At 72.5% G+C, this 230,686-nt stretch carries 179 protein-coding genes and 4 pseudogenes (2 of these 183 running past the window's edge); 78 read left to right on the top strand and 105 right to left on the bottom strand.

What is annotated here, in order from left to right:
- Positions 1-187, top strand: the end of a protein-coding gene (locus MUY22_RS33965) for an LUD domain-containing protein (protein WP_247051257.1). The gene continues 422 nt to the left of window position 1, outside the view; only the last 187 of its 609 coding nucleotides appear in the window; its start codon lies off the left edge, out of view; it ends in the stop codon at positions 185-187.
- A 1-nt stretch (position 188) separates the two neighbouring features.
- Here MUY22_RS33965 and MUY22_RS33960 read toward each other — a convergent pair whose 3' ends face one another.
- Together MUY22_RS33960 and MUY22_RS33955 are read right to left on the bottom strand one after the other, a co-directional pair.
- Positions 189-1,184 carry a DUF3592 domain-containing protein gene (locus MUY22_RS33960; RefSeq protein ID WP_247051256.1) on the bottom strand — a complete coding sequence of 332 codons (996 nt, stop codon included), beginning with the start codon at positions 1,182-1,184 and terminating at the stop codon, positions 189-191.
- Entirely contained in the window at positions 1,181-1,741 is a 561-nt protein-coding gene (locus MUY22_RS33955) for a hypothetical protein (protein ID WP_247051255.1), read from the bottom strand. Before MUY22_RS33955 ends, MUY22_RS33960 begins: the two co-directional genes overlap by 4 nt.
- Before the next feature lie 350 nt (positions 1,742-2,091).
- Between MUY22_RS33955 and MUY22_RS33950 the strand changes: the two genes are divergently transcribed.
- A complete protein-coding gene (locus tag MUY22_RS33950) occupies positions 2,092-3,189 on the top strand; it encodes a S1 family peptidase (RefSeq protein WP_247051254.1) in 1,098 nt (365 codons plus the stop codon).
- Here MUY22_RS33950 and MUY22_RS33945 read toward each other — a convergent pair.
- Positions 3,170-4,249 carry a Dyp-type peroxidase gene (locus MUY22_RS33945; protein WP_247051253.1) on the bottom strand — a complete coding sequence of 360 codons (1,080 nt, stop codon included), beginning with the start codon at positions 4,247-4,249 and terminating at the stop codon, positions 3,170-3,172. The genes MUY22_RS33950 and MUY22_RS33945 overlap by 20 nt on opposite strands.
- Positions 4,250-4,300: 51 nt before the next feature.
- On the opposite strand from MUY22_RS33945, the gene MUY22_RS33940 reads away from it, so the two are divergent.
- The gene (locus tag MUY22_RS33940) at positions 4,301-5,074 is read left to right on the top strand and encodes an isocitrate lyase/phosphoenolpyruvate mutase family protein (protein ID WP_247051252.1); all 774 of its coding nucleotides are present in this window, start codon (positions 4,301-4,303) and stop codon (positions 5,072-5,074) included.
- Positions 5,075-5,143: 69 nt separating this feature from the next.
- Positions 5,144-5,587, top strand: a complete 444-nt coding sequence (locus MUY22_RS33935; RefSeq protein WP_247051251.1) for an SRPBCC domain-containing protein — start codon at positions 5,144-5,146, stop codon at positions 5,585-5,587.
- Between the two features lie 13 nt (positions 5,588-5,600).
- Here the strand turns inward: MUY22_RS33935 and MUY22_RS33930 are convergent, their stop codons facing one another.
- From MUY22_RS33930 to MUY22_RS33920, 3 genes are all read right to left on the bottom strand, one after another.
- Positions 5,601-6,770, bottom strand: coding sequence for an LLM class flavin-dependent oxidoreductase (locus tag MUY22_RS33930; RefSeq protein WP_247051250.1), 1,170 nt, complete (start codon positions 6,768-6,770; stop codon positions 5,601-5,603).
- Positions 6,771-6,881: 111 nt separating this feature from the next.
- The gene (locus MUY22_RS33925) at positions 6,882-8,459 is read right to left on the bottom strand and encodes a carboxylesterase/lipase family protein (protein WP_247051249.1); all 1,578 of its coding nucleotides are present in this window, start codon (positions 8,457-8,459) and stop codon (positions 6,882-6,884) included.
- Positions 8,456-9,055 (bottom strand): TetR/AcrR family transcriptional regulator, encoded by a 600-nt coding sequence (locus MUY22_RS33920; protein ID WP_247051248.1) that lies wholly within the window; start codon positions 9,053-9,055, stop codon positions 8,456-8,458. The genes MUY22_RS33925 and MUY22_RS33920 overlap by 4 nt, the downstream gene beginning before the upstream one ends.
- A gap of 288 nt (positions 9,056-9,343) precedes the next feature.
- On the opposite strand from MUY22_RS33920, the gene MUY22_RS33915 reads away from it, so the two are divergent.
- A complete protein-coding gene (locus MUY22_RS33915) occupies positions 9,344-9,646 on the top strand; it encodes a hypothetical protein (protein WP_247051247.1) in 303 nt (100 codons plus the stop codon).
- 613 nt (positions 9,647-10,259) lie between these two features.
- Here the strand turns inward: MUY22_RS33915 and MUY22_RS33910 are convergent.
- The 4 genes from MUY22_RS33910 to MUY22_RS33895 form a co-directional block, all read right to left on the bottom strand.
- Positions 10,260-10,784 carry a hypothetical protein gene (locus MUY22_RS33910; RefSeq protein WP_247051246.1) on the bottom strand — a complete coding sequence of 175 codons (525 nt, stop codon included), beginning with the start codon at positions 10,782-10,784 and terminating at the stop codon, positions 10,260-10,262.
- A gap of 116 nt (positions 10,785-10,900) precedes the next feature.
- Entirely contained in the window at positions 10,901-12,025 is a 1,125-nt protein-coding gene (locus tag MUY22_RS33905) for a hypothetical protein (RefSeq protein WP_247051245.1), read from the bottom strand.
- Positions 12,022-12,357 carry a hypothetical protein gene (locus MUY22_RS33900; RefSeq protein ID WP_247051244.1) on the bottom strand — a complete coding sequence of 112 codons (336 nt, stop codon included), beginning with the start codon at positions 12,355-12,357 and terminating at the stop codon, positions 12,022-12,024. The genes MUY22_RS33905 and MUY22_RS33900 overlap by 4 nt, the downstream gene beginning before the upstream one ends.
- 22 nt (positions 12,358-12,379) lie before the next feature.
- The gene (locus MUY22_RS33895; RefSeq protein WP_247051243.1) at positions 12,380-12,871 is read right to left on the bottom strand and encodes a YbaB/EbfC family nucleoid-associated protein; all 492 of its coding nucleotides are present in this window, start codon (positions 12,869-12,871) and stop codon (positions 12,380-12,382) included.
- Between the two features lie 178 nt (positions 12,872-13,049).
- Here MUY22_RS33895 and MUY22_RS33890 point away from each other — a divergent pair, with 178 nt between their 5' ends.
- From MUY22_RS33890 to MUY22_RS33880, 3 genes are all read left to right on the top strand, one after another.
- The gene (locus MUY22_RS33890) at positions 13,050-13,226 is read left to right on the top strand and encodes a CsbD family protein (protein WP_247051242.1); all 177 of its coding nucleotides are present in this window, start codon (positions 13,050-13,052) and stop codon (positions 13,224-13,226) included.
- A gap of 178 nt (positions 13,227-13,404) precedes the next feature.
- A complete protein-coding gene (locus MUY22_RS33885; RefSeq protein ID WP_247051241.1) occupies positions 13,405-14,607 on the top strand; it encodes an LLM class flavin-dependent oxidoreductase in 1,203 nt (400 codons plus the stop codon).
- 11 nt (positions 14,608-14,618) lie between these two features.
- Positions 14,619-15,959, top strand: a complete 1,341-nt coding sequence (locus MUY22_RS33880) for an NtaA/DmoA family FMN-dependent monooxygenase (protein WP_247051240.1) — start codon at positions 14,619-14,621, stop codon at positions 15,957-15,959.
- Positions 15,960-16,013: 54 nt separating this feature from the next.
- Here MUY22_RS33880 and MUY22_RS33875 read toward each other — a convergent pair whose 3' ends face one another.
- Entirely contained in the window at positions 16,014-16,157 is a 144-nt protein-coding gene (locus MUY22_RS33875) for a hypothetical protein (RefSeq protein WP_247051239.1), read from the bottom strand.
- A 24-nt stretch (positions 16,158-16,181) separates the two neighbouring features.
- On the bottom strand, positions 16,182-17,156 hold the full coding sequence (locus MUY22_RS33870; protein ID WP_247051238.1) for a ketopantoate reductase family protein: 975 nt from the start codon (positions 17,154-17,156) through the stop codon (positions 16,182-16,184).
- A gap of 70 nt (positions 17,157-17,226) precedes the next feature.
- Here MUY22_RS33870 and MUY22_RS33865 point away from each other — a divergent pair, with 70 nt between their 5' ends.
- Together MUY22_RS33865 and MUY22_RS33860 are read left to right on the top strand one after the other, a co-directional pair.
- Positions 17,227-17,805 carry a TetR/AcrR family transcriptional regulator gene (locus tag MUY22_RS33865; protein WP_247051237.1) on the top strand — a complete coding sequence of 193 codons (579 nt, stop codon included), beginning with the start codon at positions 17,227-17,229 and terminating at the stop codon, positions 17,803-17,805.
- Positions 17,806-17,871: 66 nt separating this feature from the next.
- On the top strand, positions 17,872-19,488 hold the full coding sequence (locus tag MUY22_RS33860; protein WP_247051236.1) for a CocE/NonD family hydrolase: 1,617 nt from the start codon (positions 17,872-17,874) through the stop codon (positions 19,486-19,488).
- 5 nt (positions 19,489-19,493) lie between these two features.
- On the opposite strand, the gene MUY22_RS33855 is transcribed toward MUY22_RS33860, so the two are convergent.
- A complete protein-coding gene (locus MUY22_RS33855; RefSeq protein ID WP_247051235.1) occupies positions 19,494-20,225 on the bottom strand; it encodes a TetR/AcrR family transcriptional regulator in 732 nt (243 codons plus the stop codon).
- Between the two features lie 180 nt (positions 20,226-20,405).
- On the opposite strand from MUY22_RS33855, the gene eno reads away from it, so the two are divergent.
- Positions 20,406-21,689 (top strand): phosphopyruvate hydratase, encoded by a 1,284-nt coding sequence (gene eno, locus MUY22_RS33850; RefSeq protein WP_247051234.1) that lies wholly within the window; start codon positions 20,406-20,408, stop codon positions 21,687-21,689.
- On the opposite strand, the gene MUY22_RS33845 is transcribed toward eno, so the two are convergent.
- The 8 genes from MUY22_RS33845 to MUY22_RS33810 form a co-directional block, all read right to left on the bottom strand.
- On the bottom strand, positions 21,673-22,164 hold the full coding sequence (locus tag MUY22_RS33845; protein ID WP_247051233.1) for a molybdopterin-binding protein: 492 nt from the start codon (positions 22,162-22,164) through the stop codon (positions 21,673-21,675). The genes eno and MUY22_RS33845 overlap by 17 nt on opposite strands.
- A gap of 83 nt (positions 22,165-22,247) precedes the next feature.
- Positions 22,248-22,820 (bottom strand): alkaline shock response membrane anchor protein AmaP, encoded by a 573-nt coding sequence (amaP, locus tag MUY22_RS33840; RefSeq protein ID WP_247051232.1) that lies wholly within the window; start codon positions 22,818-22,820, stop codon positions 22,248-22,250.
- Positions 22,817-23,344 carry a DUF6286 domain-containing protein gene (locus MUY22_RS33835; protein WP_247051231.1) on the bottom strand — a complete coding sequence of 176 codons (528 nt, stop codon included), beginning with the start codon at positions 23,342-23,344 and terminating at the stop codon, positions 22,817-22,819. Before MUY22_RS33835 ends, amaP begins: the two co-directional genes overlap by 4 nt.
- Complete coding sequence (locus MUY22_RS33830) at positions 23,341-23,721, bottom strand: Asp23/Gls24 family envelope stress response protein (protein ID WP_247051230.1); 381 nt, start codon at positions 23,719-23,721, stop codon at positions 23,341-23,343. The genes MUY22_RS33835 and MUY22_RS33830 overlap by 4 nt, the downstream gene beginning before the upstream one ends.
- Positions 23,722-23,723: 2 nt before the next feature.
- Positions 23,724-23,900: a hypothetical protein gene (locus MUY22_RS33825; RefSeq protein WP_247051229.1), complete on the bottom strand. Its 177-nt coding sequence runs from the start codon at positions 23,898-23,900 to the stop codon at positions 23,724-23,726.
- On the bottom strand, positions 23,897-24,247 hold the full coding sequence (locus MUY22_RS33820) for a hypothetical protein (protein ID WP_247051228.1): 351 nt from the start codon (positions 24,245-24,247) through the stop codon (positions 23,897-23,899). The genes MUY22_RS33825 and MUY22_RS33820 overlap by 4 nt, the downstream gene beginning before the upstream one ends.
- On the bottom strand, positions 24,244-24,717 hold the full coding sequence (locus MUY22_RS33815; protein WP_247051227.1) for an Asp23/Gls24 family envelope stress response protein: 474 nt from the start codon (positions 24,715-24,717) through the stop codon (positions 24,244-24,246). Before MUY22_RS33815 ends, MUY22_RS33820 begins: the two co-directional genes overlap by 4 nt.
- A gap of 146 nt (positions 24,718-24,863) precedes the next feature.
- Positions 24,864-26,246 carry an MFS transporter gene (locus MUY22_RS33810; RefSeq protein WP_247051226.1) on the bottom strand — a complete coding sequence of 461 codons (1,383 nt, stop codon included), beginning with the start codon at positions 26,244-26,246 and terminating at the stop codon, positions 24,864-24,866.
- A gap of 93 nt (positions 26,247-26,339) precedes the next feature.
- Between MUY22_RS33810 and MUY22_RS33805 the strand changes: the two genes are divergently transcribed.
- Both MUY22_RS33805 and MUY22_RS33800 read left to right on the top strand, forming a co-directional pair.
- A complete protein-coding gene (locus MUY22_RS33805) occupies positions 26,340-26,858 on the top strand; it encodes a helix-turn-helix domain-containing protein (protein ID WP_247051225.1) in 519 nt (172 codons plus the stop codon).
- A 247-nt stretch (positions 26,859-27,105) separates the two neighbouring features.
- Complete coding sequence (locus tag MUY22_RS33800; protein ID WP_247051224.1) at positions 27,106-29,106, top strand: glycoside hydrolase family 31 protein; 2,001 nt, start codon at positions 27,106-27,108, stop codon at positions 29,104-29,106.
- Here MUY22_RS33800 and MUY22_RS33795 read toward each other — a convergent pair.
- Positions 29,087-30,652 carry an FAD-dependent monooxygenase gene (locus tag MUY22_RS33795; protein ID WP_247051223.1) on the bottom strand — a complete coding sequence of 522 codons (1,566 nt, stop codon included), beginning with the start codon at positions 30,650-30,652 and terminating at the stop codon, positions 29,087-29,089. The two genes, MUY22_RS33800 and MUY22_RS33795, sit on opposite strands and share 20 nt — an antisense overlap.
- 68 nt (positions 30,653-30,720) lie before the next feature.
- Here MUY22_RS33795 and MUY22_RS33790 point away from each other — a divergent pair, with 68 nt between their 5' ends.
- The gene (locus MUY22_RS33790; RefSeq protein ID WP_247051222.1) at positions 30,721-31,302 is read left to right on the top strand and encodes a TetR/AcrR family transcriptional regulator; all 582 of its coding nucleotides are present in this window, start codon (positions 30,721-30,723) and stop codon (positions 31,300-31,302) included.
- Between the two features lie 8 nt (positions 31,303-31,310).
- Here MUY22_RS33790 and MUY22_RS33785 read toward each other — a convergent pair whose 3' ends face one another.
- Both MUY22_RS33785 and MUY22_RS33780 read right to left on the bottom strand, forming a co-directional pair.
- Positions 31,311-31,700: an ester cyclase gene (locus tag MUY22_RS33785; protein ID WP_247051221.1), complete on the bottom strand. Its 390-nt coding sequence runs from the start codon at positions 31,698-31,700 to the stop codon at positions 31,311-31,313.
- Between the two features lie 13 nt (positions 31,701-31,713).
- Entirely contained in the window at positions 31,714-32,307 is a 594-nt protein-coding gene (locus tag MUY22_RS33780; protein ID WP_247051220.1) for a hypothetical protein, read from the bottom strand.
- 139 nt (positions 32,308-32,446) lie between these two features.
- On the opposite strand from MUY22_RS33780, the gene MUY22_RS49540 reads away from it, so the two are divergent.
- A complete protein-coding gene (locus MUY22_RS49540; RefSeq protein WP_256474733.1) occupies positions 32,447-32,578 on the top strand; it encodes a hypothetical protein in 132 nt (43 codons plus the stop codon).
- Positions 32,579-32,625: 47 nt separating this feature from the next.
- On the opposite strand, the gene MUY22_RS33775 is transcribed toward MUY22_RS49540, so the two are convergent.
- Both MUY22_RS33775 and MUY22_RS33770 read right to left on the bottom strand, forming a co-directional pair.
- Positions 32,626-33,672: a trans-aconitate 2-methyltransferase gene (locus MUY22_RS33775; RefSeq protein WP_247051219.1), complete on the bottom strand. Its 1,047-nt coding sequence runs from the start codon at positions 33,670-33,672 to the stop codon at positions 32,626-32,628.
- Positions 33,673-33,810: 138 nt separating this feature from the next.
- Positions 33,811-34,956, bottom strand: coding sequence for an FAD-dependent oxidoreductase (locus tag MUY22_RS33770; protein WP_371827702.1), 1,146 nt, complete (start codon positions 34,954-34,956; stop codon positions 33,811-33,813).
- Between the two features lie 29 nt (positions 34,957-34,985).
- Here MUY22_RS33770 and MUY22_RS33765 point away from each other — a divergent pair, with 29 nt between their 5' ends.
- Both MUY22_RS33765 and ligA read left to right on the top strand, forming a co-directional pair.
- Positions 34,986-35,876: a LysR family transcriptional regulator gene (locus MUY22_RS33765; RefSeq protein ID WP_247051217.1), complete on the top strand. Its 891-nt coding sequence runs from the start codon at positions 34,986-34,988 to the stop codon at positions 35,874-35,876.
- Between the two features lie 10 nt (positions 35,877-35,886).
- Positions 35,887-37,878, top strand: a complete 1,992-nt coding sequence (ligA, locus tag MUY22_RS33760) for an NAD-dependent DNA ligase LigA (protein WP_247051216.1) — start codon at positions 35,887-35,889, stop codon at positions 37,876-37,878.
- A gap of 403 nt (positions 37,879-38,281) precedes the next feature.
- On the opposite strand, the gene MUY22_RS33755 is transcribed toward ligA, so the two are convergent.
- Complete coding sequence (locus tag MUY22_RS33755; RefSeq protein ID WP_247051215.1) at positions 38,282-38,929, bottom strand: TetR/AcrR family transcriptional regulator; 648 nt, start codon at positions 38,927-38,929, stop codon at positions 38,282-38,284.
- A gap of 91 nt (positions 38,930-39,020) precedes the next feature.
- On the opposite strand from MUY22_RS33755, the gene MUY22_RS33750 reads away from it, so the two are divergent.
- Together MUY22_RS33750 and MUY22_RS33745 are read left to right on the top strand one after the other, a co-directional pair.
- Positions 39,021-39,614, top strand: coding sequence for an SRPBCC family protein (locus MUY22_RS33750; RefSeq protein WP_247051214.1), 594 nt, complete (start codon positions 39,021-39,023; stop codon positions 39,612-39,614).
- Between the two features lie 25 nt (positions 39,615-39,639).
- Entirely contained in the window at positions 39,640-39,981 is a 342-nt protein-coding gene (locus MUY22_RS33745) for a hypothetical protein (RefSeq protein ID WP_247051213.1), read from the top strand.
- 1 nt (position 39,982) lies between these two features.
- Here MUY22_RS33745 and MUY22_RS33740 read toward each other — a convergent pair whose 3' ends face one another.
- On the bottom strand, positions 39,983-40,699 hold the full coding sequence (locus MUY22_RS33740; protein WP_247051212.1) for a TetR family transcriptional regulator: 717 nt from the start codon (positions 40,697-40,699) through the stop codon (positions 39,983-39,985).
- A gap of 107 nt (positions 40,700-40,806) precedes the next feature.
- On the opposite strand from MUY22_RS33740, the gene MUY22_RS33735 reads away from it, so the two are divergent.
- Entirely contained in the window at positions 40,807-41,220 is a 414-nt protein-coding gene (locus tag MUY22_RS33735; protein ID WP_247051211.1) for a hypothetical protein, read from the top strand.
- Complete coding sequence (locus MUY22_RS33730; protein ID WP_247051210.1) at positions 41,217-42,812, top strand: multicopper oxidase family protein; 1,596 nt, start codon at positions 41,217-41,219, stop codon at positions 42,810-42,812. Before MUY22_RS33735 ends, MUY22_RS33730 begins: the two co-directional genes overlap by 4 nt.
- An 84-nt stretch (positions 42,813-42,896) precedes the next feature.
- On the opposite strand, the gene MUY22_RS33725 is transcribed toward MUY22_RS33730, so the two are convergent.
- From MUY22_RS33725 to MUY22_RS33710, 4 genes are all read right to left on the bottom strand, one after another.
- Entirely contained in the window at positions 42,897-43,457 is a 561-nt protein-coding gene (locus MUY22_RS33725; protein WP_247064520.1) for a hypothetical protein, read from the bottom strand.
- A 304-nt stretch (positions 43,458-43,761) separates the two neighbouring features.
- Positions 43,762-47,115 carry a glycosylhydrolase-like jelly roll fold domain-containing protein gene (locus MUY22_RS49650; protein ID WP_305879320.1) on the bottom strand — a complete coding sequence of 1,118 codons (3,354 nt, stop codon included), beginning with the start codon at positions 47,113-47,115 and terminating at the stop codon, positions 43,762-43,764.
- A 116-nt stretch (positions 47,116-47,231) separates the two neighbouring features.
- Positions 47,232-49,244, bottom strand: coding sequence for a phosphocholine-specific phospholipase C (locus MUY22_RS33715; protein ID WP_247051209.1), 2,013 nt, complete (start codon positions 49,242-49,244; stop codon positions 47,232-47,234).
- Positions 49,245-49,353: 109 nt separating this feature from the next.
- Positions 49,354-50,193 (bottom strand): helix-turn-helix transcriptional regulator, encoded by an 840-nt coding sequence (locus MUY22_RS33710; protein WP_247051208.1) that lies wholly within the window; start codon positions 50,191-50,193, stop codon positions 49,354-49,356.
- Positions 50,194-50,294: 101 nt separating this feature from the next.
- Between MUY22_RS33710 and MUY22_RS33705 the strand changes: the two genes are divergently transcribed.
- Positions 50,295-50,972: an SDR family NAD(P)-dependent oxidoreductase gene (locus MUY22_RS33705; protein WP_247051207.1), complete on the top strand. Its 678-nt coding sequence runs from the start codon at positions 50,295-50,297 to the stop codon at positions 50,970-50,972.
- A 1-nt stretch (position 50,973) separates the two neighbouring features.
- On the opposite strand, the gene MUY22_RS33700 is transcribed toward MUY22_RS33705, so the two are convergent.
- A complete protein-coding gene (locus MUY22_RS33700; RefSeq protein WP_247051206.1) occupies positions 50,974-53,373 on the bottom strand; it encodes a glycoside hydrolase family 32 protein in 2,400 nt (799 codons plus the stop codon).
- A gap of 116 nt (positions 53,374-53,489) precedes the next feature.
- Complete coding sequence (locus tag MUY22_RS33695) at positions 53,490-53,921, bottom strand: DUF6292 family protein (protein ID WP_247051205.1); 432 nt, start codon at positions 53,919-53,921, stop codon at positions 53,490-53,492.
- Between the two features lie 119 nt (positions 53,922-54,040).
- Here MUY22_RS33695 and MUY22_RS33690 point away from each other — a divergent pair, with 119 nt between their 5' ends.
- The 5 genes from MUY22_RS33690 (at position 54,041) to MUY22_RS33670 (ending at position 58,017) form a co-directional block, all read left to right on the top strand.
- Positions 54,041-54,496, top strand: coding sequence for an SRPBCC family protein (locus MUY22_RS33690; RefSeq protein WP_247051204.1), 456 nt, complete (start codon positions 54,041-54,043; stop codon positions 54,494-54,496).
- A gap of 137 nt (positions 54,497-54,633) precedes the next feature.
- On the top strand, positions 54,634-55,107 hold the full coding sequence (locus tag MUY22_RS33685) for an SRPBCC family protein (protein WP_247051203.1): 474 nt from the start codon (positions 54,634-54,636) through the stop codon (positions 55,105-55,107).
- Positions 55,108-55,726: 619 nt separating this feature from the next.
- Entirely contained in the window at positions 55,727-56,137 is a 411-nt protein-coding gene (locus tag MUY22_RS33680; RefSeq protein ID WP_247051202.1) for an ATP-binding protein, read from the top strand.
- A 102-nt stretch (positions 56,138-56,239) separates the two neighbouring features.
- Positions 56,240-57,148 (top strand): NmrA family NAD(P)-binding protein, encoded by a 909-nt coding sequence (locus MUY22_RS33675; protein ID WP_247051201.1) that lies wholly within the window; start codon positions 56,240-56,242, stop codon positions 57,146-57,148.
- Between the two features lie 59 nt (positions 57,149-57,207).
- Complete coding sequence (locus tag MUY22_RS33670) at positions 57,208-58,017, top strand: adenylate/guanylate cyclase domain-containing protein (protein WP_371827519.1); 810 nt, start codon at positions 57,208-57,210, stop codon at positions 58,015-58,017.
- Between the two features lie 35 nt (positions 58,018-58,052).
- Here MUY22_RS33670 and MUY22_RS33665 read toward each other — a convergent pair whose 3' ends face one another.
- Both MUY22_RS33665 and MUY22_RS33660 read right to left on the bottom strand, forming a co-directional pair.
- Entirely contained in the window at positions 58,053-61,742 is a 3,690-nt protein-coding gene (locus tag MUY22_RS33665; protein ID WP_247051199.1) for a CARDB domain-containing protein, read from the bottom strand.
- A gap of 810 nt (positions 61,743-62,552) precedes the next feature.
- Positions 62,553-64,406 carry a sigma-70 family RNA polymerase sigma factor gene (locus tag MUY22_RS33660; RefSeq protein WP_247051198.1) on the bottom strand — a complete coding sequence of 618 codons (1,854 nt, stop codon included), beginning with the start codon at positions 64,404-64,406 and terminating at the stop codon, positions 62,553-62,555.
- A 149-nt stretch (positions 64,407-64,555) separates the two neighbouring features.
- On the opposite strand from MUY22_RS33660, the gene MUY22_RS33655 reads away from it, so the two are divergent.
- A complete protein-coding gene (locus MUY22_RS33655) occupies positions 64,556-65,092 on the top strand; it encodes a GbsR/MarR family transcriptional regulator (protein ID WP_247051197.1) in 537 nt (178 codons plus the stop codon).
- Positions 64,992-65,810, top strand: a complete 819-nt coding sequence (locus MUY22_RS33650) for a class I SAM-dependent methyltransferase (RefSeq protein ID WP_247051196.1) — start codon at positions 64,992-64,994, stop codon at positions 65,808-65,810. Before MUY22_RS33655 ends, MUY22_RS33650 begins: the two co-directional genes overlap by 101 nt.
- Here the strand turns inward: MUY22_RS33650 and MUY22_RS33645 are convergent.
- The 5 genes from MUY22_RS33645 to MUY22_RS33625 all read right to left on the bottom strand — a co-directional run bounded on the left by MUY22_RS33645 (position 65,800) and on the right by MUY22_RS33625 (position 75,063).
- Entirely contained in the window at positions 65,800-69,210 is a 3,411-nt protein-coding gene (locus tag MUY22_RS33645) for a glycoside hydrolase family 3 C-terminal domain-containing protein (RefSeq protein ID WP_247051195.1), read from the bottom strand. The two genes, MUY22_RS33650 and MUY22_RS33645, sit on opposite strands and share 11 nt — an antisense overlap.
- Entirely contained in the window at positions 69,207-73,112 is a 3,906-nt protein-coding gene (locus tag MUY22_RS33640) for a family 78 glycoside hydrolase catalytic domain (protein ID WP_247051194.1), read from the bottom strand. The genes MUY22_RS33645 and MUY22_RS33640 overlap by 4 nt, the downstream gene beginning before the upstream one ends.
- A gap of 146 nt (positions 73,113-73,258) precedes the next feature.
- Positions 73,259-73,609 (bottom strand): TraR/DksA C4-type zinc finger protein, encoded by a 351-nt coding sequence (locus MUY22_RS33635; RefSeq protein ID WP_247051193.1) that lies wholly within the window; start codon positions 73,607-73,609, stop codon positions 73,259-73,261.
- Positions 73,602-74,216 carry a class I SAM-dependent methyltransferase gene (locus MUY22_RS33630; protein WP_247051192.1) on the bottom strand — a complete coding sequence of 205 codons (615 nt, stop codon included), beginning with the start codon at positions 74,214-74,216 and terminating at the stop codon, positions 73,602-73,604. The genes MUY22_RS33635 and MUY22_RS33630 overlap by 8 nt, the downstream gene beginning before the upstream one ends.
- Before the next feature lie 28 nt (positions 74,217-74,244).
- Positions 74,245-75,063, bottom strand: a complete 819-nt coding sequence (locus MUY22_RS33625) for an SDR family NAD(P)-dependent oxidoreductase (RefSeq protein WP_247051191.1) — start codon at positions 75,061-75,063, stop codon at positions 74,245-74,247.
- Positions 75,064-75,115: 52 nt separating this feature from the next.
- Here MUY22_RS33625 and MUY22_RS33620 point away from each other — a divergent pair, with 52 nt between their 5' ends.
- Positions 75,116-75,757 carry a TetR/AcrR family transcriptional regulator gene (locus MUY22_RS33620; protein WP_247051190.1) on the top strand — a complete coding sequence of 214 codons (642 nt, stop codon included), beginning with the start codon at positions 75,116-75,118 and terminating at the stop codon, positions 75,755-75,757.
- A 60-nt stretch (positions 75,758-75,817) separates the two neighbouring features.
- Here MUY22_RS33620 and MUY22_RS33615 read toward each other — a convergent pair whose 3' ends face one another.
- Entirely contained in the window at positions 75,818-79,195 is a 3,378-nt protein-coding gene (locus tag MUY22_RS33615) for a TM0106 family RecB-like putative nuclease (RefSeq protein WP_247051189.1), read from the bottom strand.
- A gap of 169 nt (positions 79,196-79,364) precedes the next feature.
- Between MUY22_RS33615 and MUY22_RS33610 the strand changes: the two genes are divergently transcribed.
- On the top strand, positions 79,365-80,015 hold the full coding sequence (locus tag MUY22_RS33610) for a GPP34 family phosphoprotein (RefSeq protein ID WP_247051188.1): 651 nt from the start codon (positions 79,365-79,367) through the stop codon (positions 80,013-80,015).
- A gap of 5 nt (positions 80,016-80,020) precedes the next feature.
- On the opposite strand, the gene surE is transcribed toward MUY22_RS33610, so the two are convergent.
- On the bottom strand, positions 80,021-80,764 hold the full coding sequence (gene surE / locus MUY22_RS33605; protein ID WP_247051187.1) for a 5'/3'-nucleotidase SurE: 744 nt from the start codon (positions 80,762-80,764) through the stop codon (positions 80,021-80,023).
- 23 nt (positions 80,765-80,787) lie between these two features.
- Complete coding sequence (locus tag MUY22_RS33600; protein ID WP_247051186.1) at positions 80,788-81,210, bottom strand: MarR family winged helix-turn-helix transcriptional regulator; 423 nt, start codon at positions 81,208-81,210, stop codon at positions 80,788-80,790.
- 94 nt (positions 81,211-81,304) lie between these two features.
- Here MUY22_RS33600 and MUY22_RS33595 point away from each other — a divergent pair, with 94 nt between their 5' ends.
- The 4 genes from MUY22_RS33595 (at position 81,305) to MUY22_RS33580 (ending at position 84,432) form a co-directional block, all read left to right on the top strand.
- Positions 81,305-82,090, top strand: a complete 786-nt coding sequence (locus MUY22_RS33595) for an alpha/beta fold hydrolase (RefSeq protein WP_247051185.1) — start codon at positions 81,305-81,307, stop codon at positions 82,088-82,090.
- A 17-nt stretch (positions 82,091-82,107) separates the two neighbouring features.
- On the top strand, positions 82,108-82,863 hold the full coding sequence (locus tag MUY22_RS33590; protein WP_247051184.1) for an MBL fold metallo-hydrolase: 756 nt from the start codon (positions 82,108-82,110) through the stop codon (positions 82,861-82,863).
- Positions 82,864-82,871: 8 nt separating this feature from the next.
- Entirely contained in the window at positions 82,872-83,216 is a 345-nt protein-coding gene (locus tag MUY22_RS33585) for a putative quinol monooxygenase (RefSeq protein WP_247051183.1), read from the top strand.
- A gap of 73 nt (positions 83,217-83,289) precedes the next feature.
- A complete protein-coding gene (locus MUY22_RS33580; RefSeq protein WP_247051182.1) occupies positions 83,290-84,432 on the top strand; it encodes a serine hydrolase in 1,143 nt (380 codons plus the stop codon).
- Here the strand turns inward: MUY22_RS33580 and MUY22_RS33575 are convergent, their stop codons facing one another.
- The 3 genes and pseudogenes from MUY22_RS33575 to MUY22_RS33565 all read right to left on the bottom strand — a co-directional run.
- The gene (locus MUY22_RS33575) at positions 84,433-85,041 is read right to left on the bottom strand and encodes a YdcF family protein (protein WP_247051181.1); all 609 of its coding nucleotides are present in this window, start codon (positions 85,039-85,041) and stop codon (positions 84,433-84,435) included.
- Between the two features lie 10 nt (positions 85,042-85,051).
- Positions 85,052-85,255: a YdeI/OmpD-associated family protein gene (locus MUY22_RS33570; protein ID WP_247064518.1), complete on the bottom strand. Its 204-nt coding sequence runs from the start codon at positions 85,253-85,255 to the stop codon at positions 85,052-85,054.
- A gap of 82 nt (positions 85,256-85,337) precedes the next feature.
- Positions 85,338-85,523 (bottom strand): annotated as a pseudogene (locus tag MUY22_RS33565) (DUF1905 domain-containing protein); the annotation flags it as partial.
- Between the two features lie 145 nt (positions 85,524-85,668).
- Here MUY22_RS33565 and MUY22_RS33560 point away from each other — a divergent pair.
- On the top strand, positions 85,669-86,919 hold the full coding sequence (locus MUY22_RS33560; protein WP_247051180.1) for a helix-turn-helix domain-containing protein: 1,251 nt from the start codon (positions 85,669-85,671) through the stop codon (positions 86,917-86,919).
- 276 nt (positions 86,920-87,195) lie between these two features.
- Here the strand turns inward: MUY22_RS33560 and MUY22_RS33555 are convergent, their stop codons facing one another.
- The 11 genes from MUY22_RS33555 to MUY22_RS33505 all read right to left on the bottom strand — a co-directional run bounded on the left by MUY22_RS33555 (position 87,196) and on the right by MUY22_RS33505 (position 106,274).
- Positions 87,196-87,822: a cyclase gene (locus MUY22_RS33555; protein WP_247051179.1), complete on the bottom strand. Its 627-nt coding sequence runs from the start codon at positions 87,820-87,822 to the stop codon at positions 87,196-87,198.
- A 32-nt stretch (positions 87,823-87,854) separates the two neighbouring features.
- Positions 87,855-88,202, bottom strand: coding sequence for a helix-turn-helix domain-containing protein (locus MUY22_RS33550; protein WP_247051178.1), 348 nt, complete (start codon positions 88,200-88,202; stop codon positions 87,855-87,857).
- Positions 88,203-88,214: 12 nt separating this feature from the next.
- A complete protein-coding gene (locus tag MUY22_RS33545) occupies positions 88,215-89,447 on the bottom strand; it encodes a lipase family protein (RefSeq protein ID WP_247051177.1) in 1,233 nt (410 codons plus the stop codon).
- Between the two features lie 14 nt (positions 89,448-89,461).
- On the bottom strand, positions 89,462-90,466 hold the full coding sequence (locus MUY22_RS33540) for an alpha/beta hydrolase family protein (RefSeq protein ID WP_247051176.1): 1,005 nt from the start codon (positions 90,464-90,466) through the stop codon (positions 89,462-89,464).
- 13 nt (positions 90,467-90,479) lie between these two features.
- Positions 90,480-92,075 (bottom strand): acyl-CoA carboxylase subunit beta, encoded by a 1,596-nt coding sequence (locus tag MUY22_RS33535; RefSeq protein WP_371827518.1) that lies wholly within the window; start codon positions 92,073-92,075, stop codon positions 90,480-90,482.
- On the bottom strand, positions 92,072-98,461 hold the full coding sequence (locus MUY22_RS33530; protein WP_247051174.1) for a type I polyketide synthase: 6,390 nt from the start codon (positions 98,459-98,461) through the stop codon (positions 92,072-92,074). Before MUY22_RS33530 ends, MUY22_RS33535 begins: the two co-directional genes overlap by 4 nt.
- Positions 98,461-100,146, bottom strand: coding sequence for a fatty acyl-AMP ligase (locus MUY22_RS33525; RefSeq protein ID WP_247051173.1), 1,686 nt, complete (start codon positions 100,144-100,146; stop codon positions 98,461-98,463). The genes MUY22_RS33530 and MUY22_RS33525 overlap by 1 nt, the downstream gene beginning before the upstream one ends.
- A 96-nt stretch (positions 100,147-100,242) precedes the next feature.
- Positions 100,243-101,691, bottom strand: coding sequence for an MFS transporter (locus MUY22_RS33520; protein WP_247051172.1), 1,449 nt, complete (start codon positions 101,689-101,691; stop codon positions 100,243-100,245).
- Positions 101,688-102,635: a R2-like ligand-binding oxidase gene (locus MUY22_RS33515; protein ID WP_247051171.1), complete on the bottom strand. Its 948-nt coding sequence runs from the start codon at positions 102,633-102,635 to the stop codon at positions 101,688-101,690. Before MUY22_RS33515 ends, MUY22_RS33520 begins: the two co-directional genes overlap by 4 nt.
- Positions 102,632-104,212: a CocE/NonD family hydrolase gene (locus MUY22_RS33510; RefSeq protein WP_247051170.1), complete on the bottom strand. Its 1,581-nt coding sequence runs from the start codon at positions 104,210-104,212 to the stop codon at positions 102,632-102,634. Before MUY22_RS33510 ends, MUY22_RS33515 begins: the two co-directional genes overlap by 4 nt.
- Before the next feature lie 58 nt (positions 104,213-104,270).
- Complete coding sequence (locus MUY22_RS33505) at positions 104,271-106,274, bottom strand: MMPL family transporter (protein WP_247051169.1); 2,004 nt, start codon at positions 106,272-106,274, stop codon at positions 104,271-104,273.
- Between the two features lie 369 nt (positions 106,275-106,643).
- On the opposite strand from MUY22_RS33505, the gene MUY22_RS33500 reads away from it, so the two are divergent.
- Positions 106,644-107,900, top strand: coding sequence for a helix-turn-helix domain-containing protein (locus MUY22_RS33500; protein WP_247064244.1), 1,257 nt, complete (start codon positions 106,644-106,646; stop codon positions 107,898-107,900).
- A 30-nt stretch (positions 107,901-107,930) separates the two neighbouring features.
- On the opposite strand, the gene MUY22_RS33495 is transcribed toward MUY22_RS33500, so the two are convergent.
- Both MUY22_RS33495 and MUY22_RS33490 read right to left on the bottom strand, forming a co-directional pair.
- Entirely contained in the window at positions 107,931-109,913 is a 1,983-nt protein-coding gene (locus MUY22_RS33495; protein ID WP_247051168.1) for an amino acid transporter, read from the bottom strand.
- A gap of 98 nt (positions 109,914-110,011) precedes the next feature.
- Positions 110,012-110,638, bottom strand: a complete 627-nt coding sequence (locus tag MUY22_RS33490; RefSeq protein ID WP_247051167.1) for a hypothetical protein — start codon at positions 110,636-110,638, stop codon at positions 110,012-110,014.
- A gap of 173 nt (positions 110,639-110,811) precedes the next feature.
- On the opposite strand from MUY22_RS33490, the gene MUY22_RS33485 reads away from it, so the two are divergent.
- A complete protein-coding gene (locus MUY22_RS33485; protein ID WP_247051166.1) occupies positions 110,812-111,561 on the top strand; it encodes a short-chain dehydrogenase/reductase in 750 nt (249 codons plus the stop codon).
- Positions 111,562-111,564: 3 nt separating this feature from the next.
- Here the strand turns inward: MUY22_RS33485 and MUY22_RS33480 are convergent, their stop codons facing one another.
- Complete coding sequence (locus tag MUY22_RS33480; protein ID WP_247051165.1) at positions 111,565-112,125, bottom strand: TetR/AcrR family transcriptional regulator; 561 nt, start codon at positions 112,123-112,125, stop codon at positions 111,565-111,567.
- Between the two features lie 94 nt (positions 112,126-112,219).
- On the opposite strand from MUY22_RS33480, the gene MUY22_RS33475 reads away from it, so the two are divergent.
- Both MUY22_RS33475 and MUY22_RS33470 read left to right on the top strand, forming a co-directional pair.
- Entirely contained in the window at positions 112,220-113,770 is a 1,551-nt protein-coding gene (locus MUY22_RS33475; protein ID WP_247051164.1) for an FAD-dependent oxidoreductase, read from the top strand.
- Positions 113,767-114,132 (top strand): putative quinol monooxygenase, encoded by a 366-nt coding sequence (locus MUY22_RS33470; RefSeq protein ID WP_247051163.1) that lies wholly within the window; start codon positions 113,767-113,769, stop codon positions 114,130-114,132. The genes MUY22_RS33475 and MUY22_RS33470 overlap by 4 nt, the downstream gene beginning before the upstream one ends.
- Here MUY22_RS33470 and MUY22_RS33465 read toward each other — a convergent pair.
- A complete protein-coding gene (locus tag MUY22_RS33465; RefSeq protein WP_247051162.1) occupies positions 114,098-114,700 on the bottom strand; it encodes a TetR/AcrR family transcriptional regulator in 603 nt (200 codons plus the stop codon). The two genes, MUY22_RS33470 and MUY22_RS33465, sit on opposite strands and share 35 nt — an antisense overlap.
- 113 nt (positions 114,701-114,813) lie before the next feature.
- On the opposite strand from MUY22_RS33465, the gene MUY22_RS33460 reads away from it, so the two are divergent.
- Positions 114,814-115,575, top strand: a complete 762-nt coding sequence (locus MUY22_RS33460) for a bifunctional 2-polyprenyl-6-hydroxyphenol methylase/3-demethylubiquinol 3-O-methyltransferase UbiG (RefSeq protein WP_247064242.1) — start codon at positions 114,814-114,816, stop codon at positions 115,573-115,575.
- Between the two features lies 1 nt (position 115,576).
- Here the strand turns inward: MUY22_RS33460 and MUY22_RS33455 are convergent, their stop codons facing one another.
- Together MUY22_RS33455 and MUY22_RS33450 are read right to left on the bottom strand one after the other, a co-directional pair.
- Complete coding sequence (locus MUY22_RS33455) at positions 115,577-116,314, bottom strand: ABC transporter permease (RefSeq protein ID WP_247051161.1); 738 nt, start codon at positions 116,312-116,314, stop codon at positions 115,577-115,579.
- Positions 116,307-117,131: an ABC transporter ATP-binding protein gene (locus tag MUY22_RS33450; RefSeq protein WP_247051160.1), complete on the bottom strand. Its 825-nt coding sequence runs from the start codon at positions 117,129-117,131 to the stop codon at positions 116,307-116,309. The genes MUY22_RS33455 and MUY22_RS33450 overlap by 8 nt, the downstream gene beginning before the upstream one ends.
- Before the next feature lie 63 nt (positions 117,132-117,194).
- Here MUY22_RS33450 and MUY22_RS33445 point away from each other — a divergent pair, with 63 nt between their 5' ends.
- Positions 117,195-117,818, top strand: coding sequence for a TetR/AcrR family transcriptional regulator (locus MUY22_RS33445; RefSeq protein ID WP_247064240.1), 624 nt, complete (start codon positions 117,195-117,197; stop codon positions 117,816-117,818).
- A 3-nt stretch (positions 117,819-117,821) separates the two neighbouring features.
- Here MUY22_RS33445 and MUY22_RS33440 read toward each other — a convergent pair whose 3' ends face one another.
- Genes MUY22_RS33440 through MUY22_RS33415 form a run of 6 tightly spaced genes read right to left on the bottom strand, consistent with a single transcriptional unit; the run spans position 117,822 to position 120,916 of the window.
- Positions 117,822-118,256, bottom strand: coding sequence for a VOC family protein (locus MUY22_RS33440; protein WP_247051159.1), 435 nt, complete (start codon positions 118,254-118,256; stop codon positions 117,822-117,824).
- A 40-nt stretch (positions 118,257-118,296) separates the two neighbouring features.
- Complete coding sequence (locus tag MUY22_RS33435) at positions 118,297-118,506, bottom strand: hypothetical protein (protein WP_247051158.1); 210 nt, start codon at positions 118,504-118,506, stop codon at positions 118,297-118,299.
- 42 nt (positions 118,507-118,548) lie between these two features.
- Positions 118,549-119,496 carry an NAD(P)-dependent alcohol dehydrogenase gene (locus MUY22_RS33430; protein ID WP_247051157.1) on the bottom strand — a complete coding sequence of 316 codons (948 nt, stop codon included), beginning with the start codon at positions 119,494-119,496 and terminating at the stop codon, positions 118,549-118,551.
- A 60-nt stretch (positions 119,497-119,556) separates the two neighbouring features.
- Entirely contained in the window at positions 119,557-119,943 is a 387-nt protein-coding gene (locus tag MUY22_RS33425) for a VOC family protein (RefSeq protein WP_247051156.1), read from the bottom strand.
- On the bottom strand, positions 119,940-120,311 hold the full coding sequence (locus tag MUY22_RS33420; RefSeq protein ID WP_247051155.1) for an SgcJ/EcaC family oxidoreductase: 372 nt from the start codon (positions 120,309-120,311) through the stop codon (positions 119,940-119,942). The genes MUY22_RS33425 and MUY22_RS33420 overlap by 4 nt, the downstream gene beginning before the upstream one ends.
- Complete coding sequence (locus MUY22_RS33415) at positions 120,308-120,916, bottom strand: hypothetical protein (RefSeq protein ID WP_247051154.1); 609 nt, start codon at positions 120,914-120,916, stop codon at positions 120,308-120,310. The genes MUY22_RS33420 and MUY22_RS33415 overlap by 4 nt, the downstream gene beginning before the upstream one ends.
- An 85-nt stretch (positions 120,917-121,001) precedes the next feature.
- On the opposite strand from MUY22_RS33415, the gene MUY22_RS33410 reads away from it, so the two are divergent.
- The 3 genes from MUY22_RS33410 to MUY22_RS33405 all read left to right on the top strand — a co-directional run bounded on the left by MUY22_RS33410 (position 121,002) and on the right by MUY22_RS33405 (position 123,289).
- Complete coding sequence (locus tag MUY22_RS33410; RefSeq protein ID WP_247051153.1) at positions 121,002-121,964, top strand: LysR family transcriptional regulator; 963 nt, start codon at positions 121,002-121,004, stop codon at positions 121,962-121,964.
- Positions 121,965-122,066: 102 nt separating this feature from the next.
- Complete coding sequence (locus tag MUY22_RS49535) at positions 122,067-122,198, top strand: hypothetical protein (RefSeq protein ID WP_256474731.1); 132 nt, start codon at positions 122,067-122,069, stop codon at positions 122,196-122,198.
- Positions 122,195-123,289: a YeiH family protein gene (locus tag MUY22_RS33405; protein WP_247051152.1), complete on the top strand. Its 1,095-nt coding sequence runs from the start codon at positions 122,195-122,197 to the stop codon at positions 123,287-123,289. The genes MUY22_RS49535 and MUY22_RS33405 overlap by 4 nt, the downstream gene beginning before the upstream one ends.
- A gap of 43 nt (positions 123,290-123,332) precedes the next feature.
- Here MUY22_RS33405 and MUY22_RS49830 read toward each other — a convergent pair whose 3' ends face one another.
- Positions 123,333-124,697, bottom strand: coding sequence for a beta-1,3-glucanase family protein (locus MUY22_RS49830; RefSeq protein WP_371827517.1), 1,365 nt, complete (start codon positions 124,695-124,697; stop codon positions 123,333-123,335).
- Positions 124,698-125,429: 732 nt separating this feature from the next.
- Here MUY22_RS49830 and MUY22_RS33390 point away from each other — a divergent pair.
- Positions 125,430-127,253, top strand: coding sequence for an arabinofuranosidase catalytic domain-containing protein (locus tag MUY22_RS33390; protein ID WP_247051151.1), 1,824 nt, complete (start codon positions 125,430-125,432; stop codon positions 127,251-127,253).
- A gap of 9 nt (positions 127,254-127,262) precedes the next feature.
- Here the strand turns inward: MUY22_RS33390 and MUY22_RS33385 are convergent, their stop codons facing one another.
- Entirely contained in the window at positions 127,263-127,769 is a 507-nt protein-coding gene (locus MUY22_RS33385; protein WP_247051150.1) for a hypothetical protein, read from the bottom strand.
- Positions 127,770-127,827: 58 nt separating this feature from the next.
- On the opposite strand from MUY22_RS33385, the gene MUY22_RS33380 reads away from it, so the two are divergent.
- On the top strand, positions 127,828-128,625 hold the full coding sequence (locus MUY22_RS33380; RefSeq protein ID WP_247051149.1) for a hypothetical protein: 798 nt from the start codon (positions 127,828-127,830) through the stop codon (positions 128,623-128,625).
- Between the two features lie 10 nt (positions 128,626-128,635).
- Here the strand turns inward: MUY22_RS33380 and MUY22_RS33375 are convergent, their stop codons facing one another.
- The gene (locus MUY22_RS33375; protein ID WP_247051148.1) at positions 128,636-129,472 is read right to left on the bottom strand and encodes a hypothetical protein; all 837 of its coding nucleotides are present in this window, start codon (positions 129,470-129,472) and stop codon (positions 128,636-128,638) included.
- 331 nt (positions 129,473-129,803) lie between these two features.
- On the opposite strand from MUY22_RS33375, the gene MUY22_RS33370 reads away from it, so the two are divergent.
- Together MUY22_RS33370 and MUY22_RS33365 are read left to right on the top strand one after the other, a co-directional pair.
- Positions 129,804-130,526: a TetR/AcrR family transcriptional regulator gene (locus tag MUY22_RS33370; protein WP_247051147.1), complete on the top strand. Its 723-nt coding sequence runs from the start codon at positions 129,804-129,806 to the stop codon at positions 130,524-130,526.
- Entirely contained in the window at positions 130,523-131,662 is a 1,140-nt protein-coding gene (locus MUY22_RS33365) for an NAD(P)/FAD-dependent oxidoreductase (RefSeq protein ID WP_247051146.1), read from the top strand. The genes MUY22_RS33370 and MUY22_RS33365 overlap by 4 nt, the downstream gene beginning before the upstream one ends.
- A gap of 4 nt (positions 131,663-131,666) precedes the next feature.
- Here MUY22_RS33365 and MUY22_RS33360 read toward each other — a convergent pair whose 3' ends face one another.
- Positions 131,667-132,485 carry an NAD(P)H-binding protein gene (locus MUY22_RS33360; RefSeq protein WP_247051145.1) on the bottom strand — a complete coding sequence of 273 codons (819 nt, stop codon included), beginning with the start codon at positions 132,483-132,485 and terminating at the stop codon, positions 131,667-131,669.
- Between MUY22_RS33360 and MUY22_RS33355 the strand changes: the two are divergent.
- Positions 132,484-133,395 (top strand): annotated as a pseudogene (locus MUY22_RS33355) (cupin domain-containing protein); the annotation flags it as partial. The gene MUY22_RS33360 and the pseudogene MUY22_RS33355 overlap by 2 nt on opposite strands.
- Positions 133,396-133,482: 87 nt before the next feature.
- Here MUY22_RS33355 and MUY22_RS33350 read toward each other — a convergent pair.
- The gene (locus tag MUY22_RS33350; RefSeq protein WP_247051144.1) at positions 133,483-134,007 is read right to left on the bottom strand and encodes a helix-turn-helix domain-containing protein; all 525 of its coding nucleotides are present in this window, start codon (positions 134,005-134,007) and stop codon (positions 133,483-133,485) included.
- A 124-nt stretch (positions 134,008-134,131) separates the two neighbouring features.
- On the opposite strand from MUY22_RS33350, the gene MUY22_RS33345 reads away from it, so the two are divergent.
- The 3 genes from MUY22_RS33345 to MUY22_RS33335 are packed head-to-tail and all read left to right on the top strand — an operon-like array spanning position 134,132 to position 136,451.
- A complete protein-coding gene (locus tag MUY22_RS33345; RefSeq protein ID WP_247051143.1) occupies positions 134,132-135,040 on the top strand; it encodes an NmrA family NAD(P)-binding protein in 909 nt (302 codons plus the stop codon).
- 11 nt (positions 135,041-135,051) lie between these two features.
- A complete protein-coding gene (locus tag MUY22_RS33340) occupies positions 135,052-135,819 on the top strand; it encodes an SDR family oxidoreductase (RefSeq protein ID WP_247051142.1) in 768 nt (255 codons plus the stop codon).
- Positions 135,820-135,842: 23 nt separating this feature from the next.
- Positions 135,843-136,451: an N-acetyltransferase gene (locus tag MUY22_RS33335; protein ID WP_247051141.1), complete on the top strand. Its 609-nt coding sequence runs from the start codon at positions 135,843-135,845 to the stop codon at positions 136,449-136,451.
- 36 nt (positions 136,452-136,487) lie between these two features.
- On the opposite strand, the gene MUY22_RS33330 is transcribed toward MUY22_RS33335, so the two are convergent.
- The gene (locus MUY22_RS33330; protein WP_247051140.1) at positions 136,488-139,766 is read right to left on the bottom strand and encodes a trypsin-like serine protease; all 3,279 of its coding nucleotides are present in this window, start codon (positions 139,764-139,766) and stop codon (positions 136,488-136,490) included.
- Between the two features lie 339 nt (positions 139,767-140,105).
- On the opposite strand from MUY22_RS33330, the gene MUY22_RS33325 reads away from it, so the two are divergent.
- The 5 genes from MUY22_RS33325 (at position 140,106) to MUY22_RS33305 (ending at position 146,007) form a co-directional block, all read left to right on the top strand.
- Positions 140,106-141,041: an XRE family transcriptional regulator gene (locus MUY22_RS33325; protein WP_247051139.1), complete on the top strand. Its 936-nt coding sequence runs from the start codon at positions 140,106-140,108 to the stop codon at positions 141,039-141,041.
- A 10-nt stretch (positions 141,042-141,051) separates the two neighbouring features.
- Positions 141,052-141,948: an XRE family transcriptional regulator gene (locus MUY22_RS33320; protein ID WP_247051138.1), complete on the top strand. Its 897-nt coding sequence runs from the start codon at positions 141,052-141,054 to the stop codon at positions 141,946-141,948.
- 176 nt (positions 141,949-142,124) lie between these two features.
- Complete coding sequence (locus MUY22_RS33315) at positions 142,125-142,664, top strand: CHAP domain-containing protein (RefSeq protein ID WP_247051137.1); 540 nt, start codon at positions 142,125-142,127, stop codon at positions 142,662-142,664.
- 160 nt (positions 142,665-142,824) lie between these two features.
- Complete coding sequence (locus tag MUY22_RS33310; RefSeq protein ID WP_247051136.1) at positions 142,825-144,201, top strand: lamin tail domain-containing protein; 1,377 nt, start codon at positions 142,825-142,827, stop codon at positions 144,199-144,201.
- A gap of 141 nt (positions 144,202-144,342) precedes the next feature.
- Positions 144,343-146,007, top strand: a complete 1,665-nt coding sequence (locus tag MUY22_RS33305) for a discoidin domain-containing protein (protein WP_247051135.1) — start codon at positions 144,343-144,345, stop codon at positions 146,005-146,007.
- Between the two features lie 32 nt (positions 146,008-146,039).
- Here MUY22_RS33305 and MUY22_RS33300 read toward each other — a convergent pair whose 3' ends face one another.
- Positions 146,040-146,804, bottom strand: coding sequence for a BTAD domain-containing putative transcriptional regulator (locus MUY22_RS33300; protein WP_247051134.1), 765 nt, complete (start codon positions 146,802-146,804; stop codon positions 146,040-146,042).
- 357 nt (positions 146,805-147,161) lie between these two features.
- On the opposite strand from MUY22_RS33300, the gene MUY22_RS33295 reads away from it, so the two are divergent.
- On the top strand, positions 147,162-148,100 hold the full coding sequence (locus MUY22_RS33295; protein WP_247051133.1) for a hypothetical protein: 939 nt from the start codon (positions 147,162-147,164) through the stop codon (positions 148,098-148,100).
- A gap of 91 nt (positions 148,101-148,191) precedes the next feature.
- Positions 148,192-149,514 carry a cytochrome P450 gene (locus tag MUY22_RS33290; protein ID WP_247051132.1) on the top strand — a complete coding sequence of 441 codons (1,323 nt, stop codon included), beginning with the start codon at positions 148,192-148,194 and terminating at the stop codon, positions 149,512-149,514.
- A gap of 293 nt (positions 149,515-149,807) precedes the next feature.
- On the opposite strand, the gene MUY22_RS33285 is transcribed toward MUY22_RS33290, so the two are convergent.
- The gene (locus MUY22_RS33285) at positions 149,808-150,845 is read right to left on the bottom strand and encodes an ion channel (protein ID WP_247051131.1); all 1,038 of its coding nucleotides are present in this window, start codon (positions 150,843-150,845) and stop codon (positions 149,808-149,810) included.
- Positions 150,846-151,864: 1,019 nt separating this feature from the next.
- Between MUY22_RS33285 and MUY22_RS33280 the strand changes: the two are divergent.
- A pseudogene (locus tag MUY22_RS33280) lies at positions 151,865-152,204 on the top strand (LytR/AlgR family response regulator transcription factor); the annotation flags it as partial.
- Positions 152,205-152,385: 181 nt separating this feature from the next.
- Here the strand turns inward: MUY22_RS33280 and MUY22_RS33275 are convergent.
- Positions 152,386-153,714 (bottom strand): LLM class flavin-dependent oxidoreductase, encoded by a 1,329-nt coding sequence (locus tag MUY22_RS33275; RefSeq protein WP_247051130.1) that lies wholly within the window; start codon positions 153,712-153,714, stop codon positions 152,386-152,388.
- Positions 153,715-153,741: 27 nt separating this feature from the next.
- Complete coding sequence (locus tag MUY22_RS33270) at positions 153,742-154,665, bottom strand: ABC transporter substrate-binding protein (protein WP_247051129.1); 924 nt, start codon at positions 154,663-154,665, stop codon at positions 153,742-153,744.
- Between the two features lie 261 nt (positions 154,666-154,926).
- Here MUY22_RS33270 and MUY22_RS33265 point away from each other — a divergent pair, with 261 nt between their 5' ends.
- The 3 genes from MUY22_RS33265 to MUY22_RS33255 are packed head-to-tail and all read left to right on the top strand — an operon-like array spanning position 154,927 to position 158,523.
- The gene (locus MUY22_RS33265; RefSeq protein WP_247051128.1) at positions 154,927-156,351 is read left to right on the top strand and encodes a PLP-dependent cysteine synthase family protein; all 1,425 of its coding nucleotides are present in this window, start codon (positions 154,927-154,929) and stop codon (positions 156,349-156,351) included.
- Complete coding sequence (locus MUY22_RS33260; RefSeq protein ID WP_247051127.1) at positions 156,348-157,409, top strand: LLM class flavin-dependent oxidoreductase; 1,062 nt, start codon at positions 156,348-156,350, stop codon at positions 157,407-157,409. The genes MUY22_RS33265 and MUY22_RS33260 overlap by 4 nt, the downstream gene beginning before the upstream one ends.
- Positions 157,402-158,523, top strand: a complete 1,122-nt coding sequence (locus tag MUY22_RS33255) for an LLM class flavin-dependent oxidoreductase (protein WP_247051126.1) — start codon at positions 157,402-157,404, stop codon at positions 158,521-158,523. The genes MUY22_RS33260 and MUY22_RS33255 overlap by 8 nt, the downstream gene beginning before the upstream one ends.
- A gap of 10 nt (positions 158,524-158,533) precedes the next feature.
- Here MUY22_RS33255 and MUY22_RS33250 read toward each other — a convergent pair whose 3' ends face one another.
- A complete protein-coding gene (locus MUY22_RS33250) occupies positions 158,534-159,658 on the bottom strand; it encodes an NAD(P)/FAD-dependent oxidoreductase (protein WP_247051125.1) in 1,125 nt (374 codons plus the stop codon).
- Positions 159,659-159,746: 88 nt separating this feature from the next.
- Between MUY22_RS33250 and MUY22_RS33245 the strand changes: the two genes are divergently transcribed.
- Positions 159,747-160,436, top strand: a complete 690-nt coding sequence (locus MUY22_RS33245; protein ID WP_247051124.1) for a TetR/AcrR family transcriptional regulator C-terminal domain-containing protein — start codon at positions 159,747-159,749, stop codon at positions 160,434-160,436.
- A 24-nt stretch (positions 160,437-160,460) separates the two neighbouring features.
- On the opposite strand, the gene MUY22_RS33240 is transcribed toward MUY22_RS33245, so the two are convergent.
- The gene (locus MUY22_RS33240; RefSeq protein ID WP_247051123.1) at positions 160,461-161,588 is read right to left on the bottom strand and encodes a mandelate racemase/muconate lactonizing enzyme family protein; all 1,128 of its coding nucleotides are present in this window, start codon (positions 161,586-161,588) and stop codon (positions 160,461-160,463) included.
- Positions 161,585-162,328, bottom strand: coding sequence for a creatininase family protein (locus tag MUY22_RS33235; RefSeq protein ID WP_247051122.1), 744 nt, complete (start codon positions 162,326-162,328; stop codon positions 161,585-161,587). The genes MUY22_RS33240 and MUY22_RS33235 overlap by 4 nt, the downstream gene beginning before the upstream one ends.
- A gap of 41 nt (positions 162,329-162,369) precedes the next feature.
- Here MUY22_RS33235 and MUY22_RS33230 point away from each other — a divergent pair, with 41 nt between their 5' ends.
- A complete protein-coding gene (locus MUY22_RS33230) occupies positions 162,370-163,302 on the top strand; it encodes an ROK family protein (protein WP_247051121.1) in 933 nt (310 codons plus the stop codon).
- 5 nt (positions 163,303-163,307) lie between these two features.
- Here MUY22_RS33230 and MUY22_RS33225 read toward each other — a convergent pair whose 3' ends face one another.
- From MUY22_RS33225 to MUY22_RS33205, 5 genes are read right to left on the bottom strand one after another with little or no spacing between them, the layout of a single operon-like run.
- Positions 163,308-164,111: an ATP-binding cassette domain-containing protein gene (locus tag MUY22_RS33225; RefSeq protein WP_247051120.1), complete on the bottom strand. Its 804-nt coding sequence runs from the start codon at positions 164,109-164,111 to the stop codon at positions 163,308-163,310.
- Positions 164,108-164,902, bottom strand: a complete 795-nt coding sequence (locus MUY22_RS33220; protein ID WP_247051119.1) for an ABC transporter ATP-binding protein — start codon at positions 164,900-164,902, stop codon at positions 164,108-164,110. The genes MUY22_RS33225 and MUY22_RS33220 overlap by 4 nt, the downstream gene beginning before the upstream one ends.
- Positions 164,899-165,777, bottom strand: coding sequence for an ABC transporter permease (locus tag MUY22_RS33215; protein WP_247051118.1), 879 nt, complete (start codon positions 165,775-165,777; stop codon positions 164,899-164,901). Before MUY22_RS33215 ends, MUY22_RS33220 begins: the two co-directional genes overlap by 4 nt.
- The gene (locus MUY22_RS33210) at positions 165,774-166,745 is read right to left on the bottom strand and encodes an ABC transporter permease (protein ID WP_247051117.1); all 972 of its coding nucleotides are present in this window, start codon (positions 166,743-166,745) and stop codon (positions 165,774-165,776) included. The genes MUY22_RS33215 and MUY22_RS33210 overlap by 4 nt, the downstream gene beginning before the upstream one ends.
- Positions 166,742-168,283, bottom strand: a complete 1,542-nt coding sequence (locus MUY22_RS33205) for an ABC transporter substrate-binding protein (protein WP_247051116.1) — start codon at positions 168,281-168,283, stop codon at positions 166,742-166,744. Before MUY22_RS33205 ends, MUY22_RS33210 begins: the two co-directional genes overlap by 4 nt.
- Positions 168,284-168,357: 74 nt before the next feature.
- Here MUY22_RS33205 and MUY22_RS33200 point away from each other — a divergent pair, with 74 nt between their 5' ends.
- Positions 168,358-169,164 (top strand): IclR family transcriptional regulator, encoded by an 807-nt coding sequence (locus tag MUY22_RS33200; protein WP_247051115.1) that lies wholly within the window; start codon positions 168,358-168,360, stop codon positions 169,162-169,164.
- On the top strand, positions 169,154-170,158 hold the full coding sequence (locus tag MUY22_RS33195; protein ID WP_247051114.1) for a serine hydrolase: 1,005 nt from the start codon (positions 169,154-169,156) through the stop codon (positions 170,156-170,158). The genes MUY22_RS33200 and MUY22_RS33195 overlap by 11 nt, the downstream gene beginning before the upstream one ends.
- On the opposite strand, the gene MUY22_RS33190 is transcribed toward MUY22_RS33195, so the two are convergent.
- Complete coding sequence (locus MUY22_RS33190) at positions 170,155-170,628, bottom strand: MarR family winged helix-turn-helix transcriptional regulator (protein WP_247051113.1); 474 nt, start codon at positions 170,626-170,628, stop codon at positions 170,155-170,157. The two genes, MUY22_RS33195 and MUY22_RS33190, sit on opposite strands and share 4 nt — an antisense overlap.
- A gap of 84 nt (positions 170,629-170,712) precedes the next feature.
- Between MUY22_RS33190 and MUY22_RS33185 the strand changes: the two genes are divergently transcribed.
- The 8 genes and pseudogenes from MUY22_RS33185 (at position 170,713) to MUY22_RS33155 (ending at position 175,864) form a co-directional block, all read left to right on the top strand.
- Positions 170,713-171,306 (top strand): NADPH-dependent F420 reductase, encoded by a 594-nt coding sequence (locus tag MUY22_RS33185; protein ID WP_247051112.1) that lies wholly within the window; start codon positions 170,713-170,715, stop codon positions 171,304-171,306.
- Positions 171,307-171,419: 113 nt separating this feature from the next.
- Positions 171,420-171,857, top strand: a complete 438-nt coding sequence (locus MUY22_RS33180) for an ATP-binding protein (RefSeq protein ID WP_247051111.1) — start codon at positions 171,420-171,422, stop codon at positions 171,855-171,857.
- Between the two features lie 63 nt (positions 171,858-171,920).
- Entirely contained in the window at positions 171,921-172,298 is a 378-nt protein-coding gene (locus tag MUY22_RS33175) for an STAS domain-containing protein (protein ID WP_247051110.1), read from the top strand.
- A gap of 89 nt (positions 172,299-172,387) precedes the next feature.
- Complete coding sequence (locus tag MUY22_RS33170) at positions 172,388-172,597, top strand: DUF2188 domain-containing protein (protein ID WP_247051109.1); 210 nt, start codon at positions 172,388-172,390, stop codon at positions 172,595-172,597.
- A 146-nt stretch (positions 172,598-172,743) separates the two neighbouring features.
- On the top strand, positions 172,744-173,610 hold the full coding sequence (locus tag MUY22_RS33165; RefSeq protein WP_247051108.1) for a manganese catalase family protein: 867 nt from the start codon (positions 172,744-172,746) through the stop codon (positions 173,608-173,610).
- Positions 173,611-173,683: 73 nt separating this feature from the next.
- Positions 173,684-174,484, top strand: a pseudogene (locus MUY22_RS33160) (manganese catalase family protein); the annotation flags it as partial.
- Positions 174,473-174,715, top strand: a complete 243-nt coding sequence (locus MUY22_RS49825; RefSeq protein ID WP_371827701.1) for a DUF2188 domain-containing protein — start codon at positions 174,473-174,475, stop codon at positions 174,713-174,715. The pseudogene MUY22_RS33160 and the gene MUY22_RS49825, both read left to right, overlap by 12 nt.
- A 150-nt stretch (positions 174,716-174,865) precedes the next feature.
- On the top strand, positions 174,866-175,864 hold the full coding sequence (locus tag MUY22_RS33155; RefSeq protein WP_247051106.1) for a triacylglycerol lipase: 999 nt from the start codon (positions 174,866-174,868) through the stop codon (positions 175,862-175,864).
- Positions 175,865-175,914: 50 nt separating this feature from the next.
- On the opposite strand, the gene MUY22_RS33150 is transcribed toward MUY22_RS33155, so the two are convergent.
- The gene (locus tag MUY22_RS33150; RefSeq protein ID WP_247051105.1) at positions 175,915-176,394 is read right to left on the bottom strand and encodes a hemerythrin domain-containing protein; all 480 of its coding nucleotides are present in this window, start codon (positions 176,392-176,394) and stop codon (positions 175,915-175,917) included.
- Between the two features lie 61 nt (positions 176,395-176,455).
- Positions 176,456-177,646, bottom strand: a complete 1,191-nt coding sequence (locus MUY22_RS33145) for a zinc-dependent alcohol dehydrogenase (RefSeq protein WP_247051104.1) — start codon at positions 177,644-177,646, stop codon at positions 176,456-176,458.
- A 192-nt stretch (positions 177,647-177,838) separates the two neighbouring features.
- Between MUY22_RS33145 and MUY22_RS33140 the strand changes: the two genes are divergently transcribed.
- Entirely contained in the window at positions 177,839-178,246 is a 408-nt protein-coding gene (locus tag MUY22_RS33140) for an ATP-binding protein (protein WP_247051103.1), read from the top strand.
- A gap of 3 nt (positions 178,247-178,249) precedes the next feature.
- Here MUY22_RS33140 and MUY22_RS33135 read toward each other — a convergent pair whose 3' ends face one another.
- From MUY22_RS33135 to MUY22_RS33110, 6 genes are all read right to left on the bottom strand, one after another.
- A complete protein-coding gene (locus MUY22_RS33135) occupies positions 178,250-178,666 on the bottom strand; it encodes an STAS domain-containing protein (RefSeq protein WP_247051102.1) in 417 nt (138 codons plus the stop codon).
- 233 nt (positions 178,667-178,899) lie between these two features.
- Positions 178,900-179,370: a MarR family winged helix-turn-helix transcriptional regulator gene (locus tag MUY22_RS33130; RefSeq protein WP_247051101.1), complete on the bottom strand. Its 471-nt coding sequence runs from the start codon at positions 179,368-179,370 to the stop codon at positions 178,900-178,902.
- A gap of 90 nt (positions 179,371-179,460) precedes the next feature.
- A complete protein-coding gene (locus MUY22_RS33125; RefSeq protein WP_247051100.1) occupies positions 179,461-179,709 on the bottom strand; it encodes a hypothetical protein in 249 nt (82 codons plus the stop codon).
- 160 nt (positions 179,710-179,869) lie between these two features.
- Positions 179,870-181,627: an SGNH/GDSL hydrolase family protein gene (locus MUY22_RS33120; protein WP_247051099.1), complete on the bottom strand. Its 1,758-nt coding sequence runs from the start codon at positions 181,625-181,627 to the stop codon at positions 179,870-179,872.
- Positions 181,628-181,639: 12 nt separating this feature from the next.
- A complete protein-coding gene (locus MUY22_RS33115; protein ID WP_247051098.1) occupies positions 181,640-184,840 on the bottom strand; it encodes an alpha-L-rhamnosidase in 3,201 nt (1,066 codons plus the stop codon).
- 157 nt (positions 184,841-184,997) lie between these two features.
- The gene (locus MUY22_RS33110) at positions 184,998-185,891 is read right to left on the bottom strand and encodes a TIGR03619 family F420-dependent LLM class oxidoreductase (RefSeq protein ID WP_247051097.1); all 894 of its coding nucleotides are present in this window, start codon (positions 185,889-185,891) and stop codon (positions 184,998-185,000) included.
- 153 nt (positions 185,892-186,044) lie between these two features.
- Here MUY22_RS33110 and MUY22_RS33105 point away from each other — a divergent pair, with 153 nt between their 5' ends.
- Positions 186,045-187,112, top strand: a complete 1,068-nt coding sequence (locus MUY22_RS33105) for a serine hydrolase domain-containing protein (RefSeq protein ID WP_247051096.1) — start codon at positions 186,045-186,047, stop codon at positions 187,110-187,112.
- Between the two features lie 47 nt (positions 187,113-187,159).
- Here the strand turns inward: MUY22_RS33105 and MUY22_RS33100 are convergent, their stop codons facing one another.
- From MUY22_RS33100 to MUY22_RS33060, 8 genes are all read right to left on the bottom strand, one after another.
- The gene (locus MUY22_RS33100) at positions 187,160-188,632 is read right to left on the bottom strand and encodes an MFS transporter (protein WP_247051095.1); all 1,473 of its coding nucleotides are present in this window, start codon (positions 188,630-188,632) and stop codon (positions 187,160-187,162) included.
- A gap of 72 nt (positions 188,633-188,704) precedes the next feature.
- Complete coding sequence (locus tag MUY22_RS33095) at positions 188,705-189,553, bottom strand: cyclopropane-fatty-acyl-phospholipid synthase family protein (protein WP_247051094.1); 849 nt, start codon at positions 189,551-189,553, stop codon at positions 188,705-188,707.
- Between the two features lie 92 nt (positions 189,554-189,645).
- Positions 189,646-190,854, bottom strand: a complete 1,209-nt coding sequence (locus MUY22_RS33090) for a cytochrome P450 (RefSeq protein ID WP_247051093.1) — start codon at positions 190,852-190,854, stop codon at positions 189,646-189,648.
- Between the two features lies 1 nt (position 190,855).
- On the bottom strand, positions 190,856-197,620 hold the full coding sequence (locus tag MUY22_RS33085; protein ID WP_247051092.1) for an SDR family NAD(P)-dependent oxidoreductase: 6,765 nt from the start codon (positions 197,618-197,620) through the stop codon (positions 190,856-190,858).
- 103 nt (positions 197,621-197,723) lie between these two features.
- A complete protein-coding gene (locus tag MUY22_RS33080) occupies positions 197,724-198,935 on the bottom strand; it encodes a cytochrome P450 (protein WP_247051091.1) in 1,212 nt (403 codons plus the stop codon).
- Positions 198,932-201,145 (bottom strand): ACP S-malonyltransferase, encoded by a 2,214-nt coding sequence (fabD, locus tag MUY22_RS33075; protein WP_247051090.1) that lies wholly within the window; start codon positions 201,143-201,145, stop codon positions 198,932-198,934. Before fabD ends, MUY22_RS33080 begins: the two co-directional genes overlap by 4 nt.
- Entirely contained in the window at positions 201,142-223,623 is a 22,482-nt protein-coding gene (locus MUY22_RS49645; RefSeq protein WP_305879319.1) for an SDR family NAD(P)-dependent oxidoreductase, read from the bottom strand. The genes fabD and MUY22_RS49645 overlap by 4 nt, the downstream gene beginning before the upstream one ends.
- Positions 223,620-230,686, bottom strand: the 3' portion of a protein-coding gene (locus MUY22_RS33060; RefSeq protein ID WP_247051089.1) for an SDR family NAD(P)-dependent oxidoreductase. 1,930 nt of this gene lie beyond the right edge of the window; only the last 7,067 of its 8,997 coding nucleotides appear in the window; its start codon lies beyond the right edge, outside the window — the gene reads right to left on this strand; the stop codon is at positions 223,620-223,622. Before MUY22_RS33060 ends, MUY22_RS49645 begins: the two co-directional genes overlap by 4 nt.

The following is a 230,686-nucleotide window of genomic DNA, read 5'->3' as shown; positions in this document are numbered from 1 at the left end:
GCAGAAGGTGGTCCCCGACACGGCGACCGCGTTGCGCCGCCTCGAAGAGCACGCGCTGCCGCTGGAAAGCGCCCGCGCCCAAGCGGTCTACGGCCAGCCGAGCGCGATCAACCGCCTGCTGGTCCTCAACGCGGAAGGTCCCGGCCGCGTCACGATCCTGTTGCTGCGTGAGGCCATCGGCTTCTGACTCAGCCGCCGAGGGACGCGCTGCCGTCCGGGCCGGTGACCACGATCCGCAGGGTCACCGCGCCCGCGAACGGGACCACCGTCACCTGCCACGTCTGCGGTGCGCCGACCTCCAGGGTGCTCCGGGCCTTCGCCACCAGAGCCGGGACGCGGTCGACCGGCAGAGCGCGCAGGTCGAACGACGGGACCGTGACGCCGGTCGGCGCGAACACCACCGACAGGCGGTGCTCCTCGACGACCGCGGTGAGCACCTTGGCGACGTCCGCGTGCTGCGCCAGGCCGTCGACGGCGCGGCGCAGCTCGCCCGCGTCCGCCAGGGACTGTCCCGGGCCGACGGTGACCGTGGCCGAGCCCGAGGAGGACGTGACCGACGTGGGTTCGGCGGCGGAGGAGGCTTCGGAGGCTTCCGCCGCCGGGGCGAACAGCTCGGCGCGGAACTGCAGGACGACCACGGCCGCGCCGACCAGGAGCCCGAGGAGGACGAGAAAGCCGGGCCCGGCGCCCGTCGACGGCTTCCGGGCCACAGTGGACTCGGGCGCGGACGCCAGGGTGGCGCCGGCCGCGCGGCGCGCCCATTCCGCGTCCGGCTCGACGATCCGGGCCTTCCACGGCCGGTCCGGCGGGTACGCGACGACCAGGACGTCACCCGGCCGGTAGCCCGGCAGGTCGACCAGGTTGACGTCGAGGCAGGCTTCGGCGCGGAACGACGGCTCGCCGTGCGGGGCGATCGTGAGGTCGAACCGGACCGGCACGTCACCCGTCTCCGTGCCGCCGGCGCGCAGGCTCTCGATCTTCGCGAGCGCCACGCGCGGCACGACCGCCGCCTCCCGCGCCCGCCGCGGCATCCCGGCGACGAACCGGAGAAGGCCGTAGGCGAAGGGAAGTCCGACGCCCGCGAGGATCAGCGGGACGTTTTCGATGATGATGCCGGTGACGAAGGCGCTCACCGTCACCCCGATGACGGCACCGGTCAGGAACCCGCGGACGAACTTGATCACGACGTACTCCGCTCGGTGTAGCGGCGGCGGCCGGTCACGGCGTGGCCGAGCACCAGCAGGGTCACCACGAGCATCAATGCGGGCACCCACCAGTCGGCGTAGTAGCAGAGCCAGCCCCAGAAACCCCACGGCTCGTCCTGGTGGAACACCGGGTCGACGGCGGTGCCGACGGCGAGCGGCGGGAGCCACTCCCGCGCCGACATCCACACGCCGACGGTGCCGCCCGCCAGCGCCAGGACGGCCGGGAACACGGGCCTCGCCGGCCGTCCCCGGTAGCGCCGCGCGGCGGCCCCGGCGAGGCCGGCCGTGAAGACACAGCCGAAGACGCCCAGGGTGCCCCAGACGACCACGTACGGCGGGTCCGCGTCGCCGCGGTCGTCGAAGATGCTGTCGATCGCCATGGTCCGGAACTGCGCCACGACCCCGCCGAACCCGAGCCCGGCCGGCACGCCCAGCGCCACGGTCGCGACCGAAGCCACGATCAGGGCCGTGAGCACCACCGGGTGCCCGTGCCACCGCTGCGGGCGCTCGTGCCGGGCCCGATACTTCGCGTTCACCGCAACCACCTCCTGTCCTCGAGACGTCCCCAGCCTGCGCGGGCCCGGCTGCTACCGAACCCAAGTTTTGGCCACGATCAGGTGAGAAAGCGGTGGCTCGCCGCGAAGAAACAATTCCCGAATGCCGCGTAAAACGTCGCGGATTGTCGCGCGTGAAGCGACCAGGCGGGGCGTCACCAATCGCGGTGATCACTCACAGGAGTGACGATCGACATGCCCGCAACCTGGCCCGTTGCGCCGGAAAGGGGAATTGCGAGACCTACTCAAATGGCAGCTATCCGGCTTTCCCGGTACTGCGTAACGTCGATTGACGGGTGCGGTTCTCGCACCCACGACTCCTGGAGGTTCTCGTGATCCGACGACCCCTGCGCACCGTGGCCGCCCTCGTCGGCGCCGCGGCCGCGGCCACCGCTTTCGCGACCCCGGCCTCGGCGGCCGCCGCGCCGTTGACCGAAGCCGCCGGCCCGGCCGCGCTGGCCGCCGCCCAGCACGCGCTCGGCGGCTCCCTGGGCAGCGCGTTCGGGCTGTCCTGGCTGGACACCACCACCGGCGGCCTGGTCGTCGGCACCACCGACGCGGCCCGCGCGGCGCAGATCCGCGCCGCCGGGGCGACGCCGAAAGTGGTGCGGCACAGCGCGTCCGAGATGAAGGACGTCCAGTCGACGCTGGATCGCAGATCCACCGGCGTACCCGACTCGGTCGCCGGCTGGTACGTCGACGCGCCCGCCAACGAGGTCGTCGTGAGCGTGGTGGGCGGCGACCCCGCGGGCGTCGCGTGGGCCACCGCGGGTGGCGCGCCGGTGCGGGTGGAACGCGTCGACCGGGCGCCGCGGCCGCTGTGGGACGCCGTCGGCGGGCATGGCCTCTACTTCAACGGCGGCGCCTGTTCGATCGGGTTCAACGCCTACAACGACAGCGACGTCCACTTCGTCATCACCGCCGGGCACTGCACGGAACTCGGCGGCGCGGTCAGCGGCGTCGGCGGGCCCATCGGCAAGGTCGCGAAATCGTCGTTCCCCGACAACGACTACGGCACCGTCAAGGTGACCAGTGACGCCGTCTCGACGCCGCCGCGGGTGGACCGCTATGAAGACGGCACCGACGTGCGGATCGACGGCACGGACGTCGTCGGAGTCGGCGGGCGCATCTGCCGGTCCGGCATCACCACCCACTGGCAGTGCGGTCGCGTCATCGCACTCGACCAGGCCGTGAACTACGGCGACGGCAACCTCGTGTACGGGCTCACGCACACCGACGCCTGCGCCGAACCCGGCGACTCGGGCGGCTCGTTCGTCAGCCGTCCCGCCGCGGGGTCCGGCACCAAGCTGGTGCAGGCCCAGGGCATGACGTCCGGCGGGTCCGGGGACTGCGAGACCGGCGGCGACACGTTCTTCCAGCCCGTGCGGGAGGTGCTGGACCGCTACGGCCTCACTCTCGAAACCAACTGACACCCGCTGACGGCGCGGCGGCCTCCCGGAGGCCGCCGATGCCGAGCGAGTCGTCGGGTTCCGGCGCTGTTTCGGGTTCCGCTTCCGGTGCTGCTGCCTGTTCTTCCGCTTCGGCTTCGGGCTCGGGCGGGTTCTCCAGGAAGTCCGCCGTCGGCACGTACAGCAACGCGCCGGTGTGCGGGGTCGAGAAGTCGAGGATGCGGTCGTGGTTCCCGGGCGGCGACCCGACGAACATGTTCTCCAGCATCCGCTCGATCACCACGGGCGACTTCGCGTAGCCGATGAAGTAGGTGCCGAACTCGCCGTACGCCGGGCGGCCGAACGGCATGTTGTCGCGCAGGATGTCCAGCTCGTTGCCGTCGTCGTCGGTGATCACGTTGAGCGCGATGTGGGAGTCGCTCGGCTTCTCCGCGTCCGAAAGCTCCACATCGGACAGTTTGCGCCGGCCGATCACCCGCTCCTGCTCCTCGGTGGACAGCGCGTTCCACGCCGTCATGTCGTGCAGGTACTTCTGGACGACGACGTAGCTGCCGCCGTCGAACCCGCCGTCGTCGTCGACGTACACCGCGGCCCGGGCAGCGCGGCCGGTCGGGTTCTCGGTGCCGTCGACGAAGCCCAGCACGTCACGCGCGTCGAAGTAGCGGAAGCCCTGCACCTCGTCGACGACGGTGACCGCACCGGCGAGCCGCGCCATGATCAGCGTCTCCAGCTCGAAGCAGAGGTCCATCCGGTCGGCGCGGAAGTGGAACAGGAGGTCGGCGTCACTCGTCACGCTTTCGTGGCGCTCACCCTTGAACACGGGCAGCTCGTGCAGCTCGGCCGGGCGCGGGCCGCCGTAGACCCGGTCCCAGGCGGCGGAGCCGATCCCGGCCAGGCAGGAAAGGCCGCCGGTCAGCGACCGGAACCCGACGGACCGCCGCAACCCGGGCAGGTCCGCCAGCAGGTCCTTGACGACGTCCTCGCCGCCGAAGTCGATCCGCAGCAGCAAGAAGATGGCGGCGCGGGTGAGGGGTCCGGCGATCTCCTCGGCGTCACCCGGCGAGGCCTCTTTCGAAAGCATCCGCGACGATAGCATTCGCCGTCGTCGCGCTCTCCTCCTACATTGGGGGACATGACTTCCACCGCCGACAAGGCCAAGCGCTTGCAGGAGCTGCACGCGGCTCCGGAACTGCTGCTCGTCGTCAACGTCTGGGACGCGATCACGACGAAGGTCGTCGCCGAGACGCCGGGCACGCAGGCCCTCGCCACCCCGAGCCACGGCATCGCCGCCTCCCGCGGCTACCCGGACGGCGAAAAGATCCCGCGCGACGAGATGATCGCCGAAGTCGCCCTGATCGTGCGCACGGCGGGCGACCTGCCCGTCTCCGCCGACCTCGAAGCCGGCTACGGCGACCCGGGCGGCACCATCGCCCGGGCCATCGAGGCCGGCGCCGTCGGGGCGAACCTCGAAGACCAGATGAAGCCGCTCGCCGAGTCGGTCAAGGCGGTCGAGGCGGCCGTCGCCGCGGCGCAGTCGGCCGGCGTCGACTTCGTGCTCAACGCCCGCACCGACGCGTTCCTCAAGATCGGCGACCAAGAGGAGGCGCTGACCGAGGCGATCACCCGCGGCCGCGCCTACCTCGACGCGGGCGCGTCGAATTTCTTCGCTCCCGGCAAGCTCGACGAGACCCAGGTCGGCCGCCTGGTCGAGGCGCTCGGTGAGCGCAAGGTCAACCTGATCGGCATCCCGGGCTCGATCCCGCTGGCCGTCGCGCAGAAGCTCGGCGTCTCCCGGGTGTCGTACGGGCCGTGGAGCCAGAACGTCGCGCTGACGGCGCTGGCCAAGCTGGCCGAAGACGTCTACGGCGGCGGTGGCCTGCCCGCCGACACCCGCAAGCTGAACTGACGGCGGATCCCTCGTTGTTTACAGTCACTGAAGTGATACGGTGACTGTAAACAACGAGAGGACGCCGCCGTGAGCGAGTTCGAGATCGTCACCGAGTACCCGCACCCCCGCGACCGGGTGTGGCGGGCGCTGACCGACCCGGCCCTGGTCCCCCGGTGGACGTCCACCGGCCAGGGCGGCCGCCCCGAGGGGTTCGTCCCCGAGGTCGGCACGCGGTTCCGGTTCGTCGGCAAGCCCGTGCCCGGCTGGGACGGCGTCGTCCGCTGCGAGGTCCTCGCCGCCGACGCGCCGGCCTTGCTGCGCTTCACCTGGCGCAACAAGGAAACCGACGAGCCGAGCTTCGTCACCTACCGCCTCGAGGACACCGCCGCGGGCACCCGCTTCACCTACTCGCACACCGGTTTCCGCGGCGTCGGCGGGCTCGTCATGTCCCGCCTGCTGCAGCGGGTCCGCCGCCGGATGCTGGCCGAGGGCCTGCCGCCGGTGCTCGACGACCTCGGCGCCGCGGCCTGACGCTCAGGGCAGCTCAGGCCAGGTCCGGGATCAGCTCGCCGATCAGGCGGATGCTCTTCAGCACCTTGTCGTGCGGGATGCCGCCGATCTGCTGCAGGCACATCAGCCGGTCGATGCCCAGGTCGGCGTAGGCCTGCAGCTTCTTGCGGCAGGTGTCCGGGCTGCCGACGATCAGCGAGTCCTGCGCGCTCAGCACCTCGAAGATCTCGTCGTCCGGCACCGATTCCCCTTGCAGGATCCGGGCGATCAGCAGGTTCGCGTCCGTCGGGCCGTTCTGCGCCTCGCCGCGCAGGAACTCGCCCGTCAGGCCGCCGCCGTCCGGTGCCGCCACGATCTCCTGCTGGCGGGCGTTGAGGCGGACGAACTCGTTCGCCGCCTCGAAGAACGTCAACGCCGTCACGGTGTACCAGGCCGCGGCCGCGGCGGCGCCGTTGCGCATCGCCTCCTCGTCGGTGTCCGCGCAGTGCACGAACGTGAAGAAGCCGACCTGGTTGTTGACGAACGCGCCGACCGGGTCGGTGCACTGCGCGGCCGCCGCCCGGTACAGGCCGATCAGCCGGCCCGCGCGCTCCAGCGACTCCCACATCGTCGTGCCCAGCACGCCGACGCCGCGGCGGCCGGCCTCCTCGAAGGAGGACGCGCTCGCCGCCGCCTGCCACAGCGGCGGATGGGGCCGCTGCAAGGGTTTCGGCGCGATCGCGACGTCGTCGACGCGGTAGGCGTCGCTCTCGTGGGAGAACCGTTCGGAGGTCCACATCCGCGGCACCATCTCGAAGGCTTCCTGCGTCTGGGCGCGGGCGTCGTCCGGCTCGATGCCGAACAGGCGCCACTCGGGGATCGTCGAGCGGGTCAGGCCGAGCTCCACCCGGCCGCCGCTGAGGTGATCGAGCGTCGCGGCGCGCTCGGCGACGCGGATCGGGTGGTTGAACCGGCCCGGCGCGAGCACCGCAGAGTGCCCGAGCCGGATCCGGCTGGTGCGCTGGGAAAGCGCCGCCAGCATCAGCTCCGGCGCGGACGACAGGCTGAACTCCCCCGCGCCGTGGTGCTCGACCTGCCACCAGCACCCGTAGCCCAGTTCGTCCGCGAGAACGGCCTGTTCGATCGCCTGGCCGAACCTGAGCTGCTCGTGGCCTTCGGGCCACGGCCGGGGGTTCTGGATCTCGTTGAACAGGTCGATCTGCATCCACGGCCTCCGGCTGCTCGGGTCTGCTCCTCGATGGCACTGAGAAGTCAGTCCCCGAGAGCGACGGCTCCGTTACTCATGTCGCACGTTCGGCGCAGTACTTCCGGCGGGCTAGGGGTTCCGCGGCCAGAAGCCGCAGTGGTGGTCGGATCCGCTGTCGACGACGTTCCCGCCGGCGGCCGTCAGGCTCAGCACGCTCGTCGAGGTGGCGGTCCCCGCGGCGATGTCCGCCGCGCCGGGCGCGGCCGGGGTCCCGGTGCGGGCGAAGCCGCTCCAGTAGCCGACCATCCGCTCCCCGAGCCGGGCCTGGGCGGGATCGGTGAGCAGGTTCTTGCCGCCGAGGTCGAACAGGTACGGCGTGTCGGTGGCGTGCGCGGCGCCCTGGGCCATGCCGGGCACGTTGACCTGGTTGACGTTCGGCGCGTGCGACTCGGCGAACTCGTACGGGAACACCTTGGTCGTGCGCGCCAAGGCCTGGTTGCCGGCCAGCGTCGGACAGCTCCACGCCGCGTCGGTGATCACCGTCGAGAACGCCTCGACCGGCGTCGGGAACCGCTGCAGCGGGTACTCCCGGAGGACGTCCGCGGCGCGGACGCCGAACGCCGCCCGCACGAGCTGCGGGTAGGTCGCCTCGGTGATCGAGGACGGGTCGGCCATCGCCGCGCCGCCCGTGAACGAGCGGGCTTCGTCGTGGTTGCCGCCCGAGAGGACCGGGATCCGGGCGATCCGGCCGGCGCGGACCGCGTCCGGCGGGTTCTCCGGCAGCAGGTCGGTGCCGTAGGCGAGGTGGTCGGAGAACGCCGTGCTCACCGGCAGCAGCTTGTCGGCGGGCAGGCGGCGGAGGCACTGCAGCGCACCAGGACCCGGGCAGCCCAGCTGGTTCGCGGTCACGACGCCGTCGGCCTGGTCGGTGGCCAGCGAGGTGTAGGGCGTCTGCGCCGGGACGCCGGGGAACAGCCCGCCGGCGGGCCAGTTCAGGAAGCAGGAGCCGGACGAGATCGCGACTCGCTGGACGAGCCCGGCGGCCTGCGGCGAGGTGAGCAGCGCGCACGCCGACATCCCGCCCGCGGACTCGCCGAAGACGGTCAGGTTGCCCGGGTCGCCGCCGAAGGCCGCGGCGTTGTCCTTCGCCCAGTGGGTGGCGGCGAGCTGGTCGGCGAAGCCGAAGTTCCCCGAGCCGGCCAAGCCGGGCAGCCCGAGGTAACCGAAGACGCCGAGGCGGTAGTTGACCGTGACCACGACGACGTGCCCGCGCGAGGCCAGCCGCTGGGCGTCGTAGTCGGCGCCGGAGCCGCTGGTGTAACCCCCGCCGTGCCACCACACCATGACCGGCAAGCGCTCGCCGGGCGCTTGGTCGCGCGGGGTCGTCACGTTGAGGAACAGGCAGTCCTCGGACGTCCCGGCGGCCTGCGTCCCCTGGGAGCAGCGGGCGCCGGGGCGGGTCGCGTCGACGACGCCGGCCGGAGCCGGCGCGGGCTGCGGCGCGGTCCAGCGGCGCTCCCCCGTCGGCGCGAGCGCGTAGCGGACGCCGAGGAACTCCCGCGCCGACGCGGTGGCCAGGCCGTGCACCTGACCGCTGGTGGTGCCGACGGTCAGCTGCGGCCCGTCGGGTGGCGGGCTCGAGCACGCGGCCGCGGTCAGGGCCAGCGCCACGGTCAGCGCGCCGGCGATCCGGGCTCGGACGGTCATGGGGTTTCCTTTCGGGTCGCCAGGTCGAACGTGCGGACCAGTTCGTCACGCACCCGCGCCGCGGTGGCGGGTGTGCGGTCGGCGGTGACCCGGACCAGGGCGGCGTCGAGCGCGGCGCGGATCGTGCCGGCCATGATCGCGACGTCGAAGGCCCGGAACTCGCCGGCCTCGACCCCGGCGCGCAGCAACGCGCCGACGTCGTCCAGCTCGGTCTGGTGGTGCCGGGTGCCGTCCCGCTCCTGCGCGGTGAAGACGGCGCTGAGCGCGGCCAGGTGCCGGGGATAGGCCGCGTAGAACTCGACGCTGCCGCCGATGAAGGCGAGCAGGCTCGCCCGCGGCGACCCGGCCCGGACGACCCGCGGCCCCAGCTGCGCCCCGGCGAGCGCGTACACCGTCCGGACGACCTCGGCGACCAGGTCGGCCCGGTCCCGGAAGTGGTAGGTGAGCACGCCGCGGCTGACCCCGGCCGCCCGCGCGATCCGCACGGTGGACGCGGCGGCGTACCCGTCGCGGGCGAGCACGTCGATGGCCGCGTCCACCAGCTGCGCCCGGCGCGCGGCGTGGACGGCCGTCTCGTTGCTCCGTTCGGGGGCCACCCTTGGTGATAGCCCGTGGCGGCCACGGTTAAACAGTCCTGTTCAGAGTGACGACGTTTTGGCACGGAATCCGTAGACCATCACCCGATCCGGTGAACTATTCCGACACGCACCTCACCTGATTGCGCATTCAGCCCGATCATGTACGGCCTACCGGGCGATGGGGGACAGTCTTTCGGGTACACCACGTCCTGGACTGATCATCCGAACGCCCTCGTCTGCGACACTTTGGAGCTAATGGCGGGAACGCAGCGTAGCGACCCGCCGGAGCGCAGGGGTGGAGGACGGATGACCACGCACCACCGACAGGCGGGCTTGCGTGCATGGACGCACCGCCCGCGCCACGCCCGCCGCTCGACCACCGGCCTGTCCCCGATCCTGGTCCTGGCGGCGACGATCCTGCTCCTCGCCGACACGGCTCTCGGGGTCACGGTGGTGATCCTCGTGTTCGCCACGCTGACCGTGCTGTGGACGGTCCGCCGGCCGCTGCGCAGGGCCGCGCGAGACCTGGACACGATCTTGACGGAGGAGCTGAGCCCCGGACACAGCCGAGCCGCCCACTTCGGCGACCCGGCTACCGCACAGCACTAAGCGGAACACGAAACCCACCACTCCAGCCGCCGCGTCGGTCACTCCGGTTAGCGTGTTGGCCGCTGCGGTCAGCGTGTTGGCCACTCCGGGCAGCGTGTTGGCCGGTCCAGGCGCCGTGTTGGCCCCTCCGGGCACCGTGTCGGCCGCCGCGGGCAGTGTGTCGGCCGCTCTGGCCGCTGTGTTGGCCGTTCCCGGGCACGGTGTCAGCATCTCCGGGCGCCGTGTCGGCCCCTCTCGCCGCCGCACTTGGCTACTTCGCGCGGTGTGTTGGCCGCTGCGGCCGCGGTGTTGGCGCTCCACCGGCCGTGTTGGCCGCTCGGGGACCGTATCGCCCCTCAGAGCGCCTTGTCCCCCACTCCAGCAGCCGCGCTGGCTGCCCGGGCCGCGTGTTGATCGTTGCGGCCACAGTGTCGGCCACTCCGGGCAGCGAGTCGGCCGCTCCGGGCGCCGTATTGTCCGCTCTGGGCAGCATGTTGGACTTTCCGAGCGCCGAATCGACCACTCCAGCAGCCGCACTCGGCGCTCCAGCAGCCGCACTCGGCGCTCCCGCCGCCGTGTCGGCCACTCCAGCAGCCGCGTTGAGCGGCTCGATGCGGCGCGCGCTCCGGCTGTCCTACTCCGGGCGGCCGTTCCAGTGCACCACGTCCGGCCACTCCAGGAACTTCCGCAGGTGCTGCTCCTCCGAACGCCCGTGCAGCGGGAACCGGAACACCGAACCGTCCGGCCAGGTCAGCTCCTGCTTGCGGAAGCCGACCTCCGGAGCCTCGGGTTTCCGGGCCTCCCAGACGATCCGCGGCGCCGGCGCGCCGGCCGGGTCGACGTACGTCGAGCCCGTGTCCACCACGGCTACCGCCGTCGGGGAAAACGCCAGCCACGGGCCGCTCGCCGAGCCCAGGCGGTCGGTCAAGTCCAGCGCCTGTGCGTCCGCCGGGCCCGACACGCGGATCTCCCGCTGGAACGGACGGCCCCCGCCGCCGCCGTTGGCCAGGACGAAGACGGACACGACCGCGCCGCCGATGCCGCGGGCGATGTTCCAGAAGAACCGGCGGATCAGCCGCTTTCCCGCCACCGTCCCGTCGTGGCGGCGGCCGGGGACGTCGAAACCCAGGTCCGTGTCCCCCAGGCGCAGCACGATCACCGGCTCGTGCCAGTGGTCCCGGAGGAAACCCTCGACGCGTTCCCGGAAGCCCGGGCGGACCTGGGCGTCAGCCGACCAGCGTTCGGCGCGGTCCTGGAGCTCGGCTGCCCGCGTCTCTAGATGTCCAGGTCCTTCCGGGTGTCCTCCGGGCTCCGGTCCCCGCCGATCTCGCTCTTGTCGAACCACGGTTCGTCCCCCTCGGGCGTGACAGCTTCCTTGCCTTCGGCGAAGGCACCCTTCGCCGCGCCGATACCCGCCTTGACGCCCGCGCCGGCGAGCAGCGGGCCGGCGCCCGCCGAGGTGCCGAACATCGTCGTGAGCACCCGGTTGCTCGGCTGGAAGCCCTGGGCGACCGCGCCGAAGCCGAACTTGGTCTGGCCGGGCATCACGCCGACCCGCAGCTTGGTGGTGAACTCGACCAGCTTCGTCGAGTACTTCGCCATGAACTCGATGAAGGTGTCGAGCAGCTTGCCGAACTTGCCCAGGTAGCCGGTCACCTTCTTCAGCACGCTGGCGGCCTTGGCGATCGACGCGGTCATCGCGGCGGCGACCGAGCTGCCGAAGCTGATCACCGACGCCGCCAGCGCGGGCAGCCAGAGCGTGATCAGCCAGGACACCAGCTCGGTGATGATCCCCTTGATCACCTCTTCGATGACGACCATGACCATCGACCACATCTGCAGCACCTCGGCCACCGACCCGGCGGCCGAGCCGACGCCGCGGATGCCCGAGGAGAAGTCGCCGAGCGCTTCCTTCGCCGCGTTGCCGGCGTCGTCCACCCACTCGGCCAGCGCGGTGTCGCCGGTCTTCTCGAAGTCCTCGGCGAGCGCGACGAAGCCCTGGGCGATCGTCACGAAGTTCTCCGACGCGTGCCCGATGGCCGGGCCGTCGCCGGTGACCTGGTGCAACGCGTCCTGCAGCGGCTGGACCAGCTCGAGCAGCATGTTCAGGCCGTGGCTGACGAGCCAGCCGATCGGGTCCATGGCGAAGGTGACCATGTCGCCGGCGGCCGCGCCGACGAACTTCGCGCCGTCGCCGACCAGCGCGCCGCCCGCCGACGCCAGCTCGCCGAAGTTGCCCGCCTGCGCCGCCTGCTGGGCGTGCTCCCCGATGGACTTGCCCGCCTTGTAGGCCGTGCCCGCCACCGGCACGTAACCCGCCGCGCGGTCGAGGTTCGCGCCCGTGCTCTCGTCGTAGGGCTGGACGTCCAGCGCGTCGGCGATGCTCTTGTGCTCGCTCACTTGCCCTCCCCGACCGCGTCGATCTGCGCCTCGTACCGGCCGAACGTGATCACGCCGGCGTCTTCCATGCCCTGGTACATCTCCGCGGCCTTGGTCAGCTTGGTGGTGAAGCCGTCGACGCCGTCCTTCAGGTCGGTCAGCAGCGACCGCAGTTCGCCGAGCCGGTCGGTGTAGCCCTGCTTCGCGAACAGGCCGATGAGCCCCCACGCCTCGTCGGTGACGTCGGCGGCGTCGATCTTGGCGCCGAACTTGTCGGCTTCCTGCTCGTAGAACGGCAGCTGCCGGGCGTACGCGGAGATCGCGCCGATGTTGGTCTGGATTCCTTCTGGCATCGCGGAGCTCTCTCGGTCGGGGTCAGTCGCGGCGGAGGATCGTGTTCTCTTCGAAGTAGTCGTCGTCCCGCGGGGCGGGCCGGCGTCGCGGGGCGGCCTGCGGCGCTTGCGGCTCCGACGCAGGGGGCTCGGCGACGGTTCCGAAAGCTTCGGCCTGGGCCTCGCGCACCTGCTCCTGCGTGGTGACGCCGAGCGTGTCGCCGAAGGCGTCGTCCACGATCCCGGCCTGCTGCTGGACGGCCCCGGCCACGGCCTGGCGCAGGGTCGTCATGATGATCGCCGCCAGCCGGCCCGCTTCGAGGTGCGTGGCCCCCGCGGCGAGCCGCAGGTCGGTGACGGTCCCGCCGGCCCCGGCCACGACCGTGACGTTGCCGTCCGGCGAGGTCACGGTGGTCGCCACCTGGGCGATCCGCTCCTGCATGTCGCCGACCCCGGCGAAGCGGGTCTCGGCCTGGCGAACCTTCGCCTGGAAGTTCTGGAACTGGGCGATCAGCTCGTCCATGTGCGCGGACATCGTGTCTCCCTTGCGCGGTCTGGTGACATCCGCCCGCATGATGTCAGATCCGCGGGGGGTTCCGGTCCGTTTTCGGAGTTTCGCCCCGGGGTGGGCGACGGCCATGCCCTCGCACCCGGCCCGATGTGTATCCGCCGCGGCACCGGGTAGCCGTACCGCACCCCAGGAAAGGCGGACGATGAACGACAAGGCGGAACACAAGGCCGAAGAGCTCAAGGGCCAGGCCAAGGAAAAGGTCGGCGACGCCACCGGGAACGAGCAGTGGCAGGCCGAAGGCAAGGCCGATCAGGGCAAGGGTGCCCTCAAGCAGGCCGCCGACAAGGTCAAGGACGCTGTGAAGGGTCACAAGGACTGATCTCCCCGGGCCCCGGCCCGGGACGGCCGCCGCACTCCGGAGTGCGGCGGCCGTTTCACGTCCCGGTTATTCCCGGGCCGCCCGGAAACTTCCCATTTTCCCACCCCCTGGCCACTCCGGCCCGGCCACCGGGAACCGGCGCACACTGAGGCCACGGGACGAGGGAAGGAAAGCCGGGATGGCAGCAGGGAACGGACCACGGATCGCCGTCGCGCTGGACGGTGCCGGGTGGCACCCCGCCGCGTGGCGGGAGCCGGGGGCGCGGCCGGGTGAGCTGCTCACCGCGGGGTACTGGACCGACGTGGTCCGCGAGGCCGAGGCGGCCAAGCTGGACTTCGTCACCCTCGAGGACTCGCTGGCCCTGCAGACCGAGCAGTACCTCGACCGGCCGGGCGAGCGCACCGACCTGGTCCAGGGCCGCCTCGACGCGGTGCTGATCGCCGCCCGCGTCGCGCCGCTGACCTCGCACATCGGGCTCGTGCCGACCGCGATCGTCACCCACACCGAGCCGTTCCACCTGTCGAAGGCGATCGCGACGCTCGACTACGTCAGCGGCGGCCGGGCCGGCGTCCGCGTCCAGGTCGCCGGGCGGCCCGCGGACAACCGGCACTTCGGCCGCCGGGAGTTCGGCGAGTTCCGGCTCGAGGACTCCACCACGCCGGACGTCGTGAGCCCGCTGTCGGAGCTGTTCGACGAGGCCGCGGACTACGTCGAGGTGCTGCGCCGGCTGTGGGACAGCTGGGAGGACGACGCCGAGATCCGCGACGTCGCGACCGGCCGGTTCGTCGACCGGGAGAAGCTGCACTACATCGACTTCGAAGGCCGCTGGTTCAAGGTCAAGGGCCCGTCGATCACCCCGCGCCCGCCGCAGGGCCAGCCGCCGGTCACCGCGCTGGCGCACGCCGCGGTCCCCTACCGCCTCGCCGCCCGCTCGGCCGACGTCGTCTACGTGACGCCGTTCGACCGCACGCAGGCCGGCGAGATCGTCACCGCGGTGCGCGACGAGCAGGACCGGGCCGGCCGCGCGGCCGAGACGCTGCACGTGTTCGGCGACGTCGTCGTGTTCCTCGACGAGACCGAGCGGGCCGCCGCCGACCGCTTGGCCCGGCTCGACGACCTGTCCGGCGCGAAGTACACCTCGGACGCCCACGTCTTCACCGGCACGCCCGCCGGCCTCGCCGACCTGCTGCTCGACTGGCAGGCGGCCGGGCTCTCCGGGTTCCGGCTGCGGCCGGGCGCGGTGCCGCACGACCTGACCGCGATCACCCGGGGCCTGGTCCCCGAGCTGCGCGCCCGCGGCGCCTTCCGCACCGAGTACGAGGCGGACACCCTGCGCGGCCTGCTCGGCCTCGCCAAGCCCGCCAACCGCTACGCCGCCTGAGGAGGCCCGCGATGACCCAGCCCCGCAAGCAGATCCACCTCGCGGCGCACTTCCCCGGCGTGAACAACACGACCGTGTGGAGCGATCCCGAGGCCGGCAGCCACATCGAGTTCAGCTCGTTCGTCCGGCTCGCGCAGACGGCCGAACGCGCCAAGTTCGACTTCTTCTTCCTCGCCGAGGGCCTGCGCCTGCGCGAGCAGAACGGCGAGATCTACGACCTCGACGTCGTCGGCCGCCCCGACACCTTCACCGTGCTCTCGGCGCTGGCCGCGGTCACCGAACGGCTCGGCCTGGCCGGCACCATCAACTCGACGTTCAACGAGCCGTTCGAGGTGGCCCGCCAGTTCGCCTCGCTCGACCACCTCTCCGCCGGGCGCGCGGCCTGGAACGTCGTCACGTCGTGGGACGCCTTCACCGGCGAGAACTTCCGGCGCGCCGGGTACCTGCCGCAGGACCAGCGCTACGACCGCGCCGAGACGTTCCTGCGCACCGCCTGGGAGCTGTTCGACTCCTGGCGCGGCGACGAGATCGCCGCCGACGCCGGCAGCGGCGTCTTCCTCCGGGATCCCGCCGCGGGCGCCTTTGCCCACCACGACAAGCACTTCGACATCGAGGGCCGGTTCCCGGTGCCGCGCAGCCCGCAGGGCCGCCCGGTGATCATCCAGGCCGGCGACTCCGACGAGGGCCGCGAGTTCGCCGCGGCCACCGCGGACGCGATCTTCAGCCGCTACGGCACCCTGGAGGCCGGGCAGGCGTTCTACACCGACGTCAAGGGCCGGCTGGCGAAGTACGGCCGGACGTCGGAGCAGCTGGTGATCCTGCCCGCGGCGACGTTCGTCCTCGGCGACACCGACGCCGACGCCCACGAACGCGCCCACGTCGTCCGGTTGCAGCAGGTCAGCGGGCAGACCGCGATCAAGTTCCTCGAGCAGCTGTGGAACGCCGACCTGTCCGGCTACGACCCGGACGGCCCGCTGCCCGACATCGACCCGGTGCTCGGGGAGAACACGATCGCGCGCGGCCGGGCCAGCGTCCGGATGTACCGCGACCCGCAGGCCACCGCGAAGGAGTGGCGCCAGCTCGCCGAGGCGAAGAACCTGTCCATCCGCGAGCTGATCATCGAGGTCACCGGCCGGCAGACGTTCATCGGCTCCCCCGCGACCGTCGCCGCCACGATCGACGACCTGGTCCAGGCGGACGCGAGCGACGGGTTCATCCTCGTCCCGCACGTCACACCGGGCGGGCTCGACGAGTTCGCCGACAAGGTCGTGCCGCTGCTGCAGGAACGCGGCTCGTTCCGGACCGAGTACACCGGCACGACCCTGCGCGAGCACCTCGGCCTGGACGCCTGAACACGACGGCGGCCCGGGTTTCGCCCCCGGGCCGCCGTCGTCGTTCCGGCCGGATCAGCCGATGTGCGTGCTGATGTTGCCGCCCGTGCTGTAGGCCGTGGCGCAGGAATTGTTGTCCACCAACGGAACCGGCACCTTCAGCAGGGTGCCGGAGACGTCGCCGCCCTCGGATGTCGCCCCGGCCGCGATGAGCGCCACTGGTTTTGTCCGACACGCCTCGGCTCACACCGCTGACGGACGGGCCTCCCCTTCGCGTGCGAAGGTCGGTTCCGCCGCTTCCAGGCGGGGTACCGCGACGCCCAGCCGTCGTGCTTCCGCCAGGGTGTCCCGGCAGATCTCCCGCGGTTCCTCGGTCCCGGGGTCGGAGTGCGCCTCGAAGTTCACGCGCAGCGGCGCGAAGTGCGCGGTCAGCCAGGCGAGCACGGGGGCCGTCAGCCAGGCGGGCGCGCGCAACCCCACCACCCCGCCCCGGTGGCGTCGCAGGTCGACGCCGCGTGCTTCGAGGAGCGGCAGCAGCTCGCGGCCGGTCAGCAGCGCTTCGCGCAAGGCGCCCGTCGCCCCGGCCAGCTGGGCCAGCGAACCCAGCCTCAGGCCCTGCGCGTGCACGCCCGCGTTGAACGCGAAGTGGACCCACAGCCAGCCGCGGAAGTCGGGCTTCTCCCGCGGCCGGAACCCGGCCTCGCGAAACACCCGGCGCACGGCCTGCTCCCGGTCGGTCGGCGGTCGGTCGAGGGTGCCGAAGACGGCATGCGGCAGCAGGGCCCCGCGGAGCACGCCGTCCGCGCCGAAACCGCCGCCGGCTTGGGGAAAGCCCCACGCGACGCGGTCGAGGGGGAGCGCGCCGATCGCGGCCGTCGGCTCGGCCCAGAGGTTGCCGAACACCAGCACGGTGGCCGCGCCGACGCGCGGGGCCAGGAACGCCGCGGCCTCCGCGAGGCGGTGGTGCGGCACGCTCAGCACGATCAGGTCGAAGTCGTGGTCCGGCACCAGCTCCTCGCGGTAGCGCACCGGCCACTTCTCGACGACGCGCTGTCCCCACGGCCGCCGCCGCGTGTCGAGCAGGTCGAGGTCCACCGCTCCCCCGTACGCCGCCGCGCGGCCCGGCCGGACGTAGAACTCGACGTCGTGCCCGGCCCGTTCCAGGGCCCAGCCGTACACCGTGGCGATCACGCCGCGGCCGAACATCAGGATCCGCAAGGCACACCTCATGAGCTAGGATGGAAATGGAGGTCATCTCCACTTCTCAAGCTAGGGAGGCCGGGTCCGGTTGTCAACGCGAGATTCCGACAAGCCGTTGCGCGCCGACGCCCGGCGCAACCGCGACGCCCTGCTGGCCAAGGCCCGGGAAGTCTTCGACGCCGGGGGCTTCTTCGACCTGCGCTTCGACGACTTCGCGCGCCTGGCCGGCGTGGGCACCGGCACGCTCTACCGCCACTTCCCCACCCGGGAGGCGCTGGCCGAGGCGGTCTACCACGAGGAGGTCGCCGCGTTGTGCGACCGCGCCCGCCGGTTGCGGGCCACCCTGCCCGCGCAGGAGGCGTTGGCGGCCTTCCTGCGCGGCATGGTCGACCACATGGACGCCCACCAGGGCCTCGCCCGGACCCTGGCCACGCTCATGACCACCGGTTCGAGTGCGCTCGCCGACGGCAGCCTGGCGCTGGAACAGGCCGTCACCGAGCTGGTGGCCGCCGCGGCGGAAGGCGGCTCCGTCCGCGACGACGTGAGTGCAGGCACCGTGATGATGGCCCTGCACGGCATCGGCGCGGCCCACGACCGCCCCGGCTGGCGGGCCGAGGCCGACGGCGTCATCACCCTGGTGCTGGACGGGCTGACCAGCCGGGGGTAGCCACTCCTCGCCGTACAGGAATAACTGTTCCGGTACGCTGACGGGGCCGAGCACGAGGAGCCACGCATGCCAGCACCGTCGACCCCCGGCCTCATCGCCCGCGCGGCCGGGGCCGTCCACACCCGGGCGTTCTCGCTGCCGCCGGCGCGCACGGCGTACACGATCACGCGCGGGCTGCGGGTGCCCGCTCGTGACGGCGCCGAACTGGTGACCGACCACTACGAGCCGCGGGCCGGCGCGCGCGGCACCGTGCTGATCCGGTCGCCGTACGGCCGCGGATTACCGGTCAGCCTGCTGCACGGCCGGATGCTCGCGGCGCGGGGTTTCCACGTCCTTGTGCAGAGCGTCCGCGGCACCGGTGGCTCGTCAGGCGTGCTCCGGCCGATGACGCAGGAGGCCGCCGACGGCCAGGACACCGTCGCCTGGCTGCGCGAACAGCCTTGGTACGACGGCCGGCTGGCCACCCTCGGCGGTTCCTACCTCGGCTGGAGCCAGTGGTCCCTCCTGCGCGACCCACCGCCCGAGCTGAAGGCCGCCGTGGTGGTCGTCGGCCCGCACGACATGGCCCGCGCGATGTACGGCACCGGCGCGTTCGCCCTGGCCGACTTCCTCGGCTGGAGCGCCACCGTGCTCGCCCAGAGCGACGGCGGGCTGCGCCGGGCGATGACGTCCGGCCGCCGGGCGCGCAAAGCCACGCACGAGACGCCCCTCGGCGCGGCCACGGAGACCGCGCTCGACGGCGCCGCGCCGTGGTTCGCCGGGTGGCTGTCCCACGCGGATCCGGCCGATCCGTTCTGGAACGCTTACGACGCAACCGAAAGCCTTGCCGAAGTCGAGGCCCCGGTCCTGCTCGTCGGCGGCTGGCACGACGTCTTCCTCGACCAGACCCTCGAGCAGTACCGGGCTTTGTCCACAAGGGACGTCGAGGTCGCGCTCACGATCGGGCCGTGGAAGCACCTGGACACCCTCGCCGCCGCCGCGCGCGTGATCGACCGGGAGGCCCTGGCCTGGTTCGAGCAGCACCTCGACGGCGGTCCCGTGCGCCCGGAGCCGGTCCGCGTGCACGTCACCGGCGCGGGCGAATGGCGGACGCTGCCGTCGTGGCCGCCCGCGACCACCGACCGCGTGCTGCACCCGCGGGCCGACGGGCGGCTCGGCGACACCGCCGACGCCGAAGGCGCGTCCACCGGGTTCCGGTACGACCCGGCCGATCCGACACCCGCCGTCGGCGGCCGGCACATGTCGGCCGGTGCCGGGGCGCGGGACAACCGCGCGCTCGAGGCCCGGCCGGACGTGCTGACGTTCACCTCCGCACCGCTCGGCTCGGCGCTGGAGGTCATCGGGGCGCCGCGGGTGGAACTGGCGCTGGACACCGGCAACCCGCACGCGGACGTGTTCGTCCGGCTCTGCGACGTCGACCCGCGCGGCCGCTCCCGCAACGTCACCGAGGTCTTCCGGCGGCTCGATCCCGGCCGTACCGGCGCGGTGTCGCTCGAACTGGGCGCCTGCGCGCACCGGTTCGCCGCCGGGCACCGGCTGCGGCTGCAGGTCAGCGGCGGCGCCCACCCCCGCTACGCGCGCAACCCCGGCACCGGGGAACCGATCGCGACGGCGACGGCGTTCACGGCCACGCGCTACACCGTCCACTGTGGTCGGTCGACGCTCACCGTGCCGATCGCGTAAGGGAACTACGTCGCCTCGGGCGGCGCGATCCGCCGGCGCCGCTGCCGTTCCAGTGCCGCGATCTGCCGGTTGGTCAGCCCCGGCTCCGGCAACGGCGTCGGCGCCTCGCGGGCGGGCTGCAGGCTGTCCAGCACGAGCCCGATCACCCGCCGGTACAGCCGCGGGTGGCGCGGGCCGCCGAAGTCGACCGACGTCTGCACGGCCATCGACAGCAGCAGCAGGTCACCCGCGACGAGGTCGTCCCGCACGAGCCCGGCCTCGCGGGCGCGCCGGACGAGCCGTTCGAGGTGCGCCCCGGTTCGGTTGTGGCTGTCCTCGACGAGTTTCGCCAGCCGGTGCGGCGTGCGCGGGCGCGACCAGCCGAGCGTTTCGCTGCAGGACCCGTTCAGGAGTTCGCGGAAGCCGCGGTCGGGCGCCAGCGTCGTGACGCAGGTTTCGAGGAACCCGGCGATCCCGTGCCACGGGTCGGCGTCCGTGCTCGCGTCGAGCGCTTGCTGTTCCGCCACCGCGAACCGGGGCTCGTAGACCTCGTGGATCAGGTCGTCCTTCGTCGCGAAGGTCCGGTAGACGGTCCCGACGCCCACGCCGGCCGCCTTGGCGACGTCGGCGAGCGTGACGGTGAGCCCTCGTTCCGCGAACAGGTCGGCCGCGGTGGCCAGGATCCGCGCGAGGTTCTCCTGCGCGTCCCGCCGCCGCGGCCCGGTCCGGGTCACGTCTGGTGTTCGAGGGGACGCCATTTCCCGGATGCTACCGGCCTTCGCAGTGCCGCCCGTCCCGGCGGCGCATGCTCACGAAAAGTTCAGGATCGATTCAGTAACTTCTGCTAGTCTCCCCGATGTTTCGCGGCTCACCGTGGCGCCGCGCCTGCAGCCGTTGCGCCGTAACCGGTGCGCGGCGCGAACTCATCGAGGAGTCACATGACAGCCATCGTCCGGGTCCACGGCCGCCAGGTCCTCGACAGCCGGGGCAACCCGACCGTCGAGGTCGACGTCGAGCTGGCGGACGGTTCGCTCGGCCGGGCCGCCGTGCCGTCGGGCGCCTCCACCGGCACGAAGGAAGCGGTCGAACTGCGTGACGGGGACAAGTCGCGGTTCCACGGCAAAGGCGTGCGCAAGGCCGTCGACGCGGTCAACGGCGAGATCGCCGAAGCGGTCGTCGGGCTCGACGCCGAGGCGCAGACCGAGGTCGACCGGGCGCTGATCGCCCTCGACGGCACCCCGAACAAGGCCCGGCTCGGCGCGAACGCCACGCTCGGCGTCTCGCTCGCGGTGGTCAAGGCCGCCGCGGCCGCCAGCGGGCTGCCGCTCTACCGCTACGTCGGCGGTGTGTTCGCGCACCTGCTGCCGATGCCGATGATGAACATCATCAACGGCGGCGCGCACGCGGACAACCCGATCGACTTCCAGGAGTTCATGATCGGCCCGATCGGCGCGGAGACCTTCGCCGACGCCGTCCGGATGGGCTCCGAGGTCTTCCACACGCTGCGCAAGTCGCTGCACGACGCCGGGCACGGCACCAACGTCGGCGACGAAGGCGGCTTCGCACCGAACCTCAGCTCCGCCGACGAAGCGCTCGAGTTCGTCCTGCGCGCGATCGAGCAGTCCGGTTACCAGCCCGGCGAGGACATCGCGCTGCTGCTCGACCCGGCCGCGTCCGAGTTCTACACCGGCGAGGTCTACGACTACACCGGCGAAGGCCGCAAGCGCAGCGTCGAGGAGCACGTCGCCTACCTCGCCGAGCTGACCGCGAAGTACCCGATCATCTCCATCGAGGACGGCCTGGCGCAGGACGACTTCGAGGGCTGGAAGCAGCTGACCGACCGGATCGGCGACCGCGTGCAGCTCGTCGGCGACGACCTGTTCTGCACCAACGTGAACCTGCTCAAGGACGGCATCGAGCGCGGCATCGGCAACTCGATCCTGATCAAGGTCAACCAGATCGGCACGCTCACCGAGACGCTCGACGCCGTCGAGACCGCGCACAAGGCGGGCTACTCGGCCGTCATGTCGCACCGGTCCGGCGAAACCGAGGACACCACGATCGCCGACCTCGCCGTGGCCACCAACTGCGGCCAGATCAAGACCGGCTCGCTGTCGCGCTCCGACCGCACGGCCAAGTACAACCAGCTCATCCGCATCGAGGAGGAGCTCGGCGCCGAGGCGCGCTACGCCGGCGCCTCCACCATCAGCGGCCGCCGCTGACCCGATCCGGTCCGGAACCGCGCACGCCGTTCCGGACCGGGTCGCCGCCGACGCACATCAGCTGCAGCCGGGCCAGTCCGCGGACGTAGCGACTGGCCCGCTGGTCACTCGGCATCACCAGCGTCGGGCGGGCGAGCAGCTCACCGTTGTAGCGGGTCGCCAGCAACGCGGCGCAGGCACCGAACTCCGGATCCAGCTCCGCCAGCGACAGCGCGACCTGGAACCCGTCCTCGGCCACCGCCAGCACGACCACCGTCAGGCTCGCCATCTTGTGCCGCGTGTCCACCGGCAGCGGGCCTTCGCGCAGGACGTCGTACAGGTGCACGCCGTGCACCTCGTGCCGCTCGTGCCGGCGGCGGGTCACGTACTCGACGTCGAGCCGGATCCGCGACCGCTCCCGCAGCTCGCCGATCCCGATCACCCGCGACGCGCACCCGGTCCCGGTGACCAGGAGCCCGGCTGCTGACGGTTCCATCCCTCCACGCTAAGTCACCGTGGCCGCGGCGTACAGCCACGATACGGCCGCAGATACGGAACTTTACGACCTGGGAAGCCGCTTCAGCGGATGCGAGGGCCGGCGGAGGTGGTGAAGCGAAACTCGATCGCGACCGGGACCGCGTCGAGGTCGAGCGCCTGCCGGAGCCGGGGCAGGCCCTCGGTCTCCAGGCGTTCGCGGATCTCCGTGGGGTCGCCGTCCTGCTCCACCGAGACGACCAGCGCCAGCGTCGGGTCCTCGCGGGTCCCCGCCAGCGTGGCCCGCGCCTGGTGCACGCCGGGATACGTCCGCAGCTCCTCGGTGAACGGCGCCACCGCGGCGTCGGCGGCCAGTTCGGTCCGGCCGCGGTCCGGGTCTTCTTCGAAGCGCCACGTCTGCGTCCGCGGGCGGCGCGCCAGCTGGGCGAGCAGCCAGCGCAGCACCAGCAGCCCGAGCACCACGGCCACCGCGGCGGCGACGTAGAGCACCCACGTCGGCGGCGACGCCGTGCCCGGGACCAGCGGCGACCCCGGGTCGACGACGGTCAGCCGGCGGAAGTGCGTCGCGACCGCGAACCCGCCCGCGGCCAGCAGCACCAGCCCGACCAGGCCGAGCAGGACGCGGTTGAGCCGGGCGGGACGGTTCAGGTTCGTCATGACTTCCTCCGGGGAGCGCGGACCCGCACCGAGACGGCCGGCCGGGTGGCCGGGCCGACCTGGTCGAGCCGGTGGCCGACCGCCTCGCGGACGGCGTCGGCGAGGCCGTCGGTCCGGGTCCGGGCCGTCTCGACCCGGACCTTCACGCGCCGGGTGCCGAGCTTGACCGCGGCACCGGACACGCCGTCGACGCCCGCGGCGGCGGCGCGCAGCGTCGAGCGGTAGCCGCCGCGAGCGGCGCCCGCGTCGAACGATCCGCCCAGCGGCAGCACGGTCATGGTCCCCGGCAGGATCGCGCCGAGCACCAGGACCAGCCCGAGCAGCGCGACGACGCCGCCGGCCACGGCCGGCAGCACGTCCGTCCACCGCAGGTCGTGCAGCCGGGACGCGACCGAATCGGGGCTGATCCACGGACGTTCGCCGAGGATCAGCTGGACCGCCACGACGGCGACGAGCACGCACGCGGCCAGCACCACCACCGCGGTCAGGACGGCCGGGACGCTCCGGCGGGGACGGCGTTTCATTCGACCCTCCGTACTTGGCCCGCGGTGGTGTGCAGGGCGGTGACCACGAGGTCGACGCGCGTGACCGTGAGCCCGGTCAGCGCCTCCACCCGCTCCACGAGGTGTTCGCGCGCCCGTTCGGTGGTGCGCGCGACCGAGGCGGGGTAGACGATCGAGATCCGGACGTCGAGCGTCACGGTCCCGTCGCCGACGTGGGCGCTCACCTTCGCGGAGTGGTCGAGGTCCTCGCCGCTCAGGCTGACGCCGAGGACCCGGCCGGCCGCGCCGCCGACGTCGTCGACCTCGAGCACGGCGCAAGCGGCCAGCCGTTCGACCGCCTGCGCCGAGATGGTCAGCACGCCGCGCTCGGCGACCGGCGCGGTCAGGGTGGTGGTCACGCTCAGCCCCGATCGCGGCCGGAGAGCTGCGACAGGTCGAGCTTGCCGTCGAGGTAGCGCCCGACCAGGAAGCCGATCGCCCCCAGCACGGCGACCGCGGCGAACGCGCCGAAGCCGCCGAACGCGACGGCCAGCCCCAGGACGAGGCCGGTGAGCAGACCCAGCTGCGTGGACTTCACGAGACCCTCTCCTTCTCTTGTGCGGCAACCACTTGTCCGGGGATCTCCGGTGCGGGGATCTCCGGTGCGGCGCCGGCCGGTTCGGCCAGGTCCGCGATCACGACGTGCACCGGCCGCCCCGCGACGGCGGCGGCGGTGCGCACGGCCGCGGCGACGTCCGCGGCCACCAGCGGGTACCGAGTGGTGACCGCGATCGTGACGTCTTCGTCGCGGACGCGCACCCCCGCGATCCGCCGCGGCGGGTCGAGCGTGGCGATCTCGCCGAACCGGCCGCCGTGCAGCCCGGTCACGCCGGGCGCGATCCGCACCGCGGCCGCGATCCGGGCGGCGTCGGGTTCGGGATTCACTGCACCCGGCCGGTTTCGGTGGTCTCGCCCTCGTCCTCGGACGGCAGGTGCAGGTCGCCGACGTTGATGTTCACCTCGACCACCTCCAGGCCGGTCATCTGCTCGACGGCGGTGATCACGTTGCGGCGCACCGAACGCGACAGGTCCGCGATGGACACGCCGTACTCGACGACGATCTGCAGGTCGACGGCCGCCTGCTTCTCGCCGACCTCGACCGACACACCCTGCCCGGCCGAGGCGGTCGCGCCCGGGATCCGCTCGCGGATCGCGGAGAAGGCCCGCGCGGCGCCGCCGCCGAGGGCGTGCACGCCAGGGATCTCCCGCGTGGCCAGGCCGGCGATCTTCTGGACGACGACGTCGGCGATCGACGTGGCGCCCTCGGTCGTCACCAGCGCGCCGTCGCCGCCCTTCTTGGCCTGGTCGGACGGAGCCTGCTGGGCGGGCACCTTGGTGGCGGTGGCGTTCGTCATGACGTCTCCTTCGCACATCGGGAATGCGTTGTGTTCTCGCGGAAGCCCCTTGATTGTTCTTCCACACAGGACAGACAACGCGGTGGGAAGATCGTCACGACCCGATCGTGTGACACCCATCTCCCGTGTACGGGTGACCGCCGGCGCTACCCGGCGACGGGAACCCCGGCGCGTTTCGCCGCCGCGCCCAGGGCGGCGATGACCGCCGCGCCGGCCACCGACAGCGCGATTCCCACCAGTACGGCCACGTTCCAGCCCGCGACGAGGTCCGCAGCCGGGGTCGCCGACGGGTGAACCGCCAGCACCGTCACCACGGTGACGCCCAGCGCCGCGCCGACGTACCGGCTGGTGTTGTTGATGCCGCTGCCCATCCCGGCCCGGTGCGGCGGCACGCTCGCCACCGCTTCCCGGCCCAGCGACGCGTTCACCACGCCGGTGCCGAGCCCCGCCAGCAGCAGCCCGCCGAGCAGCGGGCCCGCGCCGGAACCCGGGGTGACGAACGCGAGCGGCACCAGGCCGGCGGCCACCACCAGCAGGCCGGCGCTCAGCCGCGCCCCGCCGGAGAACGCCGCGGGCAGCCGCCGGGTCAGCAGCGCCGAGACCACGCTGGTCGCCGACCAGGTCAGCACGACGAGCGACGCCGTCAGCGGGGTGAACGCCAGGCCGTTCTCCAGCATCGTGCACAGGAAGGCCATCAACGCCGTGACGCCGCCGCCCGCCACGAACGCGCCGGTCGTCGCCGAAAGCAGCGCCGGGCGGCGGAACAACGTGAGGTCGAGCATCCCGCCCTCGGCCCGGCGCTGGTGCGCGAAGAACGCGGCGAGCAGGACGACCGCGGCGACCAGCAGCGTCACCTCCAGCGGGCTCGTCCAGCCCTGGCGGCCTTCGGTGAGCGCGGCGAGCAGGGCCGCGAGGCCGCCGCCGAGCAGCAGCGAGCCGGCGACGTCGACCTTGCGCGCCCGGCCCGAGACGGACTCGTCGAGCAGGACCCGGCCCAGCACGGCGACGCCGAGGGACAGCACGGTGGTGACGAGGTAGAGCACGCGCCAGCCGGCGGCGAGGTCGAGGACCGCGCCGGCCACCGGGCCGATCGCGATGCCGGCGCCGAGGCACGCGCCCCACACCCCGGTGGCGCGGGCACGGCCGGCGGCGTCCGGGAAGGCGTGGCCGAGCACCGCGAGACCGCAGGCGATCAGCGCGGCCGCCCCGAGCCCTTCGACGACCCGGCCGACGATGAAGGTCAACGGCCCGGGCGCGACCGCACACAGCAGCGACCCGGCGGCCAGTACCGCCCCGCCGGCCGCGAACACGCGCCGCCGGCCGAAGTCGTCGCCGATCGCGCCGGCCGAGAGGAGGGCGACCGCCAGGCCGAGGCTCATCGAGCTGAGGATCCACGACGTCGCGATCGCGCCGGCGCCGAGCCCGCGGGCCACCGACGGGACGATCGAGAGCGGCGCGGTGAACACGAACATGGCGAGCAGGGTGCCGCCGCCGGAGGCGACGAGCACAGCGGCCGGGCGGCGGTCCATGCGAGCTCCCGTTGATTCGGTGACCGAACTCTTCGCCCGGAGGCTAGCACGGTTTGTTCGTTCACCGAACCTTTCTGTGGCACACTGGGGCGCATGGCACTCCCCCGCGAGTACACCGGCCAGGCCTGCTCGATCGTGCGCGCCCTCGAGATCGTCGGCGAGCGCTGGACGCTGCTGATCGTGCGGGACGCGGTGTTCGGCGTCCGGCGGTTCAGCGACTTCCTGGAGCACCTGGGCACCCCCCGCGCGGTGCTGACCGAACGGCTGGAGTTCCTGGTCCGCGAAGAGGTCATGACCCGCGTCCCGGGGCCGGGCAAGCGGAGTGAGTACGAGCTGACCGCGAAGGGCCTCGCGCTGTGGCCGGTCGTCCGGTCGCTGTCGGCCTGGGGCGACGAGTTCTACGCCCCCGAAGGCCGCCGGCGGGTGTTCGTGCACGCCTCCTGCGGCGGCGAGGTGACCCCGGCGGGCGCGTGCGTCACGTGCGGCGCGCAGGTACCGGTCGCCGAGACGGTGATGACCCCGGGTCCGGGGCTGCCGCCGCCGTCACCGCGGGACAGCCCGATCACGACGGCCCTGGCCGAGCCGCGGCCGCTACTGCTGCCGGTGCACTGACACCACCGGAACCTGACGCGCCGATGTCGTTCGCCCTCGGTCGCGCCGAGGTTCGCCATGCGCCCGGCAGTAGCCGATGACGGTCGTGAACTGCCGCGCCGCCGGACCGGCGGGGACCGACCCCGCTCGGCCTCGCCCCCAGGCGGTGCCGTGAACCCTTGACAAGCAACCCCGTCAACCTGTCATGCTTACTCGTGCGCGAATGGACGTGGTAACGAGCAGTTTCTCGCACTTTCCGGAGGCTCGAGTGCATCGACGGCTAAGCGGAACCCCTCGACGGCTGCTGTGCGGCGCCGTCGCCCTGGCGCTCACCGGAGCGCTCGCGGCGCCCGCGGCGGCGGACCGGCTCACGGCGGGGACCTTCTCGGTGCCACGCAGCGGCGACGCCCCGGGCTACCAGGTGCGCGTCGACCCCGCCCACCTCGGCGTCAGCGTTTCGCGAGGTGGGGAGCCCCTGCTGCGCACCGCGCCGGACGCGTTCACCTTCGGCACCGCGGTGGCGACGCGCGTGCGGTCCGTCTCGAAGCAGGGCGCGACCGTGGTCGTCGAAGCCGGCAGCACCGCGGGCAAGACCGTGACCCTCCGGCTGACGCCGCACGCGGACCGGTTCGACCTGAGCTGGTCGGTGGCCGGCGAGCCGGCCGGGGACCGGGCGACGCACTTCGACCTGGCGGCGTCCGGGCACTGGTACGGCGGCGGGGAGACCAGCGAGGGCACGCCCCAGCCGTACCCGCTCTCCGCGGGCGTGGTCAACGAGCCGGAGTTCTCCCCCGCCAGCTACATGATGCAGGAGCCGTACTTCTACACCTCGAAGTCGATCGGGGTGTACGTCCGCACCGCGCAGCCGATGAAGGTCGCGCTGGCGAACGGGCGCGCCGATCTCACGGTGACCGGGTCGGCGGAGTACGCGAGCACGGTGTTCGTCGAGTCGAGCCGCCGCGCGGTCTACGACGACTACGTCGGCGAAGTCGGCAAGCCGGAGAAGAGCGACGCGACCGACGCCGAGTACGCCAGTCCACTGTGGAACTCGTGGGCGCAGTACTACCGGAACATCGACCAGGACAAGGTCGTCGCGTGGGCGCGCGACCTGAAGGCCGCGAACGTCGCCGGGCACACCGTGCAGCTCGACGACAAGTGGGAGTCGAACTACGGCAACCTGACCTTCGACGCGAAGACGTTCCCCGACCCGAAGAAGCTCGTCGACGACATCCACGGCATGGGCCAGAAGTTCGGCCTGTGGACGACGTTCTGGATCAACCTCGACTCGGCGAACTACGGGTACGCCCGCGACCACGGCTACCTGCTGCACGCGAAGGCGAACCCCGCCGAGCCGTGCACCGTGACGTGGTGGAACGGCACGGCGGGGATCATCGACCTCGGCAACCCGCAGGCCCGCGACTGGTACACCGGCAACCTGCGCACGCTGATGGCGGACTACGGCGTCGACGGCTTCAAGTTCGACACCCGCTTCTTCGACGACAGCTGCGCGACGTCGAACGGCCTGACCCCGCAGGACTACCAGAAGCTCGGCGCGGACATGACCGACCGGTTCGACCAGCAGGGCGCCGGGATCCGCACGCACTGGGGCAACCAGCGCTACGGCTTCGTCATCCGCGCGGTCGACGCGGACACGACGTGGGACGGCCTGCGCACCTCCCTGCGCCGGGCCTCGGCGATCTCCGCCGACGGCTACCCGTTCGTCGAGACCGACATGATCGGCGGCTCCGAGAGCATGCCGCCGCCGTCGGAGGAAGTCCTGGTGCGCTGGGCGCAGGCGGCGTCGCTGATGCCGCTGATGTACGCCTCGACGTCTCCGGTGACGACCGTCGACACCACCACCGGCAAGCCGGTGACCTACCCAGCCGACACCGCCCGCCTCTACGCCGACGCGGTGCGCACACACGCGAAGCTGGCCGGTTACCTGCAGACGCAGGTGAAGCAGGCGGTCGCGGACGGCACGCCGATCATGCGGCCGGTCTTCTTCGACTTCCCCGCCGACCACCGCTTCGACACGATCGACGACGAGTGGCTGCTCGGCCCGGCCCTGCTCGCCGCGCCGATGATCACCGCGGGCACGTCGCGCGACGTCGTCCTGCCGGCCGGCCTGTGGTTCGACCCGAACACCCACCGCGTCGAGCTGGGCGGGCGCACCTTGCGCGGCTACCCGGCGCCGCTCGGCACCACCCCGATGTTCGTGCGCCTCGGCGCCCCGGGGTCGGCCGGGCTGATCACCGCGCTGTCCCGCTGAGCTGACCGGCGCTCACGCGGGAGCCGAGCACCCGCGTGAGCGCGTCGGCCAGCGACGTCTCCGACGTCGAATGCCACGCGACCACGACGTCGGGCCGCAGCAGCAAAGCACCGTCGGCGGGCAGGCGGACCTCGGCGAGCCAGCCGTCGTCCGGCACCGCGGCCCACCGCAGCCCGAGCCGGTCCGCCTCGGCGATCCAGTGGCCGTTGTCCGGGCCGGTGAGCAGCGTCAGACCCGGCCCGGCGAAGTCCACAGTGGACGTCTCCGCGTCGAGCCACGCGTGCGGAACGCGGGTGCCGGGGCGGCCCGCCGGAGCATAGTGATCGGCCGGTGCGGGGTCGCGGCCGTCCGGGACGAACGCGCCGTCCGCGTACTGGGTGCCGAACATCGTCGTCATCGGGTCGCCCGGCAGCCCGCCGCCCTTGGTGAAGGCCGACAGCATGTCGCCCACGTGCCCGATCACCGCGCTGGACGCCTCGGCGATCGCGTAGCCCGCCGGACGGCGTTCGGTGTCGTACGTGCCGAGCAGCGCCGGGGCCGCCTTCCCGGCCAGCACGGCGGCGAGCTTCCAGGCGAGGTTGGCCGCGTCGGCGACGGCCGTGTTGGCGCCGGCCGCGGCCATCGGGGGCATCACGTGCGCGGCGTCGCCCGTCAGGAACACCCGGCCGTCGGCGAACCGGCCGGCCACGCGCATCGCCGACTCCCACGGTGACCGGCCGAGCAGCTCGACGTCGAGGTCCGGCACGCCCACCACGATCCGCAGGAGGTCCAGCCAGTCGCCGTCGCCGAGCGTGCCCGCGTCGGGGAAGTCGGCGGTGGAGAACAGCCAGCGGTCGGTGCCGTTGACCGAGAGGAACGCGCCCGAGGCCACCGGGTTCTCGATCTGGCACAGGTTGAACGGCTTGTCCCGCACCAGGTCCGTGAGGTCGGCGCGGAAGTGGAGGTCGAGGTTGTCGGCGAGGTGGCCGTGGCCGCCGCGGGTGATGCCGAGCGCCTCGCGGACGGGGCTGCGGGCGCCATCGGCGGCGACCAGGTAGTCCGCGGCCAGCTCGTACGGCTCGCCGTCCGCCGGCCGCAGCAGCGCCGTCACCCCGCCGTCGTCCTGGGTGAACGACACGAGTTCGGTGCCGAGGCGCACGGACACGCCGCGCTCCCGGGCGGCCCGGCGCAGCAGCGGTTCCAGCACGGACTGGGGACACAGGACGTTCGGCGCCGGGCTCAGCTCGGGCATCCGCCCCTGCTGCCCCCGCCGGGCGCGCAGCAGGTCGGTCAGCTCCCGCGGGCGGGCCGCGGCGAGCGTCGGGCCGGTCAGCACCTGGCTGAACGCCGCCAGCGGCGCACTCGCCTCGGCGACCTCGTCGGCCAGGCCCAGCAGGCGGAACACCTCGGTGCTGCGGGGGTTGAAGCGGCGGGCCTTCGGCTGGGGCGACGAGCCGTCGCGCCGGTCCACGAGCACCGGGAACACCCCTTCGCGGCGCAGGAGCAGGGCGGTGGTCAGGCCGGCGATCCCGCCGCCGCTGATCAGGACGGGGACACGTGCGGTCATAGGAGACTCCCTCTAAAAGTGACACGGTACAACTCAGTACACCGTGCAACTAGTGATATCGTCAAGCCATGACCACGGAGACCGGGCCGGGCCGGCGCGAGCGCAAGAAGGCGGCCACCCACCGGGCGCTGGCCGACGCGGCCCTGCGCCTGTTCCTCGAGCGCGGGTTCGACGACGTGGGTGTCCGCGAGATCGCCGAGGCCGCCGACGTGTCCACCACGACCCTGCAGAAACACTTCCCCACCAAGGAGTCCCTGGTCTTCGACCGCGACGGCGACGTCGAGGAGGGCCTGATCACCGCCGTGCGCGACCGCGCGTCCGGCACCTCGGTGCTGGACGCGCTGCGGGACCACACACTCGCCCGCGTCCGGCTGGGCGTCGCGGCCGAAGGCGCGTCGGCGTTCCTGGACCTCGTGCACCGGACACCCGCACTGAGCCGGTACTGGCACCGGATGTGGATGCGCCACGAAGACGCGCTCAGGCGGGCGCTCGCCACGGAAACCGGGGCCCCCGAGGACGATCCCGGCTGCGCCGCGCTGGCGCACTTCGCCCTGGAGACGTCAGCGCTCGCGATGCGTGCCGCGGATCCGGTCGCGACGGCCGAAGCCGCGTTCGCGATCCTCACCCACGGCTGGCCGGCCGCTCGCTGAGCCCGGCGCTACTGCGGCGGTCCGAGGACGGACCAGTGCTCGACGAACCGCCCGTCGCGCATCCGCACGAAGTCCATCACGCGGAACTCGACGTCCTGGCCCGAAGGCGGTGTGCCCAGCCACTCGCCGACGTGGCGGCCGCGGTAGATCTTGTGGGTGGCGACGACGTCATCGGTGTCCACGCAGTGCACGATCTCGACCTTCAGGCCGGCGAACGCGGTGTGCAGCGCCCGCGTGACCGCGGCCACGCTCCGGCGATCGTCCGGCAGGCCGTTCTTCGCCGACCGGTTCCGGAAGTCGGGGTGGACGAAGTCGTCGATCAGCTCGACCCGGCCGCCCTCGTGCACCTGCTCGACGAACGCGCGCATCCGCGCGATGTTCCCGGATTCCGTGCTCACCCGGCCACGATACTCAGAGGCAGGGCGGCCGGTAGCCGTCGACGTGCAGGCCGCGGAAGGCCAGCACGTTCGGCGTCTTGCCGACGAACACCAGGCCGCGGGCCTCGGTCAGCGCCGAGGCGAACGAGTACGTCGGCGTGCCCAGCTCGGGCAGTGACGTCCAGGCGCGGGGCGCGAAGCTGAAGAACCTCGTCACGACCTTGCCGTGCGTCGAGGGCACGAGCGTCAGCCACTTGTCGCCGCCGCTCCAGTGCGACGCCGGGCGCAGCTGGACGTAGAGGTCGTCGGTCGCGCTGTAGGTCAGCCGGAAGCCCGCCGACCGGGACAGGTCGGCCTGCGCCTCGAACTGGTTGCCGAGCCACAGGACGGCCACGTGCCACTCAGCGTTGAGGAAGCTCACCTTCGCCGCGTACCGGCCGTGGTCGCGCATGAGCAGGCTGCCCGTCGCCGGCACCGTCGTGCCCTCGCCGCTGGCGAGCCACTGCTGGTAGCCGTCGATCGACGGCGTCGCGCACTCGCACGAGCCGGCGGCTGACGCGCTCGCCGTCCCGAACAGCGACATCACCAGCACCAGGACGAAAGCTGCAAACGGAACCCGTGCGCGCATTCCCGGGAAGCTAGCAAAGACCGGCGACCGGCCGCGCACGCGTGTTTCGGTGAGCGGGACCGTGTGGCGCGCGTCACGGAATGCCTGTCGATCTTCGGCGCTGAACAGAAGAGAAAGCGTTTCGATCCGAGGGAGTGCCATGTCCGCCACCACCACGCCGCCCGAGGCGTCGACCACGCCGGTCGTGCCCGTGCTCGACGACTTCGACTTCCCGCTCACCGACGGCGCCGCCTGCCGCATCGACGACCCGGACTGCGAAGCCTGCCAGTGAGCCCGAGCGCGGGCCGGCTGCCCCGGTGGCCGGCCCGCGCCGCCGGCTCAGCCGCCGGCCGGGCGTTCGACGACCACGGTGGCCATCAGCGAGTGGCCGACCCCCAGGCCCTGCTGGGACTGCTGTTCACACGCGAACAGCGCCTGCGCGAGCCGCTTCGCCTGCTCCGGTGAGCGCAGCTCCCCCGCCGCCGCGAGGACGCCGTTCCAGCGCTCGGCGAAGGCCGCGAAGAACGCCTCGACCCGCGCCGGGACCTCCCCCGCGGGCGGCTTGAACCGCAGCTGCGCCGAAGCGACGTCGGTGTTGCCGCGCGCGAGCTCGTTGAGCAGCGTGCGGTACGGCGGGATGCCCTGGTTGAACGCGCGGGTGGCGGTGTGCCGGCCGACGAGCACGGACCGGTCGGTGAAGGTGACCGCACCCAGCCGGGCGCCCGCGCCGATCGCGGCCTGCACGAGGGCGTCGTCGAGGGATCCGCGGTCGTAGAAGCTCATCTGGTCGTGGACGGTCTCGTTCGCCCCCTCGAAGAAGCTCATGTTGTACGCCCAGCGCGTCTCCGGCCAGCGCGGCGTCCATTCGACCGAGTAGCGCCCCAGCACGTCGACGATCAGCACCGCGCTGTCGCGGGTCTCGACGATCCGCCGCATGAGCCCGGTCAGGACGTCGATCGTGTCGGCGTGCGGCAGGTGCGAATAGGGCACCCCGCAAGACAAGTAGAGGTCGAAGTCGCCGGCGGGGAGCTCGGCGCGCATGTCGGCGACCTCGAACTCGGCGGGCCGCCCGGCGTGCAGCGAGCGCGCCGTCTCGACCATGCCGGGGTCGAGGTCGACGCCGACGTAGGCGAGCCTGCTGTCGTCGGTCACCGGGGCGAGGTCACCGTGCGGCTCGGTGAGCAGCGCGAGCCCGTCGCCGGTGCCGGCGCCGATGTCGACCACCCGCAGCGGCTGGTCCGGCCCGCGCCGGGCCAGGTCGGCGGCGTCGCGCAGGACCCGGTGCGTGACCACCTCTTCGAGCATGGTCTTCACCGGATCCCGGCGCTTGGGCGAGGTGTAGTGGGCTTTCGCGTCGCGGTAGGACGTGGCGGCTGTCGTGTTCACGCCTCACCCCGGGTGCGAGCATCGTCGATCAGTACGTATGACGCGTTGCTGGTCGTGATCTCCATGTCCCCGATTCTGGCAAGAAAAGCCGTTCGGGTGACCGGACGTCTCGGATCGTGCCCACCGCGTTCCGTTCCTTCAGACCGGTGTAGTGGTCAGCATCCAGTGGCTGAACGCGGCGTACCGCGCCGCGAACTCAGCGGGACCTGCGGCTGCTTCGACCGCGGCGGAGAACTCCCGGACCCGCTCGAACCGGGCGATGCGGGCGTGTTCGTACTGCTTGAGCGCCTCAGCCAAGTCCGCTGACGCCAGCGCGGTCCGGAGCACACCGGCGTCCTCGACGCCGAGGGTGCCGCCCGCGGCGATGTGGGGCGAGAGGCCGTGGGCGGCGTCGCCGATGAGCGCCACGCGCGAGCCGGTCCAGCGCGGCAGCGGGGGCACGAGCATGATCCGGTTCTCGAGGATCGCGTCCTCGGGGGTGGCCGCGATCATCCGCAGCAGCTCGTCGTGCCAGCCCGCGTCGGCGAGGTTGCGGGCGCGCGCCAGAGCGCGGTCGCGCTTGCTCCCCGGCAACGGCCCGGCCTCGAACTGGTTGACCATCCACATGGTCTGTCCTTCCGCGACGCGGGTGTAGCCGCCGCGCGTGCCGTCCGTCCCGATGGTCAGCACGGTGCCTTCGGGGCGTTCGTCCCCGGCCGGCACGATCGCGCGCCACGCGTAGTGCCCGGCGTGCGCCTGGGCGTCGGTGCCCGGCAGCAACTGCGAGCGGACCCGTGAGTACACGCCGTCGGCGCCGATCAGCAGGTCGGCGTGCAGGCTCTCGCCGCCGTCGAGGTGGACGACGACCTCGTCCGCGCGGTCCTCGAACCCGGTCAGCCGGGCCGAGAGCCGGATCCGGTCGCGGCCGATGACGTCGGCGAGCAGCGTGTTCAGCGCCGGCCGGGGCACCAGCAGGAAGCGGTGGTCGGAGTCGTCGTACCCCTTGGCGCGCAACGGCTTCCCGGCCGGGTCGAAGAACCACGCGTTGATCTCCTGCCCGAGCACGCGGACATCGACGCCGGCGTCTTCGAGCACCCGGATCGCGTTGGCCCACAAGCCGATCCCGGCCCCGGCGGCGCGGATCCCGGGCGCCTGCTCCAGGACGGTGACGTCGTGCCCGATCCGCCGCAGGGCCGCGGCGGTGGTGAGCCCGACGAGGCCACCACCGGCGATCACTGTGTGCATGTCCCGCTCCTTCGTTCGCTCCTGCCTCCAGTCAAGGACGACGGCGTCATAATGGAAAATGCATGTTCGCTATCTGTAGCATTACCTGGGTGCATCTTGATCTGAACCTGCTGGTCGCGCTGGACGTCCTGCTCGACGAAGGCGGCGTCGGCGCCGCCGCGGACCGGCTCCACCTCTCCCAGCCGGCCATGAGCCGGACGCTCGGGCGCATCCGGCGCGCGACCGGCGACGAGATCCTCGTCCGCGCCGGCCGGGTGATGCTGCCGACGCCCTACGCCGAGCGGATCCGCGACGAGGTGCACCAGCTGGTCACGCGCGCCCAGACGATCTTCACCGCGGGGACCGAGCTCGACCTGACGACCCTGGACCGCACGTTCACGCTGCAGTGCAACGACGTCGTGGCGAGCGCGCTGGTCCCCCGCCTGATCACCCGCGTCGCGGCGGCCGCCCCGGGCGTCTGCCTGCGGGTGCTCGGCGAGGCGGACACCGACGCCGACGGGCTGCGCCGGGGCACCGTCGACGTCCGGCTGACCGACGAGACGACGCACCCCGCCGACGTCCGCTCGGCGACCGTCCTGACCGACACCCTGGTCACCGCCGGCCGCCACGACCTCGCCGTCGACCCGGCGACGACGGCCGGGTTCACCGCGCTGCCCCACGTCGTCGTCTCCCGCCGCGGCCGCCGTCGCGACCGCATCGACGACGTCCTCGAGGCGCACGGCACCGCCCGGCGCGTCTCTCTCATCGTGCCCACTTTGGCCATGGCCCTGGCCGCCGTCACCACCGCCGAGCTCGTCACCGTCGTCCCCGGGATGGCCGCCGCCCGGCTCGGCCCGGAGCTGCGCGGGTGGCCGCTTCCCGTGCCGACGCCGGAGATCCCCGCGGTGCTGGCCTGGCACGCCCGCCACGACCGCGACAGTGCCCACACGTGGTTGCGCGACACGATCCGGGACGTCCTTTCTGTCGGTGGTCCCCGGTAACGTCTGGTCCGTGAACGCTCGGGAACGCATCCAGGAACTCGCCGATCGGATCGTCGTCATGCGCGACGCCTACTACCGGGGCTCGCCCACGGTGGCGGACGCGGAGTACGACGCCGTCGAGGACGAGCTGCGTGGCCTGATCGAGGCGAACCCGGACCTCGCGCCGGACCCGAACCCGCTGGACCAGGTGGGCGCGCCCGCGGTGCTGCACGCGCCGATCCGGCACTCGCGCCCGATGCTGTCGCTGGAGAAGGCGACCCGGCCGGAGCAGGTCGTGGCGTTCTTCGAGCGCTTCCCCGGCCAGCCGGTGGTCGTCATGCCGAAGCTGGACGGGCTGTCGCTGGCGCTGGTCTACGAGAAGGGCCGGCTGGCCCGGGCGATCACCCGCGGCGACGGGACGACCGGCGACGACGTCACGAAGCTCGTGCGGGCGCTGACCGACGGCATCCCGGACCGCGTCGACGCCCCGGGCCGCGTCGAGGTGCGCGGCGAGGCCGTGATGCTGCGGTCCACCTTCGCCGCCTACAACACCGCGCACCCGGACAAGCCGCTGATCAACCCGCGCAACGCCGCCGCGGGCACGCTGCGGGCCAAGGACCCGGCCACCGTCGCCGGCCGGAACCTGCGGTTCTTCGCCTTCGACCTTTACACCGACCCCGACAGCGCGGAAACCGACCTCGGCAGCGCACTGGCGTCCCTCGGGTTCACCGCGGCCGACATGCGGCGCTGCACGGAGGCCGAGGCCGCACAAGACGTGATCACCACGATCGAGCAGCAGCGCAACGACCTGGACTACGACCTCGACGGCGCTGTGCTGCGCCTGGCCGACCGGGACGCCTACGCCGCCGCCGGCACCCGGTCGAGCTCGCCCCGTGGCGCGCTGGCGTTCAAGTTCGCCGCGGAAGAGAAGACCACCGTGCTGTCCGATGTGGTCTGGGACGTCGGCAAGACGGGCAAGATCGCCCCGGTCGCCTGGCTGGAGCCGGTGTTCGTGGGCGGCACCACCGTCACCCGCGCGACCCTGGCCAACCAGGAGGTCATCCGCGCCCGCGGCATCAAGATCGGCGACACGGTGCTGGTGCGCCGCGCGGGTGACGTGATCCCGTTCGTCGCCGGGGTGCTCGACGCCTCGAAGCGCACGGGCGCGGAGCAGGAGATCGTGCCGCCGACGGTGTGCCCGTCGTGCGGGCATCCGCTGACCGAGCAGGGCAACAGCCGGGAACTGTTCTGCACCAACGTCGCCTGCCCCGCCCAGACCGTCCGTCGGCTGATCCACTGGGCATCACGCGCCGCGGCGGACATCGACGCCATCGGCGGCGTGTGGATCGAACGGCTGGCGGAGACGGGGATCCTGGAGCAGCCGTCGGACTTCTACGGGCTGACCAAGGAAACCCTGCTGGAGTACGACCGCATCGGCGAGGTCTCGGCCACCAGGATGATCGAGTCGATCGACACGAGCCGCCAGGTCGGCCTGCGCCGAGCGCTGATCGGCCTGGCGATCCCGATGGCGTCGGAAGGCACCGCCGCCCGCCTGTGCCGAGCCGGCTTCGGTTCCCTGGAAGACGTCGTGGACGCGGGCGTCGACGGCCTGGTCGCGGTGGAGGACATCGGCCCGAAGGTGGCGACGTCCCTGATCGAGCACCTCACCCGGCTGCGCCCGGAACTCGAGCGGCTGCGCAAAGCGGGAGTGTCACTGGACGTACGCGAGGAGGACCTCCCCCCGGTAGTAGCGGCGGGCGCCCCGTTGGCGGGCAAGACGGTGGTGATCACGGGCGGCATCAACGACCCGCGTTCGGGCGAGAAGGTCCCCCGCCCGACATTCCAGCGCCTGTGCGAAAAAGCGGGCGCCACCACGGCATCCTCGGTCTCGGCGACCACGGACCTGCTCATCACGGGCGCCGACGTCGGGGCGAGCAAGCTGACAAAGGCGGAGAAGCTAGGCGTAGAGGTAAAGGACCAGGGCGAGATCTGGCCCCTACTGATCAACGCCGGCATCGTCTAGGCGCTGACCTCTGACCCCGGGTCGCCCGGTCAACGTGTTGGCCACTCCCGGTGGCAACTTAGCCGCTCCCGTCACCGTGTTGGCCACTCCCGGCGGCCACGCCGGTCGCACGTTGGCCGCTCCCGGCAGCTAGTCGGCCGCGGGCCGTCGGATCGGTCTGTCGTGAGGGGCACCCTCAGGGACATAAGAGCCATGAGGGTGCCCCTCACGGCTTTGGTCCGGGCAGCCGACCAGCCCGCGGTGGCGCGCCTTGCCGCTCATGGCGGCACGTTGGCCGCCCCCGGCGGGGAGCTGGCCGCTCCCGGCGGGCAGGTTCTCCGGGCCGTCCGTGAGGCGCCGGGTCCGACTTCCCGGCCGTCGGGTTCTGCCGTGGGTTGTCGTGAGCCCCACGCAAGCCGGACGGTCACTTTTCCAGTAGTGCCTTGAGTTCCTCGTCGATCAGCAGGTCCGGGTCGAACTTCATGCCCGCGAAGTGGCCCGCCAGTTCCAGGGACAGCACGCCGTGCAGGCGGGTCCAGAACGCCAGCGCTCGGTGCAGTGTCGCGGCCCCCGCCGGGTGGTCTGCGGCCCAGTCGCGGTGGGTCTCCAGGTGCTTGTCGAACGGGGTTGGCGAGTGGTCCTCTGGGAGCACGCCGGCCGCGTCCAGGAGCACCGTCATGACCTCGAACGAGATCGCCGTGATGTCGTCCGGGGCGTGGTAGCCCGGGACCGGCGTGCCGTAGATGAGGAAATACCGCTGCGGGTCGCTTCGAGCCCAGTCCCGTACGACGTGGGCCAGTGCCGCCAGGTCCGCGCCTGCGGAGCGGGCCGCGCGGACCGTGTCGGCGAGGCTTCGGTAGGCGTCGCGGATCAACGCCGTGATCAGCTCGTCGCGGCTCGCGAAGTAGCGGTACAGCGCGGGGCCGCTCATGCCCACCTGCTTGGCGATCGCGTTGAGCGACAGCGCCGGCACGCCCGCCGCGGCGATCTGCTCCCACGCGTGCTGCTTGATCTCCGCGCGCACCTGAGCCCGGTAGCGCTCACGGGGGCTCTGACCAGCTGGGTCCGTCATGAGTTAGAGGCTATCACTTTTCCTATTGACACTCACGCCAGCGTAGTTATAGCTTCTAACCAACACGACGACCACTAACAAGGAGGGCCCGATGAGCTTCCGTTCCGCACTGATCGCGATCCCGCTGGCCGCCGCCGGGATGTTCGGCGTCACCGCCGTCACCCCGGCCGAAGCGGCGACGAGCATGACCTGCCACGGCACCGGCATCGACCCCGCCGCCCAGCTCCACTACCGGACCGAGACGCTGATCAAGGCGCCGCTGAGCACCGTCTGGAAACTGCACACCACCGTCGAGGGCTGGCCGTCCTGGCAGAACGCCGTCACCAGCGCGAAGCGGCTCGATCCCGGCCCGCTGCGGCCGGGCTCGCGCTTCCGGTGGACCACCCCGGCCCCGGCCACACCCACCACTCCCGCGACGACCCTCGTCATCACCTCGACCGTCCAGCAGGTCACGCCCGGCCGGTGCGTCCGCTGGACCGGGCCGGCGATCGGCGACGGCCTGAGCATCGACCGCGGCGTCCACGTCTGGAACTTCACGCCGGTGCGCGGCGGCGTCCTCGTCCGCACCGAGGAGAGCTGGACCGGCCAGCAGATCGAAGCCGACCCGGCCACGGCCATCCAGTACCTCGCCCCGGGCCTCGACGCCTGGCTGGCCGCACTCAAGACCACCGCCGAAGCCCGCTGAACCAAGCAACCATCAGGAGAAACCGATGACCACCGCCACCGCCCGCAAGACCTCGCTCGCCGTCCTCGTCGCGGCCTGGGCCGTCCCGGTCTTCGTCGCCGGGCAGTTCGCCCTGCTCGCCGGGATCCCGATCATCGTCGTGCTGATCGGCACGCTGCGCGAACCCCGCCTGCGCGCCGTCCGCTGGCCGACCGCCGCCCTCACCGCGGTCTACGCCGGGTCGCTCGCGTTCTGGCTGCTCGGCCCGAGCGACGCGCCGAGCCTGTCGAAGTTCCTGAGCCCGGTCGCCACCGGCGTCTTCACCGCGGTCGGCGTCGCGACCGCCATCGCGCACCACGTCGCCCGGCGGCGCTCGGCCACGAAGTAGCTCAGGCCCCTCCCGCGAACTCCGGGAGAGCCGCTAACCCGGCTTCGACGAGCCCCGCCGCGCGTCCGACGTCGGCCGAGACCAGGTCCTCGACCTCCTCCGCCGTGCGGGTGACGTCGAGGTGTTTGGCCATCGACCGGAACTGGATCTGCCAGAGCGCGACGAGCGCAGTCGCCAGCACCCGCGGTTCGGGGTCGTCCGGGGTGGTGCCGGCCCGCTCGGCCAGCGCCTCGGCGGCGACCACGACGAGCTGTTCGGTCATCTCCAGGCGGTGCGCGCGCAGGGCCGGCGTGGTCGCGATCAGCAGCCCGAAGCGCCGGGACTTCGTGACCGCCTCGGCCGGGTCGTCCTGCTCCGCGAGCCAGGACAGGACGGCGGCGCGCTCCTCCGCGAGGATCCGCAACGTCGCCTCGACCGGGGACACGCCGGGCTCGGCCAGGTCGGTCCGCAACGCGGTCAGCGCCGCGTCCGGGTGGTCGAGGATCAGCGACTCCTTGGTCGGGAAGTAGTTGAAGACGGTCTTCTCCGACACCCCGCACGCCTCGGCGATCTCCGTCACGCGCACGGCGTCGAAGCCCCGCTCGACGAACATCTCCGTCGCCGTGTCCGAGAGCTGCTGACGCATCAGCCGCTTCTTGCGCTCGCGCAGTCCCTCGACCTCGGGCTCCCCGTTGCGCCGGGTGCGCGAGGCCGCCCAGTTCACCGTTCGCGGACTCATGGCACCAGCTTAGTGCACCGCCCGGATATTTTCTGCTACAGTAATTTTTCAGTGACCGAAGACTGGTTGCTTCCTCCCGAAGTCCCCACGGAGAAACGAGTCTTGTGATGGACCCTGTCCACAACCCGATCAGCCGCGGCGCGCTCCTGCTGCTCCGGGCGAGCGCCGTCGTGGCGGCCGCGCTCGCCTGCCTGCAGCCGGTGCTGGCCGGCGCCTTCCTGCAGGGCCACTATTCGATGCTGTCCGCACACCGCATGTCGGGCATGCTCTTCGCGCTGGCCCTGCTGCCGACGCTGCTGGCGGCGCTGGTCGTGTGGCGCGGGGGCCGCGGGCCGGGCCGCCCCGCCCTGTTCGCCGCGCTGGCGCTCGTGCTCTGCGCCGCGCAGATCGTGCTGGGCTTCACCCGGGACCTGGTCGTCCACGTGCCGCTCGGCGCCGCGCTGCTCTACCTCGTCGTGCGGATCGTCATGCTCTCCTGGGCCAAGCAGCCGGTGGCGCGTTACGCCGGGGTCCCGGCGTGAGCCCCGGGATGAGCCGCCGCCGGTTCCTCGGCGTCGGTACCGTGGCCCTGGCCGGCGCCGGGGCGCTCGCCGTCGCCGGGACGCCGTTCCTGCGCGAGCTGTTCGCCGACGGCCAGCCCGGGCTGCTGCTGTCGAGCCGGGCCCCCGTGCCGACGGCGTTCCGCGCCGAACTGCCGATCCCGCCGGTGCTCGCGCCGGTGCGCAGCGACGCGACGACGGACTTCTACGAGATCGTCCAGCGCCCGGCGTCGCTGGGCATCCTGCCCGGGCTGACCACCGAGGCGTGGACCTACCAGGGCAGCTTTCCCGGCCCCACCTTGCGAACGCCCGCCGGGCGCAAAGCCGTCGTGAAGCACACCAACCAGCTGCCGCACCCGACCGTGGTGCACCTGCACGGCGGGCACACCCCGGCCGACAGCGACGGCTACCCCACCGAGCTCGTGCACCCCGTCGGCGGCGAGCAGACGAGCACCGCGCCGGGGATGGCCGGCATGGCGGCGATGGCGGGCATGGCGAAGATCGACACCGGCGGCGGGCAGACCAGCCGGACCCACACCTACCCGCTCGACCAGCGCGCCGCGACGCTCTGGTACCACGACCACCGGATGGGCTTCACCGCCGCCAACGTGTGGCAGGGCCTGGCCGGGTTCCACCTCGTGACGGACGACGAAGAGGCGGCTTTGCCGCTGCCACAAGGGAAGCGGGACATCCCGCTGATGATCTGCGACCGGTCGTTCGGCGCGGACGGCAGCTTCACCTACCCCGCGCTCGCCGGCGGGCAGCAGCTGCCCGGCGTCTCACCGGCCTACATGGACGGTGTGCTCGGCGACGTCATCCTCGTCAACGGCGCGCCGTGGCCGGTACTGCGCGCCGACCGCGCCCGGTACCGCTTCCGGATCCTCAACGGCTCCAACGCCCGCCGGTACTCACTGGCGCTGGACCCGCAGCCGCCGGGCGGCGGCGCCCTGGTCCAGATCGGCGGCGACGGCGGTCTGCTGGCGAGCCCGCTGACGCACGACAGCATCGACCTCTCCCCCGCCGAACGCTTCGACGTCGTGATCGACTTCGCCCGCTACGCACCGGGCACGCGCGTCCGGCTCGTCAACAAGCTCGGCTCCGGCGCGACGGCCGAGGTGATGTGCTTCGACGTCGGCACCGACGGCCGGGTGGCCGACGACAGCCACGTCCCGGCGAAGCTGTCGGAGGTCGCCGTCCTGAACCGGACCAGCGCCACCACGACGCGGGACTTCCTGTTCCAGAAGTCGTCGGGTTCCTGGACGATCAACGGCGCCCCGTACACGCCGGGCCGCGACCTGGCCCGCGCCAAGCTGGGCACGACGGAGATCTGGCGCTTCACGAGCGACGTCCACCACCCGGTGCACCTGCACCTGAACCACTTCCAGGTGCTGAGCCGCAACGGCCACGCGCCGGGCCCGTACGACGCGGGCTGGAAGGACACCGTCGACGTCCGCCCGTCGGAGGCGGTCGAGGTGGCGGTGAAGTTCACCGACTACGCGGGCCGGTACATGCTGCACTGCCACAACCTGGAGCACGAGGACATGGCGATGATGGCGGACTTCTCGACGGAGTGACGCGCACGCGACGACGGCCCACCCGGGGTTTCCGGGTGGGCCGTTCCGTCACTCCGGTTCAGCCGGAGTGTCCGATGTGGATGGTCAGCCGCCGAGGATCGCGAGGATCTGGTTCAGCAAGTTGACCAGCGCCTGCAGGTTGCTCAAGGGGCCCGGGTCGAGCAGGCCCGCGATCGCGCACAGGAGGTTGCCCAGCAGGTTGCCGGGACCGGCGTCGGCCGTGATGTTCAGGTGCACCTGGTTCAGGTGCACGACCAGGCCGAGCAGGTCGAGGTCGAGCGGGCCGAGCACCAGGTCGAGGATCTGGCAGGACGCCGCGGCGACGCCGACCGGAACGGTGACGGCCTGGGAAACGGTGCCGACCTGCTGGCCGGCGGAGTCGACCATGGTCAGGTCGGCGACACCGTTGGCCAGTGTGCTGGTGCCATCGGTGGTGAAGCCGGTCGGCGTGAAGCTGCCGACCGCCGTGCCGGTGCCGCCCGACGCGTCGGTGAACGTGCCGGTGATCGGCGCGGTCAGCGCCGGAGCGGCCTGGGCCGCCGGGGCCGGAGCCGCGGAAGCCGTGCCCGCACCGGCGAAGAAGCCGACGAGAGCCGTGACCAGCAGGGCGACGACCGCGGAGCGGCCGAGCTTTCCGATTCTCACTGTTGTGCTCCTTTCGAAGTCCGAATTCGACTTGCTAGGAATGCACCGAAAGACCCCATCGAAAACCGGATGCGGCCGGAAACCGCAGTGAGCAATCTCAACTGATCGACACGTCCGCGAGCCGTAACCAATCCAGCCGCCGGTCGTCTACACCACTCGATGTCCGTTCGTGGCGGATAAGTAGAGGCGGGAAGCCTGCGCACCGTCCCTAAAGGACAATGTATCACAATCGTGGATTGCTCGTCACGAAATTGCGTTGGACTGATTGCCCCTCACGGCTGCGTCCGAATGCCGCAGGCCGCCGTCAGTGCCGGGACAGCACGACGTCGACGAGGCGGTGCGGCCGCAGGCTCACCGGGCCGATCAGGCCGGACGAGAGCACCTCGCCCCGCGCGTTCGCCCCGGTGTTGGTGACCCGCACCCGTACTTTGTTGCGGCCGGCGCGCAGCGCCGCCGTGACGTCCACTCGGTACGGCGCCCACAACCGGGATCCGAGCAGCTTCCCGTTGACCTCGATTTCGGCCACCTCGTGGACTTCGCCGAGGTCGAGCGTCCACTTGCGACCGGACAACGTCGCCGCCGTGACATCGAAGTCCTTTTCGTACCAAGCCGATCCCGAATACGCCGGGTCCACCTCGGTCCAGGACCCCAGAGGACGCGTTGTCGCCGATGCGCCCGGACGATCGAAGCGGAACACCCAGTCCCCGCCGGACGGAATGGCCGTGAGCGGATCGGAAACCGTGGCCGTTCCGGAAAACGTCCGGCCACCCCCATTCACCGTAACGCCGACCGATCCCGGGGCGATCACGCGCAAGGTCGCGGCCCGGCCGTCGGCACGCACCCGCTCCACCGGCGCCGACGCGCTCACCGCGTGCGCGGGCTCCGCGCCCGCGCGGAACACGACCAGCAGCGTGGCTTTCGGTTCCAGGCGCAGGACGGTCGCCGTGTTCCCGGACGACGCCCGTCGCCAGACGCCCACAGGTGCCGTCGTGCCGGTGTCGGGGTCCCACACCTCGGGCACGCCGGTCGCCGGGAACGTCGCGGTCAGCTCCACGGCGTCGGCGCGCTCGTTGAGCACGACGAACAGCGGCCGGCCGGCGCTTTCCAGGCGCAGCACCCGGACGTCGTCGTGGCGCGGCTCCAGCGTCGCCGCCGCACCACCCGCGGCGGCCACCGCGGTCGCGGCCGCCACCGGGTCGGCCGCCCGCACCGCCGTGCGCGCGGTGAACAACTCGGCCAGCGCGGCCCGCAGGCCCGCGTCGTTCCCGCCGGCCTCCCGGCTCGGCGGTGCGCCGACGAGAACCACCGTGCCGCCGCCGCGGACGAACCGGATCAGCGTCCGCACGGTCCCGACGGCGAGGTTCGGCGTCCGGGGCACCACGACGATCCCGTACGCCTGCTGCCCGACGACCAGCTTCGAGCCGGTCGGCCGGGCGTGCGTCCGCAGCGCCGGGTCGGCGTCGAGCGCGCCTTCGTCGAGGAAGTCGAAGTCGACCTGGACGTCCTCCAGCGCGTGGGCGGTGGTCAGGAACGCCGTGTCGAGGTCGGCCATCGCCGGGGTGTCCTGTGTGGACTCGACGGCGCGCTGCGGCTGCAGCAGCGCGGTGCGGGCACGCGCCGGCGCGCGGCACGCCTCCATCAGCCGGCCGATCCAGTCGTTCAGCGGCGCGGACACCGCCCACCACGGGTTGGCCGGCTGGAACGGCGGCGGGTAGACGATCTGGTTCTCGTCGCTGAACCGCGCGTGCAGCAGCGTGTGGTTGACCCCGCGCACGGCGAACGCCCCGACGACCTCGCGGACGAACGACGGCGTGACCGGCCAGCCGGTGCCGCCCATCGCCTCCAGGTAGACGCGCTCCAGCCCGAGCTGGTGCGCGGTGCTGGCCGGCCAGCGCGACAGCGTGCGGTGGTAGCCCCGCTGGTAGTGGTCGAAGATGAGGTCGGTGCCCGGCACCTGCGCCCACTGGTTGTTCGTGTTCAGGTTGCCGGAGCTGCGCAGCTGCTCACCCGGGCCGTACTCGTCCCACAGCGGGTTGGAGATCAGCTTCAACCCGCGCGAGCCCAGCCACTGGCCCTGGCTCTTGTAGTACGCGGCCGCGAACCGGTTGCTGACCGCGCGCCAGAAGAGCCCCCGCAGCCGCAGGCCGGCGTCGCCGAGACCGGCGTCGTGCACCGCGGTCAGCGCGACGCCCGGCGACGTCCCGAGCGCGTGCAGCTCCGCGTCCAGCGTGGGCGACCAGGGCACCGTGTTGAACGGCCCGTCGGCCGAAGCGAGGTAGGGCTCGTCGTCGGCGAAGCCGCGCAGGACCGCACCCGGCGCCCACGGGAACCGGCGCACGTACTCCCCCGGCACGGCGTCGAGGAACAGCCGCACCGCTTCGTCGTCGAGCAGGTCGAGGTAGGCGCGGCCGGTGCCGGTGGGCGTGCTCAGGTCGCGGACGGTGAACAGGTCCAGCTGCCAGGTCCCGGCGGGCGGCGTCCACGTGCCGCCCGCGCGGGCCTGCGCGGTCAGGTCCACCAGCGTGGCGGGATCCGTCGAGGACGCCGGCCGGGCCGCCGCGGCGACCAGCGGCACGCCGGTCGCGGGCAGGTCGAAGCCGTCGAGGGCGGCGGCGCTGTCGAACGTCTCCGTGTAGAGGACAGTGCCGGTCGCGTCGCGCACGGTCAGGCTGTCCCACGACGAGCGCTGGGACGCCACCGAGCGCACGCCGACCCGGCCGGTGGCGTACTTCAGGCCGTCCACCGCGGGCTGCGCGACGCCGTCCAGCGTCACGGTCAGGGTCGTTCCGCGGACGCGCACGGCCAGCTCGTGGTCGGCGGCGGGGTCGAAGCCCGGGACCGCAGCGCCGCCCCGGAGCTGCGTGAACGCGCCGCCGGACTGCTGCCAGACGTCGACGGCGCCGTCGCTGCGCAGGTCGGCCAGGACGCCGTTGTCCGCGTCAGCACTGCGCACCATGAGCCCGGCGGTCGCGCTTTCCACGCGGACCTTCGCCACGACGTCGCAGTCCTGCCACCCGGCCCCTTCGCGCAGCAGGGTGACGCCGTCGCGGGCCGCGGCGTCGACCAGCAACCGCCCGCCCGACACCGAGAGCCCCCGGCTCACCAGCGGCACCGGCACCCCGCCGGGGACGGTCAGGACCTGGCGCCCGACGCCCTTGAGGCGCAGGTCGGGCCGCGGCTGGTAGACGCGGTCGCCGACCTTTCCGCCGTCGACGACGAGGCCACCGGCGCGGCCGCTCGGGAAGTAGTCGTCGTTGAACAGCCACAGGTGCATGCCGTGCCGCTGCGCCTCGCGCAGGGTGAACTCGATGATCGTGAACCAGTCTTCGGTGAAGAACGCCGGCTTCAGCGCCGCCGTGTCGAACGGGAAGACCAGGACCTCGTGCACGCCCTTGTCGCGCAGGTCCGCCAGCCCGTCGGCCACCAGCGCGGTGGTGACGGTGCCGTTCCAGAACCACAGCACGGTGGGCCGCGAGTCCGGGCGCGGGTCGGCGAACCGGCCCGCCGCGCCGTCGGTTTCCGGTGCGGCGTAGGCGATCGGCCACCCGCCGGCCGTGCCGGCGATGGCCGCGGCCGAGGCGAGCGCGAGCGCGCGCCGCCGGGACAGCCGGAACTCCCCGCCGATCGAAGTGGTGCCTACCGGGTCGTTTTCGATCACCGTTGATCCCCCGACCGTGGATTGAAACGATTCAAGACACGGCGGAAGTTACGTGACGCCGGTCATACCCGTCAAGGCATGACCGGCATCCTGTCCGACGGGACAGCCCTATCGGCTCACCGGGTGAGGATCGCCGGGTCGCTGGTGCTGGGACGGCCGTTCTCAACGTGCCCGGCCAAGCGGCGCAGGAACTTCGGGTCCTTATCCGACGTCACGGAGACGTCGTACCACTCATTGCTCCGCCCGGTGTCCACCTTCTCGACGGTCCGCGCGCCCGGGCGCAACTGCCGGGTCGCCGACCGGCGCCCGTAGGCGTCGGTGATCGTCAGCCGCACGGTGGCGGACCCGGTGTTGGTCAGGGTCAGCTCGACGCACCCGCCGTCCTGGCGCAGGCTCACCTCGGGCCCGGCCGTCGTGCCCCGGAACTGCCGCAGGAAGCTGTTCGGGCCGTGGGCGGTGAAGTCGTACCCGCCGGCCGCGGGCAGCGCGCCGGACAGCGAGCGGCCCGCGCCCACGGTGTAGGTCCGCGGGTCGGCCGACGGCGACGTCACGACGAACGCCGCGCCCGCCCGGCCGTGGTTGGCGAAGGTCAGCGTCAGCTGGTCACCGTGCACCCGGGCGTCGGCCGCCAGGTCGTACGGCAGCGCCCGCGCCGGGCGCAGCCCGTGTTCCTGTTTGGGCAGCACGCCCTTCGCGGGCACCGCGGGCACGTAGTCCGGGTGCCGCTCGCGGTCCGGCGGCGCGTAGGCGGCCGTGTCCGGCAGCCGCGGCACGTGGGCGTCGGTGCGCGCGAAGTCGAACGCCGACGTCAGGTCGCCGCAGACCGAGCGCCGCCACGGCGTGATGTTCGGTTCCTGCACCCCGAACCGCCGTTCGATGAACCGGATGATCGACGTGTGGTCGAACGTCTCCGAGCACACCCAGCCGCCCTTGCTCCACGGCGACACGACCGTCATCGGCACGCGCTGGCCGAGGCCGTACGGGCCGGCCGGGTTCGACGCCGACCCCGCGAAGATCTCGCCGGTCGTGTCCACAGTGGACTGCCCGGCCGTCGCGTACGGCGGGAGCACGTGGTCGAAGAAGCCGTCGTTCTCGTCGTAGGTGACGAACAGGGCGGTCTTGCTCCAGACCTCCGGGTTCGCGGTGAGCGCGTCGAGCACCTGCGCGAGGTACCAGGCGCCGTAGTTGACCGGCCAGTTCGGGTGCTCGCAGAACGCCTCCGGGGCCGTGATCCACGAGACCTGGGGCAGCGTCCCGGCCTTGACGTCGGCGCGCAGCCGGTCGAAGTAGCCGTCGCCCGCCTTCGCGTTCGTGCCGGTGCGGGCCTTGTCGTAGAGCGGGTCGCCGGGCTTGGCGTTGCGGAAGGAGTTGAAGTACAGCAACGAGTTGTCGCCGTAGTTGCCGCGGTAGGCGTCGTCGATCCAGCCCCAGCCACCGGCGGCGTCGAGGCCGTCGCCGACGTCCTGGTAGATCTTCCACGACACCCCGGCCTTCTCGAGCCGCTCGGGGTAGGTCGTCCAGGAGTAGCCCTTTTCGTCGTTGCCCAGGACCGGTCCGCCGCCGGTGCCGTCGTTGCCGGTGAAGCCGGTCCACATGTAGTAGCGGTTCGGGTCGGTCGAGCCCATGAACGAGCAGTGGTAGGCGTCGCAGATCGTGAACGCGTCGGCCAGCGCGTAGTGGAACGGGATGTCCTCGCGCGTCAGGTACGCCATCGTGGTCGAGCCCTTGGCGGGGACCCACTTGTCGTACTTGCCCCGGTTCCACGCCGTGTGCGTGTCGTTCCAGCTGTGTGGGAGATCCTGGATGAACTGCAGGCCCAAGTTGTCCGCGTCGGGGTGGAAGGGCAAGATGTCGCGACTGCCGTCGGACTGCGCCCAGACGGGTTTGCCGGACTGCAGCGTCGCCGGCCGCGGGTCGCCGAAGCCGCGGACGCCGCGCATCGTGCCGAAGTAGTGGTCGAACGACCGGTTCTCCTGCATCAGGACCACGATGTGCTCGACGTCGCGCAGGGTGCCCGTGCGGTGGTGGGCGGGGATCTCCGCCGCGCGGGCGATGCTGCCCGAAAGGACCGAAAGGGCAGCGGTGCCGCCGGTCAGCTGCAAGAACCGCCTGCGGTTGACGTCCGTCATGAGCACTCCGGAGGTGTGGTGGCCGGGATCCGCGCCAGTATCGCCCGCGCCGCCGGGCAACCACTACCGCCGCGGGGGAACAGCGGGTGAAGCCCAGGTCAACGGCGCGTCAGACGAGCGTCTGCGTGCCGAGCACGATCGCCAGGTCGAGGCGCTCGGCGTCCTCGGTGCCCGGTTCGGCCGTGTAGACCATGATGCGCAGGTCGTCGGCGGCCACGATGAGCGTGTCGCAGTCGAGGGTGATGCGGCCGACCAGCGGGTGGTCGACGACCTTGTGCCGCGACGTCTCCTGGCTCGGCTCGGGGGCACCGGCGTCCCAGAGCTCGACGAACCGCGGGCTCCGCGACAGCTGTTCGACGAGCCGGGTGACGCTCCGGTCGGCCGGGTACCGCGCCACGTTCAGCCGCAGGTCGGCGACCAGCTGCGCCACGAAGCCGGCGTGCTCCTCCGGGGTGTGGACGGCGCGGGTGCCGGGGCCGGCGAGGTGGCGCCAGACGGCGTTGCGTTCGATCCCGCGCCAGGCCGTCGTCTCCCCCATCAGCGCGTCGTAGGGCGCGTTGGCCACGACGAGCGTCCAGGTGGCGTCGTAGACGGCGACCGGCGTGTGCGCCAGCCGGTCGAGCAGGCGCTGGACGCTCGGGGTGATCCGCGACGGGACGACGTCGAGCCCGGGCGCGACGTGCCCGGCCAGGCGGAACAGCAGGTCACGCTCACCGTCGGCCAGCCGGAGGGCGCGCGCCAGCGCCTCGACGACCTGCACCGACGGCGAGGTCGCGCGCCCCTGTTCGAGCCGGGTCAGGTAGTCGGCGGAGATCCCCGCGAGGCCGGCCAGCTCTTCACGGCGCAGGCCGGTCGCCCGGCGACGGCGGCCCACCGGGACCCCGGCCGTCTCGGGTGCGACGCGGTCGCGCCAGCGGCGCACCATCCGGCCGAACTCCCACGTCTCCACGCCTCCAGTGTGCGCGACCGCGGCCGCCTTGTCCTGGCCCTGGCAGTCCTACGAAAACGGCACGACTGCCTAACCTGCTCCCGGCCTCGGAAGCTCGGGTCATGACCACGACATTGATCACCGGGGCCAACCGGGGCCTCGGCAAGGAAACCGCCCGCCAGCTCGTCGCCGCCGGGCACACCGTCTACCTCGGCGCCCGTGACGCCGTCGGCGGCCGCGCGGCCGCCGACGAGGTCGGCGCCCGGTTCGTCCAGCTGGACGTCACCGACGACGCGTCCGTCGCGGCGGCCTTCGACCGGCTCGAAGGCGGGCTCGACGTGCTCGTCAACAACGCCGGCATCGCCCTGCTCGCCCTCAACGGCCCGGAGGCGCTGGCGGTGTTCGACACGAACGCGGTCGGGATCGTCCGCGTCACCGAGGCGGCGCTGCCGCTGCTGCGGAAGTCGGCCAACCCGGTCGTCGTCAACATCTCCAGCGCGCTGGGCTCGTTCACGGCCAACCACGACCCCGCGCGGCCCGCGTCGCAGGTCTCGGCGATCGTCTACGGCGCGAGCAAGGCGGCGGTCTCGATGCTCACGGTCCAGTACGCGCGGGCGGTGCCGGAGGTCAAGTTCAACGCCGTCGAGCCGGGCTACACGGCGACCCTGCTCGGCGGCATCGAGAACCCCCACGGCCGCCCGGTCGAGGTCAGCGCCCGGACGATCGTCCGGATGGCCGTCATCGGCGAGGACGGCCCCACCGGCACGTTCCAGGAGGACGACGCCGAACTGGGCTGGTGAATCAGGTGACCGCCAGGTGCTGGGCGAGCGTGTTGCCCGCGTAGCCGTTCACCCCGAACCTCCCGGCGGCGTACGCGGTGTCCGTCGCGTCGATGATCGGGGTGGCGCCGTGGTCGAGCCAGACCTGGATGCGGGTGCCCGTCGTCCGCACCGTCAGGTGGTACGTGCGGCCCTCGGTGATCGGCGTCGCGTACGTCGCGATGTCGCGGCCTGGCCGCCAGAGCTTGACCACTCCGCTGCTGTCGACGTTCGCGGTGTAGCCGGTGCCGTCGGCGGCCGCGCGGAAGGTCAGGCCGGCCGCGGTGCCGTTGGTGACCGAGACGTCGCCGTCGTAGGTGAAGTCCGTTCCGGTGCGGTCGCTCAGGTAGAAGCCGTTGTCGGGCGAGCGGCCGCGCAGGCCGTCCGGGGTGGTGGTCCAGGTGCCGCCCCGGGCGGTCCAGGCGCCGGAGGTGAACGCGTCGAGGCCGCCGGGACCGGTGTTCAGGTTCTGCACGGTCGCCGTGCCGTGGTAGGCGTTCGCGCCGAAGCGGCCCGACGCGTAGACGTCGTCGGTCGCGTCGATGACCGGGGTGGTGCCGTGGTCGAGCAGGACCTGGATGCGGGCGCCGGTCGTGCGCACCTCCAGGTGGTGGGTGCTGCCGGCCGCGATGGGCGTGGCGTAGGTCGCGATGTCGCGGCCGGGGCGCCACAGCTTGACCACCCCGCTCGTGTCGATGTTCGCGGTGTAGCCGGCGCCGTCGTCGGTCGCCCGGAACGTCAGCCCAGCGGCCTGCGCGGTGTCGAGCCGGACGTCGCCCTGGTAGACGGCGTCGGCCGCGGTGCTCGCGCTGAGGTAGAAGGCGTCGCCGCCGGCCTGGGCCTGCTTGCCGCCGCTGGTGTCGGTCCACGAGCCGCCGGCCGCGTGCCACGGGCCCGCCAGGGTGCTCTCCAGCGTCGACTGCGCGGTGCCCCAGCTCGTGCTCAGCCGGGTGAACTTCGCGCTCTTGAGCCGCACCTGTCCCCCGGTCGCGAACAGCCGGATGCCCTGGCTGACCGCGGCGGAGTCGAAGTTCACGTTGTCGGCGACGGAGAACCGCCCGCCGTCGCCGAAGACCTCGAGCTGGCCGCGGTCCACCAGCAGCCGCATGGTGACCTCGCCGTTGGTGGGCGCCAGCGGCTTCCCGTAGAGCGTGCCCGCCGCGCGGTCGTAGGCCACGGTCCGGTCGGCGCTGCCGTCGGAGCGGCTGTGCAGCGCGAACCCGAACTGCCCGGCGGTCGCGCTCGCGACGTCGAAGGTCGCGGTGATCTCGTAGGTGTCGGCGAGGATCCCGCCGAAGAGGTTGGTCCCGGGGCTCACCGGCTGGTTCTGCCAGCTCCGGCTGTCGGCGCGCAGCGAGTCCAGCTCGGTGACCGGCGTCCGCGTGATCCGCGGGCCGTCGGGCGAGCCGACGAGCTTCAGCTCCGCCGGGAAGGTGGCGTCGCCGGTCCAGGTGCTGCCGCGGTTGCCGCCCTGCCACGCCATCTGCACGACGCGGCCGTCCGGGGCGTTCGAGAACGTCTCGGCGGCGTAGAACGTGCCGCCGGCGAACGTGGTGCCCTGGTTCATCTTCTTCGGCTGCGGCCGGTCGGTGCGGAACGTCGTGCCGTCGAACGAGCCGACGACGTACTCGCTCGTCCCCGACGTCAGCACCCACTGCTGCACCCCGTCGAGCGTCATCGGGAACAGGTCCGGGCACTCGAAGAGCCAGTCCGCCGCGTACCGGCTGGCGAAACTCCAGTGCAGCAGGTCGGGCGAGGTGTAGAGGTCGACGCCGTAACCGCCCCGGTTCGACCAGACGACCATGGCCCACCGGTGGCGGGCGGCGTCCCAGACCACCTTCGGGTCCCGGCTCTCCGCCGGGATCTCGATCTGCTTGCGCCCCTGGTCGTACGGCTGGAAGCTGCGGCCGTTGTCGTTGCTGTAGTAGACGCTGACGCCGTCGGTGTTGGTGAACACGACGATCGGGTCGAGCGCGCCGGTCTTCAGCCCCGAGGTGTTGTCCCGGTCGACGACCCCGCCGCCGGAGAACAGGGTGCCGGGGTGCACGCCGGGTTCCAGCGCGATCGGTTTCTGCGTCCAGTGCACCAGGTCCGGGCTGGTGGCGTGACCCCAGTGCATGGTGTCCCACTCGAGCCCGTGCGGGTTGTGCTGGTAGAAGAAGTGGTAGAGGCCGTTGGCGTAGACCAGCCCGTTGGGGTCGTTCATCCACCCGGCCTGCGAGCTGAAGTGGAACTGCCCCCGGAACGGCTCCTGGTAGGTGGTCGCCGGGTAGGGGAACTCCGGGTAGTCGGCCACGGTGCCCGCGCTCGCGGGAGCCACGGGCACGAAGACCGCCAAGGCGGCGAGCAGGACGACGAGCGACACGCGGGCGATGCGAACCACGAGGTCCCACCCTTCGGAGACAACGTTGTCAGCATCGACCGTGGCACAGGCGTGACGCCGGCCACAACGGCGGATCGGGGGGTTTCGCGAGACTTGAGCGGACAGAAATCCCGGGGCTACACCTGGTCGGACGGCAGCGGGACGTACTCGTCGAGGCGCTCGGCCAGGATCCGGCGGGTGACGGGGACCGCCGTCACGCGGTCCTTGCCGGCACTGCGGCCCGCGGCGGCGTCATCGACGAAGCGCGCCACCTCTTCCGGCGGCGGGACGAGCTCGTCACCCGGCCAGCGCGCGAGCACGACCGGGTCCTCGATGGGCGCGGTCTCCACCGCGACCGTCCAGCCGCGGCGTTCGCTCCACACCAGCATCACGTCGTGCCGCGGGCGGCCCGGCCAGGGCCGCGACAGCCCGAGGTAAGCCGTGGCCGTGTCGCTGATCTCCACCGTCGTGCCCTCCGCGGGGACTCCGATCGCGGCGGCGACGGCTTGGACGTACGCACCGAGCCCGCGCTCCAGCGCCCGGATCAGGTCCGGTTCCGAGGACTCCATGGGCGTCACGGTAGCCGCCGGTGTCCGATCGTGCCGATCGGGTTTCCCGGACGCGGCCGCGTGGGACGGCCCGGCACGGGGTACCCGGCCGGCTTCGCGCAGAACGAACGGAGAGCCCCATGACCGAGGTCAGCCGGGTGGTCGACGCACCACCGCAGACCGTTTTCGCCGTACTCGCCGACGGCTGGTCCTACGGCGGGTGGGTGGTGGGCAGCTCCCACATCCGGGCCGTCGACGCGGGCTGGCCCGCCGTCGGGAGCCGGATCCACCACAGCGTCGGTTCCTGGCCGCTGCAGCTGCAGGACGAGACCACGGTCGTCGCGGTGGAGACCGGCGTCTCGCTGTCGCTGGAGGCGAAGGCGTGGCCGACCGGGGCCGCCGCGGTCGGCCTCACGCTCGTCCCGCACGACGGCGGCACGCGGACGCTGGTCCGGATGACCGAGCACGTCGTGCGCGGGCCGGCCAAGGTGCTGCCCGAGGCCGTCCAGGGACTGCTGCTGCGGCCGCGCAACGCCGAGTCGCTGGCGCGGCTGGGCGACCTCGCCGTCGGCCGGCGGGCGCGCGTCCAGCCGTGACCACGAATCCACTGTGGACGAACAAGTGCGATGCATCGAATCCGGATCGGTTTGGTCTCCCGCCGAGCGGGTAGCCGTGGGGTGGCCGTGCACTGCAGGTGCGGTACCCGGAACCACGAGAAGGAGCTGACCGCGGCATGAGCACGATCACCAAGTCCGTCGACGTCGAAGCCGATGTGAGCACCGTCTACAACCAGTGGACGCAGTTCACCGACTTCCCCCGGTTCATGGACGGCGTCGACCGCATCGACCAGGTGGACGACACCCACACCCACTGGACCATCAGCGTCGCCGGCGTCACCAAGCAGTTCGACGCCACGATCACCGAGCAGAACCGCGACGAGCGGGTCGCTTGGAAGTCCGACACCGGCCCGAACCACGCCGGCGTCGTGACCGTGCACCGCCTCGACGACACCCACACCCGAGTCACCGTCCAGATGGACATCGACCCCGAGGGCTTCGTCGAGAACGTCGCCGACAAGAGCGGCATCCTCGACCACCGCGTCCAGGGTGACCTCGACCGCTTCAAGAAGTTCATCGAAACCCGCGACGGTCACGAGACCGGCGCCTGGCGCGGCGACGTCGACCGCCCGGGTCAGCACACGAAGTAGGTCCGAGAGCCGCGTAGCAGGACGCGAACCGACCGCGATGGGTCCTGCCGAGGAGCCCATCGCGTCACCGGACGGCCGGCTCCCCACCGTGAGATGTACCCGGGGGCCGGCCGTCCGGGCCCGACGGCTGTAACGCTCACGCAGCGAATCGCGTCTTCTTCAGCAGACGGAGACCACAGGCGCGGTCGTCGTCGACCACCGGTGCCGGTGTCCGCGGCCCGGGACGGCTTCCCCCCGACCGTCCCGGGCCTCGCGGGCACCGGCATCGGCGTGCCGGAAGGCCACCGTCCATTCAGGACACCAGACGCAACGGGAAGATCCGCGGCGGGCAGGGGGACACGGACCCGCGGTCGGGCCGATCCGGCGGTTCACCGGAATGCCAGGTTTCGCACCACGTCCGGTGCGGGAATTCCGTCAGTGCGACCCGCTCGGCTTTCTCCCCTCGCGAGCGGGCCGAGGTCCCGGGTTCCGTCGCGTTCACTCCCCCCTCGACGCGGCGGCACCGGGACCGCACACCGGGTCGTGGGTGCGCCGGCCGCACCCACGGCCCGGCGCCGGACCGGCCGAGGGACGAGCCCCCACCAGGCGCGGAACGGTGATCTAGGAGGACAAGGCCGCGATGCAGCCGACACGCACCCACGACGACCTGCGAGTGGTCGCACTGGAGGTCGCCGACGACTTCGGCGAGCTGCCCGCGGTCCGGGCGTGGGCCCACCGCGTGCTGCGGGACCTGCCCGAGCACCAGCGCCTCGACGTCGTCCTGGTGCTCGACGAGCTGACCTCGAACGCCCTCCGGCACGGCGAACCCCCGCGTCAGGTCCGGTTGCTACGCAAACGCGGCTGGATCTGCCTCGAGGTCGACGACGCCTGCCTGGACCCCGCGTGCCGCCGCACGCCGTCGGACAGCGGCGGCCACGGCCTCGAAGTCGTCGACGCGATCACGGTCTCCTGGGGCCAGCGGCAGCGCAGCACGGGCAAGACCGTGTGGGCCGAGATCGACCTCACCCGCCCCGCCAAGGACGACGACTGATAGCCGTCACACGCTCACGGCGTTTGCTGTGGCGCAGCACACTCGCCTGAGTTGTCTTTCCGGACTTAGCATGTCACCGTCACTTTCGACGGACGGAGCAAGATGACCGGAACGGTTCTCGTCACGGGTGCGGGCGGACGGCACGGGGGTACCGGGACCCACCTGACCCAGCGGCTGCTGGAGCAGGGCGTCCCGGTGCGGATCCTGGTGCGCCGCGAATCGGACGCCAGCCGCGCGCTGCGGACCCTGGGTGTCGACGTCGTGCTCGGCGACCTCCACGACCGGCGCACCCTCGAACCGGCGCTGGACGGCGTCGAGCAGGCCTACTTCGCCTACCCGGTCGCCGGCGGGGTCACCTCGGCCGCGGCGAACTGGGCCGAGGCGATCCGGCGGACGGGTCGCCCGATCCGCACCGTCGTGATGTCGATGGGCCCCGCGCACCCCGAGCACCCGAGTGCGCTCGGCCGGGAGCAGTGGCTGGCCGAAGAGGTCCTGCGCTGGGCCGGCATCGACGTTTTCGTGCTGCGGATCATGGCGCTGTTCCACGAGAACCTGCCGCTCCTGCACGGCCGGTCCCTCGCCGGCGACGCCGTGATCCGCACCGCGTTCGGCGCGTCGGCGCTGTCCTGGATCAACGGCTCGGACGCCGCGGAGCTGGCGGCCTGCGCGTTGCTCAGGCCCGAGCTGTTCGACGGTGCGCTCGCCGAGATCCCCGGCACGGAACTGCGGACCCACCAGGAAATCGCCGACGTGCTGACCGGCGTGCTCGGGAAGCCCGTGCGGTTCGAGCCGATCGGCGTGGCCGAGTGGCGGGACGAGCTGACCGCGATCGCCGAAGGCGCCTTGAACGCGGACATGGCGGCCCACATCCCGAACGTGGCGGCGGGCGTGCTCCGGCGCGGGACGCGCATGACGCCGGATCCGGACCGGTACGCGGAGCTGACCGGGCGGAAGCCAGTCACGCTGGCGAGCTACCTGGAGTCGATCAAGCACACCCTGGTACCCGGTTGATCAACGCGTGAGCGGAGCCCGTCACGTTCCGGCCGCCGGGGAGGCTACCTCCCGGTAGCATGCGGCTGGTGACGGACAGCCACGACGGACAGCCGGACCGGACGCGGAAAGCCGCCCGGTTCGTCGACCTGCTGCGGGCCGCCGACCGGCGACCGGGCCTGGTGCGGTCCGCCCGCGTCGTGCGGCGGCTGGTGCCCGGCGACCGCGACCTCGGCGACGCGCTGTCGACCACCGCGGGCCACCCCTCCGACCGGGTGGCGCGGCTGCTGGCCGAGGCGAAAGCCGAGCAGCCCAGCGCGATGCGTGAACTCGGGCTCGCGGCGGTGCAGGTGTGGCAGGCCGTCGCCCAGGGCCGCGAAAGCGACACCGGCGAGACGACGATCGTGTTCACCGACCTGGTCGGCTTCTCCAGCTGGGCCCTCGACGCCGGCGACGCGCGGGCGCTCGAACTCCTGCGCGCGGTGTCGACCGCGAGCGAGGCGACGATCGCCCGTCACCGCGGCCGCGTCGTGAAGGGCCTCGGCGACGGGCTGATGGCCGCCTTCGCCGACCCCGCGGCCGCGGTCGAAGCGGCGTACGAGACGTGCGGCGCGGTCAGCGCGATCGACCTCGACGGCTACCGCCCCCAGCTGCGCGCGGGCCTGCACACCGGCCGCCCCCGCCGGGTCGGCCGCGACTACTTCGGCGTCGACGTCAACATCGCCGCCCGGATCATGGACGCGGCCGGCGGCGGCGAGGTCCTCATCACCGGCGACGTCCTGGCGAACCTCGACCGCGACCGGTTCACCGTCCGCCGTCGCCGCAAGTTCCGCGCGAAGGGCGCGCCCACCGATCTCGAGGTGTTCGCGGTGGTCCCCCGCTACGAGTGACGCCGGGGCGGCTCTCACCCGCCCCGGCACCAGCGTTACCTCGTTTCGCGGCGGCCTGAGGCGACCACTGCCGGGATCGGCGCGCCGTTGATCACGAACTGCGAACCCGGCTCGACGACGACGTTGCCCGTCGACGAGTTGGTGATCGCCACGTTCGTCAGCGTCGCGCTGCCGCGGGCGCCACTCATCGCGAGGATGCCCGCGCCGTTGTTCGACTTGTCGATCTTGACGTTCGTGACGGCCGCGGTCACGACGCCGCCGCCCGTCTTGAACTGGATGCCGTCGTAGGTCGAGTCGTGGATCTCGGTGTCCCGCAACGTCACCCCCGGGATGTCCTTGCTCTGCGCGAAGAACGTGATCGCGCCGAACTTCTGCTGCTCGCCCCAGAACACGCCGCCGCAGCGGTAGAGGGCGTTGTTGGCGATCGTCGTCTGCCCGGAGAACGGCAGCGGGTCGTGGTCGGTCGCCAGCATGATGCCCGGGTAGTTCATCGTGTCGTAGACGAGGTTGTTCTCGATCTTGTTGCCGTACCCGCCGTAGATCGCGATCCCGTTGGCGCGCCACGGAAGCTGGATCGTGTTGTTGGTGAACACGTTGTCGTGCCCGATGTCCACCGACGGGTCCTTCACGTACTGGCTCGCCCACACCGCGAGCGAGTCGTCACCGGTGGTGCGGAACGACGAGTTGAACACCCGCGAGTTCCGGCTGCCGTTCGTGAGGTTGATGCCGTCGGCGTAGGTGTCGCGGATCCGCACGCCGCTGAACTCGAGGCCGTCGGCCGGCCCCCACAGCGCCGGGATGTTGCCGTAGTCCCGGCCGACCCACACGCCCACGTTCGCGTGCTCGATCCAGACGTTCGCGATCTTCGTGCCCGTGCCGAACCGGCCGTTGAGGCCGACGCCGCCCTCGGCGTTGCCGTCGCCGCCGCGGATCCGGCCGGACCCGAAGATGGCGATGTCGGAAAGCTGCACGTTCTTGTCGATGTCGAACCCGAAGTTGCCCTCGTGCGGGTGGTTGATCGTGCCCGCGTCCTGCGGCTGGATCAGCGAGTACAGCTGCGAGCGCCACATGCCGGCCCCCTTGACCGTCACGTTGGAGATGCCGATCTGGTTGTACTGGCCGCCGCCGTTGGGCACGTTCGGGTCGTCGGTCAGGATCTTCTTCTCCTGCCGCCACTGCCCTTCGGGGATCCACACGCACGCGATGACGCCGTTCTGGTCGTCGGTCACCGCGCGCTGGATCGCCGTGGAGTCGTCGACGCCGTCGTTCGGCACCGCGCCGTACTCGGTGATCGAGGTGCACTCGGCCGGCTTGGCCGTCGCCGGGGCGACCTGCTCCAGGTCGACCAGGTCCAGGACGTAGAACGCCGCGTTGTCACCGCTGTCCCGCTGCAGCTTGAACTTCGTGCCCGGCGGGTACGACTGCGCCAGCAGCGCGTGCGACTCGTCGAACAGCCGCCGCGCGTCTCCCCCGGGCCGGTTGGTGAGGCCCTCCGGGTCGTCGGTGGTGCCGTAGAGCCAGCTGTGCGTCGAGGAGAGCGTCAGCTTCTGGGCGAACGCGCCGTTGACGTACAGGCTGAGCGTGTAGTCCTGGCCGCCGCCGGCCGCGGCGTCGGGCACCGAGTTGCGCACGACGATCGAGTTCGACTGGTTCGTCGACGTGACCTCGACGTACTGGCCCTGGCTCGCCAGCCGCACGGACTGGCGGCCCGAGGACTCGGTCGCGAAGTTCGTGTGCCCGAACGTGCGCAGCGGGTCGGCCGTCAGCAGTTCTCCTTGGTACTGCGCGGCTTCCGCCTCGTACTCGGTGTACGGCACCGCCGCGCCGCGGCCCACGACGATCGCCCGCGAGAGCGCGTTGTTGGACTCGCTGGTCTCCGCGACGGTGTTCGTCGCGTCGGCCGTCGCGGTCAGGGTGGCGCCGCCGTTGGTGGCGGTCCAGGTGCCCGGCACCGCGACGTTCGCCGTGGCACCGGCCGCGATCGCGGCGGTGGTGGCGTCGAGCGTGGTGGCGCCGACGGTCACCCGGGTGACGGACGCGCCCGCGCTGCTCGTGCCGCGGTTGTGCACCGCGACGGTGAACGACACGGCCGCGCCGACCGCCGGGTTCGGCGGGTTCGACGTGATGCCGGTGACCTCGAGGTCCGGCCCCGGCGCCTGTGCGATGACGAGCTGTGTCGGTGAGGTGTAGGTGTTGTTGGTGTCGTTCTGCTCGACCACGGTGTTGGCCGGGTCGACGGTCGCGGACACGCTGTAGGTGCCCTGCGGCCGAGTGCCCGCGTTCACCGTCACCGTGGTGGACGCGCCCGCGGCGAGCGCGCCGACGGCCGCGTTGCCGACGACCGTGCCGCCGAGGCTGACGTTCACGGTGGTCGCGGCCGCGTTCGCGGTCCCCGCGTTCTTGACCGTCGCCGACACCGCGACCTGGCTGGTCTCGGTCGGGTTCGCCGGCGTCCAGGACGTGCCGGTGACGACGAGGTCCGGGTTCGGCGCCGGGGTGCCGAGCACCTGGAACTCGGCGACCTGCCCGCCGGGCGCGCCGGAGTTGGCGGAGAACTGCAGCCGGACGTCCGCGGCCCGCCCGCTGACCGGGACGGTCACCGAGTTCTGGTTGCCGGCCGGGTCGAAGCGGTAGTCGGCGCGGGCCTTCAGCGACGTGAACGCGGTCGCACCCTGGTCACGGCCGAGGACCTCGAAGTTCTGCGTCCGCGCGCCCCAGGCCGCGTCCGGGTTGAGCTTCACGACGACCGAGTCGAGGTCGGCGTTGGCGCCGAGCTTCACCGTCAGCGTGTTCGGGTAGCCCGCGGCGGACTCCCAGTACGTGGCGGTGTTGCCGTCGTTGGCGTTGGTGGCGACGAAGTCGTTGACCGTCGACGACGCCTCGATCGGCTTGCCGGCGGCGAGGTTCTGGCCGGCCTGGGTGCCTTGGCGCACCACGTGGTTGCTGTCGGCGGACTCGTTGCCGGCGGCGTCCTTGGCTCGCACGAAGTACTCGACGCGGGTGCCCGCGGGGCGCGTCTCACCGAAGGTGGTGCCGGTGACCGTCGTGACGGGCGTGTTGTCCCGGTAGACGGTGTAGCCGGTGACGCCGACGTTGTCGGTCGAGGCCGACCAGCTCAGCCCGATCCGGCCGGAGCCGGGCTCGGTCAGCGCGAGGTTCGCCGGCGCGGTCGGGGCCTGCGTGTCGCCGGTGTCCGCGCCGTAGAGCTCGAACTCCGAGAGCTGCGCGGCGGGCCACTGCGTGTTGGCGGTGATGTTCAGCCGCACGTACCGGGCCGACGCCGTCACCGGGATCGTCACGGTGCCCCCGAACGCATAGCCCTTCGAGGCGGCGAGGTCGGTGAACGAGGTGCCGTCGGCGCTGCCGCGCACGGCGAGGGTCTGGGTGCGGGACTCCCAGGCCGCGGGCAGTTTCAGCACGACCCGCGAGAGCGTCTTGGCCGACCCGAGGTCGGCTTGGAGCCACTGCGGGAAGGCGTTGTTCGCGGACTCCCAGTAGGTGTCCTGGTTGCCGTCGACGGTGTTGGCGACGGGATAGCCGGGCAGCGCACTGCTGGCCGACACGGTGCGGGTCAGCGGCACGTCCGCGAGCGCGGCCGGCCGGACTTGGGCGGTATCCGAGGGTGGTGGCGGTGGTGGCGCACCGGCCGCGGAGGCGAGCCCGGTGAGGGTGAGCCCCGCGGCGAGGAGACCTGCGACGAGCCGGGACAGGCGCATACGAGTCATGGCGTCTTCTCTTCTTCGAGACAGCAGGAGGGGAGCCAGAGTCGTACGAGCATGCAACAACCGAGAGACAACATGCAAGAACTTGACATGGATGAGTAAATTTACGACTAAGCAGCGTTGCTCCATCAGGAGGACGCCGTTTGGTCGCGCGCGCTTGTCGGTCTACAAAGGACGGAGGTTGTGATGGCGAGGGTAGGCCGGGTCGCTGGGTCGGTTGATGGGGTCGCCGAGTTGCCGGGTTGCCGGGTCGCTGGGTCGGTTGATGGGGTCGCTGGGCTCTCTGAAGGTTTGCTGGGTTCGCCGGGGTTTCGCCGGGTTCGCCGGTCGCTGAGACGCCGGGTTTGCCGGGTTCACGGGGTCGCCGAGTAGCTGGTCACCGAGCGGCTGGGCACTGGGTCGCCAGGCACTGGGTCGCTGGATACGCCGGGTTGCTTGGGTTCGCCGGCTCTTGCCCGGCTGGGTTGGCGCGGTCCCCGAGTAGCTGGCCACCAGGTCACTGAGCCCTGGATCCGCCGGGGCGCTCGGGTTTGCCGGGTCTCGCCCGGCCGGGCTGGCGCGGTCCCCGGGCAGCTGATCACCGGGTCGGCGAGCGCCGAATTCACCGGATCGCCGGGTTCGCCGGTCTCGCCCGGCTGGGCTGGCGGTCGCCGAGCAGCTGGCCACCGGGTCGGCGAGCGCCGGATCGCCGGGTTCGCCGGTCTCGCCCGGCCGGGCTGGCGAGGTCACGGATTGCGGCAGGCCGGGTTCTCCGGGAGGTCACCCGGCTCGCCGGGGAGCTTGGGTGCCTTCGCCGGTTCGATGGCGCCCGCGTCAGCTGCCGGCGAAATCCTGGGTCAGCCAGACCGAACCGTGGGAGTCGCGGGTGACCACGATGCCGATGCGGGTGAAGGAGGTGCTCAGGATGTTGCGGCGGTGGCCGTCGTTCGGGGGCTTCTCGTCGATCATGCTCTGGGTCAGACCTAGGGCCATCCGGGCGATCGGGTCGGTCGCGTCGGCTACGGGGCCACCCGTGCCGATGTTCTCGCCCGCCGAGTTCCACTGTGCGCCCGCCGCGTGCTCGCGGTCGCCTAGCGGGGCCTCGCCGGGGCACTGGTGCGACAGGCCGCAGCCGCCGGCCATCGTCCGGTTGTGCGCCGCGGCTCCGGTGACGAGCGCGGGATCCATCCGCAGCGCGGGCAGCCCCGCGGCGGCGCGCTGGTCGTTGATCAGGGCGAGGACCCGTTCCTCGGGCGTCAGGACGCGCGGTTTCGCCGAACTCGGGGCCGGCGGTGCGGCGGGCGTCGGCGTCGAACTCGCTTGTGTGGACGCCGGCGCCGAGGTGCTCGCCACCGGGGCGGAGGTCGGGGCTGCGGTGGTGCCGGGCTTGGTCTCGGGCACCGGAGCAGGACGGGAGACACCCCCGGACAGCGCGGCCGGCGGCTGGATCGGCTGCCCCGGCTGGGAAAGCGCCACGGCCCCGGCCACGCCGAGCGCGCAGACGACCGCAGCGCCGGCCGCCGCGAGAAAAGGCTTCGCGGCGAGAAGCCGGGCAAGGGAACCGGCCGCCACAGCACCACCCGCGGCGACGGCACCAGCTCCTACGGCAGCGCCCGGGCCAACTCCGGCTGCGGCGCCCGCACTCGCGACCGCACCACTTACGGCACCACCCGCAGCACTCCCGGCACCAGCACCCGCAGCCGTGCCGCCTCCGGCGGCACCACCACTCCCGGCGGCGGCGCTTGCCCCACTCCCAACGCCACCACCGCCCACGGCACCGCTTGCGCCACTGCCCGCGGCACCACCTGCAGCACTCGCACCACCACCCGCAGCCGTACTGCCACCGGCCGCGAGCGGGCCGCCTACCGCCGATCCCGAGACCACGTCCCACAGGTTCGCCAGTAGTTGCGGCAAGTACCCGGCCGGGAGCACCAGCAACGCCGCGCCCGTGAGGATCCTGTCCACCGGGACCGCGTCGTCCGTCTCGCGGCGGCAACGCACGCACTCCTCCACGTGGCGCAGGAACCGCTTGCGCCACAGCGGTCCCGGGCGGCCCGACCAGCCCGATGATGCCTGGTCCAGGCGGGCGCAGCGCGGCTCGGCCGTCAGCGCGCGCACCAACGGGCGGATCGTCTCCAGGCGGGTCTTCAGCCTGCTCACCCGGACCGTCACCAGGTGGGCGTCCAGGCGCAGGGCCTCCGCGACCTCCGTGCGGGTCAGGTGCCCGGCGCGCTCGAGGGTCCACAGGGCCAGCAGTTCGCGGTCCGCGGGGTCCAGCCAGCGGGCCGCCTCGTCGACCTCGCGGCGTTGCTCCGCTATGTGCAGCCGGGCCAACGCCGTCTCGGCGAACTCGGCGGCCGGGTCCGGGCGCTCGTCGTACTCGGCCAGCGGGTCCGGGGCCGCGCTTCGGCGGCGGTGGTGCTCGCGGATCTGGTTGATCGTCACTGCGACCAGCCACGACCGGAACCTGGCGGGCTCGCGCAGGGTCTCGATGCCCCGCAGGACGCGCAGCATCGTCTCCTGGACGACGTCGTCGACGTCGGCGTCCGACGAGAGTGCGCGGCCGGCGATGCTGTAGACCAGCGGCAGGTACGCCGCGACCAGCGCGTCGAGCGCCGTGCTGTCGCCGGCTCGCGCGGCGACCACCTGCGACACGTCCACCTGCTCGAGCCGCTTCTGACCGATCACGTCCACACCCTCACTCCGCCGACGAATTCCCGTACGACCAGGAGACCGGGCCCGACCATCCTGGATCACAGAAACTTCGTCCGCGAGTGAGCCGGGTCACATCCGACACGTGTTACAGTCATGACTGTAATGACTGGAGGGAGACGCGGGTGAACGAGGAAGCCTGGATCGAGCAGGTCTCGGCCTTCTTCGCGCGCCAGGAAGGGCTGCCGCCGATCACCGGGCGCATCCTCGGCTGGCTGATGATCTGCGAGCCCGCCGAACAGTCCGCGGCCGACATCGCCGCCGGGATCAAGGCGAGCCGCGCGTCGATGACGGCGAACATCCGCTCCCTGACCGCCACCGGGCTCGTCCGCCGCTACACCCGCGCCGGTGACCGCACCGCCTACTACCGGCTCGACGACCAGGGCTGGGAAACCGCCGTCCGCCGGCGCATCGAAGGCATGAGCGCCTTCGAGGACGTCCTCCACCAGGGCCTCGACCTCGTCGGCCGCGACGCCGAACGCGCGTCCCGGCTGCGCGCCGCGCAATCCGTCTACCACTGGGTCGGCTCGCTCCTGCGGCCGCCGGAGAACGGAGACCCCGATGACCGAACAGGTCCGCCTGAGCCAGGAGAAGGAAACCCTGCTGATGGCGCTGTACCTGCGCGCCCTCGACAACCTCCGCACGACGCCGATCCTCGGTGACCCGTTCGCGCAGGACGTCGTCGACCGGATCGACTACGACTTCGGCCGGCTCGGCAACCTCAAGGGCAACGCGCCGCTGATCGCCACCCGGGCCCGCCAGTTCGACGCCTGGACCCGCGACTTCCTCGCCGGCCACCCCGACGGCCTGGTGCTGCACCTGGCGTGCGGCCTGGACAGCCGCCCGCTGCGCATCGAGCGCCCGGCGACCGCGCAATGGATCGACGTCGACTACCCCGACGTCATCGAACTCCGCGAACGCCTCTACGGACCGATCGAGGGCGTCCGCACCGTGGGCTCGTCGGTCACCGAAGCCGCGTGGTGGGACGAGATCCCGGCCGACCGGCCCGCGCTGGTACTCGCCGAAGGGCTGCTGATGTACCTCGCCCCGGACGACGTGGACCGGCTGGTCGACCGGGCGCTGCGGCACTTCCCCAGCGGCCGGCTGGTCTTCGACGGCGTCGCGCCGTGGGTCAAGACGGTCGCGGGCCTGCAGCCCTCGATGCGCCGCGCGGACACCGGCTTCCGCTGGGCGATGCCCGCGCCGGAAGCCTTCGCCACCGAGCACCCGCCGCTGCGGCTGCTCGACGAACGGTCCGCCGTCGACCTGATCGGCGGGCACCAGAACGGCGCCGCGGCCCGGGCGGTCACGCGGGCGTTCGCCCACGTGCCGCCGGTCCGCGACGCCATGCGGTTCCTGCGCTACGGCTTCACGCGGTGAACGCCGTCGCGAAGACGTGCAGCTGCTTGTTCGACGGCAGCGTCACGTACGCGACCTGCTTCGACGCCGTCAGCGGCACGGAAGCCGCGTAGAGACTCACCTTCTGGTCGTGCGGGTACGTACTTCCCGCGGGGCGGTTCCAGTACGGCGTCGTCGCCACGAGCACGCAGCCGGCCACGGCCTGGTTCGCGTACCAGTCCGCGACGGTGAGCGTCGAGGTGGACGTCGTGCCGTCGGCGTAGGTCACGGTGACCGGGCCGCTCTGGGTGCCGTTCGTGCCGGTGGTCAGCAGGTTCAGCGCCGTCCCCGAGCCGGTGAGGCTGACGCTCTGACCGGCCGTGGTCACCGTGTCCCGCTGACCCGCCGGGACGTCCGGCCAGGTGAACGTCGCCGCGCCGCTCGTGACCGGGCCGCCGGGGTGGACGCCCACCGAGTCCAGGGCCTGGGCGGAGAAGCTGAAGCCCGCGCCGTCGAGGTTGCCCGGCGCCGGGTCGGCGTCGTCGGTGACGCCGACGTCCGTGTACGCCGCGGCCAGGTTCGGGTAGGCGACCTGCGTGGACGCCGTGCCCCGGACCGAGCCACCCGCGTACCGGGTGGTGGCGGACAGCGAGACCGGGCCGGGCGCCGCCGAAGCGCCGGCCGTCACCGCCCAGGTCGTCGGCACCGACTCCCCCGGCCGGACCGTCCGGACGACCGCCGGGGTGCGCGGGGTCGCCTTCCAGCCCGCCGGGACAGCCAGAGTCGTCACCGCGTCGTGCACGGCTTCGGTGGCGCCGTTGGTGAAGGTGGTCGTCACCGAGAGGGTCTTGCCGGGCGCCGCGATCGCGGGCGCGGCCACCTTCGTGAACCGCGGCCCGGTGGTGTGGTCGACGCGGAAACCGCCCGACAGCGGGAGGTTCCGGGACGAGTCGCCGACGCGGACGGTGTACCGGCCGACGCCGAGTTCCCACGCGTGTGCGTCGGTGCTCCAGTACGACGCGTCCTGCGCGGTCAGCTCGAACCGGACCCGTTGCGTCTGGCGCGGCTGGAGGTCCACCTTCTGGAAGCCCTTGAGCTGGTTGACCGGCTCGCCGGTGGACGCCGGATCGCTCAGGTACAGCTGGGCGACCTCGGCGCCGCGCCGCGCACCGGTGTTGGTGACGTCGGCGCTGACCGAGATCCGGCCGTTCTCCCGCAGGGTGTCGCCGTCCACCTTCAGGTTCGAGAACCGGAAGTTCGTGTACGAGAGCCCGAAACCGAAGGGGTACAACGGCGTCAGGTTCTTCCGGTCGTACCAGCGGTAGCCGACGTCGAGACCCTCGGAGTACTGGACCTTGCCGTCGACACCCGGCCACTGCTCCGGCGTCGACGCGGGCACCTGGCCGAGCGACGCCGGGAACGTCACCGGCAGCTTGCCGGACGGCGCGACGTCGCCGAAGAGCAGCGACGCGATCGCGTGCCCCGCTTCCTGGCCCGGGTACCACGCCTCGAAGACGCCCTTGACCTTCGCCAGCCACGGCATCGTCACGGCGGAGCCGGTGTTGAGCACGACGACGGTGTTCGGGTTGGCCGCCGCGACGGCGTCGATCAGCTTGTTCTGGTCGGCGGGCAGGTCGATGTCGTCGAGGTCGCCGCCTTCGGACTCGTAGTCGTTGGCGTAGACGACCGCGACGTCGGACTTCGCGGCGAGCGCGGCCGCCTGCCCGGCGAGGTCCTCCCCCGGCGGCAGCCAGCCGAGGCTGACCGAGGCGTCGCCGCCGCCCTGGTAGTAGTCGACCTCGACCTGGACCGGCTGCCCCGCGGTGAGCGGGACCTGCGCGGTCTTGGTCTGCGCGCCGTGGTCACCCCAGTTGTCGATCACCTGCTGCCCGCCGACGAGCAGCCGGCTGCCGTCGTCGCTGGTCAGGCCGAGGGTGTAGGTGCCGGTCGCGGGCGCGGTGAGGGTGCCGGTCCACTTGGCCGAGAAGTTCGTCGCGGGCACGCCCGGCGCGGGCGCCCCGCTGAAGGTGAACGCCACCTGCGGGTCGGTGCGGGTCACCACCGGCGTCCCGGACGAGTCGGTGTTCGCGTAGTAGTCCCCCTGCAGCCCGCTGCCGGTCCCCGACGGCGGCTTGAGCGCACTGCTCTCGATCGGGGGCAGCGCGCTGCCGGTGCCGAGGTTGCCCTGCGCGTACTCGACGTCGATGCCCGAGCCGGCGCGCGCCTTGATGCCGTCCAACGGCGTGACCGTGCCGGTGCCGGCGATGTGCGCGCTGCCGCCGCCGGAGCTGAGCGTGTTCTTGCCCGCGCCGTCGCCGATCACCGCGACCGAGCGCAGCTTGCGCGCGTCCAGCGGCAGCAAGCCGTCGTTCTTGAGCAGGACCGTGCCGTCTTCGGCGGCCTTCTTGGCCACCGCGAGGTGCGCGGCGGTCGACGCGGCCGCGTCGAGCGTGTCGGGCGACGGGTGGTCGAACAGCCCGAAGCGGAACTCCTCGCGCAGGATGCGGGTGACCATGTCGTCCAGCCGGGACTGCGGCACCTGTCCACTTTGGACGGCCGTCTTCAGCGTGGCGCCGAAGAAGTCCTGGCCGGGCATCTCCATGTCCATCCCGGCGTTCGCCGACGGGGCCGCGCTGTGCGTGGCACCCCAGTCGGAGGTGATGAAGCCGTCGAACCCGAAGTCCTGCTTCAGGATGTCGTTGAGGTACGGGTTCTCACACGCGTAGGTGCCGTTGATCGAGGAGTACGAGCACATCGCCGACGACGGCTTGGCCTTCGCGACGACGTTCCCAAACGCGCTGGCGTAGATCTCGTGCACGGTCCGGTCGTCGATCACCGCGTTGTCGGCGGTGGTGTTGCGGTTCTCCTCCTGGTTGTAGACGGCCCAGTGCTTCACCTGCGCCATCACGCCCTGGGACTGGACGCCGTCGATGTCGGCCGCGCCCAGCTGCCCGGCCAGGTACGGATCTTCGCTGTAGGACTCGAACGCGCGGCCCCAGCGCGGGTCACGCACGATGTTGATGGTCGGGCCGAGGTCGACGTCGACGCCCTTCGTCTTGTCCTCGGCGCCGATCACCGACCCGTAGGTCTTGGCCAACCCCGCGTCGAACGACGCGGCGACGGCGGACGCGGCGGGCAGCTGGGTGGTGTTGCCCAGGTTGACGCCCAGCGGGCCGTCCTCCATCTTCAGCGACGGGATGCACAGCCGATCGTCGCCCGCGACGCGGCCGGTGTAGCCGCCGGCGGCGGTGCCGTGCACCATCGTGATCTTCTCGTCGAGCGTCATCTGCCCGAGCACCTGCGCCACCCGCTTGTCCACGGGCGCGTGGGACCCCACCCAGGGACAAGCGGAAGGCGAAGCGGGCGCGGCCTCGGCCGCTGCGGGGACGGTCGTGCCGGTGATCAGCACGGCCGCGATCAGGGCTGCTCCACGCCGTATCACGGCGTCACCTCCGCGATCCTCGAGAAACTGTTCTGCGCGGCCGCGACGGCGATCCGCACCTGGGTCGTGGTCACCGGCGCCGGGAACGGGATCCACCGGTGGACGGCGGTGTTGCCGGTGACGTGGACCTGGTCGGCCCACTGAGCGCCGTCCCAGGTCTGCACGGTGAAGTCGGTCGGGACGCCGTCCGGGTTGGACGCGAAGCCGACGCCGGTCAGCGCGGTCGCGGCGGGCGCCGTGACGGTGAGCGTGTCCGGGTACTGGCTGTCGGTGTCGTCGTTCCAGAAGGTCGCGAGGTCGTGGTCGATCGCGTTCGACGCCAGGTAGGTGCGGGTGGCGCCGTCGACGACGTTCGGTGCGTGCTCACTCGACGCCGTCGCCGTCGCGCCGCTCGCCCAGCTGCCGAACACCGGCACGTTCACGGTCGTCTTCACCGCCTCACCGCGTGGTGGCTTCACGGTCAGCGTCACCGGGTAGAGGCCGCTCTTGGCGCCGGCGGGCACGGTGATCCGCACACTGCCCGGCGTCTCGGAGGTGGCCGGGGTCAACGGGATCGCGGTCGTCGTGGCGGTCCAGCCCGCGGGCACCTGCGCGCCGAGGGTCGCCTGACCGGCCACAGTGGACCGTCCCTCGACGACGACCGGGACGTCACCGCTGCCGCCCGCGGTGATCGCGGCGGGTGTGCCCGTGGTGAGCGCGAGCCGGGTGAACGGCGTGCGCGGCGGCGTCACGGTGAACGTGTAGTCGCCCGAACCGGCGGTCAGGGTGAGCGTCTCGTCGTCGGCCCGGCCGACCGTCAGGCCGGGGTCGGCCTGGGCGGCGTGGCCGTCGGCGAAGATCGTCCGGCCGTTCTCCCGCACGGACGACTGCTTGCCGCCGAGCAGCGGCAGCCGGATCGTCGCCTTCGCGCCGACCGGAACCGTGGCGTGGTAGGTGAGGGTGCTGCCGTCACGCTGCCACGCACTCACCACGGTCCCCCGGACGGTCTGCTGCTGCGCCGTCACGTGGGTGAGGTTCCCGGCGACGGCGGGGGCGAGGGTGAACTCGCGCCAGCCGGGGGTGCCGGGCTGGATCCCGGCGAGCTGCTGCTGGAACCACTGGCCGATCGCGCCGCCGAGCCCGATGTGGTCCTTCGACGACGTGCCGTCCGGCGCCGAGGAGTTGTCCCACTTCTCCCAGATCGTCCCGGGGCCCTGGTTCACCATGTAGCCGAAGCTCGGGTAGTCGGTGCGCTGCGCGATCGCGAGCGCGACGTCGTTGCGCTGGTACTTGCCCAGCGCCTGGAACACCAGCGTGGTGCCGACGAAGCCGGTCGTGACGTGGTTCTGGTGCGCGGCGACGTCGGCGACCAGGCGGTCCACTGTGGACTGCTCGCGGCCGGCCGGGACGAGCCCGAACACCAGCGGCAGGGCGTAGGACAGCTGCGTCCCGGTGCCGAAGACGCCGGTCTCGGCGGAGTAGAAACGCTTGAGGAAGCCCGTGGCGATCTGCGCGGCCAGCGCGTTGTACTTGGTGGCGTCGGCCCGGTTTCCCAGTGCTGCGGCCATCTTCGCGAGCAGCTGCGCGTCGAGGTAGGAGAAGCCGGTCTGGAAGTAGCCGTGCGGCGTGCTGACCGTCGAGAGCCAGTCGTCACCCCAGGACGTCGGCGGGTTGACGACGACGTGGTCGGCGTCGCTGATGGCGCCGAGGTAGTCGACCCACGCCTTGACGTGGTCGTAGTGGGTGGCGAGCAGCTGCGCGTTGCCGTACTGGGTGTAGGAGTCCCAGATGATCTGCGGGTACGCCGTGCCCCACGCCGGGTCGGTGAGCCAGTCCGTGCGGCCGTTGACCGGCGCGACCGACGGCAGGCTGCCGTCGGCGCCGGCGCTGGTGACCATGTCGCCGAGCCACTTCGTGTAGAACGCCTGCATGTCGAAGTTGGCCATCGCCTCCTGGTCCGAGTCGGCGGCGTCGCCGAGCCAGCCGTGGCGTTCCCGGGTCGGGCAGTCCATCTGGATCGACTCGAGGTTGTTCAGCTGGGTCTGCGTGACGGCGGCCTGGATCTGGTCGAGCCCCGGGTCCGAGGTGCCGAACCGGCCCGTCGCGGCGACATCGGTGTGGATCTCCTGCGCGGTCACGGTGACGGCGGCGTCGTCGGGCACGCCGGTCAGCTCGGCGTAGCGGAAGCCCGCGTAGTTGAAGTGCGGCAGGTACGTCTCGGTGCCGGTGCCGCTGAACGTGTAGTGGTCGGTCTGCCGCGGCGGCTCGGCGCCGTTGAAGCTGATGTTCGCGGTCGAGACGCGGCCGTTCGCGTCGAGGATCTCGCCCTTCTTCAGCGACGCCGTCGTGCCGGCGGGCTGCGCGGCCCGCAGCGTCGCCTGGCCGGTGCGGTTCTGGCCGAAGTCGTAGACGCGCACCCCCGGCGCGGGCCGGGTTTCCTTGACCGGGTCGTGGTTCGCGACGATCCGGGTCGGCGGGGTGACGTCGGCCTGCAGCTGCGTGACGCCGCTGCTGACGACGGCGGGATTCGGGCCGTGGACGCCGATCTCGGCCAGCCGGAAGGTGCAGCTGGTGCCGGCGCAGGCGAGTTTCGTCGCGGTCACCCGGACGTACCGGCCGGTGACGTTCGCGGGCAGGGTGACGGCCGCGGTGCCGGGGTTGGCCTGGTCGGCGCCGGTGCGGTCGGCGACGGTCGTCGCGGTGGCGAACGCCGGGTCGTCGCTGACCTGGACCCGGTAGCGCACCGGGAAGCCGGCGCCGACGACGTCACCCGAGGTGTCGTTGGTCGGGCGCGCCGGGAACAGCGTCACCGAGCCGAGGCGTTGGGCCGAGCCGAGGTCGACCTGGGCCCACTTCGTGTTGTCGGCACTGGATTCGATGGCGGAGTGGTAGCCCTCGGACGCGTCGATCGAGCCGTCGATGCCGTCGGTCGCGGCCGCCGGGGACCAGCCGCAGCAGGTGGTCGTGTCCGAGGCCGTCACCAGCTTGCCCTGCGCCAGACTCCGGCGGTGGGACGCGGGGGCGACGGCGTGCGCGGCGGGCCAGGCGCCGGCGTCGAACCCGGCGGTGTCCCAGCCCGCGATCTCCTTGCGGGCGTCGTAGGTTTCGCCGTAGTAGAAGTCGTCGCCGGTCACCGGGCCGGCGTGGGCCTTCCAGTCGGTGCCGGTGCCGAACCGCGCGGTCGAGCCGTCGGTGTAGGTGACGTCGACCTGGGCGACGAGCGCGGGCCGGCCGGTGTACTGGCCCTTGCCGGCCATGAACGCGAGCGCGTTGTGGCCGGGTTTGAGCAGCTTCGTGACGTCGAGGTCGCGGTAGAGCACGCGGGCGGCGTAGTCGGTGACGGCGGAGTCGAGCACCTGCTGGGGCTGGACGCGGGCGCCGTTGAGGTGCGGTTCGGCGACGCCCTGCGCGCCGAAGTACAGCCGGGCGCGGGCGACGGGCTTGGTGACGTCGAAGCCGCCGCGGACGAGCGCGCCGTCGTCGACCTGCAGCCACCAGGCGGACCAGTCGGCCGGCTGCAGCAAGCCGGTGTCGAAGCGGGCGGGCGCCGACCACGGCGACTGCCGGCCTTCGCTGTTCCAGGTCCGCACCGACCATTCGTAGGTGCGGTCGCTGTCCAACGCGGGCCCGGTATAGGCGACATCGACCGAGTTGCCCGAAACCACCCGGCCGGAGTCCCAGTGGGACCGCGGGCCGTCGACGCGGATCTCGTACGCCGTCTGGGTTTCCGCGCGACCGAGGTCGTTGACCGTCCACGCCAGCGTCGGCCGGGGACTGCCGGCCAGGACGTTCGAGGCCTGGCCGTCGGCCCGCAGCGCGGTCGGTGGCAGCGGGCCTCCGTGCGCCGGTTCCGCGCTCGCGGTCGTGGCGGGCACGACCGCCGCGGCGAGTGCGAGCGCGACGACGACCGCCCGTCTCTTCATCGAGGTTCCCGACCGGCGCATGAACGTCTCCTGACGCCATAAAAACGTTTCAATCAGCCGAGGGACTGTCTACAACCATCCCGGCGGTGAAACAAGAAACGGCGTCATTCCTGTCCGGATGATGTCGAAGAAGACACTCGATCAGCTCAGCGCTTCTTGTTCGCGCAGGCGATGCAGATCCGCGTCGCCGGGAGGGCGGCGAGGCGCTCTTCGGCGATCGGGCCGCCGCAGCGTTCGCAGGTCTCGTACGTGCCGGCGCGCACCCGCTCGGCGGCGCGGCCGAGGTCCGCGAGGTCGTCATGGGCCTGCCGCAGCATCGCCTGGACCTGTGCCCGTTCGAACGCGATCGTGGCGCCTTCCGGGTCGTGCTCGTCGTCGTTGCTGGTGAACTCCGACGCCTCGACGATGCCGTCGCGCTGCCGGGCCAGCGAGGCGGCCAGCCGCTCGGTCTCGGCACGGGCCCGCGCGATCAGCTCCGTCGCGACGCGCTCATCCATGACGGGCGACCAGCCGCTCGACGAGTCCCGCCTTGAACCGCTCCCGCCGTTCGACGACCAGCCCCAGCGCCTCGACGTCCTTCAGCGGCCGGCGCCGGAAGTGCTCGCCGGCCAGGGGCACGCTGGCCAGCTCGACCAGCCACTGCATCCCCCGCACCGGCCACACCGAACTCGCCACGTGGTCCACCAGGATCAGCCGGCCGGCGGGCCGCAGCACCCGGGCCATCTCCCCCACCGCGGCCGCGTGGTCCGGGATCGCGCAGAGGCCGAAGGTGCAGACGACGGTGTCGAAGGACGCGTCGGCGAACGGCAGCTCGTGCGCACTGCCCTGCTGGAGCGTGATCGCGCGGCCGAGCTTCTCCGCGCGGTCGCGGGCGAGGTCCAGCATTGCGGCGCTGAGGTCGAGGCCGGTCAGCCGGACGCCGGCGGGGTAGTTCGGCAGGTTCAACCCGGTCCCGACGGCGACCTCGAGCACGTCACCCGACGCCTGCCCGCACACCCACGCCCGCGAGTCGCCGAAGAGGCGGCGGTCCCAGACGTCCATCTCCGCGTCGTAGGTCGCGGACTTGCGGTCCCAGTACCGCCGCCACCGCTCCGCCTTCGTCATCCCCCCAGCGAACCACGAACCCGGGGGTTCAGCCGAATGCCGCCTGGGCGAGGGGTTCCCACTCGCGCCAGGTTTCCAGGCGCTCGCGGTACTCCTCTTCGACCGCGGCGAGGGACTTGCCGAAGAAGACCCGCTTCGGCGGCTTCTCGGTGTCCGCCAGTTGCAGCAGCGGCCCGCGGGTCGCCCGGGGATCGCCCAGGTCCCACTCGATCCGGCCCGCCTCGCGGACGGCGTCGTAGTCCGGGTCCGGGGCGCTGGTCCGGACGCTGGCGCCGCCGAAGTCCGTCCGGTACGGGCCGGGCTCCAGGCAGATGACGTCGATCCCGAACGCCGCCACCTCCTGCCGCAGGGACTCCGAAAGCCCTTCCACCGCCCACTTCGACGCGTGGTAGGCCCCGATGCCGGGGAACGCGCGGACGCCGCCCTCGCTGGTGACCTGGATGATCCGGCCGCGGCCCTGCCGGCGCATGACCGGCAGCGCCGCCTGGGTCAGCCAGAGCGTGCCGAAGAAGTTCGTGTCGAGTTCCGCGCGGATCTCCGCTTCGGTGAGTTCCTCGACCATGCCGAAGTGCCCGTAACCGGCGTTGTTCACCAGGACGTCCAGGGTCCCGAACTTCGCCACCGTCGCTTCGACGGCCGCGACCGCCGCCGCGCGGTCCGTGATGTCCAGCCGCAGCGGCAGCACGGCGTCGCCGAAGCGCTCGACGAGCGGGCGCAGGCTCTCGACGTCGCGCGCGGTGGCCGCGACCCGATCACCCCGCTCGAGCGCCGCTTCGGCCCATTCGCGGCCGAAGCCCTTCGACGTTCCCGTGATCAACCAGCTCTTCGTCTCAGTTCGCTGCGTCATGACATAACAGTAGCACGGACTGCATTAATAGGCCGAGTGGTAGTGTTCGGTCATGATCGCCGGAGACAGCCGCCGTGAGCGCAAGAAGGCCCTGACCCGCGCCCGCATCCAGGAAGCGGCCTTGGAGCTCTTCGCGAGCCAGGGCTACCGGGACACGACGATCGCGCAGATCGCCGCGAGCGCCGACGTCGCGACCCGCACGGTCACGCTGCACTTCCCCGCCAAGGACGACCTGCTGTTCGCCGACGACCCGTTCGACCCCGAGTCCCTCGGCCGGCACCTGCGCGAGCGGCCGGCCGGCACGCTGGAGGCGCTGCGCGACTGGATACACGCGACCATGCGCGCCCTCGACGCGAGCGACCTCGAGCAGGAGGCCGACCCCGCGCAGGTGTGGCGTCGCCGAGCTTTGCGCGCCCGGCTGCTGATGGAGGACGACGACCTGCGCGGCCGCGCCCGCGCCGGCTACCGCGACCTGGAACTCCTGGTGGCCACGGGAATCGGCGAGGACATCGGCCGGCCGCCGGACGCGCTGCTCCCCCGCCTCGCCGCCGCCACGGTCGTCACGGGCCTGCGCGAGATCTACGTGACCCGGGAAGGCCAGGCGAAGGCCACGTCGGCGGCGAGCGAGCTGTCCGGCCTGGTCGACGAGGTGGTCGCCTTCGCCGAAGCCGGCCTCCGCGACGCCACCCGGTGATCAGACCACCGAAGTCCGTGAATGCCACATCGAGGGACTAAGTGTCCCTCGATGTGGCATTCACGGACTTGACGGTGTGACCGGCCAGGGATCGGCGCCGGTCATCAGGCCGATCATGCCCGCGACCAGCCGCATCTGGTCCACCGTCCGGATGTCGGCCTCGACGAGCCTCGGTGAGCACACGAGGATCGCCAGCGCCTGGGCCCGCGACAGGGCGACGTTGAGGCGGTTGCGCGAGAGCAGGAAGTCCAGCCCGCGCGGCAGGTCGACCGCCGACGACGACGTCATCGTGGTGATCACCACCGGCGCTTCCTGGCCCTGGAACCGGTCGACCGTGCCGACCCGGACGCCGGGGAACCCGGCTTCCTCCAACGCCCGCGTCACCGTGCGCGCCTGCAGGTTGTACGGCGCGACGACGACGATGTCGGCGTCGCCGAGCGGCCGGGGCGTCCCGTGGTCCGTCCACAAACGACCGTGCAGGCCGGCGACGATCGCCGTGACGGCCGCGGCTTCCTCCACCGAGCGGGTCGTGTTGCCGTGGTGGTCGACCTCGGCCAGGTACAGGCCCGCGTCGACGCCCTCGATGGCGCGCTCGGCGGCCGACGGGTGGGCGTGGAGGCGCCCGGCGTAGGACAGGTTCGACACCGGCTCGCACACGGCCGGGTGCATCCGCCGCGTCTCGTCGAGGAAGTAGCCCAGCGCCGGCGGCATGATGTCGGCCTCGCCGATCAGGTGCCCCAGCGCCGACGCCTCCGCGCCCGCCGGGTGCGTGCCCTGCACGACCTGCGGCAGCTGCTGCGGATCGCCCAGCAGCAGGACGTTCCTGGCGCACATCGACACGGCGAGCGCGTCGGCGAGGGCGAACTGGCCGGCCTCGTCGATGATCAGCAGGTCGAACGGTTCCTCGCGGATCGCGGCGTTGGCGAACGTCCACGCCGTCCCGCCGACCAGGTGCCCGTTGTCGTGCTCCAGGCGCCAATTCACCAGCGCCGGGTTGCTCTTCGGCTGGTCCCACGGCGCGGCCGGGTCCGGCGTCCGCTTCGCGCGCTTGGCGCACGGCAGCTCGGGCGCGCTCTTCATCGCCGCGCTCAGCACGTTTTCCACGGCCTTGTGGCTGTTGGACGTGACCGCGACGGTCCGTCCGGCGCGCACGAGGTGGGCGATCAGCCGCCCGGCGAGGTACGTCTTGCCCGCGCCCGGCGGCCCCTGCACGGCGAGCGCAGAGCCGTCCAGCTCGTCGACGGCCTCGATCACCGTGCGGACCAGGTCGTCGCCCGGCTCCGGCAGCGCGGCGCCGCCGAGCAGCCGCGGCGACGTCCGGCGGAGCAGGTCGACGCCGGGGTGGCGCGGCAGCACCGGAAGCGCGTCGACCACAAGGCGGGCGAGATCGGCGACGGCCTCGTCCTTCGGCGACGGGCGCACCGGGCTGCCGGGCAGCACGGCGGTCGGCCGGTCGCCGGTGGTGGCGTCGGGCGGGCAGCTCTCTTCGAGCGTCAGCTCCACGGCCGTCGCGGCGACGACCTTGGCGTCGCGGGCGGTGGCGCCGTAGCGCAGCCGGACGTCGTCGCCCGGCGCGAACGGGTGCGGCCGGTCCGGGTCGCACGTCAGCAGCAGCGTCCGCTTCGCGTTGCGGACGCGCCCGGCCGGCGGGACCCACTCCCCCGCGTCCAGCGCCACCGGCACCGCGCAGGCGGTGTCGACCTCGAGGTCGCCGAGCGGCGCGGCCAGCTGCCGGAAGTACTCCCACCACGCCGGGTTGGTCTCGCGGCGGTGGTAGCCGACCGACGCCGCCAGCAGCGCGCGGGCGCGTTCGTCGGGGGTGAAGGCGCCCGGGTCGTCGGGCAGGCCGTCGAGCAGCGGGTCGACCAGCGCGGCCAGCTGCGCGGCCCGTTCGGCGCGCCGCTCGGCGGCGACGTCCTCTTCGGTCTGCCGGATCAGCGCGTCCTCGGCGGACTCCTCGACCGGCTCCGGGAGGTCGATCCCGGCGTCGGCCCGGATCTGGTGGAGGAACTCGAACAGCCGCAGCGTCGAGACGCAGTCGTACTCGGTGGTGTCGGCGATGCCGCGCAGGATCTCCCCGGCGCGCTCCGGTTCCCCGGACAGCGCCAGGTACTCCTCGTAGGCCTCGACGTCCGACACGGCGGTCTTCCCGCTGCCCTCGCGCGCGCCGGGCATGTAGAGCGCTTCGAGGTAGCGGATCGAGTAGGACCGCTGGGACACGCGCAACGCCTTGCGCACCACGGCGTACAGGTCCACGACCGCGCCGCCGCGCAGCAGCTGGTCGACGGCCTCCTCGCGGGTGCCGTGCACCGCCGCGAGCCGCTTGATCGCGGTGACCTCGTAGGGCGCGTAGTGGTAGACGTGCGAGCCGGGGTGCTCGGCGACGCGCGCCTCGGCGAAGTCGACGAACTCCTCGAACGCCCGCTTCTCCTGGGCGCGGCTGTGCGCCCAGAACGGCGTGAACGCCTGGCCGTCTTCCGTGGTGACCGCGCCGAAGAGGTACTCCAGGCCCTCGCCCGACAACGCGTGCGGATCGCCCGCGAGGTCGAGGAAGACGTCGCCCGGCGCGGGGGCCGGCAGCTCGGCCAGCACCCCGGGCTCGACGATCTCGTAGGAGACGTCGCCGGTCCTGTCCTGCCGGACCTGCAGCGCGGCCTGGGCGCGCAGGGCCGCGAACGCCGTGACGGACAGGTCGCGCGGCCGGTCGGCCGGCCCGGCCGCGGCCAGCGCGTCGATCGAGCCGAGCCCGGCGGCGACGAGCTTGCGGCGCTGGTCGCCGCGCATCCCGGCGACGAGCGAAAGATCGCGGTCGGCCTCCCGGGCCGACGTGCAGTGCTGGGCGAACCCGCAGCTCGCGCAGGCCGGGCGGTCGTCGGCCCACAGCTGCGCGGGCAGGCTCGGCACCCGGCCGCGCAGCCGGGTCCGCAGGCGGTCGACCAGGGGCCGGAAGTCGTCGACGCGCAGGGTGCGGGTGCCGCCGTCGGCTTGGCGCAGGTGCAGGTGGGGCCCGGCCGGCCGGCCGGCCCGGGTCAGCGCGTCGGCGAACGCCGTCAGCTGCACCACCGCGGCGGGCTTCGCCTGGCGGGCCGGCTTCGCGTCGTAGACCTCGTACCGGCCTTCGCCGTCCTGGACCAGGAAGTCCGCACGGCCCGAGAAGTCACCGTCGTGCAGGACGGCCCGGTGGATCACCGGGACGCCGTCCCGCAACGCCGCTTCGGTCGCCTTCGCGGCGGCGGCCAGGTCGCGGACGTCGATCTCGGCCACCGCGCGGCCTTCGGCGCGGAACCCGGCGAGCATGGTCTCCGCCGCGCTGCGGCCCTGTTCGTCGGGCGTCGGGCCGGGCCGTGGCGCGCCCGGCAGGCCCGCGGCCACCGCCTGGTTCAGGACGCTGCGGTGTTCGCATTCGAGCAGGTCGGCGAGATCGGCTGGGGTGTACATCGCCGCGAAGTCTGACACGGCGGTACACCCGGTCGGACCACACCGGCCCCGACACGCCGACCCCGGGGCCGCGCATTCCGGTGACGAATGGCCTCGACGCGGTCGGAAACGTGGCCGCCGGGGTATTCCTGTTCGGCCGAGGTGTCCGCGCCGACCCGCGAGGAGCGTCATGAAACAGCCCCTGCCCCAGCGGATGTACCTGTTGTGCTGGGACGGAGACAAGAACCGGCTCGACCCGGCCAGCGTGCTGGCCCGCGGGCCGCTGCTGCGGGCGGCCGCGGTGGCCGAGCTGACCCTCGGCGGGCTCCTCCAGGACCTCGACGGCAAGGCCGGCCGCACGCCGCAGGCCGCGCGCACCCCGGACGACCCGTTTCTCGCCCAGGTCCTCGACGGCGTCCCGCCGGACCGGCCGCGGCGCTGGGCGAGCGTCCTGGACCGCGACTGGCACCAGGCCGAAGCCGCCGTCCGCGACCAGCTCGAAGCGGCCGGCGCCCTGGCGGTCGAGCGCCGCCGGGCGCTGGGCCTGTTCCCGGTCCGCCGCGTCACGGTGACCGATCCCGACCGGGCCCGGACGCTGCGCGAGCGCGTGCGGAACGCGGTGCTGGGCGGGCACGACCCGGCCGGGGTGGCCATCGAGGACACGAGCCTGGCGTTGTTCGCCGCCAACGGCGACGTCCACACCGTCTTCACGCCCAAGGAGCGGCGCGCGCACCGGAAGGCGTTCCGGGCGATCGCCGACCACGTCGACACGGTGCTGCCGGGGCTGCGGAAGGGCTTGATCTGGTCGGTGGCGGCCCGCCGCTCGGCGGCCGCCGCCTGAGAGCGTCACCAGACGAGGTCGGGATCCTCCGCGACCGAGCGCAGCGCGGTGACCGTCGCGTGGCCTTCGGCCAGCAGCGCGGCATCGCTGCCCGGTTTCAGATCGTCCCCGACCAGTTCGGCCGACAGCGCGATCGTGCCGTCGCCGGTGTCCTCGACGTGGACTTGCACGGTGCCGGACTCGGCCAGCCCGGCTCGCCGCGGCGGGCCGGACTCCGCGCGGTCCGGCACGTTGAGGTTCAGCACCGATCCCGGCGGCAGGGCCGCGAGCCGGTCGAACAAGCCCGCCGCGACCGTGACGGCGGTGTCCCAGTGCGGGTCGGTTTCGTCGTCCGGGGCGACGTCGAGCGACACGGCCAGCGCGCGGGCGCCGTGCAATGACGCCGTCAGCGCCGCGCCCACCGTGCCCGAGTGCAGGACCGCGCGGCCGGTGTTCGCGCCGAGGTTGATCCCGGACAGCACGACCTCCGGCGGCTCGCCGAACGCGCCCTGCGCCGCCAGCAGGGCGATGAGCCCGGGGTGCGCGGCGACCGCGTACACCGGAACACCGGCCAGGCCCGGCACCTCCCGCCGCTCGACCGCGACCCGCCGGGTGTCCCCCGCGGCGGCGGTCAGCCCCGCGCCGGTGCCGCTCGCCTCCTCGGCGGGCGCGGCGACGACGACGTCCCAGCCGTGGTCCCGCGCGCCGCGGGCCAGGGCGTGCAGCCCCGGCGACTCGACGCCGTCGTCGTTGGTGATCAGGACCTTCACGTGTCCTCCTGCTCGGGCGCCGCTCACGCGGTCGGGTCGGGGCCGAGGGCGCGGTCCAAGAGCCCGCCCAGCTGGTCGAGCTGGGCGGGCGTCAGGTCCGCGAAGGAGGACCCGAAGACGCCGTCCACGCGGTCCTGGCCTTCGGCGCGCAGCCGCGCGCCCTCTTCGGTGAGCCGGTGCCGCACGGCCCGGCCGGGTCCCGGGACGCGCTCGATCAGGCCGCGGTCAGCCATCCGGGTGGCCAGTGACCCGAAGGACTGGTCGGTCTGGAAGGTCAGCGCGGCGAGGTCGTGCAGCGACGCCTCCGGCTCGCGGTGCAGGTGGCGCAAGGTGTCCCACTGCACGAGGGAAAGCCCCAGCGGCGCCAGTGCCCGGCTCAGCGCGCGGTGGTGGCGGTACTGCAGGCGCTTCACGGCCAGTGCGACCTCTGCCGGGGGATACGTCATGCCTTCACCCTAACTCATCGGGGACAGCTTGCTTATCTAAGGAAGCTGATCTAAGGTTCCTTAGGTAAGCCCCGCCGAGACCGAAGAAGGCACCATGACCACGCTCTCCCCGGCCGGTTCGCTCCGGCCCGTCCGCACCGGGACCCACACGTTCGGCACCGCCGAGGTGACGCTCCAGGACCGCGACCGCACCCGGCCGTTCCTGCTGCTGCACGGCGGTGGCGGCGTCGCGACGATGGCCGGCTTCGCCGACCTGCTCGCCGAGCGCACCCACTCCCGGGTGCTGCTGCCCACCCACCCCGGCTTCAGCGGCACGCAGAAGCCCGACGGCCTGACGAACGTCACCGAGCTGGCCAAGGTCTACGTCGCGATGCTCGAGGAGCTCGACCTCACCGACGTCACCGTGCTCGGCAACTCCTTCGGCGGCTGGCTGGCCGCCGAGATCGCCCTGCTCGAGAGCCCCCGCGTCAGCGGCGCGGTGATCGTCGACGGCGTCGGCATCGAGGTCGACGGCCACCCGGTGACCGACGTCCGGGGCCTGACCCCGGACGAGCTGCGGGCCCTCTCCTGGCACGACCCGAGCCGGGCGCCGGTGCCGCCGGCCGGGGGCACCGGCCCGAGCCCGGACGTCGTCGCCCTCCTCGGCTACACCGGCGCGGCCATGGCCGACCCGACGCTGGCCAAGCGGCTCGGCGGCCTCGACATCCCGGTCCACGTCATCTGGGGCGAGAGCGACGGCATCGTCACCCCGGACTACGGCCGCGCCTTCGCCGCCGCGATCCCGATGGCCAAGTTCACCCTGCTCCCCCGCAGCGGCCACCTCCCCCAGTTCGAGACGCCCGAAGAGCTGCTCGGCGCCCTGCTCGACCTCGGCAACTGACGGCAAGGAGAAACCGCATGAGCACCTCGTTGAGCGTGACCCGGATCGGGCACGCCTGCCAGCTGATCGACATCGGCGGGCTCCGCGTCCTCACGGACCCGTGGTTCACCCAGACCGCCACCTACTACCAGGGCGAACCGGTCGTCTCCCGCGTCGAAGACCTTGGCCGACTCGACGCGGTCGTCGTCACCCACGAGCACTACGACCACTGCGACCTCGACGCGCTCGTCGCCGGCGGCTTCGACCTCGACACCCCGCTGATCGGGCCGGGTACCGTCGCGACCATCGCGCGGGACAAGGGTTTCCGCGACGTCCGCGTCGTCGAGGCGTGGGAAGCCACCACGGTCGGCGAGCTGACCGTGACCGCGGCGCCGGGCAAGCACGGCGTCCACGAGGTCACCTTCGTGATCCAGGCGGGCGGCCGCACGGTGTTCTTCGGCGGCGACTCGCTGCGCGTCCCCGAGCTCGACACGATCCCGGAGCGCTTCGGGCACGTCGACCTGGCCATCCTGCCGACCAACGGCCTGTGCATCCGGCCGATGAACCTCCAGCAGGTCGTCATGGACGCCGAAGAGGCCGCCGGGCTGACGGCCGCGCTGAAGCCGACGCTGGCCGTGCCGCACCACTACGCGTTCCACAGTGGACAGCTGGGCGACCGGATGATCACCAAGGGCGACCAGGATCCGCGCCACTACGCCGACGCGGTCGCGCGGCTCGCGCCGGAGATCGAGGTCCGGCTGGTCCTGCCCGGCACCCCGGTGCTGGTCCCGTGAGGGAGTTCATGCCCGAGGTCGCCGCGGACCTCCCGCCCGGCGAACGGCCCATGGTCGCCGTCGTCCGGGCGGTGCCCGGTCACGAGGAGCAGCTCGCCGCCGCCATCGCGACGCTCACCACCGCGGTACGGGGCGAGCCGGGCTGCCGCGAGTTCCGACCGTTCCGGGACGTCGCGAACCCCGGCGTCTTCTACCTCTACGAGATCTACGCCGACACCGAAGCGTTCCGCGTGCACCTGGCCACCGGGCACGTCGCGCACTTCTTCACCGAACTGGCCCAGCACAGCACTTCCGACGCCGGGGCCTTGGTTCAGCTCGTCGAGGTAGCGCCTGCACCACCCGGCGTCCGGTAGGCAGCGCTACTGATCTTCGTGCCGGATTCGACCAGCATTGGGCCATCGAATCCGGTTCGGCGAAGGAGAGCTGATGCAGACGACGGTGCGCAAGGGCGTAGTGGTGCTGACCGTGGCGGGGGCACTCGGGGCCGCCCTGACGACGGCGGCAGCGGCGGGCCCGCCCCCGAAATCCGCGGTCCAACAGAGCCTGGACTCGCTGGTGAGCCAGGAGAAGTTCCCCGCCGCGCTCGCCTCCGTGACCAAGGACGGCCGGACGACGTCGCTGGTCTCCGGCTCTGCCCGGCTCGGCGGCCGGGTCCCGGTGCCGCGTGACGGCGAGGTCCGGGCGGGCAGCAACACGAAGACGTTCACCGCGACCGTGGTCCTGCAGCTCGTGGCCGAGGGCAAGGTCGACCTGGACGCGCCCATCGAGAAGTACCTGCCCGGCGTGGTGCGCGGCGAAGGCATCGACGGCACGAAGATCACCGTCCGGCAGCTGCTGCAGCACACCAGCGGGCTGCCGAACTACACCGAGTACATCGGACTGGAGGACTTCGGGAAGATCCAGCACAAGTTCTTCCAGCCCCACGACCTGCTCGCCGCGGCCCTCGCCCACCCGGCGAAGTTCGCGCCCGGCACGCGGTGGGAGTACAGCAACACCAACTACCTCCTGGCGGGCATGCTCATCGAGCGCGTGACCGAACGCCCGGTGCAGGAGCAGATCACCGAACGCGTCATCGAGAAGGCGGGGCTGCGCCACACCTACTGGCCGCAGCCCGGGGACCAGACCATCCACGGACCCCACCCGCGGGGTTACGCGACCCGCACCTTCACCGATCCCACGATCGTCGACGCCACCGAGATGGACCCGTCCTGGGGCGGCGCGGCCGGCCAGCTGATCTCGACGCCGAGCGACCTCGCGCAGGTCTCCCGCGCGCTGCTCGACGGCCGGCTGCTCCCGCCCGCGCAGCTGGCCGAGATGCGCAAGACGGTCGACGCGCCGCTGCTGCCCGGGTGGCGCTACGGCCTCGGCCTGTTCCGCGTCCCGCTCAGCTGCGGCGGCGCGTACTGGGGCCACGGCGGTGACATCGAGGGGTACGAAACCCGGGGCGGCACCACGGACGACGGCCGGTCCGTCGGGCTCGCGGTGACGGCGTTGCCGGGCACCTTCGGCGACGCGGACCAGGCGGCGAAGGCCGTCGTGGCCACTGTGGACACCGCGTTCTGCCGGTGATCACCCAGCGGGCCCGGGCCGGGTTTCCGGCCCGGGCGCGACCTTCCGTTCGCCGGCCGTGAGCCTGCGGAGCGTCCACAGCCCGTAGAACGCCAGCAGGGGTTTGCCGAGCAGCCACTCGCCGAAGCGGTAGTCGTCCGCCCGCACGAGCCGCTCGGCGAGATCAGGGCGTTGCCGCCGCAGGTACGCGCGGGCCTTGAGCGCGTGCGCCGGCTGGGAGACGATCTTGATGCGGTCGACGTCCTCGAGGAGCGGGAGCACGTTCGTGATGTTCTCCCAGGTCGTCGTGCTCCGGTCTTCGAGGAGCACCGGGCCGTCGAACTCGAGCACCGCCTTCGCGTAGTCGGCCATCAACCGGGCCTCCGCGGCTCCGTCTCCGGTGGGACCACCGCTGAAGATCACGCGGGCGTCAGCGGCCGCGGACCGGAGTCCCGCGCGCACCCGCCAGCGGTTGACGACGTTCGCCGTCGGCCGCGGGTTCCGGTAGCCCAGCACGACCACGGCTTCGGACGCGCCCGCACCGCGTCCGACGAGGGTGCGAGACCAGCGCCGGTTCAGCCACTCGCCCCAGGCCAGCACCGCGGCTCCGGCCAATGCCAGTTTTCGCATGCGGCGAACTCTACGGCCGCGGGCGCTCCTTGACGCCGTCGGCGAGCAGGCCGACCACCTCGGCGATCCGGGCCGCGCGGACGTCCGGTTTGCCCTTGGTCCCGTCGATCCAGCGCAGGTACGCCTTGCGGTAGAAACTGCGCCAGCGTGTCGAAGAACGCGGCCGCCGCCGGGTCGGCGGCCAGCGCCGCGGCGAGGTCTTCGGCGAGGTCACCGCGTTGCGGCCCCTCCGGGGCGAGTTCGACGGTCACCTCGTCGCCGATCGCGACGGCGGTGTCGCGCAGCCACAACGGCGTCACGGTCAGTGCCCACCCGGTGTCGCCGGGAGCCAGCCTCCCGCGGACGCGGCGGTCGCCGATCGTGCCACCCACCGGGTGGTCGGCTTTCGCGCCCCACGTCTCGTCCGGGTCGAACGGCACCTCGATGACGCCGGCACCCCGGCTGCCTGCGGCGATGACGGCGCGGAACCGCTGAGCACCCATGCCCCGATCGTCGCGTCTTTAGCAGCCGCACACAACCGCGTCCCCCGGATTCATCACCCCGGCTCAGCCGGTCCGGGCCGTTTTGCGTCCGCGCCCGGCGCGTGAGTGCATGGCAAACGGGGCAGTGGAGCGAAGGAGCTTCGACATGAACGAGCCGGCGGAGCGCGGACGCCCGGCGCCGGAGACGGGCAGCCAGGCCCGGACGCTGTGGGTGTCCCTGCCCGGCGAGGTCGCGCGGCGGTTCCGGCCGCACACGGACAACCTGGGCAAGAAGATCCTCGAAGCGATCCAGCGCGAGGTGCCCGAGTACGCCAAGCCCCTGGAAGGCGGCTTCGGCTCGGTCATCATCAAGGCCATCGAGGAAGCCGTCATCGGCTCGATCGACAGCATCGGCGGCCGGCCGTCCACTCAGGACAAGTGGGGGGCGATGTTCCGCGAGGTGGGCCGCGGCGTCCACAAGGGCGGCGGCAGCCTGGACTCGCTGCAGGCCTCCTACCGCGTCGGCGGCCAGGCCGCGTGGCGCTACATCGCGGCGTGGGGCCAGCGCACCGGCATGCCCACGCCGCTGCTGTGCGTCTGCGCCGAAGCGATCTTCGCCGTGATCGAGGAGATCTCGTCGTACTCGGTCGAGGGGTACACGGTGGCCCAGACGAAGGCCGCGGGCACGCTCGAGCGGCGCCGCCGGCGGCTGCTGGAACTGATCCTCGCGACGCCGCCGTCGTCCCCGCAGAGCATCGCCGCCACGGCGAAGGCGGCCGAGTGGAAGCTCCCGGAGCACGTCAACGCCGTGGCGCTGGAATCCCCCGACGACCAGCACGGTGACCTGCAGGGCCTGCCGCTGCACGCGGACGTCCTGGTCGACCTGGAGAGCACCCAGCCGTGCCTGGTGTCGGCCAACCTGGAGCGCGACCTGCGGCTGCTGCAGCCCGCGTTGAAGGGCTGGCTCCTGGCGGTCGGGCCGCGGGTGCCGCTGGCCGACGCGGCGACGTCGTTGAGCTGGGCGTGCCGGACGCTGCAATTGATGCGGCAACGGGTGATCGAGCCGAGCCCGGTCGTGCACAGCACGGACCACTTGAGCACGGTCTGGCTGATGCACGACGACTTCCTGCTCACCGAGCTGAGCCGCAAGGTCCTCGGCCCGCTGGTCGGCCTGACCGCGAAGCAGCAGGAGCGCCTCGGCGAGACGCTGATGGCGTGGCTGGAGTCGCGGGGCAGCACGCCGGAGATCGCGGAGGTGCTGAAGATCCACCCGCAGACGGTGCGGTACCGGCTGAACCAGCTGACGGAACTGTTCGGCGACCGCCTGAACGACCCCGCCCAGCGGCTGGACATGCAACTCGCCCTACACGCCCACCGCCTGCGCGGGACCCGGCCCGTCGATGTCGCCCAGGCGTGAACGGGCGCGGTGACGGGCTCGGACGCTTGGACTTGCGCCCTCGCGCGTGGCCGGCCGGGCGTCGCCGGCATGGCCCCGGTCTGAGCCCACCGCAGCGAACCAGCTGACCGAACCTACCTCGGCGACCGCCTGAACGACCCCGCCCAGCGGCTGGACATGCAACTCGCGCTACACGCCCACCGCCTGCGCGGCACCCGGCCCGTCGACGTCGCCCAGCCGTGAACAGGCCGTGGCGGCCGGGGTTTGTCACCCGGCCGCCACGGCCCCGTACCTGGGTCAGGCGATCGTCGTCGTGGTGAAGATGGGGCTCGGGTTGGGGAAGCAGGCCGTCGGGGCGGAGATGTCGAAGATCTGGTTGACCACCGAGGTGAACGTGAGGCCCGGGTTGCTGTAGCTCGTGCCGGCCAGCTGGGTCTTGATGGTGCCCGAGGTGCCGGCCTTCAGGTGGAACGTGATGGTCGGCAGCTCGAACGCCGCGCCGCCGGCGATCGGGCCGGGGAAGCTCAGCGTGGCCACGCCGCCGGAGACCGCGATCGTCGGGGCGCTCGAGCCCAGGCCGGAGCCGCCCGACAGGGCCGCGCTCACGTACGTCGAGTTCGCCGGGACCGGCAGCTTCAGCGCGAAGTTCTTGACCTGCTTGAGCTTGAAGCCCGCGACCGTGGCCGGCACGGTGTTCGGCGCCGGGTCGACGATGATGTCGAACGCCGCGCCCGGCGCGACCGTGGCCGGGGCCGTGACGTCGGTGCCCTGGACCAGGTTCGCCTGCTGCGGGCCGACGATCGGCGCGTTGGCCTGGCAGTCCAGGTTGACCGGGACGACCGCCGCGGACGCCGGGGCCGCGAGGGCCACCGCGGCCGCGCCGGCCACCGCCAGCACGCCGAGGGGACGGATGCCGTGGGACATGGGAACCACTCCTTTGTGGATGGTGACGGAACCTAACGAACGGTGAAACGGTGGGCCGTACGCGCGATTTCGAGCAGTTCGGCGTACTCGACGAGCCGGGTGCGGTCCGCCGCGGCGAGGCACTGGTAGAGCCGCAGCAGGCGCGCCGGCTCGGACGGGTGGCCGGCGGCCTCCTCCAGGAAGAAGCCGACCGGTCGCTGGTAGAGCCCGGCGAGGGCCTTGAGCTCCAGGCTGTCGACCTTGCGCGTGCCCGCTTCGATCCCGGAGACCGCCGACCGCGGCACGCCGAGCCGGTCGGCGACCGCGCGCTGGGTCAGCCCGAGGCGTTCCCGGCACGCGCGCAGCCGCGCGGCCAGGCACTCCTGTTCCTCATCGTTCACGCGCCTCGCCGATCAGCAGTTGGACGGCGCCTGGTCACCGGCGAACCGCTTGACGATCCACTGGTGCGCGTCCCCGTTGCCGGCGAAGATGCCGGACAGGTGGTCGGAGACGTAGGTGTTCCACTGCTCGCGGACCCCGGCGGCGCAGTAGGTCTTGTGCAGCGCGTCGGCCTGCGGCGTGTTCACGATCTCGTCGGTGCTCGCGTGGTACTGGAACACCGGCACGCGCGGCGGGTTCGCGCCGAGCTTGTTCTGCGCGAGCCGCGCCTTCCACTGTGGGGTGTCCAGCGGGTTGGACGTCGTGTAGTCGCTGATCTTCTTGAACGGGTAGTTGGTCAGCAGCTCGACGACGCAGGCGTTCTTCTTGGCGTCGTTCAGCTGCTGGCGGCCGGTGTCGTTGAGGTAGGAGTCCAGCTTCAGGTCCGGGTACGCGGCGTCGAGACCGACCGCGGCGAAGGCGAGGAAGCCGAAGCCGATGTAGCCGTCGAGGCCCTTGGCGACCGCGGTCAGGTCGGCCGGGACGCCGCCCGCCGCGACGCCGACCAGGTTCAGCTCCGGTGCGTAGGTGGGCTGCTTCTCCCCTGCCCACATGGCTCCGCCGCCGCCCTGGGAGTAGCCCTGGAAGATGACCTTGGCGGCCTTCGACAGCTTGGCCGGGGAGAAACGCTGCGCCGCGCGGACCGAGTCGATCACGGCCGGGCCCATCGACTGGCCGGTGATGTAGGTCGGCACCGTCGTCGGCGAATAGCCCTCGTAGTCGGTGACGGCGACGGCGTACCCGCTGGCGAGCGAGTCGTTGATGGCCGGCTGGTCGTAGAGCGTGCCACGCTCGATCGCCTTGGACGGCGTGCACTTGAACGCCGGGCCCTGCGTGCCGACGCCGTAGCCGATGATCGGCGCCTTCGCCGGGTCGACGCCCTTCGGGACGAGGATCGTGCCGGTCACCGCGTCCGGCTTGCCCTGCCCGTTGGTCGAGAGGTACATGACTTCCCAGGCGTCGGCGTTGGCGGCGTTCATCAGCGGCACCGACGGGCGCCAGCGGAGGACGTCACCGGGCTGCCCGGCCGGCAGCGGCGCCGGGGCCTTGTAGAAGGAGTCGTCGAACGGGCCGGGCAGGCCCACGGCCGCCGTGGCCGCGGGGACGGGCGCGGCGGCCGCCGGGGAGCCGACGACGGCCACTCCCGCCGCCAGCGTCGACAAGCTCAGCAGCGCGAGCAGGACTTTGCGTTTCACCGGAACCTCCATCGGGGAAAGGACTTTCACACGGGCAGGCCGAGCGCGGTCGCGAGGATCGGCCAGGAGTTGTGCAGGGCGCGCTGCCAGTACGGCCAGCTGTGGGTGCCGGGGCCGTAGTAGTCGACGGTCGCCGGGATCCCCTGCGACTTCAGCTTGTCCGTGAAGCTCTGGGACGTCAGCAGCGCCGACGGCTCCAGCGGGTCGGACTGCCCCGGCGGGTCGAGCGGGCCGGTCTGGCCGTTGCCGCACGAGAGGTAGAGCGCGGTGCCGCGCAGGGCGTCGGTGTGGTCGTAGGGGTTGTGCGCCGACCAGATCGGCCAGGTCGCCACCTCGTCGCCCCACAGGTCGAAGAAGTTGTAGAATCCCGCGCGCGCCAGGATGCCCTTGATGACGCCGGCGGTGCCCGGGAAGAGCGTGTTGGGCACCCCGCTGTAGGAGGCGGCCGCACCGAACATCCCCTTGTGCTGGAAGGCGTACGCGAGTGCGCCGTACCCGCCGATCGACACGCCGGCGACCGCGCGGCGCGTGCCGCCGTGGTAACCGCGCTCGACGATCTGGCGGACCTCGGCGGTGTGGAACGTGTCCCAGTCGGGAGTGCTCTTCAGGCCGAAGTTCCACCACTTGCTGTACATCCCGGCCGCGCCGTCGGTCGGCATGACGAGGATGACGTCCTTGGTCGCGGTGAACGCCTTGACGTCGGTGAACTGGTCCCAGGACTTGTAGTCCACCGGCTCGCAGCAGCCGTGCAGCAGGTACAGCGTCGGCCAGGTCCGCGTCGGCTGCGCCTGCCAGCCGGTGGGCACGATCAGCCGGACCATCCCGGTGGTGCCCAGGGCGGGCGAGCTGATCTTGAGGTCGACGGTGCGCGCGTCCAGCCAGGTCTCCTGGGTCACCTTCGCGCCGTCGTCGGCGGTCACCGGAGCCGCGGCGGCCACCGGACTGGCACCTGTGCCGAGGAGCACCGCCGCGAAGAGCACTGCCAGTCCTGCCCGGCGACGACGTCGGCGCCCGGCCCGCTCGAGGTTCATCTGTTCTCCGTTCTCACAGCGGGATGTTCCCGTGCTTCTTGGCCGGCAGGGTCTGCCGCTTGGTCCGCAGCGTGCGCAGCGCGCGGGCCACCTGGAGGCGGGTCTGCGACGGTGCGACGACCTGGTCGACGTAGCCGCGCTCGGCGGCCAGGTACGGGCTCGCGTGGCGCTCGCGGTACTCCTCGGTGAGCCGGCGCCGGGCGGTGGCCCGCTCCGCCTCGGGCAGCCCGGCGAGCTCACGCCGGTGCAGCACCTGCACCGCGCCCTCGGCGCCCATCACCGCGATCTCGGCCGTCGGCCAGGCCAGGTTGACGTCGGCGCCGAGGTGCTTGGAGCCCATCACGGCGTAGCCGCCGCCGTAGGCCTTGCGCGTCACCACGGTCACCTTCGGCACGGTCGCCTCGGCGTAGGCGTAGATCAGCTTGGCGCCGCGGCGGATGATGCCGCCGCGTTCCTGGTCCACGCCGGGCAGGTAGCCGGGGACGTCGGCGAGGGTGAGGATCGGGATGCCGAACGCGTCGCAGAACCGGACGAAGCGCGCGGCCTTCTCGGACGCGTCGATGTCGATGACGCCGGCCTGGTGCCGCGGCTGGTTGGCCACGACGCCGACCGAGCGGCCCTCGATCCGGGCGAACGCGCAGATCATGTTGGGCGCGAAGGCGCTGTGGATCTCGGTGAACTCGCCGTCGTCGACGAGCCGCGCGAGCACCTCGGTCATGTCGTAGGCCTGGTTGAGCGAGTCCGGCACCAGCCGGTCGAGCTCCAGGTCCGCCGCCGTCAGCTCGGGAGCGGTGTCGTCGGCGTACTCCGGGGCGAGGTCGAGGTTGTTCGAGGGCAGGTAACCGAGCAGGGTCTGCACCCACTCGATCGCGTCTTCCTCGTCGAGCGCCCGGTGGTGGGCGTTGCCGGCGACCTCGCTGTTGGTGCCCGCGCCGCCGAGCTGCTGCGCGGTCACGCGCTCGCCGGTCACGGCGTGCACGACGTCCGGGCCGGTGACGAACATGTGCGACGTCTCGTCGACCATCACGGTGAAGTCGGTGATCGCGGGCGAGTAGACCGCGCCGCCCGCGCACGGGCCCATGATCATCGAGATCTGCGGGATCACGCCGGACGCGTGGGCGTTGCGGCGGCCCAGTTCCGCGTAGTAGGCGAGCGAGACGACGCCTTCCTGGATCCGCGCGCCGCCGGAGTCGTTGATGCCGACGACCGGGCAGCCGAGCGTCATGGCCAGGTCCATCACCTTGAGAACCTTCTCGCCGAAGACCTCCCCCATGCTGCCGCCGAAGACGCTGAAGTCCTGGGAGAAGAGGCAGATCTGGCGACCGTCCACAGTGGCGTGACCGGTCACGACGCCGTCGCCGTAGGGGCGGTTGGCGTCCATCCCGAACTCGGTGCAGCGGTGCCGGGCGAACTGGTCGAGCTCGACGAACGAGCCGGGGTCGACCAGCAGGTCGATCCGTTCGCGGGCGGTCAGCTTGCCCTTGGCGTGCTGCCGGTCGATCGCGCGCTTCTCGGCGATCCGGACGACCTCGTCCTGGCGGGAGGCCAGGTCGGCGATCCGGAACGACGTCGTCGGCGTGAAGGAGAGGTCTTCGAGTGTCATCGTCATCCCTTTCCTGCGTGCTGACCGGCGAGGCGGGCGGACAGGGCGGCCGCGATCACCGCCACGTGCGGCGGGTCGATCATCGAGAGGTGGTCACCGGGCACCCGGACGATCTCCAGGTCGGCGCAGTGCGCGTCCCAGCCGAGGGGGTCGTCGGTGCGCAGGTACCGCGGATCGAGCGTGGTCGTGAGCGGGTGCGGGTCCTGGGCCCGCAGCAGCAGCACCTTCCCGGCGTACGGCTCGGGGACGTACCGTTCGGCGACGCGGGCGTCCAGGTAGGACGTGTACTGGTGGTGCAGGACGCCCTGGCCCATCCCGGGCACCTGGGCGGCCAGCCGGCTCATCACGAGCCGGATCTGGTCGTGCTCGCCGAGCTGCCGGAGCTCGGCCCGCGGGATCTCCAGGGGCACGCCGTAGGTCAGTTCGATGTGTTCGGCGAACCGGTCGAAGCGTTCGAGGAGCAGGTCCTGCACGGGGGTGTCCGGCGCGGGCAGCGGCAGGATCGTGTCGATCATGAAGACGACGCCGACACTCTCCCCCGCGTCGGTCAGCCGCTTGGCGGTCTCGTAGGCGAGGCAGCCGCCGAAGGACCAGCCGCCCAGCCGGTAGGGCCCGTGCGGCTGGATCTCGCGGATCAGCTCGACGTAACACGCCGCCTTGCCCTCGACGGTGTCCTCTTCGTCGATCCGCTCCAGCCCGTAGGCCGGTTGGCCTTCGGGCAGCAGGCGGACGAGCTCCTGGTAGACGCTCGTCGGGCCGCCGGCCGGGTGGAACAGGAAGACGGGGCCGGCCGCGACGCCGTCGCGCAGCAGCCGCACCGGGCCGCCGCCGAAGCCCTCGACCTCGGCGCGCAGCTGGTCGGCCAGCGCGGCGATGGTGGGCGTGGCGAACAGCAGGTCCGCTTCGGGCACCTCGTCGAGGTCCTCGGTGAACGCGGCCCGCAGCCGGTCCGCGGCGTCCTGGTCGCCGCCGACGGCGAAGAAGTCGTCGTAGACACCCGGTTCCGGCCCGCCGAGGACGGCCTGCCAGTGCCGGGCGACCCAGCGTTCGGCGGGATCGCGCGGCCCGAGCACGGCGTGACTCGGCTCGGCCGGCGCACCCGCGCCGAACCCGGCCTGCTCGGCGAGGTGCCCGGCGATCTCGGCGAGGCTCGCGCCGCGCAGCAGCAGGGGCACCGGCAGCGGCAGGCCGAAGTCGCGCTCCACGGCGCCGCGGGCCCGCATCGCCATCAGCGAGTCCAGCCCGAGGCTGGTCAGCGGCGCGTTCCGGTCGACGTCACCGGCGGCGAAGCCCATCAGCCCGGCCACGAGGGCCGCGAGGTGGTCGGCCATCGCCTTCCGGGCCCGCTCCGGTTCGTCCGCGCGCAGTGCGGCCATGCCGTCCCATGTGGACGGTTCGGTGCCGCTGGCTGCTTCGGCCGGGACGAACAGTTCGAAGAACGGCCGTTCGGCCAGCCGCGGGAAGAGCGCCAGCACGGTTTCGGTGTCGACGCGGGCGACGCCGGTCGCTTCGCGATCGCCGCCGAGCACGGTTTCGAGCGCGTCGAGGGCTTCCGCGGTGCCGAGCGGGTCGAGCACCGGGTTCCGGCTGCCGGTGACGGCACCGGCTTCGCCCCAGGCACCCCAGTTGATCGTCGCGGCGGGCAGTCCGCGGCCACGGCGCCACGCGACGAGGGCGTCGGCCCAGGCGTTCGCGGTGGCGTAGGCGGCCTGGCCCGGGGAGCCGAACAGTGCGGCGGCCGAGGAGTAGACGAGCCACCAGTCGAGGTCGTGGCCCGCGGTCGCTTCGTGGAGCCGCCAGGCGCCGAGGGCCTTGGGCCGCCAGACGGTCTCGACGGCTTCCGGGGTGAGGGCGATCGCGGCACCGTCGGCGAGGGCGCCGGCCGCGTGCAGGACGCCGCGCAGGGGCAGGTCCCCGGCGGCCGCGACGAGCCGCTCGGCGGTGCCGGGTTCGGCGACGTCTCCGGTGACGACCCGGACGTCGACGCCGAGGTCGCGCAGGAAAGCGTCGGTCTCGGGAGTGGGGCCGCGACGGCCGGAGAGGATCAGCCGGGTCGCGCCGCGGTCGGCAAGCCACTTCGCGGCGACCAGGCCGAGCCCGCCCAGGCCACCGGTGATGAGGTAGGCACCGTCACGAACCACGGGCGCGCCGGACGGTTCGAGCAGATCCGGACGCGCCAAGCGGCGAGCGTGGCGGATGCCTTCGCGCCAGGCGATCTCGTCGTCCGGGCCGTCCGCGCGGATCTCGTCCTGCAGCTCGGCCACCCACAGGCGCGCGGGGTCGGGTTCGGCGTCGAAGTCCAGCTGGCTCACCCGCAGCTCCGGGTGCTCGAACGCCAGCACGCGCACCAGCCCCCGCAGCGCCGCCAGTTCCGGGTGGCCGGTCTCGCCCGGCTCGACCGCCGCCGCGCCCGCGCTGACCAGCCACAACCTCGGCGGGTCCGGGACCGACGCCAGCTCGGCGACCACTCCCGACAGCGTCAGGACCAGGTCCCCGGACCGCGCCGGATCCGGGGTGCCCAGCTCGGCCGCGCAGCCGACCATCGCCAGCACGCCGGTCACCTCGCGGGTGCGCAGCACCTTCGCGAGCCCTTCGTGGTCGCCCAGCGGGACCGTGCACAAGGAGCCGCCGAGGCTCGTGAGCCACGGTGCGGACTCCTGCGCCGCGTCCAGGAGCACGACCCAGCTGTGCGTGTCGTCCGCGGGCGCCGGTGGCAGCTCGGACTGCTGCCACCCGGCCTCGAACACCAGGCTCGACAGCGGCACCGGCAACGCCGAACGCTGGAACCGCCGGCAGTAGACGTCCCGGAACTGGACCAGCACCGCCCCTTCGGCGTCGACGAGCTGGACGCTGCCGAGCAGCCCGCTGCCCGACTCGTCGACCGAGTCGAGGACGGCGTCGACCCGGACGCCGTGGCGCGGGTCGCCGGTGAGCGTGACCTCGCCGATCGTCAGGGGCAGGTAGAGGCCGGCGGTCTCGCCCAGGGCCCCGCCGGTCGCGGCGGCCAGTGCGTGCAGGCAGGCGTCGGCGAGCGCCGGGTGCAGCCGGTACGCCGGGTGGTCCCGGGCCTCCGGCGGCAGTGCGATCGACGCCGACGCCCGGCCCGGCGCGGCCACGACCCGGCGCAGGCCGCGGAACGCCGGGCCGTAGTGCTGGCCCAGGTCCTCCAGCGCCCGGTAGAGGTCGACGGCGTCGCCGGTCACGGGACCGAAGGGCGTCGGCGGCGGCGCATCGGCGAGCACTCGCGCGGTGGCGTGGCGGACCCAGCCGCCGTGCGCGGACTTGGCGTGGACGCTGATCTCCGTGCCCGCCAGGCTCGTCGTCACCTCGGTGTGCTCGGCCAGCGGCAGCACCTGGTGCAGTTCCAGGTCGCCGATCCGGTCGCCCGCGCCGAGCGCGAGCTCGAGGAACCCGGTGGCCGGGAACAGCGGGACGCCCATCGCGGCGTGGTCGGCGAGCCACGGCAGCTGCGCGGTGCCGACGTCGCCGCGCCACAGGTGCAGGTCGCCGCCGGGCTGTTCGACGTGGACGCCGAGCAGCGGGTGCGCCCCGGTGTCCGGCCGGTGCGCCGGGCGCTGCGGCCAGAACCGCTCGTGCCGCCAGACCGGGCCGGGCAGCTCGACCGGCGCCGTGCGCGGGCCGTGGTCCAGGACCCCGGGGCGGCCGAGGACGTGCAGCCGGGCGAGGCTGGTCAGGAACGCGACGCGCTCGTCGCTCTTGCGGCTGCCGGTGGGCAGGCCGAGCGCAGCACCACCGGTGGTCTGCTCGACCGCGGCGAGCGCGACCGGGTGCGGCGAGATCTCGACGAACACGCTGTGGCCGTCGGCGGTCGCGGCCGCCAAGGCCTGGGTGAACCGCACCGGACGGCGCAGGTTCGCCGCCCAGTACTCGACGTCGAACGCCGGTGTCTCGCGTGGATCGTCGAGAACGCTGCTGTAGCACGGAATCTCGGCCTGACCGGGCTTCAGGGACGCCAGCTCGGCGCGGAAGCGGCCGAGCACGGCGTCGACGGCGGCCGAGTGTCCCGCGCCGCGGACCGGGAGCCGGCGAGCGAGCCGGCCGAGCTGCTCGACGTGGGCGACGAGCGCGTCGACCTGGTCGGCGTCGCCGCTGATCGTGCACTGGGTCGGCGACGCGTAGACCGCGACGGTGACGTCGGGGAACTCCGCCAGCTCGGCCGGCGACAGCTCGACGACGGCCATCGCGCCGGTGCCCCCGGCGTCGACCTCGGCGAGCAGCCGCGCGCGGGTCGCCATCACGCGCAGCCCATCGGTGACGTCGAGCGCGCCCGCGACGACGGCCGCGGCGACCTCGCCCATCGAGTGTCCCAGCACGGCGGCGGGGACGACCCCGTACGCGCGCCACAGCCCGGCCAGCGCCGTCTGCATGCCGAACAACGCCAGCTGCGTCGCGCCGAGGTCGGGCAGTTCCTGTTCTCCCGCAAGGACTTCGCGCAGGGAGAACCCGGCTTCGGCGCGGAACGCCGGATCCAGAGCGTCGATCTCGGCGCGGAACGCGGGTTCGGTGCGCAGCAGCTGCCGGCCCATCTCGGGCCACTGCGAGCCGTAGCCGGAGAACACGAACACGACGTCCGCGCGTCCCCGGGCTTCCCCGGGCGTGACGGTGCGCAACGCGTCGACGAGAGCGCCGCGTTCTTCGGCGACGACGGCCGCGCGGACGGGCAGGTGCTCGCGCCGCGTCGCCAGTGTCGACGCGACGGCGCTCAGCGGGACGGCGCGGCCGGCGGGCGAGTCCAGCCAGTCGGCCAGCTCGCTCGCGCGGGTGTGCAGGACATCGGCCGACCGCGCCGAGAGCGCGAAGATCCGCGGGCCGTCGGCGCCGGCCCGGACCGGGAACGACGCGGCGGGCCACTCCTCCAGCACCACGTGCGCGTTGGTCCCGCCGAACCCGAAGGCCGAGACGCCGGCGCGGGCGGTGCCCGGGTAGCGCGGCCAGTCCGTGCCGGCCGCGACCACCCGCAGGCCGAGGCCGTCGAAGTCGATGTGCGGGTTGGGCGTGCGGTAGTGCAGGCTGGGCGGCAGCCGCCGGTGCACCAGGGCCAAGACCACCTTGATCAACCCGGCGATGCCGGCGGCGCCTTCGAGGTGGCCGAGATTGCTCTTGACCGAGCCGACGAGCAGCGGGCGGCCGGGTTCCCGCCCGGCGCCGAGGATCGCGCCCAGCGCGCCGGCTTCGATCGGGTCGCCGAGCAGCGTGCCGGTGCCGTGCGCTTCGACGTAGTCCACAGAGGACGGATCGACACCGGCGACGGCGTAGGCGTCCCGCAGCAGCGCCGCCTGGGCGTCCGGGTTGGGCGCCATCATGCCGTTGGAGCGGCCGTCGGAGTTGACGGCGCTGCCGCGGATCACGGCCAGCACGCGGTCGCCGGCGGCGCGGGCGGCCTTCAACGGCTTGAGCACGACCACGCCGCACCCTTCGCCGCGGGCGATCCCGTCGGCTCCGGCGTCGAACGGCTTGCAGGACCCGTCGGGCGCGAGCACCCCGGCGCGGTGGAAGTTCGCGGTGATGCCCGGCGACAGCAGCAGGTTCACGCCCGCGACCAGCGCCGTCTCGCTTTCGCCGCGGCGCAGGCTCTGCACCGCCTGGTGCACGGCGACCAGCGACGACGAGCACGCCGTGTCGAGGGTGAGGCTCGGGCCGCGCAGGTCGAGCAGGTACGACAGCCGGTTCGCGGCGATGCTCGCCGCGGCGCCCGTGCCGGACCAGGCGTCGATGCCGGGGACCTCGGTCATCGTGAGGTAGCCGTACTCGCTGGCCGACAGCCCGACGAACACGCCGGTCCGGGTGCCGCTCAGCGAGCCGGGCGGGATGCCCGCGTGCTCCAGGGCCGCCCAGGTCACCTCCAGGAGCGTCCGCTGCTGCGGGTCCATCGCCTCGGCTTCGCGGGGCGTGATGCCGAAGAACGCGGCGTCGAACCCGGCGACGTCGCCCAGAAAGCCACCGCGGCGCGGCAGCCCGGCGAGCGCGTCGGCCGGGGCGAAGGACTCCCAGCGGCCCTCGGGGACCTCGCCGATCCCGTCGGCGCCCGTCTCCAGGAACCGCCAGAACTGCGCGGGCGACTCGACCCCGCCGGGCAGGCGGCAGCCGACGCCGACGATCGCGATCGGCTCCCCCGCCGCCATCGGCACCGGCGCGGCTTGCACAACGTCCACTGTGGACAAAGATGTGACGAGCGCGGTGATGCTGGGGTGCTGCCACACGAAGGTCGCCGCGAGCGGGCGCCCGAGGAGCCGGCCCAGGTCGCCGGTCAGGGTCATCGCGTCCCGTGAGGACAGTCCCGCTTCCTGCAGCGGACGGTCGGGATCGACCGGCCCGCCGGTAAGGTCGGCGACCCGCTCGACGAGCCACGCCCGGATGGCGTCCGGGGTCATCACGCCCACCGTCCGTCCAGGTAGGACGTCCGGCAGAGCGCCCGGCTGATCTTGCCGCTGGAGGTGCGCGGCACCTCGCCGGGCGACAGGACGACGACGTCGTGCAGCCGCAGTCCGTGTTCGGCGGACACCGCCGCGCGCAACTCCCCGACGGCGACCTCGCCGTCCGAGTTCTTCGCCTGTTCCAGAACGACGACGGCCACCTCACCCTCGTCGTGCCGGATCGCGAAGGCCGCGGCGGAATGCAGCCGGACAGCGGGGTGGGCTTCGACGGTCTGCTCGATGTCCTGGGGGTAGTGGTTGCGGCCGTCGATGATCACCAGGTCCTTCAGGCGGCCGGTCATGTACAGCTCGCCCTCGAACCAGACGCCGAGGTCGCCGGTGGCCAGCCAGCCGTTCCCGAACGGCGAAGCCTCGGGACGACCCCAGTAGCCCTGGCCGACGTTCGGGCCGCTCACCCGGATCTCGCCGACCTCGCCGTCCGCGACCGGTTCGCCGTTCGGGTCGACGATCCGGATCCGCTGATCCACTGGCCGTCCACAAGAGACAAGCGTTGTGCCGGAGGGCGCCGGCACCGCGAACCCCTCGGCCAGGCGGTCCCGGTCGAACGTGACCTGGCGCGACGGCGTGCCCGCGTCGGTCACCGAGACGAGCACCGTCGCCTCGGCCAGCCCGTAGGACGCCCGCTGGACCTCCGGCCGCAGCCCGCACTCGCCGAACGCGGCCTGGAACTTCGCGATGGTGGCGGGCAGCACGGGCTCGCTGCCGTTGATCAGCGAGACGACCCGGCTCAGCTCGAGGTAGCTCTTCTCGTCGTCGGTCACGCGGGAAGCGCAGTAGGCGTAAGCGAAGTTGGGCGCCGCGCTGATCGCGCCGGGGCTGGCCGACAGCGCCCGCAGCCAGCGGCCGGGCCGCTCCAGGAAGGCGAGCGGGTCCATCAGCACCGCGGTCAGGCCGCCGAACATCGGCGCGCCGATGCCGAGGATCAGGCCCATGTCGTGGAACAGGGGCAGCCAGCTGATCGTCGACGTCGTGCCGGACTCGGCGCCGTAGGCGGTGCAGCACTGCCGGGCGTTGGTGAGGACGTTGTGGTGGGTCAGCATGACCCCGGCCGGCGAGCGCGTCGAACCGGACGTGTACTGCAGGTACGCGAGTTCGTCCGGGGCCGGGCGGTGCCACTCGTGCTCGCCGGTGACCGGCGGCAGGGTGTCGACGGCCACCAGCGCCGCGTCGACGTCGAGGGTCCCGAGGAAGCTGCTGACCTCGCCGGTCAGGTCGGCGGTGGTGAGCACGACCTGCGGCGCGCAGTCGGTGAGCGTCGCGGCGAGGCGGCCCGCGTGCCCGGGCAGGTTCGGCGCGAACAGCGGGACGGCGACCAGCCCGGCCCGGATGGCGCCGAGGAAGGCGACGACGTAGTCGGCGGACTGCGCGGCCAGGACCGCGGCCCGCTCCCCCGGCGCGGCGAGGGTGCCCAGGTGCGCGGCGACGGCGCTGACCCGCTCGTCCAGCTCGCGCCAGGTGAGGCTCACCGCGCGGCCGTCGACGCTCGTGCGGTGGTCCAGGAAGGTCACGGCGACCTCGTCGCCCAGGGTCCGGGCCCACCGGCCGAGCAGGGTAGCGAAAGAATCGCGGTCGAAAGCGTCGTGGCCGGGCAGCGCGAAGGCCGGCTGAGAAATGGTTTCCATAGCCCCTCGCCAATAGCGTCGGAGTATTCAAAGGGATGCGCGTAAAGCGCCGATCCTCACCTTCGAAGAAACTGTATTTCGGCCGAACTGCGAGTGTCAATCACGGGAAACGCCGTACTCATCGGGAAGCGGAGAACCCACGGGCGCGGTTGTCACCGCGGGAAGGATTTTCCGCGCCCGGAATACCGTCAGGGCCACGACCGCCCCGGCGAGTTCGAGACCGGCCGCGACCAGCAGCCCGGCCGTGTAGCCGCCGGCCAGCGCCGGTCCGGCCGCGACGCCCGCGTCGAGCCGGGCCGCGCGCACGGCCGTCAGCACCGCGCCGACGAGCGCGACCCCGAGGGCGCTGGACAGCTCCCGGGACGCCGTGAGCAGGCCGGACGCGGTCCCGGCGTGCCGTTCGGCCACGACTTCCAACGCGTGCGAGGTCAACGGCGTGGTCAGGGCCGAGCCGGCGCCGATCAGCAGCAGCCCGGGCGCGCGGGGCAGCACCTCGGGGATGTGGTTGACCAGCGCGACGGCGAGTAGCCCGAGGGCGACGACGACGAGCCCGGCGGCGACCGTCCGGTGCGGCCCGAACCGCGTCACGGCCCAGGGCACCAAGGGTGTGGCGGCCATGATCGCCACCGCCACCAGGATCAGCGGAAGCCCGGCTTGGACCGGGCTCAGCCCGAGAGATTCCTGGTGCAGCAACGGGGTGAAGAAGAAGACGCCCGAGACGCCCAGGCCCCACAGCAGCTGCACGGCGAGCGCGCCGACGAACACGCGCTGCCCGGTCAGGTCCGGCGAGACCAGGCGTTCGCGGGCGCGCCGCTCGCGGACGGCGAACCAGCCGAGGAACCCGAGCCCGCCCGCGGCGAGCACCGACGGGAGCACGTCGCCGGTGCGCGTGTCGTCGCCGAACTCGACCAGGGCCACGGTGAGCAGGACGAGCCCGGCCGTCACCAGCGTCATCGACGTGATCGCCGGGCGGCCGCCGCCCGGGCCGCGGCGGGCGCCGGCCGTCACCGGGAGCAGGGCCAGCATCACCGCGACGAACGGCAGGTTGACGAAGAAGATCCAGCCCCAGCCGAGGTATTCGCTGAGCAGCCCGCCCAGCGTCGGGCCGAGGGCCAGCGCGATCGCCAGGCTGGCCGTCCAGATCGTGGCACCGACGGCCCGTCCGCGCGCGTCCAGGTTGGTCCGGAGCAGGCTCAGCAGGCCGGGCACCAGGAACGCGGCCGCCAGGCCCTGCAGCACCCGCGCGCCGACGAGCACCCACGCGGACCCGGCGAGCCCGTCGATCGCCGCGCCGAGCCCGAACGCGAGCAGCCCGGCGGACAGCGTCAGCCGCTGGCCCCAGCGGTCGACGAGCGTGCCCGCGACCAGCAGCAGGCTCGCGAACGGGAGCATGTACCCGATGCTGACCCACTGCAGGGCCGGGAGGTCCAGCGCCAGGTCGCGGGCGATGGACGGCACCCCGGCCGCGACGATGTTGTTGTCCAGGGTGGTGACGAACGCGCCGAGCGCCACCACGACCAGCGTCGGCGCCTTCCGGCCGCTCACGAGCCCGCCGCGGTGTCCTCGTCGAGGAAGTCCTCCTCGAGCTGTTCCGGGCTGTAGTCGAGGTCGATGGACGCGACCGGCGTCCCGCGCGCGGCTTCGATCGCGCGCAGGCGGCGCATCGCGTGGTCGGCGGCGTACTCCATGACGCCGTCCATGCGCAGGTCGAAGGGGTCGCCGTCGAGCCGGGCGGTGGTCCACTCGATCTGCGCGATGGCGTGCGGCAGCAGGGCCTGCATCTCGTCCTGCACGATCTGCCAGTTGCGGTCGTCGGCTGCGACGTGACGGCGGCAGGTGAACGTGCCCCACGCCATGTGCCGGCGTTCGTCGTCGCCGATGCGGCGGATCAGCTCCTGCATGCCGGGCAGGATCCCGTGCGTGCGGCAGGCCCGGTTCCAGACGAAGTACCCGGTCAGCGCGAGCACGCCTTCGACGACGTGGTTGTAGACCACCGACGCGCGGATCTGGTTGGCGGGACTGGGATCCTCGCGCAGCCGGCCGAGCGCGGTGGGCAGCGCGTCGTAGAAGATCGCGCGGTAGCCCGGGTTGTCCTCGACGTGCTCGTGCAGGTTGCCGGTGACGCCCACGGCGTCGAGCCAGAGCCGGAACACCTGCGTGTGCTTGGCTTCCTCGAAGCAGAACTGCGTCAGGTACATCTCGTCGGCGAAGCGGCCCTCGGCCCCCATCGCGGCGAGGAACGGCTGGATGTCGTGGGTGACGGCCTCCTCGCCGCCGGCGAACTGCGCGCACAGCATGGTCGCGGCGAAGCGCTGCTGATCCGACAGCGCCGCCCAGTCGACGGCGTCCTGGGTGAAGTCCAGGTCGGCGGGGTTCCAGAACTTCGCGTTGCCCTTGGCGAACAGCCGCAGCGGCAGGACGTCCCAGTTGAGCCCGCCCGCGCGCAGGGCCGTGAACTCCTCGCGGGTGCCGGGCACGGTTCCGGTCACGGCGTCACTCCGGTCTTCCGCACGGGTACGTCCAGCCACGACGGGTCGGCCGCCGTCGAGACGAAGCCCAGCCGGCCGTCGCCGGTGTTCCAGTCGAGGAACAGCGGGTCCTTCGAGTCGACGACCAGGGCGAGGTGGTGGCCGGCGGCGAGGGTGTAGGCCGTCGGCGAGAAGTCCAGGTCGACCGGCTGCGGCCGGCCCGGCGTCGCGTGTTTCCAGCTGTAGGGCAGGTAGTTGACGAGGCTGCCGGTGCCGAGCGGGTCGACGTCGTAGACGTAGCCGACGACCGTCCCGACAGCGGCCGGCGGCACGACCGTGAGGTGCGCCCGCAGCGACCCGCGGAGCTGGGTGACGGCCTTGACCGGCGGCTGGCTCCAGACCGCGCCGCTGCCCCGGTCGACCTGCCAGAGGAACGCCGTCGGCGGGTTCCCGCTCAGCGCCTCCAGGCTGTAGGTCGCCAGCGGGATGCCGCCGTTGGCGACGGTGTCGCGGTTCGCGGCGATGCTGCCGCTCCAGGCCGCGGGCGTGGCCTGCAGCGTGTCGCGGCCGAGGTAGGACCGCGACGGCGGGGCGAGGACGCTCGGCCAGTCCGCGTGGTACTCCGGGCGTTGCGTCCCGGGCCGGGCGCGGGTGACGACCGGCGGTTCGGTCTCGATCGACGTGTCGGTGCCGGCGACGTGCGCGTCGAACCAGCGGTAGACCGACGTCCAGGTGTCGCTGGGCAGGCCGAGCAGGCCGCCGGACTCGGACGCGGCGTGGTCGCCCGGCACGAACTCGGCCCGCTTCGGCCCGGTGAGCCGCTGGTAGAGGTCGGCCAGCTGCCCGGGCTGGAAGACCGTCTCGCTCCAGGTCTGGATGGCCAGCACGGCCGGGTGGTTCGCGTTGATCCGGTCCACGTAGGACGACGGTGAGCGCGGCCGGGACCAGTCGATCACGGCCTGGGAGCCGGCGTCGGAGATCGCCGGCTCCAGGAACTTGGTCAGCATGGTGTCGGTCTCGGGGCTGAGCGTGCCGTTGGCCTTGCCCGACAGGTAGAGCACGAGCCCGGCGAGGCCGTGACGGGTGTCGTTCTGGGTCAGCGACGCGACCAGGTCCGCCCAGCCGCTCAGCGAGGCGACGGCCTTGATCCGCGCGTCGAACCCGGCGGCGATCAGGCCGATCCCGGCGCCGTAGGACACCCCGCCGACGCCGATCCGGGCCGGGTCGGCGGCCGTGTGGGCGAGCGTCCAGTCGATGACCGTGGAGACGTCGGTGATGTCGTCGGGCCCGGCGACCTCGACCGCTCCCCCGGATTCGCCGAACCCGCGGGCGCCGTAGGAGATCACCACGTAGCCGCGGTCGGCCAGGTCACGCGCGGGGATGACGTTCTGCGTGCGGCCGCCGCCCCAGGCGCCGATGAGCACGGCGAGCGGGTGCGGCCCGGGCGACGACGGCTGCATCACCATGGCGCCGAGGGTGATGCCCCCGGCCGCGGGCACGTCGGCGAAACTGGTGGCGAATCCCTCGGTCGTCGCGACGCCCGGAAAAACGGCGGCGGTCACGGCGATGACCATGGCGGCCGCACCGGCGCGAATCATTTCGGCGGTCTCCTTTCACCGGGTTGTTCCCGGAAACTAACAACGCACCGGAATGGAATCAACGGTCGGTGGGTGTCAGGACTTCGCGGTTGTCATCCGGCACCGGAATTGCGCCGGAACGGTGCTCACGCGGACGCAACCGGCGCGGGAACCACCAGTTCGCGGCCCCGAGCCGGACCATCACCGCGGGGACGAGCAGGCAGCGGATCAGCACGGCGTCCAGCAGCACGGCGGCCGTCAGCCCGACGCCCGCCTCGCGCACCACCCGCGCGTCCACGAAGGCGAACGAGACGAACACCAGCGCCATGATCACCGCGGCGGCGGTGATGGTCCGCCCGGTCGAGACGAGCCCTTCGACGATCGCGGTCCGCGTGTCCGCGCCGCGGCGCCACTCCTCCTGGATCCGCGCGACGAGGAAGACCTCGTAGTCCATCGACAGCCCGAACAGCCCCGCGAAGAGGAACACCGGCAGGTACGGCTCGATGGGCGCGCCGAACACCCACACCACCACGCCAGTGGTCGCCGCGGCGGTGAGCAGGTTCATCACCGCGGCGGTCAGCGGGATGAGCACGCTGCGGAACACCCAGGCGAGCACCAGCACCGAAATGCCCACGACGCTGAGCAGGAACAGCGGCAGCCGCCCGGTGATCGCGGCGGAGAAGTCGGCCTGGGTCGCGACGACGCCGCCGAGGTGGACGTCCGGGCCGCCGGCCGTGCGGATCCACGCGAGCAGGTCGGTGGTGGCCGGGTCGTCGGGCGCGGTCCGCGGCACCACCGTCAGCACCGCGACGGGCCCGGGCAGGTAGTCGGGCGGGCCGACGTCGGCGCGGGTCAGCAGGGTGTCCCTCAACGCCGTGACCGACGCTCGATCGGCGTCCGTGGTGACGTGGCGGACGACCAGCACGGGTCCGTTGGCGCCGGGCCCGAAGCCGTCTTCCAGGAGTTCCGCGGCGACCTTCGTGACGCTGCCCGGCGGGTCCAGCCCGGCGCCCGGGACGCCGAGCCGCAGGCCCGTCATCGGGAGCGAGAGCACGGCGATGACCAGCACCGCGGCCACCGCGTACGGCGCCGGACGCGACGTCACCGAGCGCGCCGCCCGCGGCCACAGCCCGCCCGCGCCGGCCGGGCGGACGCGCATCCGGCGGCCGAGCAGGCGCAGCAACGCGGGGAACAACGTCACCGCGGCGGCCATCGTCAGGAGCACGGAAACCGTGGCGGCGACGGCGATCCCGTCGAGGAACGCCATCCCGACGGTGAACATGCCGGACAGGGACACGCACACCGTCACCCCGGCGAAGACCACGCTCCGGCACGACGTCGCCGCGGCGGCCGCGAGGGCCTGTTCGGCGGCCAGGCCGTCCTGGATCCCCTGCCGGTAGCGGGTGAGCACGAACAACGCGTAGTCCACGCCGACGCCGAGCCCGAGCAGCGCGGCGATCTCGGTACTGATCTTGGGCACGGTCATGACGTGGGACAGCAGTGCGACGACCGCGAGCGCGCAGCCGACCGACGCCGACGCCGTCAGGACCGGGAGCAGCACGCACGTCAGCGAGCCGAAAGCCAGCAGCAGCACCAGTGCGGCCGCGACCAGCCCGATCCCGGCGTTGCCGAGGTCGGGCGCGGCGGCGGTCATCGAGGCCAGCTGCCCGGACGCCCCGGCGGTCACCCCCGCGCCGCGCACGACGTCGGCGAAGCCGTCGGCCACCGCCTGCCCCAGCGTCTCGGCGTCGGCGTCGAACCGGACGTCCAGCACGGCGACGCGGTGATCGGCCGACACCGGCCCGGGATCGACCGAGACGACGTGCGGCAGGCTTCGCAGCCGGCCCGCGAGCGCGGCGGCCCGGGCGCTGTCGGCGGATCCCATCACCACGCGTTCCCGGTCGCCGCCCGCGCCGCGCAGGAGGTCCGCCGCCACGGAGCTGTCCGCCGCGGGCAAGGCGACGGTGTCGCGGTAGGCGACGCCGGTGTGCTGCGCGGCGAACAGCAGCCCGCCGAGGGCGAGCAGCCAGCAGGCGAGCACCCACGGCGCCCGCCGAAAGCACCACGCCACGAGCGCCGTCATCCTGTCCTCCCCGGTCGTGAGCAGCGGAAACAGCTGATCACGCTAACAACCGCGACGCGGGCGAAGATACGGTCCGGCTTCACAAATCGGCTCGGCGAACCCCGTCCGGGCGTGAGTGTTCGCCATCCCGGGGGCGTTGTCGGACGTTGACAAGTTCTCCGTGCCGGTTGTTCGCGATGCGACAGAACGTCACCCGGACGCAAGATCAACGGTTGCCAAATCGGACCCCGTATGAGTACATGGCGTGCGCGGTCGATGTCGGAGCGTCAGCCGCGACGTGAGTGCACGCGGCAGATCGCGGACTTCACCGGGGAAGTCGCAGCCGTCGTGCGGCAAGGGGTGGCAGTGACGCGGACGACCGGAGACCGGGTGGTCTCGAACGACGTGACACACCTGGTCCCACTACCTCGGAGCGCGGGCCAGGCCCGCCGGCTCTGGTGCTCGCTGCCGACCGAGATCGCGCGGCGGTTCCGGCCGCACGCCGATCCCGTCGCGCGGCGGATCCTCGAAGAGATCCAGCGGGCCGTGCCCGAGTACGCGAAGCCCCTCGAAGGCGAGTTCGGCAAGGTGATCGTCCAGGCGATCGAGCAGGCCGTCGTCAGCTGCATCGACAGCATCGAGGACCAGGGCGCCGCCCAGGACGACTGGGCGAAGCTGTTCACCGAGGTCGGCAAGCGCGTCCACCACGACGGCGGCAGCCTGAACTCGCTGCAGGCCGCCTACCGCGCGGGCGGCCGGGCCGCCTGGCGCTACATCGCCCAGTTCGGCCAGGTCCACCGCCTCCCCGCGTCGATCCTCTGCGTCGGCGCCGAGGCCATCTTCGCTTACGTGGACGAGATTTCGTCGTACTCGGTCGAGGGGTACACCCTGGCCCAGGCGCGGGCGACCGGGACGCTGGAGCGCCGCCGGAGACGGTTGCTCGACCTGCTCCTGGCCACCCCGGCCTCGGCACCGGCCACGGTGGCGACGATGGCCAAGGCCGCGAAGTGGGAGATGCCGGAGTGGATCACCGTCGTCGCGCTCGAACCGCGGGACCTGCACCGGCTGCCGCCGACCCCCCAGGTCCCGGACGACGTGCTGCTCGACCTCGAAGGCAGCGAACCCTGCCTGCTGACCCCGAACCCGGACCGCGACCTGCGTGCCCTCGAAGCCCGGCTGCCCGGCTGGCGGGCCGCGGTCGGCCCCCGCGTCCGGCCGCCCGACGCGGCGACGTCGCGGCACTGGGCCCGCAAGACCCTCGAACTCGTCCGGGAGGGGCTCGTCGAAGACCGGGCCGTGACCCACTGCGGGGACCACCTCTCGACGCTTTGGCTGCTGCTGGACCGCTTCCTGCTCGACCGGCTGTCGGACAAGGTGCTCGCCCCGTTCGCGGGCCTCACGGTCAAGCAGCAGCTCCGGCTGGCCGAGACGTTGCTGAGCTGGCTGGAGCACAACGGGAACACCCCGGACATCGCCCAGGCGCTCGGCATCCACCCGCAGACCGTGCGCTACCGCGTCGGCCAGCTGACGGGCCTGTTCGGCGACCGGCTCGCGGACCCGCTGCACCGGCTGGAGCTGCAGATGGCGCTGCGGGCCCACCAGCTCCTCGGCACCCGGCCGCCGGAGGCGTCCGCCGACGACGAGTGACCGGTCCGTCGCAAGTGGACGGTGGCGGGCTCAGCCGCCGACGTGGATACCGGGCCGGCGGGCGGGATCGGCCTCGCTGGTCCGCAGGATCTCGCGGACGACCGGGGCGGTGTCGCCGCGGCCGAGGATCAGGTAGCGGAACAGGTGCCCGAGCGGGTTGCCCTCCGACCACTCGAAGTGGCACTGCGGCCGCACGCCGGTCGCGTCCCGCAGCGCCAGCAGCACCGCGGCGATCGCGTTGGGCGCCGCCGGGCTGTCCGCGCGCAGGACCCGGTAGCCGTCGACCTCCACGCCCCGCACCTGCAGCACGTTGCTGAACTCCGACGGGTCGACGACGTCGATCTCGAGGAAGAGCGCGGCCGCCGTGCCGGGCAACGGGTTCATGCTCCGCTGCTCGGCCTCCTTCGCGGAGTACTCGGCGAGATCACCGCCCTGGCGGTGGTTGGCGATGATGTGCAGCGCGCCGTCGTCGGCCAGCGACTCGGTCACGAACCGGCGGGCCGGCTCGTCGAACTCGATCCGCTCGGCCCGCAGCTCGGTCGTGCGCGACACCCGCGAGATCAAGGAGACCACGATGATGCCGAGGATGAACAACGCCGAGATGGCCAGGCCGTCCGGCTTCTCGATGACGTTCTCGACCAGCGCGTAGAGCAACACGAGCGTCAGCACCGCGAACCCGATGATGCCGACGGACTGCTTGCGGCGGATCGAGGAGATCGTCACGGCGACCGCGCCGGAGACCATCATGGCGAGGATCCCGGTGGCGTAGGCGCCGGCCTGGGCGTTGACGTCGGCGCCGAACGCGACGGTGATCAGGACGCTGATCACGGTGTAGACGAGCACGACGGGCCGGACCGCGCGGCCCCACTCCGGCGCCATGCCGTAGGAGGGCAGGTACCGCGGCACGATGTTGATCAGGCCGGCCATCGCCGACGCCCCGGCGAACCAGAGGATCAGCACGCTGGAGACGTCGTAGACGGTGCCGAACGCCTCGCCGAGTTCCTGGTGCGCGAGGTAGGCCATGGCGCGGCCGTTGGCTTCCCCGCCTTCCTTGAACTTGTCCGCGGGGATCAGGACGGTGGTGATGAAGCTCGTGGCGATCAGGTAGACCGACATGATCAGCGCCGCGACCGTGAGCAGCTTGCGGGTGTTGCGGATGCGCGACTCGAGCCGCTGCTCGTCGGTCTTCCCCTCGGCCGCGACCAGCGGCATCATGCTGACCCCGGTCTCGAATCCGGACATCCCGAGCACGAGCAGCGGGAACGCGACGACGGCCGGCCCCACGATGCCGCCGAACCCGCCGCCGCCCGAGGTGAGCGCGTCCGACCACCGCGACAACGCGGCCGCGTCCGAGAACAGGTCGACGCCGGCCACGACCACGACGACGGCGTTGAGCAGCAGGAAGACGGCCACGAGCGGGATGGCCACGCCGACCGCCTCGCTGAAGCCCAGCAGGAAGACGCCGCCGAGGATGAGCAGCAGGACGACCGTGATCAGCACGGCGTGGCCGTGCAGGAACCCGGGCAGGTAGGGGTTTTCGAGCAGGTGGACCGACGCGTCCGCCGAGGACAGGGTGATCGTGATGATCCACGACGTCGCCACGAACCCCAGCAGCACCAGCACGAAGACCTTGCCCCGCCAGAACGGCAGCAGGTCCTCCAGCATCGCCACCGACCCCTGCCCTCGCGGGCTTTCGCGGGCGACGCGCCGGTACATCGGCAGCATCCCCAGCAGCGTCAGCGCGACGATCAGCAACGTCGCGAGCGGCGACAGCGCGCCGGCGGCGAGCGCGGCGATGCCCGGCAGGTAGGACAGGGTGGAGAAGTAGTCGACGCCGGTGAGGCACATGACCTTCCACCACGCCTGCGGCGTCGCGTGGTCCTCGGCCGCCTCCGGGCCCGCCGGCGCGACCCGGTGCTCCAGGAGCCACCGCACGGTCCGCCCGGACGGCGGTTTCGCCGTCACGGGACTTTCGACGACGGCCGGAACCACGAACTCTGGTGCGGTGCTCAAGCTACGACTCCCCGATCGGCGGCGTGCACTCCCGGGCGCAACAATGCCGGACCGGCGTGGCGGCGCTCTGCCCGGCCCCTCCCGCCCCGATCACCGGGTCAGCGCGGCGGGTACCCCGGGGCGCCCGGCGTGGCGCGGCCGCACCAGACCGCCGTCGGCTTGACGATCGCCAGGGTCAGCGTCGCGGCCGCCGGGATCAGGACCATCAGCAGGCCGGCGATCGGCCCGCCGAGGTACATGCCGCCGATGCCGGCGCCGAAGTGCATGAGACCGATCGCGTCCAGCACGACCGACACGACGGTCACCAGGATGGCGAGCCCGCTGCCGATGATCGTGAGCAGCCGGCCGATCGGCTTGCGCGCGAACAGGAGGATGCCGCCGCCGAGCAGCGTCCCCGCGAGCACCACGTCCAGCAGCAGATAGACGATGATCAACCAGTACCCGAACCCGATGCTCGCCAGCCCGATGACGCTGCCGATCACGCCGACGAGGTACAGCAGCCCGCCGAGCACCGCGAGCACGCCCGCGATGATCGCCGTGGCGCCGTTCGGCTTCGCGGGCGGCATCCCGTAGGGCGACTGCGGGTACGGCGGCGGGTAGCCCGGCTGACCGGGGTACTGCTGTGCGGGGTAGGGCTGCTGCCCCGGGTACGGCTGTTGTCCGGGATACGGCTGCTGCCCGGGGTACGGCTGCTGCGGCGGGCCGGGGTGCTGCGGGTAGGTCATGGCGTCCTCGGTCTCGGCTGACCGCCCCCCAACGGTGCGCCACCTCGCTGCGGCGGCTACGGCCGAGGTCAGCCTCTCACGCCCGCCTTCGCCGCGGCGGCGGAACCGGGAGACTCCGCGGCGCTTCCCGTACGTTCGACACCGGGTGGTTCCCCTACGGCTGAGGACGGCACATGGACCTGGATCTTCGCGGCAGGCGCGCGCTGGTGACCGGCGCGTCGAAGGGCATCGGGGCGGCGATCGCCGAGGCGCTGGCCGGCGAGGGCTGCCACCTGCACCTGGCGGCCCGGAGCGCGGACGCGCTGGAGGCCCGCGCGCACGAGCTGCGCGAGGCGTACGGCGTCGAGGTCACGGTGCACGTCGTGGACCTTCGCGTGGCCGCCGACCTCGAGCGGCTCGCCGCGGCCACGACCGACGCCGGCATCCTGGTGAACAACGCGGGCGACATCCCCGCCGGCTCGCTCGACCAGGTCGGCCCGGAGCAGTGGCGGCACGCCTGGGACCTCAAGGTCTTCGGCTACGTCGACCTCACCCGGCTCGTCTACGCGCGGCTGCGCGAAGCCGGTCACGGCGTGATCGTCAACGTGATCGGCACCGGCGGGGAGCGTCCGACGGCCGGCTACATCGCGGGCGGTGCGGGCAACGCCGCGTTGATGGCCTTCACGCGGGCGCTGGGCGGCGTCGGCCCGCGCGACGGCGTCCGCGTGGTCGGCGTGAACCCGGGCCCGGTCGCCACCGAGCGGATCGCGGCGATGCGCGCGGCCAACGCGGACGTCGACGCGAGCTTCGCGGCGCTGCCCTCGGGCCGGGTCGCCGAACCGCGGGAGGTCGCGGACCTGGTGACGTTCCTGGCGTCGGACCGCGCCGGCTACATCAGCGGCACCATCGTCACCATCGACGGCGGCCGCGCGGCCGCCGGCTGACCGTCACTCCGGGGCCGGGCCGGTGAGGATGCGGCTGATCACCGGGGCGGCCCAGGCGGTGAGCCGGGCGGGTGACATGGCCGTCCCCGGCGTCTCCAGGACGTAGCGCGTGGTGGCGATCCCCAGCAGGAACGAGCCCAGCAGCGCGGCCCGCTCGCTCGCGTGGTCCGGGGCGGCCTTGGCGAACGCCGGCGCGACCTGCGCGCTGAACAGCTCCCGCAGCTTGCCGGCGGCTTCGGGACTGGTCATCGCCGCGCGCAGCAGCGCGAGGAACGTGCTGTCGTCGTCCCAGACGGCCAGGAACCGGGGCAGGATCTCGGCGCCCAGGTCGGCCGGCGCGACGCCGGCGAGGTCCGGCAGGTCGAGCGTGAAGTCGGCGGCGGCGGTGAACAGGCCCTGCTTGCTGCCGAAGTAGCGGAGCACCATGGCCGGGTCGACGCCGACGTCGGCCGCGACCGTCCGCAGCGTCGTGCGCTCGTAGCCGTCCGCCGCGAACCGTTCCCGCGCGGCCGAGAGGATCTCGGCCCGGGTGGCCTGGGCGTTGCGGCTTCGCGGGGGTGCCATGGGACGAGGATAAGTCACCCATCGTTGACTTGCCCACCCGGACCGGCTTACCCTCGATAAGTCAACGCCCGGTGACTTGAGAGGCAGTGGTGACATGGACCAGGAACGTCCCGTGCTCGTCGTCGGCGCCGGGCCGACCGGGCTGACCGCCGCGATGGAGCTGGCGCGCCTCGGCGTGCGCGTCCGGCTCGTCGACCGGGCGCCCGCGCCGTCGACGACGTCGAAAGCGCTGGCCATCCAGGCGCGGACCCTCGAACTGCTGCGGCCCCGCGGCGCCGGCGACGAGATGCTCCGCCGGGGGCAGCGGGCTTCGGGGACCGCGATCTACGGGCGCGGCCGCAAGCTGGCGACCGTCGAGCTGGACCGGGTTCCCGGGCGGTACAACCACATCCTGCTGCTCCCCCAGGCCGAGACCGAAGAGCTGCTGGCCGCGCGGGTCCGCGCGCACGGCGTGGAGATCGAGCGTGGCGTCGAGCTGCTCTCCTTCGAGCACGACGCCCACGGCGTCCGCGCGGTGCTGAAGGACGGCGACGGCGGCCACGAGACGGTGCACGCCGCGTACCTGATCGGCGCGGACGGCGCGCACAGCGGCGTCCGGCACGCCCTCGACCTGCCGTTCAAGGGCCGCGCGATGGCGCAGCGGTACCTGCTGGCCGATCTGTACCTCGACGGCGACGTCCCGGAGGACCAGCTCTCGATCTTCCTCGCCCGGGACGGTTTCGTCGCGGTCTTCCCGATGGCCGGACACCGGTTCCGGTTCATCGCCACCGATCCCGGACCCGGCGCCGACGACGACGTCCCGGAACTGGCCGCGCTGCAGGACATCTGGGACCACGTCGCGCCGCTGCCGGCCCGCCTGCGCGACCCGAACTGGCTCTCCCGCTTCCGGATCAACAGCCGGCACGTGCCCGCGTTGCGCGCCGGCAGCGTGTTCCTCGGCGGCGACGCCGCGCACGTGCACAGCCCCGCCGGCGGGCAGGGGATGAACACCGGGATCCAGGACATGATCAACCTGTCGTGGAAGCTGGCACTGGTGCACCGGGGCCTGGCCGCGCCGGCGCTGCTCGACACCTACCAGACCGACCGCGTCCCGGTGATCGCCAAGCTGGTCCGCGCGACCGAGACGGCCACGAAGGTGTGGAACTCCACCAACCCCCTGGTGCACCGGATGGTCACGACGATGGCCCCGATCGCGCTGAGCCGGGATTTCGTGCAGGACAAGGCGACCGCGATCCTCGGGGAAACCACGGCGAGCTACCGCAAGAGCCCGATCGCCGCCGGAGCCGGCCGGCTGGGCCCGCTGCGCGCCGGCGACCGGGTGCCCGACGTCGACGTCGTGGCCGAGGGCGGCGTCCGGCGGCTCTACGACCTGCTCGATCTGGACAAGCTCACCGTGCTCACGACCGGACCGGACGTCGAGCTTCTCCTGCCCTGGCAACGGGTCTACACCCTCCACAACGGCCGGATCGCGGCAGCGCAGCCCGGTTTGGTCGGCGGCGACGCCCGGATCGCGGCGGAACTCGCGGCGCAGCCCGGCGTCCTGGTGATCCGGCCCGACGGCTACCTCGCCGCCGCCGGTACCGATCCGGCGTCGCTGACTTCGTGGCTGGGCAAGTGGTTCCCTGTGAACGGAGACGGCCGATGACCGTGCTGCCCGAGCCGGACGCCGGTGAAACCGGGCCCTACACCCACCTCGGCTTCGCCACGGCCAAGCCGGGGTGCGCGGACCAGGTCGAGGAGCTGATCCTCGGGCTGGTCGAGCCGCTGCGGGCGGAAGAGGGCGCGCTCGAGTTCCACGTCCACCGGGATCGGGCCGACCGGGACACCTTCGTGATCTACGAGATGTTCCGGTCGAAGGCCGACCTGGACAAGCACCTGGCCCAGCCGTACACGCGGGAGTTCATCCGGGCGATCGGGCCGTACGTCACCGGGCCGCTGCGGCAGCGGTTCCTGCGGATGTCGAGCCCGCTGCCTACAGCAGGCGCCGCTGCACGACGTCCGCGATGACCGTCGCCACCAGCCGGTCGACCTCCCCGGCCGGCGGCGGCCCACCGCGGCGGCCGGCGAACAGCAGGTGCCCGGCCCCGATCAGCGACAGCGCGACGTTGTCGACGTCGGCGTCCGCGGCGATGCGGCCCAGCGCGCGCTCCTCCGTGAGGTAGGCCGCGAGCATCCCGCGGGCTTCGGCGAGCACCGGCACGCCGTGGGGCAGGCCGGAGCGGCGGAGGCGGGTGCGGACCTCGTCGCGGAAGAAGACCAGGCTGATCATGGCCAGCGCGATCGGGTCGAGCAGCTCCGTCAGCGCCGCGGCGAGGTTGCCCGCGACCGTGCCCGTGCCGGCCGCGGCGCGCAGCGACCCGGCCTGGTCGTCGACCCGAATGATGCGTTCGTGGACGAGTTCGGCCAGGAACTCGTCGAAGTCGGCGAAGTGCCGGTGCAGCACGCCCTTCGCGCAGTCGGCCTCCGTGGTGACCGATCGGCTGGTCAGCGCGCTCGGCCCGTCCCGGAGCAGGACGCGTTCGGCGGCGTCGAACAGCTGCCGCCGCGCGTCGCGGATGTGCACTCCGGTCGGCACCCGGCCTTCCTCCCTTGCCCGTGTGGGCAAGTGCCCACTATGGTGGGCGCATGCCCACTTCCCCTTCGGAACAGCCCTATTCTGCCGGAACCGCGCCCCATCAGGCTCGGCGGATCGCGGAGTCGTTCGGGGTCGATCCCGGACGCTACGACTGCGCCCGGCCGCCGTACCCCGCCGCGCTGATCGAGCGGATCCTCGCCGCCGGCCCCGGCCGCGACGTCCTGGACGTCGGCTGCGGAACCGGCATCGAGGCCCGGCAGTTCCTGGCGGCCGGCTGCCGGGTGCTCGGCGTCGACCCCGACGCGCGGATGGCCGGGTTCGCCCGCGAGACCGGCGTCGACGTCGAGGTCGCGACCTTCGAAGCCTGGGATCCCGCCGGCCGGACGTTCGACGCCGTCGTCGCGGGCCAGGCGTGGCACTGGGTGGACCCGGTCGTAGGCGCCGCGAAGGCAGTCGAAGTGCTGCGGCCGGGCGGCCGGCTGGCCGTGTTCGGGCACGTCTACGACATGCCGCCCGGCGTCGCGGAGGTCTACGCGGCCGCGCTGAAGCGCGTCACCCCCGACTCCCCCATGAGCGTCGCCGGCCACGACCGATCCGCGTTGGACATCTACCAAACGATGTTCGCCGCGGCCGCCGACGGCATGCGTCAAGTGAAGGGACTCGGCGAGCCGGAACAGTGGCGGTTCGACTGGGAACAGCCGTACACGCGCGACGAATGGCTCGACCTGCTACCCACCACCGGCGTGCTGACGCGGCTCCCGGCCGACCAGGTGGCCGACGTCCTGGCCGACGTCGGCGCGGCCGTCGACAAGATCGGCGGCCGGTTCACCTTGCCGTACACGACGTTGGCGGCCGTCGCCCCGCGCGCCGGCTGAGTCACCCCCGCAGCCGGCTCAGGCCGCGCTCCAGCCGCACCACGGCAACGGCCCCGGCGACGACGGCCAGCCCGCCGAGGACCGCGGCCGCGCGGAAGACGGCACCGGAGTGCCCTTCGACGGCGCCACGCAGCATCGTCATCGCCCAGTAGCCGGGCGAGATCGGCGCGATCGTGTGCGCCCAGCCCGGCAGCATCGCGGCCGGGATCAACGCGCCGCCGAGCGAGGAGACGACCAGCGAGCCGACGTCGCAGACCGCCGACAGCTCGCCGTGGCTGCGCACGAGCGTCGCCACCGCGGTGCCGACGGCCAGCAGCGTCAGGCTCCAGACGAGCACCGCGAACCCGAGCAGCACCGGCGACAGCGGTGCGGGCATGCCCACGACGTAGTGCCCGAACACCAGCAGCAGAGCCTGCTGCAGCACCAGGACGGTGAACACGGGCACCGCCTTGCCCGCCAGCAGTTCCACCGCCGTCGCCGGGGTGGCACGCAGCCGGTCCCACGTGTGCCACGTCCGCTCCGACAGCAGCGCCGTGCCCACAATGGACAGTGCGAGGACGGTGAACATCACCAGCAGGCCGAGCACGGCCTGGGTGGCGCCGTCGGCGATCGACGCGGCGAAGAGCGGCTTGAACACCAGCATCAGCACCATCGGCATCACCGCGTAACTGATCAGGTGACCGGGATCGCGCAGCCGCAGCACCGCGTTGTGGTGCACCAGCACCGAAAACCTACTCATGCGCCACCGCCCGGTAGAGGTCGTCGAGGGTCGGCCGGCGCAGCTCGACGTCGCGGACGTGCGCGGACGTCGTCGCCAGCACGCCCGCCAGCGCCGCCCCGGGATCGGTGGCGGCGACGCGGATCTCGCCGTCGTCGGTGCTGAGCAGGATCTCGCCGGGCAGGCCGCCGAGCAGGTCCGCCGCGGTGCCGCGGGCGATCACCCGGCCGCCCTTGGCGACCGCGAGGGTCGCGCCCAGTTCGGTGAGCTCGGGCAGGTAGTGGGTGGTGTAGACGACCGCCGCGCCGTCGGCGGCCGCGGCGCGGACGGCGGTGAGCAGCGCGGCCCGGGTCTGCGGGTCGACGCCCGCGGTGGGTTCGTCGAGCAGCAGCAGGCGGGGCCGGTGCAGCATCGCCGTCGCCGCCTGCGTCCGCCGTTGCTGACCGCCCGACAGCACGCCGACCCGCCGGTGCAGGAACGCCGTGAGCAGCAACGCGTCGGCGATCCGGTCGACGGCCTCGGCCAGCGCGCGGCGGCGCAGCCCGGCCAGGCCGCCGAAGAGCCGGAGCGTCTCGGCGACGGTGACGTCGGGGTAGAGCGCGGGTTCTTGCGGGGCGAAGCCGAGCAGGGCCCGGGCCGCTTTCGGCGCCCGGCCGCCGATCCGCACCTCGCCGGCGTCCGGCGTGGCCAGGCCGGCCACCAGCCGGGCGAACGTCGTCTTGCCGGCGCCGTTGTGGCCGACCAGGCCGACCACCTCGCCGGGCTCGGCGCGCAGCGTGAACCCGGCCAACGCGCGGGTCTCGCCGTAGTGCTTCACCAGATCGGTGACTTCGAGCATCCCCCACCTCCAGTCTACGGCGTAGACCAGCAATCTACACCGTAGACTGACCCGGTGCGCAAGATGAAAACCGAGCGGCGCGACGAGATCGTCGACGCGGCGATGGCCCTGGCCCAGGAGAAGGGGCTCGGCGCGGTGTCGATGCGGGCCGTCGCCGGCCGGCTCGAACTGACGCCGATGGCCCTCTACGGCTACTTCCGCGGCAAGGACGACCTGCTCGACGCGATCGTCGGCCGGCTGCTCGGCCTGCTGCCGGAGCCCGATCCGGCCGCGCCGCCGCTCGAGCGGCTCAGCCTGCTCGCGGGCGGGGTGCGGGTCCTCGCCAAGGAACACCCCGCCGTGGTGACCCTGCTCTTCACCCGGCCGTCGGTCACCGAAGACGCCGTCGTCGCGGTCGACCGGATCTACCAGGCGCTGCTGGACGCGGGGGTCCCCGACGCCCACGTCGCCCGCCTCGAACGGCTGCTGACCACGTTCGTGCTGGGGTTCGTCATTTCCGAGACCCAGGGCCGGTTTTCCGACGGCAACCGGGACATGCGCTCACGCCGCGCGTTGCTCGGCCCGGCGGAACTGCCCGCCCACCACCGCCTCGGCCCGCTGCTCGACCCCCAGGTCGACTGGGACACCGAGTTCGCCACCGACCTCGCCGACCTCGTCACGGTGATCGAGCGGGTCGCCGCCCGCTGAGGCTCAGTCCAGGCAGAACTCGTTGCCCTCGACGTCTTGCATACCGATGCACGACTCGTTGAAGCCGTCGGCCCGCAGCACCCGCTCCTGGACCGCGCCGAGCGCGACCAGCCGGGCGCTCTCGGCCTGGAGGGCGGCGAGCCGCTCGTCCCCCACGAGCCCGGTGCCGACGCGCACGTCGAGGTGCACCCGGTTTTTGACGACCTTGCCTTCGGGAACGCGCTGGAAGAACAAGCGCGGGCCCTCCCCCGTGGGATCGACGCAGGCGAACGCCGAGCCCTGACGCTCGGCCGGCAGCGAGCGGTCGAAGTCGTCCCAGGTGTCGAACCCCTTCGGCGGCGGCGGGACGACGTAGCCCAGCACCTCGCACCAGAACCGGGCGACGCGCTCGGGATCCGCGCAGTCGAAAGTGATCTGTACCTGCCGGAGCGAACTCATCGGGCCACCCTAGCCGGATCGGCTTGTCGACACCCGCCGATTACCCGCCCAGCCGGTCGGCCAGATCGGCGAGGCCCTCGGCGTGGAGGTCGAACCGATCCGAGGACGCCGGTGGCCGCACGAGGTCGTCGACCACCGGGTCCGCGAGGGCGGGCCCGAACGCACGGATGCCCGCGCGGATCCCGGCGGGTTCGTCGACGAGCGTGCCGAGCACGTCGAACACCACGGCGTCGAACTCGAAAGCCGGCATCGGCGACGTCCTTCCCCTTCGGCGGGCCAGAGCCAACCTGGCTCAGGACAGGTCGACGACGATCTTGCCGCGCACCCCGCCCCGTTCCAGCGCGCCGTGTGCTGCGGCGATGTCGGCCAGCGGGAACACCCGGTCGACCTGGGGGCGGATCGCCCCCGCGGCGACCCAGCGGCCCAGCTCCGCCAGCAGTGGTGTGGTCGGGTTGCCGCTGAAGAAGCGGATCCACCGACGCCGGCGCAGCGCGTTCGCCGCGATGTAGCCCAGGGAGCGGACCGGGCGCCCGGGCTCGAACGCGATCGTGACCATCCGTCCCCGCGGCGTGAGCAGCCGGCGGAAGGCGGGCAGATCGGTGCCGACCGTGTCGAGGACGACGTCGAAGCGGCCCAGCTTCCCGGGCGCGCGGTAGTCGATCGCCTCGTCGGCGCCCAGCTCCCGCACCAGGTCGAGGTTGCCCGCGCTCGCCAAGCCGGTGACGTGCGCGCCCATCGCCTTGCCGAGCTGGACGGCGATGTAGCCGACGCCGCCGGTCGCGCCGCGGACGAGCAGCCGCTCGCCGGGCGCGAGGGCGGCCAGGTCGCGCAACGCCGTGATCGCCGTGGTCCCGACGGCCAGCGCGACCGCCTGCACCACGTCGAGCCCGGCCGGGACGTGGTCCAGCCGGTCGGCCGGCAGGGCGACGTACTCCGCGGCCGACCCCAGCCGCCGGCCCAGCACGCCCCAGACCCGGTCGCCCGCCGCAAACCGGCTGGTCCCCGGCTCGACGACCTCGCCGGCCAGGTCGACCCCGACACCCTTGGGGAACTTCCGGCCGGTGAACGGCCGCAGTTTCCCCGCGCGCACGGTGGATTCGCCGCCGTTGACCGACACCGCGCGCACCCGGACCAGGACCTCGCCCGGGCGCGGCCGGGGCACCGGCGCCGTGGTCACGGACAGGACCTCAGGCGGTCCGTAGCGGTCGTAGGTCGCGAGCCGCATCGAAGTGGATAGCATTCTCCACTTCTAACACGGGATCCGGCCGCGGCCCGCGAAGTGAGAAGAGCGCCGGTGGGATCACCCCGCTTCGGTGTTGATGCCGGGCGGCAGGAAACCGTGCTCGGACAGGTCGAACCAGTTCCCCTCGGGATCGATCGCCCGGTACTCGGCGAACGGGCGGTCACCGCCGCGCAGGACGGGCCGCGGCACGCCGGCCTCGGCGAGGCGGTCCGCGACCGGCGGGACGTCGGCGACCTGGAAGCCGAAGTGGTTGAAGCCGGTCGCGACGTCGCCGTCCAGCCGCTGCTGGATGAGCGCCAGGTTGAGGTACCCGTCGGTGACGAAGCGGCTGCCGTCGGGGTCGGTGTGGAACAGGTCCATGCCGAACTGCTCGCAGTAGAACGCGGCCATCCGCTCGGCGTCCTGGACGACGAACGCGAGGTGCCGCAGCCGGGGGCGGGTCATCGAGGGGGTCCCTTCGGGATCATGTTGTGGAAGGCGGTGATTTCGGGAGCGCCGGTGTGCCGGACCACGGCCTGGGCGTGCGTCACGACGCCGGCGGGCGCGATCTCCGACGTCGCGTGCACCAGGGAGAGATCAGGCGCGAGCCGGCGGATCAGCGTCACCGACGCCGACAACGTCGTCCCGCGATAAGCCGTGGCGAAGAGCCGCGCGTGGCCCGATTCGACGGCGTCCCGCCCGGAAAGCGCTTCGCCGCGGACGTTCACGAAGTCGACGTCGGCGGCGAAGACCGACGCGAACCGCGCGGCGTCACCGCGGGCCCACCCGGCCGTCATGGTGTGCCACAACGCGCGGATCTCTTCGTCCGTCACGCGGGCACCCCCGCCGACGCGAGCACGCGCAACGAGACAGGTGCGCAGTCGCCGTCCCACGCGGCCAGCGAGTAGTAGAACCCGCCGTGCTGCCGTTCCAGGTAGCACACGACGTTCAGCGGCCAGCCCGCGCCGCGGAAGACGTACTCGTCCATCGGGGTCGGCCGGTCGCTCAGCGGCCGGTCGCGTTCGCACTCCGGGCCGAGCCGGTGCCAGTCCGGGTGCAGGTGGATCGAACCGAGGAGGTCGAGGCCGCGGTCGTCGCCGTCGCGGGAGATGCGGAGCAGGTCGGCGGGCGCGACCCACCACGCGCGCACGGCGTTCTCGTACGCCGAGCCGAACCGCGGGACGATCGTCGTCGCGAACTCCGCCCGCGCGCTGGGATCGGTGGTGCGGGCGTTGCGCGCGAAGGCGATGTCCGACACCAGCAGCGCGTCCTCGGCGACCGTGCCCAGCAGCACGCCGAAGCAGGGTCTCGGCGTGTCGGGGGTGATGCAGGAGTACTCGGCGGCCGCGGCGTCCAGGAACCGCCGGACGACGTCGTCCGAGACCAGGGCGGGGAGCGCCGTCTTTCCGCTCAGCGGAACACAAGCCAGTGCTGTCACGCGGAGGAACGTAACCGGGCCGCGGCGGGGGCGGCCATGATCGTCACGGGATCGGCCCTATTGCACCAGGCGATAATGTTTCGGGATGCGTCTGGAGATCCGGCACCTGGAACTCGTCGTCGAGGTGGCGGAAGCCGGCAGCCTGCGACGCGCCGCCGCGCGGCTGCACCTGAGCCAGCCGGCCGTGACGACGCAGCTCAAGCGCATCGAGCAGTTCGTCGGCGGCGCGTTGTTCCTCCGCTCCCCCGAAGGCGTGGTGCCGACGCACACCGGCGCGGAACTGATCCGGGACGCGCGCAACCTGCTGCGCCAGTTCGACGCGCTGCAGCGCACCGCCCGGGTGAACGCCGCGAGCGAGTCCGGCGCGCCGGTGAAGGTGGGCGGGATCCCGGCGCAGCAGTTCAGCCTGCTGGTCAACGCCCTGACCGCGATGCTGCCGCGCCGCGAGGTCACCAGCCGCACGATCCGCGAAACCGGGACGCTCACGGCGTTGCTGCGCTCCGGCGAGCTGGATGTCGCGGTGCTGCGCCAGTTTTCGGGGTTCCCGGTGAGCCCGCCCGACGGCGTCGAACACCGGTTGCTGGTGCGGGAGCCGTTCTTCATCGGCGTCTCGCGGCGGCATCCGCTCGCCGAGCGCGGCGAGATCGAGCTGGCCGACCTCGCCGACGAGAAGTGGGTCATGCCCGACCCGGACGACAGCGGGATGAACGAGTACTTCGCCCGGGTCTGCGCGGCGGCCGGGTTCGAGCAGCGCATCGCGCACCTCACCACCGAGGCGCACGTCGCGTTCGCGCTCACCGCCGAGAACCGGGGCATCTGCCTGCTCTACCCGATCGGCACGGCCCGCGACGGGGTCGCGACGCTGTCGCTGGCCGGCACGCCGCTCTCGCGCGACCTGGTTCTCGCGTGGCGCAAGGACTCCCGGCTGGCGTCGCTCGTGGACGAGGTGTGCGCCAAGATCGAGCACGACTACCTCGCGCTCGTCGAGGCTTCGCGGTTCTACCGGAAGTGGTGGCACGGCGGCGGTTCCGCGTTCGCCCTCCCGTGAGCCGCCGGTCGCCGTCAAGGGCGAACCGGGCATCTCCCACCCCTTGGACGCGCGCGCCGCGCGCTGTCCAGTGCGCGTACCGGCGCCTACAGTCCTGCAGTCATGAGTTCCGATTCAGACCGCGAACCGGCGCCGCGCATCAGCGCCGACTGGGCCGCCGTGGCGGTCGCCGCCGTGCTGGTGGCACTGGCCGCCTTCGGCTTGCTGCCGACGATCACCTTCCTGGTCAAATGACGACGCCGACCGACACCACCGCCCGAAGCGGCGGGCTGACGGCGATCCCCGTCCTGCGCTACCTCCCCGGCCTGCTGCTGCTCGTCGCGGTCGGCATCGTGGGAACGCTGGCGCAGAACGGGGTGCGCAGCATCGGCAAGGCGACCGGCACCGCGCTGCCCGACCTCGAGTACGTGCTGTGGGCGATCATCCTCGGGCTGCTCATCCGCAACACCATCGGCGTCCCGGCCGTGTTCCGCCCGGGCGTCGCGACCTACGAGTTCTGGCTGAAGATCGGCATCGTGCTGCTCGGCGCCCGGTTCGTGCTGGGCGACCTGGCCAAGCTCGGCGGCCTGAGCCTCGGCCTGATCCTCATCGACATGGCCGTCGCCACCACGGTGATCCTCCTGGTGGGCAAGGCGTTCAAGCTCGGCGGGAAACTGTCGTCGCTGCTGGCCATCGGCACGTCCATCTGCGGCGTCTCGGCGATCATCGCGGGCCGGGGCTCCATCGACGCCGACGACGAGGACTCCGGGTACGCCATCGCCGCGATCCTCGCGCTGGGCGCCGTCGCGCTGTTCACCTTCCCGCTGATCGGGCACGCGCTGAACCTGACCGACACGCAGTTCGGGCTGTGGGCGGGCCTGGCCGTGGACAACACCGCGGAGACGACGGCGACCGGCGCGGCCTACTCGCCACACGCCCAGGACGTCGCCGTCGCGGTGAAGAGCACCCGGAACGCGCTGATCGGCCTGGTCGTGCTCGGGTACGCGGCCTACTGGTCGACCCGCGGCGGCAAGGCCGTCGCGAGTGGGCTGAAGGGCCGCGCCGGGTTCGTGTGGCGCACGTTCCCCAAGTTCGTGCTCGGCTTCATCGTGGTGTCCGCGCTGGCCACCGCGCACGTCTTTTCGAAGGCCGACGTCACCAGCCTCGGCAACCTGTCGAAGTGGGCGTTCCTGCTGTGCTTCGCCGGTGTGGGCCTGAACTTCGACTTCCGGGAGATGGCCCGCAGCGGCTTCCGCCCGCTCGTCGTCGCGGCGCTGGGCCTGGTCGTCGTGGCCGCGTGCTCGCTCGGGCTCGTGCTGCTGACGTCCCAGTGGTTCACGCTCTAGCCGGGTGACGGCCCCGGGGGTCGCCCCGGGGCCGTCCCACCGGTCACCAGCCGACAGCGACCTCCAGCCACTGCGGGTCGCCGTGCGAGACGAACGAGGACTGGCCGGCCACGTCGTCGTACGGGAAGCCGTACGCCAGGTGGTTGATGCCGTGGTCGTGCCAGTACTTCGCGTAGTAGTTCGCCGGGGCGGCCTTGTAGTAGTTCGCCGGGTCCTGCTGCTGCGACGCCGGCAGCTGCGCGGTGTGCCGGTTCAGCGCCGCGCACATGTTCGGGTTCCCGGCCAGCGAGCCGGCGCACCCGGTGATGTTCGACGTCGGCTCGTTGACCCCGACCGACTGGGCGTAGGCGGTGAAGTAGTTCGCGTACTGCCCGCCCGCGCGGAAGTCGGGCGCGCTGCCCGGCGCCGGGATCCGGTACGGCGCGTTCACCGTGGCCAGGCCCTTGAACTCGGTCGGCACCTCGGCCTGGAACCGGGCGAACGTGGCCGCGCGGTCCTCCTGGAAGGTGCCGTAGTCGTCGCCGACCTGCACGTCGTAGCCGTCGTGGGCGTGCAGCCGCATGGCCAGCTTCAGCGCGAACGCGTCCACCCGGGTGGTGTTGCCGTTGAAGACGTCCGGGCCGACGGTGAACTCGATGAAGTCGGCGTACTGGCCGTTCGGGGTGCCGAGGTAGAAGTACATCCGCCCGGCCGAGTTGGCCGGCATGTCGATGTAGGGCTGCTCGGCGATCGAGTGGGTCTGGCCGCCGAAGTTCCAGAACACCTGGCTGTCCGGGTACTTGCCGTTGGTCCGGTTGAGGACCTTCACGGTGAGCACGTTCCGCGCGGCCGGGATGGTGCTCGTGTCACCCCAGAAGGAGTCGGGCGGGACGCCGGAGCCGGGCGGCGGGGTGGTCGTGCCGCCGCCGGTGCCGAAGACCTGGAACTCGAACAGCGAGACGCCGTAGGGCGTGGCGCGCGCGGTGGTGTAGAGCCGCACGTACCGGCCGGAGCCGGTCACGTTCAGCGTCTGCACGCCGCCGGTGCCGGTGGTCGTCTGGTACACAGTGGACCAGCTGGACCCGTTGGCGGACACCTGGATCTGGAACGCCGTGGCGTACGCGGCCTCCCAGCGCAGCACGACCTGGCTGACGGTCGCCGCCCCGCCGAGGTCGACCTGGATCCACTGTGGATCGCTGAACTGCGACGACCAGCGGGTGCCGGTGTTGCCGTCCACCGCGGCGGTGGCGGGTGTGCCGGCGTTCTCCACCGAGGACGCCGTGACGGCTTTCCCTTGGGAGATCAGCGGATCCGCCGCGTGCGCCGCGGGGGCGGTGAAGCCGAGCGCGGCGACGGCGAGCGCCGCCGCCAGCGTCGTCAACCGGGTACCGGGTCCGCGGCGGCGCCGCGGACGGGCAATCGTGGGCATGGTTCCTCCCTGGCCGGGAACGTGGGGCGGACCCGCCGCCGGTCAGGGGACGGCGTCGTCCGGCTCGCCCCCTGACCACCGGGAAGGTGCATCCGTGACCGGCCGGGGACGCTCGGCGAAAAGGTTCATACCACTGCCCCCGACCTGTCAAGCCTTGACAGATCGGGGCCCGCGGGCGATATTCGGAACCGATTCACCTCACCTCCTGCGTGTCGCCGCCACCCGCTCAGGGGCCTCTGCTCACCTGGAGTCAGTCATGCCCAGCGGCGTCTTCCGCCCCGTCCGGGGTCCGCGTGTCAGGACGAACCCGAACAGCGCTGCCATCAGAGCGACGCCAGACCGCGGTTCCCGCGCCGTGGGCGTCAGCGCGACCGTCGGCACCAGGCCCGATCGGCCGAAGACGGCCGGGAAGAACAGCTAGCGGCGAGCCACGACCGGACCGTTCCCGAAGTGCGCCGCCCGCCGGGGCCGGCAACCGGACGAATCGCGCTGAGCGAGCCGCATCCCCTGGCACGAAACGGATCCCCGCCGGATAGGCCGTCCGGGTGGACCGCCCGGCGAACCGCCGGGGACCGGACCACCGGCACCTCGTGACCTGTTGACACGGTCGAGAACGCCGACCTACCCTCGCCACATCCCCACCGCCTTCCCCGCAGCCCCCTTCTCTCCTGGAAATACAACGTTGTAAAAATCCGCCCGGGTCGCTGACCTGCGGCTTGAGAGTGAGGTCCCGTGCACCGCGTTTCCGGCCGAAGACTTCTCGCCACGCTCACCACGACGCTGCTCGTCCTCGGGACGATGCTCGGCCTGGCCACCACCTCGCAGGCCGCCGGTTCCCTGCCCTGCGACATCTACGGCGCCGCGGGCACCCAGTGCGTCGCCGCGCACAGCACCACACGCGCCCTGTATTCGGCCTACGCCGGCAACCTCTACCGCGTGCAGCGCGCCTCCGACCACGCCGAGGCGAACATCGGCCTGCTCGCCACCGGCGGGTACGCCAACGCCGCCGCGCAGGACACCTTCTGCGCCGGGACGACGTGCACCATCACGGTGATCTACGACCAGTCCCCGCGCCACAACGACCTCACCGTCGAAGGCCCGGGCACCGCGGGCGGGCAGGACGTCGCCGCGATCGCGTCCGCGCTGCCGGTCACCGCGGGCGGGCACAAGGTCTACGGCGTCTACGTCTCCCCCGGCACCGGGTACCGGCACTACGTCGGCGCCGGTGTCGCGGTCAACGGCCAGCCCGAAGGCATGTACATGGTCGCCAGCGGCACGCACGTCAACGGCGGCTGCTGCTTCGACTACGGCAACGTCGAGGCGCAGATCGCCGACACCGGCAACGGCCACATGGACGCGGTGAACCTCGGCACCACGTGCTACTTCCCGCCCTGCACCGGCATCGGGCCGTGGGTGGCGGGCGACCTGGAGAACGGGCTGTTCCAGGGCAACCGCTCCAACACCGCCAACCGCGGCAACGCCACGCCGTTCGTCACGGCGCTCCTGAAGAACAACGGCCAGACGACGTTCGCGCTCAAGGGCGGCAACTCCCAGAGCGGCGGCCTCACCACCTGGTACAACGGCGCGCTGCCGTCAGGCGGGTACACGCCGATGCACCAGGAGGGCTCGATCGTCCTGGGCACCGGCGGGGACAACAGCAACGCGTCCATCGGCTCGTTCTTCGAGGGCGTGATGACCGCGGGCTACCCGACCGACGCCGCGGACGACGCCGTCCAGTCCAATGTGGTCTCCGTCGGCTACTCGGGTTCCACCGGAACACCGCCGTACGCGGCCCCGGTGTCCGGCCCCGGCGGCAAGTGCCTCGACGTCGCCGGCGACGACACCGGCACCAACGGCACCGCGGCGCAGCTGTGGGACTGCCAGGCGAACGCGTCCGACCAGCACTGGGCGCACAATGCGGACTCGTCACTGTCCACTTTGGGCAGATGCCTCGACGTCGTCGGCAACGGGACGACGAACGGCGCGTTGCTGGAACTGTGGGACTGCAACGGCGTCGGCGGCCAGAAGTGGGTGCAGCAGGCCGACGGCTCGCTGCGCAACCCGCAGTCCGGCCGCTGCGTCGACGCGCCGAACGGCGCCACGGCCAACGGCACCCGGCTGCAGCTGTGGGACTGCAACGGCGCGGCGGCGCAGAAGTTCTCCGTCACCGGCGGCGGCCCGATCACCGGCCCCGGCGGCAAGTGCGTCGACGTGGCCGGCGACGACCACGGCGTCAACGGCACCGGCGTGCAGCTGTGGGACTGCCAGTCCTTCGCCGTGGACCAGCACTGGTTCCACCTGTCGAGCGGCGCGCTGCGGACGTTGGGCCGCTGCCTGGACATCGTGGGCAACGGCACGGCCAACGGCGCCCAGGTCGAGCTGTGGGACTGCAACGGCGTCGGCGGCCAGGGCTGGACGCAGCAGGCGGACGGCTCGCTGCGCAACCCGCAGTCCGGCCGCTGCCTGGACTCCCCGAGCGGCGCCACGGGCAACGGCACGCGGCTGCAGATCTGGGACTGCAATGGGTCGGCGGCCCAGAAGTTCCCGCTGATCTGACGCCGGGGGTCACACCTGCTGCAGCCGGGTCAGGTTGCGTTCCAGCCGCTGGGGCCGCAGCAGGGCCCAGGCACCCAGGAAGAGGAAACCGGCCGCGCCGAGCAGGCCGAGCCACGACCCGGTGATCCCGTTGAACAGGCTGAAGCCCGCGGCGACCCCGCACCAGATCACCGTGCTGGTGCGGGTGCGCCGCAGCAGGGCCAGCTCGTACTCGGCGAGACGGACCGCGGCGTCCCGCAACCGGGCGTCCCCCGGCACGGGGCGCCCGGTTCGCGCCACCCGGCACGCCTGCCGATACTGCGCCCGGGCGAGATCGTCGCCGGCGACGTACCGCATCCGCCGTTCGTTCCGGGCCAGCTGCGGACCCATGATCGCGCCGAAACCCGCCCCCGCGACCACGCAGATCGCGACGACCATCCACCAGTCCGCGTCCGGCAGGGCGATCGGCACCACCACGGCGAGCGCGATCGCGAACGCCAGGCCCATCCGGCCGACGCCGCGTGACCGCGCCGGCATGCCCGGAATGTGACCTTGTCCCGCTATCTTCCCCGGAACACGACACCGAGGGGGAACCGTGCGGAAGACCGGTCCGATCATCGCCATGGCCGTTTTCGCGCTCACGGCCTGCGATCCGGGGCCCGGCAGCGCGCCGCCACCGGCACCCGCGCTCACGGCGCCGGTCACCGATGTCGCCCAGCTGGTGGCGGCGGCGCGGGCCGGGATCGCGCAGGCGCCGTCTGCGGCCTTCACCACGGACGCCGTCGTGGGCCCCGACACCAAGAGCGTCACCGGCTCGCTCCGCTTCGACGGCTCCACGAGCAGCCTCACGATGCTGCTCGACGGCAGCGAGGTCCGGGTGCTCGGCAAGAAGACCTACACCCGCACGCCGGGCGCGGCGATCCCCGGCAAACCGTGGGTCGGCACCGACCCGGACAGCCCCGACCCGATGGCCCAGGCGGCGGGCGTGGTGGTGCCGACGATCGTGCAGCTGCCCGACCTCGGCCGGGCCCTGGCGGAGATCGAACGGACCGGCCGGATCGTGTCGGCCGACCAGACCGGCCTGGCCAACCACTACCGGCTCGAACTCGACCCCGCGAAAGCGCCGGACCTCTTCCCGGAGTTCACGCGGGTGCCGCTGGACGGGAAGCCTGCCGCGCCGGTCACCGGCAAGCTCCCCGCCGAACTGTGGCTCGACGCGGCGCTGCGGCCCGTGCGGTTCGCGGTCGACCTGTCCCCCGGCTTCGAGCAGCCGGGCCCCACGGTCAAGGGCACGACCGAGTACCGCGACTGGGGCACGCCCGTGACCATCGAGGCCCCGCCCGGCGACCAGGTCGTGGACCTGTCCGAGCTGCTGAAGAAGCTGGGGACCTGACCCGCGGCGCTCAGGCCGCCACCGTCGTCACGGCGGTGGCGGAGTTGCCGGACAGGCACGTCCCGGTCGAGGTCGCCGGCGCCGTGACGACCGGGGCGTACACGACGTAGTCCTGGCCGGTCTGGAGGTTGTGGCAGGCGAGCCGGGCCTGGTAGCGGCCGCTGTCGCACTGGGCGCTGCCCCGGCCGTAGTAGAGCGTGCTGCCCTGGACGATCCACGCGCTCCAGGTCATGCACCCGGCGAGGCCGGTGGCGGCCGGATCGGCGACGGCCTGCACGATCTGCGCGGTGTTCCCGGTGTTGCAGGTGACGGAAACGGCGGCCGGCGCGGTCACCACCTGGGTGCCGTAGAGGATGTAGTAGTCGCCGGTCTGCTCGTTCTTGCACAGCGCCTTGACCCGGTACCGGCCCGTGTCGCACTGCGCCTGGCCGCGGCCGTAGAACAGGTTGTTGCCGCCCTGGTTCACCCATTCGACCCAGGAGACGCACCCGGGCACCCCGGCGTCGAGCGGATCGGTCACGGCGTAGACGGCCTGCGCCGAGTTCCCGGTGTTGCACAGCACGGTCGCGGTCGCCGGAGCGTTGACGATCTGGCTGCCGTAGTTCACGTACCCGGCGCCGGTCTGGTTGTTGATGCAGACCGCCTTCGCCCGGTAGCGCCCGGAGGTGCACTGCAGGTTGCCGAGGCCGTAGAAGTAGTTGTTGCCCTGCTGCACCCACTGGATGGAAGTCGTGCACCCGGCGGGGGCGACTTGCGCCACCTGAACTGCCGCCGACGCGGGCGCGGCCGGCGCGGCGAGACCGAGCACGGCCGCCACCAGGGCCAGGAACCAACGCTTCGCCACCACTTGCGCCTCCGGGGTGTGGATTCGACTGCCGCGGCGGACCGTAACACCGGAAACCGACGGATTTCACGGCTGCGCAAGGGAATGAGCACGAACGCGGAACTCCCGGCGCCGTCCTACGCTGGAAGAGTGCTTTCCGGGCCTGATGCCGACGCCATCGCCTTGGATCGCTCCCGGCTGCCCTTCCCCGAAGTACGCGATCGCCGGCTGATCGTCTTCGCTCGAGGCGAAACCATCCCGGGTGCGCACGGCCGGCATGGCGATCGGAGATGACCGGCCGGGACCACCGCAACGACCATGGTCGCTACGACCATGGTCGTGCTACGGTGGCGTCATGCCCCCCGCCGACGAAGCCGACGACGCCCAGGAACCCCGCAGCCGCCGTGAGCGGCCGGCGAAACCCGCCCTGACCAGGCAGGGGATCATCGACACCGCGCTCGGCATCCTGCGCGACGAAGGCCTGGAGAAGGTGACGATGCGTCGCGTCGCCGCCGCGCTCGACTCGGGGCACGCCTCGCTCTACGTCTACGTCCGGAACACCGAAGACCTGCACGCGCAGATCCTCGACGTGCTCCTCGGCGAGCTTCGGCCGTCGGTCACCGGCCCCGGCACCTGGCGCGATCGGGTGAAGGGGCTGCTGTCCGGCTACGGGCAGCTGCTGATGCGCTATCCGGGGATCGCCCGGATGGCGCTGTCCACGCAACCCAGCGGCCCGAACTACCTGGCGCTGGTCGACACCGTTCTCGCGCTGCTCCAGGAGGGTGGCGTGCCCGACCGGGCCGCGGCCTGGGGTGTCGACCTGCTCCTGCTGTTCCCCACCGCGGTCGCCGTCGAGTTCAGCGCCCCGGCCGCCAAGACCGAGAAAGCCGCCGCGTTGTCGGCGCTCGCCACGAAGATCACCACGGTGGACGCGGCGCGCTATCCGCACATCGCTCCGCTCAGCGCCGCGCTCGTCTCCGGCGACGGCGGCTCCCGCGGTGACTGGGCCTTCGACGTCCTGCTCGACGGCATCCTCGCCGCGAGCCCCCCTCCCGCACCGGATCAGGACCTCCCATGACCAGCTCTTCCGTCACGATCGTCGGCGCCGGCCTGTCCGGCCTCGTGCTGGCCCGCATCCTCCAGACCCACGGGATTCCCGCCACCGTCCACGAACTCGACGCCACCGCCGGCGCGCGCCGCCAGGGCGGCTCGCTCGACATCCACGAGGACACCGGCCAGCTCGCCCTGCGCGAAGCCGGTCTGTACGACGAGTTCCGCCGTCACACGCACCCGCAGGGCGAACACGTGCGCGTCCTCGACAAGAAAGCGCACGTCTTCGTCGACGCCGGGCCCGACGGCGGGGAAGGCGGCCGGCCGGAGATCGACCGGACCGTGCTGCGCGACCTGCTCGTCGGCTCGCTCGACCCCGGCAGCATCGTCTGGGACCACAAGGTCACCGCGGCCCGCACCCTCGGCGACGGCCGGCACGAGCTGACCTTCGCCGACGGCACCACGACCACCACCGGACTCCTGGTCGGTGCGGACGGCACCTGGTCGAAGGTGCGGCCGCTGCTGTCGGCCGCGACCCCGGAGTACTGCGGGGTCTCCCACGTCGAGATCCGCATCCCGGACGCGCCGGCGCGGCACCCGGAACTGGCCGCGCTCATCGGGCCCGGCATGGTCTTCGCGTTGTCCGACAACAAGGGTCTCCTGGGCCACGGCGGAAACGACATCGAACTCGGCGCCTCCTTCCGCGTCCCCGAGGACTGGCTGTCCGCCGGCGGCGTCGACTGGACCGATCCGGCCGCGGCCCGCGGCGCCCTCCTGGAGGAGTTCGCCGGCTGGGCCCCGGAACTGACCGACCTCATCCGCCACTGCGAGGACACGATCACGCCGCGCCGGATCTTCGGCCTCCCGGCCGGGCACCGCTGGGACCGCGTCCCGGGCGTGACGCTCGTCGGCGACGCCGCGCACGTGATGTCCCCGTACGCGGGCGAGGGCGCGAACCTCGCCCTGATCGACGGCGCCGACCTCGCCCGCGCGATCATCGAGCACCCGGACGACGTCGAAACCGCCCTGACGCAGTACGAAACGGCGATGTTCCCGCGCGCCGAAGAAGCCGCGCACGGGTCCGCGCAAGGACTCGAGTGGTGCTTCACGCCGACGGCGCCCCGGGAGATCGCCGAGTTCTTCTCGGGGATGGACCAGGGGTAGGCCGTCAGGTCCACACCCCCGCGGCGGCCGTTTCGGCGACGTAGTCCTCGAACGACCGCGCCGGCCGGCCGAGGGCGCGTTCGACGTCACCGGTCGGCGCGGGCGCCGTGCCGTCGCGGATGGCCACCAGGATGCCGGTGAGCAGCTGGGCGACACCGGGTGGGACGCCGTTCGCGATCAACTGTCCGATGTGGACTTCGGGAGCGACGTCGACGTGGCGGAGCACGCGTCCGGTGGCCTGGCCGATCACGTCGACCGCCTCGCCGAAGCTGAGCGCCCGGGGGCCGGTCAGCTGGTAGGTCCGGCCGTCGTGCCGGCTGCCGGTCAAGGCCGACGCGGCGACTTCGGCGATGTCACCGGCGTCGATGAACGGCGTGCGGCCGTCGCCGGTGGGCAGGGACAGGGTGCCGGCGAGGATCTCCGGCAGCCACGGGCCCTCGCCGAAGTTCTGCGCGAACCAGTCCGGCCGCAGGATCGTCCACCCGGCACCGGACTCGCGCACGGCCTGTTCGGCGGCCTTCAGCGGATGGCCGTCGCCGGCCTCCCCGACGCCGCCGGCCGACAGCAGCACCAGCCGTCGCACGCCCGCGGAGACCGCTTGGGCCACGAACCGCGGGATGCGGTCGCCGCTCGCCCGCAGGTCGGGTTCGACGACGTAGGCGGCGGTGACGCCGTCGAGCGCGGGCGCCCAGGTCGTCGCGTCACCCAGGTCGAAGCCGCCGGTGCGCGACGCCACTTTCGCCGGGTGACCGCCGTCCTTCAGGTGGCGGGCGACGCGGCTGCCGGTCTTGCCGGTGCCGCCGAGGATCAGGGTGTTCGTCATGCCCGGAAGCCAACTCTCCGGAACGTGGACGATCCATGGGAGAACGTCGTGGATACCTTTGCGATCGTCTACCGTGAGTCGCGTGGACGTCCTGAGTGATCTGCTGGACCGGGCCCGCGCGAACCACGCGCTCGTGCGGCAGCTGATCCAGCGGCCGCCGTGGGCGGTGACCTACGCCGACCCGCCGCCGCTCACCATCCTGACCACCCTCGGCGGCCCCGCGTCGATCCGGCTCGGCGACGCCGCTCCCGTGCGGCCGGCCGCCGGCGACATTGCGCTCATCAAGGGACCCGGCCCGCACACGATCGCCGACGACCCGGCGACACCGGCCCGATTCGTGATCCGGCAAGGAAAGAAGCACTTCCTCGACGGCGGCGAGGCCGCGGACCAGCGGACCCGGGCGCCCCGCACGTACGGCGACGGCCTGCCTGGAGCCACGACCATGCTCCGCGGCGGCTACGAACTCCGCGGCGACGCGGGCGGGCGACTGCTGGACATGCTGCCACCACTGGCGATCGTGCCCGCCGGACCGCGGACCGGCGGCGCGCTGGCGCTGCTCGCCACCGAGGCCGGCCGCGACGAACCGGGCCAGGACGCCGTCCTGGCCCGGTTGCTGGACCTGGTGCTCGTGCTGGCGTTGCGGGCGTGGTGCGCCCGGCCGGGCGCTGAGCCGCCCGCCTGGTACCGGGCGCTGGCCGAACCGGCCGTCGGCGACGCGCTGCGGCTGCTGCACGAGGACCCGGCCCGCCGCTGGACGGTCGCCGCGCTCGCCGCCGAGACCGGCTTGTCCCGCGCCGCGTTCGCCGCGCGCTTCACGGCGCTGGTTGGCGAACCGCCGCTCACGTACCTCACCGGCTGGCGGATGACCGTCGCGGCGGACCTGATCCGCGACAGCGACGTCACGGTCGCCGCCGTCGCCCGGGAGGTCGGGTACCAGGACGCCTTCGCCTTCAGCGTCGCGTTCGCGGCGTCAGCCCCTCGGCCTGGCGGCGCGCCGTCAGAGCGCCGTGACCGGTTCGAGCAGCCGGTGCGGCGTGTTGATCGCGGCGGACAGCGGATCGAGGACCGCGCCCGACTGCTCGTAACCGGGGCCGGGTTCGACGCGGATGTCCGGGACCGGGACGACCACGCCGCAGTTCGCGCAGCGGCCGTCGTGGTCGAGCAGGCCGCCGTCGGCGTCGTGGCGGACGGTGCGCTTCGCCCCGGCCGGCGAGTAGTGCGCGTCGCCCCAGCCCATCAGGGCGCGCACGATCGGCCACAGCTCGACACCCTTGCCGGTGAGCCGGTAGTCGACGACCCCGCCGGCGGCTTCGTCGCGGGTGAACACGCCTTCCTGCACGAGCGCCTTCAGCCGGCTGGTCAGGACGGCACGCGGGATCCCGAGCCGGGTGGCGAAGTCGCCGAAGCGCCGGACCCCGAAGAACGCGTCGCGGACGATCAGCAGCGTCCACCGCTCCCCGACGACTTCCAGGGCCCGCACCAGGGAGCAGTTGCGGTCCGCGTAGGTGCTGGGAAGAGCCATGTCTCCGAGCGTACACCGGCAGTTCGCTCAATGAACTGCTCTCGTGCTACGGTAGCCTAGTTCAGTGAATGAACTACCGGAGACGAAGGCGCTTCGTCCGCGGAACCGCAAGAAAGGACCTGACATGACCCACGACGACAGGCTGTTCCTGATCACCGGCGCCGCCGGCAAGACCGGGAGCGTGACGGCCGATCTCCTGCTGCGGCGCGGTCACCGCGTCCGGGCGATGGTCCGGCGGGACGACGAGCGGTCCCGTGCGCTCGCCGCGGCCGGCGCCGAAGTGGTCCACGGCGATCTGCTGGACCTCGACAGCGTGACCGCGGCGCTCGACGGCGTCAGCGGTGCCTACTTCGTCTACCCCATCCGCGAAGGCCTGCTCGACGCGACGGTCATTTTCGCCCAAGCGGCAACGGAAACCGGCGTCCGGTCCGTCGTCGACATGTCCCAGATCTCCGCGCGCCGCGAGGCGAAGAGCAACGCCGCGCGGCAGCACTGGCTCGCCGAGCGCCTGCTGGACCGGACCGGCCTGCTCACCACGCACCTGCGGCCGACGTTCTTCGCCGAGTGGCTCACGACCTGGTGGGAGCTGCGCGACGGCGAGGGCCACCTCCGGCTCCCGTTCGGCGAAGGCCGGCACGCGCCCATCGCGGCGGCCGACCAGGGGCGCGTGATCGCCGCGGTGCTCGCCGACCCCGAGCCGCACGACGGCGCCGTCTACCCGCTGCACGGGCCCGTCGAGCTGGACCACCACGAGATCGCCGCGGCCATCGGCACGACGCTCGGGATTCCGGTGCACTACGAGCCGATCGACGTCGACGAGTTCGCGGCATCCATGACACACCGCGGCTTTCCCGCGCACCTCGTCCAGCACCTGAGCAACGTCGCGATCGACTACCGCGACGGCGTGTTCGCGGGCACGAACGACCACGTCGAGAAGATCGGCGGCCACGCACCGCAGTCCGTCGAGCGGTTCGTGCTCGAGAACAAAGCCGCCTTCGACACCAGCGGGCCCAACTTCGTCCCGGCTTCCTGAGGAGAACCACCATGTCGTCCGTACTCATCACCGGTGCCTCCCAAGGCATCGGCCGGGCCATCGCCCTGGAACTCGCGGGCCGCGGGCACCGGGTGATCGCCACCGCGCGCCGCCCGGAGACATTGGCCGAGCTGCCGGTCGCGCAGCGGCTGCGCCTCGACGTCACCGACCAGGACAGCGTCGATCAGGCCCTCCGGGACGCCGGCGAGATCGACGTCCTGGTCAGCAACGCCGGCGACACCGTGCGCGCACCACTGGAGACCGTCCCGCTCGCGGAGTTCGACCGGCTCTTCCAGCTCAACACCGTCGGCGCGCTGCGGGTCGCCCAGGGCGTGCTCCCGGCGATGCGGGCCCGGGGCGCCGGGTACCTCGTCTTCGTCTCGAGCATCCAGGGCCGGGTGGTGCTGCCGCTGATCGGCCCGTACGGCGCCAGTAAGTGGGCCCTGGAAGCGCTGGCCGAGACGCTCGCCATCGAGGCGGGCCACTTCGGTGTCAAGGTGAGCATCGCGCAGCCCGGCGCCGTGACGACCGGTGGTGCCGAGCGCGCCAACGTGTTCGTCGACGAGAACGACCCGTACGCCCCGCTGTACCGGCAGCTCGGCACGTTGCGCGGCGAGACGATCACCGCCGAGGACGTCGCCGTCGCGGTGGCCGACACGATCGAGAAGCCCGACCCGCCGCTGCGCGTGCCGGTCGGCGCCCCCGCCGAGCGCGTCCTGCGGGCCCGCAAACAGGCCCCGGAAGACGTGCCCTTCCGGGCGGCCGACATCGACTGGTAGCCGTCCGTGCCATGATCGGTTCCATGGCCGGACCCCACATCAGGACCTACCACCCGGACGACCGGGCCGCGCTGTTCGACGTGTGCGTCCGGACCGGGCACGACGGCGGCGACGCGCGGGAGGTCTACCCCGACCAGGACCTCCTGCCGACCATCTTCCTGGCGCCCTACCTGGACTTGGAGCCCGACCTGGCCTTCGTCCTGGACCGCGGGGACGGCACGGCCGTGGGGTACCTCGTCGGCACCGCGGACACCCCGGCCTTCGCGGGGCGGCACCGGCGCGACTACCTGCCGGGTGTCACCGGCCGCTACCCGGAGCCGTCCGGTCCGCCCGCCACGCCGACCGAAGAGATGCTCGGCGTGCTGCACGCGCCGGAGGACATGGTGCGCCCGGAGGTCGCCGGCTACCCGGCGCACCTGCACATCGACATCCTGCCGGACCACCAGCGCGGCGGGCACGGCCGCGCGCTGATGACCGCGTACCTGGCCGCGCTGGCCGAGCGCGCGGTGCCGGGTGTGCACCTGGTGATGCCCACGGCCAACCGGAAGGCCCGGGTGTTCTACGACCGGCTCGGCTTCCACGACCTCGGCGTCGAGCACCCGTCGGTCACCTACCTCGCCCGCGCCGTCTGACGGGGGCCGCCGCGATCGGCGACGGCCCCCGGTTCCTCAGTAGACGAGCCAGCCGACCGAGACCCTGCCGGCCGCGCCGGCGCTGTCGGTCGCGGTGACGGGCGAGGTGTAGTTGCCCGTCCTGGTCACGGTGCCGGTGATCAGCCCGGTCCGCGCGTCGAGCGCGAGCCCGGGCGGCAGGCCGGTCGCCGACCACGTGTAGCCGCCCGTGCCGCCGGTGGCCCTGAGCTGCAGGTTCACCGCCTGGCCGTGGACGAACTGGTAGCCGGGATCGGTCACCTTGACCGGCCCGGAGCTGCCGGTCTGGACGGTCAGGGTGAAGGTGGCCGTGTGCGTCTTCTGCGCGTTCTTCCCGGTGACGGTGATCGGGTAGGTCCCGGCCGGGGTGGACGCGCTCGTCGTGATCGTCAGGGCCGACGAGCCGCCCGCGTCGATCGAGGACGGGTCGAACGCCGCGGCCGCCCCGGCAGGCAGCCCGGACGCGGTCAACGCGATCCCGCCCGGTGCCGTCGTCCCGTCCAGGTGCGCCTTGATCTCGGCCGCGTAGGTCGTCACCCGGGCGTAGACGCCGTAGGTGTTGCAGGCGTTGGACATCCACGAGAAGAACCCGACGATCCGGTTCCCTTCGAGGAACGGGCTCCCGCTGTCGCCCACGCAGACGCCCTTGTGGCCGTCGGCGTAGCCGGTGCAGAGCATCGAGCCGTCGGACCGGTACTGCGTCGTGTCGACGTGCTGGGCGCAGTCCGAGTCCTTCGCGACCGGGAACTCGGCCGTGCGCAGGACGTCCGAGTAGGTGTTCTGCCCGGTCTTGCCCCAGCCGATGCCGCGGCCCATCGTGCCCGGCGCGTTCACCGAGTCGTCGGTGGCGATGGTCGGGTACTGGATGCCGGCCGGGACCGGGACGTCCTTGTCGAGGGTGATGACGGCGACGTCGTGCCCGGTCTGCCAGCCGGTGTAGTCGGGGTCGGTCCAGGATGCCTTGATGTCGGCCCGGAACCCGGCGTCGGTGAGGTTGGTGGCGCCGTAGACGAACCACTTGGTGCCGGAGTTCTCCAGCAGGCAGTGCGCCGCGCCGACGACGGTGTGCGGGCCGACCAGCGCCATGCTGCACGACTGCTTGCCCGGGAAGACACTTCCCTCGCGGCGCATGGAGATCATGAACGGGTACTGGTCCACAGTGGTCGTGTCACCGCCGACGACGCCCGGGTGCGCGGCCGCGGTGGCGGTGGCGCTGACCGTCGTCTTCGCCGGCTGGCCGGCCTTGACCGTCGCCGAGGAAGGCGACAGCGCCAGGGAGAAGTCGCCCGTGCCGGAACCGTTGACCGTCAAGGAAACCGCCGCGGTGTGGGTGACGTCGGGGCCCTTGCCGGTCACGGTGACCGACGTGGTGCCCGGCGCCGCCGAGGCCGCCGCGGTGAGGGTCAGCGTCGAGGACTTGCCCGCGGTGACCGTCGCCGGGGCGAAGGACGCCGTCACGCCGGCGGGCAGCCCGTCGGCCGACAGCGCGATGTCCTGGGCGCTCCCCTTCGTGACGCTCGTGGTGATGGACGTCGTGACCGACTGGCCCGGGTCCACGCTCACCGACGCCGGTGACGCGGCCACGGAGAAGTCGTTCGCCGGAGCGGGAGCGGTCCCGTTGATCAGCGGGTCGGCCAGGTTGTCGCCCTGCGGCGAACCCCAGCCGGTGCACAGGTCGTAGCCGGTGCCCGCGTTGTAGGTGCCGTTGCCGCCGCTGGTGACGTCGTGGAAGGCCGACGCGTACTGCGCCGAGCCCGCGACCGCGTAGATCGCCGGGTTCATCGCGCCGACCGTGCTCTTGCCCTGGCCCTTGGCCTTCTGGTTGACCATGGCGACGTACCCGGCCCACAGCGGGGACGAGAGGCTGGTGCCGCCGACGTCCTGCCAGCCGCCGTTCATGTACACCGACAGCGCGCCGGCCCCGTAGTCCGCGTCGAGCGCGACGTCCGGCACCGAACGGAACTGGCTGCTGCCCGGCTGCCACGACGGCTTCGCGTAGATCTGCGAGTAGCCGCCGCCGGAGCGGGTGTTGCCGCTGCCGCCCTGGTTCCAGCACGACTCCGCCTGGTACGTCCCCGCGCTGTCGCTGGTACGCAGCTGCGTGCCGCCGACGCCGGTGAACAGCGGGTCGCTCGCCGGGAAGTCGGCCTGCACGGTGCTGTTGTCACCCTGGTAGCCGCAGCCGGTGGCGCCCCAGTCGCCGGACGCCGACAGCATCGTGATGCCTTGGGCGGCCATCTGCGTGTAGGAGTCGTGCGACGCCTTGATCGGCGACGACTCGCACTTCTCGCCGTTGAGCCAGGATCCGGACAGGATGGTGATGCTGTTGTCGCTGGCGATCTTGGCCATCTCGTCGACCCACGCGGCGTCGCTGTTGGGGGCTTCGTAGACGGTCTGGGCCGCGCCCGGAGCCGTCGCCGCCACCGCTTCGACGTCGAGGGTGACTTCGAGCTGGTCACTGCCGGGCTGGGACACCCCGCCGTTGACCGGCACGACCTTCGGCGTCACCGACGGCTGGCCGAAGTTCTTGGTCCAGGCGTCGATGTCGGCCTGCTTGAACGCGTCGAACTCGATGAGCCCGACGTTCTGGCCCGCGCCGGTGTAGGACCCGGACAGCTTGGTCATGCTGTAGGCCGTGCGGAACTGCGCGGGCGTGTAGCCGCCCGCGGGACCGCCGGGCCCGGCCGGCCCCTGCTTGATCGCCGGGCCGCTCGCGCGGTGCGCGACCGGGCGGTCGGACAGGCCGAGCACACTGCGCACGACCCCGCCGAGCGCGGCCGGGATCGAGGGCGCGGCGTCGTTGGCGTAGAAGTGCGCGCCGTCCGCGCCGGTGTAGTCGCCGAGCGACGTGCCGAAGGCGGCTTTCACCGCGTCGGCGGTGCCGGTGGCGTCGACGACCTGGCGGTTGCCCGCCACCGACGTCACCCGGAAGCCCTGGGTACGCAGGAAGTCCGTCACCTGCGCGACGTCGGACGCGGTCGGGGCGAAGCGCGCGTTGTACTGCTCACTGGTGAGGTAGTGGCGGTAGCCGGGTGAGCGCGGGTCGCTGACGGCGGCGACGAACCGGTTCAGGCCGGCTTCGTCGTGCGGGCGCAGCGCCACGGCGATCCCGACGCCGCGGTCTCCCGCGACGGCGGCGTCCCGGTGCGCGCCCGCCGGCGCCGCGATGCTGTCCGGCAAGGGGACCCGGGTGTTCTGGGCGTGCGCGACTGGCGGTCCGACGGCCAGCAGCGCCGCAGCGGTGAGGAAGGTGGTCGCCGCGGCGGCCGCTCTCCTGGCGCTGGGGAAGGGGGACATCTGTTTCCTCCGGGAGTGGAGTGGCGACGTTTCCTGCGGCACACCGGATGCAGTCGACGCCGGAGACCGGCCGAACGCTAATCACGGGCCGTCACCCGGAGAATCCCTGCGTGAACGTTCAGTTCCGTTCACGGTGAACCGGTTCGCGCCGGGTTCCGCCGCAGGTCGGCGGCGCGATCCGTAGCCAGTTGTCCACAGAGGTCCGGACGTGTTCAGTGCGGACGTACCTCGGGTGGATTGCCGCTTATGCCCCGGATTCCACCCTTCGGCCCTACCACCGATCGCGATCACCCGCCTACGGTCCGCGAACCCCTCGGAGTGGCGAGCTGTGGAGGTCCGATGGCCGGAAATGCCGTGGGAACGCGGGCCGTGCCGGTGGACCGCGAGCTGCGCCGGCTGCTGCGGCACGGCACCTTCGCGCAGGTGCTCGACCACGCGCTGGCCGTCCGCGGGCTGAGCCTGGAGCAGGTGCAACGACGGCTGGCCGCCCGCGGCGTGCGGGTCAGCCGCGCCGCGCTGAGCTACTGGCGGCGGGGCCGCAGCCGGCCGGAACGCGAGGAGTCGCTGCGCGCGGTGCGGGCGCTGGAAGACCTGATCGGGCTGCCCGGCGAGTCGCTGGTGGTGCTGCTCGGCCCGCCGCGTCCCCGGGGCCGCGGCGCCGAAACCGAACCGGGCGCGGTCGACCGCCGGCGGCTGTGGCCGTCCTGCGGGCCGGCGCTCGCCGCCATCGACGCGCCGCCGGAGGGCCAGGTGCGGTACCTGGACGTCCACGAGCACGTGCTCGTCGACCAGCGCCGCCGCCTGCGCGAGGTCCGGACGCGGCTGGTGCTCGAGGCGACGACCGACCGGACGGACCGGTGCGTCGTCTACGAATGGGCCGAGGAGTCGTCGCGCCCGGTCCTGGGTGAACTGCGGTACTGCCGGCAGGGCCGGACCCGGCCGCAGGAGGCGAGCACCGCCACGGTGTGCGAACTCCTGCTGGAGCAACGGCTTTCGGCGGGCGACCGCACGGTCGTCGAGTACACCTGGCGCTACCCGGGCGGTTCGGTGCTGACGTCGTTCCACCGGCGGTTCACCCGGCCGGTGCGGCAGTACCTGCTGCAGGTCGAGTTCACCGGCGAGGTGCCGCCGCACTGCGTCCCGTACCGGCAGCCGACCCTCAACAGCCCTCGGCAGCCGGGGAAACCGTTGTGGATCGGCGGGTCCGGGACGGCGCACCTTGCCGTCCCCGACGCCGGCCCGGGGCTGCTCGGCCTGCAGTGGGACTGGAACTGAGGCACCGCCCGTGTCCGTGGAGTTCGAGTCCTCACACACGGCGTTCTCGCTCGCGCTGGACGCCGCGATCGCCGAGTCCGGCCTGTCGCTGGAGCGGCTGCAGCGCCACCTGGCCGCCCGCGGCGTGACGCTGTCCCGGGCGTCGCTCTCGTACTGGCGCACGGGTCGCTCCCGGCCGGAGCGCGAGACCTCTTTGGACGCCGTCACGCACCTGGAAGACGTCCTCAACGTGCGCCCCGGCACGCTCAAGTCGTTGCTGGGCCCGAAAGCACCCCGCGGCCGCTGGCTGGGCGGGCCGCCCGAGCGGCTGGCCCGGCACCGGCTGTGGCCCGCACTGCACCCGCTCTCCGCGGAGCTGAAGCCGCCGCCGGACGGCCACGTGCGGTTCTGGTCCCTCCACGACACGCTGTTCGTCGACGACCACAGCCGTGAGCGGCACCTGCGGGTGCGCATGGTCGCCGAGGCCGCGATGGACGGCGTCGACCGGATCATGACGTTCTTCCAGGCCGACGGGCCCGAGCAGGACGATCCGGCCTACGAGGACCTGCAGTCCTGCACCCTGGGCCGGGTGCTGACCGACCGGGCCACCGGCCTGACCGCGGGCGAGCTCCTGCTCGACCGGACCCTGGCCGCCGGCGACGTCGCCGCGGTGACCTACACCCTGAGCTTCGGCCGGGGGCACGAGACCGACCACTACCACCACCGGTTCACCCGGCCCGCGCAGCTTTACGTCTGCCAAGTGCAATTCGCTTCCCGCATCCCGCGCCTCGCGCGGGAATTCGGACAACGACAGCTGGGCGGGCCGCGGACGCAAGGCCGTCCGTTACCCGTGGATTCGGGCCACGCGGTCACTTTCGCCACTCGTGACGTGCGCCCGGGCATCCTCGGCGTCAACTGGGAGTGGTAGCCAAATCTGTTTACAGCACTCGACGCAGTGCCGTTGACCTGGGGTTGTGAGACGTCCCAAGACAGTGACACGTCAGTTGTTCACTTAGCCTGTCCGCTTCCCGTTGCCGCCTTTACCGTTCTGGCCAGCTCTTTTCTTTGCGGTCTCCCCAGCTCCCCCCGGTGAAGGGAATTCCCATGTCCGTCAAGCACACCCTGTTCGCGGTCGCCGCCGCCGCGAGCGTCGCGCTCGCCGGTGCCCCGGCCGCGGTCGCGGCCCCGGCGACCACCACGGTCCACCACACCACCCAGTCGATGGCCTCGCTCTTCGGGACCACCGCCGCGCCGGCGGCGCCCGCCACGATCGGCGACACCTACCCCGCGAAGTGGCGCAACATCCCGCAGGACTCGGTGGTCGACGACTGGAACATGTACAACCGCGAGTGCGTCTCGTGGAACGCGTACAACATCGCGCGGCACGGCAAGAGCGCGAACAACTACGGCGACGCCAAGTACTGGGACGACAACGCCCGCAACCACGGCTTCCGCGTCGACAACACGCCGACCGCGGGCGCGACCGCGCAGACCGACGCCGGGCAGTACGGCCACGTCGCCATCGTGGACAGCGTCAACGGCAACCAGGTGACCGTCGAGGACTACAACTGGGACGGCACCGGCCACTACCTGCGGCACACGGTGAACAAGAACGACTTCCGCTACATCCACTTCTACGGCTGACCATCGGGCGCCACTCGCGTCCCGATCACCGGCACGCGAGTGGCGCGCCCACGGACGTTCGGCCATCGTTCAGGGGAAACCCACCTCCCGGAGGGCGTTCGTTCGGCCCGCCCCGGAACGCTGAACCGGCTCTGGATCCCCGACCCCGAGGACGGACACCGTGACCGAATCCCGTGCCCGCAGGCGCGTCTTCTGCCTCGTCGCCGGTTCGCTGCTGGCCACGGCCTGCGCGAGCGGCCCGGCGCACGCCGCCGCGGCCCAGGACGTCCACCTCAACGAGGTCGTGACCACGGGCAGCGTGAACGACTCCGTCGAGCTGTACAACTCGGGCACGGCCGCCGTCGACGTCTCGGGCTGGATCATCAAGGACGACCAGGACAACTCGAAGTACCAGATCGCCGCCGGGACGTCCCTGGCGCCCGGCGCGTTCCGCGCGTTCGACGTCCACAGCTCCTTCGGGCTCGGTTCGTCGGACAAAGCGCGGCTGTACCAGGCAAACGGCACCACCCTGGTCGACAGCGTCGGCTGGAGCGAGCACTCCGCCCCGTCGTGGTCGCGCTGCCCGGACGGGACCGGCCCGCTCACCGCGGCCCCGCTGACGCTCGGCGCCGCGAACAGCTGCGGCTCCGGCACCGCGCCGGTGGCGTGGCCCGGCGGCAGCTCGGTCACGACGGCCGACGCGTCGAACGTCTTCGGCGAAGACCTCAGCGGCCTGTTCCAGGACGGCGGTGTGCTGTGGGCCGCGCAGAACTCCGGCAAGCTGTGGCGCCTGCTGCCCAACGGTTCCGGCGGCTGGAAGCCGGACACCGCGAACGGCTGGTCGTCGGGCAAGACGCTGCGGTTTCCGGGCGGCTCCGGCAATCCGGACAGCGAGGGCGTGACGGTCACCGGTGGCGCGGCGTTCGTCGCCAGTGAGCGCAACGGTTCCGGCAGCAGCCGGACGTCCGTGCTGCGCTACGACGTGAGCGGTACCGGCGCCACGCTGACCGCGACGAAGGAGTGGAACCTGACCGCGGACCTGCCGCCGGTGGGCGCCAACCTCGGCTTCGAGGGCGTCACCTGGGTTCCCGACGCTTCGCTCACCGGCGCCGGGTTCGCCGACGCCTCGACCGGCGCGGCCTACGACCCCGGCCACTACGGCGCGCACAGCGGCGGCGTGTTCTTCGTCGGCGTCGAAGGCACCGGCATGGTGCACGGGTACGTCCTGCAGGACTCGGGCGCGTTCACCCGCGTGGCGTCCTTCGCCAGCGGGATGAGCGGCGTCATGGAGGTGCAGTGGGAGCCGCAGGCCGCGCGCCTGTGGGTGGTCTGCGACGACACCTGCCACGGCCAGCACCGGACGTTCCGCGTGAACTCCTCCGGGGCGTTCGCGACGACCGCGGTCTACAACCGGCCCACCGGCATGCCGGACTACAACAACGAAGGCTTCGCCCTGGCCGGCGCGAACGAATGCACCGGCGGTACCAAGCCCGTCTACTGGTCCGACGACAGCGACGACGGCGGGCACGCGCTGCGCAAGGGCACCGTCAGCTGCTGACCGAGCGTTCCTCACGACAATTTTTGCAGACTTCAGTACGTAAATTTCTGAAATCGGTCCGACTATTGCCAGTTCTTGGCCGGAAGCCTACAGTCGCCTCCCGGAACACGTACTCGTGCAACGGTGCCGAGAGGATCTGCAATGGCGATCTCCCGCAGGACGTTCATCGGCTCGGCCGCGGCGGCATCGGCCTGGGGAGCGCTTTCCCTCGCCGGTGCGCCCGGAGCGTCCGCCGCCGGCGGGCCGGGGGACGTCGTCGGCAAGATCACCGTCGGGTACCAGGGCTGGTTCGCCTGCGCCGGTGACGGCGCGCCGATCAACGGCTGGTGGCACTGGAGCCAGAACTGGGGGCAGACGCCGTCGACGGGCAACAACGTGATCAAGGCCTGGCCGGACATGCGCGAGTACACCCGCACCTACCAGACCGCTTACGCCAACTTCGGCAACGGCCAGCCCGCGACGCTCTTCTCGTCCTACGACCAGCAGACCGTGGACACGCACTTCCTGTGGATGCAGCAGAACGGCTGCGACACCGCCGCGTTGCAGCGCTTCAACCCCAACAGCAGCGAGGGCCCGACGCGCGACGCGATGGCCGTGAAGGTCCGCAGCGCCGCCGAGGCGCACGGGCGGAAGTTCTACATCATGTACGACGCCACCGGCTGGGCGAACATGCAGCCGGAGATGAAGGCCGACTGGACGGCGAAGATGTCGGCGCACACGGCGTCGTCCGCCTACGCCCGCCAGAACGGCAAACCGGTCGTCTGCATCTGGGGTTTCGGTTACAACGACGGCAACCACCCGTGGGACGCGAACACCTGCCTCGACGTCGTGAACTGGTTCAAGGGCCAGGGTTGTTACGTCATCGGCGGCGTGCCCAGGGAATGGCGCACCAGCGACGGCGGCTCGCGGCCCGGCTTCGGCGACGTCTACCGCTCCTTCAACATGATCTCGCCGTGGATGGTCGGCGCGGTCGGCGACGCGGCGGGCTCGGACTGGATGTACCAGAACCTCACGGTGCCCGACCAGGCCGACTGCAACGCCCACGGGATCGACTACCAGCCGTGCGTGCTGCCCGGCGACGTCTCCGGCCGGCAGCGCGCCCACGGCGACTTCATGTGGCGCCAGTTCTACAACATGGTGCGCGCCGGCGTGCAGGGCATCTACATCTCGATGTTCGACGAATACGGTGAAGGCAACCAGATCGCGAAGACCGCGGAGAACGCGTCGATGACCCCGGCCGGCTCCGGCCTGTTGGCCCTCGACGAAGACGGAACGGCGTGCTCGTCGGACTACTACCTGCGCCTCACCAACGACGGCGGCCGCATGCTCAAGGGCCAGCTCGCCTTGACGGCAACCAGGCCGACGTCACCGACCCTGACCACGGGCGGCTCGACCGACCTGGCCCGCGGCCACGCCACGACCGAAAGCAGCCACACGCAGAACTACGGCGCGGGCAACGCCGTCGACGGAAATGCCGACAGTTATTGGGAAAGCACGAACAACGCGTTCCCGCAGTGGGTGCAGGTCGACCTCGGCGCATCGACCGCGGTGACGCGGATCGTGGTGGCCGTCCCACCGTCGAGCGCGTGGAGCACCCGGACGCAGACGCTGGCGCTGTCGGGCTCGTCCGACGGAACCACGTTCGACACCCTCTCCCCCGCGACGGGTTACGTGTTCGATCCCGCGCGGGGCAACAACGTCACCATCACGATCCCCCGCACCAGCCGCCGCTACCTACGCTTGACCTGCACCGGCAACACCGGCTGGCCCGCCGGGCAGATCGCCCGCTTCGAGGCCTACAACTGACGCCGCCGCGCTGACCGGCCGCGCTCGCGGTGTCACAACGTCGGCTGGGAGGCGACCAGCCGCGTCATGTGCTGTGACGGCAGGACACCCAGCTCGCGGTGCAGCAGCGCCCGGTAGTGCTGGTAGTGCCGCAACGCGGAGCCGCCGTTGCCCTGGGCCAGGTGCGCCGCGATCACCGTGCGGTGCGCGCTTTCCCGCACCGGGTCGATGGTGATCGCGGTGAACGCGGCCTCCAGCGCGGCCAGGTGCGCGCCGGCCGAGATGAGGTGCCGGGCGATCGCCTCCAGCGCGTGCAGCCGGACCTGCTCCCACCGCTGACGTTCGGGCACCAGCCAGTCCTCGGCCCAGTCGGGCAGCAGGTCCTGGGCCAGCTCACCGACCAGTCCCGCGCCGGGCTCGGGCCGCCCGGCCGGGCCGACGACGCGGTGGGCCGCTTCGAGCGTGCGGCAGAAGTCGACCGGCAGCGCCGCCGCCAGGTGCAGCCGGTCGACCGGCGTCTCCACGACCGGCCGGTCCGTGGCGCGGCGCACCTGCCACAGCGCCTGCCGCAGGTTGGCCGCCGCGCGCTGGGGGCGGCTCTCGGGCCACAGCTGCTCGGCCGTCGCGTGTCGGTCGACCGCGGCGCCGTCGCGGATGGCGAGGAAGGCCAGCAGGCGCTGCGAACCGCGGGGCAGCGCGACGCGTTCGCCGCCGGCCCGCAGCTCGAATCGGCCCAGCAGCACCACGTCCGCGTCCGATCTGTCGCCGTCGCCCATCGCCGTCCCCTCGTCCGCGCCGTCTTCCCCGGCGCCGTCCACCGGTCCACGAGCATGGCACCGCGAGTGTCTCCGGGCCGTCTTCCGGCCGCCTCCGCACGGCAGCGCGCGCGGCACCGGCCCTCAGTCGTGCGCGGGCTTGACTTCCGGCCCGGCGGTCACCCGGTCGGGAGCGTGGCACGACAGCGCGTCGCCGGACCGCGCGGAAACCGGGCCGCGTGGGTACCGCCAATGGCCCAACAGCCCCGTTTCCGCCCGTCCAGCCCATCGTGTGACGCAGGCGGCGCGGAGATCACCCGTGGTGCGCGACGACGACGTGCGCGCGACGGCGCGTCCGGAAGGTGTGGTCCCAGGGTCGCATCGGCCCGGACACCACACAGCACGAACGAGGAGCACACCATGCCGGACGGACAGCTCAAGAGCGTCGACATCCAGATCGCCGCGGCCGACCTCGAAACCCTGAAGAACAGCCAGTACCAGCTCTGCTTCGCGAAGAAGGTCAACAACTCCTACAACGTGGTCTGGCAGTCGGCCGCCGACTACCTGTCCGAGAACACGTTCTCGTGGCAGCCGCTGTACGAGCTCTTCGGCAGCAACGACTTCAAGGGCGACGTGACGGTGCACGTCGCGACGAACAAGGTGTCGATCGGCCTCGGTGACGAGGCGACGCTGGACAAGAACGGGGTGCTCGGGGACGCCTCGTCGGGCGGCCCGGCGACCGGCATCACGCTGGTCAACGACTACGGCCCGATCCACCCGGGGCTGTGCGCGTACTCGACCGACATCAGCGGCCGGGGCACGACCACCCCGATCTACGTCGCCGAGAACCAGGTCGTCGCGGGCAACGACGTGCTGACGCCGGTGGAGAGCGTGCAGGTGTGGTTCGAGCAGGACATCGCCACCAGCACGATGTTCAGCACGGCCCGGTCCAACGCCATCGAGATCGATCTGACCGACCACAACACGGCGACCCGGCTCTACAGCGGCGGTGCCTGGTCGACGCCGAAGACCAACGCGCTGTTCGTCGACCCGAAGGCCATCCTGACCGTCATCGCGGCGCTGACCGCGGCGGTGGTCATCCAGGACCTGGCGTCGAAGATCGCCTCGAAGCTGACCGGGGTCTACAAGGACGTCAAGGTCGACGTGACCACGATGGGCGGCAACACCGTGAAGATCGAGTACCGGGAGCAGCAGGGCCTCACGGCGGTCAGGCAGAACCAGACCCGGCTGCTGCTGCAGAACCGGACCGCCGTCGACCAGCTCGCCGGCTTCGCGCTCGAGTCGTTCGCGCAGCTCGGCGTGGGTTACCTGACGCTGAACGCGACGACGGCGAGCTGACCCGTCGCGCCGGCCCCGGAGCCTGCCCGGCTCCGGGGCCGGTGCGGGCTACTCTGGAGTAGACACAGTCGTGCGGCGCAGTGGGGGGAACGTGGCCCGGTTCGGCAAAGCGGTCGTCGAAGGTACCTTGCTGCGGGCGAAGCCCGTGGTCCGGTGGGGACTCGGGCACGCACTGCCGCGGGCCGTGCTGCTGCGCGGCGCCCGGCGCGGCGACCTGCAGGGCCGGCTGGTCGACGACGCCGCCGCGGGCCGCGACCTGAGCGGGCTGTTCGACGAGATCCGGGCCGCCGGACCGGTCGCCCGGACACGTTTCGGCTGGATCACCACGCAGCACGCCGCCGTCCGGGAGGTGCTCTCCAGCGACGACTTCCGCACCGGCGTGCTCGGCTCCGACGGCTCCGCGCTGGGGCGGCTGCTGGAGTGGTCGGCCGGTGAGCACCTGCACCCGGTGCGGCCGCCGTCGCTGCTGGCCGTCAACCCGCCCGAGCACACCCGCTACCGCAAGCTCGTCACCGGCGTGTTCACCGCGCGCGCCGTCGAGCAGCTGCGCGGCCGGGTCCAGGCGATCGCGGACGAGGTGCTCGACGCCATCGACCCCACCGGCCCGGTCGACCTCGTCGAGTCCTACTGCGGCCTGCTCCCGGTGACGGTGATCAGCGAGATCCTCGGCGTCCCGGCCACCGAGGTGGGCAAGGTGCTGTCCCTGGGCGCGGCGGCGGCGCCGAGCCTCGACCTCGGCCTGGGCTGGCGCACGTTCCGCGACGTCGAGACGGCGCTGGCGGAGTTCGACACCTGGCTGGGCGAGCACCTGGACCACCTGCGCCGCCACCCCGGCGACGACCTGTTCAGCCGCCTGGTCGCGGCCCGCGACGACGGCGTCGGGCTCACCGAGGCCGAGCTGAAGTCGACGGCGGGCCTGGTCCTCGCGGCCGGCTTCGAGACGACGGTCAACCTGCTGGGCAGCGGCATCGCCCTGCTGACCGCCCACCCGGACCAGCTCAGGACCCTGCGCGAGCGGCCGGAGCTGTGGACCAACGCGGTAGAGGAGGTACTACGCCACGACCCGCCGGTCCTGCTGACGGGCCGGCTGGCGGTCCGCGCCACGGAGGTCGCGGGCGTCCCCCTGCCACGAGGAGCGCTGGTGACGACGGTACTGGCCGGCGCGAACCACGACCCCCAGGTCTTCGCGGATCCGGAGACGTTCGACGTGACCCGGGCCCGAGCCCGCGACCACGTGGCTTTCGGCGCAGGCAGGCACCACTGCCTGGGAGCGGCACTGGCCCGAATGGAGGGCGAGATCGGCCTGCGAACGATCTTCGACCGGTTCCCCAGCTTGGCCTTGAGCCCGGGAAGCCGCCGCCGAGAGACCCGAATCCTGCGAGGCTACGAGTACCTGCCGGCCACCCTCACCTAGCGGCGTTCCCCGGCGACACAACGCAACAGCTCGTTGGCGCGACGCGAGCAACCTCCCGGCACCCCGCCCAGGTGCGGGACACTCCCGACGAAGCCATCCAAGGGCCCTCGCGGCTCCGGCGGACCGACTTCCTCGCGAGACCACCTGACCGCCCACCAGGCGCGCGGAGACCTATCGGCGAGGCCACCCGAACGCCCATCAGGCGTGCGGAGACCTCCCGGCGAGGCCACCCAGAAGGCATCGGCTGTCCGGGTGCGGGGCGGCCTTCCGACGGGAGGGCTCGGCGCAGGCGGTCAGTGGTGTGCGGCGCGCAGGGCTCGTTCGATCTCGTCCTGGCCGAGTGCGCGGGAGCTGACGTAGTACAGCACCACTCCGGGTGGCAGGTCGCCGTCCCAGGCGGGGTTGACCGTCAGGCCGTTCGCGCCGCGGACGGCCAGTACCGTGGCGCCGAAGGTCCGGCCCAGTGCGGCGCGGCAGCGTTCGACCTGCAGGGCGCCGAGGCGTTCCGGGACGGTGACCGAGTACGTGCCGGCGCCGCCGGCGGTCATCAGTTCGGTGTAGACCTCGGCGATGCCCGGCGAGACCACCTCTTCGACGACCATCCGCGGGGTGTGCCACTGGACGCAGGTGATCCGCGGGTCGACGTAGCCCATCAGCTCGGCCCGTTCCATGTCGCGCATCGTGACCACCACGTGCGCCGACGTCGAGGCGTGCTCGACGAGGACCGCCACCGCCAGCGCCTCGTTGTCGTCCCGCACGTCCACGAGCACGGTGGCGGCCCGCTCGACCCCCGCCCGCGACAGCACCTCCGGCGCGGTGAGGTCGCCGCGGACGAACTCCACCGGCTGCGCCGGCATCGGGTGCACCGGCACCTCGTCGCCCGCGCACAGCACCAGTCCGGTGATCCCGTCGGCCAGCAGCTGCGCCACGAGCCGCTCGGTGCGTCCGGCGAGGTAGCCGACGAGCACGACGTGGCCGCTCAGCTCCGTCGGTTCCAAGCCCTGCATCCGCCGTCCCTTCGCTTGCTCGAGCAGCGCCGCGAGCCGGGTGAAGACCGTGGTGAGCGTGGCGATCCCGCCGACGATCACGTACACCCCGACGAAGTGCCCGGCCGCCGTCGCCGGCGAGAAGTCGCCGTACCCGACCGTCGCCGCGGTCACGACGAAGTACCACCAGTAGTTGCCCGGTTGGACGAGGTCGCTGCCGGCCGGCTCGGCCAGCGCCATCAGCGGCCAGCTGGTCGCGAACACGAACACGACGACCACCACCGGGAGCGTCCACCCGGCACGCAGGATCCAGCGCGCGAACAGGCGGGAAAGGATGAAAGGCACGCCCTCTCCTCACCGAACGCCACCACCCGGACACGCCACCCTCAGCGTCCCTTGAGGACAGTTCCGGATCACAAGATCACACGGGCGGACCAGGCACAACGGCCTTTACCCGACCGTGACGGCCGCAGGACCGCACCAGCTTCCCGGGACTCGGCGGTCACAGTCGGTGCGATTCGGCGCGGGCGGGACCGGCGTGGCAGGGGCCTCGCTACCCAGGCTGATCACGACGAAGTTCGCGGATGATCGCCACACGCTCCCGCGGGGTGGCGCCTTCCAAGGCGATCTCGAGCGCGTGCCGCTGGCTCTCCGCCCGGATCCGGGCGAGCACACACCGTGCGATCGCCGCGATCATCGCGGTGGCTGATGGTCCTATCCACAGCCAGCTCCACGTCACGTGTCCTCCTGACCTCGAGTCGGCCTCGAGACGGCCTGTTCGAAGCTGGAGAGATGTCTACGCTGGTCAGCGAACGCCCGGGATGCCTCGTTACATCTGGTTACGTCCGTATAGAGCCAGTCTTCCAAGCGCTCTTCCGCGGCAGTATTCCCTGCCTTCCGGGAGGCAACGACAGCGCGACGGCACGCGGCGGGATCTTGATCGTTTACGTCGGTTTATGGTGCTGCAAAATGATGCTGGACAGGCGCACTGGGGGTCGCTTCACCGTGTTCACGCGCACGCCGGCCATGTCAGCAGCTACCGGATTTCGGCATGGCTGAAGGCACGGGCCGATCGAGCGGAGTTTCCGGGCGATTGGCCGAAGCTGTCCCACACCTCGGTCCACAAGGCGCTGGTCGAGCCCACGATGCCGAGCTGGTCGACGACGTTGGGCATCGTCGAAGCACTCATAGTTCTCGGCCGCCTACCGGATGATCACGGCATTGTCGAACGACTCAGGCAACTGTGGGAGACCGCGTTCGAAGATCTGCGCGACACCGTCGAGGATTCGGCCGAGCCGGACGAGCGGCCTGCCGACACGACCACCCTCGAGGCCGACGCCGCTCCGGATGACACAGCCGAGCTGGTGGTGCTGGCCGTGGACGACGAGCCGTACGGTCTTGACGAACTCGTTCACTGCCTACGGCACAATCCGCACGTGATGAGGGTCTTCCCGGCAATCGACGCGTCCGAGGCGTTGCGCCTCTTGTCCACGGACGATCCCCGCATGCGCGATCGCCGAAACCGCGGGCTGCCGATCGTGGACGCGGTCTTCGCCGATGTTCGCCGCCCTGCGACCGTCCCCCGCACTGGTCTTCGTGGCCGCGCACGCCGACGAAGCGGTCAACGCCTTCGAACTCGGTGCCGTCGACTACGTACTCAAGCCTTACATGCAGGATCGCCTCGACCGAGCGGTTGCCCGAGTGTGGCACCAGCGCCAGTCGAACGCGACCGGCAGCTGACGATTCGCCACTATTGCGCAGCCACCAGCGGTGCTTATCGGTTCGACAACGCAAAGAGGCCGTTGGTGCGATGACCTCTTTGCGCGGCAACAATGCGTGTGTCCGAAGGTGGCGGAATACCGAGAACAACAGGCCGGGAGCCGGGTCAATGGGGTGTGGCACCTCCAGCGGGTGGGCGGTTCAAGCCCAGGTGGTCGCGCAGGGTGGAGCTGGTGTACTCCGTGCGGTAGCGGCCCTTGCGTTGCAGGATCGGGACCACGTGGTCGACGAACGCCGTCAGCTCGTACGGCAGCGTTGAGCCCATGATGGTGAACCCGTCTACCGCGCCGGCGTCCTGCCAGGCCATCACGTGCGTGGCCAGCTGTTCGGGCGTGCCGACGAAGTGGGACTGACCCGCGCCGCTCTTGAGCTGCAGGGCCAGGGCTCGCAGGGGTAGCTCCGGCTGCGCGCGCTGGAGGGCGAACAGCTCGTTCGCGCGGCTCGAGACGTTCGCCGTTCCGGTCCACAGCTCCGCGGGCAGCGGGGCGTCCGGGTCGAAGCCGTCCGGGTCCAGGCCGGCCGTGTACAAGATGTTCTGCCAGCGGAACTCCGGGCTCGCCAGCTCTTCCAGCCGGCGGGCCTTCTCCTGGGCCTCGGCCTCGGTGCCGCCCAGCGTCACCATCAGCGCCGGGAGGACGAGCACCTGGGCCGGGTCCCGGCCCGCGGCCGCCGCCTGGGCGTGGAGCTCGGTCCGGAACGCGGCCGCGGCCTCCAGTGACGGTGGCCCGGAGAACACCAGCTCGGCGTACCGCGCGGCCAGCGCGATGCCGGCCGGGGACTGTCCCGCCTGGACCAGGACCGGGCGCCCCTGCGGCGAGCGCGGGAACGGCAGGATTCCCTCGACGTCGTAGAAGTCGCCGTGGAAGCGGGGCGCGTGGAGCTTGGCGCGATCCGCCCACACGCCGCGTTCGCGGTCACCGACGACGGCGTCGTCTTCCCAGCTGTCCCACGCGCGGGTCACGACGTCGACGAACTCGTGGGCCCGCGTGTACCGGTCGGCGTGGTCGGGGTGGGCGCGCTCGCCGAAGTTCGCCGCGGCCAGCGGGGTGATGGTGGTGACGATGTTCCAGCCCGCGCGGCCGCCGCTGAGGTGGTCCAGCGTCGCGAACCGGCGGGCCAGCTCCCACGGCTTGTTGTAGGTCGTGGAGCCGGTCCCGATCAGGCCGATGTGGCTGGTGACCGCGGCCAGGGCCGAGAGCACCGAGATCGGGTCGAACTGCGTCTGCGGCAGGTGCGTGGCCCGGTACTCGGCGATGGCGATGTTGTCGGCCAGGAAGATCGTGTCCATCAGGCCGCGTTCGGCGATGCGCGCGATGTCCGCGTAGTACGGCAGCCCGAGCACGCCGCGGACGTCGTCCTCGACGACGCGCCAAGCGGACTCGTGGTACCCGTTGGGCCAGATGAAAGCGTTGAAGTGCAACTGATCCGCGCTCACGGAACGACTCCTCGTGTTGTGCCGCCGTCAGGCGAGACCCTGCTGCGACAGCCAGTCCTTCGCGACGTCGGCCGCCGGCTCACCGTCGGAATCGACGCGCTTGTTCAGCTCGCGCATGCCGTCGGTGCTGAGCTTCGCGCTCACGGCGTTGACGACGGTCGCGAAGTCCGCACCCCGCGCGTCGAGCACCTTCTTGTTCACCGCCGGCACCACGTTCTCCGTCGGCACCATGCTCAGGTCGTCCTTGAGCGCGACGTACTGCGGGTCGCCCGCGGACGGGCTCACCGAGTCGACCGGGATCACCGTGACCGCACCGGAGTTGAGCTGCTGCACGCGCGGCCCGACCTCCTGCACGGTCTGGAAGGACGCGTTCGTCAGGTGGTAGACGTCGGTCAAGCCCTTGAAGCACGTCAGCCGCTTCTCACACTCCGGACCACCGGCCAGGACGACCTTGTCGAGCTTCTTCAGGTCGCTGATGGTCGCGATGCCCTTCGACTTCGCGAGATCGGCCTTGACGATGTAGGTGTTCTTGTCCTCGGCCGGGGCGTAGTCCAGCAGCGAGACGCCGCTGGGCTCGAACAGCTTCGCCAGCTGGTCGTGCTCCCCCTTGGCGTCCTTGACCGGCTCCGCACCGAAGCCGGTGGTGATCGCGGAACCCTGGTACTCCGGGATGAACTGCAGCTCACCGGACTTCAGGGACGGGTAGATCAGCTCGCGCGAGCCCAGGTTCAGCTTCCGGGTCACCGGGTAGCCCTTGGCCTCCAGCGCCTGCGCGTAGATCTCGGCCAGGATCTGGCTGTCGGTGAAGTTGAAGGACGCGACGACGATCGGCGCCCCGCCCTTGCCCGGCGCGGCGGGCTTGTCAGCGCTGTCGCCGCCCCCGCACGCGGTCAGGCCGAAGACGGCCGCCGCCACCACCGCGGCCGCTCGAAGGTTCCGGCTCCAGCGCACGTGCCCACACTCCTCGTTCCCATGATCCAGACATCCACGACCCTAACCAGCGGGTACGACAGAAACCACATGCTGGGAACACGACGGCACAGGCTGTGCCCGCCGTAACCCGATCCGGTCAACTAACCCCACTGGTCACTTTTACAGGTTAGGATCAACCCAGCGACTTTGTCAACCGGCGAGGTCCACATCCTGAACACCCGTGCGGGGACCACCCGCGACGGGATACCTGTGCAGTACCCGGAAGCGAGGTGATGGGGCATGGCATCCGACGACGTCGAGGCGTTCGACTCCGTGCTCGACGCGATCGGCGGCACCCCGCTGATCCGGCTCGCGCGGATCGCGCCGCCGGCCGGCCCGCGGATCTACGTCAAGGCCGAGTTCCTCAACCCGGGCGGCAGCGTCAAGGACCGCGCCGCGCTCTCGATGGTGCTCGACGCGGAACGCTCGGGCGCGCTGCCGGCCGGCGGGCTGATCGTCGAAAGCACCTCCGGCAACACCGGGATCGGGCTGGCGATCGTGGCGGCCCAGCGCGGCTACCGGCTCACCGTCGTGCTGCCGGACAAGAGCAGCCGGGAGAAGACCGCGATCCTGCGCGCCTACGGAGCCGGCGTCGTGGTCACCCCCGGTGCCGTACCGCGCGAAGACCCGGCCCACGTCTCGCAGGTCGCGCGCCGGCTCGCCGAGGAGAACGGCGGCTGGCTCGCCGACCAGTACGACAACCCGGCCAACCCGGCCGCTCACGAAACGACCACCGGGCCGGAGATCTGGCGGCAGACCCGGGGCCGGATCACCCACTTCGTCGCCGGGATCGGCACCGGCGGCACCATCAGCGGCGCCGGCGCCCACCTCAAGCGGGTCAGCGGCGGCCGGGTGCGGGTGATCGGCGCCGATCCCGAGACCTCCGTCTACTCGGGCGGTGACGGCAGCCCCTACGTGGTCGAAAGCATCGGGCACTACCTGCACCCGGACACCGTCGAGGACACCTGGCCCCGCTCCTACCACCGCGACGTCGTCGACCACGTCGAACCGGTCGGTGATCGCGAGTCACTGCTGACCACGCGACGGCTGGCGCGCGAGGAGGGCCTGCTGCTCGGAGCTTCCGCGGGCACGGCCGTCGCCGCCGCGCTGCGCCTGGCTGCCGGGCTGGGGCCGGACGACCTGATCGTCGTCGTGGTCCCCGACTCCGGTCGCTCGTACCTGTCCAAGTACTACGACGACGACTGGCTCCGGCACCTCGGTTTCCTCACCGAGCACGCGGGCGAGCAGACCGTGGCCGAGGCCGCCGGCCCGTTCCCGGCCGCCGCGCCCGGCCTGGCGGTGACGGCGTCGGTCGGCAGCGCGCTCGCCGTGGCCGACCGCCATCCCGGCGCCGGACCGCTGTGGCCGGTCGGCCCGGACCGGCCCGGCGCCACGGGCCCACCGTCGGTGGCCGAGGTGACCGGCGCGCTCGACGTCACGGAGCTCCGCTTGCTGACCGCGGCCGGTGTGGCCCGCCCGGCCGACCCGATCGCCGAATACGTCACCGGTCCCCTGCCCGCGGTCGGCATCGGCGAAGGCCGCCGGGCCGCCGCGGATCGGCTCGGCGCGCACGAAACCGCGTGGGTCCTCGTCGACGGGCGCGTCGCCGGATTCGTCCACAAGGGACAGCTAGAACCAGCCGGAGAAAGGACTGCGGGCACGTGAAGTTCCTGCTCATCACCCTGATCACCCACGTACCGGACCCGGTCACCGGCGTCCTCACCCCGACCGACCAACGGCTGCTGGACGTCGTCGCGAACGCCGAGCTGGCCGAAGAGCTCGGCTTCGACGGCTACGGCGTCGGCGAGCGGCACGAGCGGCCGTTCATCTCCTCCTCGCCGCCGGTCGTGCTGAGCCACATCGCCGCCCGGACGTCCCGGATCCGGTTGTTCACCGCCGTCACCACGCTCAGCCTGCTCGACCCGGTCCGCGCGTTCGAGGACTACTCGACCCTGGACAACCTCTCCGGCGGCCGGCTCGAACTGATCATCGGCAAGGGCAACGGCGCCGCCCAGCGCGAGCTGTTCCACGTCACCCCGGACGACCAGTGGGACCGCAACTCCGAGGGCTACGAGCTGTTCCGGAAACTCTGGCGCCAGGACAAGGTCACCTGGTCCGGGCGGTTCCGGCCGTCGCTGACCGAAGCCGAGGTCTGGCCGCGACCCCTGCAGCAGCCGATCCGCGTCTGGCACGGCAGCGCGACCAGCCGCGAATCCGTCGACCTCGCCGCGAAGTGGGGTGATCCGCTCTTCTCCGCGAACGTCACCAACCCCGTCGAGCCCTATGCCGAGCTGGTCCGCCACTACCGCGAACGGTGGGCCCACCACGGCCACGACCCCGCGGCCGCCGTCGTCGGCGCCGGGACCGCCGGGTACTACGCCGCCGAGACGTCGCAGGAGGCGCTCGAGGTCTACCGGCCGATCTTCGAGAGCCGGCTGGCCCTGCAGACCCGGCTCGGCCTCGAACCCGTCTTCCCGACGCTCGAGGACTTCGTCGAGCGCAGCTCGGCGCTGATCGGCAGCCCAGCCCAGATCACCGAGAAAGTCCTGCGCTACCACAAGGAACTCGGGCACCAGGTGATGCACCTGCACGCCGACCGCGACGGGCTCACCGCCCGGCAGCACCGCGCCACCCTCGAACTGTTCCAGTCGGACATCGCGCCCGCGCTGCGGCGGGAGATCCCCGACCCGCCGTGGCCCGCCGGAAAGGACCGCCATGCCTGAAGTCCCGTTGTCGGTGCTGGACCTCGTCCCGATCAGCACCGGGTCCGGCGCCGCCGAGGCCGTGCGCAACGCCGTCGACCTCGCGCAGCACGCCGAAGGCTTCGGCTACCACCGCTACTGGTTCGCCGAGCACCACCTCAACCCCGGCGTCGCCGGCGCGTCACCACCCGTGCTGATCGCCCTCGTCGCCGGGGCCACCGAGCGGATCCGGCTCGGGTCCGCGGGCGTGCAGCTCGCGCACCGGACACCACTGGCCGTCGTCGAGGAGTTCGGTCTCGTCGCGGCCTTGCACCCGGGGCGGCTGGACCTCGGGCTCGGCCGCAGCGGCAAGCAGCTCGTCCGCGAGTACGCCGCGGCCGCGGCCGCGCCACCGCCGACCACCCAGGCGAGCAACGGCCTGCTCATTCCCGAGAAGCCCGACTTCAGCACGCTCGCCCGCTCGTCGCGGATCGGCCTGACGTTCGGGCTGCTGCAACAGCCCGGCGCCGAATCACCGGACTACGGCGAACAGGTCGACGACATCCTCGCCTTCCTCGGCGGCACCTACCGTTCCGCCGAAGGGCTCGACGCGCACGCCGTGCCCGGCGAGGGCGCGCAGGTCGAGATCTGGATCCTCGGCAGCAGCGGCGGGCAGAGCGCGTCCGTGGCCGGTCGCAACGCCCTGCGGTTCGCCGCGAACTACCACGTCAGCCCGTCCAGCGTGCTCGACGCCGTCACCGCCTACCGGCAGGCGTTCGTGCCCTCGGCGGCCCTGCCGAAGCCGTACGTCGCGGTGTCGGCCGACGTCGTCGTCGCCGAAGACGACGCCACCGCGCGGGAACTGGCCAGCGGCTACGCCCTCTGGGTCCGCTCCATCCGCCGTGCGGAGGGGGCGATCCTCTTTCCCACGCCGGAAGAAGCCGCCGCCCACGTCTGGAGCGATGAAGACCGGGCCCTGGTCGCCGACCGCGTCGACACCCAGTTCGTCGGCTCCCCCGCCACGGTGGCGGCCCGGCTGCGGCAGCTCCAGGAGGCGACGGGCGCCGACGAGCTCGTCATCACCACCATCACCCACGCGCACGCCGACCGCGTGCGGTCCTACGAACTGCTCGCCGAGCAGTGGAACCGGGGGTGAGGCCAGTGGGCTAAGCCTGCCCGGTCAGCAGCTTCACGAGACTGTGCGGGGTCTCCTCGCCGAAGCAGAGGTCGAAGTCTCGCGCGGCTTCGGTGGCGGCTTCGGCGCTGCGCGGGAACAGCGACTGCTCGTAGTCGGCGAGCGCGGCTTCGACGTCGCCGGGGTGCGCGGCGATCGCCTTGCCGAGCTCGGCGGCGTCGAACATGGCCAGGTTGGCGCCTTCTCCGTTCGGGACGCAGAGGTGGGCGGCGTCGCCGAGCAGGGTCACCCCCGGCACCCGGTCCCACCGGTGCCCGGTCGGCAGGGTGTTGATCGGGCGCAGCACCAGCGGGGTCTCGCCGTCGGTGATCAGCGCGGTGAGCTCCGGGGCCCAGCCGTCGAACTCCGCCACGATCCGGGCGGTGGACGCCGCGGCGTCGGTGAAGTCGATGCCGGCGAACCACTCCTGCGGCTTCGACAGCACCACGTAGGTGTGGAGGTTCCCGCCGCTCTCGCGGTGCGCCTGGATCCCCTTGCCCGGTTCGAGCGAGAACAGGGCCCCGCCGCCGACCGCCTTCGCGCTGTCCGGGTGCCGGGTGTCGCTGTCGAACAGGTACGTCTCGACGAACGACGTGCCGACGTACTCGGGGGTGGCGTCCGAGAGCAGCGACCGGACCCGGGACCACGCGCCGTCCGCGCCGACCAGCAGGCTCGTGACGACGGTCGTGTCGTCGGCGAAGGTCACTTCGTGGCGGCCGTCACCGAGGGTGCGGACGCCGCTGACCTTGTGGCCCCACCGGACGGTGCCGTCCGGGAGGGAGTCGAGCAGGACCTGGCGCAGCTCGCCGCGTTGCACTTCGGGGCGGGCGCCGGTGCCGTCGTCGGGTTCGTCGAGCAGCACGGTTCCGTCCCGCTCGAGGATCCGCGTCGCTTCGCGGCCCTCCAGGATCAGGTTGCGGAATTCCTCGGTGAGGCCGGCGGCCTCGAGGGCGAGCTGGCCGTTGTAGTCGTGGATGTCCAGCATGCCGCCCTGCGTGCGGGCGGCCGGCGACGCCTCGGCCTCGTAGACCGTGGCCGGGATGCCGTGGACGTGCAGGACGCGGGCGAGGGTGAGGCCGCCGAGACCGGCGCCGATGATCGTGACCTGGGTGTTCATGGTGTCTCCTCCGGGTTCGAGGCCGTCGAGCCTCACTGGAACGTCATTCCATCTTGGAACACCATTCCAGATGTGTCAAACTGGAGGCATGGCCACACGCACGCGCCGGACCCCGCGGCGCACAGAGGCGCTCTCCCGCGAGCGCATCGTCGAGACCGCCGTCGAAGTGCTCGACGCGGCCGGCGAAGGCGGGCTGACGTTCCGGGTGCTGACCGAACGCCTCGCCACCGGCGCCGGCGCGATCTACTGGCACGTGGCGAACAAGGGCGAGCTGCTGGCCGCCGCGACCGACGCCGTCGTCGCGCGGGCCATGGCGCCCGGGAAGGCCCAGGGCACCCCGCAGGACGAGGTGCGTGCCGTCGCGCTCGGCCTGTTCGAGGCGATCGACGACCACCCGTGGCTCGCCACGCAGCTCACGGCGCAGTTCGCCCGCAGCCCCTGGGGCTCGGTGACCCCGCGGATCTTCGAAAGCCTCGGCCGGCAGGTCCGCGCGCTGGGCGTGCCCGAAGGCAGCTGGTTCACGGCGACCTCGGCGCTGGTGCACTACATCCTCGGCGCCGCCGGCCAGAACGCCGCGAACTCCGCGAGCGGCCGCGCGCTCGAGCCCGGCATCGACCGCTCCCAGTTCCTCGACGCCGTGTCGACGGCCTGGGAAGAGCTCGACCCCGACGAGTACCCGTTCACCCGGGCCGTCGCGGCGCAGCTGCGCGAGCACGACGACCGTGAGCAGTTCCTCGCCGGGGTCGATCTGATCCTGGCCGGCATCACCCACCGGTGAGCCGTGTAGGGCGTTATACGGTGCTCAGCCGGTGAGGTCGCCTTCCTCCTCGTTGCGGCCGGCGTAGAAGGCCAGCTTGTCCTCGTCCACCGTCACGCCGAGGCCGGGTCCGGACGGGACGCGCAGGCGGCCGTCGGTCAGTTCCAGTGGTGCGACGATGTCGTCCGCGTGCAGGTAGTACATGCTGTCGATGGCCCGTGACAGGACCGGGGTGCTCGCGACCACGGCGAGGTGCGCGGCCGTCGCGATGCCCAGTTCGCCGCCGCTGTGGAGGTTCATCCCGAGGCCGAACGTCTCGCAGTGGGCGGCCAGCGCCTTCGTCGCCGCGATGCCGCCCCACTTGTAGACGTCGCCGTGGATCACGTCGACCGCGCCGAGCCGGACCGCCGGGGCGAACTCCTCGAAGCGGACCACGCACATGTTGGTGCACAACGGGATCCGCACCTTCGCCCGCACCTGGGCCATGCCCTCGATGCCGACGCACGGGTCCTCCAGGTACTCCAGGTCCAGCTCCTCCAGCGCCAGTCCCGCGCGGATCGAGTCGGGCACGGACCACGCCGCGTTCGGGTCGACGCGCAGCTCGACGTCCGGCAACGCCCGGCGCAGCTCGCGCATGATCGCGACGTCACCGCGGACGTCCTTGGTGCCCTTGAGCTTCACGGCCGTGAAGCCGCCCTCGGCGACCACCTTCGCCGCGTACTCCCCCAGCCCCTGGGCCAGTTCGCGGCCGGCCGCGCCGGGCGCGTCGGCGCGGGTGATCAGCGCGGTGATCGGCACCTCGGCGCGCACCGGGCCGCCGAGCAGGTCGGTCACGGACTGGCCGGTGGCCTTGCCCATCAGGTCCCAGCAGGCGACGTCGAGCGCGGCCAGCGCCGCGTACCCGAGGTAGCCGTGGAAGAACGGCACCATGTGGTGCCGCCGGTGGAACGCCTCCAGCGCGAACGGGCTCGTGCCCACCAGCTCGGCGCCGAGCTTGCGCACCAGCTCCGCGACCGGGCGGCCCCACATGGTCTCGCCCCAGCCCTCGACGCCGGTGTCGGTGCGCAGCCGCACGACGGTGCGGGTCTCGCCCGTCTTCGTCTCGAACGAGCTGGTGAACGGGTTGGTCAACGGCAGGTTCACGACCCGCACGTCGACGTCGGTGATCTTCATGCCTCCCCTTCGGCGTGGGTAACGCGGGTGGCCGCGTCGAACGCGCGGATCGCGTCCGCCAGCGCGGTCACCCGGTCTTCGAGCAGGTCCGCGCCGCCTTCGGCGGTCGCGGTGGTCGCGTCGTCGGTGCTGCCGCCCGCGCGGGCCCATTCGCCGTGGCGTTCGACGGTCAGGCCCGGGTACGGCGGGTACGCGAACAGCGGTGGCGGCGTGACGTCGGCGCGCGGTTCGCGGGGCCGCACGAGATCGCCGTGGGTGGCGAGCATCAGCGACGTCTCGAACACCCCGGCGTGACCCGGCGAAGAGCCGTCGCCGAGGGAGAAGTAGGAGCACGCCGCGAGCGCGACGTCGGCCCGCAGCGCGTACTCCTTGACGGCGAGCCGCATGATCTCGTCGTTGCCGCCGTGGCCGTTGACCACGAGGATCCGCCGGAAGCCGCTGCCGGCGAGCGAGTCCAGGACGTCGGCGAGCACGGCCTGCAGGGTCGACGCCCGGAGCGAGACGGCGGCGGCGAACAGGTGGTGCGGGCTGTGGCCGAACGGCAGCGCGGGCAGCCGCACCACGACCGGGTCGGCCACCCGCGCCAGCGCGCCGTCGACGACGGCTTCGGCGAGCATCGTGTCGGTGCCCATCGGCAGGTGGACGGCGTGCTGCTCCTGCGAACCGATCGGCAGCAGCGCGATCGCCGACCGCCCGGCGTCGCGCACCTCCCGCCAGGTCATCCGCGTCAGTTCCGGCACGTGGTCTCCCCTCCGGAGCCGGGTCGTGGCATCGTGATCGCATGAGCACCGGCGAACGCCCGGCCCTGCGGCTGGTCCCGGCGCCGGCCGCGCCCGAGGCCGGCGCGGGCCCGGTGCTGGGCGCCGTCGAGCTGCTGCCGGGCCGGGTCCGGGCCGCGCTGCTCGACCTGTCCGGCACCGTGCTGTGGCGCGCCGAGGCGACCTACCCGCGCGGCGCGGCGGACCGGGCCGAGATCGACGCCGCGCTGGCTGAGGTCACGCGGTTCCCCACGCCGCCGGTGGGCGTCGGCGTGGCTGCCGCGGGCCTGGTCGACGCCGACGCCGGTGTGATCATCGAGGTCAACGAAGTGCCCGCGCTGCACGGTTATCCCGTCGCGGCCGTGCTCGCCGAGCTGGTGCACGCGCCGGTCCACATCGAACACCGGGCGCGGCTGCAGGTCCTGGGCGACCGCTGGTTCGGCCCGGGCCGCGGCCGCACGACGTTCGCGTCCGTGTCGACGGGCGAGGTGCTCGGCGTCGGCCTGCTGTACGACGGCGAGGTGCTGGCCCCGCCGGGTGGCCGCAGCGGCGCGCACATGACGGTCGCCGCGAGCGGCCGGCCGTGCACCTGCGGCGCGCGCGGTTGCTGGAAGACCGTCGCGACGACGCCGTGGCTGCGCGCCGAGGCCGAGCGGCGGGGTCTCCGCGCGCGCACGGTGCGGGACCTCGCGGGCGACCCGCTGCTCGACGAGTACGCGGCCAACATCGCGCTGGGCCTGGTGAACATCCAGCAGCTCTTCGCGCCCGGCCTGTTCGTGCTGCACGGCGAAGCCGCCGAGGGTGGCGAGCGCTTCCGGGCGCGGATCGAGCAGCGGCTGCGCGAGGACTCGTCGTGGGCGCTGACCGCCGAGCCCCCGACGGTCGTGGTGAACCCGGGCCCGGCCGACGACGTCGCGCTGCTCGGCGGCGCCGGGCTCGTGCTGTCCCACCACTGACGCCTTCACGCCGTCACCTGGCGGCGGCGCGCGAGCCGCGGATCCGGGTTCGGGACCGCATCGAGCAGGCTCTTCGTGTACTCGTGCGACGGCGACGCGAACAGCCGAGCCGACGGCGCCAGCTCCACGATCTTCCCCGCCCGCATCACCGCGACGCGGTCCGCGATCTGCTGCACCACCGCCAGGTTGTGCGACACGAACACGTACGTCAGCTTCAGCCGGTCCTGCAGGCCGGCCAGCAGGTCCAGCACCTGGGCCTGCACCGAGACGTCGAGGGCGCTCGTCGGCTCGTCGAGCACCACCAGCCGGGGTTCCAGGGCCAGCGCGCGGGCGATGGAGATCCGCTGCCGCTGGCCGCCGGAGAACTCGTGCGGGTAGCGGTCCTGCACCTGCGGTGACAGCCCGACGGCGTCGAGCAGGCCCGCCACGCGGTCACGCACCTTCGCCCGGCCACGGTGGCCACGCAGCGAAGGGTCGTGCGTCACCAGCGGCTCAGCGACGATCTCCGTCACGCGCAGCCGCGGGTTCATGCTCGAATACGGGTCCTGCAGCACGACCTGCATCTCGCGCCGCACCTTGCGCAGGCTCGCCGCGCTCAGCGCGTGCAGGTCCGCGCCGTCGAACCGGACCGTGCCCGCCGTCGGCTCGAGCAGGCACAGCAGCAGCCGGGTCAGCGTCGTCTTGCCGCTGCCCGACTCGCCGACGACGGCCAGGGTCTCCCCCGAGACGACGTCGAGGTCGACGCCGTCCACCGCGGACAGTGCGCCGTAGTCCTTGCGCAGCCCGCGGATCTCGACCAGGTTCGTCATACCCGCTCCAGCTTCGGTGTCGCGCGCAGCAGCTCGCGCGTGTAGTCCTCGCGCGGTGCCTCGAACAGCGGTACCACGTCCCCGGTCTCGACGACCCGGCCCGACTTGAGCACCACGACCCGGTCGGCGACCTCCGCGACGACGCCGAGGTCGTGCGTGATGAGCAGGATCGCCATCCCGTGCCGCCGTTGCAGGTCGACCAGCAGCTCCAGGATCTGCGCCTGCACGGTGACGTCGAGGGCCGTGGTCGGCTCGTCGGCGATGAGCACCCGCGGCCGGCCGACCAGCGCCATCGCGATCATCACGCGTTGCCGCAACCCACCCGAAAGCTGGTGCGGGTACTGCGAAGCGCGCGTCTCGGGATCGGGAATACCCGCCTCGCGCAACGCTTCGACGGCAGCGGCGCGCGCGTCGGAGCGTGACGCGTTCTGGTGCTTCCGGACGACCTCAGCCACCTGCGCGCCGACGCGCTTGACCGGGTTGAGGCTCGTCATCGGGTCCTGGAAGACCATCGCGACGTCGTTGCCGCGGATCCCTCGCAGGTCCTTTTCGGACAGTCGCAGCACGTCACGGCCGTCGAGGAGGATCTCGCCGCCCGCGTACACGCACGGCGGCTCGGGGTTGAGCCGCAGCACCGACAACGCGGTCGCGGTCTTGCCGCTGCCCGACTCCCCCACCAGCGTGAGGGTCTCGCCTTCGGCCACGGACAGGCTGACGCCGTCGACGGCGGTCACGGTGCCGGTGTCCACCCGGAACTCGACGCTCAGGTCGGTGATCTCCAGCAGGCTCATGAGCGGTACGCCTTCGGGTCCGCGACGTCGCGCAGGACGTCGCCGGTGATGTTGACGGCCAGCGCGGTGAGCATCAGCGCGACGCCGGGGAACACGGCCACCCACCACGACGTGCCGAGGTAGAGCTGGCCGTCGGCGAGCATCCCGCCCCAGGTCACGGTCCGCTTGGGCACGCCGAGACCGAGGTAGCTCAGTGACGCCTCGGCGACGATCGCCGCGGCGACGTGCAGGGTGCCGATGGTCGCCAGCGGTGCCAGCACGTTGGGCAGCAAGTGGCGGCGCATGATCGTGAAGTCCGTGACGCCGATCGCCCGCGCCTCGGTGACGAACTCCCTGGTGCGCAGGGAAAGCACCTCGGAGCGGATCACCCGGGCGTAGGACACCCAGCCGGTGAAGCCGAGCACCAGCACGACGTACCAGAGGCCGGAGCCGAGGAACCCGACGATGGCGAGCGCGAGCAGGATCGACGGGAACGCCAGCTGGATGTCGGCGATCCGCATCAGGATCCGGTCGAACCAGCCGCCGAGGAACCCGGCCACCAGGCCGATGGCGGCGCCGACGACGCCGGCCAGCAGCGCCGCGCACGCGCCGACGAGCAGCGAGACGCGGGCGCCGTAGAACAGGCGCGACAGGATGTCGCGGCCCAGCTGGTCGGTGCCGAGCAGGTGCGCGGAGTCGCCGCCGGCGGCCCACGCGGGTGGGTGCAGGCGCACCAGCAGGTCCTGCGCGCCCGGGTCGTACGGCGCGATCAGCGGCGCGAGCAGGGCGACGAGCACCATCAGCGTCAGCACGCTCACGGCGACGACACCGAGCTTGTTGCGCAGGACCCCGCGCACCACACCCGGCCGGGCCAGGGGAACAGCGATGGCGGTCACGCGGTCACCCGCACCCTCGGGTCGAGAATCGTGTAGGACAGGTCCACCAGGAGGTTCACCACGACGAACGTCGCGGCGAAGAACAGCACCGCGGCCTGCACCAGCGGGAAGTCGCGGTTCTGGATGGCCTCGACGGTGAGGCGGCCGAGGCCGGGCCAGGAGAACACCTGCTCGGTGAGGATCGCGCCGCCCAGCAGGCTGCCGACCTCCAGGCCGACGACCGTGACGACGGGCAGCGCCGCGTTGCGCAGGCCGTGGCCCAGCACGATCCCGCCGGGGCTCAGGCCCTTGGCCCGCGCGGTGCGGATGTAGTCCGAGCCGAGCACGTCGACCAGGGAGCTGCGCAGCAACCGCGCGATCACCGCCACCGAATACACCGCCAGCGTGATGGCCGGGAGCACGAGGTGCTCGAAGCCGCCGTAGCCGGACGCGGGCAGCACCTGCAGCTGCACGGCGAAGATGAGGATCAGCAGGATCCCGACCCAGAACGCGGGCGTCGACTGGCCGACGAGGACCCCCGTCATGACGCCGGTGTCGCCCGCGCGGCCCCGGCGCAGCGCGGCGAACGTGCCCGCCGGGATGGCCAGCACGAGCGCCACGAGCAGCGCGGCGCCGGCCAGTTCCAGCGTCGCGGGGACGCGGGAGAACAGGACTTCGGCGACCGGCTGGTCGTAGACGAGCGACGTGCCCAGGTGCAGCCGCGGCAGGCCGCCGAGGTAGTCGAGGTACTGCGTGAGCAGCGGCCGGTCCAGCCCGAGGCTCGCGCGCAGCGTGGCCTCCTGCGCCGCGGTGGCGTCCGGCGGCAGGATCAGCTTCACCGGGTCGCCGGACAGCCGGACCAGGAAGAACGCCGCGGTGGCCACGAAGAACAGCACCACGATCGCGGTCAGCACCTTGGTGACGACCACGCGCAGCACCCCGCGGCCCGGGGCGGCCGGGCGGGCCACGGCGACGGCCGGCGCGGTCACGGGGTCACCGTCGCCTTCGCCATGCCCAGCACGCCGACCACACCCGGTGTCCACTGTGGACGCGTGTTGACCGCGTAGACGTTGTCGATCTGGTAGAGGAACACGAACGGCGCCTCCTGCTTGAGAAGTTGCTGGAGCGAGGTGAAGGCCCGCTGCCGGTCGGCGGGCGCGAGCGACTGCTCCTCGGCGTCCACGAGCCGGTCGGCCTCCGGGTTGGTCCACCGGCTCTGCCGCCGGTCGTGGCGGACGTTGGACTGCACGAGGCTTTCGGCGTCGAGGGTCCAGCCGGTGCTGGCGGCGAGGTAGATCGGGCCGAGCGCGCCGCGGTTGCTGGACGTCAGACGGCTGCTGTACGTGCCGGGGTCGACCAGGTCCACGCGAGCTCGGACGCCGACGCGGGCGAGGAGCCCGGAGATCGCCTCGGCGAGGTTCGAGTCGGCGGTCTGCGCGGTGATCGAGGTGTCGAACCCGGCCGCGAAGCCGGCTTCGGCGAGCAGCTGCTTCGCCAGGCCGACGTCGCGGGTGTAGGGCGTGATGGCCGGGTCGAAGCCGAACGCCTCGCGCGGGAACATCGTCGGCACCTCGCGGGCCTTGCCGTCGAGCACGGCCTTGATCAGCAGCGGGACGTCGACGGCGTGGTTGAGCGCGCGGCGCACCCGGACGTCGCGCAGCGGGCCGGCGGTGGTGTCGAGCGAGAGGTACGACGTGCGGATGCCCGGGTAGTGCCGGATCGAGACGCCGGTGTAGCCCTGCAGCTGGAGCGCGGCGTCCGGGGTGAGCCCGGCGACGATGTCGACCTCGTCGCTCTGCAGCGAGGCCAGCGACGAGGACGCGTCGGGCATCGGGAGGAAGACCAGCTCGTCGTAGGCCGGTTTACCGCCCCAGTACGCCGGGTTCGCGCGCAGCCGCAGCTGGTGGTCGCGCTGGAACTCTTCGAACGTGAACGGGCCGGTGCCGACCGGGTGCTTCGCGAAGCCGGCCGAGCCGACCTGCTTGAGATACCCCGGCGGCACGGCGACGCCGCCGAACAGCGAGACCTTGGCCGGGATGATCGGGTCCGGGGCGCTGCAGCGGAGGTCCACTGTGGACGCGTCGAGCGCGACGGCCTGCTTCACGTAGCGCAGCTCGACGATCGGCGACTTGGTGGCCGGGTCGAGCAGCCGGTTGATGCTGAACGCGACGGCGTCGGCGTCGCACGGCTCGCCGTTGTGGAACTTCACGCCGGGGCGGAGCTTGAACCGCCAGGTCAGCGGGTCGGGCGAGGTCCACGACAGCGCGAGCCCGGGCGCCAGCTGGTTGTCCGGGCCGCGGGTGGTGAGCGTGTCGAACAGGTTGGTCAGCACGTTCATCGAGGTCAGGTCGCCCTGCTTCTGCGGGTCGAGCGTCTTGGGGTCTGACGACTGCGCCACGCGCAGCACGGTGCCGGTGGTGCCCGAGGCGCTGCCGCACGCGGAGAGCAGGCCGGGCAGGGCCAGCGCGGGGAGCGCGAGACCGCCGAGCCGGAGGGCGTCGCGGCGCGACAGCCGGGAACGAGCCACGGTTCACCACCTGTCTTCCGTCTTGTGAAACGCTGTTCCGTCAGATGGAACGCGATTGCGCTAAGGTAGGCGGCGTGAACAACGCTGTCAACACTTCGCCCGGCAGCTCGCCCGGCAGCTCACGCGGTGCGGTCGAGAAGGCCCTGGAGGTGCTCGCCACCCTCTCGGCCCCCGGCGGGCCGCACCGGCTCGCCGACCTCGCGCAGGCCTGTGACCTGCCGAAACCGACCGCGCACCGGATGCTGCAGACGTTCACCGAGGCCGGGTACGCGGTCGGTGCGGGCAGCGGGCGCTACACGGTCGGGCCGCGACTGCTGGGCCTGTCGGCGGCGGCGCTGACCAGCACGCGGTCGCTGCGCCCGGTGCTGGCGGACCTGCAGCGGCGCAGCGGGCACACGGTGCACTACGCGGTGCGCCACGCCGACCGCGCGGTGTACGTCGAGAAGCTCGAACCGGACCAGGCCTACCGGCTCAACACCCGGCCCGGCGGCGAGGTGCCGCTGTACTGCACCGCCGTGGGCCGCGCGATCCTCTCGCGTCTGCCCGAGGCCGACGTCGCCGCGGCGCTCGCCACGCCGCTCACCGCGCGCACGGCCAAGACCCTCACCGACCCCGGCGCCGTCCGCCGCGAACTGGCCACTGTGGACAGTGCGGGCTACGTCGTGGACGACGAGCAGTTCGAGGCGCACGTGCGCTGCCTCGGCGCGCCGGTGCTGGACGCCGAGGGCGCCGTCGTCGGCGCGGTGAGCGTGTCGGGGCTGACGTTCACCCTGCAGCCGTCGAGCTTCGACGTCCTGGGGCCGCTCGTGGCCGAGGCGGCGAACCGGCTGTCCGCCGTCCTGGCCGGGACGGCGCCGCGGGCGGTGCCCGATGCTCGCTGACCTCCTCGCCCGGGCCCGCGACGCGCGGGTGTTCTCCGCCGCCGCGTGGTCGGTCGGCACCGCGGACGGCGTCCTCGACCGGGGCGTTCTCGGCACGCGGTGGCACGACGGGCCACCCGCCGGCGAGACGAGCCGGTGGGATCTGGCGTCGGTGACCAAGCCCGTCGTGGGCATCGTGGTGGCCGCGCTGGCCGAGCGCGGCGTGCTCGCTCTCGACGACCCGCTCCCCCGCCACCTGCCGGCCTACGCCGGCACCGACAAGGCGTCGATCACCGTGCGTCAGCTGCTCCTGCACACCTCGGGGCTGCCCGGCGGCACGCCGTTGTGGCGGGCGCACGCCACCCGCGAGGCACTGCTGGAAGCCATCCGCACGACGCCGTTGCCCGCTGCTCCCGGCACGCGCGTCGAGTACTCGTCGCAGGGGTTCATCCTGCTCGGCCTGATCGCGTCGGCCGCCGCCGGAACGCCGCTGGACCGCCTGGTCGCGGACCTCGTCACGACACCGGCGGGGATGCCGGGCACCGGCTTCGGCCCGGTGGCCGACGCCGTCGCGACCGAGGACTGCCCGTGGCGCGGCCGGGTCGTCTGCGGGCAGGTGCACGACGAGAACGCCGTGGTGCTGGGCGGAATCTGCGGCCACGCCGGGCTGTTCGCGCCACTGGGCGACGTCGAACGCCTCGGCCGAGTGCTCGCCGGCGGCGCCGCACCGCTGCTGAAACCGGCCACGCACGCCGAGATGATCACCGTCCGGACGGCAGGCCTGCGCCGCGGCCTGGGGTGGCAGGGACTCGACGTCCCGGGTTCGCCGGTCGGCACCGCGCTGGAGCCGGACGCCTACGGTCACACCGGGTTCACCGGCACGAGCCTGTGGGTGGAGCCCGCGCGTGGGCGGTACTACGTGCTGCTCACCAACCGCGTCCACCCGACGCGCTCGGGCGACGCCATCGCCGCGGTGCGCCGCGAGTTCCACGACGCGGCGGCCCGGCTGGGCTAACCGTCACCGGCGGTCAGGGCCGCGAGGCGGTCGCGGACCTTGTCGCCGATGGTGGTGAGCGTCTCCAGCTCCGCCGCGGTGAGCTGGTCGATGAACGCGTCCCGGACGTCGGCGACGTGCTGCGGGGCCGCGGCCTCGATCAGTTCCCGGCCTCGCGGGGTGCTGACGACGACCGCCCCGCGCTGGTCGGTGGCGCACCGCTCGCGCGTCACCAGGCCGCGGTGCTGCATCCGGCCCAGGTGCTGGGACAAGCGGCTCTTCTCCCACCGCAGCAGCTCGCCGAGTTCGAACGACCGCAACCGGCCCTCCGGCGCCTCGGAAAGGTGGGCCAGTACCTGGTAATCGGCCCGGGACAGCCCGCAGCGGGTGCGCAGCTGCCGCTCGATGAACTCCGAGAGGCCGTCCTGCATCGCCATCAGGCCACGCCAGGCCCGGTCTTCCCGTTCGTCCAGCCACCGCGCGTCCGCCATGACCGGGACCCTACCCCTTGGTTGACATGTGAACCAGTTGCGGCCTACGTTTGGTTCACACGTTAACCACATCGGGAGGACACCATGACCACGCGCCCCGCGATCATCGGCAGCGGCAACATCGGCTCGGCCCTGGCCCGGCTGTTCGCCCGGGCCGGCGTCGAGGTGAGCATCGCCAACACCCGCGGGCCGGAGTCGCTGCCGTCGTTCGGCGCCGGCGTGCACGCCGTGCCGCTGGAAGAGGCGCTGGAGAGCGACGTCCTCTTCCTGGCGATCCCGTTCACGGCGGTCGAGCGCTTCGGCAAGTCCCGGCCGGACTGGGCCGGCAAGACCGTCGTCGACACGACGAACGCGTACTACACGCCGAACGCCGACGAGATCCTGCAGGGCCGGCTGTCCACCCGCTACGTCGCCGAGCAGCTGCCCGGCGCCGAGGTCGTCAAGGCCTTCAACCAGCTGCCGTCGGAGACCCTCGCGGCCGAACCCGCCCCGGGACCGGGCAAGCGGGTGGTCTTCCTCGCGACCGACGCGCCGGCCGCGGGCGACCGGATCGCGGACCTCGCCGTCGCCCTCGGCTTCGCCGCGGTGCAGCTGGGCCGGATCGACGAAGGCGGCCGCCTGATCCAGGCGCAGAACGCCCTCGTGCTGCGCAACTTCGTCGAGCTGCCGCTGCGCTGAGCACGGCGCTGCGGGCGCCGATCCCGAGCGCGGGTAGCCTGCCTGGAGAACACGACAGCCCAGGCAGGTTCCGCACCTCTGGGAACGGGCCCGCGGGAGGAGTCGTTTTGCCGGTGACCTGGGCTCGAGACGACCAGGCCGGCTGGCAGATCCTGGACGTGACCGGCCGCGACCGGACCGACTCGGCGTCCGCGCGGCACTGGGCCGAAGCCCGGCTCGCCACGCTGGGCGAACCGCACCGCCTCGACGTGCTCATGGTGATCGGCGAACTGCTCGACAACGCCTACCAGCACGCCGACGGCCCCACCCAGGTCCGGCTCCACCGGCTCGCCGACCCCTGCGAGATCACCGTGGCGGTCGCCGACACCAGCGGCAGCTCGCCGCGGCTGCGCGTCCCCGACGACCACGGCGGCCGCGGGCTGCTGCTCGTCGACCAGCTGTGCCTCGCCTGGGGCGCGAGCTACCACGACGACGGCAAGGTGGTGTGGGGCCGCCTCGGCTGCGCGGAGCCCGGCCTCGCCTGCCCCAAGGACGAAGCTGGCCCGAGCTAGCCCCTTGGTATCCGCCGCCGGACCTGGTGGGATGGAACCGGCCACGCGAGTGGAGGAGCTGCCATGGAGACGCCGCGCCCGGACGGCACCGGACCCGCCGACGACCTGCTCACGGTGACCCGGCAGAGCGCCGGTGACGGCGACGTGAGCGTGCGGGCGCGCGGCGAGGTCGACGCCTCGACCAGCCCCGTCCTGGAGGACGCGCTGACCGCGGAGCTCGCCGGCGGCCCGCGCCGGCTCACGCTCGACCTCGACTCCGTGACCTTCTTCAGCTCCGCCGGCATCTCGACGCTGGTGACCGTGCAGGGGCGCTGCGCCGACCGCGGAACGAGGTTCGTCGTCCTCGCACCGCGCCGGGTCCGGCGGGTGATCGGCCTCGCCGGGATCGACCGGGTCGTGACCGTGCTCGACTCGGGCGCCCCCGGCCCGGGCGGCACTTGAGCCCTTGATCGGCGGCACCGCGTTTGTGCCGCACCGGGAAGGGCACCCACCGTGGGTAGGACGGCCCACCCACGGTGAAAGGCGTCGGCGTGACTCGCGGAGACGTGCACACGTACTACGAAGACGGACTGTGGAAGAACCGGATCGAGGGCGGCGTCCGCGCCTCGAACACCTCGGCCCGCCGCAGCGACGCGGTGTCGTCCGGGCGCACGATGGCGCGCCGGAAGCGGGTCACGCATTTCGTCCACGACGCCGCGGGAAACGTCGAAAGCCGGAAAACGTACGGGCCGCGTTCCTGACGAGCGACTTATTCGTCCATTCAGGACAGTGAGAATGGTCCGGGCCCGAAACCGGGGCCGATCGTGGTTATCGGTGATATCAGGGGGAATACGGCAAGCCACGCGTCCGGCACACCGGCCGCCCGCGTCTTTCCGAAAGAGGCCCCGTGTTCCGTCATACGAAACTGCTCCAGTTCGAAGCCAAGCCCGACAAGCCCGACGCCGTCTTCGCCCACAAACTCCAGGAGCTCATCGGCGGCGCGGCCGGGGAGATGACCGTCGCGATGCAGTACCTGTTCCAGGGCTGGAACTGCCGCGTCGAGGGCAAGTACAAGGACCTGATCATGGACACGGCCACCGAAGAGCTCGGCCACGTCGAAATGCTCGCCACCATGGTCGCCCGCCTGCTCGAAGGCGCACCCGCCACCGTCACCGCCGAAGCCGCCAAGGACCCCGTGATGGCGGCGGTGCTCGGCGGCATGGACCCGCAGCAGCTGATCGTCGCCGGCGGCGGCGCGCTGCCCGCCGACAGCAACGGCGTCCCGTGGAACGGCCGGTACGTCACCGCTTCCGGCAACCTGCTGGCCGACTTCCGCGCCAACGCGGCCGCCGAGGCCCAGGGCCGCCTGCAGACCGCGCGGCTGTACAACATGACCGACGACCCCGGTGTCAAGGCGATGCTGCAGTTCAACCTGGCCCGCGACACCGTGCACCAGAAGCAGTGGCTCGCCGCCATCGAAGAGCTCGAAGCCGACCGCCTGGAAGGCCCGATCGTCCCGGACGCCCTCTTCGAGGAGGAGAACCAGGACCACAACAACTCGATCTGGCACCTCTCGGACGGCGTCGACGGCGCCAAGGCCGACTGGAGCTACAACGGCACCTTGATCGAGTACGTCACCGACCCCCAGCCGCTCGGCGGACCGGGTACGGCCCCCCGGCCGGACCCCGCGCTGTACGGCACCTACTCCCCCACGCTGGACGCGATCGCGACGATGAAGGGGAAGGTCAAGGACGTCAAGAACAAGCTCAAGTGAGCCTCGGGCCGGCGGGTGGGCCACGGCCCGCCCGCCGGCCCCACCAGCGCCCCGTTCCCCGAAAGGACCACCCGTGTTCCGCCACACCCAGTCACTGCAGTTCGCCGCCAAACCCGACAAGCCCGACGCCGTCTTCGCCCGCAAACTCCAGGAACTCGTCGGCGGCGCGTACGGGGAACTCACCCTCGCGATGCAGTACCTGTTCCAGGGCTGGAACTGCCGCGTCGAGGGCAAGTACAAAGACCTCCTGCTGGACACGGCCACGGAAAAGCTCGGCCAGGTCGAAATGGTCACCACGATGGTCACCCGGCTCCTCAAGAACGCCCCCGGCACCACCGCCGCCGGCGCCGTGCGCACCCCGGCGATGGCCGCGGTGCTCGGCGGCCTGGACCTGCAGCAGATCATCGTCGCCGGCGGCGGCGCCCTGCCCGCCGACGGCAACGGCGTCCCCTGGTCCGGCGACTACGTCAAGGCGTCCGGCAACCTGCTGGCCGACTTCCGCGCCGACGCGGCCGCCGAGGGCCAGAGCCGCCTGCAGACCGCCCGGCTCTACGCCATGACCGACGACACCGGCGTCCGAGCGATGCTCCGGGTGATGCTCGCCCGCGCCACCGCCCACCAGAAGCAGTGGCTCGCCGCCATCGAAGAACTGGAAGCCGACCACCTCGAAGGCCCGATCGTCCCGGACGCGCTGCTCGACGAGCAGAACCAGGACCACGACAACGCGATCTGGCACCTCTCCGACGGAGCCGACGGCCCGCTAGCGGCCTGGGCCTTCCGCGGCACCGGGATCGAGTACCGCACCGATCCCCAGCCCCTGGGTGGCCCCGGCACCGCGCCCGCGCCGGACCCCGCGCTCTACGTGACCCACACGAACGCCACCGGCGTCGAGCCGGGCGACGGCGACGTCGAGACGTTCTTCGACGGTGAGGTGTGGAAGAACAAGGTCGTCGGCAACTCGCGGGCCTCCGGCAGCGCCGAGACCAAGGCCGACGCCGTCACGGCCGGCCGCCGACTGGCGATCAAGCGCGCCACGGCGCACTTCATCCACACGAAGGACGGCGCTGTGGGCGAACGCCGGACGTACCCGCGCGCCCGGTCCTGACCTTCGCCCTTCGCCGCGCGGCGCACTGCTCCGGCAGTGCGTCGGACGTCACCCCGGCGCCTCGGGCCCGGCCGCGTACCGGGTGTCCCGGCGGGTAGTCCCTCTCTGAGGTCAGCCGGTCCTGCGGCGGCGAAGGACGGAAGAAGCACCATGACGAAGACGGCCGTTTCGGCACTGGGCGGACTGCTGGGCCGGGTCCCCGCGCAGCTGCCGGCGTTCCTCGCGTGGCAGTACTGGGCCGGCTCCGTGCTCGAGTCCTCGGCGGGGCACTACGTCACCGGCGTCGCCCACGGGATGTTCGGCGCGAGCCTGCCCGCGCCCGGCCGGGACATCATGACCGTCCGGGCGGACCGAAGACCCGTCGAGGTCGATCACCACGCGCTCGCCGCGGCCTTCCCGGACGCGACCGGCAACGTCGTGGTCTTCCTGCACGGCCTGGTGGAAACCGAGCGCGGCTGGTTCCGCGGCGCGACCCCCGGCGCCGACTTCGGGACGCGCTTGGCCGCCGACGTCGGCAGCACCCCGGTGTACCTGCGGTACAACTCGGGCCGCCACGTTTCCGAGAACGGCCGTGATCTCGTCGCGCTGCTGTCCCGGCTCGTCGCCGCGTGGCCGGTGCCCGTCACCGACATCGTCCTCATCGGACACTCCATGGGCGGGCTGGTGGCGCGAAGCGCGCTGTACCAAGCACAAGAACAGGGTTCGCCGTGGCTCCCCCGCGTGACGCGCCTGGTGTGCCTGGGCACCCCGCACCGCGGCGCGCCGCTCGAACGCCACGTCGCCCGGCTCGCGGGCCTGCTCGGCCGCTCGGCCGCGGCGGCGCCGCTGGCCCGGGTGCTCGCGCTGCGCAGCGACGGCATCCAGGACCTCGCGTACGGCTACGTCCACGCCGCGCAGTGGGAGACCGCCGCCGCGTGGCGACCGGAACCCGGCTCGGGCGCGGGCATCCGCCGGTTGTTCGTGTCCGCGACGCTCTCGCGCACCCGGGACAGCACGTGGGGCCGGCTCTTCGGCGATCTCCTCGTGACCCCGGTCGGGAGCGACGACCTGACCGAGGACGCCGACATCGTCTGGCTCGGCGGGCTGAACCACTTCGCGCTGCTGCACGAGAACGTCGTCTACGAGGCCCTGCTCGGCTGGTTGCGGTGACGGGACCGGCCCGGGCGCGAGTGCGCCCGGGCCGGTTCACGCGACGCGCGTCAGGCGTGCGCGCTGCGGATCTTCAGCGGATCCTTGGGAGCCTTCGACCGGATGTCGAGCATGGTCTGCCCGATCTCCTGCAACCGCTTGCGCCCCAACGCCTTGCGCACCTCGGGGAACCACTCTTCCTCTTCTTCCTCGACGTGGTGGCGCACGCTTTCGGTGAGCACGGTGACCTTCGCGTCGAAGGTTTCGTCCTTCGGGTCGAGCGTGCGCAGCTCGGCCATCAGCCACACCATCACGTGGTGCTCTTCCACGCTTTCCAGCACGTGGTCGCGCGTTTCCGGAACGGCTTCCCGGGCGACGGGGTAGAAGATCTCTTCTTCGATGTACGTGTGGGTGGTCAGCTCCTCGATCATCGCGTCGACGAGCTTCCGCTTCTCCTGGTAGGCCCGCTCGCCCGCCTTCTCGAACTGCTTGAACAGCCTTTCGACTGTCTTGTGATCGTCCTTGAGCATCACGATCGCGTCGGTCGACACGGGCAGCCTCCTTCGTCCCCCGGCGGGTACCCGCCGGGGGACGGCCCAACCGGCGTCCCGCTCAGGACCCCGGCCGCAGCAGGATCTTCTGGGCGCCGTCGAGCTTCTTCTGGAACATCTCGTACGCCCGGGGCGCCTCCGACAGCGGCAGCTTGTGCGTGGCGAACCCTTCGACGCCGAGCGGGTCGCCGTCCCCGGTCAGCACCGGCATGATGTCGTCGATCCAGTGGCGGACGTTCGCCTGGCCCATCCGCAGCTGGAGCTGCTTGTCGAACATGTCCATCAGCGGCAGCGGGTCCACCATTCCGCCGTACACCCCGGACAGCGAGATCGTGCCGCCGCGGCGCACGCTGTCGATCGCGGCGTAGACGACGCTCAGCCGGTCGATGCCGGCCTTCTCGGTGATCTTCGCGCCGATCGGCTGCGGCAGCATCGCGACCAGGTTGTGCGCGAGCTTGCCCACCGGGGCGCCGTGCGCCTCCATGCCGACGGCGTCGATCACCGAGTCGGCGCCGCGGCCGCCGGTCAGCTGCCGGATCGCGTCGCCGATGACCTTGTGGTCGCGGGTGTCGATCGCGGTGGCGCCGTGTTCGCGGGCGCGGGCGAGCCGTTCCGGCACCAGGTCGACGCCGATGACCTGGCCGGCGCCGCGGTGGCGGGCGATCCGGCAGGCCATCTGCCCGATCGGGCCGAGGCCGAAGACCACGACCGTGCCGTCGCGGGGGACGTTCGCGTACTCGACGGCCTGCCAGGCGGTCGGGACGACGTCGGACAGGTAGACGAACCGCTCGTCCGGCGGGCCGTCCGGGACCTTGACCGGCCCGTACTGCGCCTGCGGGACCCGCAGGTACTCGGCCTGCCCGCCGGGCACCTGGCCGTAGAGCTTGGTGTAGCCCAGCAGCGCGGCGCCCTTGCCCTGGCCGGTGACCTGGGTGGTCTCGCACTGCGACTGCAGCCCGCGCTCGCACATCCAGCAGTGGCCGCACGAGATGGTGAACGGGACGACCACGCGGTCGCCCGGCTTCAGGCCGGTCACCTCGGCCCCGACCTCCTCGACCACGCCCATCGGCTCGTGGCCCAGGATGTCGCCCTCGGTCATGAACGCCCCGAGCACCTCGTACAGGTGCAGGTCGGAGCCGCAGATGCCGCTGGAGGTGATCCGCACGATCGCGTCGGTGGGTTCTTCGAGCTTCGGATCCGGCACTTCTTCGACGCGGACGTCACGCTTGCCGTGCCAGGTCACTGCCTTCATGGGACTCCTCTGCGGGTGCGGACCACCCGGTTTCCCGCGACGGGCGGGCACAAACCCGGTTCAGCCGGTCGGGGCGTCCGCGAAAAGGGGCGCGAGTCACGGGTAAGCCCGGCGGCTCGGGGTACCTACCGGACAACGACGCCGGCCACTTGTGTTCCCCGGTGTGGCGGACGTCGTCGTGAGGAGTTGTTCATGCCGGTGACCTGGCGCGAAACCGATCGGCCCGGGTGGCAGGTCCTGGACCTGACCGGCCACGATCTCGCCGACCTCGCCGCGGCCCGGCGGTGGACCGAAGCGCGGCTCTCGACCCTCGACGAGGCCCACCGCGTCGATACGATGCTGGTCGTCGGGGAGCTGCTCGACAACGCCTACCACCACGCCGACGGACCGATCCAGCTCCGGCTCCACCAGGTCGACGACCCCTGCGAGGTCGTGGTGGCCGTCGCCGACCACGGCGGCGGGGTGCCGCACATGCGGGACCCGGCCCACGACGGCGGCCGCGGGCTGCTGCTGGTCGACCGGATCTGCCGGGCCTGGGGCGTCAGCGACGACGACGGCGGCAAGACCGTGTGGGGCCGGGTGCCCTGCACGGAAGGCTGACGGCTAGCAGTCCGGCGCCGGCTCGGTCAGCCGCGGCAGCAGCGCCAGCCACGACAACGCCTCGGCGAGGTCGCGGTAGACCGGCAGCACCCGCTCCAGCCCCAGCGCCGTCAGCGGGCGCAGCACCGACCGCTGCCGGGTGACGAGCACGAACGGGACCCCGGCGGCGTGCGCGTCAGCGGCGGTCTTCACCAGCACGGTCAGCGCCCGCGCCGCGCAGAAGGTGACGGCCGCGGCGTCGACCACGAGGACGGGCGGCCGCAGGGCCAGTTCCCGGTCGAGCGACTCGGCGAGCGAAGCGGCGACGGAGATGTCGAGCTCACCGGCCGCGGCCAGCACCGTGGCCTCGGCCGAGACCGATACGTCGAACCGCGCCGACGCGAACGCGCCATGCTGACGGGGCAGCGGAACAGCAGGCATGACGGGTGGCCTCCCTCTTCACCGTGAGGCCAAACCGCGGCGTGCACCAGTCCAGTCCCACGCCGGTCCCGGACGGGATCGCGGATGTGGGGTGCGGCGGCTGCTCAGGTGAACCGCTGCACCCCCGACGGTACAACCGATCCACAACCGATGCAGAACCCGGGTCCCGAACCCCGGCTCCTGGCCTGGTGCGGGCGGCCTGACGAGCGTGCAACGGTTGTGCGACGCGGTGCTCAGGACGCGTCTTCGCCGGGTTCCGGCAGCCGCCCTGCGACGTGGTCGCGGAGCCGGCCCAGCGTGTCGAGCAGGGCGCTGCGCTCGGCGGCGCCGAGGACGGCGAAGGTGTGTTCGGCGTGCGCGTCGTGCAGGGCCTTGATCTCGCCGAGGTGTTCGCGGCCCTTGGCGGTGATCTCGAGCCGGGTGGAGCGGCGGTCGCCGGGGTCGTCGCACCGGCGCAGCAGGCCTTCGTCCTCCAGGCCGTCCACCAGGGACGTGATCGACCGGCCGGTGACGCCGAGCCGGTCCTTGAGCTCACCCATCCGCGGGGTGCCCGCTTCGTCGACGGCGAGCATCAGCAGCACCCGGGACGTGGACCAGCCGCGTTGCTGGTAGGGCTGCCCGGCGTACCGCCGCAGCGCGTGGGTGGTGCGCATGAGCGCGTCGGCCAGCTGCGCCCCGGACGGCGGCGTTGTCTCACTTGACACGCTCCCAGAGTAGCCGCAACCCTCATGTACACAATTGACACTATCCGGGTTGAAACGTCTTGGGGAGAACATCGTGCGGCGAAGCCGCGACTACCGGCTGCAGTTCGCGAGTGCGGTCGTCTCGGTGGTGTGTTTCATCCTGTCGTGCGACGCGGTCGGCATGACCTTCGGCGGCCTGCTGATGGTGCGGTTGCGGCCGAAACGGCTGCTGGTGTCCGGCACCGCCGCGGTGGTGCTGCTCACCCTGCCGCTCGCGGCGTTCGCGGCTCCGGCGCCGCTCCTGGTGATCTGCGCGGCATCCTTGCCGGCCGGGGTCGGCGTGGAGATCTTCGGCGTCAACTGGCTGACGAGGCTGCGGCAGCAGGTGCCGCACGACAAGTTCTCACGCGTCGCGGCCTACGAGGCACTCGGCTCCTTCGGGCTCACTCCTCCGGCCGCGACCGCCGCGGTCCTCGCCGTTCCCGACGTGCGGCGGATCCGCCGCACGGAAGAGAGACACTCACAGCGCGTCGAGCGGAACGGCCTCGGCCATGGCGCGGTAGCCCGCGTCGCCGGGGTGCAGGTGGTCGCCCGAGTCGTAGACCGGCAGCATGGCCTCCGGGTCGGCCGGGTCGCGGACCGCCGCGTCGAAGTCGACCCAGCCGTCGAACACCCCCGTGCTCGTGCGGATGAAGGTGTTCACCTGGTCGCGGGCCGCCAGGTGGGCGTCGTTGCTGCAGGAGCAGCCCTTGATCGGCGTGAGCGTGGCCGCCAGCACCCGGATGTGGGCCGCGTGCAGCTCGGTGGCGATCTGCTTCAGCCCGGCGATGACGGCGTCGGCGCTCGCGTCGCTGTTGATGTCGTTGATGCCCTCCAGCACGATCGCGGTGCGCGCCCCGGGCCGGCTGATCAGGTCGTGGCCCAGCCGGGCGAGGCCGCTCACGCCGGCCGTGCGGCCATCGGGGAATCCGCTGAAGGCGTCCTGCAGGATGCGGTTGCCCGCGATGCCCTCGTCGACCACCCCGGGCGCGCTGTCCGGGCCGCGCGCGAGCAGGCGCCGGGCCAGGAAGTTCGGCCAGCGGCTGTTGGTGTTCGGGGTCGACGAGTAGCCGTCGGTGATCGAGTCGCCGAAGGCCACAACGGAACCGGCCGTGCCCGCGTCGGCGACGTCGATGCCGCTGAGGATCGTCCAGAAGCCGAACGTGCCGGCGGACGGGAAGCCGCCGGCGTCGGCGGTGTGGTCGCCGGTGCCGTCGGCCGTGGTGTACATGTCCTGCAGCCCGACGCTGTGCGCGGGTGCGTTGGTCACGGTCCCCTTCAGATACAGGCTCACCAGCAGGTCGGCGTCGGCCGGCACCGCGAACGGCAGCGCGTCGCTGACGGCCTGCCCGCCCGCGGGCAACCCGGCTTCCGGCTGCCCGCCGAAGGTCAGGGTGACCGGCGTGCTCACCGGTGTCGCGCCCGCCTGCCGCACCGCGACCGTGGCGTGGCCGACGACCAGCGGCCCGGGGTCGTAGGCGTTGTCGAGCCGGACCCGCACCTGCGAGCCGCCGAGGCTGGTGTGCTCGACCATGCGCAGCGTCCGCTCGGTCCACGGCCCCGCGGCGAGGCCGTCGTCCGTCGCCGCGGCCCACGTCCCCACCCACGGCCCCGCCGCGGGCCGCACGCCGAGGGCGAACACGTGCAGGGCCGCTCCCGGGCCGATCGTGGGCAGGGTGACGGCGGTCGCCGGCGAACCCGGGTCGAGTGGAACCGACACGGTGTACAGCTTGGCGGAGAAGGCGTTCGGCCCGCTCGGGGTGTTCCACCGCGGGAACGACACGGTCATCCGGTCGCCCGGCCCGAAGTACCAGTCGGGCGCGCCCAGCTGGAAGTCCTGGACGTGCCCGTCCGCGTACTCGATCGTCCCGGTCCCGGCGGACGCCGTGCCCGTGCTCGTCACCAGGAACGACAGCGCCGCACCGGAAAAGCCGCCCTCGATCCGCTGGCCGGCGGCGACGACGTTGTCGGGTGCGCCCGGGCTGTAGGCGGGCAGCGCCAGCGGTGCCTCGTCGACGGTGACCGTGCGGCCGGGAGCCCAGCCCGCGGCGGCCAGGTCTTCGGCGATGAGGCTGTGCCCGCTCCCGTCGAGGTCGGCCGCGCCCGGCTGGTCGGCGGTGCTGACGCCGACGTTGTCGAACGCGGCGGCGAGACCCGGGTAGCCGACGGCCGCGGCGGCCGTGCTGATCGGAGTGACGAGACCGGCGACCACCAAGGCGGCCAAGAGGATGCGCTTCACGAGGACTCCCAGTCAGTCGCAGTGGCGGGCGGTGAACGTCCAGGCGCCGGAGCCCACGGAGTACCGGTTCGCCCCCGGCAACGGCGTCGCACCCGGCGGCGCCGTCACGCCCGTACCGGGGACCGTCACCGTGCCGGTCGTGCCGGCAGGCACCGTGACGGTCAGGTCGAGCCGGCACCCGGACCGCGTCCACGCCGACGAGACCGGGCCGCGGACCGTGTCGATCGACGCCGCCACGTGCCCGAGCCCGGCGGGAACCTGGGGTGCGAAAGCGATCGCGGCGTAGCCGGGCGCGGCCGGGGTGATCCCGGCGAACTGCGTGTACAGCGCGGCGTTGACGCCCGCGAACATGGCGTGGTCGTGGGTTTCCATGCCGGACTGGTAGGTCCACTGCTCCCACGGCGTCGTCGCGCCGCGGCCGATCTCGTACCCGAACCCGGGGTAGGTCTTCTGGTCGAGCACGGTCAGCGCGACGTCGATCCGGCCGACCTTGGCGAGCGCCTCGGGCAGGTAGCGCGTGCCGAAGATGCCGGTGTCGAGGTGGCCGCCGTTCTTCGTGAGGATCGTGTCGACGAGCTGCGCGCCGACGGCGGCCAGCTTGTCCGGCGGCACGATGCCGAAGGCGAGCGGCAGGATGCTGGTCGTCTGGCGCCCGTCGCCGTAGGTGTTACCTGCGGCGTTGAGGAAGTGCGCGTTGAACGCGTCGGCGATCGACGTCGCCAGTCCGGCGAAGTGGGCCGCGTCGGCGGTGTTCCCCAGTGCTCGCGCGGCTTTCGCGACGTCGTCGGCCTGCCGGAACGACAAGGCCGTGTTGACGATCGACCGCTCGCTGAAGCAGTCGCCCGCCGACGGGTTTCCCTGGCCGCCATTGGCATTCGGGCCGCGGTCGGGCGGGCACCAGTCGCCGAACCCGCGGTCGTCCGGCCAGATCCGGCCCGGGTAGGCGGCCGCGTTGGTGTCCACGAACGCCGTCATCTTCGGGTAGGTCGCGGCGAGGCGCCCGAGGTCGCCGTACTGCTCGTAGAGCGACCACGCGAGGTCGACCGAGCCCCCGCCCATGTCCGGCAGCTGCGCGTTGCCCGCGTCGCTGGGCAGCGCCGTGCCGGGCGGCAGGTCCTGCAGGTACTTGCCGTAGAAGCCGTCCATGCCGAAGTCGAGGACGGCCGCGTCGTGGTAGGCCTGCACGTCCATGCCCGGCGGCGTCCGCTCGTCGCGGACCGGGTTGTCGGTGGGCAGGCTCATCGAGTTGTTCAGGACGGCCCGCCGGTTGTTCGCCCAGATCGTGTTCAGCAGCGGGTCGGACGTCTCGACGTGCCCGGTGGCCGCGACGTCGGCGTGCGCGACGCGGCCGGTGACGCTGCCGAGGTCCGGCGTGCCCGGGAAGCCGGTCAGCTCGAGGTAGCGGAAGCCGTGGTAGGTGAACCGCGGCTCGTAGACCTGGGTCCCCGCGGCGGATCCGAGGGTGTAGGAGTCGGTCGACGCGGCGTTCCGGTTGGTGCTGGTGTCGAGCATCCCGTCGGCGCCGAGTTCCTCCGCCGTGCGCATCCGCACGGTCGTCCCGGCCGGCCCGGCGACGCGGAGCTGCGCCCAGCCCGCGAAGTTCTGCCCGAAGTCGTAGACGTGGACGCCCGGGCGGGGCTGCTTCACCGACACCGCGCGCAGCGTCTGCACCACGCGGATCGGCGGCGCCGTGGCGGCGGTGAGGGTGGCGCTGGGCGCCGCGACCGTGCGCACCGGGTGCCAGGACGCGTCGGCGAAACCGGGCCGGTCCCAGCCGTTCTGCTGCAGACGCGCGTCGTAGCTCTCCCCCGCGTAGAGGTCGTTGGCCGTCACCGGGCCGTCGGACCAGCGCCAGGTGTCGTCGGTGGTGACGGTCCGGGTCGTCCCGTCGGTGAAGGTGACGGCGAGCGCGAGGATGCCCTGTTTCGGGCCCGTCCACCGGAAGCCGTACTGGCTGAACCGCGAGCCGTACCCGTTGCCCAGCCACAGGCCCACGGCGTTGTGTCCGATGTGGACCTGCCTGGTGACGTCGAAGGAGTCGTAGAGGTTTCTTTGGTCGTAAGGGGTACTGGCGGGCGAGAGGACCTGGTCGCCGGTCTTCTCGCCGTTGAGGTGGAGTTCGTAGAAACCGAGGCCGTACACGTACGCCCGCGCCGTGGCGACCGGCTTGTCCAGGACGAACTCGTGGCGCAGCAACGGCGCGTCCGGCGTCTGGGCCAGCAGGACCGGGTCGCCCTGCGGTTCCAGCTGACCGTCGGCGATGGTGACGCCGGGGAAGCGCGGGTCCGGCGCGGCCGAGAAGTCGTCGGAGAACAGCGGTGTGCCGTCGGGCGCGTGCACGGCGACGTTGTCGTAGCGGGCGTCCTCGGCCGTGCCCTGGCTGACGGACGTCCGGAAGCCGAGGGTGCCGGTGGTCGCCGCGCCGACCGTGCGGGAGTCGACCCGCGTGCCGTCGATCGACGTGACGACGGTGTCGCCGCGGGCTTCGAGACGCAGGTGGTGCGGTGCGCCGACGGTGGCCGGGGTGATGACGGGCGCGAGATCGGTCTCGCCGAGGAGGGTGAAGGCGCCGTAGCTCTTCACGTGCGGCCGCAGCAGCACTTTGCCCGGCGTCGTGGCCGCGTTGACCTGCCACATCAGGAAGTCGTCGGGGCCGGCGGCGCGGAAAAGTACGCTCGCGGCGCCCGCCTTGATCGTGAAGTCGAGGTCCAGGGTGAAGTCCTGCCACGCGTACGCGCTCCCCGCGTCCGGGCTGATCCAGGCCGCGCTCCCCCAGTCCGCCGGCCCGGTCTCCCACCACGCGGGCGTCGCCGGTTTTGTCACGACGCCACGGGAATCCCAGACTTCGACGGTCCAGTAGCTCCGCTTCCCGGCCGCGGCGGCCGCACCGCGGTAGGGCACCGAAACCGAGTCGCCGCTCACGACCTTGCCGCTGTCCCAGACGTCGGTGCGGTGCGCCGCGAGCAGGCCGGGCGAGCTGGCGACGAGGATCCGGTAGGCCGTCTGCCGCGCGCCGGGTCGATCGGAGCGCAGTTTCCAGCTCAACGTCGGAGTGCCGGTGGTGGCCAGCGGGTTGACAACGTTGTCGGCGCGCAGGTCGTAGACCTCGAGCCCTGCGCCGCGATCCCCCGCGAGCGCGGGGGTGCCGAGGAAGAGCGTCGAGAGCAAGGCGCACAGGAAAGCGAGCGCGACTCGTGCGGGGTGACCGGGCATGGACGCTCCACTCGCGGCCGCAGCCGGCCGACGTCAAATCTTCGCTGATTTGAAACGTTTCAAGTTATCTTATCACCACGCCCGTGACGCAGACAACCGGAACTCGTCGGAACCGCTCCGGTGGCGGCTCACCCGCGGGCGAGCCGCCACCGGCGATTCAGCCCTGGGCGGCCAGTTCCAGCAACCGGCCGGTGAGGTCGATGTGCTCGTCCACACTGCTGGTCAGGTAACTGATGTCGATGAAGGTGTGGTCCGGGTCGAGGATCGAGACGATCTTCACGACGGACTCGGCGATGTCCTCCGGCTTCGTGTCCGGGGCGGCGTTGACCCGCAGCGCCACGCCCAGTGCCCCCGGGTCACGGCCGGCCTGCTCGGCGTCGGCGCGGAGCTTGGCCAGGGTCGTGGTGAGCACGTCCGCGGGGAACGCTTCGGGGATCGACCAGACCGGCAGCCAGCCGTCGGCCCGCTCGGCGACCCGGCGCAGCGACTTCTCGCCGAACCCGGCCAGGTGCACCGGCGGCTTCCGCACCGGCTTGAGGTCGACGTACGACTCCGCGATCTTGTAGCCGACACCCTCGTGGGACACGATGTCCTTGCTCCACCAGGTGTCGAGCAGGTCGAGCAGGTCGTCGAGCCGCTTGCCGCGCTCGGACATCGGGATGCCGACGGCGTCGTACTCGTCGGGCGACCAGCCGATGCCCAGCCCGGGCAGCAGCCGGCCGTTGCTGGCGACGTCGATGCTGGTCAGCAGCCGCGCGAGGTTGGCGGGCTGGTACTGCGTGGCGTTGATGGTGCTGGAGCCGAGGATCACGGTCTCGGTCACCGCCGCGGCGACGGCCAGCGCGGCGAACGGGTCCTGGGCGGTCCGGAACTCGTCGGGCATGGTCTCGTAACCCGGGTACGGCACCACGGGCTTGACCGGCGACAACAGCCGGTCCCCCACCCACAGACCGGCCGCCCCGGCCTCTTCGGCGGCCCGCGCGTACCGCGCGACCCCACCCGGCGTGCCCGCCGCCTTGCCGAACACCGGAAGGCTGAAACCAATGCGCATCAATGACTCCCCTGGAGAACGAACGGATCATGGAGGTCCTGGTGCCACTACTACTCGCATCTGGTTGTTCGTTCAAGTAATTCGGCGGCGCGGCTGATCACGGCCTGCGTTAATCCGTTGGCGCCGGTGGGGAAACGGGGTTAGGTACCGCTCATGGCCCACATCGAGGGTACGTGTGACGAACGGTTCGAAGCGGTGCGGGACGCCCTGGCGGCGTCGCTGGACAAGGACGACGTCGGGGCGTCCGTCGCGGTGTACGTGGACGGTGCGCCGGTCGTCGACCTCTGGGGCGGGTACGCCGACGAGGCGCGGACGCGGCCGTGGGAGCGCGACACGATCACCGCCGTCTGGTCGACCACCAAGACGATGACCGCGCTGTGCGCGCTGATCCTCGCCGATCGCGGTGAGCTCGACCTGGACGCGCCCGTGGCGGCGTACTGGCCCGAGTTCGCCGCCGCCGGGAAGGGCGACGTGCGGGTGCGGCACGTGCTCGGGCACACCGCGGGGCTGCCGTCCTGGGACGAGCCCCTGACCGTCGAGCGGCTCTACGACTGGCCCGCGATGACCGCGCTGCTGGCGGCGCAGGCGCCCGCGTCGGCACCGGGCACGGTGGGCGCCTACCACGCCGTCACGCAGGGGTACCTGGCCGGCGAGGTGATCCGCCGGGTCACCGGACACCGGCTCGGCCGGTTCTTCGCCGAGGAGGTGGCCGCGCCGCTGGGCGCCGACTTCCACATCGGGCTGGCCCCCGAGCACGACCACCGGGTCGCGCCGGTCATCCCGGCCACGACGCGGGCACCCGAGTTCGCGGACCGCGGGCCCGGCAACCCGGACGTCCCCGCGGAAGTGGCCAACACCGAGGCGTGGCAGCGGGCGGACATCCCGTCCGCCAGCGGGTTCGGCAACGCGCGATCGGTGGCCGCCGTGCAGTCGGTGCTCACCTCGGGCGGCCGGGGGCTGTTGTCCGCGGCCGGCTGCGAGCGGGCCCTGGAGGAGCAGTTCGCCGGCGAGGACCAGGTCCTGGGCGCCCGGATCCGGTACGGCATGGGTTACGCCGTGCAGGGCCGCAGCTGTTCCTGGGGTGGCTGGGGCGGATCGCTCGTCATGAACGACTTCGACCGCCGCATGACCGTGGCGTACGTGATGAACCGGATGCTGGAGGAAGGCCCGCTGGGCGACGACCGCGGGCTGAGCGTCGTGATGGCGACGTTCGACAGCTGAACCCGCGCCGGTGACGGTCCACTGTGGACCGTCACCGGCGGTCGGGCTCAGGCGGTGGCGCGTGGCGTCTTCGGCAGCGCCCGGACGAACGCGCAGACCAGCACCGCGCTCGCCACCAGCAGCACCGCGCTCACCGCGAACGCCACGTGGTAGCCGTGCATCGTGGCGTTCACCGCGTCGCCCGGTGTGGTGGCGAGGTACGACGCGACCGACGTCGTGAAGATCGTGTTGAGCAGCGCCGTGCCCAGCGAACCACCGATCTGCTGCGACGTGTTCACCAGTGCGCTCGCGACGCCCGCGTCGGCGTACTCGATCCCGCTCAGCGCCACGTTGTTCATCGGTGTGTACACCAGCCCCATGCCGACGCTCATCACGACCAGCACCGGCAGGATCAGGCCGAAGTACGACGAGTCCGGCTCCAGCAGGGTCAGCGCCAGCACGGCCACCGCGGCCAGCGCCGCACCGAGCGTCATCAACGCCCGCGCCCCGAACCGGGGCAGGAGTTTCGCGGTGTAGGTCGCGGTCAGCACCACGCAGATCGGGAACGGCAGGAAGACGATCCCGGCCTGCAGCGCCGAATACCCCAGCGTCTGCTGGACGTAGTACATCATGAACAGGAACATGCCCATGCTGCCGACGCCGAGCAGGACCGACGTCAGGTACGCGGTGCCGCGGTCACGGTCGAGCACGACCCGCAGTGGCAGCAGCGGGGCGCGCACCTTCGCCTCGACGACGACGAACGCGGCCAGCAGCACCAGCGCGAACGCGATCAGGCCGAGCGTCAGGCCGGAGCCCCAGCCTTCACTGGCCGCCGTGGTGAACCCGTAGACCAGCGCGATCAGGCCGACCGTGCCCAGCAGCGCGCCCGCGACATCGTACCGCGCGCGGCCCTCGATCCTGCTTTCCCGCATGTTCGGCACCGCGAAGGCGAACGCGATCGCCACGACCGGGATGTTGAAGAACAGGCACCAGCGCCAGCTGGCGTACTCGGTGAGCACGCCGCCGACGAGCGCGCCGACCGCGGCGCCGGCGCCGCTGACTGCGCCGAAGATGCCGAACGCCTTGGCCCGCTCGCCCATTTCGGTGAAGGTGACCGTGATGAGGGACAGTGCGGCGGGGGCCAGCAGCGCGCCGAACACGCCCTGCAGCCCGCGGCCGACGAACAGCATCCAGCCGGTCGTGGCCGCGCCGCTCAGCGCGGACGCGACGGCGAAGCCCGCCAGGCCGATCAGGAACACGCGCTTGCGGCCGGCGTAGTCCGCGACGCGCCCGCCGAGCAGCAGCAGCCCGCCGAAGGTGAGGGTGTACGCGGTGATGACCCACTGCCGGTCCGCGTCGGAGATGTGCAGTGCGTTCTGCGCGGACGGCAGCGCGATGTTGATCACCGTGGCGTCCAGCACCACCAGCAGCTGCGCGGTGACCACCACGGCCAGCAGCACCCAGCGCCGGGGGTCCGGGGCCGGCGGCGCGGACACCTCCCGGGTGTCGGCGACAGTGCGGGCGGCGCGGTCTTCGGACATGTGCCTTCCTTTCTGTGGTCTGGCCGCGGGACCGGCTGGAGGCCGGAAACCTGCCTCCAGCCGGACGACGCCCTAGGCGGGGTTGCGCAGGACGATCAGGAGCACGCCGACCGAGGGGGCGCCGTCGCTCATCGCCTTCAGTTCCTCCGGGCTGGGCGCGATCTCCAGCACCTGCGTGATCTCCGGCGGCACGTCGTTGTTCTCGGCGTACTCGCGCAGCGGCCCGTAGAACCGCTCCTCGGTGTACTTGGTGTTGAGGGTGATGTCGGTGACCTCGACGACCTCCAGGCCGGCCGCGGCGGCGAACGTCTCGTAGTCCGCCTCGGTGACCAGCGGCGCGGTGTGCCACGACTCGCCGACCTCTTCCAGGTCCTTCTTCTTCTGCGCGTTGGCCGCGGCGTCCCGGTCGCTGAAGTCGGTGAGCGCGACGAACCCGCCCGGCTTGATCACCCGCGCGATCTGCTTGAGCGCCCGGACGCGGTCCGGCACGCAGACGATCGACTCGAGCGCGAAGACGTGGTCGAAGGAATCGTCCTCGAAGGGCAGCTCCATGGCGTCGGCACGCTGGAAGCGCACCCGGTCGGCGACGCCCTCACGCGCGGCGCGGGCGTTCGACACCTCGACGTCCCGGGCGCTGATCGAGATGCCGGTCAGGTCCGCGCCGGTGCGGATCGCCGTGCGCACGCCCGGGTTGCCCTGGCCGCAGCCGACGTCGAGAACGCGGTCCCCCGCCGTCGCGCCGAGCTTGCCGGTCAGGATGTCGGTCAGCCGGTCCGCCGCCTGCTCGAACGTGCTGGTGTCGTCCGGGCCGGTCCAGTAGCCGTAGTGCGTGCTGCCACCCAGGAACTGGGTCATCAGGTCGTTGGTCGCGTCGTAGAAGGTGCCGACTTCTTCGGGCTTGGGCAGCGACTCGGTGGTCATGAAGCTCTCCTTGACGTGGGGTGCGGTCGGATACACGGGCAGTGACTGGAAGTTCTCGGAAGTTGCGTGACTCCTCCCGTCGTAGGAGCCGCTCAGCCGGAAACGGCGAGCGGCAGCGTGTGCGCGTTGAACATCTGGTCGGTGCGGATGAACCGCGGCGGCTCATCGGGAATCGTGGCCAGGTGCGGGAAGCGGTCCAGCAGCGTGTTCAGCGCGACGCGCCCCTCCAGCCGACCCAGCCCGGCGCCGACGCAGAAGTGGATGCCGCGCGAGAACGTCAGGTGCGGGTTGGGGTGGCGTTCCGGGCGGAACTCCGCCGGCGCGTCGAACACGCGGGGGTCGCGGTTGGCCGTGGCCATCCACACCATCACCAGCTGGTCGGCCGGGATCGTCTCGCCGCCGAGCTCCGTCTCGGCCGCGGTCACCCGGGAGGTCACCGAGAACGGCGGCAGGTAGCGCAGCGACTCCTCGACCACGCCCGGCAGCCGGGAGCGGTCCTCGCGGGTGCGCCGGAACTCCTCCGGGTGCGCGTCCAGGCACAGGATGGTGTTGCTGAGCATCATCGTGGTGTTGAGGTGCCCGGCGAGCAGCAGGGTGTCGACGAGGCTCGCGACTTCCTTGCCGGTCAGGCGTTCCCCGTCGACCTCGGCGTGCACGAGCCCGCTCAACAGGTCCTCGCGGGGCTTCTTCCGCCGGTCGTCGATGAACTGCTGCAGGTACTCGGCGAACTCCCGGTGCCGCTGGATGACCGTCTTCGTGACCTCTTCCTGGCCTTCGAAGCGGCCGACCAGCTGGACGTCGTCCGAAGTGGACGGCATCAGCGACTCGGCCTGCTTGCGGAACAGGTCGCGGTCGCCGGCCGGGATGCCGAGCAGCTCGCAGATCACGGTGACCGGCAGCGGGTAGGCCAGCTCGCTGACCAGCTCGAGCCGGTCCGACGACTTCACCTCGTCGAGCAGTTCGTTCGTCAGGGCCGCGATCTTCGGCTCCAGGTCGGCGACGACCTTGGCCGTGAACGCGTGGCTGACGAGCTTGCGCAGCCGGGTGTGGTCCGGCGGGTCCAGGTAGAGCAGCTCGTCGTAGGTCTCTTCCGGGTTGTCGCCGCCGATCTCGGCGCCCATCACCCGCTGCAGGTTCGAGGAGAACACCTTCGGCTTGCTCAGCAGTTGCACGTTCTCGGGGTGACCGTAGACGTGCCACATCCGCGTCTCGGCGTCGTAGGCGACGGCCTTTTCGGGTTCGATGCCGCGCAGCCAGTACTGGCGCTCGTCGACCCCCCACTCGTCGAATTCGGTGAGCACGTCAGGCTTCCTTTCCGTAGAGGGTGTCGCACAGCCGCAGCACCTTCTCCAGCGACTCTGGCGCCGTCATCACGTCGGTGTGGTTGGTGGTGGCGACCTCGGTGACGAAGAAGTCGTCGATCCGCTCCTCCCACTCGCGCCAGTACTCGACGCCGTCCAGGCCGGGCAGGTCCGGGTTGGCGAAGAGCACCATGTACTCCTCGAAGTCGCCGAAGAACCGGCCACCGCGGTTGCGGACGTAGTAGCAGCGCACCGCGTCCCGCCGCGGGAGCGGGTCGACGACGTGGTCGCCGGTGTGCAGCACCTCGAAGAAGCGCGCCAGCTGGGTGACCTGGGTGCGCAGCTGCGCCTCGGTCTTGGTGATCCCGGCGGCCAGCGCGGCCTTGAGCAGCGAGCCGAGGAACTCCGGGTAGTCCAGGCCGGGATCCACCTCGTCCCGGTGCAGGATCGGGGCACTGCCGTCGTTCGCGTCCAGGCGGTTGTTGCCGAGCACGAGGTTGACCGCGCGGAACGCGCAGACCTTGGCGATCACGTCCGGGTCGGCCCGGCCGCCCTGCATGATCGTGTTGACGCGGTTGGTCGCGGCGGCGTCGAGGGTGTCGAGCATGACGAGGGTGGTCACTTCGGCGCCCTGCAGCTGGAGCTGCCGGACGACCTCGTAGGCCAGCAGGCCGCCCAGCGAGAACCCGCCGACGTCGTAGGGCCCGTCCGGTTGCACCGCGCGGATGAGGGCCGCGTAGTGCTCGGCCATCGGCACCTGGCCGCTGAGGATCTCGCCGTCGCCGAGCCAGCCCTTCGGCCGGATGCCGTAGAACGGCCGGCCGCTGTGCTCGGCCAGGGGCCGGTAGGACTCCACTCCCCCGTTGCCGTGGTGGATCCAGAAGACCGGCCGGCCTTCGCCGCCGCGGTTCATCCGGATCAGCTCGGGGGCGTCCGCCGTCTCGGCGGGCTTCGCCGACGTGCCGACACGGGCGATGATGTCGTTGAGCGTTTCGCACTCGGCGATGACGTCCAGAGTCATCGTGTCGTCGAGGTGCTTCTTCACCGAGGACAGGAACTGGGCCATGAAGATCGAGTCGAAGCCGTAGCGCCGCAGGGGCACGTCCGGGTCGAGCTGTCCGGCGTCGATCTCCAGCACTTCGGCCATCAGCTCGGCGACGCGGCCGGCCTCGTTCTCCCCGGTTTTGTCCACTGTGGACTTGGCCGCGGGCGGGGTGTCCTGCCGCGGTTGACGGACGGCGCCGTCGCTCTCGGCGACGATCACCTGCTGGCCGAGGTCGTCGGCCCCGTCGGCGGCGGGGAACGCGCCGCGGAAGCCCGTTTCGGTCAGCAGCCGCTGCCAGGTGGCGGGGGCCAGCGTGGGCGTGCCGGGCACGCGCGGCGCGGGGTCGTCGTAGCGCCACCAGCCGTCGAGGAGACCGAAGGTGAGGTGGCTGAACAGACTGCCGCCGCTCAGCTCGTTGAGCAGCAGGATCCCGTGGGCGCGCAAGGTCGCCTTGGTGTTCCGCAGCGTGGTGCGGATGTCGCGGGTGGCGTGCAGGACGTTGGTGGCGATGGCGACGTCGAAGCCGCCGGCCGGGATCGGCTGTCCCGCCAGGGGCGCCTCGACGTCGAACAGCCGGGTGTCGAGGAAGGGTGTGCCGAACTCACGCCGGGCGTGCAGCAGGAAGGCCTTGGAGATGTCGGTGTAGCAATAGGTCTCGATGTGGTCGGCCCACGGCTCCAGGTGCCGGAAGACGGTTTCGGTGGTGCCCCCGGTGCCCGCGCCGATCTCCAGGACGCGCAGCTTCGCACCGGGATCGTCGGCGACACGGCGGCGCACGTACCCGACGAGCGTCTCGGCCAGGACCTCGTTGAAGTGGTCGGCGACCGGGTTGGCCTTGTAGACGCCCTCGACGAGGTCCATCGACGACGCCGGGAACAGCACGTCGGTGGCCGGGCGGCCGCCGGTGAGGATGTCGGCCAGCGCGCCCAGTGCGGTGTCGACGAGCGTCGTCTGGGCCCGGGTGGACGCCTCGGCCAGCCAGCCGTCGCGGTGCCGGTCCCACTCGGCGGTATCGGTCTGCGCGGCCGGATCGGCCGAGTAGCGGCCGTCGTCGTGGCTCAGGTGGCCGGTGCCGGTCAGGACGTCGAGGGTGTGCCGGAACCAGCGGTCGTACTCGTCGGTGATCCCACCGCGGGTCCGCCATTCCCCGGCGGTGGCCGCGCGGCCGTCCTCGAACAGGCCGAGGGAGCGCAGCACGGTCCACAGGACCGGCACCAGGGCGGCGTCCAGTTTCCCGTTGTGGCCGTCGATCTTCTCGCGGAGCCGGGCGACCTCGTCGGTGCGATCCGGACGGCCGTCACGCAGGGACGCGATCAGGGCCGGGGTGCGGGCTTCGAGCTGCTCGACCACGTCGTCGTCGAGCGTGTAGGTCGCCTTCACCAGCGCCAGCTGCGAGTGCCGGGAGCCCAGGAGCGTGTCGTAGGTGGCCATGCCTTCGGCCGGTTCGATCGACGCCACGCCGGATCGGGCCATCCGCTCGCGGTGGGCGTCGTCGGCGACCACGCCGACCCCGCCCCAGTAACCCCAGTTGACGACCTTCACCGGGCAGTCGAGCCGGGTGCCGAGGTGCTCGGCGTAGGCGTCGGCGAAGGTGCAGCCGGCGGCGTAGTTGGCCTGACCGGGCGAGGTGAGGAAGGACTGCAGCGACGAGAAGAACACGACGAAGTCGAGGGGCTCGCCGGCGAAGACGTCGGCGATGCTGACGGCGACGTCGGCCTTCGCCGCGTAGGTGGCGGCGAAGCGCTCTTCGTCCATCCGGGCCAGGCTCTGGTCGCCGAGCACGATGGCGGAGTGCAGCACGCCGCGGACGGGGCCGTGGCGGCGGACGATCTCGTCGCGGGCCCGGCGCAACGCCGCCGGGTCGGTGGCGTCGGCCTGGACGTAGTCCGGTTTGGGACCGTGGGCCGCGAGTGCGCTGCGGCGGGCTTCGATGCCGGCGTCCAAGGGGCGCCGGCCGATCCACACGACGCGCACCTTGTGACGGCGCAGCAGGTGCTCGGTCCAGACGGTGCCGATGCCGCCGGCGCCGCCGATGGCCACGACGACGTCGTCGGGCTGCAGGTTCGCGTGCGCCGGCCCGGCCGGGACGGGCGCCGCCAGCTCCAGCAGGCGCTGCCGGTACCACTCGCCGTCGCGCCGCGCCAGCAGTGCGCCCTGCGGCTCCGGCGGCAGGGTCAGGACGTCGTCCCAGGGCACGGGGGCGTCGGCGGGGACGTCCACGACGCGGACGGGCCAGTGCGGGTACTCCTGGGCCAGCGAGCCGAAGAGGCCGTGCAGGCCGGCGGCGTCCGGGTCGACGCGGGTGTCGCCGGGCAGCAGGCGAGCCTGCCGGGTGACGACGGTCCAGCCGATCTCGCCGGTGGCCGCCTTGAGCAGCCGGAACGCCGTCCGGACCTCGGGCGCCAGCAGCACGACGTGGTCGAACCCCGCCGGTGAATCGCCGGCGTCCAGCACGGCGGCGTCCGGGTAGCGGCGGCGGAACTCGGCCTGGTCCTCCGGCGTCCCGCCGACGAGGGCGACCCGGGCATCGGCGGCGGGCCGGAGCGGGGCCGGGTCGACGGCCACCGCGTCCCACACCGGCGTCATGAGGCGGGTTTCCGCGTTCGCGGCCGGCGGCAGGGTTCGCGTGCTGAAGCCCAGCAGGCGGACACAGACGCGGCCGTCGGCGTCGCACACGTCGACGTCCAGCCGGCGGACGTCGCCGCCGCGGTCGTCGGGGTGACTGCGGATGACGACCCAGCCGTCCGCGGGGGTCGGGGCGTGCACCTGGACCTCCCGCACGGCGAACGGCAGCGCGAGCTGGGCCGCCGTGCCGTCGTCTTCACCCAGCCAGACGCCCAGGACGGCCTGGAGCGCGCCGTCGAGCAGGCTGGGGTTGAGCACGAGCGGCGACTCGGCCTCGCGCGGCAGGCTCAGCCGGGCCACGGCGATGCCGTCGTCGTAGTGCAGGGAACGGACAGCGCGCAGCGCGGGGCCGTAGTCCATCCCGATGCGCTCGTAGGTCCGGTAGAACCCGGCCGCGTCCAAGCTGTGCGTGCAGCCGTCACGGAGTTGTTCCACCGCAAGGGTTTCCGTGGTCAGGGCGGTGATCTCGCCGGTGCCTTGGGCGTAGACCGCCGCGTCGCCGTCGACGTGCACCTCGAACGCGCGGCGCCCGGCCTGATCCGCCGGGTCGAGCCGGACTTCGACGCGGCGCGGTTCGGTGACCTCGATCGGCCGCAGCCAGCGGACGTCGCTGATCCGGACACCGGTCTCGGCGCCGAGCGCGTCGCGCGCCAGCTCCAGGTAGGCGACGGCGGGCAGCACCGGGACGCCGCGCAGGCAGTGGTCGCGCAGGTAGTACTCGCTGCCGTCCAGGACACGCTCGCGCGGCGGGGCGGGGTTGCGGGCGGCGCGGACGGCTCGGGCGGCGCGGGCGGCTCGGTCGGCGATCCAGAAGCGGCGCAGGTTGAACGGGTACGTCGGCAGCGGGAGGCGACGCGGCGGGGTGTCGCCGTGCAGGCGCCGCCAGTCGAAGTCGAACCCGGCGGCCCACAGTTCCAGCAGGCGCGGCAGCTTGCCCTTGGCGACCCAGGTGTCCATCGCGGCGGCGATGTCCTCGTCGCCGGCGAGCACGCGCCACGCGGCGTTCGGCTGCGGCCGGCCGCGATGCAGATCGCCGCGCGGCTCCCCGGCGACGAACGCCCGCAGCGCGTCGCGCAGGTCGTCGAGCGTCTCGACGGTGAACGCCAGCCGCTCCGGCATCGCGACCCGGCCGACCTGCAGGGTGTAGGCCACGCTCGCCAGGTCGTCGTCGCCCCGGCCGTCGGTCCAGGCGAGCAGCTGCCGCGCGCGGGTCACCAGCGTCTCGGGTTCGCGGGCCGACAGCACGATGGCGAACGGTCCCGCCGCCGCACCGGCCGGCGCGGGCGGGCGGTACTCCTCCAGCACGACGTGCGCGTTCGCGCCGCCGAAGCCGAACGAGCTGACGCCGGCCCGGCGCGGCAGCTCGGCGCCGTCGGCGTCGACCGGCGCGGCCCAGGACTGCCGTTCGCGCACCAGGAAGAACGGGCTGCCGGCCAGCTCGACGTACGGGTTCACCGTGTCGCAGTGCAGGCTCTCGACCAGCGTGCGGTGACGCAGCTGCAGCAGCACCTTGAGCACGCCGGCGACCCCGGCGGACAGCTCGGTGTGCCCGATGTTGGTCTTGACCGAGCCGATGCCGCAGTGGGCGCCGGTGACGTCGGCGCCGTCGTAGAGCTCACGGAAGGCGTCCTTGAGGCCGTTGACCTCGACGGGGTCGCCGAGCTTCGTTCCCGTGCCGTGCGCCTCGATGTAGCCGATCGTGCGCGGGTCGACGCCGGCGCGGCGGTAGGCGTCGCGGATCACCGACGCCTGGGCCTTGGGGTTCGGCGCGGTGAGCGAGTTGGCGCGGCCGCCGTGGTTGACGGCCGTCGCGCGGATGACGCCGTGGATGTGGTCGCCGTCGCGCTCGGCCGCCGAGAGCTTCTTCAGCACCAGCATGCCGACGCCCTCACCGCGGGCGTAGCCGTCCGCGCCGGCGGAGAACGTCTTGCTCCGGCCGTCCTCGCTGAGCATGCCGGCGCGGCCGAAGCTGATGTGGCCGTCCGGGACGAGCACGGTGTTGACGCCGCCCGCGACGGCGAGCGAGCACTCCTCCCGGTCCAGGGCGGACACCGCGCGGTGCAGCGCGACCAGGGAGCTGGAGCAGGCCGTCTCGACCGGCTCGCTCGGGCCGTGGACGTCGAGGAAGAAGCTCATCCGGTTCGGGCCGATGGACGGCACCGTGGCGGTGGCCGCGACGCCGTCGCCGCCACGGGCGTGCGCGTCGATCAGGCGGTGGTACCCGGTGGTCGCGGTGCCCACGATGATGCCGAGATCGGTGCCGGCCAGGGCGTCCGCCGCGTACCCGGCGTCCTCCAGTGCCTTCCACGTGTGCAGCATCAGCAGCCGGTGCTGGGGGTCCATCAGCGCCGCTTCGCGGGGCGCGATGCCGAAGAACTCGGGGTCGAAGTCGGCGACGCCGTCGATGAACCCGCCCCACTTGACGGTGGTGCGGCCGGCCTCGTCGAACGGGTCGCCGTACAGCTCGCGCCAGTCCCAGCGGTCGGCGGGCACCTCGCTGACGCAGTCGCGCCCCTCGGAGAGGTTGCGCCAGAACGCGTCGAGGTCGTCGGCCTGCGGGAAACGACCGCTCATCCCGATGATCGCGACCGGGTCCCCGGTGCGCGGCCGTTCGACCGGGACCGGACGGGGTGGGGCGACCGGCTTGGGCGCCCGCACGACAGCCGCGGGACGCACTCCGAGACGGTCCGCGAGACCCGTCTCGTGGTCGAGCGCGAGGTGGCCGGCCAGCGCGCGCAGGGTGGGGTGCTCGAACACCACCGTGGGCTTGAGGTCGAGGCCCAGCGCGTCGTTGACCATGCTCACGAGGTGGCTGATGACGACCGAGTCGAGGCCGTACTCGCTCAGCTCGACGTCGACGTCCAGGTCCTCGGCGCTCACCTTCAGCAGCTGCCGGACCTTGTCCGCGAGCACGTCGCAGACCCGGTCCCGCAGCACGTCCCGGTCGACCCCGGCCGGATGCCCGGCAGCCTCGGCGGGCTCGGCGCGCTTGGCCGTCTTCAGCTGCTTGGCCAGGCGCATCGCCTCGGCCTTGTCGATCTCTCCCCGGCTGACCAGCTCGTACAGCTCGGTCACCGAACCGACGCGGTGGCTCATGTCAGGCTCCGTTCGCGTTCGTCGCGCTATCGATGGTCACGAATGCCGTTCCCGCTCCGGTCCCGCGGACGCGCCCCTGGCGGTAATCCGGACAAATCGCCGGTCACGACGAGACGGCGAGGGGCAGCGTGAAGGCGTTGAGCATCTGCGAGCTGCGGATGAACCGCGGCGGCTCGTCGGGGATCGTGGTGATCTTCGGGAAGCGGTCGAACAGGATGTCCAGCGCGATCCGGCCCTCGAGCCGGGCCAGGCCGGCCCCGATGCAGTAGTGGATGCCGCGCGAGAACGTCAGGTGCGGGTTCGGATCGCGGCCCGGGCGGAACTCCGTGGGGTCGTCGAACACCAGCGGGTCGCGGTTGGCGGCGCCGAGCCAGACCATCACGAGCTGGTCGGCCGGGATCGTCACGCCGCCGACCTCGGCCTCGGCCGTGGTCGCCCGGGACGTCACGGCGAACGGCGGGAGGTAGCGCAGCGACTCCTCCATCACGTCGGGCAGGCGCGAGCGGTCCGCGCGGACGCGGGCGAACTCGTCCGGGTGCGCGTCCAGGCAGAGGATCGTGTTGCCCAGCAGCATCGTCGTGGTCACGTGCCCGGCCAGCAGCAGGACGTCGGCCAGCGTCGCGATCTCCTTGTCGCTGAGCTGCTCCCCCTCGACCTCGGCGTGCACCAGCCCGCTGAGCAGGTCCTCGCGCGGGTGCTTGCGGCGGTCCTCGATGTGCTCGGCCAGGTACTCGCCGAACTCCTTGCGTTGCTGCAGGGTCGTCTCGGTGACCTCCTCCTGGCCCTCGAACCGGCCGACGATCGAGACGTCCTCGGTGGACGTCGACGGGATCAGCGACTCCGCCCAGCGGCGGAACAGGTCACGGTCGCTCGCCGGGATGCCGAGCAGCTCGGCGATGACGATGACCGGCAGCGGGTACGCCAGCGCGCTGACCAGCTCCAGCCGGTCGGTCACCTTCGCCTCGTCGAGCAGGTCGTGGGTCAGGCCGGCGATCCGCGGTTCGAGGTCGGCGAGGACCTTGGGGGTGAAAGCGTGGTTGACGAGCCTGCGCAGCCGGGTGTGGCGCGGCGGGTCGAGGTAGAGCAGCTCCCCGGCCGACGCCTCCTCGATGTCGGCGCCGATCTCCGCGGCCATCAGCCGCATCATGTTGGAGGAGAACAGCTTCGGGTTGCTCAGCACCTTCGACGCCTCGGCGTGGCCGTAGACGTTCCACATGCCGCTTTCGGCGTCGAAGGCGACCGGCTGGTCCGCGGTGGTGCCGCGCAGCCAGAACTGCTGTTCGTGGACGCCCCAGGTGTCGAACTCCGTGATCATGTCGTCTGTCCTTTCGCTACTCGTGAGAACGCCGCGAGGTGCTGGGCGGCGCCGTCCAGCAGCAGCAGGCCGATCTCGTCGACGTGCCGGTTCCGCCAGGACTCGTGCGGGGTGCCCTTCACCCACTGGTTGAAGGAACCCAGGGCCGGTCCGGTGTGGACCTGGTAGTTGACCTTGTCTTCGCGGCTGCCTTCCAGCGCGATCCGCGCGCTGTAACCGAAGTAGCGCCGGAAGATCAGCGCCATCTTCTGCTTCGGCTGCTTTTCGGCGCGCTCCACCAGCTCCGCGCGGCCGCTCGCGCGCAGGTGCCCGACGACGTCGGCCCAGACGTCGTCCAGGGGCTTGCGGAAGTAGGTGCGCTCCAGCTGCGCCCGAGTCTTCGCGGGCAGGTCGTCGATGCCGTCGTGGTGGCTGTAGAGCGCGTGGAGCTTGTTGCCGCGCGACGGGAAGAACACGCCCTTGCGCAGCACCTGGACCCGGCTGCCGAGCTCGAACATGTCACCGGCCGGCGCGTAGTCGGTGTCCTGCACGTCGATGTCCTGCAGCATGTCCTTGACGACGTCGCTGGTCGCGGCCTCGGCGGTGCACTGGTTGACCGAGCCGGTGAGGACGTAGTCGGCGCCGAGCACGAACGCGGCCGCGACGGCGGCGGGCGTGCCGATCCCGCCGGCCAGGCCCATGCAGACCGGCTCGGCGTAGCCGTGCTCGGCCTGCGCGCGGCGGCGCAGTTCGAGCAGTGACGGCAGCAGCACGGTCGGGATGCCGCCGTCGGTGTGCCCGCCGGAATCGGCCTCGACGGTGACGTCGTGGCTCATCGGCACCCGCCGGGCCAGCTCGGCCTGCTCGGCGGTGATCACGCCGTCCTTGCGAAGCCGGTCCAGGACCGCGGCCGGCGGCGGCGCCAGGAAAGCCGACGCGACCTCGGGCCGGGACACCTTCGCCAGTACGCGGTGCTCGCACACCGGCTCACCGCCGGGCCCGCGTCGCAGGCCCGTGACGCGGTAGCGCACGAGCGCGGGCGTCATCTGGATGAACGCCGACGCCTCGACCAGCCGGACGCCGTGCCGCAGCAGGACGTCGACCACGCCCTCCTCGGCGGCGGGATCGTCGTGGTTCGCGATGAAGTTGACGCCGTAGGGCTGGTCCCCGGCCAGGGCGGCCTGGATCTCCTTGATCCCACGCTCGATCTCGGCCGGCTCACTGCCGCCGGTGCCGAGGAAGCCGAGCATCCCCGCGCGGCCCAGCCGGATGACCAGCTCCGGTGACGCGATCCCGCGGTACATCCCGCCGGCGACGTACGCGAAGCGAAGGCCGTGTCGCTCACGGAAAGCGGCGCTACCGAGGTCCTGGGGCCGGAGCACCGGCGCCCGGGACGCGGCTCGCGTCTGCTCGACGAGCTTGGTCAGCACCGTGCCGCCCAGCTCGACGAAGTCCGTGACGCCCGCGTCGAGCAGGTGCCGCACGGTTTCGGTCCAGCGCACCGGCTGCACGATCTGGTCGGTGAGCACCCCGGCCGTGGTGTCGGCCGAGTAGGGCCGCGCCGTCGCGTTGGCGATCACCGGCACGTCCGGCGTGCCGAGGTCGAAGGCGTCGAGGAAGCGCCGGAACTCCTGCTGGGCCGGCCGCATCAGCGCGGAGTGGAAGCCGCCGGACACGCGCAGCCGGACCCAGCGGACGCCCCGGTCCTGCAGGAACGCGCCCAGCTCGTCGATCGATTCGGCGTCCCCCGAGACGACGCACTGCTGGGGCGAGTTGTCGTTCGCCACCGACAGGGTGCAGAACTCGCCTTCGCGCACCAGCGCCGTGACCTGGTCGCGGTCGAGGCCGGTGACGGCGATCATGCCGCCGCCCTCGGCCCGGGCCATCAGCTCGCCCCGGCGCCGGACGAGCCGCAGGCCCGTCGCGAAGTCGAACGCGCCGGCGGCGTGCAGCGCGCAGTACTCGCCGAGGCTGTGCCCGGCGTAGAACGCGGGCGCTTCGGAATGCTGCTCGCGCCACTGCCGGTGGGCCAGCGCGCCGACCACGAACAGCGCGGGCTGGGTGAACTCCGTGCGGTTCAGCTCGCGCCGGGGATCGTCGAGGCACAGCTCGCGGATCGAGTAGCCGAGCAGGCCCGAGGCCTGGTCGGCCTGCTCGGGGTAGGCGTCGAACAGCTCGCGGCCCATGCCCTTCACCTGGGCGCCCTGGCCGGGGAAGATCACCGCTTTCACGTCAGGCTCCGTTCGAAGTCGGCCAGGCTGATCGCGCCGTCACCGGCCGCCTCGATCAGCTGGGCCAGGAACTCGTCGCCGGGATCGACCGGCCCGGGATCGAGGGACCGGACGCGGAAGCCGCGCAGGCGGGCGCAGATCTCGCCGTCGTCGTCGCACAGGTCGACGTCGAGGACGTATTCGCCGGGCACCGCCCCGCCCTCGCCGAACCGGACCACGGCCCACGCCGAGGCGGGCAGCGGCCGCAGCACGCGGACCGCGTCGACCGACCGCGGCAGCGTGGCGGGTACCGCTTCGGCGCCGTCGGCGGCGAACAGGCCCAAGGTGGCCTGGAACGCCGCGTCGAGCAGGCTCGGGTGCAGCACGAACGCCTCCGCGCCGGCCTCGGCGGGCAGCCGGAGCCGCGCCACCGCGAGCCGCGAGCCGCTGTGCAGCCGCTCGATCGTCCGCAGCGCGGGACCGTACCCGAGGTCGAGCCGCTCGAACCGCGCGTAGCACTCGTCCGCGTCGAGCACCCGGCCGTCGGTCTCTTCGAGCAGCGCCGGGATGTCGTGCCGCTCCGGTGTTTTGCCGTCCGCCGCGGTCAGCTCGCCGTGGCCGTGGACGACGGGCTCGCCGTCCGGGCCGGTGGTGAAGACGCGGTAGGACAGGGCACCGCCGTCGGCCGACAGTCCGATGTGGACGTCCGTGGCGCGCTCGACCGGCAGCGGCCGGTCCCAGGCGGCGCTGACGACCGGCCGGTCACCGCCCGCCAGGTCCGCCGCGGCCCGGGCCATCTCCAGGTAGGCCGCGCCCGGCAGCACCGGGACACCGCGGACCTTGTGGTCGGCGAGGAAGAACTCACGGCCGGTGAGGCGGGTGGTGTAGCGCGGGCCGGTCAGGTCCGAGGTGTTGGTGTGCACGAGCGGGTGCAGCTTCGGGGTACCCGCCCCCACCGGGGTGCTTGTGTCGAGCCAGTAGCGCTTCAGCCGGAACGGGTAGGTCGGCAGCGGGATCCGCCGCGGCGCGTCCGGGTGCCACCGGCTCCAGCCGACGTCGGCGCCGCGCACCCAGGCCCTCGTCGCGGCCGTCGCGTCGGTGCCCACGGGTGCCGCCGGGACGTCGTCGCGGGTGACGCGGCCGGTGACGATCGAGCCGTCCGGCTCGCCGCGCAGCCAGGACTCCAGCCCGGTCGCGAGGTCGTCGACGGTGGCCGCGACGCAGCCGAGCCGTTCGGCGTGGGGTGTGCGCCCGATCTGGGAGGTGTAGGCGATCGAGGTGAGGTCGGCGTCGGTGTAGGTGCCGTCCCTCAAAGCCTTGACCCAGTTCTCGGCCAGGGTGCGCAGCACCTCGGGGTGGGTCGCCGACAACACGACCGGCAGCGGCTCCGCGGGCGTCTGGTCCACGGGCGCCGGGACGTACTCCTCGAGCACGATGTGCGCGTTGGCGCCGCCGAAGGCGAACGAGCTGACCCCGGCGCGTCGCGGCAGCTCGGCTCCGGTGTCGTCGACCGGCGCCGGCCACGGCTGCTGCTCGCGGACCAGGTAGAACGGCGTCCCGTCGAGCTTGACGTACGGGTTCACGGTGTCGCAGTGCAGGCTCCGCACCAGGGTCCGGTGCTTCATCTGCAGCAGCACCTTGATCATGCCCGCGACACCGGCGGCGACCTCGAGGTGCCCGATGTTGGTCTTCACCGAGCCGATGCCGCAGTGCGCGCCCGCGACGTCCGCGCCGTCGTACAGGTCGCGGAAGGCCTCCTTCAGGCCGTTGATCTCGACGGGGTCGCCGAGTTTGGTGCCGGTGCCGTGTGCCTCGATGTAGCCGACGGTGCGCGGGTCGACGCCGGCCTTGCGGTGGGCCGCGCGGATGACCGCGGCCTGCGCCTTCGGGTTCGGCGCGGTCAGCGAGTTCGCGCGGCCGCCGTGGTTTTCGGCGGTGCCGCGGATCAGCCCGTAGACGTGGTCGCCGTCCCGCTCGGCCGCCGAAAGCCGTTTCAGGACCAGCATCCCGACGCCTTCGCCGCGGGCGTACCCGTTGGCGTCGGCGGAGAACGTCTTGCTCCGCCCGTCCTCGGCGAGCATGCCGGCCTTGCTCATGCTGATGTGCAGGTCCTTGCTGAGGACCGTGTTGACGCCGCCGACGATGGCCATGTCGGACGTGCCGTCCTGCAGCGCGCCGACCGCGCGGTGGGTGGCGATGAGCGCGCTGGAGCAGGCGGTGTCGACGGGCTCGCTCGGGCCGTGGACGCCGAGGAAGTAGCTCATCCGGTTCGGCCCGAGGCAGGGCGCGGCGCCGGTGGCGTCGTACGGTTCGACGACCGGCGAGTACTTCGCGACCATCGTCGGGTAACCGGTGCTGGCGGTGCCGACGACGATGGCCATGTCACTGCCTTCGACGGATTCGGCCGCGTACCCGGCGTCTTCGAGGGCCTTCCAGGCGTAGAGCAGCATCAGCCGCTGCTGCGGGTCCATCAGCTCGGCCTCGCGCGGCGAGATGTCGAAGAACAGCGGGTCGAAGTCGCCGACGCCGTCCATGAACCCGCCGAACTTCACGTTGCTGGTGTTGGGTTCGGTGATCGGGTCGCCGAAGCACTCGCGCCAGTCCCAGCGGTCGGCGGGGATTTCGCCGATGCAGTCCCGGCCCTCGGCGAGGTTGCGCCAGAACTCGGCGATGTCGCCGGCCTTCGGGAACCGGCCGCTCATGCCGATCACGGCGATCGGTTCGGGGCCTTCCCGCGGCTCGGCCTTCGGGGCTGCGGGTGTCTCGACGACCGGCTCGGGCTTCGGTTCGGACATCGGTTCGGGCTTGGGCGCGACCCGGTCCGCGTGATGCTCCCGGAGGTAGCCGGCCAGGCCGTTGAGCGTCGGGTACTCGAACAGCAGCGTCGGGTCGAGCGCCAGGCCGTACCGCGCGTTGATCTCCGAGATCAGCTCGGTGAGCGACAGGGAGTCGACGCCGTACTTGCTCAGCTCGCGGCCGCCCTCGATCCGCCCCACCGGCAGGCGCAGGACGCTCGCCGTCAGTTCCGTCAGCTCGGCGAGCAGGTCCGGCCGCTCTTCCGGCGCGGGCACGGGCTCCGGTTCGGGCGCAGGTTCGGGCGCAGGTTCGGGCGTCGGTTCCGGCGCCGGGGTCGTGCTGAAGACGTCGCTGTGGTTCTCCGTCAGGTACCCGGCCAGGCCGTCGAGGGTCGGGTACTCGATGAGCAGCGTCGGGACGAGGGTCAGGCCGAACTCGTCGTTGAGCAGGCCGACGTAGTCCACGAGGGAGATCGAGTCGAAGCCGTACTCGCTCAGGTCGACCCCGCCCTCGATCTCGTCGGCGGGGACGTCGAGCAGGCGCGACACGCGGTCGGCCAGCAGCGTCACCAGGCTGTCGGGCATGGTGGTCACCTCCGTTTCGGGGCGCAGCAGGGTTTCCCCGATCCGCGCCCGGTCGCCGTACGCCACGAGGACGTGGGGTTCGCCGCTGCCGTAGGCCCGGTGCAGGGCTTCGACGCCGGCCGCGGCGGGCATCGGCAAGATGCCGACGGTGTCCCGCATGGACCGCTCGGTCGCGGCGTCGACGCGCATCCCGCCGTCGGCCCACAGCGGCCAGCCGACGCTGAGCGTCCGCCCGTGCCGCTCCCCCGCGGCGACGCGCTTCTCGCGAAGAGCCGCGTACTCGTCGAGGAAGGCGTTGGCCGCGGCGTAGTCGGCCTGGCCCGGGTTCCCCGACGCCGACAGCGACGAGAAGCCGATGAAGAAGTCGAGGTCCAGCCCGGCGGTGGCCTCGTCGAGGTTGACGAACCCCGCGACCTTCGCGGCGAGGACGGCCCGCAGGTCGGCGACGTCCTTCTTGACGAGGTAGCCGTCCCGCAGCACGCCGGCGCTGTGCAGGACACCGTCAAGGCGTCCGTGTTCGGCGACGACGTCCCGGACACACCGCTCGACGGCGGCCCGGTCCGTGACGTCCAGCTGCCGGTAGTTCCCGGGCCCGTGCGCCGAACGTCCACAAAGGATGATCGTGGGCTCGGCCACACCGGCGGCTATCTCCTGGGCGAACACTCGCCCGAGCCCACCGGCGCCGCCCGTGATCAGGTAGACGCCGCCGTCGCGCCAGGGCCGCACCGCGGGGGCGTCGGCGAGCGGTGTCCACTGCGGGACCGCACGCCGTCCGGCCTCCTCGCGGATGACGACGTCGTCGGCCCCGGCTTCCCGGCGAAGGCGGTCGGCGAGCCCGGTCGGCCCGGCGACCACGAGCTGGGTGACCAGCTTCGGGTGCTCGTAGCGGGCGGTCCGCAGCAGCCCGGCCAGCGCGAGATCGGGTGACCCCGCCGGCACGACGACCTGCAGCAGCACCCGCCCCTCCCGGCTCGCCACGACGGCGTCCTGAAGGTGCGTGAGCAGCTGCTCGGCCCGCCGGGTGAACGCGGTGGCGAGGTCGGGGCCGTCGGGCAAGACCGTGCAGGTGGCGTCGAGGTCGGTGAGGTCGGTGAGGTCGACCGGGTCGAGCCCGGCGAGCAGCACCTCGTGCCGGACGAACCGCGGCGCGCCGGCGACGGGCGCGGCCGGGTGCCAGGTGGGGCGGGCCAGCACCAGCTCCCCAGTCTCGGTGGCGGGTCCGGCCGGGGTCACCTGGTCATCGACGGGCGCGGGCTCCTGCTTCTCCGGCGCGGGCAGCTCGCGGAACGTGAAGCCGAGCAGCCGCACGCACACCTCGCCCGTCTCGTCGCACAGGTCGATGTCCAGCCGCCGGACGGTGCCCGGGCGGTCGTTGGCCGACGGGCGGATCACCGCCCAGCCCGCCATCGGCGTCGCGGCGTGCACGCGGACCTCCGTCAGCGCGAACGGCAGCGCGGCCGACACCTCGTCCGCGCCCTCCGCCAGCGCGAGGCCGAGCGTCGACTGCAACGCGGAGTCGAGCATCGCCGGGTTGACGGTGAAGCCGTCGCCGGACGCGGCGGGACGGCGAAGGCGGGCGACGATCAGGCCGTCGCCGATCTCCAGCTGCTCGATGCCGCGCATCGCCGGGCCGAGGCCCATCTCCGTGCCTTCGTACAGGGCGTAGCAAGCTGCGCGATCGAGCGTGCGGCGGGTGCACTTCGCCCGCAGCGCGGCGATGTCCACCTTCGGCGGCGGCGCCGCGACGGTCGGCTCGACGCGCCCCTGGCCGTGCGTCTGCGTCTCGCCACCGGTGGTCGTCGTGATCCGGTAGGCGAAACCACCGTCCTGCGGGTCGAGGACGACCCCGGCGGTTGTCGGGCCCGTGATCCGCGCCGGGCGCGTCCAGACGACGTTGCGCACCGTCACCCCGGTCCGGCCGAACCCTTCGGCCTCTGCGGCGGCCCGCGCCAGCTCCAGGTACGCGACGCCCGGCAGCACCGGCGTCCCGGACACCCGGTGGTGGTCCAGGAAGAACTCGCGCCCGGTCAGCTCGACGACGTGCCCGTCGAATCCCTTGTGGACAGTCGAGGGAGCTTCGTCGATCCAGTACCGCTCCCCGCCGAACGGGTAGCCGGGCAGCGGCACCACCCGGAACCCGTCACCGAACAACCCGCCCAACGACGGGATCTCGCCCCGTACGTACCGCGCGGCCACCTCGGTCAGCGCCAGCCCGTCCACCGAGGACATCTCGGGCAGCTCGTCGGGCACCGAGCCGGTGACGACCGAGTCCGCCCGGCCGTCGCGCAGCCAGGCCCGCATGGCGTCGAGCCACGCGGCCCGGTCCGGCGCGACACAGGCCCACCGCAGGTTCTCCGGACGGCGGCCGACGGCGAGGGTGTAAGCGGCGTCGCCGAGGTCGACGTCGTGTGACTCGGCGTGGGCGAGCACGCGCTCGACGTGACTGCGCAACGCCGTCTCGTCCTGCGCCGACAGCACGACCAGCCACTCGTCCCGCGCCGCGTGCGTCACATCGGCCCCCGCCGCCTCCTCGACGACGAGGTGCGCGTTGGTCCCGCTGGCGCCGAACGAGCTCACGCCCGCACGGCGCGGCCCGGACTCCGGCGACGGCCACTCGCGCAGCGACGTGGGCACGTAGAACGCGCTGTCCGTCAGAGGAATCGCCGGGTTGGCCCGGCCGAAGTGCAGCGACGGGGGTACCTGCCGGTGGTGCAGCGCGAGCAGCGCCTTGATCGTGCCGGCGACCCCCGCGGTGAACTGCGTGTGCCCGACGTTCGTCTTGATCGACCCGAGCGCGCACCCACCCGCGGGCGCGCCGGTGAACGCCTCGGCGAGGGCGCCGAACTCGATCGGGTCGCCGAGCGGGGTGCCGGTGCCGTGGGCCTCGATCAGCTGGACGCCGCCCGGGCGCACGCCCGCGTCGCGGTGGACCTGGCGGACCAGATCCTCCTGGGCCTGGGCGCTCGGCGCGGTGATGCCGTTGGTGGCGCCGTCCTGGTTGACGCCGGAGGCGCTGATGACGCCGTAGACGTGGTCGCCGTCGCGGACCGCGTCGGACAGCCGCTTGAGCACCAGGACCCCGGCGCCCTCGCCGGGCACCATGCCGTCGGCCGACGCGTCGAAGGTGCGGCAGCGCCCGGTCGGCGAGAGCATCTTCGCCGTGGACGAGTACTCGTAGAGCCGCGGCGTCGCCTGGACGAACACGCCGCCGGCCAAGGCCATCGACACCGTGCCGAGCCGCAGGCTGTCGCACGCCAGGTGGATGGCGACGAGCGAGCTGGAGCACGCCGAGTCGACGGCGATCGCGGGCCCGGACAGGTCGAGCAGGTAGGAGATCCGCGACGCGATGACCGAGGCCATGTTGCCCCACATGGTCTGCGGGGGCTTCTCGCCGCCGATCAGCTGGTGGTAGTCGCCCGGGTAGGCGCCGATGTAGACGCCGCACGCGCGGTCGGTGAGCCGCTCCCCCGCGTACCCGGCGTCTTCCAGTGCGTGCCAGCACTCTTCGAGGAAGACGCGCTGCTGCGGGTCGGTGTGCACCGCCTCGGTGCCGGAGACGCTGAAGAACAGCGCGTCGAACCGCGCCGGGTCGTCGAGGAAGCTGCCGTACTGGCGGCCCGCCTTCGGGCCCAGCTTCCCGGCGAGGTCCCAGCGGGTGACGTCGCCGACGAGGTCGTCGCCGGCGGCGAGGTGGGCCCACAGGCTCCCGGCGTCCGGGCTGTCGGCGAACCGCGCGGCCAGCCCGACGACGGCGATCGGCTCGTGGGCCGTCGGTCCGGCGGGCAGGGCGCTCTCCGGCGTCCCGCCGCCGGCCCAGGCCGCGCGGCGCTGGAACGGGTAGGTCGGCAACGGCGTCCGGCGGCCCGTGAACTCGGCGTCGAGCTTCCCGCCTTCGCTCCACCGCGCCCGGATCCGCTCCAGCTCGGCGGCCGCGGGGACCGTCCCGTCGGCCAGCCATTTTTCCAGCTGCCGCAGCAAAGTCTCACGATCGGAAGCCGCGAAGGCGACGCGCTGGGCGAAGTGGGCCCGGCCGTGCGCGAGGGTGTAGCCGACGTCGGCGAGCACCGCGTCCGGGTGCGCGGTCAGGTGCTCGGCCAGGCCTTCGACCAGCTGCCGAAGCGCTTCGGGGCGGGGCGCGGACAGCAGGAACAGCCGCTCGCGGCCGTCGTCGTCGCGCGGCGCGATCGCGGGCGGCTCTTCGACGACGAGGTGTGCGTTGGTGCCGCTGAAGCCGAACGAGCTCGTCGCGGCGACCAGCTTGCCCCGGCCGTTCGGCTCCCACGGCGTCAGCTCGGTGGTGACGTGGAACGGGCTGCCGCCGAGGCGGATCGCCGGGTTGGTCTCGGCGTGGTGCAGCGACGGCGGGAGCATCCGGTGCCGCATCGCGAGGACGATCTTGAGCAGTCCCGCGACGCCCGCTGCGGACATCGTGTGGCCGATGTTCGTCTTCACCGTGCCGAGGGCGCAGCCACGCGAGCCTTCGGCCGCGCCGAACGCGCGGACCAGCGCCGCGGTCTCGATCGGGTCACCCAGTTTGGTGCCGGTGCCGTGCGCCTCGAGAAGGCCGATCTCGGCCGGGTCGACGCCGAAGCGCTCGTGGACCTCGCGGATGAGCCGTTCCTGCGACGTCGCGCTGGGGGCGGTGATCCCGTTGGTCGCGCCGTCCTGGTTGATGCCGGAGCCGCGGATGACGGCGTGGACGTGGTCGCCGTCGGCGAGCGCGTCGGAGAGCCGCCGGAGCACGACGACGCCGACGCCCTCACCGGGGACGAACCCGTCGGCGGCCGCGTCGAAGGTGTGGCAGCGGCCCGTCGGGGACAGCATCCCCGCGCGGCCGGCCGTCAGGTAGGTCTTCGGCGTGGTCTGCACGGCGACACCGCCGGCGACGGCGAGGTCCGTCTCGCCGCTCCACAACCCCTGGCACGCGAGGTGGATCGCGACCATCGAGCTGGAGCAGGCCGTGTCGACGGCGATCGCGGGCCCGCGCAGGTTCAGGTGGTAGGCGACCCGGGCGGGCACGATCGAGGGCGCGTTGCCCCAGGCCGCCTGTGCGGGCGGCCGCTCGTCGAACCAGGCGGTGTAGTCGCCGCCGGTGCAGCCGACGTAGACGCCCGCGCGCTTGTCGTCGAGCGCGGTGCCGACGTACCCGGCGTTCTCCAGCGCCGTCCACGCCTCTTCGAGGAACAGCCGCTGCTGGGGATCGGTGTAGGCGGCCTCGCGCCCGGACATCTTGAAGAAACGCGCGTCGAACTCGTCGATGCCGTCGAGGAAGCTGCCTTCCCGGCACGCGACGTCCGTCCACTCGGGACCGGAGACGTCCCAGCGTTCGATCGGGCCGACCAGGTCGTCGCCGTCGGCGAGGTGCTGCCACAGCGCGTCGAGGTCGGGTGACTGCGCGAACCGGCCGCTGATGCCGACGATGGCGATCGGGTCTGTCTCCGGCGCTTCCGGTTCCGGTGCCGCGGCGGGCACGGTCGGCTGGTGGCTTTCGGCGATGTGCGCGGCGAGCAGCTCGACACTGCGGTGGTCGAAGATCACCGTGGTGAGCAGGTCGAGGCCGAGGGACTCGTTGAGCTGCTGGACGAACCCCGCGCCGACGATCGAGTCGAGGCCGTAGTCGGCGAACGCCCGGGCCGGGTCGATCGCGCTCTCGGCCATCCGCAGCGCGTCGGCGAGCTTCTCGAGGACCACGGCGGCGATCGACGTCGTTTCCCGCACCGGCGCCGGTTCCTCCGGCGCGGGGGGTGCCTCGATCACGCGCGGCCCGCGGGCGACGCCGTCGCTGTGGGCGACGACGATCTGCTGCCCGAGCGGCTCGGCGTCGGCTGCCGGGTTCGCGACGCCGGTGAAGCCCTCCTGCGCCAGCACCGCGGCCCAGCCGGCCGGGGACAGCGCCGGGCTGCCGGGGACGCGCAGTTCGGCGTCGGTGTGCGTCCACCAGCCGTCGAGCAGGCCGAACGTCAGGTGGTTGACGAGGTAGAAGCCGCTGATCTCGTTGAGCGCCAGCAGGCCGTTGCCGCGCAGCAGGGCCTTGACGCTGCGCAGCGTCGCACGGACGTCGGCGGTGGTGTGCAGGACGTTGGCCGCGATGACGACGTCGAACGCGCCGGTGTCGAGGCCCTGCCCGTGCGGCGGCTCGGCGACGTCGAAGACCTGGTAGGTCAGGAAGTCGTGGTCGAAGGCGTCTTCGGCGCGGTGCAGGAACGCGCGCGAGACGTCGGTGAAGCAGTACTCGGCGAGCGGCAGCCCGGCGCGGGTGAGCCGGTCGAGGACCACGCGGGTGGTCCCGCCGGTACCGGCGCCGACCTCGAGGACGCGCAGCCGCGCGCCGGGCTCGGCGGCGAGGCGCGCCCGCAGGAAGCCGGCCACGTGTTCGGCCAGCACGGCGTTGAAGTGATCGGCGACCCGGTTGTCCCGGTAGACGCCCTCGACCAGCGCGAAGGAGCCGTTGGGGAAGAGGACGTCGGTGGCGAGGACGTCGCCGCGCAGCACGGCGGGCAGGGCGGGGACGGTCCGGCCGAGCAGGTCGAGGGGCGTGCGCAGGTCGGGGTTGGCCGCGGCCCAGCGTTCCGCGTCACGCTGCCACCCGGCGCGGCAGGTCGCGGCGTCCGGTCCCGGGATCCACCGGCCGGCGTCGATCAGGCCGTGGCCGGTGAGCACCCGCAGCATCGGCGGCAGCCAGGCGGCGAACCGCTCGCCGGCGCCGGTGAGCCCGGCCTCCCGCAGCTCGGCGGCGACCCAGCGGGCCAGGGCGGCGTCGATCTCGGCGGGCACCGGGCCGGCCTGGTAGGTGGCGAGCGCGTCGGGCAGCTGCGGCGTGACCGGTTCAGCCGGTATAGCTGCCGCCGGGAGCCGCACCACGGCGGTCTCGCCGGTGAGCACCCCTTCGACCGGCAGCGGCCGGCCGAGCCGCAGGAACCCGATCTGGTCGAGCGGCCCGGCGAGCAGCCCCTCGACGGCGGCCATCGCGGCGGCGGGCTCGATCGGGGCGAGACCGAGGGCGGCCATGCCGTCGAGGAGGTCGTCGGTGACGTTGCCCCAGTAGCCCCAGTTGACGGTCTTCACGCGGCAGCCGAGGGCGTCGCGCAGGCCGTCGGCGGCCGCGTCCACGTAGGCGCAGGCCGCGGCGTAGTGCGCCTGCTCGGCGTTGCGGATGAAGCTGACCAGCGACGACACCAGCAGCACGAAGTCGAGATCGTCCCCGGCGAAGACGTCGGCGAAGTGCACGCACGGGTCCACTTTGGACTTGAGCGTCGCTTCGAGAGCCGGCTCGCTCAGCTCGGCCAGCGGGGTGTGGCTGAACGTCATGGCCAGGTGGACGACGCCGTCGATCCGGCCGTGGCGACGGAGGACTTCGTCACGGACGTCGCGCAGCTCGGCCGGATCGGCGACGTCGGCCTGCAGGTACTCCGCGTTGCTCCCCTGGCGCCGAGCGCGGATCCCGTCGTCCTCGGGACGGCGGCCGACCCAGACGAGCCGGGCGTCGTAGGTGCGGGTCAGGTACTCGCTGAGCACGACGCCGAGGTCCCCGGCGCCACCGGTGAGGACGTACACCCCGCCGCGGCGGAACGCGGCGGTCGTGGCGGCCTGCTCGACCGGCACCAGCCGGCGACGCAGCCACTGGCCACCGGTGCGCCGGAAGGGATGGGCGCGACGGTCGGCGGGCAGCCCGAACACCTCCGCTGCCGGGAACGGCTCGTCCGCCGCGAGGTCGACGGCCCTGACGCGCCACCGCGGCTGCTCCTTGGCGAGCCCGCCGACGAGCCCGTGCAGGCCGGCCTGGGCCGGGTCCCGGGTGAAGGCGTCGTGGGTGACGAGGGTCAGCTCGAAGTCGCGGTCGCCGTGGCGGGCCTGCAGCTGGTTGAGGACGCGGAACAGCCGCCGGGTCGCGCGGCGGTGTTCTTCGACGCGCTCGGCCGCGGTACCTCCGGCACGAGTCGGAACCCGCACGACGACCCGGTCGATTTCGCCATCGTCCTCAGTGGACACTTCGGTCCCGGACGCCCCGATCGCCTCGGCCTCGGCGGCGGACAGCCCGATCGCGAGCACGGCGCCGCCGGAGGAGACCTCGGCGGGCCGGTGCGGCTCCCAGACCGGGCAGACGGTGAGGTCCCCGGCGGGCAGGTCCGCACCCGCGGCGGCACCGGAGACCGGCGCCGTGGCGAGCGGTGCCGGAGCGGCGGGCACAGGTGCGGTAGCTTCGCGCACCGCGGGAACCGAGGTCACCGCAGGCGCGGTCGCCGTGGCCGCAGGCAGAACCGGCACCTCAGCTGCGACAGGCGAGGGAAACGCGGCTTGGGTTGCGAACGCCGTGGGGCCACCGGGCTCAGTCTGCTTCGCGGAACTCGCGGGCCCGGCCGATGCCGCAACCGTCGTCGAGCCACCGGGCGCGGCCCCGGCGCGCTTCTGGTTCCCCGGCACCACATCCGTGTACCAGTACCGCTCCCGGGCGAACGGGTACGCCGGCAAGCCCAGCCGGCGCGGGCGCGGGCCGTCGGCGTGCAGGCGGGACCAGTCCACCTCGACGCCGCTGGCCCAGGCCTCGGCCAGCGGGGCCAGCTTGCCGCGCGCACCCCAGCGGACCAGGGTCTCGTGGAAGTCGTCGTCCGCGGCCAAAGCCGCCAGTGTGCCCGACAGCCCGGTGCCCGCGAACGTGTCCGGAGGCAGCTCCGCGCCGCGGACGTAGGCGTCCAGTGCGGCCACCAAGGTGTCGATCGAGGTGGCCACCGTCGCGAAGCGGGCCGGCATCGGCTCGCGGCCGACCTGGAGGGTGTAGGCGATGTCGGCCAGGTCGGCGTCGGTCCGTGTGCTCAGGTCGTCGCGCAGGCGGGCCGCGGACTCGCGCAGCCGGTCCTCGTCCAGCGCCGAGAGCACCACGGCCTGCGCCGCGGCCGGTCCTTGCGCGCGTTCGGGCACGATGTACTCCTCCACGAGCAGGTGGGCGTTGGCGCCGCCGGCGCCGAACGCCGAGACCACCCCGGCGCGCGGCACACCGCCGTCGCGGGGCCACGGCGCGGCGTCGCGCTGCAGCACGAACGGCGTGGCGCTGAAGTCGATCTCCGGGTTGACCTGCCCGGCGTGCAGCGACGGCGCGAACGTGCCGTGCCGCATCTGCAGCAGCACCTTGCTCAGCCCGGCGATCCCGGCCGCCGCTTCCAGGTGGCCGATGTTCGACTTGACCGAGCCGAGCGCGCAGAACTGCCGGGCGTCGGTGAACTCGCCGAACGCCGACGTCAAGCCGGCGATCTCGATCGGGTCGCCGAGCGGGGTGCCGGTGCCGTGCGCCTCGACGTAGCCGACGCGCCGCGGGTCCACCCCGGACTTCCGGTAGACCTGCCGGATCACCGCACCCTGCGCCCGCGGGTTCGGCACGGTGAAGCCGTGGGTGTGGCCGCCGTGGTTGACGGCGCTGCCCCGGATGACGCCGAGGATGCGGTCGCCGTCGGCCTCCGCGTCGGCGAGCGGGCGCAGCAGCACGGTGCCGACGCCCTCGCCGGGCACGTAGCCGTCGCCGCCTTCGCCGAAGCTGCGGCACCGGCCGTCGCTCGCGGCGAACTGGGTCTGCCCGATCATCAGGTACTTGCTCGGGTGCAGCGACAGGTTGACGCCACCGGCCAGCGCCGCGCCGCACTCCCCGCGCCGCAGCGCGGCGCAGGCGAGGTGGATCGCGGACAGCGCGGCGGCGCACATGGTGTCGACGGCGATGCTCGGGCCGCTGGCGTCGAAGAAGTACGAGACGCGGTTCGCGATCGACGCGAGACTCCCCGGCACCACGACCGGTTCCCCGCGCACCGCTTGCTCGGCGCCGTAGAGCTGGTACTCGGTGTACATCGCCCCGGCGAACACCCCGACGTCACCGGCGTCTTCGCCGACGCGCGCCCGAGCGGCGGCCCGCAGCGAGTCACGCGTGTGCCCGGCGTCCTGCAGCGTTTCGTAGGCGGACTCCAGGAACAGCCGCTCCTGAGGGTCCATTGTGGACGCGGCGCCGGGTGAGATGCCGAAGAACAGGGGGTCGAACTCGTCGACGCCGTCGAGGAAGCCGCCCCACTTGGCGTAGGTCTTGCCGGGGGCGCCGCGGCGCGGGTCGTAGTAGCGGTCGTGGTCCCAGCGGTCGCCGGGGATCTCGGTGACGGAGTCGGTGCCGGCGAGGAGGTTGGCCCAGAACTCGGTGAGGTCCCGTGCGCCCGGGTAGCGCCCGGCCATCCCGATGACGGCGATGGGGATCTCTTCGTCCGCACGGGCCGGGGGCACGGATTCGACGACCGGGTCCGGCACGGGTTCCACGACCCGCGTGACGGCGGCTTCCGGCACCTCGGGCTCCTGCGCCGCGGCGAAGCCGACCAGGGCGGCGAGCGCGTCCGGCTGGGTCTCGGCGAAGTGGCGAGCGAGCCCGTCGATCGTGCGGACCTCGAAGAACAGCGTGCTGCCGACGTTGTCGAGGTCCTTGCGCACCGCTTCGGTCAGCTGGACCACGAGGATCGAGTCGATACCGTACCGGTCGAACGTCACGTCGGCGCGCACCGAGGCGACCGGCAGCTGCAGCACGTCCGCGACGAGCGCGCGGAAGTGGTCACGCGCCCGCTCCAGCAGCTCGGTCTCCCGATCCGGGCTCGCCGTGACAGGAGCGGGAGCAGGCGTGACGGCGACCGGGACGGGTTCGTCGGCGACCTGCGAGAAGGCGGGCCCACCAGCCGGGACCGGCTGCCGGACCACACCATCGCTCTCGGCCACGAACACCTGCTGCCCGAGGTCGTCGGCCCCTTCCGCGGCGATGAACGCCGGCCGGAAACCCGTCTCCGCCAGGGCCCGCACCCAGTCGCGCGGGGTCAGGCCGGGCGAGCCGGAGATGCGCAGCGCCGGGTCGTCGTAGCGCCACCAGCCGTCCAGCAGGCCGAACGTGAGGTGGCTGAAGAACACGTTGTCGCTCAGCTCGTTCAGCAGCAGGACGCCGTTCGCGCGCAGGGCGGCCTTCGTGTTGGTCAGCGTGGCGCGGATGTTGCGCGTCGCGTGCAGCACGTTCGTCGCGACCGCGACGTCGAAGCCGCCGAACCCCTCGTCCAAGGGCTTCTCGATGTCGACGATCCGCGGGTCCAGGTACGGCGCGATGTCGCCGAAAGCCCGGCGCGCGTGCAGCAGGAACGCCTTGGAAAGGTCGGTGTAGCAATACGTTTCGATGTTGTCCCGCCACGGCGCCAGCCGCCGGAACAGGACCGCGCTCGTGCCGCCGGTGCCTGCGCCGATCTCCAGGATCCGCAGCCGTGCCGCGGGATCCGCCGCCACCCGGGCGCGGACGTGCTCGACCAGCGTGTCCGCGAGGACGTCGTTGAAGTAGTCGGCCACCGGGTTGTTCCGGTAGACGGCCTCGACCAGTTCGAGGGAGGACTTCGGGAACATGACGTCGGTCGCGGGACGGCGGCCGGTCAGGATGTCGGGCAGCGCGCGCACGGTCGTGTCGACGAGCACCGCCTGCGGACGCTTGCCCTCGCTCGCCAGCCACGGCGCCCGGTCGGCGTCCCAGCGGCGCCACGCCTCGGCGAGGTCCGCCGGCGACGGGGAAACGGCTTCGTAGCGGCCGTCGGCCGAGCGCAGCAGGCCCGTGCGGACGAAGACGTCGAGGGTGTGCGTCAGCCAGCGTTCGTACCGCGGCTCGATCCCGCCGGCCGCGAGCAGCTCGGCGGCCGTGCCCGGGCGGGCGAACAGGCCCAGGTCGCGCAGCAGCGCCCAGGTGATCCGGACGAGCGCGGCTTCCATCGACCGCCCGTGGCCGTCGGCGGCGACGCGCACGCGCTCGATGTCGGCGCTCCGGTCGGGTCGCGCCGCGAGCAGGTCGGCGACCGGGGAGGAAGACCCGGCGGGCAACGCCGTCAGGGCGCTGTCCTCGTAGAACGCGGCGATGCTGCGGGCGTCGGCGGCCTTCAGCAGCGCCAGCCGGTCGAACGGCGAGGTCAGCAGGCGGTCGAACGCGGCCATGCCCTCCGCCGGCTCGATCGAGCCGAGGCCGAGGCGCGCCATCCGCTGCCGGTAGCCGTCTTCGGCGACGATGCCGACGCCACCCCAGTACCCCCAGTTCATCACCTTCACCGGGCAGCCGAGCCGCTCGGTGAGCCGGTCGGCGTACGCGTCGGCGAACGTGCAGCCCGCCGCGTAGTTGGCCTGGCCGGGCGCGGTGAAGAACGCCTGCATCGACGAGAAGAACGCGACGAACTCCAGGGGCTGGTCCGCGAAGACCTCGGCCAGGTTGACGGCGATGTCCGCTTTGGCCGCGTAGGTCGTGCGGAAGCGCTCCTCGGTCATCCGCGCCACGCTCTGGTCGCCCAGCACGATCGCGGTGTGCAGCACCGCGTGCACCGGCCCGTGCCGCTCGACGATCGTCGCGCAGGCCCGGCGCAGATCGTCCGCATCGGACGCGTCGGCGCGGACGTAGTCCGGCTTCGGCCCGAACGCGGCGAGCCGCTCCTGGTTCGCGGCGATCTCCGCGTCGAGCGGGCGGCGGCCGATCCAGACGACCTGGGTGCCGTGGCGGCGCAGCAGGTGCTCGGTCCACACGGTGCCGATGCCGCCCGCGCCGCCGATCGCGACGACAACGCCACTGGGCGCCGACGGTGTGTCGTACGGCGTGTCGGCGACCTCCAGGAGCCGCGGCCGGAACCACTCGCCGTGCCGCCGGGCGGCGACGACGCCGTACGGGCCGGCGGGCGGGTTCGCCACCGCGTCCCACGGCACCGGCTCGTCCGCGGCGACGTCGACGATCCGCACCTGCCAGTGCGGGTACTCCTTCGCGACGGACCCGAGCAGGCCGTGCACGCCGGCGTGCGTGGCGTCGAGGGTCCGGTCACCCGGCACCCGGCACGCCTGCCGGGTGACCGCGGTGAAGCCGATCTCGCGGCCGTCCGCGCCGTCGTTCAGGAGGGCCTTGACCAGCCGGAAGACGCTCAGGACGCCGTCGCCGGACGGCAGCCAGAAGACGTGGTCGACGTCAGCGGGAAGTTCTCCGTCGAGCAGGGTGGCTCCGGGGAACGCGGCCAGGAACGCCTCCTGCTCCGCCGCGTCGCCGCCGGCGAGGACCGGGCGGGAGCCGACCGCGGGCTCTCCGGCACCGGACACCGCGTCCCACACCGGGGCGAGCAGCGCCGTGCGCGGCGACGACGTCTCGGCGACGCGACGGAAGGCCAGCCCGCGCAGGCGGACCGCGACGCGGCCGGCGTCGTCGCAGACGTCGATGTCCACTGTGGTCACTTCGGTGCCGTCGGTGGCGCGGCGGACGTGCGCCCACATCGTCTCGGCGGTGGGCGTCAGGATGTCGACGGCGTCGACCGCGAACGGCAGCGCGGGCCGGCCGTCGCGTTCGGCCAGCGTGCCGGCCGGGTCGCCGAACAGGCCGACGACCGCCTGCACGGCGCTGTCGAGCAGCGCCGGGTGCACGGCGAGGTCCGCGCCGCGGGCGGCGGCGGGCACGACGAGCTTGGCCAGTACCTCGCCGTCGCCGATGGCGAGCCGGTCCAGGGCCCGCAGCCGGGCGCCGTGGCGGATGCCGACGGCGTCGAGCGCCGCGCGGCACTGCGCCGCGGTGAGCGACCGGGCGGTGCACCGCTCACGCACCGCGTCGAGCGGCACGGTGTCAGCGGTTTCCGGCTCGGTGTACCGGCCCTGGGCGTGAATGTCGGTCGCGTCGCGCCGGATGCGGAAGGCGGCGCCCTCGCGCTCGACGGTCAGGTCGGCGCCGGTGGCGTCCACCGGGAAGGGCGCGCTCCAGACGAGATCACGCAGGCCGGCCGGGGCGAACGCGGTGCCCGGGGTCACGGCGCGCCGCGCGAACTCCAGGGAGAGGACGGCGGGCAGGACGGCTTGGCCGTTGACGTGGTGGTCGGCGAGGAAGAACTCCTCCCCGGTGAGCCGGACCCGGTAGGCGGAGGGCTCGGGGGTGGCGGGGGCGGCGACGGCCGCCGGCCAGTAGCTCTGACGCTCGTACGGGTACGTCGGCGCCGGGACCACGCGGCGCGCGGCTGCCGGGAAGGCCTCGGCGACCTGGGCGATCGCCCCGCGGACGAAGGCTCCCGCCAGGTCGCGGGCCGTCGACGGGCTCACCGCGCCCGGCTGGGCGTCGGCGGGTACCTCGCCCGTGAGCACGTCGGTGGCCGTACCGGACAGCCAGGCGCGCAGGCGGTCCGCGAGCGCCGCGGTTCCGTCGGCGACGACCGCGAGCCGGTGCGGCAGGGCGGCGCGCCCGGCGGCGAGGCTGTACGCCAGTTCCGCCGCGGCCAGGCCCGTCTCAGGCTCCAGGTGCGCGACGAGCCGCTCGGCCACCGAGCGGAGAGCCTCCGGCGAGCGCGCGGACAGCAGGAACGCCTGCTCCCCCGGCACGTCGGCGGACGGCGTCCGCGGGTACTCCTCGAGCACGACGTGCGCGTTGGTGCCGCTCGCGCCGAAGGAGCTGACGGCCGCCCGTCGCGGGCCGTGCGCAGGCGCGGGCCACGACGCCGTCGCGGTCGGGATCGTGAAAGCGCTGCCCGCCAAGGGAATCCGTGCGTTGGCGGCGTCGAAGTGCAGGGACGCCGGGATCGTCCGGTGGCGCAGGGACAGGACCGCTTTCACCACACCCGCGACGCCCGCGGCGAACTGGGTGTGCCCGAGGTTCGTCTTGATCGAGCCGAGCGCGATGCTGCCCGGAGACGCGTCGGCGAACACGCGGGACAGCGCGCGGAACTCGATCGGGTCGCCCAGCTGGGTGCCGGTGCCGTGCGCCTCGACGAGCTGGACGCCGTCGAGACCCGCGTGGACTTCACGCAGCAGCCGTTCCTGGGAGGCCGCGCTCGGAGCGGTGATGCCGTTGGTCGTGCCGTCCTGGTTCACGCCCGATGCGCGCACGATCGCGTGGATGTGGTCGCCGTCGCGTTCGGCGTCGGCCAGCCGCTTGAGCACGAGCGCGCCCGCGCCTTCGCCCGGGACGAACCCGTCGGCGCCGGCGTCGAAGCTGCGGCAGCGGCCCGACGGCGAGAGCATGCCGGCGCGCGTCGCCGACGCGTACAGCCGCGGTGTCGTCTGCACGAACACGCCGCCGGCGATCGCGACGTCGGCCGTGCCCGTCTTCAGGTCGCGGCAGGCCAGGTCCAGCGCGACGAGCGAGCTGGAGCACGACGTGTCGACGGTGAGCGCCGGGCCGGTGAAGTCGAGCAGGTACGCGATCCGCGACGCGACGACCGAGCCCATCGTGCCCCACAGCGCCTGTGCCGGGGCCGTCCGGTCGAGGTGCTCGCCGTAGTCCCCGGCGTAGCACCCGACGTACACGCCGGTGCGGCCGCCGAGCCGCCGCTCCCCCGTGTAGCCGGCGTCTTCGAGGGCGTTCCAGCACTGTTCGAGGAAGATCCGCTGCTGCGGGTCCATCGCCGTCGCCTCGACGCCGGAGATGCCGAAGAACGCCGGGTCGAAGTGGTCGATGTCGCGCAGGAAGCTGCCGGTGCGGCAGGTGATGTCGCCGGCCAGGGGCCAGCGCGTGACGGGCTCGACGAGGTCGGTGCCCGCGGTGAGGTGCGCCCACAGCGCCTCGGGGGTTTCCGCGTCGCCGTAGCGCGCGGCCAGGCCGACGATGGCGATCGCGTCGTCGTCCTTCGCGGAGGCCGCGGGCTTGGACACGGGCCGGGCGCCGGCCAGGAACGCGCCGAGACGGTCGGCCGTGCCGTGGTCGAACAGGTCCGTGGTGTCGAGCTCGGTGCCGAGGGTCTCGTTGAGCCGGTGCACGAGGCTGACGCCGAGGATCGAGTCGAGGCCGTAGTCGGCGAAGGGCCGGTGCCGCTCGATGTCGGCTGCCGGCATCTGCAGGATGTCCGCGAGTTCGGCCAGCAGGACGTCTTGCGCGTCGGCGTGCTCCTCGCGCGGAGGCTCGATCCCGGTGGGCTCGAACCAGAACTCCGGTCCGGCGAAGGGGTAGCCGGGCAGGTGCACCCGCGTCGACGACCCGTCCACTTCGGACCAGTCGAGGGGCGTGCCCTTGGTCCAGAACGCGGCCAGCTCGCCCCAGGCGCCGCCGGCGACCCACTGCCCGACGAGCGCGCGCACCTCGGGCTTGCCGGCCAGCGCGGCCAGGGTTTCCCTGCTCGCCCGGACCTTTCCGCGCCACCACGGTCCGTCGGCGACCTCGGACAGGTACGCGCCGAGCTGCGCGCGCCATTCTCCCGCTGTACGCGCCACGAAGCAGAGACGCTCGTCCATGGCCTCGCGGCCGGTCTGGAGGGTCGCCGCGATGGCGGCGAGATCCGGCGTCTCCCGCGTGTCGAGCCACGCCGCCAGGTCGGCGGCGCGGGCGCGCAGATCGGCGTCGGTCCGCGCGGACAGCGGGAGCAGCACCGGGTGGCGCGGCGGCGCCGGCGTCGCGGCGCGCGGGTACTCGGCGACGAGCACGTGCGCGTTCGCGCCACCCGCGCCGAACGAGGAGATCCCGGCGACGCGGCGGCCGGTCGAGGGCCAGGCGCCGCCTTCGCGGGTCAGCGTGAACGGCGTCGCGGCGAAGTCGATGTCCGGGTTGGTCCGCTCGGCGTGCAGGGTGGGCGCCAGCTCGCCGTGTTCCAGCTGCAGCACCACCTTGGTCAGCCCGGCGATGCCGGCCGCTGCCTCCAAGTGGCCGATGTTGGACTTGACCGAGCCGAGCGCGCAGTCCGCCGGCGTGTCCGCGAAAGCCTGGGTCAGGCCGTCGACCTCGACGGGGTCGCCGAGGCGGGTGCCGGTGCCGTGGGCCTCGACGTAGCCGACGTCGGCCGACGTCAGCCCGGCGTTGTCGAGGGCCTCGCGGACGACGGCGGCCTGCGCGCGGGGGTTCGGGACGGTGTAGCCGTTGGTGCGGCCGCCGTGGTTGACGGCCGAGCCGACGATGACGGCGTGGATCGGGTCGCCGTCGGCTTCGGCCGCGGCGAGCGGCTTGAGCAGGACCGCGCCGACGCCTTCGCCGGGGACGAAGCCCTCGCCGCCGTCGCCGAAGCTGCGGCAGCGGCCGTCGGCGGCGAGCATCCGCGCGCGGGACAGCTCGACGTAGGTCGACGGGTGCAGGTACAGGTTCACGCCGCCGGCGATGGCGAGCTCGCACGCGCCGTGGCGCAGCTGCTCGCAGGCCTGGTGGATCGCGGTGAGCGAGGCCGAGCACATCGTGTCGACGGGCAGGCTCGGGCCGCGCAGGTCCAGCAGGTAGGAGACGCGGTTGGCGAGGGAGGCGAACGACGTCCGCGGCGCGCGGCGGGGCCCGCTCACGGCGGGCGGGTGGTTGCGGTCGAAGCCGGTCTTGGTGACGCCGGCGAAGACGCCGACGCGGCCCTGGTGCTGGTCGGCGAGCCGCTCCCGGGTGTAGGCGGCGTCTTCGAGCGCGGACCAGACGGTTTCGAGGAAGAGCCGTTCCTGGGGGTCGATGTCGGCGGCGTCGCGCGGGGCGATGCCGAAGAAGGCCGCGTCGAAGCGGGCGAAGCCGTCGAGGAAGCCGCCCCACTTGCTGTAGCTGGCGCCCTCTTCGACGGCGCGCTGCCGGTCGGGCTCGAAGAAGCCGTCGAGGGGCCAGCGCTCGATCTCGCGGACGCTGTCGCGGCCCGCGCGGAGGTTCTGCCAGAAGGCGTCGAGCGTGGGGGCGTCCGGATAACGGCCGCTGATCCCGATGACGGCGATGGGTTCGCCGGTGGCCGGAACCCGTTCGCCGGTCTCGCTCGCCGGGGCGGTGGGCGCGGGGGCGGTGGGCGCGGCGACGGGGGCGGACGCGCTCGCGGGGGCGTCGTCGAGCCAGCGGGCGCAGCCCTCCGGGTGGCGCTCCGCCAGGTGGCCGGCCAGGGCCGCGAGGGTCGGGTACTGGTACAGCAGCGTCTTCGGCAGCGCACCGAACCACTCGGCGAAGCGGCGGTTCAACCGGGTCACCGTGAGGGAGTCGATGCCGTAGCCGTCCAGCGGCGCTTCGGCGTCCAGGCGGGTCGCGTCGAGGCGCATCGTCTCGGCGATCAGGTCCTTCAGCCGCGTGAGGACGCGGGCTCGGAGGTCGTCCTGGCCGGTCATGTGGTTCCCTTCCCCGGTGATCACGACGTGGGCGGCACCGAGCGCGAGCGCTCCGTGCAGGGCGGTGAGCGCGGCCCCGGTCTCCAACGGCGGGCCGAAGCGTTCGGCCAGCTCGGGCAGTTCCTCTTGCGGCACGCGCATTCCGCCGTCGCGCCACAGCGGCCAGCCCAGCGAGACGCCGACGCCGGGCCCGCTGCGCCGCGCGAGGTAGGCGTCGAGGAAGCCGTTGGCCGCCGCGTAGCCGGCCTGGCCGGCGTTGCCGAGCGTCCCGGCCGCCGCGGAGAACGCCGCGAAGAAGTCCAGCGGCAGGTCGCGCGTCGCCTCGTCGAGGGCGACCAGGCCCGCGACCTTCGGCGCCAGCACCGCCTGGAAGTCCTGGTAGGAGCCTTGGATCAGGTAGCCGTCGCGCAGCACGCCCGCCGCGTGGAGGACGCCGTCGAGCCGCCCGTAGGTCCGCACGACGTCCTCGACGACCGCGCGCACCGCGGCCGCGTCCGTGACATCCACCTCGCGGTACTCCCCCGGCCCGGCCGGCGACCGTCCACATCGGACCAGGACGGCGTCCGGCGGGAGGTCCGCGGCGAGCAGCCGGCCGATCCCGCCCGCGCCGCCGGTCATCAGGTAAACCCCACCGGGCTTCCAGGCGCGTCCGGCACCCGGCGCGACGGACTCCCAGTCCGCGACGAAGCGGCCCTCGGCGGTGAACCGCACGTGCTCCCCCGGGCCGGAAAGCACGGCATCGAGGTCCGCCGGCTCGCCGGTGAACTCGACCAGCTGCACCCGCAGCGCCGGCTCCTCCCGGGCGGCGGTGCGCAGCAGCCCGATCAGGCCCGGGAACACCGACCCCGCGCGGCAGGCGACCTGGACGACACACGGTCGTCCGTCCCCTGTGGACAGCAGTCGCTTCAGCTCGCCGAACAGCCGGATCGACGCCCGCTCGTACGCGGTCCCGGCGTCGTCACCGCCGGTCTCCACGGCGGCGATCGACACACCCGGCAGCCGAGCGGGCAGGTCGCACGTCATGACGAGCCGTCGCGCGCCGGCGGGCAGCGCGGTCGGGCCGGCCGGTTCGCGGCGCCAGGTGGGCACGCGGAGGGTCATGAGGTCGCTCCCTTCACGAGACGCGGGGTATCGAGCACATCGGGGCTCTCCTGGTCGGCCAGCACGGCTTCCAGCAACGCGGCACGTGCGTCGACGTCGAAAGCGGCGGGCGGCTCGGGCTTTTCCGGCGCCTCGGGAACCCAGTAGCGCTCACGCGCGAACGGGTAGGTCGGCAGCCGCAGGATCCGGCGGCCGGCCGGGTGCCGGTCCTCCCAGACGACCGTCCGGCCTTCGCACCACAACGCGGTGACGCGGTCGAGGTCGGCCTCCATCACCTCCGGGTCCGCCGTGCGGTCCCGGTGCACCGCGGCCCCACGCGCCCGGCGCAGGGTGCCGGTGTGCGGCCCGGGCCGTCCGGCGAGGAACACGTCGAACCCGGAGACGACCTCTTCGACGCTCGAGGCGGCGAAGCCCAGCCGGTGTTCCATCTCCTCCCGGCCCACCTGCAACGTGAAGGCCAGGTCCGCCAGGGAGGGGCCGTGACCGACCACGAAGCCGCGCAGGGCAACCACTCGCTCCCGCAACCGGCCGGCGTCCCGGGCGGACACCACGATCGCCTGGGAACCGGACTCGGGAGCCGGCTGCGGGCGCGAAGGCGGGGCCTCCACGACGACGTGCGCGTTGACGCCGCCGAAGCCGAAGCTGCTGACCCCGGCGCGCAGCGGCAGCTCGTGGCCGGCGCCGTCGGTCACCGGTTCCCAGCGGCGCAGCTCGCGCACCACCTCGAAGCCCTCGGGCGCGAGGTGCGGGTTCAGCTCGGCGCAATGCAGCACCGGCAGCAGCTCGCGGTGCCGCATCTGCTGCAGCACCTTCAGCAGGCCCGCAAGGCCGGCCGCCGCTTCCGCGTGGCCCATGTTCGCCTTCACCGAGCCCAGGGCGCGGGTCCGGCCGGGCGAGGCCCCGAGGTTCCGGTAGGCCCGGGTGAGGGCGTCGACCTCGACGGGGTCGCCCAGCGCGGTGCCGGTGCCGTGCGCCTCGACGTAACCGACGCTGTCGGGGTCGACGCCCCGCATCGCCGCCTGGACGACCGCGGCCTGCGCGGCGGCGTTCGGCGCGGTGAGCGACGCGGCACGGCCGCCGTGGTTCTCCGCGCTGCCGAGGAGCACGCCGTGGACGACGTCACCGTCGCGCAGCGCGGCGGACAGCGGCTTCAGCAGGACCGCCGCGGCGGCTTCCGAACGGACGTAACCGTCGGCCCCGGCCGAGAAGGTCTTGCAGCGGCCGTCGGGGCTGAGCATCCCGGCGGTCTGCGTCGCGGCGAACGTGTCCACGCTCAGCAGGAGGTTCACGCCACCCGCGATGGCCATCTCGCAGCGCCCGGACCGCAGGCTCTCCACCGCGCGGTGCACGGCGACGAGCGAGCTGGAGCAGGCGGTGTCGATCGGCTCGCTCGGGCCGTGGACGTCGAGCAGGAACGAGACGCGGTTGGCGAGCACGGCGTGCGAGTTGCCGGTGGCGGTGTAACCCTCGGGCGCGACGCCGCCGGCGTTGAGCAGGTGGTGGTAGTCGTGGCCGGAGACGCCGAGGAAGACGCCGGTGTCGCCGGGCAGCCGGACCGGCGGGTAGCCGCCGTCTTCGAGAGCGGTCCAGACGGTTTCCAAGGCGAGACGCTGCTGCGGGTCCATCAGCTCGGCTTCCAGCCGTGAGACGGCGAAGAAGTCCGCGTCGAACCGGTCGACGCCGTCGAGGAGGCCGGCGAACTTCGGGAAGTCCGCGTTGGCGACGACTTCGGCGTAGCGGTCGTCGAAGCGGTCACCCGGGTAGCGCGAAACCAGGTCGGTACCGGCGCGCAGCCGGTCCCAGAAGGTGTCGGGGTCGTCGGCGCCGGGGAAACGTCCCGCGATCCCGATGATCGCCACGGCATCGCCGGGCTCGGCCGCGACCGGCGAGGCGGGCGGGGCCGGGGCGGGCGTCGTCGTGGCGGGCGCGGCGGCCGTGAACACCGCCGGTTCCGCGACCTGCTCGGCCAGCGCCTCGACGAGGCCGCGGATGTTGGGGAACTCGAAGAACACCGACGGGCGCAGGTCGATCCCGAGCCGGCCGCCCAGCTCCGTGGCCAGAGCGGCGAGCGTGATCGACTCGAAGCCGAACGCCGGGAAGTGCGTGTCGAGGTCGATCTCGGCCGGGTCCGCCTTGAGCAGCTCGGCGACGGTCTGCCGGACCGTGCCGGTCAGGCCCGTCCGGCCGGCGGCCGGGGCGTCCGCGCCGGTGCCGAAGTCGGCGCCGCCGAGGCGGCCCAGCACGCGGCCGTCCTCGTCGAGCAGGCGGACGTCGAAGACGGCGTCCCCGGTCCGCTCCAGCAGCACCGCGCGGGTGCGGTCGAGGTTCCGGCCGGTCAGCGAGCCGAGGCGCCGGATGGTGACGTCGGCGTCGGCGGACAGGTGCTGCACGCCTTGGACGAGCCCCGCGAACACCCAGGCCGGGATGCGGACCCGCCGCTTCCCCGGGTCCTGGCAGGTCGCGGGCTCGGCGACGCGCACCAGCAGCCGGCCGTCGATCTCGGCGACCCCCTCGACCGCCTTCGCGTACGGCCGGGGATCGACACCGAGTTCGGCGAGCCGCGTGTAGAAGGCGTCCTGGTCGAGCGAAAGAGGCGCGGTCACCGGGGCCTCGTCCTCGGGTTCCGAGACGGGGGCGAGGTCGGCGCCGAACACCGACACCCCGGCCGAAGTGCGGAGTTCGACACGGTGTCCGGTGCCCAGCCGCCAGTCGAGCTGCTCCTCGGCCGACGGCGCGGGCACCTCGCCCCAGCGTGCGTCACGGATCGCCCACTCGCCGTCGAGACCGGCCACCTCGGCGAAGGCGAGCACGCCGTCCAGCAGCGCGACGGTGGCGAACCGGCGGTCGCGCCGGACCGAGTACGTGTAGTCGAGGAGCTCGTCGCCGCGCAGCGCGAGCCGGTAGCGGATGCCGCTCAGGTCGGACCGGTTCACCCCGACCCACGGGTGCTCCCGCCGCGCGAAAGCGAGCGGGTTCAGGACACTCGGCGCGTCGTCGAAGGCCGGGTACCAGCAGCGCACCTTGTCGAACGGGTACGCGGGCAGCGACAGCTTGGCCGGCCGCGCGGGCCAGAGGACGTCCCAGTCGACGTCCGCGCCGGCGGCCCAGGCCTCGGCCAGCACCGGCAGGTCGGCGTCGGCGAGCGCGCGCGTCACGACGTCCGGGTCCGGGGTCTCGGACACGCCCATCGTGCTGGGGGTGAACCGGACGCCCGCCGGCGCGGTGCCGCTCCAGTCCACTTCGGACAGTTCGGCGAGGCGGGTCTCCGCGTCCTCGGCGACGAACGCGAGGCGGCACGGCAGCTCGTTCTTGCCCGTCTGCAAGGTGAACGCGAGCGCGTCCAGGCCGGGGCGCTCGGCGCGGACGTAGGCGTGCACGTCGCGAAGCACCCGCCCCAAGGTCTGCGGGGTGGTCGCGGAGAACACCAGCAGCCGCGGCCGGCCCGTGTCCGGCACCGTGGCCACGCCGTCGTGCTCCTCGACGACGAGGTGCACGTTCGCGCCGCCGGCGCCGATCGACGTGACACCCGCGCGGCGCGGGACGGACTGTCCATTCAGGACTGGTCGCGGCCACTCGGCGCGTTCGCGCTGGACGACGAACGGTGTGTCGGCGAAGTCGATCGCCGGGCTGAGCGTCTCCGAGTGCAGCGACTCGACGATCGTGCGGTGCTTCAGCTGCAGCAGCACCTTCGTCAGACCGGCGATCCCCGAGCCGGACAGCAGGTGCGCGACGTTCGACTTGACCGAGCCCAGCGCGCAGAAGCCGCGGTCGGCGGTGTCGCGGCGGAACGCGCTCGTCGCGCCGCGGATCTCGATCGGGTCGCCCAGCGACGTCGCCGAGCCGTGGCCTTCGAGGTAGCTGATCGTGCGCGCGTCGACGCCCGCGTCGTCCAGGGCCTTCTCGATGGCACGGCCCTGCTGGGCCGGGCTGGGCACGGTGAAGCCGTTGCGCACGCCCGCGTTGGTCATGCCGCTGCCGCGGATGACGCCGTGGACGTGGTCGCCGTCGGTGACCGCGTCCGCAAGTGGCTTGAGGACGACCATCCCGACGCCTTCGCCGAGAACGGTGCCGTCGGTGCCGATGCCGTAGCTGCGCAGGAGGTCGGCGGACTTGCTGGTGAAGTGCGCCTGCGACGTCGCGATCAGGTCGTAGGGGTGCAGCATCAGGTTGACGCCGCCGACGACGGCCATCCGGCAGTCGCCCGCGCGCAGCATCCGCACGGCCTGGTGCACGCAGGTCGACGACGACGCGCACATCGTGTCGAGGAACATCGACGGGCCGGTGAAGCCGTAGAAGTAGGAGAGCATGTTGGCGAAGACGCCGAGCTCGCTGCCGCTGGTGGTGGTGCCGCGGGTGAGCAGGTTTTCGAAGCCGTAGAGCGAGTAGCTGTTGTTCATCGAGCCGACGAGCACGCCGACGTCACCCTCGTAGCGGCGCTGGATCGTCTCGCGGGAATAGCCGGCGTCCTCCAGCGCGGTGACGCCCGACTGCAGCAGCAGCCGGACTTCCGGGGACAGCAGTTCGGCTTGCCGCTGGGAGATCGAGAAGTAGCGGGGGTCGAAGGCGTCGATGTCCCGCAGGAACGTCCCGGCCTTCACGACGGTCTTGCCGGGGACGTCGCGCTCGTCGAAGTAGAGGTCGCTGTGGCGCCAGCGGTCGGCCGGGACGGGCTCGAAGCTGTGCCGTCCTTCGCTGAGCAGGTCCCAGAACTCGGCCAGGGTGTCGGCGCCCGGGTAACGGCCGGCCATGCCGATCACGGCGATGTCGTGGGTGTCTTCGCGGGGTCGTTCGATGCTGCGCGCGGGCGCCGGTGCCGCCGACTTCTCGACGACCGCCGGGGTCTCCGGCTCCGGGGTCTCCGGCTCCGGGGTCTCCGGCTCCGGGGTGCCGAACATCTCCTGGAGGCGGTCGCGGTGCTCGCTGATCAGGTAGCCGGCGACGCCGCGGAGGTCGACGTGCTCGAAGAAGAGCGTCTTGGGCAGCGAGCCGAAGTCGTCTTCGAGGCGGCTGGTGACGTCGACGACGATGAGCGAGTCGATGCCGTAGCGCTCCAGCTTCTGATCGGCCCGGATGTGGTCCGGTTCGCGGCCGGTCAGCTCGGCGAAGAGCCGGCGGAGGTGGTCCTCGGTCTTCGCGGTCAGGGTGCGGTCGTCCACCTTCGACGTCGTCGCCGGCTTGGTGACGGGCGTTTCGCGGGTCAGGCCCGCGTAGCGGCGGAGCTTGCCGGCTTCGCCGTGGAGGACGGCGCGCCGTGGCGGGGCGTCGACCTGCAGCGCGCGCTCCAGCGCGGCCAGCCCGGCGTCGGTCGGCAACGGGACGGTGCCGGTCGTCTTCCGCAGGTACGCTTCGGTGGCTTGGTCGACACGCATGCCGCCCTCGGCCCACAGCGGCCAGTCGACGACGCGGACCGCGTAGCCGTCGGCTCGAGCGGCGAAGGCGTCGAGGAAAGCGTTCGCCGCACCGTAGGCCGTCTGGGCCGCGCTGCCGAAGGCGCCGGCGACCGAGCCGAAGAGGGCCATAAAACCGACACCGTGCTCGCGGCAGACGGCGTCGAGGTGCGCGGTCCCGGCGAGCTTGGGCGCGAGCACCGCCGCGGTGGCTTCGAGCGGCGTGGCGACGAGGTAGCCGTCGGCGAGGACGCCGGCGGCGTGGAAGACGCCGTCGATCCGGCCGTACTGGTCGTTCATCGCCGCGGCGGCCCGGCGCACGTCGGCGGCGTCGGTGACGTCGACCTGGTGGTAGCCGGGCAGTTCGGGCCGCGCGCGGCGGCCGCTGAGCACGACGGTCGCGTTGTAGCGTTCGCGCAGGTGATCGGCGAGCAGTGTCCCGACGCCGCCCGCGCCGCCGGTGATCCAGTAGACGCCTTGCTCGCGCAGCAGCGATTCGCCGTCGGTGGCGGCCAGTTCGACGGTTTCCCGCACCAGCCGCCGGCCGGCGCGGTCGTAAGCGACCTCGACGTCAGGGTTGGCGGCTTCGGTGCGGACGATCGTTTCGAACCGCGCGGCGTCGGCGGGCCCGTCGACGAGCACGAGCTTGCCGCGAACGGCGGGGTTCTCCTTGTGCAGCGACTTCAGGACCGCGCCGAGCGGGGCGTACCCGGGATCATCGGGCGAGCCGGGCGCAACGACGAGCACCGTCCGGGTGGCACTGCCGGGCCGGGCCAGGAGGTCGCGGAGGTGCTGGTAACACGAGTCGAACGCGGCCTGCGCGGCCTCGGCCGGGTCTTGCGCAGGGCTACCGGCCAGCGGAAGGATCTCCGCATCCAGTCCGTGCGCCGCAGCTTCGTTGTCGGCGGGCAGTGCGTTGAGCACCACGAGCGGGCCCGTCCGGCCGGTCTCGGCCGGCGGTGCGGGCCGCCACACCTGGCGCACCTCGATGAGGTCGCCGTCGGTGGCTGGGGCGGCGGTGGCCGCCGAGGCGGTCAGCGGCCGGGGCGTGTAACCACGCAGGCGGGCGCACAGCACGCCGTCCTCGCCGTACAGGTCGACGTCCACTTTGGACTCCGTGCCGCGCAGGACCGCTTGCGTGACGCGGCCGACCGGACCGAGCAGCGTCAGCTCCGTCAGCGCGAACGGCACGCTGGCCGCCGCCGGGGTGCGCCAGTCCGAAGACCCCAGCGCCAGGACCGCCTGCAGGGCGCTGTCCAGCACCGCGGGGTGCAGCAGCCAGCCCGGCGCCGCCTGGGCCGGTACCCGGATCCGGGCCAGCACGCCATCGGCACCGCGGGACACCGACTCGAGGCCGCGCAGTGCCGGGCCGTGCTCGACGCCGCTCGCGCGCAACGCCGAGTAACCGGCGTCGACGGCCAGGTCCTCGGGGAACCGGGCGGCCAGGTCACCGGCGGCGGACCCGCCGGGGGTCCCCGGGACGAGGCGGCCGGAGACGTACCGCTCCCCCGCCTCGTCGAGCACCGCGAAGTCGAAGCCGTCGCCAGCGGGCACCAGCCGCAGCCGGACGTCCAGGCGCGGACCCGGCACCGTCAGCGGACGGATCCAGCCCACGTTGCGCACGCTGGGGACCTCGACCGGTGAAGCGGCCAGGACCAGCCCGAGGACGGCCACGC

The sequence above is a fragment of the Amycolatopsis sp. WQ 127309 genome, assembly GCF_023023025.1.
GTDB lineage: Bacteria > Actinomycetota > Actinomycetes > Mycobacteriales > Pseudonocardiaceae > Amycolatopsis.
The sequence above is the reverse complement of the archived record's forward strand: the minus strand, read 5'-3'. Positions and strand labels throughout refer to the sequence as shown.

Coding starts and splice junctions, on each gene's coding strand:
- MUY22_RS33945 (WP_247051253.1), bottom strand. CDS start 4,249: ATGCTTTCGAAAGAGGCCTCGCCGGGTGACGCCGAGGAGATCGCCGGA.
- MUY22_RS33940 (WP_247051252.1), top strand. CDS start 4,301: ATGACTTCCACCGCCGACAAGGCCAAGCGCTTGCAGGAGCTGCACGCG.
- MUY22_RS33930 (WP_247051250.1), bottom strand. CDS start 6,770: ATGCAGATCGACCTGTTCAACGAGATCCAGAACCCCCGGCCGTGGCCC.
- MUY22_RS33925 (WP_247051249.1), bottom strand. CDS start 8,459: ATGACCGTCCGAGCCCGGATCGCCGGCGCGCTGACCGTGGCGCTGGCC.
- MUY22_RS33915 (WP_247051247.1), top strand. CDS start 9,344: ATGACCACGCACCACCGACAGGCGGGCTTGCGTGCATGGACGCACCGC.
- MUY22_RS33900 (WP_247051244.1), bottom strand. CDS start 12,357: ATGCCAGAAGGAATCCAGACCAACATCGGCGCGATCTCCGCGTACGCC.
- MUY22_RS33895 (WP_247051243.1), bottom strand. CDS start 12,871: ATGTCCGCGCACATGGACGAGCTGATCGCCCAGTTCCAGAACTTCCAG.
- MUY22_RS33890 (WP_247051242.1), top strand. CDS start 13,050: ATGAACGACAAGGCGGAACACAAGGCCGAAGAGCTCAAGGGCCAGGCC.
- MUY22_RS33885 (WP_247051241.1), top strand. CDS start 13,405: ATGGCAGCAGGGAACGGACCACGGATCGCCGTCGCGCTGGACGGTGCC.
- MUY22_RS33880 (WP_247051240.1), top strand. CDS start 14,619: ATGACCCAGCCCCGCAAGCAGATCCACCTCGCGGCGCACTTCCCCGGC.
- MUY22_RS33860 (WP_247051236.1), top strand. CDS start 17,872: ATGCCAGCACCGTCGACCCCCGGCCTCATCGCCCGCGCGGCCGGGGCC.
- MUY22_RS33855 (WP_247051235.1), bottom strand. CDS start 20,225: ATGGCGTCCCCTCGAACACCAGACGTGACCCGGACCGGGCCGCGGCGG.
- eno (WP_247051234.1), top strand. CDS start 20,406: ATGACAGCCATCGTCCGGGTCCACGGCCGCCAGGTCCTCGACAGCCGG.
- MUY22_RS33845 (WP_247051233.1), bottom strand. CDS start 22,164: ATGGAACCGTCAGCAGCCGGGCTCCTGGTCACCGGGACCGGGTGCGCG.
- amaP (WP_247051232.1), bottom strand. CDS start 22,820: ATGACGAACCTGAACCGTCCCGCCCGGCTCAACCGCGTCCTGCTCGGC.
- MUY22_RS33835 (WP_247051231.1), bottom strand. CDS start 23,344: ATGAAACGCCGTCCCCGCCGGAGCGTCCCGGCCGTCCTGACCGCGGTG.
- MUY22_RS33815 (WP_247051227.1), bottom strand. CDS start 24,717: ATGACGAACGCCACCGCCACCAAGGTGCCCGCCCAGCAGGCTCCGTCC.
- MUY22_RS33810 (WP_247051226.1), bottom strand. CDS start 26,246: ATGGACCGCCGCCCGGCCGCTGTGCTCGTCGCCTCCGGCGGCGGCACC.
- MUY22_RS33805 (WP_247051225.1), top strand. CDS start 26,340: ATGGCACTCCCCCGCGAGTACACCGGCCAGGCCTGCTCGATCGTGCGC.
- MUY22_RS33795 (WP_247051223.1), bottom strand. CDS start 30,652: ATGACCGCACGTGTCCCCGTCCTGATCAGCGGCGGCGGGATCGCCGGC.
- MUY22_RS33790 (WP_247051222.1), top strand. CDS start 30,721: ATGACCACGGAGACCGGGCCGGGCCGGCGCGAGCGCAAGAAGGCGGCC.
- MUY22_RS33780 (WP_247051220.1), bottom strand. CDS start 32,307: ATGCGCGCACGGGTTCCGTTTGCAGCTTTCGTCCTGGTGCTGGTGATG.
- MUY22_RS49540 (WP_256474733.1), top strand. CDS start 32,447: ATGTCCGCCACCACCACGCCGCCCGAGGCGTCGACCACGCCGGTCGTG.
- MUY22_RS33755 (WP_247051215.1), bottom strand. CDS start 38,929: ATGACGGACCCAGCTGGTCAGAGCCCCCGTGAGCGCTACCGGGCTCAG.
- MUY22_RS33750 (WP_247051214.1), top strand. CDS start 39,021: ATGAGCTTCCGTTCCGCACTGATCGCGATCCCGCTGGCCGCCGCCGGG.
- MUY22_RS33745 (WP_247051213.1), top strand. CDS start 39,640: ATGACCACCGCCACCGCCCGCAAGACCTCGCTCGCCGTCCTCGTCGCG.
- MUY22_RS33740 (WP_247051212.1), bottom strand. CDS start 40,699: ATGAGTCCGCGAACGGTGAACTGGGCGGCCTCGCGCACCCGGCGCAAC.
- MUY22_RS33735 (WP_247051211.1), top strand. CDS start 40,807: ATGGACCCTGTCCACAACCCGATCAGCCGCGGCGCGCTCCTGCTGCTC.
- MUY22_RS33715 (WP_247051209.1), bottom strand. CDS start 49,244: ATGACGGACGTCAACCGCAGGCGGTTCTTGCAGCTGACCGGCGGCACC.
- MUY22_RS33705 (WP_247051207.1), top strand. CDS start 50,295: ATGACCACGACATTGATCACCGGGGCCAACCGGGGCCTCGGCAAGGAA.
- MUY22_RS33695 (WP_247051205.1), bottom strand. CDS start 53,921: ATGGAGTCCTCGGAACCGGACCTGATCCGGGCGCTGGAGCGCGGGCTC.
- MUY22_RS33690 (WP_247051204.1), top strand. CDS start 54,041: ATGACCGAGGTCAGCCGGGTGGTCGACGCACCACCGCAGACCGTTTTC.
- MUY22_RS33685 (WP_247051203.1), top strand. CDS start 54,634: ATGAGCACGATCACCAAGTCCGTCGACGTCGAAGCCGATGTGAGCACC.
- MUY22_RS33680 (WP_247051202.1), top strand. CDS start 55,727: ATGCAGCCGACACGCACCCACGACGACCTGCGAGTGGTCGCACTGGAG.
- MUY22_RS33675 (WP_247051201.1), top strand. CDS start 56,240: ATGACCGGAACGGTTCTCGTCACGGGTGCGGGCGGACGGCACGGGGGT.
- MUY22_RS33670 (WP_371827519.1), top strand. CDS start 57,208: ATGCGGCTGGTGACGGACAGCCACGACGGACAGCCGGACCGGACGCGG.
- MUY22_RS33665 (WP_247051199.1), bottom strand. CDS start 61,742: ATGACTCGTATGCGCCTGTCCCGGCTCGTCGCAGGTCTCCTCGCCGCG.
- MUY22_RS33650 (WP_247051196.1), top strand. CDS start 64,992: ATGACCGAACAGGTCCGCCTGAGCCAGGAGAAGGAAACCCTGCTGATG.
- MUY22_RS33640 (WP_247051194.1), bottom strand. CDS start 73,112: ATGAAGAGACGGGCGGTCGTCGTCGCGCTCGCACTCGCCGCGGCGGTC.
- MUY22_RS33635 (WP_247051193.1), bottom strand. CDS start 73,609: ATGGATGAGCGCGTCGCGACGGAGCTGATCGCGCGGGCCCGTGCCGAG.
- MUY22_RS33630 (WP_247051192.1), bottom strand. CDS start 74,216: ATGACGAAGGCGGAGCGGTGGCGGCGGTACTGGGACCGCAAGTCCGCG.
- MUY22_RS33625 (WP_247051191.1), bottom strand. CDS start 75,063: ATGACGCAGCGAACTGAGACGAAGAGCTGGTTGATCACGGGAACGTCG.
- MUY22_RS33620 (WP_247051190.1), top strand. CDS start 75,116: ATGATCGCCGGAGACAGCCGCCGTGAGCGCAAGAAGGCCCTGACCCGC.
- MUY22_RS33615 (WP_247051189.1), bottom strand. CDS start 79,195: ATGTACACCCCAGCCGATCTCGCCGACCTGCTCGAATGCGAACACCGC.
- MUY22_RS33610 (WP_247051188.1), top strand. CDS start 79,365: ATGAAACAGCCCCTGCCCCAGCGGATGTACCTGTTGTGCTGGGACGGA.
- MUY22_RS33600 (WP_247051186.1), bottom strand. CDS start 81,210: ATGACGTATCCCCCGGCAGAGGTCGCACTGGCCGTGAAGCGCCTGCAG.
- MUY22_RS33595 (WP_247051185.1), top strand. CDS start 81,305: ATGACCACGCTCTCCCCGGCCGGTTCGCTCCGGCCCGTCCGCACCGGG.
- MUY22_RS33590 (WP_247051184.1), top strand. CDS start 82,108: ATGAGCACCTCGTTGAGCGTGACCCGGATCGGGCACGCCTGCCAGCTG.
- MUY22_RS33585 (WP_247051183.1), top strand. CDS start 82,872: ATGCCCGAGGTCGCCGCGGACCTCCCGCCCGGCGAACGGCCCATGGTC.
- MUY22_RS33580 (WP_247051182.1), top strand. CDS start 83,290: ATGCAGACGACGGTGCGCAAGGGCGTAGTGGTGCTGACCGTGGCGGGG.
- MUY22_RS33575 (WP_247051181.1), bottom strand. CDS start 85,041: ATGCGAAAACTGGCATTGGCCGGAGCCGCGGTGCTGGCCTGGGGCGAG.
- MUY22_RS33560 (WP_247051180.1), top strand. CDS start 85,669: ATGAACGAGCCGGCGGAGCGCGGACGCCCGGCGCCGGAGACGGGCAGC.
- MUY22_RS33555 (WP_247051179.1), bottom strand. CDS start 87,822: ATGTCCCACGGCATCCGTCCCCTCGGCGTGCTGGCGGTGGCCGGCGCG.
- MUY22_RS33545 (WP_247051177.1), bottom strand. CDS start 89,447: ATGGAGGTTCCGGTGAAACGCAAAGTCCTGCTCGCGCTGCTGAGCTTG.
- MUY22_RS33540 (WP_247051176.1), bottom strand. CDS start 90,466: ATGAACCTCGAGCGGGCCGGGCGCCGACGTCGTCGCCGGGCAGGACTG.
- MUY22_RS33535 (WP_371827518.1), bottom strand. CDS start 92,075: ATGACGATGACACTCGAAGACCTCTCCTTCACGCCGACGACGTCGTTC.
- MUY22_RS33530 (WP_247051174.1), bottom strand. CDS start 98,461: ATGACCCCGGACGCCATCCGGGCGTGGCTCGTCGAGCGGGTCGCCGAC.
- MUY22_RS33525 (WP_247051173.1), bottom strand. CDS start 100,146: ATGGAAACCATTTCTCAGCCGGCCTTCGCGCTGCCCGGCCACGACGCT.
- MUY22_RS33510 (WP_247051170.1), bottom strand. CDS start 104,212: ATGATTCGCGCCGGTGCGGCCGCCATGGTCATCGCCGTGACCGCCGCC.
- MUY22_RS33505 (WP_247051169.1), bottom strand. CDS start 106,274: ATGACGGCGCTCGTGGCGTGGTGCTTTCGGCGGGCGCCGTGGGTGCTC.
- MUY22_RS33490 (WP_247051167.1), bottom strand. CDS start 110,638: ATGACCTACCCGCAGCACCCCGGCCCGCCGCAGCAGCCGTACCCCGGG.
- MUY22_RS33485 (WP_247051166.1), top strand. CDS start 110,812: ATGGACCTGGATCTTCGCGGCAGGCGCGCGCTGGTGACCGGCGCGTCG.
- MUY22_RS33480 (WP_247051165.1), bottom strand. CDS start 112,125: ATGGCACCCCCGCGAAGCCGCAACGCCCAGGCCACCCGGGCCGAGATC.
- MUY22_RS33475 (WP_247051164.1), top strand. CDS start 112,220: ATGGACCAGGAACGTCCCGTGCTCGTCGTCGGCGCCGGGCCGACCGGG.
- MUY22_RS33470 (WP_247051163.1), top strand. CDS start 113,767: ATGACCGTGCTGCCCGAGCCGGACGCCGGTGAAACCGGGCCCTACACC.
- MUY22_RS33455 (WP_247051161.1), bottom strand. CDS start 116,314: ATGAGTAGGTTTTCGGTGCTGGTGCACCACAACGCGGTGCTGCGGCTG.
- MUY22_RS33450 (WP_247051160.1), bottom strand. CDS start 117,131: ATGCTCGAAGTCACCGATCTGGTGAAGCACTACGGCGAGACCCGCGCG.
- MUY22_RS33445 (WP_247064240.1), top strand. CDS start 117,195: ATGAAAACCGAGCGGCGCGACGAGATCGTCGACGCGGCGATGGCCCTG.
- MUY22_RS33440 (WP_247051159.1), bottom strand. CDS start 118,256: ATGAGTTCGCTCCGGCAGGTACAGATCACTTTCGACTGCGCGGATCCC.
- MUY22_RS33435 (WP_247051158.1), bottom strand. CDS start 118,506: ATGCCGGCTTTCGAGTTCGACGCCGTGGTGTTCGACGTGCTCGGCACG.
- MUY22_RS33430 (WP_247051157.1), bottom strand. CDS start 119,496: ATGCTATCCACTTCGATGCGGCTCGCGACCTACGACCGCTACGGACCG.
- MUY22_RS33425 (WP_247051156.1), bottom strand. CDS start 119,943: ATGACCCGCCCCCGGCTGCGGCACCTCGCGTTCGTCGTCCAGGACGCC.
- MUY22_RS33410 (WP_247051153.1), top strand. CDS start 121,002: ATGCGTCTGGAGATCCGGCACCTGGAACTCGTCGTCGAGGTGGCGGAA.
- MUY22_RS49535 (WP_256474731.1), top strand. CDS start 122,067: ATGAGTTCCGATTCAGACCGCGAACCGGCGCCGCGCATCAGCGCCGAC.
- MUY22_RS33405 (WP_247051152.1), top strand. CDS start 122,195: ATGACGACGCCGACCGACACCACCGCCCGAAGCGGCGGGCTGACGGCG.
- MUY22_RS49830 (WP_371827517.1), bottom strand. CDS start 124,697: ATGCCCACGATTGCCCGTCCGCGGCGCCGCCGCGGACCCGGTACCCGG.
- MUY22_RS33385 (WP_247051150.1), bottom strand. CDS start 127,769: ATGCCGGCGCGGTCACGCGGCGTCGGCCGGATGGGCCTGGCGTTCGCG.
- MUY22_RS33370 (WP_247051147.1), top strand. CDS start 129,804: ATGCCCCCCGCCGACGAAGCCGACGACGCCCAGGAACCCCGCAGCCGC.
- MUY22_RS33365 (WP_247051146.1), top strand. CDS start 130,523: ATGACCAGCTCTTCCGTCACGATCGTCGGCGCCGGCCTGTCCGGCCTC.
- MUY22_RS33360 (WP_247051145.1), bottom strand. CDS start 132,485: ATGACGAACACCCTGATCCTCGGCGGCACCGGCAAGACCGGCAGCCGC.
- MUY22_RS33350 (WP_247051144.1), bottom strand. CDS start 134,007: ATGGCTCTTCCCAGCACCTACGCGGACCGCAACTGCTCCCTGGTGCGG.
- MUY22_RS33345 (WP_247051143.1), top strand. CDS start 134,132: ATGACCCACGACGACAGGCTGTTCCTGATCACCGGCGCCGCCGGCAAG.
- MUY22_RS33340 (WP_247051142.1), top strand. CDS start 135,052: ATGTCGTCCGTACTCATCACCGGTGCCTCCCAAGGCATCGGCCGGGCC.
- MUY22_RS33335 (WP_247051141.1), top strand. CDS start 135,843: ATGGCCGGACCCCACATCAGGACCTACCACCCGGACGACCGGGCCGCG.
- MUY22_RS33330 (WP_247051140.1), bottom strand. CDS start 139,766: ATGTCCCCCTTCCCCAGCGCCAGGAGAGCGGCCGCCGCGGCGACCACC.
- MUY22_RS33325 (WP_247051139.1), top strand. CDS start 140,106: ATGGCCGGAAATGCCGTGGGAACGCGGGCCGTGCCGGTGGACCGCGAG.
- MUY22_RS33315 (WP_247051137.1), top strand. CDS start 142,125: ATGTCCGTCAAGCACACCCTGTTCGCGGTCGCCGCCGCCGCGAGCGTC.
- MUY22_RS33305 (WP_247051135.1), top strand. CDS start 144,343: ATGGCGATCTCCCGCAGGACGTTCATCGGCTCGGCCGCGGCGGCATCG.
- MUY22_RS33295 (WP_247051133.1), top strand. CDS start 147,162: ATGCCGGACGGACAGCTCAAGAGCGTCGACATCCAGATCGCCGCGGCC.
- MUY22_RS33265 (WP_247051128.1), top strand. CDS start 154,927: ATGGCATCCGACGACGTCGAGGCGTTCGACTCCGTGCTCGACGCGATC.
- MUY22_RS33255 (WP_247051126.1), top strand. CDS start 157,402: ATGCCTGAAGTCCCGTTGTCGGTGCTGGACCTCGTCCCGATCAGCACC.
- MUY22_RS33250 (WP_247051125.1), bottom strand. CDS start 159,658: ATGAACACCCAGGTCACGATCATCGGCGCCGGTCTCGGCGGCCTCACC.
- MUY22_RS33245 (WP_247051124.1), top strand. CDS start 159,747: ATGGCCACACGCACGCGCCGGACCCCGCGGCGCACAGAGGCGCTCTCC.
- MUY22_RS33240 (WP_247051123.1), bottom strand. CDS start 161,588: ATGAAGATCACCGACGTCGACGTGCGGGTCGTGAACCTGCCGTTGACC.
- MUY22_RS33230 (WP_247051121.1), top strand. CDS start 162,370: ATGAGCACCGGCGAACGCCCGGCCCTGCGGCTGGTCCCGGCGCCGGCC.
- MUY22_RS33225 (WP_247051120.1), bottom strand. CDS start 164,111: ATGACGAACCTGGTCGAGATCCGCGGGCTGCGCAAGGACTACGGCGCA.
- MUY22_RS33220 (WP_247051119.1), bottom strand. CDS start 164,902: ATGAGCCTGCTGGAGATCACCGACCTGAGCGTCGAGTTCCGGGTGGAC.
- MUY22_RS33195 (WP_247051114.1), top strand. CDS start 169,154: ATGCTCGCTGACCTCCTCGCCCGGGCCCGCGACGCGCGGGTGTTCTCC.
- MUY22_RS33190 (WP_247051113.1), bottom strand. CDS start 170,628: ATGGCGGACGCGCGGTGGCTGGACGAACGGGAAGACCGGGCCTGGCGT.
- MUY22_RS33185 (WP_247051112.1), top strand. CDS start 170,713: ATGACCACGCGCCCCGCGATCATCGGCAGCGGCAACATCGGCTCGGCC.
- MUY22_RS33175 (WP_247051110.1), top strand. CDS start 171,921: ATGGAGACGCCGCGCCCGGACGGCACCGGACCCGCCGACGACCTGCTC.
- MUY22_RS33155 (WP_247051106.1), top strand. CDS start 174,866: ATGACGAAGACGGCCGTTTCGGCACTGGGCGGACTGCTGGGCCGGGTC.
- MUY22_RS33145 (WP_247051104.1), bottom strand. CDS start 177,646: ATGAAGGCAGTGACCTGGCACGGCAAGCGTGACGTCCGCGTCGAAGAA.
- MUY22_RS33140 (WP_247051103.1), top strand. CDS start 177,839: ATGCCGGTGACCTGGCGCGAAACCGATCGGCCCGGGTGGCAGGTCCTG.
- MUY22_RS33135 (WP_247051102.1), bottom strand. CDS start 178,666: ATGCCTGCTGTTCCGCTGCCCCGTCAGCATGGCGCGTTCGCGTCGGCG.
- MUY22_RS33115 (WP_247051098.1), bottom strand. CDS start 184,840: ATGCCCGGTCACCCCGCACGAGTCGCGCTCGCTTTCCTGTGCGCCTTG.
- MUY22_RS33110 (WP_247051097.1), bottom strand. CDS start 185,891: ATGCGCATTGGTTTCAGCCTTCCGGTGTTCGGCAAGGCGGCGGGCACG.
- MUY22_RS33105 (WP_247051096.1), top strand. CDS start 186,045: ATGGCCCACATCGAGGGTACGTGTGACGAACGGTTCGAAGCGGTGCGG.
- MUY22_RS33100 (WP_247051095.1), bottom strand. CDS start 188,632: ATGTCCGAAGACCGCGCCGCCCGCACTGTCGCCGACACCCGGGAGGTG.
- MUY22_RS33095 (WP_247051094.1), bottom strand. CDS start 189,553: ATGACCACCGAGTCGCTGCCCAAGCCCGAAGAAGTCGGCACCTTCTAC.
- MUY22_RS33085 (WP_247051092.1), bottom strand. CDS start 197,620: ATGAGCCACCGCGTCGGTTCGGTGACCGAGCTGTACGAGCTGGTCAGC.
- MUY22_RS33080 (WP_247051091.1), bottom strand. CDS start 198,935: ATGATCACGGAGTTCGACACCTGGGGCGTCCACGAACAGCAGTTCTGG.
- MUY22_RS49645 (WP_305879319.1), bottom strand. CDS start 223,623: ATGACCCTCCGCGTGCCCACCTGGCGCCGCGAACCGGCCGGCCCGACC.